The following is a 228153-nucleotide window of genomic DNA, read 5'->3' as shown; positions in this document are numbered from 1 at the left end:
GCCCCGAGGTGTGGGCGGAAGCCCGAAGGCGAGGTTGCCGCCGACGGACAGGTGGGGGAACAACAGCTCTTCTTGGAACAGGATGCCGATGTGGCGCTGTTCGGGGCGCAGGTCGGTGACATCAATACCGTTCAACACGATGCGCCCTTCGATGGTGAAGCCATGGGGCAGGGTGCCGGTAATGGCCGCCAGCAACGTCGATTTGCCAACGCCGGAGGGGCCCATCACGGTCAGAACCTCGCCCGGGGCGATGTGGGCGTCTAGGGCAACCAGCGGGGCACCGCCTTGAAGAACGCACAGATTTTGAAGGTGTAGTCCGGTTGTCATTATGCCTCTCTCAGCGCGCGGCGATTTAGCCACACAATGCGCGGCAGGGCGATGGCGGCGGCAAAGCTCAGAAACACCACCCCGGTTTGTGCCAAGGCGTAAACCCCGATGATGCGCCTGTCACCGCCTGACGCAAGCGCGACAGCCTCTGTTGTTAGGGTTTGCACCCGGCCTGCGCCAATCAGCAGCGTGGGAAGGTATTGCCCGACCGACACCGCAAAACCAACGGCGGCAGCGGTAAGAACGGGGGCCAGCAGCATCGGCATTCGTACGGTCCAGAAGATGCGGTTGGCGCGCGCGCCAAGGGCGGCGGCGACGGTGGCATGGCGCCTGTCCCAGCTTTCGTAAGGGTCGCTTAACGACAGCATGACATAGGGCAGCACAAAGACCACATGCCCAAAGATCACGACGCCGCGCCCCATATCGGCCCCGGCCATCAGCGCCAGCGTTTGCAGCCCCGGAAGGAAGGCGATTTGTGGGATCAACAACGGTAGGTACAGCAACCACATCCCGCCGCGCCCCTTTTTGAACCCGAAGCGAAATTCCGCCTCTAGGCAGGCTAGCGTCAGGGCAAGCGCGATTAGTGTTGAGGCCCCGGCGATAAGAAGGGTTTCAAAAGTCGGGTCCCAAAGGCTGGCCCCATGGCGCATCCATGTGCGCAAAGACAGGGTGTCTGGGAGGGTGTTCGGAAAGCTCCAAAAGCCAGCGACGGACCAAACGGCTAGCCCGGCCAGCCCCAGCAGAACGGCGGCGACGGTTGTGACAGCCAACAGCAGGGCAAACCACTTTAGAATTGCGTCCCACTTGCCCCGGCCGCCACGTTCTGCCCAATGACAGCCAAGCTTGGCGACGACGCTTTCTGCGCCGCGCCACATCAGCAGGGTCGCGATGACAAGGCACAGTTGCAGCATTGCGCCTGCACCCGCGATATAGCGCATCGTTAGGTCAGGGTCGCCCATCCAGCGCACGATTTGGACGGCCAGTGTGGGCGGTGTGTTCGGGCCAAGGATTATGGCGACATCAACCACCGACATGGAATAGGCCAGAACGGCATAAACCGGCAGACGGATTTGCGCATAGATGCGTGGAAATACTGCCTTTAGCCAACCAGTGACCCGCGAATAGCCCAAGGATTGCGCGATGGTCAGACTGCGGCGCGGTTGTGCTTGTGGTAGGGCCGCGATGGACATCAGCAAAAGGAAAGGTACTTCTTTTGTGATCAGGGCAAGCGTCATGGCGATGCCCCACGGGTCTTGAAGGATCAGCAGGTCGGGCGGGCGGGTCCATCCTGTTAGCCATGGGGAGAACGCGCGCGCGATCCAACCCGAGGGGGCGATCAGAAAGGCGATGCCAAAGGCCGCGGCAGCGTGGGGCACTGACAAAAGCGGGGACAGCGCCCTTTCGATCCAACGAAAGGCGCGGGTGCCGGACCATCCCGCCAGGATCAGCGCGGTGATCAGTAGCGATAGCAGGGTTGCCACGACCCCGGTGCTGACACTTAACCGGGCGGCCGCGAAAACGCCGGGCCAATCAAAGAGCGCGCGCAGTGCGTCCAGCGACAGGGTGGTGCCGCCGATGGCAGGGAAATACCCCAGCGCGGGCGCAATCGTGCCGATTAGCCCCGCAAGAACGGGACCAATCAACAACAAAAGCGTCAGCGCCGGGGCAAGGCGCATGGGTTACTGGGCCACGCCGAAACGGGCGGTCCAGTCTTCCTCGATCCGGGTCATCCAGCTAGGATGAGGTTCGGGCAAGGCGTTGCCCAGTTCGGCCGGGGAAAGGGTCGCGATGCCCAGCTCTAGCGCGTCGAAGCGGACGCGATCCTCGGGGAGCAGTTTGTCCATGGCCAGTACGGTGCCATAACCCAAAACATTGGGGTCTTGCGCGCGGGCCTGTGCCTGTGGCGACAACAGGAAGTCGGCCAGAACCATGGCACCGGCCTTGGCTGACGCGTTGTAAGGGATCGCCACGAAGCTGGCGTTGCCGATTGTGCCGCCGTCCATAACGAAGGTGCGGACGGTGTCGGGCAGTTCGCCGTTTGCAATCGCGGTGGATGCCTCGCCGGGGCTAAAGGAAATCGCAAGGTCGATTTCACCGTCGGCCATCAACTGAATCTGGCGCGGCCCGGTTTGGGGATACGCCCGGCCCGAACGCCACAGCTGCGGTGTCAGATCGGCAAGATAGGCCCACAGCGGTTCGGTGGTCGCGTTATAATCGGCCGCATCGGCGGGGCCTTGTAGAACGGCGGGGTCCGTCACCAGCCCGTAAAGCGCCTGTTTCAGGAACGTCGTGCCAAGGAAATCGGGCGGCTGGGGAAAGGTGAACCGACCGGGGTTGTTTGCGGACCATTCCATAAGTTCAGACATGGATTTGGGCGGGGCCGGAAGGCGGGCGGTATCATAGTAGAAGACGACCTGCGCCATGGCCCACGGGCTTTCCAGCCCATCGGTTGGCACGGTGAAATCCGACGTCACGGCGGGTTTGCCCTCGACATCCACCAAATCCCAGTTGGGAAGGGACTGCGCCCACGGGCCATAAAGCAGACCGGCGTCTTTCATGGCTGCGAAATTCGCGCCGTTGATCCAGATAAGGTCAACAGCGCCGCCTTCGTCTTTGCCAGCAGTCTTTTCGGCCAGAACACGGCTTACGGCATCTGCGGTGTCGGAAAGCTTTACATGTTCCAGCGTAACGCCATACCGTTCGGAAATCTGATCGCCAGCCCAGCGGATGAAGTCATTGGTGGCGGTCGAACCACCCCACGCGTTCCAGTAAACAGTCTGTCCGTCTGCTTCGGTCAGGACGGAATTCCAATCATCGGGGTTGGGGTCCGCGAAGGCGGGGGCGGCAAGGGCCGACACGGCAAGGGCTGTTAACAGACGCTTCATAAATGACTTCTCCCATTTTTCTGAGACACGTAAGACCGCAAAAAAGTAAGCTGCGCCACACAAAAAAACGTGTGCGTTTTGCCGGATTTCGTAACAAATCAACGCAGTTGGCGCATCAGGTGTTGCGCAAGCGCTGCAATCTGGTGTGGCAGGCACTTGCAGCCACCGGGACGCGCGCCTAAGACTCTGTAAGGTTTCTCGGGCTACAGATGGCCCAAAGCAACAGGCAGAGCGAAATGAACGATCCTTTAGAGACTTACATGAACACGCTTGTTCCGATGGTGGTCGAGCAGACTTCGCGCGGCGAACGGGCATATGATATTTTTTCGCGTCTGCTGAAAGAACGTATCATCTTTATCACCGGCCCGATCCATGACGGCATGTCGTCGCTGATCGTGGCACAGCTTTTGCACCTAGAGGCTGAGAACCCGACCAAAGAGATTTCGATGTATATCAACAGCCCCGGCGGCGTTGTGACATCCGGTTTGTCGATCTACGACACGATGCAGTACATCAAACCAAAGGTTTCCACACTGGTTGTGGGGCAGGCGGCGTCGATGGGTTCGCTGTTGCTGGCTGCTGGTGAAAAAGGCATGCGCTTTTCGCTGCCTAACAGCCGCGTCATGGTTCACCAACCATCGGGTGGGTATCAGGGTCAGGCGACCGACATCATGATTCACGCACAGGAAACGCAGAAGCTGAAAGACCGGTTGAACGAAATCTATGTTCGCCACACCGGTCAGAAGATGAAAGCGGTCGTTGATGCGCTGGAACGGGACAATTTCATGTCGCCCGAAGATGCGAAAGAATGGGGCCTGATCGACGAAATCGTCGAAAACCGTGAGAAAATTGAAGGTGCTGCAAGCTAAGCACCGGTGAAGATCGGGTGCAGCGCCAGATTTTGGCGTTGTACCCGGAAAATACCTGCCATAGGTTGGTGGGAATATCAGATCAGCCTGACGCGACCGCAGGCAAAATGCGGTACAACGAGCTTCAGAGGATGAACATGGCGAATAACTCCGGCAGCGACTCCAAAAATACGCTTTACTGCTCGTTCTGCGGCAAAAGCCAACATGAGGTGCGCAAGCTCATCGCCGGCCCGACAGTCTTCATTTGCGATGAATGTGTCGAGCTTTGCATGGATATCATCCGTGAAGAGACAAAGTCGGCCGGGCTTAAATCTTCTGAAGGTGTCCCAACACCGAAAGAGATTTGCGAAGTTCTGGACGATTACGTTATCGGTCAGGCGCACGCCAAGCGGGTTCTGTCTGTCGCGGTTCACAACCACTATAAGCGTCTGAACCATGCGTCCAAATCGGGCGACATCGAACTGGCGAAATCCAACATCATGCTGATCGGCCCAACCGGCTGCGGTAAAACGCTTCTGGCGCAAACGCTGGCCCGTATCCTTGATGTACCGTTCACGATGGCCGATGCGACCACCCTGACCGAAGCCGGTTATGTGGGCGAAGATGTTGAAAACATTATCCTGAAGCTGCTTCAGGCATCCGAATACAACGTTGAACGCGCGCAGCGCGGCATCGTTTACATCGACGAAGTTGATAAGATCACCCGCAAGTCTGACAACCCTTCCATCACGCGCGACGTGTCTGGCGAAGGTGTTCAGCAGGCCCTGTTGAAGATCATGGAAGGCACCGTTGCATCGGTTCCGCCACAAGGGGGGCGCAAGCACCCGCAGCAGGAATTCTTGCAGGTCGATACGACCAATATCCTGTTCATCTGCGGCGGCGCGTTCGCTGGCCTTGAAAAGATTATCGCTCAGCGCGGTAAGGGATCGGGCATCGGTTTCGGTGCCGATGTTAAAGACAACGACACACGCGGTGTCGGCGAGATGTTCAACGAACTGGAGCCCGAAGATCTGCTTAAGTTCGGTCTTATTCCAGAATTTGTCGGTCGTTTGCCAGTTATCGCAACCCTGCAGGATCTGGACGAAGACGCACTGGTTACCATTCTGACGAAGCCGAAGAACGCTTTGGTCAAGCAGTACCAGCGCCTGTTCGAACTGGAAGAAACCCAGCTGACCTTTACCGACGATTCGCTGAAAGCCATCGCTAAGCGCGCAATCGAACGTAAGACTGGCGCGCGTGGCCTTCGGTCGATCATGGAAGATATCTTGCTGGATACCATGTTCGACCTGCCAGGCATGGCCGAGGTTGAAGAGGTTGTTGTGAATGAGGAAGCCGTAAATTCTGACGCGGCTCCGTTGATGATCTATGCCGATCAAAAGAAAGAGGGCGCTAGCGCAAGCTAACCTACCTTCTATAGCGTTTCGAAAGGCGGGCCATGTGCCCGCCTTTTTTGTTTCAACAGGTTCGCTTTTGTTGCGCTAAGTCGGCTTGGTGAAAATAGAAACTGGACCTTTCTTTGGAATTCGGCCAAAGGCGTCATCAAGCAAAAAGTTGAGGGATATCATATGACTCGTAAACTCATCTCGTCCGGATCGCCGTTTGAAGCAAAGATCGGCTATTCCCGTGCAGTGGTTCAAGATGGCTGGGTCTTCGTTTCCGGAACGACGGGTTATGACTATTCCAGCATGAAAATGCCCGAGACCGTGTCAGAGCAGTGCCGAAATGCGCTTGAAACCATCGAAAAGGCGATTGCCGAAGCGGGCTGTGCGATGGCCGACGTCGTGCGCGTCCGGTATATTTTGCCCGATGCCAAAGACTTTGAAGCGTGCTGGCCGGTTCTGCAGGATTTCTTTGGTGAGGTTCGGCCGGCGGCAACAATGATCAGTTGTCCGCTTATGGAACCTGAAATGAAGATCGAAATCGAAGTAACAGCGCGCCAACCGCAGGGGTGAGGCACGCTTGCCCCTAGACGTTATGGCGCCGATGGTCCATATCATGGGGAAGAATTGCCGGAGGGTTCCATGGGCATCGTGAACAGCTTTCTTCGTCTTGTAACCTGGTGGAATGGCCAGACGCTTGGCACGCAAATTTTTACGTGGCGAAAAGGCGTTAAGGTCGGTGAAGACGAGCAGGGTAACGTGTTTTACGAAACGCGCGACGCAAAGCGGCGCTGGGTCATCTATAACGGTGAGGTAGAGGCAAGCCGGATCAGCCCAGATTGGCACGGCTGGCTGCATCACACCTTTGATGCGCCCCCTACAAAAGAACCGCTGACGCACAAAGCGTGGGAAAAACCCCATCAGGAAAACCGCACGGGGACGCCGCTGGCCTATGCGCCCGCCGGTTCGATCCGCCGCGTAGAGCCCGCTGCACGCAGCGATTACGAGGCTTGGCAGCCGGAATAAGGCGCAGATGTCAGAAAACAAAGCAGAACTGTTGGTCGGTGGAGTCGTTCTTGCGGCTGCTGCGGGGTTTTTTGCGTATCTTGTCAACGCGACGGGCATCAGTGGCACGACCGCGGGAAGCTATGAATTGACGGCTTCTTTCCGGTCGGTTCAGGGCATTGCGGTTGGGACTGACGTGAAGATGGCCGGGGTCAAGGTTGGGACGATCACGTCGCTTGATCTGAACCCGACGACGTTCCGGGCCGACGCACGGTTCACTGTGAAAGATAACTTGGAATTGCCTGATGACAGCGCGATTCTTGTATCTTCCGAAGGTTTGCTTGGCGGAAACTTCATCGAAATCGTGCCGGGCGGTTCGCCCTTCAATCTGGAGCCGGGCGGCGAGATTGAGGACACGCAAGGTGCGGTTGGGCTTATTTCGTTGCTGATGAAATTCGTCGCAGCATCAAGCGGTGAGGCCGAGGAATGAGGCTGGCGCTTGCACTTTCGTGTCTTCTAGCACTGCCAGCAGCCGCGCAAGAGGCGGCTGAAACTGCCAGCGGCGGCATCGTCCGCGTTCTGGACAAAGTGTCAGGCGCTGTATCCGATATTGAGATGACAAACGGCCAGACCACTGAATTTGGCCGGCTTGAAATCTCGCTCAGGGAATGCCGCTATCCGGCTGATAACCCATCCAGCGATGCGTTTGCTTACGTCACTGTGCGTGAGTTGGACGAGGATACCGCAACGTTTGAGGGATGGATGATCGCATCCAGCCCGGCGCTGAATGCGCTGGATCACCCGCGTTACGATGTCTGGGTCATGCGCTGTATTAATTCCTGAGCGGTTGGCGTTGCCGGCGCGTCAAAATCAGCAACTACATTCAATGCGTTAGACAATCGTACATGGTAATCGGCACGGCTGATTTCGATGCCACCAAGTGATGCCAGATGGTCGGTGATAAATTGCGTGTCCAGCAGGGTGAACCCTGCTTGGCGTAGACGGTCCACCAGATAGGCCAGCGCGATTTTGGAAGCGTCTGTGCGGCGTGAAAACATGCTTTCGCCGAAGAATGCCCCGCCAAGGGCAACGCCGTAAGACCCGCCGACCAACTCCTCCCCATCCCAGACTTCGATGGAATGCGCAAAGCCGCGTTGGTGAAGCTGTTCGTAAAGGTCGAAGATCGTATCGTTGATCCAGGTTTCCTCGCGGTCGGCACAATGCCTGACCACCCCTGCAAAATCCGTGTTTACGCGTATCTGAAACTGTTCTTTCAGGATACGGCGGCGCAAAGAGCGAGAGATGTGGAAGCCATCAAGCGGTAGGATGCCGCGTTGGCGTGGGTCGACCCAGAATATTTCGGGGTCGTCTCGTGCTTCGGACATCGGGAAAATGCCCGAAGCATAAGCTTGAAGTAACAGATCCGGCGTCAGCGCTGGGGCTGTCATGGGGTCACTTGGCCAGATTGGTTTCCAACCAGCGCTCCAGCCAGTGGATATCGTAATCGCCGGACTGGATGTCAGGCTCTTCCAGCAGCGCGTGGAACAGCGGGACAGTCGTATCGACGCCATCCACGATCAGCTCTCCCAAGGCGCGCGCCAGACGGGCCAACGCCTCTTTCCGGTCACGACCATGCACGATCAGTTTGCCGATCAAGCTGTCGTAATAGGGCGGGATCGAATAGCCGTCGTAAAGCGCGGAATCCATCCGTACGCCCAGCCCACCGGGGGCGTGGAATGCGGTGATCTTGCCGGGGCAGGGCGAAAAGTTCGGAAGCTTTTCAGCGTTAATCCGTACTTCAATCGCGTGGCCGTTCAGCGAAAGATCTTCTTGGGTGAACGACATGGGCAGCCCTTCGGCCACACGGATCTGTTCACGCACCAGATCGACGCCAAAGATTGCCTCGGTCACGGGGTGTTCCACTTGAAGACGGGTGTTCATTTCGATGAAATAGAACTCGCCGTTTTCGTAAAGGAACTCGATCGTGCCAGCACCGATATAGTTAATGCGAGCAACAGCATCGGCGCAGACTTTGCCGATTTTCGCACGCATTTCTTCGGTGATGATGGGGCCGGGGGCCTCTTCGAACACTTTTTGGTGGCGGCGCTGAAGCGAACAATCGCGTTCGCCCAGATGCACTGCGTTACCTTTACCATCGCCGAACACCTGAATTTCGATGTGGCGTGGCGTGCCAAGGTATTTTTCGATGTAAACTTCGTCGTTGCCGAACGCGCTTTTGGATTCGGAGCGCGCGGTTTGGAACGCGGTTTCCAGATCATCGGCGGTTTGGGCCAGCTTCATGCCGCGCCCGCCGCCACCTGCGGTGGCTTTTATGATGACGGGGTAACCAATCTCTTCGGAAACCACACGGGCGGTTTCCAGATCAGGTACACCACCGTCCGAGCCGGGTACGCAAGGTACACCAAGCTGGCGCATCGTTTCTTTGGCGGTGATCTTGTCGCCCATCATGCGGATGTGTTCCGCTGTAGGGCCGATAAACGCGATGTCGTGGTCTTCTACGATCTGCACGAAGTTCGCGTTTTCCGACAAGAAGCCATAGCCGGGGTGAATTGCGTCGGCCCCGGTGATTTCACAGGCCGAAACGATCGCAGGGATCGAAAGGTAGCTGTTTGTGCCGGGAGGGGGGCCGATGCAGACGGCCTCGTCGGCCATGCGAACATGCATCGCGTCGGAATCGGCGGTTGAGTGAACCGCGACAGAGCGGATGCCCATTTCACGGCACGCACGGATGACGCGCAGGGCGATCTCTCCGCGGTTGGCAATCAGGATTTTTTCGAACATTGGCTGGGCCTTATTCGATGATCATCAAAGGTGCGCCAAATTCCACCGGCGCGCCATCTTCTACGAGGATGCGCTTAACCGTGCCCGAATGCGGGGCCGGGATCTGGTTCATGGTTTTCATCGCTTCGATGATCAGAACTGTCTGTCCTTCGCTGACGGTGTCGCCCACCGAAACGAATGACTTAGAACCAGGCTCTGGCTGAAGATATGCCGTGCCAACCATGGGCGAAGTCACAGCGCCGGGCAATTGCGCCGGGTCTTGGCTGACGGGTGCTTCGGCTGCGGCCGGTGCGGCAGCAGCTGGTGCTGCAGCTGCAACTGCGACGGGGGCAGGGGCCGCCACGGGGGCTACAACCTGCGATGCACGCGAAACGCGAACGTCAAGGCTATCGGCCTCGTCGTATTCCCGCTTCACCTGAAGCTCGGTTAAATCGTTTTCACGTAATAATTCGGCCAATGCCTGAATGAAGGCTACATCTGCGTCATGAGAATGTTTTGTCATACCGTCCTCGATCGGTGGTCCCCGCGCCTGCTGAAACGCAGGTCTGCGCCTGTTTCTTGGGCCGCTTATACGCCAGCGTTGAAACAGTTGAAAGCGCCTGTTGATGATTTCTGTTCGCAAACAACACGTCTGGATAGGACGTTCGCTAATTTTTAAGGCATATTTAGTCAGAACTGAGTGTAAGTTTATCAATATCGCGCCGTTTGAACGGTTTGAAAATTTACCGTTTGATAAAATTTAGAACCCATGGCACGCTTTTCACAGCCAAAAAGCCAAAAAGCCAAAATAAGGGAGCATTCATGTGGCAAACAGTCATCTGACCCCCGGTGTCGTATCCGGTCGTCTTAAGGCGGAAGCCTATCATGACAACTTTTCCGACAAGGAGCCTCCGTTTGATGCGCACGAAGCTGCGGTTGCGGCTGACCGGTGCTATTTCTGCTATGATGCGCCCTGTGTAACGGCCTGCCCAACGTCAATCGACATTCCGATGTTCATCCGGGAAATCCAAACCGGTAAGCCCGAGGCGGCGGCGAAAACGATTTTTGAACAGAATATTCTGGGCGGTATGTGCGCCCGTGTATGCCCAACAGAACAGCTGTGCGAAGAAGTCTGCGTGCGCGAGGTCGCCGAAGGCAAACCGGTTGAAATCGGTCGCTTGCAGCGGTTCGCGACGGATACGGTGATGTCCAAGGGCGCGCATCCCTTCACGCGCGCGCCGTCCACGGGCAAACAGATTGCCGTTGTGGGGGCGGGGCCTGCGGGTCTGGCCTGTGCGCACCGGCTGGCGATGAAGGGCAATGACGTTGTGCTGTATGACGCACGGCAAAAGCCCGGTGGGCTGAATGAATACGGCATTGCGGCCTATAAGACCGTTGACGATTTCGCACAAAAAGAGGTGGAGTGGCTGACGCAGATTGGCGGCATCACCATCGAAACCGGTAAGGCTCTGGGCCGTGAACTGACGTTAGAGGCGCTGCGCGATCAATACGATGCGGTGTTCTTGGGCATTGGCCTGACTGGGGTTAACGCGCTTAGGACCGAAGGCGAAGACAAAAGCCACGTTCACGATGCCGTCGATTTTATCGCCGCGCTGCGCCAGTCTGGCGATCTTGGGAAAGTGGCCGTTGGGCGCGATGTTGTGGTCATCGGGGGCGGGATGACGGCGGTGGACGCCGCCGTGCAGTCAAAGCTTTTGGGCGCTGAACATGTTACGATGGTCTATCGCCGTGACCGCGACCACATGAGCGCAAGCGAGCATGAGCAGGATCACGCAGCGTCCAAGGGCGTGCGGATCATTACGGGGGCTGCGCCCTTACGTATCGTGGGGAATGGCGCGGTTCAGGCAATCGAATTCGCCTATACCAAGGAAACCGCCGAAGGCCTGACCCTAACCAACGAAACCTTCCGCCTGCGGGCTGATCAGGTGTTCAAAGCGATCGGTCAAAGCTTGGAAGGCACCCCCGAAGGGTTACAGCTTTCGGGTCGAAAAATCGCTGTGAACGGACAGGGCCGCACGAATTTGGACGGGGTCTGGGCCGGTGGGGATTGCGCGATTGGCGGCAATGACCTGACCGTGACCGCCGTGGCCGAAGGGCGCGACGCCGCCGAAGATATTCACGCCAGCCTGATGCGCTGAGAAGGAGAAAGAGCAATGGCAGATCTTTCCGCTGAATTCGTAGGGATCAAATCCCCGAACCCATTCTGGCTGGCCTCGGCGCCGCCAACTGACAAAGAATACAACGTCCGGCGCGCGTTCGAGGCGGGTTGGGGCGGCGTGGTTTGGAAAACCTTGGGCGAAGAAGGCCCGCCCGTGGTGAACGTCAACGGCCCCCGTTACGGCGCTATCTGGGGCGCGGATCGGCGCCTGTTGGGCCTGAACAATATCGAACTGATCACCGACCGCCCGTTAGAGGTGAACCTACGCGAAATCAAAGCGGTCAAGCGTGACTATCCGGATCGTGCGCTTGTCGTTTCGCTTATGGTTCCATGCGAAGAAGCCGCTTGGAAAGCTATCCTTCCTCATGTCGAAGATACCGGCGCGGATGGGATCGAACTGAACTTTGGCTGCCCACATGGCATGGCTGAACGCGGGATGGGCAGTGCGGTGGGCCAAGTGCCCGAATACATCGAAATGGTCACGCGATGGTGCAAGCAAAACACCCGCATGCCGGTCATCGTAAAGCTGACGCCGAACATCACCAACATCCTGTACCCGGCCGAAGCCGCCAAACGCGGTGGGGCGGATGCGGTGAGCCTGATCAACACGATCAACTCCATCACCTCGGTCGATCTGGATGCGATGTCGCCTGAACCGATGATCGACGGTAAAGGCACCCACGGGGGGTATTGCGGCCCAGCGGTGAAACCCATCGCGCTGAACATGGTGGCCGAGATTGCGCGCAACCCCGAAACCTATGGCCTGCCGATCAGCGGTATTGGCGGCATCACAACATGGCGCGACGCGGCAGAGTTTTTGACCCTAGGCGCTGGCAATGTGCAGGTTTGTACGGCGGCGATGACCTATGGTTTCCGCGTGGTTCAAGAAATGGCGTCGGGCCTGTCGGAATGGATGGACGAAAAAGGCTACTCCTCCATCTCGGATTTCGCGGGGCGGGCGGTGCCGAATGTCACCGACTGGCAGTATCTGAACCTGAACTACGTCACCAAGGCCAAGATCGACCAAGACGCCTGTATCCAATGCGGGCGGTGCTATGCGGCGTGCGAAGATACCTCGCATCAGGCCATTGCGATGAACGAAGGGCGTGTGTTCGAGGTGAAGGATGACGAATGCGTCGCCTGTAACCTTTGCGTCAACGTCTGCCCGGTCGAAGACTGCATCACCATGGTTCGGGTTCCCGGCGGTCAGATGGATGAACGCACCGGGCAAACGGTGCCAGATGAATACGGCAATTGGACAACCCACCCCAACAACCCATCTGCCCGCGCGGCGGAATAGGGTAGGGGCAATGGAAACCGCGATCATTTTTGACTGCGAGTTTTTGGTAAGCGAAGGGGCCCAGCAAAGGTTTTGGTGCGGCCCCTTCGATCCTGACCCTGTCATCGCGCAAATTGGGTTGGTGAAACTGGGTCTTGGCGATGGCTTCCCCATTCTTGAAACGCTGCGGATTTTCGTCAAACCGATGGACCGGCAAGGTCAGCCAATGGGGCTTGATCCGTTCTTTACCAAATTGACGGGCATCACGGACGAACAGATCGACGAACACGGAGTGTCCCTTGCGGATGCATTGGAAGAAACTGAACGGTTTTCTTCAGGCGCGCAGTTCTGGTCTTGGGGCAAGGACGAACTGAACATGATGGCGATCAGTTGCTACATTGAAGGAATATCGCCGGTGATCCCGGCCAACAGGTTCGAAAACGCCTGCAATTTGTTGCTTGCGGCGGGAATGCCCTATGACGACCTAAAGAAAACCAGAAGCACCAGTTTGGCCGCATATTACGGCATCGATCTGCCCCAGGCGAAAGACCATGACGCGTTAAGCGATGCGTTGTCAGTCACGCATGTTTTGCGGCATCTGTTGAACGACGGGGCGCTGAAGGCCCAAGCGTTCAAGACCTAGTTCAAGGCGTCAGAAGTTTGGTGAACAGCGTTTCCAGATAAACTTCGGCATCGGCGAAATGGCTGTCGTCGGTTTTGCCCAAAACCGCGTGCACCTGCACATCGAAGTCGGCGTAATGCTGTGTCAGTGCCCAGATCGAAAAGATCAGGTGGTATGGGTCAACCGGCGCCACGCGTCCATCGGCGACCCAGTGGCGAATAACTTCGGCTTTTTCGTCGACCAGCTCTTTCAGCTCACCCTCTAGGGCTTCCATCATGCGTGGCGCGCCCTGAAGGATTTCGTTGGCGAACAGTCGGCTTTCACGGGGGAAATCGCGGCTCATTTCCAGCTTGCGGCGGACGTAGGCCATGATCTCTGCGATGGGTTCGCCTGCTTCGTCCATCTCACGCAGTGGGTCCAACCAGTTGTCGAGCAAGCCGGACAGCACAGTCGTGTGGATCGCCTCTTTCGAGGGGAAATAATAAAGTAGGTTCGGCTTGGATAAACCGGCGGCTTGCGCGATTTGGTCCAAGGTGGATCCGCGGAACCCATATTGAGAGAAAACATCAAGTGCTGCCTCTAGAATGGCATTGATGTTTTTTTGCTGGATTCGGGTGCGCGGCTTTAGTTCATTCATGGCGTCGGTGTTTAAGTGGACCACCCCCATCCTGTCCAGTTCTGATTGTCTAAAGGCTTGGTTTCGTGGGCTGCCTAAAAAAGAAACAAAGTGCATCGAAGTGTCCCTTTGATAAAAATGTCTGGTACCTCGTACTCTGAAAGCAGAAATGGTATTTCTTGACTGACCCTAAAGCTCTGCTAGCGTGTTTCTGACCAATTGGTAAAACCGACACATACCGCCCCGGACGCAGAGCAGGGCGGAAGAATAAGAAAGGGTGCCGCCATGGCGCTTGACCGCAAAAACGTCCCCAATGACCTGTCCGCATTCTGGATGCCGTTCACTGCGAACCGCCAATTCAAAAAAGACCCGCGTATGTTGGTAAGCGCGGATGGCATGTTTTATAAAACTGCCGATGGGCGTGATGTGCTGGATGGCACCGCCGGGCTGTGGTGCTGTAACGCGGGCCACAACCAGCCGCGCATCGTCGAAGCGATCCGCCAACAAGCCGGCGAGTTGGACTATGCCCCGGCCTTCCAGATGGGCCACCCCAAAGCGTTTGAGCTGGCCAGCGCCCTGCGCGACATGGCGCCCAAGGGGATGGACCATGTGTTCTTCACCAATTCCGGGTCCGAAAGCGTTGAAACCGCGCTGAAGATCGCCATCGCCTATCACCGTGCGCGCGGCGAAGGCAGCCGCACCCGCCTTATTGGGCGTGAACGTGGATACCACGGCGTCAACTTCGGCGGCATTTCCGTTGGCGGGATCGTCACAAACCGCAAGGTGTTCGGTTCGTTGCTGACGGGTGTTGATCACCTGCCGCACACTCACCTGCCGGGCGAAAACACCTTCACCAAAGGTCAGCCCGAACACGGCGCGCATTTGGCGGATGAGTTGGAGCGGATCGTTGCCCTGCACGGCGCCGAAACCATCGCCGCAGTGATTGTGGAGCCGATGGCAGGGTCCACCGGCGTGCTATTGCCGCCCAAAGGATATTTGGAACGCCTGCGCGAACTGTGCACAAAACACGGTATCATCCTGATCTTTGACGAAGTGATCACCGGGTTCGGGCGGCTTGGTTCGGCCTTTGCTGCGGATCATTTCAACGTGCTGCCTGATCTGATGACCACTGCCAAGGGTTTGACCAACGGGGTAATCCCGATGGGCGCGGTTCTGGCGACCGGCGAAATCCACGATGCCTTCATGCAAGGCCCAGAGCACCTGATCGAACTGTTCCATGGCTATACCTATTCGGGCAACCCGATTTCGTCCGCCGCGGGGCTGGCGACGTTGGAAACCTATCGCGAAGAGGGCCTGTTTGAACGCGCCGCAGCGATGGCCCCCTATTGGGAGGAAGCGCTGCATTCGCTGAAAGATGCGCGACACGTGGTCGACATTCGTAACATGGGGCTGATCGGCGCGATCGAGCTTGAACCCATCGCGGGAGAGCCGACCAAGCGCGCGTTCACGGCGTTCCTTAAGGCCTATGAAAAGGGCATTTTGATCCGCACGACGGGCGATATCATTGCGATGTCTCCGCCGCTGATTATCGAAAAAGAGCATATCGATCAGCTGGTCGGAACGCTGCGCGAGGTTCTAGAGGCCCTCGACTAAGTTTCGGCACGCAACCGATTAAGAAGAAACGGAGAATTCCATATGGCTGCCCCCGGCGAAAATCTAAAGATCAACGGCGCTCGACTGTGGGACAGCCTTATGGAAATGGCCAAAATCGGCCCCGGTGTGGCGGGCGGCAACAACCGCCAAACCGTGACCGATGACGACGCCAAGGGCCGTACCCTGTTTCAGGAATGGTGCACGGCGGCGGGCTGTTCTATGGGGTTGGATCAGATGGGCAATATGTTTGCCCGTCGCGAAGGCACCGACCCTGACGCCCTGCCGGTTTATGTCGGCAGCCATTTGGATACCCAGCCCACGGGCGGCAAGTACGACGGCGTTCTGGGTGTGCTTGGCGGGTTGGAGTTGATCCGCACGCTGAACGATCTGGACATCAAAACAAAGCACCCCATCGTCGTCACCAACTGGACGAACGAAGAGGGCACACGGTTCGCGCCCGCGATGCTTGCCTCGGGCGTTTTTGCGGGGATGCACGAACAAGACTGGGCCTATGACCGCGTCGACGCCGATGGCAAACGGTTCGGGGACGAACTGGCGCGGATCGGCTGGAAGGGCGAAGAAGAGGTCGGCGCGCGCAAGATGCACGCGTTCTTTGAACTGCACATCGAACAGGGCCCGATCCTAGAGGCCGAGGGGCGCGACATCGGTGTCGTCACGCACGGGCAGGGCCTGTGGTGGCTGGAAGTCACGCTGACAGGCAAAGACGCGCACACCGGTTCGACGCCCATGAACATGCGTGTGAACGCAGGGCTTGGAATGGCGAGGATCACTGAACTGGTTCACACCATCGCCATGGACAATCAGCCCGGCGCGGTGGGGGCGATCGGGCAGGCGAATGTCTATCCGAACTCGCGCAACGTGATCCCCGGCAAGGCGGTGTTTACCATCGATTTCCGTTCCCCGGATCAGGACAAGCTGGACGCCATGAAAGCGCGGCTGGAAGCCGAAGCGCCGAAGATTGCCGAAGAACTGGGCCTTGGCATCGCCATCGAAGCGGTCGGGCACTTTGACCCGGTCACCTTCGATGACGGCTGCGTCAGCGCCGTGCGCCGCGCGGCCGAACGGCTGGGATACAGCCACATGGATATCATATCGGGCGCGGGGCACGATGCGTGTTGGATCAACCGCGTGGCACCCACGGCGATGATCATGTGCCCCTGCGTTGATGGGCTAAGCCATAACGAGGCCGAAGATATCAGCCCCGAATGGGCAGCCGCGGGGGCCGATGTTCTGTTTCATGCGGTCGTGGAAACGGCAGAAATCGTAGTGTGAGGCGAAGGCCGCCCCCAGAGTAATTGGGGGAAACAACAAAGAAAGATCGCGTAGGGGCCTTTCAGGTTTGCGCGCAAAAGCGATGGGGATGGTATGAAGAAGACGGTTCTGGTGATGTTGGCGGCGGCTCTGGCAGGGTGCGGCGCGCCCGAACCTGTGGCTCAGCAGCCGTATATTTCCGAAAAAGCGCGGGCCGCACTGCCGTCGGGCACCGATCTTATGACCGTGCGCCGCCGCGAAGACGGCTGCTATTTCATCGTTATTGAAGATGAGCTGAGCGGTTATCTTAGCCAAGTCAAAGATACCAACGGCGAGCTTGTGTGCGACGAGGTTTGACGCACCGCGGATATTTAAGAACAGGGAGTTCGATTTCATGACCACAGTCATCAAAAACGGAACCGTCGTCACCGCCGATCTGACCTATAAGGCCGATGTGCTGATCGACGGCGGCAAGATCATAGAGATTGGCCCCGACCTGAAGGGGGATGAGGCGCTTGATGCCTCGGGCTGTTACATCATGCCCGGCGGGATTGATCCGCATACCCATCTAGAGATGCCGTTTATGGGCACCTACAGCTCGGACGATTTCGAAAGCGGGACGCGCGCGGCGCTGGCTGGTGGCACCACGATGGTGGTTGATTTCGCGTTGCCCAGCCCCGGTCAGGGCCTGCTGGATGCGCTGCAGATGTGGGATAACAAATCCACCCGCGCCAATTGCGACTATTCCTTCCACATGGCCATCACATGGTGGGACGAGCAGGTTTTCAATGAAATGGAAACCGTCGTGAAAGATCGCGGCATCAACACCTTCAAGCACTTCATGGCCTACAAGGGCGCGCTGATGGTGAACGATGATGAGTTGTACTCTAGCTTCCAGCGTTGTGCGGCCCTTGGCGCGCTGCCATTGGTTCACGCCGAAAACGGGGATGTGGTGGCAGAGCTTTCCGCCAAGCTGCTGGCCGAAGGCAACACCGGCCCCGAGGCGCACGCCTATTCCCGCCCGCCGCAGGTAGAGGGCGAGGCGACGAACCGGGCCATCATGATTGCCGATATGGCGGGCGTGCCGCTTTATGTCGTCCACACCTCTTGCGAAGAGTCGCACGAGGCGATCCGGCGCGCGCGGATGCAGGGCAAGCGCGTCTATGGCGAACCGCTGATCCAGCACCTGACATTGGACGAAAGCGAATATTTCAACGCCGACTGGGACCATGCCGCCCGCCGCGTGATGAGCCCGCCGTTCCGCAATAAGCAACATCAGGACAGCCTGTGGGCCGGCCTGCAGTCAGGCAGCCTGTCGGTCGTGGCGACCGATCATTGTGCTTTTAGCACCGATCAAAAACGCTATGGCGTGGGGGATTTCACCAAGATCCCGAACGGGACCGGCGGGCTGGAAGACCGGATGCCGATGCTGTGGACCTATGGCGTAAACACCGGTCGGCTGACGATGAATGAATTCGTCGCCGTCACCTCGACCAACATCGCGAAAATTCTGAACGTCTATCCGCAGAAGGGCGCGGTTCTGGTGGGTGCGGACGCCGATCTGGTGGTCTGGGACCCGGCGAAGGAAAAGACGATCAGCGCCAGCAGTCAGCAATCGGCGATCGACTATAACGTGTTCGAGGGCAAGGCCGTGAAGGGCCTGCCGCGCTTTACCCTGACCCGCGGCAAGGTCGCCGTTCATGATGGAGAGATCCGCTGTGAAGAAGGCCACGGCAAGTTCGTGAAACGCGAACCCAACGCGCCGGTGAACGCCGCGCTTTCCACATGGAAAGAGCTGACCGCGCCGCGCCCTATACAGCGGTCGGGCATTCCGGCCTCGGGCGTTTAAGCGGTGGGTTTTGGAAAATGCGCCTCCGGCTTCGGTGGCGCCAATAATAAGGGAAGAACGTGACGGACCCGGTAATCAAAGCCGAAAGGCTTGACCTGACATTCGAAACCAATGACGGCCCGGTACAGGCGCTGAGCGATGTGAACCTGACGATCAACAAGGGCGATTTCGTCAGCTTCATCGGCCCGTCGGGCTGTGGGAAGACCACCTTTCTGCGGGCCATTGCCGCGTTGGAAAAGCCAACAGGCGGGTCGATCACCGTGAATGGTGTCAGCCCTGATGAGGCCCGTCAGGCCCGCGCCTATGGCTATGTGTTCCAGGCGGCGGGGCTGTACCCGTGGCGCACGATCTCTGGCAACATCAAGCTGCCGCTAGAGATCATGGGTTTTTCCAAGGCCGAACAAGAAGAACGTGTTGGCCGCGTGCTGGAGCTGGTCGATCTGGCGGGGTTCGGCAAGAAGTTCCCATGGCAGCTTTCGGGCGGCATGCAGCAGCGGGCCTCTATCGCGCGGGCGTTGGCGTTTGATGCCGATATTTTGCTGATGGACGAACCCTTTGGCGCGCTGGATGAAATCGTGCGCGATCATCTGAACGAGCAACTTCTGGAGCTTTGGGCGCGCACGGAAAAGACGATTGGTTTCGTTACCCACTCCATCCCCGAAGCGGTGTATCTTAGCACCAAGATCGTGGTGATGAGCCCGCGTCCCGGCCGGATCACCGACGTGATCGAAAGCACGCTGCCAAAGGAACGCCCGCTGGATATCCGCGACACGCCAGAGTTTCTGGAAATCGCCCACCGCGTGCGCGAAGGGCTGCGGGCGGGGCATGCCTATGACTGACGCGCCCGCAATCCGCCGGGCTGGCCCCGATGACATCCCCGCCTGCGCCGCGATTGTGCATGGCTGGGTCGAGCGTACGGACTGGATGCCAAAGCGGTTCAGTCTGGATGAGATAGTGGCCATGTTCCGCGACGCGCTGGCCACGCGCGAGATCGATGTTATCGGCGACCCGATTGCAGGTTATCTGTCACTTGACCCTCAGAGCGCGCGGATCGTGGGCTTTTACACCGATCAGCCCGGTAAGGGGTTGGGCCGGACCATGTTGGATCACGTGAAGGCGGGGCGCGACTATCTGCAACTTTGGACGCATGAGCCGAACGTGGAGGCGCACCGGTTCTATACCCGCGAAGGGTTTCAAATCGTCGAGCGTGACGAAGAAGGCGATGACGGGTTGCCGGAACTGCGGATGGAATGGCGGCGGGAGGCGGCGGCAGATGCGTAGTATCGTTCCCGTTCTCACGGTCGTCGCTGGGATCATCGCGATCTGGTATGGCGCGGCGATTGTCATGAACCAGCAATGGACCCGCGATCAGGCAGAGCGTGCCGGGGTGGAACTTCAGTTGTCGGATATCGTGGTCGATACCCTGTCACAAGAGCGCCCAAAGCTGCCCGTGCCACATCAGGTCGCCGCTGAACTGTGGAAGACCACAGTTGAGAAAAAGATCACCAGTAAACGCAGCCTGATTTATCACGGCTGGATCACACTTTCGGCCACATTGCTGGGCTTTGCGATTGGGACGGGTGCTGGAATCCTGCTTGCCGTGGGGATCGTGCACAACCGCGCGATGGATATGAGCGTGATGCCTTGGGCCATCGCCAGCCAGACCATCCCCATTCTGGCGATTGCGCCAATGATTATCGTGGTTCTGAACTCGGTCGGGGTGCAGGGGCTGATCCCAAAGGCGATCATCAGCGCCTATCTTTCGTTCTTTCCGGTCGTGGTTGGCATGGTCAAAGGGCTGCGCAGCCCGGATGCGATGCAGCTGGATTTGTTGAAAACCTATGGCGCGAATAAGGGGCAATCTTTCTGGAAACTGCGCCTTCCGTCTTCGATGCCATATCTGTTCACCTCGCTTAAGGTCGGGATCGCGGCGTCGTTGGTCGGCGCCATCGTCGGAGAGCTGCCAACAGGCGCAATTCGTGGGCTGGGCGCGCGGATGCTTTCGGGCAGCTATTATGGTCAGACGATCCAGATCTGGAGCGCGCTGATCGCTGCGGCCGTCCTGGCGGCGTTGCTTGTCGGCATTGTCGGGCTGATCCAGCGTATAACGCTGAAGCGGATGGGGATGACGCGATGACGTGGCTGATTTTCGCATTGGTGTTCTGGGCGCTGGCATTCTTCGCCAACGTCCGTATCGCAAACAGTGGCCACAGCACGGCGCTTTGGGCGCGGCTTTTCGTTCCGGTCCTGTTCGGTGTTACGATCCTTGTGGTGTGGGAAGGCGTGGTGCGCGGGCTTGGCGTTCCGTCTGTCATCCTGCCGCCGCCATCGGCAATCTGGGCGCAGATCACCCAATCCGTGCCAACGCTTTGGATGGATTTCGTGCAGACCTTCATCAAGGGCGCGCTGACCGGCTATCTGATGGGCTGCGGCGCGGCGTTTGCCGTTGCAGTGCTGATCGACCGGTCGCCGTTCCTGCAGCGTGGCCTTTTGCCCGTCGGCAATTTCATCGCAGCGCTGCCCATTATCGGCACCGCGCCGATCCTTGTGATGTGGTTCGGGTTTGACTGGCACTCCAAAGCGGCTGTTGTGGTGGTGATGGTGTTTTTCCCGATGCTGGTGAACACGGTTCAGGGGCTTGCGGCCTCGGATACGATGCAGCGCGATTTGATGAAGACTTACTCGGCAAGCTATTGGCAGACCTTGCTAAAGCTGCGCCTGCCTGCGGCGATGCCGTTTGTTTTCAACGGGCTGAAAATTTCGACAACGCTGGCGCTGATCGGCGCGATTGTGGCTGAATTTTTCGGCTCTCCCATCAAAGGGATGGGCTTTCGGATTTCCACAGAGGTGGGGCGGCTTGGCCTTGATATGGTCTGGGCTGAAATCGCGGTGGCGGCCGTCGCCGGTTCGGCGTTCTACGGCCTTGTTGCTGCGATCGAAAAGGGGGTCACGTTCTGGCACCCTTCACAAAGAAGTTGACGACAATACCAACACATTCATGGAGGTAAAAAGATGAAAAAAGTTCTTGGTTCCGCAGTTGCCGCATTAGCGATGGGCACGGGGGCGGCACAGGCCGCTGACGATGTAACGCTTCAGCTTAAGTGGGTCACGCAGGCGCAGTTCGCCGGGTATTACGTGGCTTTGGAAAAAGGTTTTTATGAAGAAGAAGACCTGAACGTCACCATCAAACCCGGCGGGCCCGATATTGCGCCATCGCAGGTGGTTGCAGGGGGCGGCGCGGACGTCGTGATTGACTGGATGCCATCGGCACTGGCCGCACGTGAAAAGGGCCTGCCGCTGGTCAACATCGCGCAGCCGTTCAAATCATCCGGCATGATGCTGACCTGTCGCGCTGAAACCGGCATCACGTCGCCAGCAGACTTCCCCGGTAAGACGCTGGGCGTTTGGTTCTTTGGCAACGAATACCCGTTTCTTAGCTGGATGAGCCAGCTTGGCATCCCGACAGACGGCTCTGAGGGGGGCGTGACCGTTCTGAAGCAGGGCTTCAACGTTGACCCACTGCTGCAAAAGCAGGCCGATTGCGTATCCACGATGACGTATAACGAATACTGGCAGGTGATCGACGCCGGACTGGCGCCAGACGATCTGGTGACCTTCAAATACGAAGATCAGGGCGTGGCGACGCTGGAAGACGGTCTTTATGTGCTGGAAAACAAACTGTCGGATGCGGCGTTCGCCGATCAGATGGTGCGCTTCGTTCGCGCCTCGATGAAGGGCTGGAAATACGCCGAAGAGAATTCTGACGAAGCTGCGGAAATCGTGCTGGAATACGATGAAACCGGCGCGCAGACCGAAAAGCACCAAAAGCGCATGATGGGAGAGATCGCCAAGCTGACCGCCGGTTCCAACGGCGCGCTTGACCCTGCGGATTACGAGCGCACGGTCGCGTCGCTTATGTCGGGCGGCTCTGACCCGGTGATCACCAAAGCGCCAGAAGGCGCTTGGACCCACGCGATTACCGATGCAGCGCTGAAGTAAGACGCCGCGAAATGAACGGTAAGGGGCGTGCCACGGCGCGCCCTTTTCGTTTGATGGGCATTCGATGAAAGCTGGGTGGAGCATTGCCCTCAGAAACCCGCTGGCTCAGTTTTCCCTTCGTGAATTCAGCCGAACAAAGTACCTTTGTGCGGAACTGATCGAAAAATCCATCAGGGAATAGGAGCTTTCATGAACATCATTGCTCAGATTCTTATCGGCATAATTGCGGTGCTTCATGCCTATATTCTTTGGTTAGAGATGTTCGCATGGGAAAGCCGCGGCCCCAAAGTCTTTGCTGATTTTGAACGCGAACTCTTCCCGAAGACGAAGGTCATGGCAGGGAACCAAGGGCTGTATAATGGGTTTTTGGCGGGCGGTTTGGTTTGGTCGCTGTTGGTTGCCGACCTTGCCTGGAAGACGAATATCGCCACCTATTTTCTGATCTGTGTTGCCATTGCGGGGGCGTATGGCGCAGCGACGGCTTCGCGCCGAATACTGTATGTTCAGACGGTCCCGGCTGTTATTGCACTGATTTTCGTTCACTTGGTCTAAGCCGCGCCTCACAGGCCATCACCTTGTTTGATCCGCATCAATGCTGTGCGCTGCTGAACCCTTAAGTTCAGTTTCAGCGGGGCGTGGAACCCGCGTCTGTCACAAGGAGAAATGACAATGACCAGTGCAATGGACGTGGTGAAATCAGCCAGCCGTGTGTTTTTCGTAGTGGCGTTTGCCGGTGTGCTTGGGGCCTGTGCTGAACAAATCGAAGAAGAAATCGGTGAATGTGAACCGGGTGTCAGCGAAATCAGTTCTGCCGCGGCTGTTACGCCTCCGGGCTGCTGACATTAAAAAAGGGCCGGTCTTCACCGGCCCATAAAGTAGGTGGAAGGCCTTGTTGCAGGCCTTCCACTCGGGGATCAAATCACGCGTGGTTCATACGGTTTTCGATTAGGTCATCCACGACCGAAGGATCGGCCAGCGTGGATGTGTCGCCCAGTGCGCCATAGTCATTTTCGGCAATCTTACGCAGGATACGGCGCATGATTTTGCCCGAACGTGTTTTCGGCAGGCCAGGAGCCCATTGGATAAGGTCCGGTTTGGCGATGGGGCCAATTTCGGTACGAACCCATTTTTCCAGCTCTTTGCGAAGCTCGTCCGTTGGTTCGATGTCGTTCATCAGAGTGACATAGGCATAGATACCTTGGCCTTTGATGTCGTGCGGGTAACCAACCACGGCGGCCTCGGCCACTTTGGCGTGGGCAACCAGCGCGCTTTCGACTTCGGCAGTGCCCATACGGTGGCCCGATACGTTGATCACATCGTCAACACGACCGGTGATCCAGTAATAGCCATCCGCATCACGGCGGCAGCCGTCGCCTGAGAAATAGTAACCTTTGTAGTCCGAGAAATAAGTCTTCTCGAACCGCTCATGGTCACCCCAGACGGTGCGCATCTGGCCGGGCCAGCTGTCTTTCAGGCACAGAACGCCCTCAGCCTCGGTCGTGGTGATTTCGGCCCCGGTGTGGGGGTCAAGGATCACAGGCTCAACACCGAAGAACGGTGTGGTGGCCGAACCGGGCTTGGTTGGTGTCGCGCCGGGCAGGGGGGTCAGCAGGTGACCGCCGGTTTCCGTCTGCCACCATGTATCGACGATGGGGCAGTTCCCCTTGCCGACCACGTCGTTGTACCAGTTCCACGCTTCGGGGTTGATGGGTTCGCCCACGGTGCCCAGCAGTTTCAGGTCGGACAGGTCGTATTTTTCGACCCATTCTTTACCCTGACCCATCAGCGCACGGATGGCGGTGGGGGCGGTGTAGAACTGATTGACCTTGTGCTTTTCGCAAACGGCCCAGAACCGGCCCGCGTCGGGGTAGGTTGGCACACCTTCAAACATCACAGTGGTCGCGCCGTTGGCCAGCGGGCCATAGACGATATAGCTGTGCCCGGTGACCCAGCCCACATCAGCGGTACACCAGAAGATGTCGCCTTCGTGGTAATCGAACACGTATTCGTGCGTCATCGCGGCATATGTCAGGTAACCGCCGGTGGTGTGAACCACGCCCTTGGGCTGACCGGTGGAGCCCGAGGTGTAGAGGATGAACAGCGGATCTTCGGCGTTCACCTCGGCCGGGGCGCTAACCTCGTCCGCTTCCAGTGCCAGTTCGTTATAGTCATAGTCACGGCCATCGATCCAAGTCGTCTGACCGCCGGTGCGTTTCACGACAAGGCATTTCACCGTGTCTTTGCAGTGCAGAAGCGCCGCGTCGGTGTTGGATTTCAGCGCGGTCTTGCGGCCGCCGCGTGGGGCCTCGTCTGCGGTGATCACAACTTTGGCGTCACAGCCGTTGACCCGCGCGCCAAGCGCATCCGGAGAGAAGCCCGCGAACACGATCGAATGGATCGCGCCGATACGGGCACAGGCCAGCATGGCATAGGCGGCTTCGGGGATCATGGGAAGATAGATCACAACCCGGTCGCCTTTGCGCACGCCCATATCTTCAAGGATATTGGCCATGCGGCACACGCGTTTGTGCAGCTGGTTATAGGTGATGTGCATCGCCTCTTCATCGGGGCTGTCTGGTTCCCAGATGATGGCGGTCTGTTCGCCACGGGTGGCAAGGTGGCGGTCGATACAGTTGGCAGAAACGTTCAGCGTGCCGTCTTCGAACCATTTGATGGCAACTTTGCCGAAATCGTACGAGACATCTTTGACCTTGGAATAGGGCTTGATCCAGTCAAGCCGCTTGCCCTGCTCATCCCAGAAGGCTTCAGGATTGGCGATCGAGGCTGCATACATCTCTTTGTATTTCGCGGCGTCGATATGTGCTTTTTCGGTAAAATCAGCACTGGGCGGATAGGTCTTGTCGCTCATTGGTGTCCTCCCCCAACTATGGGACGTCTTCAAAAGGTTCCCCGCCCAGCCTGCGGCCAGACGGGGATGTGATTAAATGGCCAAGTATTCGGCGCGAAGGCTTTCGTTTTCCAGCACCTCAGCGGCAGTGCCGTCAAAGACGATCTGACCGGTGTCCAGAATGACCGCGCGATCCGCCAGTTCCAGCGCGCGCACAGCGTTCTGTTCAACGATCACGGTGGTGATGCCCTGTTCCTTAATGTGCATGAGCGTTTTCTCAATCTCATCCACGATCACTGGGGCAAGCCCTTCGTATGGTTCGTCCAGCAACAGCACTTTGATGTCACGGGCCAAGGCACGGGCGATGGCAAGCATCTGCTGTTCGCCGCCTGAAAGAGTCACGCCTTCTTGTTTGCGGCGTTCGCCAAGTCGCGGGAACAGTTCGTACAAACGTTCCAGCGACCAGCCGACGGGTTCAACGATCTGCGCCAGCTGAAGGTTTTCTTCAACCGTCAGGCCCGCGATGATGCGGCGATCTTCGGGGACCAGCGACATGCCAGCCACCGATGCCTCGTGGGATTTCATCGTGTGCAGGTGCTGGTGATCCAGCCAGATTTCGCCGTGGGTGACCATGGGGTCATCCAGCCGCGCAATCGCCCGCAGGGTCGATGTTTTGCCTGCGCCGTTCCGGCCCAAAAGGGCCAGAATTTCACCTTCGTGGACGTTAAAGCTGACGCCCTGAACGATGTAGCTTTCGCCGTAATACGCATGCAGATCCCAGACCGACAGGAAGGCCGGGGCGGTTGCCGCTTGGTTGGCGTTTTTGTTGAAGTCTGGTTTGACGTTCATCGGTTATTCCTTTCCGCCGACCTTAATGGGCCTGACCCAAATAGGCTTCTTGTACTTTAGGATGACCCTTGATGTTCTCAGGGGTATCTTCGACAAGCGGGGTGCCCTGAGCGAGCACGGTGATGCGTTCAGCGAGCGAGAATACAACGTGCATGTCATGCTCAATGATCGCCATGGTGATGTCGCGCTTTTCGTTGATTTCCTTCAACAAATCGATGGTGTTGTTGGTATCGGCGCGCGCCATCCCGGCGGTTGGTTCGTCCAGCAAAAGCAGCTTAGGCTCTTGCACAAGGCACATGGCCATTTCCAACCGGCGCTTATCCCCCCGCGACATTGAGGCCGAATGCATATGACGTTTGTCTAGCATGTTGACGTCCTCAAGCATGGCTTCGGCCCTTTCGATGACCTCTTTTTCCGATGCGACGCTTTCATAAGCGTGCATCCGGAACGCGCCATCGCGTTTGGCAAAGCAGGGAATCAGCACGTTTTCCATCACTGTAAGATCACTGAAGATCTCTGGTGTTTGGAACACGCGGGAAATGCCCATCTGGTTGATCTCGTGCGGTTTGCGCCCCAGCACGGACTGCCCGTCAAACATGACAGAGCCCGTGTCAGGGATCAGCTTACCCACCAGACAGTTCAGCAGGGTGGATTTGCCCGCACCGTTTGGCCCGATGATGGCGTGTACGGTGTTTTCCTGAACGCTTAGGTTCACGTCACCCAGCGCCTGCAGACCACCGAAGCGTTTGTTAACGCCTTTGACTTCAAGGATACCCATTCTCAGCTCTCCTTATTCGGCCACGTGGGGCGCTTGTTTCGGGGAATGTTCAGAGTCGTCGTCGGACGAAGAGCCCTTCTTCTTCTTGAACATTTTGGCGATGCGCTGGCCGCCTTCGATCAGGCCACCGGGCAGGAAGATAACAACAGCCATGAACAACAGGCCTAGCGTCAGGTGCCAGCCCTTACCCACGAATGGGTGGACGATTGTCACCAGCGCGTTTTCCATCCCATCGGGAAGGAATGCGAACCAGCCGTGCAGAACACTGTCGTTGATCTTGGAGAAGATGTTTTCGAAGTATTTGATGAAGCCCGCACCAAGAACAGGGCCAAGCATCGTGCCAGCACCGCCAAGGATGGTCATCAAGACAACCTCGCCCGATGCGGTCCACTGCATACGCTCGGCGCCTGCAAGAGGGTCCATCGAAGCCATCAAACCACCGGCCAGACCAGCATACATGCCAGAGATCACAAAGGCCGCAAGCGTGTAAGGACGCGAGTTCAGGCCAGTGTAGTTCAGGCGTGTCTGGTTGGTCTTAATCGCACGCAGCATCATGCCGAATGGCGAACGGAAGATCCGCATGGCCAGATAGAATGCTGCAAGCATGATGAACGCACACAGGTAGTAACCAGCGTTGAACTGGAACAACCAAGCGCCAACTTCCATCTCATAGGTGGAGCGCATCTCAAGACCAAACAGGTTGGTCACTGGGATCGAACCATCCGCCGTTGCAGAAGACCCCAGTACGCGTGGGTCATTCAGCGTCAGCTGCAGGCCGGTTTCACCGTTGGTGATGGGCGTCAGAACCGAATAGGCCAGGTTGAAGCTCATCTGAGCGAACGCAAGCGTCAGGATCGAGAAGTAGATGCCCGAACGACGCAGCGATACGAACCCGATCAGAAGCGAGAACAGGCCAGCCACGATGACCGACAGGATGATCGCCGGCAGCACGTTCATGCTAAGCAGCTTAAACATCCAAACGGCAGAGTATGACCCCACACCCAGAAACGCCGCGTGACCGAAGGAAAGGTAGCCGGTCAGGCCGAACAGGATGTTAAAGCCGATGGCGAAAATCCCGAAGATCACAAAACGCTGCATCAGGTCAGGGTAACCAGCGTTGAACTGCGCCAGTTCAGAGCCTGCGGGGAAGGGGTTCAGGATGAACGGTGCTGCAAGAGCCAGCACGGCCACCACGACAAGGAGGTTTCTGTCTTTTTTATCGATACCGAGCATATTCTTAGTCCTCCATCACGCCTTTGCGACCCATCAGGCCACGAGGCCGGGTCAACAGGATGACGATTGCGACCACATAGATGATGATTTGGTCGATGCCGGGGATGATTGCTTTGATCGCGTTCATGGACGCAAAGCTTTCAAGGATACCCAGCATGAAACCGGCCAGCACAGCGCCGGGCAAAGAGCCCATGCCGCCAACCACAACCACAACGAAGGACAGCACCAAGAAGTCCATCCCCATGTGATAGTTGGGCGAATTGATAGGCGTGTACATCACACCGGCAAGCCCCGCCACGGCGGCTGCGATGCCGAACATGATGGTGAATTTGCGGTCGATGTTGATGCCCAGAAGGCCCACGGTTTCACGGTCAGCCATACCAGCGCGAACAACCATCCCGAAGGTGGTGAACTGAAGGAAGGCAAACACGCCACCGATGATCAAAGCTGCGAAGAAGAAATAGACCATCCGCCAGTAAGGATAGATGACTGCGTTCGCGTCCATGCCGATCAGCATGCCGAAATCAAACGACCCTTTGAACACCTCTGGGGCGGGGGTCGGGATTGGGTTCGCACCGAAGAAGTATTTGATGACTTCCTGCAGAACGATGGCAAGGCCGAAGGTCACAAGGATCTGATCCGCGTGAGGGCGCTTGTAGAAGTGTTTGATCAGGCCGCGCTCCATTGCGTAACCGATCGCGATCATGACTGGGATGGCAAAGATAATTGCCAGTGGTACGGCCCAATCGATGATTGTTCCACCTGCCTCGGGGCCAAACCAGGCCTCGACATACGGTGTTTTTACTTTGGCTGGGTTGCCCAAGAAGTCAGTCTTCGTTGGATCAACCGTTTCGAACGACAACGTCAGCAGCCGCGAAAGCGTAACTGCGCAGAACGAGCCGATCATGAAAAGCGCGCCGTGTGCGAAGTTCACAACCCCCAGCGTGCCGAAAATGAGCGTGAGGCCCAGAGCGATCAGCGCATATGCTGACCCTTTGTCGAGCCCGTTGAGGGTTTGCAGAAGGATCGCGTCCATCAGTCCCCACCCCTATGATTTGTTGGTGATAGTGCGAAGGGGCATCATGCCCCGTTCGGCGAAGATCCGGCCGCACGCATCGCGCGGCCGGAGGTGTCATACGCTTATGCGCCCGGGTTACAGGTGCCCAGCTGGCCGCCTGCGAACATCGGGTGATCGGGATCGTACGTAACCTGAGCTGCCGGTGTAACTTCGACAACTTCAAGAAGGTCGAACTCGGAAGTTGGGTTCTCTTTACCCTGCACAACCAGAACGTCTTTGAAGCACTGGTGATCGTCTGCGCGGTAAAGGGTTGGGCCGTTGCCCAGACCGTCGAACTCGAACCCTTCGAGAGCTTGGCCAACACCACAAGGGTTGAACGTACCCGCACGCTGACAAGCATCTGCATAAAGCAGTGTCTGACAGTAAACGGTGTGCGCAGCCTGCGATGGCGGGAAGCCATACTTGGTGCCGAAGGATTTAACGAATGCTTTGGAAGCATCGTCTTGCAGCGACCAGTGCCAGTTGGTGGAACCAAGGATGCCCTTAACGTTTGCACCAGCACCCTTAGCCATCAGACGGGAGTAGAGCGGAACAACGATTTCGAAGTTCTTGCCGTTTACTTCCTTCTCACGCAGACCAAACTGAACAGCGTTGGTCAGCGAGTTCACCATGTTACCACCGTAGTGGTTCAGGATCAGCACGTCAGCGCCCGAGTTCAGAACCGGAGCGATGTAGGAGGAGAAGTCAGTCGCAGCCAGCGGAGTGCGGACTTTTTCAACTGTTTCCCAACCCAGGGCTTCGGTTGCCGAAGCGATGGATTCTTCCTGAGTCCAACCCCAAGTGTAGTCAGCTGTCAGGTGGTATGCCTTACGGTCAGCGCCGTAACGGGCAGCCAACACTGGTGCCAAGGCAGCACCGGACATGTAAGCGTTAAAGAAGTGACGGAAACCGTTCGCCTTCTTGTCTTTACCGGTTGTGTCGTTGGAGTGCGTCAGGCCGGCCATGAAGATAACGCCAGCTTCCTGGCAGAGACCCTGCACAGCAATCGCAACACCAGAGGACGAACCGCCAGTGATCATAACAGCGCCGTCTTTTTCGATCATCGACTTGGCCGATGCACGTGCTGCGTCAGATTTCGTTTGGGTGTCGCCGGTCACGAACTCGACCTTCTTACCCAAGATACCGTTGCCCTGCAGCTCTTTGGAGCTGAAGGTGTTCATCATGCCACCGTCGCCTTCACCGTTCAGGTGCTCAACGGCCAGCTGGTAAGCGCGCAGTTCGTCTGCACCCTCGTCAGCGTAGGGGCCGGTCTGGGGTACGTTGAAACCCAAGGTTACCGTGCTGCCGGTCGGCTCGTTCGTGTAAGCCGCTGCGGAAGACGCAGTAAAGATCGTCGGCAATGCAACGCCAGCGCCAGCAACGGCACCGGACCTAAGCACGCCACGACGAGTCAGAGTCGTTTTGGACATGAAAATCCTCCCATATTGTGAATTGCGGTACAACGTCTCCTCTTCGCGCACCGCTACCTTTTACAAGGTGTACCCAGTATCGGGTATGGTGGGAAAATTTCGCAACAACTCCTTTCAACGAAACAATTTTTTTGTAAACAAATCCACAATACCGTTGTATGCATTGTAAACAAATTATCACGCAGGTGCAGAAACCCATTGGAATCAGGGAGTTTTCGGAATGTCGCGCGGCGGGCTTACGGGCACACGGATCAGAGAAAGGCGAATGGTTCTGGGTTTGCGTCAGGCCGAAGTGGCGCGCGATGTCGGAATTTCCCCTTCCTACCTTAATTTGATTGAGCACAACCGCAGAAGAATCGGTGGCAAACTGCTTGTCGATCTGGCGCGCAAGCTTGACGTTGAGGCATCTATCCTAACGGAAGGCGCCGAGGCAGCGTTGTTGGAGGCGTTGCGCGAGGCATCAGCAGGGCCAGCGGGCGCAAAGGTTGAAACACAGCAAGTAGAAGAGTTCGCAGGCCGCTTTCCGGGCTGGGCGCAATTGCTGGCCGACCGCCACCGCCGCGTGGGCGAGTTGGAGCAGATCGTCGAGGTCTTGTCGGATCGCATGACACATGACCCGTTTCTTTCGGCCTCTCTGCACGAAGTTCTTTCAACTGTAACGGCTATTCGATCTACCGCTGCTATTCTGGCCGAAACAGAAGACATTGACCGGGACTGGCAGGCGCGGTTCCACCGCAACCTGCGCGACGACAGTCGGCGCCTTGCCGAAGGCGCGCAGGCGTTGGTCGGTTATCTGGACGATGGCGCGGGGGAGGCTGGCCGTCAAACCTCGCCCCAAGAAGAGGTAGAGGCGTTATTAAAATCGCAGGGCTATCATCTGCAGGAATTGGAGGGGGACGGCGGCGATATTGATGGGTTGATTGCGCAAAGTGGCGAAATCACCTCGTCCCCGGGGCAGGAATTGGCGCGGCAATATTTGGAACGATACCGCAATGACGCGCGGATCTTACCGTTGGACGCCTTCGCGGAAGCGGTTGCTGATCTGAATATGGACCCCGGGCGGCTGGCGCAGCGGTTCGGCACCGATGCAGGAACCGTCTTTCGCCGCATGGCCACACTTCCCGAAGAGATGTGCCCGGTGCCGGTTGGCTTGGTGGCCTGTGACGGGTCGGGCACGCTGACGTTCCGCAAGCCCGTCGCGGGGTTTGGGCTACCTCGTTTTGGTGCGGCGTGCCCGTTGTGGCCGCTGTATCAGGCGCTGACCCGGCCGATGACGCCGATTCGGGCGGTGGTTGAACAGGCGGGGCAGCCGCCGGAGCGGTTTTTGACATACGCATTGTGCCAACCGGTTTTGAATGGCGCTTTCGGCGGCCCTCAGGTGTTGGAGGCGGCGATGTTGATCTTGCCGGGACCACCCGATAGCGAAGCGGGCGTGCAGCCCATCGGCACAAGTTGCCGCATTTGCCCACGGCGCGAGTGTCCCGCACGGCGTGAACCATCCATCCTTGCGGATGGGTTATGATTGCGCAAACGTGGTTGGCGCAGGTCGATGGGTTTTGACACTGGTGCTATTCTTAGTGAATAGTTGCATGCACAAAAAAAGATAAGACGGACCAACAGCGGGGGGAGACGTATGGGCCGCGATGTTCTGTTGATTGAGGATGAGCCGAATATAATTGAAGCCATCCGCTTTATTCTGTCGCGTGACGGTTGGCACGTGCAGACCCATTCCGACGGCAAAAGCGCTTATGAAAAGGTGTTGGATATGCGTCCGGATGTGGTGATCCTTGATGTTATGCTGCCCGGCCGCAGCGGTTTTGAGATTCTGCGCGACATTCGCGGCGGGGGGGAGACCGCCGCGTTGCCGGTGTTGATGCTGACCGCAAAGGGGCAAACGAAAGACCGGGAGATGGCCGAAAGCCTTGGCGCAAGCCGTTTCATGACCAAGCCGTTTTCAAACACCGATGTGCTTAGCACGGTGCGGGATCTGGTGGGCGCGTGAAACCGCCCGTACGCCCTTTGTTTTTAGAACGGCAAACCTACCGCGGGCGGCGGATCATGGATGCGGCGCGGTTGTTGCCCATTCTGGGGCTGTTCCTGTTTATGATGCCGCTTTTGCGTCAAACCGGTGGCCCCGCCGCAACGGCAGGGATTGTCGTCTATATCTTTGCGGTGTGGTTCGTGCTGATCATTCTGGCCGGGTTGCTGTCGCGACGGTTGCACCGTGCCAACGGCGCGTTGGTTGAGGACGGGCAGGAGGACGACGGGTGATCCCGTTCGATATACTTGTTGCGGTTTGCGTTGCCTATGTGGTGGTGCTGTTTCTGGTCGCGTTCTTTGCCGAACGGCGGGCCAGTGCGGGCAAGGTCGGGTGGCTTCGCTCTCCGTTGGTTTATACGTTGTCGCTGTCGGTCTATTGTACGGCGTGGACGTTTTACGGCGCGGTTGGCTATGCCGCGCGGTCGGGGTTGGAGTTTCTGACCATCTACCTTGGCCCGACACTTGTTCTGGTCGGCTGGTGGTGGATGCTGCGCAAGCTGGTGCGCATTGGTAAGACACAGCGGATCACCTCTATCGCTGATCTGATTTCATCGCGTTACGGTAAATCCAACACGCTGGGCGTGATTGTAACGCTGTTGGCGGTGGTCGGAACGACACCTTATATTGCCTTGCAACTTCAATCGGTTACGCTGTCTTTTTCAGTCTTTGCACAAGCCGATTCCGAAGCGTGGCAGCCAACCGATCTGAACGCCACCGCACTGTGGGTAGCGGCGGGTTTGGCGTTGTTTACGGTGCTGTTTGGTACGCGAAACCTTGATGCGAACGAACGCCATCACGGGGTTGTCACCGCCATCGCGGTAGAGGCAGTGGTGAAGCTTGTCGCCCTGTTGGCCGTCGGAATCTTCGTCATTTGGGGGGTCGCGGGCGGCTTGGGGGACATGGCCGATCGCATCGCCGCATCACCGATTGCAGAGACACAGTTCAACGGCGGGCGCTGGGTCGGGCTGACCTTCTTGGCGGGCGCGGCGATTTTCACGCTGCCGCGCATGTTTCAGGTTCTGGTCGTCGAAAACGCGGATGAAAGGCACCTTGCGACGGCGTCTTGGGCCTTCCCGCTTTACCTGTGTTTGATGAGCCTGTTCGTGGTGCCGATTGCCGTGATTGGCTTGGCCACGCAGCCGCCCGGTTCTAACCCCGATTTGTTCGTGCTGACCGTGCCACTTAGCTTTGATCGCGATGGGCTGGCGACGCTTGCGTTCCTTGGCGGGTTTTCGTCGGCCACATCGATGGTGATTGTCGCGGCAATTGCGCTGTCCACGATGGTGTCCAACCATATCGTTATGCCGCTTTGGCTAAGCTGGCAGAACACCGGGGCCACCGTGTCGGGGGATGTGCGCAAGGTCGTGCTGACGGCGCGCCGCATTTCAATCGCTGGTGTGCTGGTGCTGGGCTATCTGTACTTCCGGCTGACGGGCGGGTCAGCGGCACTTGCATCCATTGGCTTGATTTCGTTCACCGGCGTCGCGCAGGTGCTGCCCGCATTGATCGGCGGGATCTTTTGGCGCGGAGCAACAAAACGCGGTGCGGTCGCGGGTTTGCTGGTCGGTTTCTTTTTGTGGGCTTATACGCTTTTCCTGCCCAGCTTTGGCGCCGGCAGCGTGATGAGCGCGTCACTGTTGGCGGATGGGCCGTGGGGCATCGGCTGGTTGCGGCCGCAGGGGTTGTTCGGCGTGGCCGGAATGGACCCTTTGATCCATGCGATGTTCTGGTCCATGTCATTGAACAGCTTCGCATTTTTCGCCGTGTCACTGTCTGGCTTCCCATCCCCGATGGAGCGTTTGCAGGGCGCGCAATTCGTCAATGTTTTTGAACATTCGTCGGCCGCGCAAAGCTGGACCCATGGCATGGCCGAGGCTGAAGACCTGCTTATGATGTCGCAGCGTATTCTTGGCCCCGACAAGGCGCAGGCGCTGTTTCAACGCGCGGCGGCGGCGCAGGGCAAGGTGGGCTTTTTGCCGGATACGACCCCGGCCTTTTTGGAACGGTTGGAGCGAGAGCTGGCAGGCTCCGTTGGTGCCGCCACATCGCACGCGATGGTTGGGCAGATCGTGGGCCGATCATCGGTGTCGGTCGAAGACCTGATGGCGGTGGCCGACGAAACCGCGCAGATGATGGAATATTCCAACCAGTTGGAAGCGAAATCAGAAGAGCTTAGCCGGACCGCGCGCCAGTTGCGTGAAGCGAACGAAAAGCTGACAGAGCTTTCGATTCAAAAGGATGCGTTCCTTAGCCAGATCAGCCACGAATTGCGCACGCCGATGACCTCTATCCGCGCGTTTTCTGAAATCCTGATGGATGGCGGTGACCTAAGCGAGGCGGATATGACGAAATATTCGTCCATCATCCACGAAGAGGCCATTCGCCTGACGCGCCTTCTGGATGATCTGTTGGACCTTTCCGTATTGGAAAACGGTCAGGTAACGTTGAACGCACAGCCCGGGAATTTGACCGATCTCATCGACCGCGCGGTTGCGGCGACGGGGTCGCTGGACGGCAGCGGAAACTTGCGGATTACGCGCAGTCGCGCCACCGAAGATGTTGCTTTGGTGACCGATACGGATCGGCTGTGTCAGGTGTTCATCAACTTGATTGCGAACGCGCAGAAATATTGCGATGCGGACGCGCCGCAGCTGTGGATCAAGGTACGCCAGTTGGGGCCGAACGTTGCGGTGGATTTCATCGACAATGGCAATGGTATCCCCAAACGCAGTCAGGACATCATCTTTGAGAAATTCTCGCGTCTGTCAGACCGAAATGCGGCCGGTGGTGCCGGTCTGGGGCTGGCGATTTGCCGCGAGATTATGAGCAAGCTTGGCGGCGGTATCACCTATCTGCCGGGGCAGGGCGGCGCGGCCTTTCAGGTAAGTTTACCCTTAGCCAAGGCAAAAGCGGCTTAGGCTCATTTCGTAACCCTTTGTGAACCTTAATCGGCGAAAGCTGGGCCAATGCATGTTGCAAGGGCTTAGATGTTGGACGAACCACAACCCTCTGTATTGAAACGTAAGTTAAGCGTTGGGCAATCGGCCCCGGTCGCGCCGGGTGTTGATCTGCGGTCCTTTCGGGCATCGTTCCCGCGCGCCGCGCAGAAAGATCTGGGGCTGCGGGTAAGTGTCACCGAAGCGGCGGACAGCTTTGTTGACCTTGACGGCTTGGACGGCCTTGTAGACGGGCATGATTTTGTGGGGCTTCTGGTCGGGCCGAATGGCCGCGCGGGGCTTGTGGTGCTAAGCGTTTCGCTTTTGGGCGCGGTCGTCGGTCAGCGTATGACGGGGCAGGTGCCGCCCCCCTCTGGCGAACGCAAACCCACCCGAATTGACGCTGAAATGGCGCGGGGCTGTATCGACAGGGCGCTGGCGGAATTTGAAACGGCGTTTGATGGCGTTGGGAATGCAGGATGGGCCAAAGGCTTCCGGTATGATGGTTACATCGCCGATACGCGGCTAATTCGGTTTTCCCTGCCCGAAGCACGTTTCCGCGTTTTGCGCCTGACGCTGGACATTGCCGACGGGACGCGAAGCGGAACAATCACATTGGCCTTGCCAGAGGTGGCGGCGCAAAAGTCTGCGCCTGCTAAGGCGGGGGCGGACACTGACTGGGCGGGGGCGATGCGGTCCAACGTGATGGTCGCCGAGGTTCAGGTCGACGCGGTTCTTGCACGGCTAAAGCTGCCGCTGCGCCAGTTGATGAACCTGCAGGTTGGCCAAGTGCTTCACCTTCCCAACCAAGCGCTAAGTGCGGTGCGGTTGGAAGCGTCGGAAGGGACGGTTGTGGCGACCGGGCGACTTGGCCAATCACGTGGGGACAGGGCTGTGCGCATTGAGCTTGGCGCGCCACCCATAGAAAAAGGCGCGCCCGAAAAGGACGCGCCAGTCATTTCAACAGACATTGCGGTGTCGCAATGATTACGCCATCGCGGTCAGCCGTCTCTTGAACGGCACCGCCACCAGCATACCTGCAACCATGGCTGCGGCGAACACCCAGTGCCCGATGCCGCCATAGCTAAGCGAGGCCAGGGAAGGGCCGGGGCAAAGGCCGGCAAGCCCCCAGCCCATGCCAAACATGACCGACCCGATCACCAGATTACGCCCTACTTTAGGCTCTGGCGGTGTGGGGAAATCACCCCCCAGCGCCGGGCGGCGGTTGCGGGTCAGTTGCCATGCAACGGCCATTGGCAGGATCGCACCACCCATAACGAACGCAAGGGTGGGATCCCAGTTGCCGAACACATCAAGCCAACCCTGAACCTTAGCAGTATCTGTCATGCCAGAGATGAACAGGCCCGCGCCGAACAGCCCACCAGCGATAAGAGCAAAAAGATTACGCATCAGATCACTCCCAATACGTGGCGGAACAGAACGATCGTGACGCCGCCCGCCATGATGTAAAACACCGTGGCCGAAATTCCGCGCAGCGACAGCCGCGAGATACCGCAAACACCGTGACCAGATGTACAGCCGTTCGCGATGCGAGTGCCGACACCCACCAACAAACCGGCGGCAATCAGCACCGCCATGTTCGATGTGACATGCGTATCCACCGCGCCATAAAGCGGGTAAAGGGCGATGGGCGTCAGGATCACCCCTGCGATAAAGGAAATCCTTTCCCACATCGAATTCTTGCCAGAGCCGTCAACCAGCCCGCCAAGAATGCCGCTGGCGCCCATAATCCGCCCGTTTACAAGCAGATACACCGCCCCACCAAGGCCAATCAGCAAACCGCCGACAAAGCCCCAAATCCAGTCCTGTTCAATCATTTCGCGCGTTTCCCTTGGGTCCTTTGACCCTTTTTTGTGATTAGAGTTTGTTGATCGGAACCTTCAGATAGACCGAACCGTCATCTTCTGGCTCGGGCATCTGACCGGCTCGCATATTAACCTGCAATGACGGTACGATCAGCTTGGGCATTCCCAGTGTTGCGTCCCGTTCTGTCCGCATTTTTACGAACTTATCTTTGTCGTTATCACCGCCGACATGCACGTTGCGCGCCTTTTGTTCGCCCACGGTGGTTTCCCACGCATAGGTATCACGGCCCGGTGCCTTATAGTCGTGGCCCACAAAGATGCGGGTCTCATCCGGCAGGCTCAGGATTTTCTGAACCGAGTCGAACATGGTTTCAGCCGACCCGCCGGGGAAGTCACAGCGTGCGGTGCCGAAATCAGGCATGAACAGCGTATCGCCAACAAAGGCGGCATCGTCGATCACATAGGTCAGACAAGCAGGGGTGTGCCCCGGCGTGTGCAGCACATCGCCGCGCAGCTGACCGATATGAAAGCTATCGCCTTCGTTAAACAGCTTGTCGAACTGGCTGCCATCGCGTTGGAATTTTGTGCCTTCGTTGAAGACTTTGCCGAATGTGTCCTGCACAACACGGATCTTTTCGCCGATGCCGATTTTGCCGCCTACACGTTCTTGGATGTAAGGGGCGGCGGACAGGTGGTCGGCGTGGACGTGGGTTTCCAGAATCCACTCAACGTCGAATTCCTGCTCTTTCACATAGGCGATGACCGCATCGGCCGAGCGGGTATCCGTGTGGCCAGAGGCATAGTCGAAATCCAGCACACTATCGATAATAGCGGCTTTTTTCGACATCGGGTCGCGGACAACATACGAAACTGTGTTTGTGGCCTCGTCAAAGAAGGCCTTCACTTCGGGTGACATGGTTCTGCGCTCCTTTCTAGGGCTTCGCATTACATATGCTATTTTTGCGATGTGTTTCAATCCTCTCATTTCTGCATAGTTGATGTGCATCAATGAAGAATGTTCCCCCGAAAGTAACATAGAAGCTGGATTTATTGAGAAGGAACAGTGATGGTTGACGTGGCTGAACGCAAAAAAGCCCTAGAAAAAAGGCTCAAAGAGCTGGATGTGCGCCTTCACGGCATCGAGGAGGAGCTTGACTCCCACCAGTCGAAAGATTGGGAAGAATTGGCAGTTGAGCGCGAAGAGGATGAAGTTCTTGAACGTATCGGCACGTCAGGTCTTGCCGAAATAGAGCGAATCCGCGCCGCACTCGGGCGTATCGAAGATGGAAGCTATGGGGTTTGCGCCAAATGTGGCGACGACATCTCTGCGGAGCGGTTGGATACACTGCCCGCAACACCATTTTGCAAACGCTGCGCCGTTTAGCAGCGTGAACACTGAATTCAATTTGGGAGGACAGCATGGCCTTTGAAGAACTGAAAGCTGGGATCGCACTTGTTCTGGAAGAAATCGAAAAACGTCCTGAAGATCGGCATGTACTGCAAGAAGAGCTTCGCGCAAAAATCTCTGAGATGAAGGCGTTGGGACTGCCCGTGCCAGAGGACATCCAGCGGCTTGAATTGCAGCTGGAAGACGATGAAGCCGACGATTTATACGATAACATGCCTGTCTAGGCGCTGTTATTGCATCAATTTCTTGCGCTTTAGGTCGTTCACTATACAAATGGTGCCACTTTGATACCTCGTTCGCTACCAACGGTTGGGGTATTCGGTGGGGCCATTTGATATAGTGTGGACACAATGACAGAATTGGTGCGTCTTAACATCGACGCGGGCGGCGTGGCCCATCTTACTTTGAACCACCCGCCGGTGAATGCGCTTAGCGATCAGGTTCGTGCCGATCTTGCCGCTGCATTTGATAAGGCCGAAGCCGATGACAGCGTTCGTGCGATCCTTCTGTTGGCAGAAGGGCGCACGTTTCCATCCGGCGCAGAGCTGAACGAGCTGGATCACCCAATCAAAGACCCGTCACTGTCGGCCCTGTGCAATCAGATCGAACTGTGCAGCAAACCTGTCATCGCCGCCATTCAAGGCGCGGCGCTGGGCGGTGGTTTCGAACTTGCGCTTGCTGCCCATTATCGGATCGCATCTGCGAATGCGCATGTCGGCCTGCCGGAAATAAGCCTTGGGTTGGTGCCAAGTGCAGGGGGCACCCAACGGTTGCCGCGTCTGGCCGGTGCTGCCGTCGCGCTTGAGATGATGTTCGTCGGTAAACCCGTAAGCGCGCCAGAGGCGCAGCGCTTGGGCCTGATTGACCGCACGACAAAAGGCGATCTGGCACCTGCCGCGCGGGCCTATGCGATGGAATTGATCGAATCCGGTGCTGGCCCCAAGCGGGCCAGAGATTGTCGGGACGGCATGGCCGACCCTGCTGCGTTTCAGGAAATGATCGGAAAATACCGCGATAAGGCTCATAAAAACCCGGTCAAAACCGCATCTCGGATCGTCGACTGCGTCGAGGCTGCACAGTTGCTGCCGTTCGAAGCGGGGCTTAATTGCGAAAAGTCCGCGCTGGAAGATTGCCTGAAAAGCGGGGCCTCGCGCGCGTTGCGGTACGTCTTTCAGGCAGAGCGTTTTGCCGCGCGGGTACCCGAAGCTGACGGCGCGCAACCGCGCCGGGTGTCGCGTGTTGCGACGTTCGGGGCCGGCCCTGATGCCGCCGGCTGGATCGTTGCATTGCTAGATGCAGGTTTTCACGTTTCGCTTCATGCGCGTGATGAACCCAGCAGAACTGGCGTCGCCGAGCAGGTGATTGCGATCTATGACCAAGCCGTCGATCGCAAAAAGATGCAGGTTGAGCAAGAAGCAGAGCGTCTTGGCAGGCTGTCAGACCGCGCTGATGATACTGCGCTTAGTCAGGCGGACCTGGTGCTGGTCGTCGGCATGTCTAATGTCCCGACGGTTGAACCGATCTGTAAACCGGGCGCGATCATGGCGATCTCTGTACCGCCGGGAGAGGGCATCAATTTCGAACTTCTTGAACGTCCCGCCGATGCGATTGGCGTTCAGGCACCTGTGTCTGCGCATATGGGCCGGTTGGTCGAATTGCTTGGCGGGCAGGAAACCGCACCTGACGTTCTGCAAACCACTGCGCAGCTGACGCGCCGCCTGAACCGTGTTGCCGTTCTAAGCCGCGGCGAAGAAGGCGGCCTTGGCGCGGCAGTCTGGGGCGCCTGTGTTTGGGCCGCAGAGGCGATGGCAGACATGGGCGCAGACCGCGCCACGATCGACAATGCGCTAAGCGAGTTCGGGTTCCAGAAGTTGCCATTTGGCGGCAAGGAGATCCGTGGCCACGCGCGGACTCATTTTACGGCCGATGAAATTTGCCAGCGTTGCTTGGCCGCGATGGCCAATGCCGGCGCGTTGTTGGTGCAAGCGGGCATTGCGCGCCGACCGTCGGATATCGATGTGGTGATGATCCATGGCTATGGCTTCCCGCGTTGGGAAGGCGGGCCAATGATGCATGCCGATCTGACGGGGCTTTTGACAGTCAAGCGTACCCTGACCGTCCTGATGGAAGAGGATGCCGATTTCTGGGCACCTTCCAATCTGTTTGATGAGTTGATCAAGAACGGCAAGACATTCGCCGCGATAAGTCGGGAATAGCCGGGGCTGTGATCAGCCCAGCATGATACCCGCAACGACCATCATCAGGCCAATCGCTGAAACGAAAAGCGCGACTAGGTTCAGCGCGACGACTTTTTGAAGGCGTGCGCGCATTTCCTCATCCGCCAGCCCTGCGCGTTTGGCTTTTGCGGCGATGACGATGCACCAGATCAGCCCTGCAAGGCCCAATAGCGAAATAACCGCCCCTGTCCAAATCAACCAATCCATCGTGCATTCCTTCTGCGCTGCGTGAAAAGGCAGCTAGCGGATAGTTTCAAAGGGTGCAAGAACGATGCAGTGTCGCGGGGCCCTGCGTGATGAGCGCAAATGTCATCATCTACGCATAGTTTCGCGCGGCCGGGTGGGCGGGGCTTGCGGTAGGGCAGGGTGAACGCTATCCGATGGAAAACCGAAAACCGACGAGGCCCCAATGAGCGATACCGTTTCCGACACCACATACCGCGTTACCGCTGACGAACTGCGCCAGTTCATCGAACGCATCGAACGGCTGGATGCCGAAAAGAAAGACATTGCTGAACAGCAAAAAGAAGTGATGGCCGAAGCAAAAGGCCGCGGCTATGACACCAAGGTCATTCGCAAGGTTATCGCGCTGCGCAAGCGTGACCGGGATGACATCGCCGAAGAAGAAGCCGTTCTTGAGATGTATAAAGAAGCGCTGGGCATGTAAGCCGAACGTCTTGCAGGTCAGGGCGCGAGGAAGGTCACGCCCGGCATCTGCTCGATGTTATAGACATCTTCGTCATAGGTGTTGTTGATTTGATCGACGACCTGTTCGGTCCAGCCGGGCAGGTCGAGTTCAACCTCGACCTCGTCTTCGATCGCGAATTTATCCAGAAACGCGGCAATGATGCGACGGCGCTGAGCGTCGGTCGCGGGTGGATGGCTTGCGATATAGGTATTCATGCGTGCCATGCCGGTCTCTGTCATGATTGACGACAGGAAATCATCGGTGCCGACAAGTTCGGTCCCCTCGCCATGACCGGAAAGCGCTTTGAGGATGTCGTGCCAGATAACGGGCGAGTCTTCGTTGCACCAAACGGTAAGTTTCACGCCGGGGTTTGCCGCCATGATGCGCTGGATAACATCGCTCCATAGCAGTCGGTTCAAATCGAAACCTTCCATCAGGCTTTCGAAATCCACGTTCCGCATCCGTGCAAACAGCGCGGGAATGAACGTGGCGGGGTTGCGCAGGGCAATGTGAAATTCACACTCTGCTTCCGGCAATATCTGCGAAAGCCACTGCGCCTTTTCACCAGCGCTGTGATAAAATTGTCCGCGCGACATGATTTTGGCGGGCATGCAGAAGAACGACTGGTTCGAAAAGACGATGCGCTTGGCCTTTTCGTCATCCAAGACGGTATCAAGAATAAGCTCTTGGGTTTCGGCCGGGGCTGTGCGCCCCCTAAGCGAAATCATCGTGTCGCGCAGCAGCCCGCGATATTTGCTTGGCCCAGGGATATGGATGCCTTCGTTCATAAGGACACCCTTGCTTTTCAGCAGGCAATGCAAAAGCCGATCTTCATCGGTGAAGTGCGCTCCAAGATGATAGGCGATCTGCATATCGTTCCTTGACCAAGTTTTTGCTACTGCATGGATATACGAGGATTTCTGGACAGTAAAACGCCTTTACTGTAGAGCCGCCTCATGGCCGAGAGAAACACTCAAGTAAGCCCCGCTCAGCGGCTTCGTTTAAGCATTGATCCATGGTCCGTCGGGGCCGTTCTGATCGCGGCGTTGGTGCTGGTACCGATTGTATCGGTTCTGTGGCTTGCCCTGAACCCCGAAGAAAACGTCTGGCCGCATCTGATCAGCACGACATTGCCGCGTTACTTCGTGAATACTGGCATTCTGATGGGCTCCGTCGGGCTGTTGTCAGCGGCGGTTGGGACGGGGGCCGCTTGGCTGATCACGATGTACCGCTTTCCGCTATCACGCTGGTTAGAATGGCTATTGTTGTTGCCACTGGCCATTCCGGCCTACGTCGGCGCGTATGCCTTGGTCGATTTCCTTGAATATGCGGGGCCGGTGCAAACGGCGTTGCGCGATATTTTCGGCTGGCAGAACTCCCGCGACTATTGGTTCCCCGAAATTCGTTCGCGTGGGGCGGCGGTCTTGGTGCTTTCGGCGGCGCTCTATCCCTATGTCTATCTTATGGCCCGTGCAGCCTTCCGCGAGCAGTCGGGCAATACGTATGAGGTCGCCCGAGCATTGGGTGCAGGCGCTTGGGCGCGGTTCTGGCGCGTGGGTCTGCCCTTGGCGCGCCCAGCAATCGCCGCAGGGGCGGCCATTGTGATGATGGAAACTGTCAATGATTTTGGCGTGGTCGAATTCTTTGCGGTGCAAACGCTTACCACTGGCATCTTCAGTGTCTGGCTAGAAGGCGGAAACAGCGGCGGCGCGGCGCAGATTGCCACCGTCATCTTGGGGCTGATCCTTGCGCTGATGGCCTTGGAAAAAGTCAGCCGGCGTAAGATGCGGTATCACAACCCGGCGCGCCAAAGCCGCCCGGTGACAAAGATTCAGCTGACCCACTGGCGCGGCATCGCCGCAGCGGTCTTGTGCGGCCTTCCGTTCCTTTTCGGCTTTGTGATGCCCGTCGGCGTGATCCTGTCACACGCAATCGGCGCATCCGATGGATGGCTTGCGCCGGGGCTGCTGGGCGCGCTGCTTAACACGCTGACGGTTGCTGGCGCTGCGGCGTGCCTGACGGTCGTGGCCGCGTTGTTTCTGGTTTACGGCGTGCGGCTAAGCAAACGCACCTTACCGCGCCTGTTGTTGCCGGTGACGACCATCGGCTATGCCGCGCCCGGTGCGGTTCTTGCGGTGGGATTGTTGATTCCCATGGCCGCGGCTGACCACGTTCTTGCAGACGGGGTCGAGCGTTTCTTTGGCATCGATATCGGCCTGGTGATGACCGGATCTGCATTCGCGGTGGTCTATGCCTACAGCGTGCGTTTCTTCGCCATCGCGCAGGGCGCGGCAGATTCGGCCATGGGGCGCATTACCCCCAGCTTGCCAATGGCGGCGCGTTCATTGGGGCGCACGGCGCGTGGAACACTGTTGTCGGTCTACCTGCCGCTTATTCGCGGCTCGGTCGGTACAGCGCTTTTGCTGGTTTTCGTCGATTGCGTGAAAGAGTTGCCCGCGACGCTGCTGTTGCGTCCTTTCGGTTTCAATACGCTGGCAACACGCGTCTATGAGAAGGCATCGCTTGAAAATATAGGGGATGCGGCACCCGCCGCACTGCTTGTTATCGGGGTCGGATTGGTCGCTGTGTTACTTTTAGCAAGAAACAACCGATAGAGGGGCTTGCGGTCCCCCGAAAGGCACGCTAAATCCCCCGACAGTGCCCCTATAGCTCAGCTGGTAGAGCAACTGATTTGTAATCAGTAGGTCCGCGGTTCGAGTCCGTGTGGGGGCACCACTCAACAAATAATTTCGAATACTCAGCATGCGGTGACGGCGTAAAGTCCGGTTTACGCGACATGCGTTTTAGCGCCTCTGGGGTGCGCAAGAGATGCAGGATGCAAACCAAAGAAGGTTGTTGTAATGCATCTTTGGCCTGCCGGGCTTGCGTTAAGTGTATAGAACGGGCTGGACGATCAAAGCCATTCAAGCACAGCCGTGAATACCCGTTCTGCGGCGCTGCTTAGCTGTCGCGCGCGGTTCTGGATGACAAAGCAAGGGGACACGATAATCGGTGTCTCTAGGTCCAGAATGCAGACATTCGCGTCCAGCGGACCTTTGGCCAGCAGGTTTGCCACTTCGTTGGTTAAGGGGACGACTGAATCGGTGCCCTGAAGCATCGAAAGCGCGACAAGCAGTGACGAAGAATTGGTGACGCGTGCAGGCGTTGGAAGATTGCTGGCAAGAAACGAAGCCTCGACCGCCTGACGGATCGGTGAGCCCAGTTCCTGCACCACCCATTCGAAATCCAACAACGCCGACAAAGAAATATCCGCCTGATCGGCCAAGGGATGTTCGGGCCGGACCAATAACGCGATTTCTTCGCTGCGGGCGGGGTGCATCCGGAAATCTCGGCTGTCGTATCCGGGGGGCAGGCGGGAAATGACAAAGTCGAAACGCCCTTCGGCCAAACCCCGGACCAAGTTGGTGGAGGGGCCGACTTCGATCGTCATCTCGATGTCAGGGGCGTGCGCTTTAACTTTTTGAATCGCGGGCATCAGCGATCCGACGGCAGGCCCGGTGACTGTGCCAACCCGCACATGGCCGATTTCGCCTTCGGTGAACCTAAGCGCTTCGGTCGCTAGGGCATCCATTTCTTCCAAAATCACCTTCGCGTGCCGGACGCAGATGGCCCCAAGTGCCGTGGTTTCCATACCCTTTGGATGACGGATGAACAGCGCGGCACCGACCAAGTCTTCGATATCCCCAAGGATGCGCGACGCGGCCGGTTGGGAAATGGAAACCATGTTGGCGGCAAGCTGAAGCTGGCCAGTCTCGGCTATTTTCAAAAGAAGCCGCAATTGGTTGGGCTTAAGGCGTTTTGCTAAATCCATGAGGCGATGCATATCATATTGGGTATGCAGATTGCCAGTAATGCGAATTGATTGCTATGCAGATGGGCTGTTACCTCCATCCCGTGGCCTAGATGGCCAAGGGGAGACCGCGCCTTCGAATTTAATGGGCGCAACCACGTGGAGGAACATCATGAATTTCAAATCGCTCCTGGCTTCGGCCGGTGCCGCTCTTTTGCTTGCTACTGGCGCCTATGCCGAAAGCACCGTTGGCATTGCTATGCCAACCAAATCGTCGGCGCGCTGGATTTCTGACGGCAACTCGATGGTCGAACAATTTGCTGCTGCCGGTTACAAAACCGATCTGCAATACGCAGAAGATGACATTCCAAATCAGCTGGCCCAGATCGAGAACATGATCACCAAGGGTGTTGATGTGTTGGTCATCGCAGCCATCGACGGCACCACCTTGTCTAACGCGTTGGAAAACGCTGCGGCCTCGGGGATCAAGGTTATCGCATATGACCGCCTGATCCGTGACAGTGGGGACGTGGATTATTACGCCACGTTCGACAACTTCAAAGTTGGCGTGCTGCAAGCCACCAATTTGGTGAACGGCCTTAAGGAACGCTATGGCGACGTATCGCCGTGGAACGTTGAACTGTTTGGCGGTTCGCCGGACGACAACAACGCCTACTTTTTCTATAATGGCGCGATGAGTGTCATTCAGCCGCTGATCGACGATGGCTCTATCAACATCGTGTCGGGTCAGATGGGTATGGATACTGTCGGCACGTTGCGCTGGGATGGTGCTGTTGCACAGGCCCGCATGGATAACCTGTTGTCCGCCCATTACACCGACAAAGAAGTCCACGGCGTTCTGGCACCCTATGACGGTCTTTCGATCGGTATCCTGTCGTCGCTTAAGGGCGTCGGTTACGGTTCCGGCGATCTGAAAATGCCGATCGTCACCGGGCAGGATGCAGAGGTTCCTTCGGTCAAGTCGATCCTTGCCGGAGAGCAGTATTCGACCATCTTCAAAGACACCCGGTCGCTGGCTGGTGTGACCGTGGGCATGGCGGATGCGCTTTTGAAAGGTGGCACGCCAGAGATCAACGATACCTCGACCTATGACAATGGCGTCAAAGTGGTCCCATCCTACCTGTTGGAGCCGCTGCCTGTGACAGCTGAAAACTGGGAAGAGCGTCTGATCGGGTCCGGTTACTATACCATGGATCAAATCAAGTAAGCATCTTTGGGCTGTTACTGATCTGTCCGGGCGTTGGTCCGGGCAGATCCAAAAGAAGAACAGGGTTTGGGCATGTCAGCTCTTCTGGAAATGCGTTCGATCACGAAGACCTTCCCGGGCGTTAAAGCTTTGGATGACGTACAACTAACCGTCAAAGAAGGTGAAATTCACGCGCTGGTCGGCGAAAACGGGGCCGGAAAATCGACGCTAATGAAAGTGCTTTCGGGGGTTTATCCCGCTGGAAGTTACGACGGTGAAATTCACTATGACGGCAAGTTGGCCGAATTTCGCAATATCGCCGACAGTGAAAAACAGGGCATCATCATCATTCATCAGGAACTTGCACTGGTTCCGTTGCTGTCGATTGCCGAGAACCTGTTTTTGGGGAACGAGCAGGCCAGCGGCGGTATCATCGACTGGCAAGGCACGTTTCAGACCACCGAAAAACTGTTGCGCAAGGTTGGCCTGAAAGAGGCACCCACGACCTTGGTGGACAAGCTGGGCGTAGGCAAACAGCAATTGGTCGAAATCGCAAAGGCGTTGTCCAAAGAGGTTCGCCTGCTGATCCTTGACGAACCCACCGCCGCCCTGTCCGAAGCCGACAGTCAGGCCCTGTTGGACCTGATGCTAGAGCTTAAGGCGCAAGGCGTCACCTGCATCATCATCAGTCACAAGCTGAACGAGGTTCGCCGCGTCTCAGACAGCGTTACCGTCATTCGTGACGGGGCAACCGTTTCAACGATGGACGCGCGGACCCAGCCGATCACCGAAGATAACATCGTGCGCGACATGGTCGGGCGGGACATGGCGCATCGTTACCCCGCGCGGGATCGCCGGGCGGGCGAGGTTCTGTTGGATGTGGCCAATTGGAACGTCTGGCACCCCGAACACACTGAACTTCAGGTCATCAAAGACGCGTCGTTCAATGTCCGCGCCGGAGAGGTGGTCGGAATCGCGGGGCTCATGGGTTCGGGGCGGACGGAACTGGCGATGAGCCTGTTTGGCCGGTCCTATGGTCGGAACATCAGCGGCGAGGTGTCATTGAACGGCCAAAAGGCGGATGTTTCTACCGTGCCCAAGGCCATCGCCGCCGGGTTGGCCTATGTCACCGAAGACCGCAAAAGCCTGGGCCTGATCCTTGAAGAAACGATCCAGCGCAATGTGACCTTGGCAAACCTGTCGGGTGTGTCTGCGGGTGGCATTCTGAACGAAAACCAAGAAACCGAGGTTGCGGAAAAATACCGCAGTGCGATGAACATCCGCACGCCCAGCGTGTTCCAGCGGGTCATGAACCTGTCTGGCGGTAACCAGCAAAAGGTCGTGTTGTCGAAATGGCTGTTTGCCGGTCCCGAGGTCCTGATCTTGGATGAACCCACGCGCGGCATTGATGTCGGCGCGAAGTTCGAAATCTACGGGATCATCAATGACCTGTCCGCGCAGGGAAAAGGGGTTTTGATGATCTCTTCTGAAATGCCAGAGCTGTTGGGCATGTGCGACCGAATTTACGTAATGAACGAAGGCGCCCTGGTCGGCGAATTGACCGCCGAGGAAGCCAGCCAAGAGCGCATCATGTCGCTCATCGTGACAGAATAAGGAGACCCGGGGATGGCAGTCGCTGAAACCACGGACACAGAACATCAGGCCTATGGCATCGTTGATTACCTGAAAGGGCACTTGCGCGAATACGGCCTGCTTTTTGCGCTGATCGCCATTATGGCGTTCTTTCAGATCATGACCTCGGGGACGCTGCTGCGGTCGGTCAACATCACCAATCTGCTGCTTCAGAACAGCTATATCATCATTATGGCGCTGGGCATGCTGATCGTGATCGTGGCAGGCCATATCGACCTGTCGGTCGGGTCGGTTATGGGGTTTGTCGGGGCGCTTGCCGCTGTGATGATCGTCAATCACGACCTGCCTGTGATGCTGACGATCGTGGTCTGCCTTGTGTGCGGCGGGCTGATCGGGGCGGCCCAAGGGTATTGGGTTGCTTACTGGAAAATTCCGTCTTTCATCGTGACGCTTGCCGGGATGTTGGTTTTCCGGGGCTTGTCGCTGTGGTTGCTAGAGGGGCAGTCCGTCGGGCCGTTCCCACGGGAATTCCAGATGCTTGCCAACGGCTTTGTGCCTGACCTGTTCCCGGCTGGATTTGGTGAAAGCCTTGCGCCGATCTTTGAGGCCCGCAAGGTGAACGTGCTTGCGCTTGGCACAGGTATTATCGCCGCTGCCACCATCGTCTGGATGGGTATGCGCAAACGTGCGCGCAACAAGGCTTACGGCATCATAGACGAGCCGCGCAGCTTTTTCATCGCGCGCAATGTTATCGTTGGGGCGGCGCTGATCTTTATCATGTTCAAGCTGGCGACATTTCGGGGCCTGCCCAATGTGCTGATCACGATGGGTGTGCTGACGATCATCTATGCATTCATCACCGAAAAGACCGTTCTGGGGCGTCGGGTCTATGCGTTGGGGGGCAATGAAAAGGCCGCAAAACTGTCAGGCATCAAGACCGAGCGGTTGACCTTTTTGGCCTTCGTGAACATGGGCGTGTTGGCAGCGGCGGCGGGTTTGGTTTTTGCCGCGCGGCTGAACACCGCAACGCCCAAGGCTGGCTTTGCGCTGGAACTGGATGTGATCGCGGCAGTCTTTATCGGCGGCGCGTCGATGTCGGGCGGGGTTGGCCGGATTGTCGGCGCTGTGGTCGGCGCGTTCCTGATGGGCGTGTTGAACAACGGCATGTCGATCATGGGGATCGGCATTGATTACCAACAGATCATCAAGGGCCTTGTGCTGCTGGCCGCTGTCATCTTCGACGTTTACAACAAAAGCAAGCAGGGCTGAGCAATGGCATTCACTCCGGCGAAATGGCCCCGTAAGCTGCGCAGCCAAGAATGGTATGGCGGCACGTCTCGTGACACGATCTATCACCGTGGCTGGCTAAAGAACCAAGGCTATCCGAACGACCTGTTTGATGGTCGCCCGGTAATTGGCATCATGAATACTTGGTCTGATCTGACCCCTTGCAACGGCCACCTGCGAGAGCTGTCAGAAAAGGTGAAGGCCGGTATCTGGGAGGCGGGCGGCTTTCCGGTGGAGGTTCCGGCTTTTTCCGCATCGGAAAACACGTTCAGGCCGACGGCGATGATGTATCGCAACCTTGCGGCCCTGTCGGTCGAAGAACAGATGCGCGGGCAACCGATCGATGGTGCCGTGCTGTTGGTGGGGTGTGACAAGACCACGCCGTCTTTGCTTATGGCTGCGGCCTCGACCGACTTGCCGTCAATTGTGGTGACGGGCGGGCCGATGTTGAATGGCTATTTCCGGGGCGAGCGTGTGGGTTCCGGCACGCATCTGTGGAAGTTTTCCGAAGCTGTGAAAGCCGGGGAAATGACCCAAGAAGAGTTCTTGGAAGCCGAACAATCGATGAGCCGCTCTTCGGGCACCTGTAACACGATGGGCACCGCCAGCACGATGGCGTCGATGGCCGAAGCCTTGGGTATGGCTTTGTCGGGTAATGCGGCGATCCCTGCGGTGGACAGCCGCCGCCGCGTCATGGCGCAACTTTCGGGGCGGCGGATCGTGCAGATGGTCAAAGACGATTTGAAGCCATCCGACATCATGACGAAATCGGCGTTTGAAAACGCGATCCGCTGTAACGGCGCGATTGGCGGTTCCACCAATGCGGTGATCCACTTGCTGGCCATTGCAGGCCGGGTCGGCATCGATCTGAACCTTGATGACTGGGACCGTTGCGGGCGCGACGTGGCGACGATTGTGAACTTGATGCCATCGGGCAAGTACCTGATGGAAGAGTTCTTTTATGCCGGTGGCCTTCCCGTTGTTCTGAAACGTCTGGGTGAGGGCGGGCAACTGCACAAATCCGCCCTGACCGTTTCCGGGCAGTCGATCTGGGACGAGGTGAAGGATGTGACCAATTGGAACGAGGATGTGATCCTTCCGTTGGACAACGCGCTTACCACGCAAGGCGGCATCGCGGTGCTGAAGGGCAATCTGGCACCGAACGGTGCGGTGGTAAAACCATCCGCCGCCTCTGCGAATTTGCTTAAACACCGTGGACGTGCAGTCGTTTTCGAAGACATCGATGACTATAAGGAAAAGATCGCAGACGACGCGCTGGACATCGACGAAACATGCGTGATGGTTTTGAAAAACTGCGGCCCCAAAGGGTATCCCGGCATGGCAGAGGTTGGGAATATGGGCTTGCCCGCAAAGGTGCTGAAGAAGGGTATCACCGATATGGTGCGTATTTCGGATGCGCGGATGTCAGGCACGGCCTATGGCACAGTTATCCTGCACACCTCGCCCGAGGCCGCGGCAGGCGGACCTTTAGCGGTCGTTCAAAGTGGTGACATGATTGAACTGGATGTCGAAGCCCGGCGCTTGCACCTTGATATCTCTGACGAAGAACTGGCAACGCGCCTTGCCGCATGGACCCCACGCCATCAGCCCCCAAGCGGCGGGTATGAGTGGTTGCATCAAGCCCATGTCGAGGGCGCAGATACGGGCGCAGATCTGGATTTCCTTAAGGGCTGCCGAGGCTCGGCGGTCGGAAAGGATTCGCATTGATGCTTATCGGTCTTGTCGGAATTGGAAAGATCGCGGTCGATCAACATGTCCCCGCGATTGCAGACAGTCGCGATTGGGATTTGGCAGCAACCGTATCGCGCCACGGCCAGGTGGACGGCGTAGAGGCGTTCGCCGACTTCGATCATATGCTGGAAACGCGCCCCGATATTCGCGTCGTGTCGCTGTGCCTGCCACCGGTCCCGCGCTTTGACTATGCGGCCAAAGCCATTCGCGCGGGCCGCCACGTGATGCTGGAAAAGCCGCCGGGCGCAACTTTGTCGGAATGTCACACACTGGAAGCAATGGCGCGCGAACACCGGGTGTCGCTTTATGCCACGTGGCATTCGCGGCAGGCGGATAAGGTGGCCCCGGCAAAGGCATGGTTGGCGGGGAAAACCCTGAAAAAGCTGACGGTGACGTGGAAAGAAGATGTGCGTCAATGGCATCCCGGTCAGGATTGGTGTTTCGAACCCGGTGGGTTGGGGGTTTTCGACCCCGGAATAAACGCGTTGTCGATTGTGACCGAGATCCTGCCCGACCCGCTGCACCTGACCGCGGCAGAGCTTCACTTTCCGCAAAACCGCGATACGCCCATCGCCGCTTCATGCCGGTTCTATCACCCCGGCGGGGCAGATGTGTCTGCCAATCTGGATTGGCTTGAACCGGGCCCCCCAACTTGGAACATCGAGGCGGTGACAGATCAGGGCACGCTGCTGTTGGAAAACGGTGGCGGCAAGATGACGATTGACGGGCGTCACGACGAAGGCGTTGCCGGGCTTGGCGGGGAATATCCACGACTTTACGCGCAAATGGCTGAACTGGTCGTTCAAGGCGGCATTGATATGGACCTCGCCCCGATGCGCCACGTTGCCGATGCTTTCACACTTGGAAAGCGCGTCACCGTTGCGCCGTTTGAATGGTGATGCCGCCCGGACAATCGCCGCGCCTTACCGCCACACACAGCCAATAAGAGACTTAGATATGAAACAACCTTTGACCGGAATTCTTCCTGTGGCACCGACGCCATTTCACGCCGACGGGACAATCGACCCCGAAGGTATGCGCCGGGTGCTTGATTGTATGATTGATCAGGGCGTGGACGCCATATGCATCCTTGCCAACTATTCTGAACAGTTCTTGTTGTCGGACGAAGAACGGGCAACCTTGACCCGTGTCAGCCTTGAACATGTCGCTGGTCGCGTGCCCGTCATCGTGACGATCAGCCATTTCGCAACCGGAATTGTCGAGGCGCGCGCCCGCGAGGCAGAGGCACTTGGCGCCAGCATGTTGATGATGATGCCGCCTTATCATGGCGTCGGGCTGATCCCGGCAGAGAATGGCATCTTTGAACATTTTCAGGCGGCCTCGGACGCGGTGAACATCCCGATTATGGTTCAGGATGCCCCGCTTTCTGGCGTGTCCTTGCCCGTGCCGCTGTTGGTGCGCATGGCGCGCGAGATTGAAAATGTGTCCTATTTCAAAATGGAAACGCCCTTTGCCGCCGATAAACTTGCCGCCCTGATCGAAGCAGGGGGCGAACACATCGTTGGTCCGTTTGATGGCGAAGAGGCCGTGACCCTTTTGGCCGATCTGGATGCTGGATGTACTGGCACGATGACCTCGGCTTTGCAGCCGGAAATGATCCGGCCAATCGTGGTCGATTACCTTGCAGGTAAGACCGATGCGGCGCTTGAACAGTGGAAAACCTGCCTGCCGCTGATCAACCACGAAAACCGCCAATGCGGCTTACGGGCGGCAAAAACTGTGATGATGGAGGGCGGCGTTATCGGGTCTGATCACGTGCGCCACCCGCTGAAACCAATGTCGCCGCGCACAAAAGACCGATTGCTGTCGCTGGCGCGTGAACATGACCTCGTTGCGCTGCGCTGGGGCAAGTAGGAGAAACCGATATGTCGTTTGAACCACACGGAAAGCACCTGATCGCTGGCGAATGGGTCGGTTCCGCGGAAAGCTTTGCGTCGCAGCCAGTCGATGGTGCGGCCCACCAGACCGCAAATGGCGGACCAGCCGAAGTGGACAAAGCCTGCCGCGCAGCGGAAGAGGCATTCTGGACCTACGGTTACACAACCCGCGCCGAACGCGCAGCTTTTCTGGACGCAATCGCCGATGAGATAGAGGCGCGCACCGCACAGATCGCCGAAATTGGCACGCGCGAAACTGGCCTGCCCGAAGCGCGCCTTCAGGGGGAAACCGGCCGGACCACCGGGCAGCTGCGCCTGTTCGCACGCCATATCGAAGATGGCGCGTATCTGGATCAACGTCACGACGAAGCGTTGCCTCAGCGCGCGCCGCTGCCACGCCCTGATCTAAAATCGGTGCAACGCCCGATTGGTCCTGTGGCGGTCTTCGGTGCCTCGAACTTTCCGTTGGCGTTTTCGACTGCTGGTGGCGACACGGCCAGCGCACTGGCGGCTGGTTGCCCGGTTGTCGTCAAAGGCCACCCCGCGCATCCTGGCACCGGCGAAATTGTGGCCGAAGCCATTAAGGCTGCGATTGAAAAGACTGGAATGCCGGCCGGAACCTTTAGCCTGATCCAAGGAAACACAAACGCGTTGGGCGCCGCCTTGGTGGAGCATCCGCTGATCAACGCGGTCGGGTTTACCGGATCGTTGGGGGCGGGGCGGGCGCTGTTCAACCTGTGCGCCGCGCGGGCAACCCCGATCCCGTTCTTTGGCGAGCTGGGAAGCGTTAATCCGATGTTCCTGCTGCCACATGCGCTTGCCAGTCGTGGCGGTGACGTCGCGGCCGGATGGGCCGGGTCGCTGACGATGGGCGCAGGGCAGTTCTGTACCAACCCCGGTGTTGTTATTGCCATTGATGGCCCGGATGCGGACGCCTTTATCAAGGCAGCGACCAGCGCGTTGTCGGATGTGGCCGCGCAAACCATGCTGACGGATGGCATCGCGGAGTCTTATCGTGCGGGCAGGGACCGGATCGCTGGCAGCGCCGGCGTTCAAGAGCTGCTGACATCGACCTGCGATCTGCGAAACGCCACGCCTTACCTGTTCACAACCACCGGGGAACAATGGCTTGCCAATGATGTGTTGGGGCACGAAGTGTTCGGGCCTTTGGGCCTGATCGTCAGCGTCGCCGATGAAGACGAGATGCACGCCGTCGCCCGGTCGCTTGAGGGGCAGTTGACCTGTACCCTTATGATGGACGACGCAGATATGGCCTTGGCCCGGCGTCTGATGCCAGTCCTTGAACGTAAGGCAGGGCGGCTGCTGACGAACGGTTATCCGACAGGAGTCGAAGTGTGCGACAGCATGGTGCACGGCGGCCCTTACCCCGCTTCGACAAACTTCGGGGCGACCAGCGTGGGAACACTGGCGATCCGCCGGTTCTTGCGCCCCGTTTGTTATCAAAACATGCCCGACGCCCTGCTGCCAGCGGACCTGCGCTGACCCTTCCAGAACGCCGAAGCGCATGACCGGAACCTACAGGTTCTGGTCACGCTGCCGCTATTTTTGAATGCCGCTGACGGCATGCGCTTATCCGGCGGGGCAACATCTGCCCCGCCGGATTTGGGTGCGGTCGCCCTTAGGCGTCTTCGGTCACCAAACCATATGACCCATCGGCACGATGGACTTCGGTGCCCGTCACTGGGGGATTAAAGACGCAGGCCATGACCAGCTCTTCTTCGGCACGTAACGTGTGACGGTCGTTTTCGTTCAGGGCATACATCACGCCGGGCACGATCTGGTGGGTTTCCCCAGTGGCCAGATCGGTGATCGAGCCCTTGCCCTTCATGCAATACACGCTTTCAAAATGGTTCTTGTATTCGAACGTGTGTTCAGACCCTTCCTCAAGGAAGGTAACGTGAAACGAAAAGCCCATCCCGTCGTCAGCCAGCAGCATCCGAACCGAGGTCCACTGCGCGTCTGACACAACGCGGCCACGGTCATTTTCGACGATCTTGTTGAAGTCTCTGACGATCATATTCTTTTACTCTGCTGCAATTTTCGCGGGGTGTTCAAGCGCATCCTGTGCGGCTTTCATCAGGATGTCGAAACCCTTGCGGAAGGTTTCGACAGGGGTGGTTAGCGGGGCAAGAACCTTGACCACTTGGTCTTCGTTGCCCGAGGTTTCGATGACCAAACCATTGTCATAAGCGCGCGCACAAATAGCGGCGGCCAAAGCACCCGAACCAACGTCGACGCCTTGCATCAGGCCGCGGCCCTTAAGCGCACCAACGGGAACAATTGCGGCCAGTTCGCTTAGCGCGTCGTGGATCAGTGCGGCCTTGTCGGCCAGCTGTTTTTGAAAACGGTCATCAGCCCAGAACTTTTCGATCGAGACCTTCGCCGTGACAAAGGCGTGGGTGTTGCCGCGGAAGGTGCCGTTGTGTTCGGCCGGGGCGAACACGTCATGTTCGGGGCGTACCAGCAGCATCGCCATTGGCAATCCAAAGCCGGAAATAGATTTTGCAAGCGTCACGATGTCAGGGGTCACGCCCATGTCTTCGAAGGAAAAGAACGTGCCGCAGCGGCCGCAGCCAGCCTGAATGTCGTCAACGATCAACAGCGCTCCGTGTTTCTTGGCAATAGCCGCGATGCGTTTGACCCAGCTTGCACTGGCCGCGTTCAGGCCGCCTTCGCCCTGAACGGTTTCCAGAATGATCGCCGCCGGTGCGTCAACACCGCCGGATTTGTCAGAGAGCATCTGTTCAAGCTGCGCGGCGGTGTCTGTGCCCCGACCGAAATAGCCTTCGTAGGGCATGCGCGTTACGCCGTTCAGCGCCATGCCTGCGCCGCCACGGTGATAGCCATTGCCGGTCGCGGCAAGTGCGCCTGTCGTGACGCCGTGGAACCCATTGGTGAAGGCGATGATGTTGGTGCGGCTGGTGACTTTGCGCGCAATTTTCATCGCGGCTTCGACCGCATTGGCCCCCGTTGGCCCGGTGAACATCACCCGATGATCCATACCGCGCGGGTTCAAGATGTGTTCTTCGAATGTTGTAAGGAATGCGGCCTTGGCATCGGTGTGCAGGTCTAACCCGTGGGCAATCCCATCGCCCGCGATGTGTTCGATCAGCGCCGCCTTCATATCAGGGTCGTTGTGGCCATAGTTTAGTGATGAACACCCCGCCAGAAAGTCGATCCAGCTGCGCCCCTCGGCGTCTGTCAGCTCCGAGCCGCTGGCGGTTTCGAACACGGCTGGCATGCTACGGCAATAGGACCGCGCAGCGCTTTCGCGGCGATCAAAGATGGTATGGGTATCGGTCATATCCTTAGGCATAAAACGTCCTTTCAAGAATAAATTCGGGAATAGGTTTAGGCGACGCGTGCAAGTTCTTCGCGCTGGGGAAGGGTGATCGTCACCAAGTGTTCGGTGTCATGGTGGCCTTCGAAATGCGTGTCGCGTTCAAAATGAGGGGCGTCTGTTAGCGCACCGCCAATTGCGCGGGCAAAGCTGCCAAACAGCGCCCAAGAGGCATCGTTGCCCTTGGTGATCGTCGTTTTCAGATGAGTGGCGTCGTTACAGCCGTCACGTTCGATCAGCGCAAACAGCATTTTTCGGCCAAGCCCCAGACCGCGCGCCTTTGGGCTTACCGCGACCTGCCAAACGAACAGCTCTTGTTTGACCGGGATCATGTGGCCCGAAATCCAGCCAACCACCTCATCGTCGATTTCTGCAACGACGCAGGTGTCACGAAAATGATCGGCTTGGATCAGGTTGCAATACATGGAGTTTTCGTCAAGCGGCTTGCAGCTTTTTACAAGCGCCCAGATTGCAGCCCCGTCCGTCGCATCAGGTTTGCGCAGACGGGGCATGCACGTTCGAGGGGTGTCGCTGTCGTTCGGCATCTTGGTAAATCTCTCAGATCATTCGACTTGCTAAGTAATATAGTTCACCTGAAAATTCAACGTTCAATGGAATATAAGTGAAAAGTGGCATTTAAGGCCTGTTTCACAAGGGGCAGACGACCTAATTTCATTAGTATTGCGAATGATCTTTGGCCGGGTGGTGGTGTGGGAGCCAGCAAAGTATTTCAGTGATTGAAGCATATACCCCCTTCGTGGCATTATCGGGCCCATGACCACGCACCCCCATGATCGCACCGATGACAGTCTGATTGCCCTGCGGCGCATCTTGCGTGCGACAGAGCTTTTTGCGCGCGACCTTGCGCATGCCGTGGGTCTGACCCCGGCGCAGCTTCGTGTTCTGCAGATTGTCGCCGGCAAAAGCAGCGCGACACCGAAATCACTGGCAAACCAGATGGGGGTCAGCCAAGCGACGGTCACGGCTTTGGTCGACAAACTTGTGACACGCGGACTTGTTCAGCGCGTCCCGTCCGAGCAGGACCGGCGCCAGATCAACGTGGTTGCGACGCCGGAAGGGCGTGACCGGTTGGTGGATGCCCCCGATGCGCTTCAACAGCGATATGTTCGTGCGTTTGCGGCATTGGCGGATTGGGAACAGGCGCAGCTTGTATCGTCGCTGGAACGTGTCGCCGATATGCTTGACGCACAGGATATTGATGCGTCACCCGTGTTGACGACAGGTGACATTCACGCCGCGAAGAAGACAGAAGGCGGCGCTTAGTTAGGCGCCATTGGCCGGGCCCTTAACGCAGGGCCAAACGTGACCTTACACCATGGATTCCGGCACGCCCGGCACCGCGCGCCCGAACCTGCGCGCCGGTACAGATTTATACGGCACGATGAACCCTTTCTGATCCTTTGGATCGGCGCTGTCGTTTTTCGCGGCCCAAGCAGCCCACGCATCGCGCGCCGTGGCTGGGGCGTAAAATTCTGGGCCAACCTCGTCGGGCAGCCAATGGCCCATGACGCGCCGTGCAACTTGGGCAACCTCGGTCGGGCGCTGCAGCAGTACTCCGGCCTCTGAATCCCAGTTTAGGCTTCGACCATTCAGGTTGGCGGATGACACGATCGCCGCACTGTCATCAAAGACAGAAACCTTCGAGTGCACATAGACCAACGGCGCGCCGGACAGATGCGCGCGATCTTCATCAGGATCCGCTGGCGACACAGGCCGCGGCTGAACCGGAGAGCCAATGAACAGCCGCGGCCCAAACGCGCGTTGCACTTTGGCGATGCACCGCGCCTGAAGGTTTTCGCCAAACCGCGCCTCCAACGCGCCAGAACCGTGAAAGGCCACGTCTTCGGGCGCGCCGGGCAATGTAAGGATCAGCGTCAGGTCTGGGTTGGCGTGCGCGGCGCGACACAGGGCGCGCGCAATATCGCGATCCCGAAAGAATTGCGTTTCAAGATAGATAAGCCGCTTCGCCGTCGCGATCTGTTCCACATGCGCGGTGCGGAGTTCGCGCAGGGCCGAACGCGGAGAGATATGGGCCAAGCTGACCCTCCGTCTGGCGGATTGCGTCCGCAGAAATCCGGCCACTGGTGGCGGCGGCTTGGCCCCGGCAACCGTATTGGGAAAACTGTTCAGATAGGTCTGGCCTGCACGCGCCAGCGTGGGGTCATCAATCAACACTTGTACGTCGTGCCATGTCTGTTGGGCAGGTTGGTCGTGGTGCTGGGTATCGTAGCGCCGTTCGTTCAAATCCAGCCCGCCGATATACAGCCGCTGTTGGTCGAACACCGCAAGCTTGTGATGGTGGGTGGCCGGAAATTGGCGGGGCAGGGCAAAGCGGCGCAGGCTTGGCGTGCCTTCCTTGTCGGTGAACCAAGGGCGCACACCGGGGGCGCCGCGCAGGATGTCAGCGCCGTGTTGTTCAACCGCCGCGCGCAGCTTGCCTCGCGCCATCGGCGCAAAGGCCACGCGCATAAGAGGGGCGAGTTGTGCCGGGTGAAGCAAGGCGCGGGCGATCAGCCGACCAGCGCCGTCGCGGGTCATTTCGCGTAGACCGCATAGGATGCGCATGGTCCGCCAAGTGCCGCGATGCAGGTCTGTTCCGTTGACCGGATCGAAATCTGAAATCAACAGGGTCACGTCCACGCCACGGTTCAGCGTATCCACCAACAGGTCGCCCCATGTCTGCCCAACCGCGCGCGCCCGCGCAGAGCGTAGGCGCGTCATCGGATCAAAGATGCGAAACCCGGCCGAGATTGTGGAGTTCGCATCCAGAAACGCCGCTTCCAAGGCTGGAAAGGCCTCTTCTGCGGTGATCAGAACCTGTAGCCTGTCCTTTTCATGTTCCAACATTTCTGCCCCTTGGCCAGCGCGTGGTTACCCTAATGCAGAAAGATCGCTGTCTGTCGGATGTTCGTCGAAATCGGCAATCGGGAAATCGACATAGACCCCGTAAAGGTCCGGCTCATCCACCTGCTTTAGCCGCCCGCCCAACTGTTGTGTGAACGCGGTGATCAGGTTTGTGCCAAGGCCGGTACCGCGCACCTGTTCGGGGGGAACAATCGGGGTGCCCTTGCTGTTCTCTATCGACAGTAGCGCCCGCCCGGGTTCCGTTATTTCCAGACGAACGTCGATATTGGGCAGGCCCTCAGAAGGGCGTCCCAGATATTTCAGGGCATTGGTTGTGGCCTCTGACGCCAAAAGGGACAGCGGTACCGCCTGATCGGGATAAAGAATGACAGGATCATAGTGCTGCGAGCTTTGCAGCTTTGCCTCTTGCGGGGTGCCAGCGGTCACCAGCTTGCCAACCGTATCGCGCAGCAATTCGTCCGCGCGCACGCGGCCTTCTGTGGTGGTTTCATAAAGGCTGCGGTGGACGGTTGCGATGCTCATCACGCGGTTCTGAACCTCTTTCAACGCTTGGCGCGCTTCGGGCGTGCGTGCTTTGCGAATTTTCATATTCACAATAGAGGCAATCAGTTGCAGGTTATTCTTCACCCTGTGATGCACCTCTTTCAGAAGCACGGATTTGTCGTGAATGGTGCCTTCCAGCTCTGCCTCGTCCCGGACAAGCGTTTCTGCAAGATCACGCCACGCGTCGTCGATTTCACGAAGTTCAAGCGGGACAGATTCACTTAATGGGCCATCGTCATGGCGTCGGGTGGCGGCAAAGCGGCGCATGTCATGGCTGAGCCGCCGGATGTGCTTAATCACCAGTCTGTGCACTGCAAAAAAGGCCACCCCAAGGCTTGTCAGCCACATGGCAATCGGAAAAAGCATCGGTGTGGTCACGGCAAGCCCCGGCGCAACGGCCAGACGTTCGCGCGGCCAACTGCCGATCGCATAAACGCTGTTGCGCAGGATCGGGACGACGGCAAATATCCGTTCCTCGCCGCCATTGGTGCGCCCGGAAAACGATGTGCGCTGATGCGCCACGAACCCGACAAGGGCGCGGCCCTGCGGAAGACGAAGGTTCACACCGTCCAGCCCACCTTCTGAGCTTAGCACCTCGCCATCATTGTTGAACGTGATCAGCTCTACCGGGCGTTCAGAGGGAAGCTTTTCCAGCTGAAGCCGCGTTTCGTTATGGGGCAGGGACACCGCGACATAGCCGGCAAATTCCCCCGCCATAAAGACCGGCGTCGAAATTACGATCACCGCCGTTTTGCTGATCGGGGCGTTTTTGCTTAGATCGCTGCGCGGGGCGGGGTCTTTGCGCATTTCTTTGAAGACAGCGTTTTCGCTGAAGTCGAAGCCGACCGCGCTGGAACCGCATTGCAAAATACCGTCGGGGCCGATGTAACCCGCGAACGAAAACTCTGGGTTGTTGTCAACGAAGCTCAGAAAGACGTCGTTACAAACCGGCGTGTCATCACGAATGGACGGCATGGCAGAGGCCAGCGCCTTTGACGTGCTGAACCCTGACCGGATCAACGCCTCTTCGCTTGCGGCGGCCTGCGCGGTCAGCGCCAACAGCGCCGTTTCTGCCCGCCGGTCGGCCGCTTCGCTGAACTGATGGGTCAATGAGACGGCGATCAACCCGATGGGAAACAGCGCCAGCGTCAAAAGCGCCGCAACGCGAAAGCCCAAGCCATCGAAAAACCGCCGCGCGGGGCGACGAGTCACGCGGCGGTCCCTCGTACGGGAAGCCCGGCCGTGACGACCGCTAGGGTTTCCTGATCGGTCAGTTCCAGTGCTTCGTCGTCGCGAAGCTCCATCAGTTCGGCCAGACGTTGGCGCGCGCGATTAACGCGGCTTTTGATGGTGCCAACAGCAACCCCACAGGTTTCTGCGGCTTCTTCATAGGAAAAGCCCGACGCGCCGACCAAAACCAACGCTTCGCGCTGTTCGGGTTTCAGTTGCACAAAGGCCGTTTCGAAATCTGCCATCGCAAGGCGCCCATCGTGATCGGGCTTTTCCGAAAGTGTGGCGGCAAATGCGCCGTCGGTATCTTGGACTTCGCGCTTGTGCTTGCGCCGGTCGGAATAGAACGTGTTGCGAAGGATGGTGAACAGCCACGCACGCATATTGGTGCCGACTTGGAATGACTCGATATTTTTCCAGGCTTTTACAATCGCGTCCTGCACCAGATCATCGGCTTGGCTGCCGTTTCGGGTCAGGCTAAGCGCAAAGGCACGCATCGCGGGCAGGTGGGTTACGATTTCATCGCGCGGGTTGGATGTGTCATCAGGATCAACTTTTGTCATTTTGCTCATCCTGTTCTTTCAGTTGTTCAAGCAGGTCCAAGAACCTGTCTGGCACCTCTTCTTCGAGCGTCTTTTGATAGACTTTGCGCAAATTCTCCTCGATCTGCTCTTCGAGGCTGGATTTTGATTTCTGATGAGCCATTGTGTCGTCCATGCCTTGGGTGTGTTCCCGAATTTTTACACAGTTTTCGGAACCAAACGATCTTCTCCTGCGTTTGGTTCCCGATAAAACGAAAAAAAGGACGATTTTAATGTCGACTGCACCTTCAGAGAAGAAACTGTCCCTGATCGTGGCCAATCTGTTGCCCTATCTGCGCCGCTATGCGCGCGCGCTGACCGGGGACCAGAAAACCGGGGACAAATACGCGGCGACCACGCTTGAAGTGCTGCTGAGTGATCGCACAGTCTTTGATCAGTTCGAAAGCCCCAAGGTGGCGCTGTTCCACGCGTTTCACCTGATCTGGTCCAGCGCGGGCGCGCCTACTGGGGATGACGAAACCGGGTTGGTTAAGCGCGCGCAGAAACATTTAAGCCGCCTGACGCCAAACACGCGCGAGGCATTGCTGTTGCACACGGTCGAGGATTTCACGCTGGATGAGGTCGCACTTGTGATGGGCGTTGCCCGTGAAGAGGCGTCTCATCTGTTGGCCGTTGCGGAAACGGAAATGGCCGACAGCATCAGCGGGCGCGTCATGGTGATCGAAGACGAAGCCATCATCGCGCTGGACCTGCAGGGCATCGTATCGGACATGGGGCATCAGATCACTGGCGTGGCCAGCACCCAGACCGAGGCCGTTAAACTTGCCGCCGATGTGAAGCCGGATCTGATCCTGTCGGATATCCAATTGGCGGATGGTTCGTCGGGAATTGACGCGGTGAACGATATTCTGAAGGCCGCAGCGGATGTGCCGGTGATCTTTATCACCGCGTTTCCAGAGCGCCTGTTGACCGGTGAACGGCCAGAGCCCGCCTTTGTCATCACCAAACCCTATAGCGAAGAACAGGTTCGTTCTGCTGTTAGTCAGGCGATGTTCTTTGCCAGCACCGAAACATTGGTGTCTTAAATGCCTGCGCCCCGCCTTGATCAAGGCGGGGCGCAAACCAATCCACTTGTTACCAACCGTCTTAGCTTTTGGCGATCGCACGCAGCATCCACGCGGCTTTTTCGTGGGCCCCGGCGCGTCCAGTGGCCAAATCGGCAGTCACGTCATCGCTGTGCTTTTCGGCCAGTTTGATCAGATCGTGCATCTCAGCCGCCAGCGTTTCATGATCTTTCGCCAGCCCCTTAACCATATCTTCGGCCGATGGCGCGTTCGGCGTGTCGTCGATATTGGCTCCGCTTAAAACGGATTTTACCGACATGGGCGCCAGTTGCCCCAAGGCGCGTATCCGTTCGGCCAAAACATCGGCTGCGGCGAACAGTTCACCGTATTGTTCTTCGGTTAGCGTATGGATGGCGTAAAACAGCGGGCCTTCCACGTTCCAGTGATAGATGTGTGTCTTCAACAGCAGGGTGTAGGTGTCTGACAGGGCCTGTGCCAGCCCATCAGCCACGGGTTTGGGTTTGTCGACGCCGGTGTTGACCGGCCTTGCCTTGGGTATCGTTGCAAGTGCGTCTGTCATGCCATGTCCTTTCCGATTTCAGGTTTGTGGGGCTGCTGGGGTGTGACCCCCAGCCTGATCCAGCCTTAGACCGGTGGTTTACCCCGAACGGCCCGCGCGACCATCGCGATCACGAACAGAACCACGAAAACGAAGAATAGGAATTGCGCGATCCCGGCTGATGCGCTGGCGATGCCGCCAAAGCCAAAAACACCGGCGATAATTGCAACAACAAGAAATGTAAGTGCCCAACCAAGCATGGGAGCCTCCTATAGATGATAAGGATTGCGCCGTGTGGCGCGTCATGCAGGGTCAACGTTGCCGGTGTTGGTTTGGTTCCTGGAATAAATTTGGGAACCTCTGCGGCGTTCATTCGTTGTGTCCACAAGAATAGCCAAGAAGGAGAAACACCATGGCTCGGACACAAACGAACGGTTCCGCCGCGCAAACCAGCGCTGAACTTGAAGAGCAAATCGCAACCTTGCGATCGGATGTTGCCGCCATTGCTGGCACGTTGTCAGATTATGGTAAGGCCCAGAAAACGCAGCTTGCCGACGCGGCCGCAGAAACCCTGAACGGTGCCAAAGCTTTCGGTGACGAAAAGGCGCAACAAGCCAAACAGCAGGCGCGCGATGCCTATGCCGAAGCGTCGAAAGCAGTGCGTGCCAATCCGGCCGCTTCTATCGGGATCGCGGCGGGCATCGGTTTTGCGGTTGGCCTTCTGACGGCTCGTCGTTGAGATTACGATGCTGAGTGATCTTCAACAAAAAGCAGCCCAAGGCGCGCGTCGCGCGGCCTTGGGTGCGGCGGGTGTGGCGCTGATCAGTGTTGGCGCGGGCTTTTTGACCGTTGCTGCGTGGCTGGTTCTGTCCGCCCTGCAGGATGCGCAATTTGCGGCGCTGGTGATCGGCCTAAGCTATCTTGGCGTGGGTAGCATTTGCCTTGCGATGGGAAAACGCGCGGGCACGCCGCCACGTTCAACAATCGCCCCACGCGCCGCATCGTCCCCCGCCGAAGAGATCGCCGTGGCCTTTCTGCGCGGGCTTCGCACGGGGCAAGAGGTGCGCAAATAGGGGGCAATCCCCTGAAAGCCCTGCGCCCGTTTCACGTCATTCGCGGCTAAGCGCCACCACCGGATCAAGCCGCGCGGCAGAGCGGGCGGGCAGGAACCCGAAGGTTACGCCGATCAACGTCGAAGACAGGAACGCCACGATGATTGCTGTGGCAGAAAACACCAGCCGGATATCTTCGTAAAACAGCCCCGCAACATAGCCGCCCAAAAGCGCGCCCGCGATGCCCAGAACCCCGCCCACAAGGCAGACGAGCACAGCCTCGATCAGGAACTGGGCAACGATATCTGACCGTCGCGCCCCAATCGCGATGCGCACGCCAATCTCTTTCGTCCGTTCGGTGACCGAAACGAGCATGATGTTCATCACCCCAATCCCACCCACGATCAACGAGATGACGGCGATCATCGCCACCAACAAGGTCAGCGTTTTTGTGGTCGAAGTGATCGTTTCGCGGATGGTGTCGCTATTGACCAAGAAGAAATCAGTGGTTCCGTGACGGTCCAACATCAGGTCCGTGATCTGTTGCTGTGCTTGGGTCATGTCGTACCCATCGGCGACCCTTACGGCGATGCTTTCAAGGTGATCTTGTCCGGAAACCCGCGCCATCGCAGTTGTGTAGGGTATCCAGACGTTCAGCGAAGACGGGCCAAAGCTGGCCCCTGACGAACGGACAACACCGATAACGCGCACGGGGACGCGCCCCAGCAAAAGCACCTGGCCGATTGGGTCGCTTTGCGGGTCGAAAAACGTATCGCGGGTGTCTTCGTCGATGACCGCAACCTGTTCCAAGGAGGTCACATCATCCGCCCCAAAAACGCTGCCCGTCACAGTGATGTAGTTCTGAACCTGAAAATAGTCGCCGCTGACGCCTTTGATGGACGCACTGGCCTCTATGTTGCGATAGATCACGGAGGCGGTGTTTGAAACGGCGGGGGACACGCTGTCGGCAAAGGTTTCAAGCGCCAGAGTGTCGGCATCACTTGGCACCAGCGTTTCGATCCGTTGGGCATCGCGCGCGCCAAACCCGCTGCCGGATCGCACGGTGATCGTGCTTGTCCCAAGAGAGCTGATATTTTCCAGCACTTTTTCCTGACTTCCAGACCCCAGCGCGACCACCAGAACGACAGACGCGATCCCGATGATGATCCCAAGCATGGTCAACATGGATCGAACGCGATGGGCCACCAATGCTGAAACGGACATCGAAAAAGCTTCGGTCAGGCGGCGCACGCGGGCGCCGAACCCGGCTGCCGTGATCGGGTGCGCCAGTCGGTTAGGGGTGGGGGGCGCGTTGGTTTCTGCTTTGGTGTCTGCAATGATCCGCCCGTCGCGTATTTCAATCGTGCGATGGGCATGGGCGGCCACGGCTGGGTCATGTGTGACCACGACAATCGTGTGCCCGCGCCGGTTCAAATCCTGCAACAGCGCGATCAGCTCGGCGCTGCTTTTTGAATCCAGCGCCCCTGTTGGTTCGTCAGCAAGGATCACCTCGCCGCCGTTCATCAGCGCCCGCGCGACAGAAACCCGCTGTTGTTGCCCACCGGACAGTTCGCCGGGGCGGTGATCAAGACGTTCGGCAAGCCCAAGCTGGTCTAGCAACCCCGACGCACGCGCCCGCCGATCATTGCGCCCCTCGCCAGCATAGATTGCGGGCACCTCGACGTTGCTGACGGCGTCAAGGTCGGGCAGCAATTGATAGCGTTGAAAAATGAACCCAAAATGTTCGCGCCTTAGACGCGCCAGATCGTCTGGTTCCAACACGCTGACATCTTGTCCGGCGAAACGGTATTCGCCAGCGCTGGGCCGATCCAGACACCCAAGGATGTTCATCAAGGTCGATTTGCCCGAACCAGAAGAGCCGATGATCGCAACCATTTCGCCGGGCCAAATGTCCACGTCCACGTCGCGCAGTACGGTTATCGTTTCTTCCCCGGCTTGAAAGCTGCGGGTGATCCCGCGTGCGGATATAAGCGGTTCGGTCATCTTACAGCCCCATCGGCGGCATGCGCGTGTTGGATTGTGCCGCCGCCGGGGCGATCACGCTGCCGGTCACCACACGTTGCCCTTCGGTCAGGCCCGAGGTGATTTCGGCAGTTACTTTATCGTTCAGGCCCACTTCGACTGTCTGGCGGTGGCTTTCGCCGGTAGCCGGGTCATAAACCTGCACCACATAGCTGCCGTCGGCGGCGCGGCTAAGTGCGGATGCAGGAACGGTCAACGCGTCCTCGACCTTGTTCAGGATGATCGAAACCTGCGTGGTCATACCGATGCGCAAGCGGTGATCCGGGTTAGCGACATCCAGCATGCCATTGTAATAAATCGCCTCATCGGTCGAGATGGTGTCGCTGTCTTTGATTTCCGATGGCGCGGGTTCGACATCGCGCACAACTGCGGTGAACGCGCTTTCCGGCTCTCCGAGGATGGAAAAGACAACTTGCTGCCCGGCGTGAACATGCACCACGTCGGCTTCGGAAATTTCGGCCTTTACGACCATCGTGTCCAGATCGGCGATCTTGACGATGGTTGGCGCGTTTTGGCTGGCGTTAACGGTCTGTCCTTCGTCAACCACGATGGCGACGACCGTACCCGCAATGGGGGCCTTGATGGTTGTGCGGGCAAGGGCGATTTGCGCGGTTGAAACGGTCACCTCGGCGCTGGATTTCTGAGCCTCCAGCGCTTGCAGTTCGGCTTTGTCGACCAAGACGTCTGATATCGCGGCTTCGACCTCTTCCTTGGAAACATAGTCTTGCGAGTTCAGCTTTTCCTGACGTTCAAGGATCAGCTCTGCCTTGCGCAGGCTGGCGTTTTTCGCGGCGATCTGGGCTTCGATGTTCGCCAGATCGGCTTGGGCCTGAAGCACGGCGTTTTGCTGATCCTGTGAATCGATCTGGGCGATCAGTCCGCCTTGCGCGACCTCTTGGCCAAGGGTGACCGACAGGGTTTCGATTTGCCCAGATACGCGCGCGCCGACGCTGACCAGTTGCTTGGCCTCTATGATACCTGAGGCCAGAACGCTTTGTTCCACGGTGCCGCGTGTGGCGACAGACGTCGTGGGTGGGCTGGCGCTTTCGCCGGGTGAATAAAGCGTCCAACCCCAAGAAAGGGCCGCCGCAACAAGAAGGAGGAAAAGAATACGTTTTGCAATTTTCATCAGTTCGAAGCCATGCTGCTTAAATCCTATTGGACATCACAACGTAGTACGCGGCACCGTCGAACTTCCGTTGCACGCGCGTGGCTGACGTTTGGGCAGGTGGCCGGGTATTACCGTAGTCGTTCTTCGGTTTGTGCGTCGAAAAGCATCGTCTGGTCGGGGGTGAACCTAAGCCCCACACGCGCCCCGCTGCGCGGAATTGGAACGTTGTCGCGCAGTTCCACAATCAAACGGTCGCCACTGTCTGCAACAAGATACGCGTAAGACACGCCGCCAAGGGATTCCACCAGATCGACCGTGTGGGTGTCTTCGTTTTCCACAATTTCAATGTGTTGGGGGCGCACGCCGACCGTGATGTTCTGTGTTGCGGCCGGAAGGATTACGCTGTGCCGGAAGGGCGCTGGTGACAGGCCGGGTGCCGAAATTTCTGCGTCGGCGATGGTTGCAGAAACAAAGTTCATCGCGGGCGATCCGATGAAACCTGCCACGAACCGGTTATCTGGGTCACGATAAAGATCCATCGGAGCGCCGACCTGTTCGATGTTGCCAGCCCGCAAAACGACGATCTTGTCGGCAAGGGTCATGGCTTCGACTTGATCGTGGGTCACATAGATCATTGTCGCGCCGATTTCCTTATGAAGGCGGGCGATTTCGACGCGCATATCGACGCGCAGCTCTGCATCCAGATTGGACAGGGGTTCGTCAAACAGGAACACGTCAGGGCCGCGAACGATTGCACGGCCAATCGCAACCCGCTGCCGCTGGCCGCCGGATAATGCCTTGGGCTTACGCTTAAGATAATCGTCAAGCTTAAGGATGCGGCTGGCTTCGTTGACCTTTTCGCGGATTTCACCGCGGGCGTGCCCGGTCATCTTTAGGCCGAAGCCCATGTTTTCTTCGACCGTCATGTGCGGATAAAGCGCGTAGGTTTGAAAAACCATCGCCACGCCGCGATCAGCGGGGTCGGCGCGGGTGACGTCGTTCGCTCCGATGTTGATCTGCCCATCCGAGGTTTCTTCAAGCCCCGCAATCATGCGCAGCAGCGTGGACTTGCCACAGCCGGAAGGGCCGACAAAGACGCAGAACTCTCCGTCCTGAATATCCAGATCGACGCCGTGAATGACCTGAACATTGCCGTATCGTTTTTCGAGTTTGCGCAGTGCTACGCCGGCCATCTCATTCTCCTCCATGCGGGTCGGGGAACCGCCATGCTTCGGCTTCGTCAGATATTTTCATCGCGGTTTCGCGGATCTGAGGAACCAGTTTTTCCAGTTTTGTCAGGTCTGTACGCTGTGTGGTGGATGTGACGGAAAGCGCACCGTAAAGGCGGCCACCGCGCGACAGGATCGGAAGCGCGATACAAATGATGCCGGGTTCGTGTTCTTCCCGGTCAAAGCCATATCCACGGTCGCGAATTGCCTTCAGTTCCTTCCTAAGGGCGGTTTCATCCGTCAACGTAAAGTCGGTGAACCGATGAAAGCTTTGTTGGGCGATCATTTGGGGCAGAACGGCCTCGCGTTGATAGGCAAGCATGACCTTGCCGACGCCCGTGCAATATGCGGGGCCGACTTTGCCCGCTTGGGAATACATCTCGACCGGTTGTTTTGGGACGCGTTTATCAATGTACAGCACCTGCGCGTTGTCCAATTGCGCAAGGTGCACGGTTTCATCGACGTCTGCGGCCAGCTTATCAAGGTGGCGGCCCGCAATCCGCGCCAAGGATGATTGCTGCCACGCTGCGTGGGCAAGGCGTAACAGCCGGACACCGGGGGCATAAGTCATTCGGTCGGGGTCATGCGTCAGCATGCCTTGGTTGGTCAGCGATTGAACCAGCCGATACAACGTCGCCTTGGGGAAATCTGACTTTTCCTGCAGTTCCGCAAAGCGCACCGGCCGCTTGAAGTCCGCGACCAAGTCAAGAACCTGAAGCGCCTTTCCGATCGTCCCGTCCGCTGGCTTTTGATCCAACACTGTTCCCTCCCATGTCCTGCGCCCGTTTGATGGGGGCGACTGGACTGTTGACAAGAATAGGCGATTCGAGCTTACAATTTCAATATGTAAAACATTGTTCCAAATAATGGAACTTGCGTTTTTGCAGTCAGGGAGGAACACCATGAAGAAGAAATTCCAATCGGCGCTTGCCGCGCTGGCGGTTTCCACGTCGTTGACGGGTGCCGCATTCGCCGAAGGTCATGGCGCGCCCTTGTCGGGCGATCTTGTGATCTTTTCAGATATGTCGAACCCAGCACCCCGCGCGGTGATGGAAGGGATGGTCGCCAAGTTTGGCGAAATGCACCCCGATCTGAATATCGAATTGACCGTCATCGACCGCGAGGCATTCAAGACCCAAATCCGCAACTTCCTTACGGCGAACGCGCCAGACGTGACCAACTGGTACGCGGGTAACCGGATGCTTCCTTATGTCGAAGCTGGCCTGTTCGAAGATGTGTCGGACGTTTGGGAAGGGGCGCTGTCGCAAGAGCTTGCCTCGACCAAGGGGGCGTTGACGATTGATGGAAAGCAGTGGGGCGTGCCCTATACCTATTACCAGTGGGGCGTTTATTACCGCGCTGATCTGTATGAAAAATATGGGCTAAGCGAGGCTACAGATTGGGCCACGTTCAAATCTAACTGTCAGACGCTTTTGGACAACGGCGTTAAGTGTTTCACCATCGGCACCAAGTTCCTTTGGACGGCTGCGGGCTGGTTTGACTACCTGAATATGCGCACCAACGGTTTTGACTTCCACATGGCCCTTGCGAACGGCGAGGTCGAGTGGACCGATGACCGCGTCAAGGCGACCTTCGCCAACTGGCGCGAGCTGATCGATATGGGCGCTTATGTCGACAACCACACCTCCTATTCCTGGCAAGAGGCGTTGCCGTTCATGGTGCAGGGTGATGCTGCGGCTTACCTGATGGGCAACTTCGCAGTTGCACCACTGCGCGAGGCGGGGCTTGGCGACGATCAGCTTGATTATCACCAGTTCCCGGCGATCACAGAAGGCGTGGCAATGGCCGAAGATGCGCCAACAGATACGTTCCACATCCCATCGGGTGCCAAGAACAAAGAGGCGGCGAAAGCCTTCCTAAAGTTCGTGACCTCGGCTGATAACCAGACGGCGATCAACGCAGGCGATGCGCTGGGTCAGCTTCCGGTGAATGCAGGAAGCTCTGTCGATGATGACAAGTTCCTGCGCGAAGGGTTCGAAGTTCTGTCCGCAAACAGCCCCGGCGGCATTGCACAGTTCTTTGACCGTGACGCACCGGCGGAAATGGCCAAGATCGGCATGGAAGGGTTTCAGGAATTCATGGTGAAGCCTGACAATCTGGACAAGATCCTTGACCGTCTGGAGCGCGCCCGTAAGCGGATTTACTGATCCGACGGCGACCTTGAAATAGGGGCAGGGGCCGAGGTTGGCCCTTGCCCAAACGTCCTTTCAGGAATTCTGAGACATGACAGATCAGACCCAGTTCACGGCCCCGCGCGGGGCGTCATGGTGGCGGCGAAACCAGATCGCGATCACGCCGTGGCTGTTCCTTGCCCCCGGTGTTCTGTTCTTTGTGGTCTATGTGCTGTTGCCGGTTTTCCAAAGCTTCAACATCTCTTTGTACGATTGGGATGGGCTGGGCACGGCCGAATATGTCGGCATGCAAAACTATGAAGAACTGTATTACGACGACGCCTTCTATACCTCGCTTCGTAACAACGTGCTGTGGTTGCTTCTGTATCTTCTGGCGATCCCGGCGGGTTTGGCGATTGCGTTGTTCCTGAATCAGACGGTCACTGGAATAAGGCTCTATAAGTCTCTGTTTTTCTTTCCATTCGTGATTTCACAGGTCGTGGTTGGGCTGGTTTTCAGCTGGTTCTATGACCCGACGTTTGGGTTGTTAAACGTCATGCTTGGCTGGTTCGGCATGGGGCCGATCAACGTGCTGGGGGATGAGAAATACGTCACCTATGGCATCATCGCCGCCGGCCTGTGGCCGCAGACGGCCTATTGCATGATCCTGTACCTGACGGGCCTAAACGCCGTTGATCCCGAACAGATAGAGGCAGGCCGGTTGGACAATGCCAAAGGCCTGCGCATGCTTTGGCACATCATCTTGCCACAGCTTCGCCCGGCCACGTTCATCGCCTTTGTGGTCACGATCATCGGCGCGCTGCGCAGCTTTGATCTGATATCGATCATGACCAACGGCGGGCCGTTTGGTGAAAGCCGGGTGCTTAGCTTTTACATGTTCGAAGTGGCGCTGTCGGAATACGGGTTCCGCATGGGGTACGGCGCGGCGATTGCCGTGGTGCTGTTCCTGATCATGCTTTGCTTCATCGCCTATTTCCTATGGTCGATGTACCGCGAAGAAAGAGGGCACTAAGATGTTCCCAACGCCCATCGAAAAGACCTCGCGCAGTTGGCAAATGACATATCAGGCGTTGTTGCCAGCGGCATTGGTTCTGTGGCTGCTGCCACTGTTGGCGGTCGCGCTGTTTTCGATCAAGCCGGATGGCGATTTCGCGAATGCCAATTATTGGGGAATGCCCAGTTCGTTCGAAGGGGGCAACAACTATGGCAAGGTGTTCTTTGAATCCGACATGCCGCGGTATTTGCTGAATTCGGTTTTCATCACGGTGCCCACGGTGATCGGCGCGGTCGCGCTTAGCTGCATGACCGGCTTCGCTTTGGGTATTTACCGGTTCCGCGCGAATTTGTGGATCTTCTTTGCCTTTGTCGCGGGCAATTTCGTTCCGTTCCAAATTCTGATGGTGCCGGTGCGCGATCTGACACTGGACCTTGGGCTATATAATACGAAAACTGGGCTGGTGCTGTTCCACGTCGCGTTTCAAACCGGGTTCTGTACGCTGTTCATGCGCAACTTTATCCGCGCGCTGCCGTTTGAGTTGATCGAGGCCGCCCGCGTCGAAGGTATTGCCGAATGGCGCATCTTCTGGTTCGTGGTTCTGCCGTTGATGAAGCCAGCAATCGCCGCGCTTTCCGTGCTGATTTTTACCTTCATCTGGAATGATTATTTCTGGGCGGTTGTCCTAACGCAGGGCGTTGAAAGCCAACCTGTGACGGCGGGCATCACCAGCTTTAACGCGCAGTACCGCGCGGCCTATCATTTGATGAGCGCGGGTTCGATCGTCGCCGCGCTGCCACCTGTGGCGATGTTCTTTTTGATGCAAAAGCACTTCATTGCGGGGCTAACCTTGGGGGCAGTGAAATGAGCCATTTTTGGCGCTTGGATGCGGGGACGCAAACGCTTGTTCTTACGTCCGAAGACGGGGATTTGCCCTGCGTGGCCCATTGGGGGGCGCCCCTGCCGATGGACGAGGATTTGGTTTCGCTGGGCGCTGCGGTGGGCCGTGATGTGACCGGCGGCATGATGGATGAACTCCCCCCGCTGACCCTGTGCCCGGCCGAGGCTGACAGTTTCGCTGGCCAACCCGGCATGGTGCTGTATCAGGGCGGGGCGGTCCTTCGCCCGGATTTTCGTCTGTCCCACGCCACGCAAACAGGTGATGAACTGACGTTCGAATATGCCGATACGGCGCTTGGCCTGTCCTATCGCGCGACGTTCACCGCTGACGCAAAGGTCGGCGTTATCCGGTGCCAGTCTTTCCTTAAGTCAAAGTCGGACGTGACCTGTCACTGGCTGGCAGCGCCAGTTTTGCCGGGGCCGCAGTGGGGCAGCGATATCATCGACGTGTCGGGCAAGTGGGTGTCGGAATTTCAGTTGAACCGAACCCAGTGGTCGCCCGGCATTCATATGCGCGATGCGCGGTCGGGGCGTTCCGGGCACGAACACCCGCCATTCGCCTTGTTCACCGAACCGGGCACGACGAACACGCGCGGCGCGGTTTGGGGCGCGCATTACGGATGGTCCGGCGGGCACCGCATGGTTGCCGAAGAACTGCCAGACGGGCGGCGGCAAATTCAGTGGGGCCACGCGTCTGCCAGCTGCGGCACGGGGCAAGCGTTCGAAACGGCAGAGCTGTTTCTGACCTATTCCTCCGATGGTCTGAACGGCTGCGCCGACGCCTTCCAGCGCCTGTTCCACGACCGGATCGTGACGTGGCCACAGCCCGCCAAACCACGCTCCGTCCATTATAATTGCTGGGAGGCCGTGTATTTCGACCATGACCTTCCCACCCTGAAAGACATCGCAAACCGCGCCGCCGATCTTGGTGCGGAACGGTTCGTGCTGGATGATGGCTGGTTCGGCAAGCGTGACGATGACACCACGTCGCTTGGCGATTGGCAGATTGATGCGCGCAAATGGCCCGACGGGCTGACGCCGCTGATTGATCATGTGCAATCGTTGGGTATGGGGTTTGGCCTGTGGTTCGAACCAGAAATGATTTCGGAAAACAGTGACCTTTATCGCGCGCATCCGGATTGGGTTCTGGGGCCGATGACCCAACTGCGCGGGCGTCAGCAGTTGGTGCTGAATATGGCCCTGCCAGAGGTGCGCGATTACCTGTTCGACCGGATATCAGCCATTCTGTCCGACAACGCGATTGAATACATCAAATGGGATCACAACCGCCTTCTACCCCACACGGATGCCGCCCAGACCCATGGGATTTACGTGCTGTTGGATCGCTTGCGCGCCGCGCATCCGCTTGTTGAAATTGAAAGCTGCGCCTCGGGCGGGGGGCGGATTGATGCGGGCATTCTGGCGCGCACGCAGCGGATTTGGTTGTCAGACAGCAACGATGCACTGGAACGGCTGCGCATTCAGCATGATGCCGCGCTGTTCCTTCCTGCCTCGATCACCGGGTCGCATGTCGGGCCGCGCCACTGCCACACCTCGGGCCGGGTGCTGGATATCCGGTTTCGGGCATGGGTCGCGGCACAGCGGCATATGGGGTTCGAAATGGACCCACGCGAGCTGACAAAGGTAGAGGCCACAACCCTGCGCGAAGTAACCGCGTGGTGGAAGGCAAACCGCGATTGGCGCAGGGATGCGCGGATCTTGCGGTTGGATGCGGCCGACCCGGCTGTGACGGCGGAAATTCAGATCGCCCGCGATGGTCACCGGTTTGTCGTGTTTGTGGGGCAGGCGGAAAGCTCGTCCCAGATCACGCCGCGCCCGATCCGCCTAACGGGGCTGAATCCCGAAGCGATGTATGAAATTTCCCTGCTGACCCATGACACGCCGGGCTTTTCGCGCGGGGCACCGGCGCTGAAAAATGGGCCGGTTACGTTGTCCGGTCAGGCCTTGATGAGCGGCGGTTTCTCACTTCCCTTCGCCTTTCCGCAATCCTTGAACGTGATAGAAGGGCGCCGCCTATGACACAGCGAAACGCCCTTTCCGTTGACCTATGAAAGTACGCTATGCCGGTTTCTGACATTTCGCCCACCGCCACGTTTCATGACCTGAAAGAGGCTTCGGTTTTCATTACCGGGGGCGGCTCGGGGATTGGTGCCGCGCTGACGGATGGCTTTTTGGGGCAGGGCGCGAAGGTGGCCTTTGTGGGCCGTTCTGATGCAAATCGTTTCTGTGACGAAATGCAGGAAAAACACGGCCAGCGTCCGTTGTTTATTCAGTGCGATATTACCGACATCCCCGCGCTGAAATCAGCGATCAATTCCGCCGCAACCGCGCATGGGCCGATCACCACCTTGGTTAACAACGCAGCGAATGACCTGCGCCACAAAGCCAGTGAGGTGACAGAGGAATTCTGGGACAAGGCCATGGCGATCAACCTGAAGGCCTATTTCTTTGCCTGTCAGGCCGTTGAACAAGGCATGCGCGCCGCAGGCGGCGGTTCGATCATCAACTTTTCGTCGATCAGCTATATGATGGGGAACGCCGGGTATCCCGTATACACGACCGCAAATTCAGGCATCAACGGCATGACGCGTTCGTTGGCACGTGAATTTGGCGATGGGGCGATCCGGGTCAATGCGCTGGCACCGGGGTGGGTTCTGACCCAAAAACAAAAAGAAATGTGGGCCACGCCCGAAGATTTGGCCGCCCATTTGGCACGTCAGTGCCTGAAAGAGCATTTGGCACCGCAAGACATAGTTGATGGTGTGCTGTTTTTAGCGTCAAAAGCCAGTCGAATGATGACGGGGCAAGCTCTTGTCATCGATGGCGGCGTAGTCGGGACAGGATGACCGGGATGACTGAAGTAAATTGGATCGGCGTTGATTGGGGCACTTCGAACCTGCGTGCGTGGGGGATGGGCGCGGACAACACTGTCGTTGCCGAAGCAAGATCAGATGCAGGTATGGGCACGTTGCCGCCCGAAGGGTTCGAGGCTGCGTTGATTGACCTTGTTGGCGGCTGGCTGGGCGCAGGCGCGATGGATGTGGTTGTCTGCGGTATGGCCGGGTCGCGGCAGGGCTGGGCAGAGGCACCTTATCGCGCGGTGCCATGCGCGGCGAAGACTGACACGCTGACCCAAGTGCAAACATCAGATCCGCGGCTGCGGGTGCATATCGTTCCGGGCGTCAAACAGGCGCAGCCCGCTGATGTTATGCGTGGTGAAGAAACCCAGATCGCCGGGTTCCTTGCGCTGAACCCGAAATGGGACGGCGTGATCTGCCTTCCCGGTACGCATACCAAATGGGCTTTGGTGAGCGCCGAAGAAATCGTTTCGTTCCAATCCTTCATGACCGGAGAGATGTTCGCGCTGTTGGCGAAACAGTCCATTCTACGCCATACCGTTGCCGCCGATGGCTGGGACAGCGGTGCGTTTGATGAGGCTTTGGATGACTCCTTGGCCAATCCCGCCCGTCTGGCCGCCCGGCTGTTTTCACTGCGCGCCGAAGCCCTGTTGGCAGAGCTTGACGGCGTGACCGCGCGGTCGCGGCTTTCGGGGGCGTTGATCGGTGTCGAATTGGCCGCAGCACGCCCGTATTGGCTTGGCCAACAGGTGGCGGTGATTGGGGCAGACGCGTTGTCCGACGCCTATGTCGCGGCCTTGTCACGACAGGGCGTGCAGGTTGTTCAATTGGATGTGGACGCAATGACGCGCGCGGGTTTGGCCGCAGCGCATGAAAACGTCGGAGCAGTGACATGAGCCGCCCTCTGATCGCGATTTTGCGCGGCATTTCGCCAGACGAAGCCGTGCCCGTTGCCGAAGTTCTGATCGATGCCGGTATCGACCGGATAGAGGTGCCGCTGAATTCGCCCAAACCGCTCGACTCGATCAAAGCGATGGTCGCGGCTTTTGGGAATGACGCGCTGATTGGGGCCGGCACGGTTTTAAGCACGCAAGATGTGCAGGACGTCGCGGCGGTAGGCGGGCAATTGATCGTATCGCCCAACTGCGATGTAGACGTGATCGCCGCCACGAAAGCGGCGGGTTTGCAAAGCTTTCCGGGTGTCATGACCCCGACCGAGTGTTTTGCCGCATTGGCCGCTGGGGCGGATGGGCTCAAGATCTTTCCCGGTGATCTGGTCGGCCCAAAAGGCCTGAAAGCGATGCGCCCGGTTTTACCCACAGGCACCAAGGTCTTTGCGGTTGGCGGTGTGTCTGCGACCACCTTTTCGGATTGGATTGCCGCCAGCGCCGATGGATTCGGCATTGGGTCGTCGTTGTATAAACCCGGCCAGTCGGCACGTGATGTGGCCAAGACGGCCCAACACCTTGTCGCAGCCTATGACGCGGCGGTTGCGTGATGGCGGGGCGCGTCGCAACGCCAACTTTGGGGGTCTGTTATTACCCTGAACACTGGTCCGAGGAAACTTGGGCCCAAGACGCGGCACAGATGGTTGCGACGGGCCTAACTTGGGTGCGTATCGGGGAGTTTGCTTGGTCGCGGCTGGAACCGCGCGAAGGTGTCTTCGACTTTGATTGGATGGATCGTGCCATCGAAACGCTTGGCAGTGCCGGGCTGCGCGTGGTCTTGGGCACGCCGACGGCGACACCGCCGCGGTGGGTGGTTGATAAATACCCTGACATGCTGGCGGTTGACGGTGATGGGCGCGTGCGCGGCTTTGGCTCGCGGCGGCATTACTGCTTTAGCCACGCGGGCTATCGCGCTGAATCCGCACGAATAACCACTGAACTTGCACGCCGTTATGGCCGTAAGCCACATGTTGCCGCGTGGCAGACCGATAACGAATACGGCTGCCACGATACGGTGGTGTCTTATTCAAATGCCGCGCGCGATGCGTTCCGTGATTGGCTTGCGCAGCGTTATCAATCACCGCAGGCGTTGAACCGCGCGTGGGGCAATGTGTTCTGGTCGATGGAATATGACAGCTTTGATCAGGTCGAACTGCCCAACCTTACAGTGACCGAACCAAACCCGGCGCATGTCATGGCGTTTCGGCGTTTCAGTTCCGATCAGGTGGTGGCCTTCAACCGCGTTCAGACGCAGATTTTGCGCGCGCATACGGATGCTCCGCTCATCCATAATTATATGGGGCGGGAACTGGCGTTTGATCATTTTGCCGTCGGCGCGGATTTGGACGTTGCCAGCTGGGATAGCTATCCCATCGGCTTTTTGTCTGACCGGATCGAGGCAAGTGAGGCCCACAAGGCCCGTTATCTGCAACAGGGTGATCCCGATATGCAGGCGTTCCACCACGATTTGTACCGCGCCGTGGGCAACGGGCGTTGGTGGATCATGGAACAGCAGCCCGGCCCGGTGAATTGGGCGCCCTATAACCCCGCGCCGCTTCCCGGCATGGCCCGCCTTTGGGCGTGGGAGGCTTTCGCCCACGGGGCCGAAGCGGTGTGTTATTTCCGCTGGCGCCAAGCCCCGATCGCCCAAGAACAAAACCACGCCGGGCTGTTGCGCCCAGACAGCCAACCTGCGCCTGCCTTGGGCGAAGCCGCGCAAGTCGCACAGGAAATCGCCGCTGTTGGCCCTCTTGAAACGACCCAAGCGCCGGTTGCGTTGGTGTTTGATTATCCTTCGGCGTGGGCATGGGAAACGCAGCCTCAGGGTGCCGACTTTGACTATTTTCGGCTGATGCTGGACATGTATCGCGCGCTAAGAAAACTTGGCCTGTCGGTCGATATTGTTCCAAGTGATTGCGATGACCTGTCTGGGTACGGCTTGGTTCTGGCACCGGGGCTGATGACCTTGGGGCAAACGCTAAGCGATGCGATGCAACGGTGTTCTGCGGCCTGCCTGATTGGCCCGCGCGCCAACACGTTGACGGAAGAGTTCGCCATTCCCAACCCAATGCCGCCCCAAGTTCCGGGGCTGGATGTGACGATCTCTTTGATGGAAAGCTTGCCGCCGTCGCATATGCGCCCGCTTCGCGAAGGCGGGGCTGTGCGCCACTGGATGGAGCGGCTAGAGGGGGCGGCAGAGGTCACTTTGGCAACCGAGGCTGGTGACGCGGTGGTCATGTCATCGGGCAATCTTTACTATCTTGGGGCTTGGCTGGATGACGCGGGGCTTGGCGCGCTGATTTCAAAGCTGTGCGTCGCACAGGGGATCGAAACCCATGTCATGCCCGAAGGGCTGCGCCTGCGCGACGCGGGGGGCACACGGTTCGTGATCAACTATGGTGCGGATCCTGTCACGTGGGATGGGCGCAGTGTTCCGGGCTGCGGCGTGGCGTGGTTCGCACGCTAAGTAGCAAACACCGCGATCCCGTCTTTGTCGAAGAAACGCTGGCGGTCCGGGGTGAAATGCAGCCCGAAGACGTCGCCGCGTTTCAATTCGGTTTCGCCTTCCTGACGGACCGTGATGTGGCCAAGCTGTCCGCAATCGAAAATCAGATAGGTGTCAGCCCCAAGGTATTCGATCACGTCTAGCGTGCCGTCGCATTGCCCTTCGCCAGCGTCGCAAAGGTGAATGTGTTCGGGCCTTATGCCAAGGTTGACCGCTGGCCGATCACCAGAAAATTCGCCCCCGCGTGCGCTGCTTAGGCTGTAACTGGTCGCGTCGGTCACGCAGGGGATGACATTCATCTTTGGGCTGCCGATGAATTGCGCCACGAAAAGGTTGGCGGGCGTTTCGTACAGCTCTTTTGGGGTGCCGACTTGAGCGATGAAACCCGCATCCAGAACGACGATACGATCCGCCAATGTCATCGCCTCGACCTGATCATGGGTGACATACAGCATCGTTGTCGAAAGCTCGCGATGGAGCTTGGTGATTTCGTACCGCATCTCGACCCGCAGGGCGGCATCAAGGTTGGAAAGCGGTTCGTCGAATAAGAACGCCGTCGGATTCCGCACAATAGAGCGCCCAATCGCCACCCGTTGGCGTTGCCCCCCGGACAGTGCCTTTGGCCGGCGATCCAGATAGGGCTCTAGCTTTAGGATCTGCGCGGCCTCGTCTACTTTTTCGTCAATTTCGGCCTTGGGTGCCCCGGCGGTTTTCAGTGAAAACCCCATGTTGTCGCGCACCGACATATGCGGGTAAAGCGCGTAAGACTGAAACACCATCGTCAGCCCACGTTGCGCAGGCGGTTGATCAGTCACGTCTTTCCCGTCGATGAAAATCGCCCCGCGCGAGGTTTCTTCGAGCCCACCAATCATTCGCAACAGGGTGGACTTGCCGCAGCCCGACGGGCCGACGAAAATGATGAATTCGCCATCCGCAATCGTCAGGTCGATCCCTTTGATGACCTGCAATTCGCCGAACCACTTTTCGATCCCCTTCAGCTCGATGCTGCCCATCGGTTCCTCCCTGTGTTTGGCGATGCCCAGCCGAGCCAAACGGCGGCTGTCCAAGTGAATGACCGCCCGCCTGCGGGGCTTCCGTCGCGGGGGTCAAAATATTCTGCGAACCCGTTTTCGGCGATCATTTGAGCGGTTTCATCGCGGATGCGGGTTGCCTCGGTCACGTGGCCGGCTTCGTAAAGGCCGATGCAGATCAACATGTTCATCATCGCCCAAACCGGACCGCGCCAATATCGTTTTGGTTCATAATTCGGGCTGGCGGGGTCGTGACTGGGCACGGAATAGGGCACCAATTGCGCGATCCGTTGAAGATGCGCCAGCATCCGGTCGCCCCCCACGCCCGCATACCAATTCAAGAACGAGGCGTTGGAAATGCACCCGGCGAACTTGCCGGCTCGCGTGTCATAGCAGTCGTAGCTGCCGATTTCGGGGTTCCAGAGGGTTTCGGCACCTGCCTCTTGCGCGGCGATCCATGTGTCGATTTCGTCTGTCGGTTCACCAAACGCCTGTGCCATCACGCGCAAGTCGCGATTTGCGCGCAGCAGGGTAAATGTCATCGTCGGATCGGCGACACGAAACGGCGTTATTTCCCTAAGCTTTGCCTCGTCCCAATGACACTCGCGCCCCAGTTTCACCAGATAGAGGTAGCGGTCATAGTCATACTTGCGGGGGCGTTCTTCATCGACGACGTGATGGGTGTCACGCCGGTCGTATTCGTCGATGCCTTGGGGGGTGATCGCGGCAAAAGGCCCGTCCCAGTCGGGCGAATTATCGCGCCCGGTTTCCCACGGATGGGTGACAACGATGGCACCGTTTTCAGTGCGCCAGTTGTAAAACCAGCGATGCCAATCCATCAGTTTTGGGAACAGGGCGCGGGCATGTGCCTGCCCATTCTTTTGGTCCGCCTCTAACAGTATGCGAACGAAGGTGGCGGCGATGGGGGGCTGGCTTATTCCGGACGACGGAACAGGCCCAACACCGCCCCAAACGTCGGGGCCGGGAAAATAGCTGGGGTCGACTTTGTGAAACAGGATGTGCGGGACCATGCCGTTGGGCCATTGACCTTTGAACAGGGTTTCAAGCTCTTGCCAGGCGCGGGGTATGTCATGTTCAGCAAAGCCAAAGGCGGCAAACACGCTGTCCCAGTTCCACTGATATGGGTACAGGCCACCGGTTGGCACCGTGTACCCGCCGCGATCATTATTCGCCAAAATAGCGCGCGCTTGTGCGTCCAAGTCCATGGTTACCCTTTCACCGATCCGGCGGTCAGCCCTTTGGTCATGAATTTCTCTAACCCCAAGAACAGCGCCATGATCGGCACCGTTGCAATGACCGCACCCGCCATCAGGTGTTGGCGCGGGATTTCTGATGAATTCAGCATTGTTACCCCGCGCGTAAGGGTGAATTTCGATGGATCATCCAGCAACATGAAGGCCAGCAGAAATTCGTTCCAAGCGATCATGAAAACGTAGAGAGAGACCGATGCTAGCGCCGGAAGGCTAAGCGGTAGCGTGATTTTCCAGATGACCTGAAGGCGCGATAACCCGTCCATCAATCCGGCATCTTCGACTTCGGAAGGAAGGCCGCGGAAGTATCCTTGAAGCATGTAAAGCGCGACCGGAATGGTCGTGACCGGATAGATCATTACGATACCGGCAATCGAATTGCGCAACCCGGTCAGCGAGAACACAATATAGATCGGCAGCGCCAGCACGATCATCGGGACCATGTAAATCAATAGGATAGACCGGGAAAACGCCGCCCGACCCGCAAATCGTAATCGCGCGACCGCATAGGCACCGGGGACCGAAAACAAAAGCGTAATCAGCACCGTCAGCACCGACACATAGAACGAGGTCCAAAGGTAGGTGCCGAAATTGAAAAGGGCGAACAGTTCGTCATAGCTGCGCAAAAGGCCCCAGCCTTTTGAAAGGTCCACGGAAAAATCGAGAGGGTTCTGCAAAAGCTCTTGTTGCGATTTCAGGCTGGTCATCACCATCACATAGAATGGAATGATCACGATCGCCGTGAAGAAGAGATAGCCAAACCCGGTCAGAAACCGAATGACGGCTGCTTCGAATTCGTGCCGGGTCAGCGGGCCGGGCGGGCAGTTTTGGGTGATCCGCAGTTGGCTGAGGGCAAAGGTCGCGCCCAAAATCACGGACACCGCCACGCGCGTTAGGGGGCCAACCGTCTCCCCCGTGGCGATGGGGGATAGCCCCACAAACGAGGCCAACACCAACGCCGCCGCAGTGCCCGGAACGATGCCCCCCCAAACGGGTTTGCGCAGATAGATCATCGCCAATCCCAAACCTGCGCCCCAAACCAAGGCCAGCCAGATCACAGGGCGAAACAATGCGCCGGTGAAAAACGACATCACGATGCACAACGTCGTGGCGAGGATGACGAACCAAAGCGCCCCCAGAATGGGGCCTGTGACTGTTCCGCGTTTCATGATGCGCACGCCGATGCTGTGCCGGTTTTGGGGCGGCAATGTTGCTTCACAAGCCTTCCTCCCGGCTGATGAATTTGAAGAAAAAGATGCTGAACAAAAGCAGGCAAACAAAGATCACAACGGCGACCGCTGCGCCTGCGCCGATGTTGGAAATCGCGAATGCCTGTTCGTAGACATGAACAGTCAGAACACGAGTCCCCGCGTTCCCTCCGGTTAGCAGGAAGATGTCGTCGAATTTGTTGAACGTCCAAATGAAGCGCAGCAAAAACAGGACCGACAGGATGCCAAGCAACTGGGGCAGGGACAGATACCAGAACTTTTGAAAGGGGCTTGCGCCGTCCATATCTGCGGCTTCGTACATGTCTTCGGGAATGCTTTGCATCCGTGCCAGAATGAACAGGAACGACAGCGGGAAGTAGCGCCAGATTTCAAAGACCGTCACCATGATCAGCGCCAGCGGGCGTTGGCCGAAGAAATTGATCGGCCCCGTCGTGACGCCCATCTGAATAAGCAGGGCGTTGGTTGACCCCGAAAATGGATCAAACAACGTCACCCATGTAAACGCGACAGCGATCACCGGGGCGACATAGGGAAACAGGAAAAGCCCGCGAAGGATGCCTTGGCCGGTGAACGACTTGTTCAGCAGGATCGCGGCGAACAGCCCCACGACCATCGCGCCGATGGTGCCAACGATTGTGTAAAACAGCGTGGCGTAAAGAACGGCGAAGAATTCCTTGCCGTTAAAGATGCGCGCGAAGTTTTCAAACGTGAAATCGGCATTCAGCAAAATGTTTTCCGAACGGCCTGTCATCTGGGCGGGCGTGTCGTCCAGATCTGGATCGGCGTCCAGAAAGGCTTGGCTGACGGTCACCGGAATTTTGACGCTATCACGGGCACCGCCTTCCCAATCACCAAGGTCGCAGAACAGGTTCAGCCCGTCCAAACGGCAGCGCGGGTCAGGGTCTTGAAACGTTAGCCCGGTGGGCAAGGTGTCGGTCAGCGTAACGTCTGTAATGGGTTTGTCTTGGCTGGAATTGCGAAGCCTGTATTCGATGGTCCCTTCATCGCCAGCGGCCTGTGGGCGACCACGCAGGCTTTCGCGTACGATGGGCGTTGGAGCGCGCAGGTCCGCCAATCCGATCGGTTTCACACTGATCCAGAACACAGCCAACAGCGGCAGTATCACCACCAATGACACGCTTATGATCGTTGGCATCAGCATCGCCCACGCCAGCCGCGCTTCGCGTCGGGCAAGGGGGCCTGTGCCTTTAGGGGGGCTGGATGATGTCATCGCGGCTCCTCGGGGTGGGCCAAAGCTGGTGCGCTTTGGCCCAATGCCGGTCGGCGATCAGTTGATCGCGGCCAGTTCCTCGTTCAGTGCTGCGACAGTGCTGGCGGCATCGCGCGCGCCATCAATGTATTCGCGCACCAAACGGTTGATGACCTGCGAGTTGATCATCTTGGATGCCAGCGAAAGCTGCCCTTCTTCGACGCCCCAGCGTTTGGCGACATCAAGCCCGCCAACGATTTCAGCAATCATTTCTGGGGCATAGAGTTCGGCCAAAGGCGCCTTGCGATCAACGCCAACGTCCAGCTTGGACCATGCCATCGTGAACTTTTCAGGGTCTTCGACGGTTCCCTTGCGCACTGGGAACTTACCCTCGGGCGCGATGGAAAGCGTTTGCGTATACCCATCGTCCATCGAGAATTTGACGAAATCCATTGCCGCATCGATATCAGCGTCGCTGGTTATGCCAAAGTACCGCATATCGCCCCACGCTGCGCCCTCTGGGTTCGAAGGCCCGGCAAAGTTGGTGATGATCCCGGTTTTTGAGGCAAGCTCGCCCGAGGTTGGGTCATCGTTGATGGTGGGGGGCGCGCTGTCACGAAGACCGGCCAGTTCGTCCAAGATGAACGGCGACCAGATGATCATCGCAGCCTTGCCCGCGAAATACAGTTCGCGCGATTGCTTCCAGTATAGTTCCCCTGGGGGGGAGGCTTCGGCGATGGCCTTATAGAAATCCAGCACCTCGGTGGTTTTGGCTTCGTCTAGTGGGGCAAAGCCATCGGCGTTGACGGGGGACACGCCGTTTGCAAGGAACACATGTTCCAACACTTGGCTCATGAAGTTTTCGTCCACCTTGGTGGCGGCAACGAAGCCATACATTTCGGGCGGGTTATGTAGCTTTTCCAGCGCGGCCAGAACGTTGGCATAGGTCGACGGGGCGGCAAGCCCGTTCGCATCGAACAGGTCTTTGCGATAGACGATCATTTGCGTCCAGCCGTCGACAGGGACCGCAGCAACCCCACCGTTGAATGCGGCCATGCTAAGCGCACCCGCCGCGAACGTGGCTTGGCCCAATTCCTCGACGACATCGGTGGCGGCGTCGGTATCCAAAATGCCAGCTTCGGCCCATGGCAGCGTGTATTGCAGCGTGTGATAGATAACGTCCGGAAGGTCACCGGCCGCAAACGCAGCTGTCGCGCGCGTGCCAAGATCGCTTTCGGTGACGGGAATAACCTCTACTTCGGTTCCGGTTTCTGCTTTGAACTGCGCGGCCATCTCTTGTTGTTTGGCCAGGCGTTCGGGCTGTTCTTCTGTGGTCCAGAACCTGATCGTATCCGCACCGGCACTGGCAGCGCATAGCGCCAGCGCCGTAGAGGCGCCCAGCATCAGTCGTGCCACGTATTTTGGGGGGTGAATGGTCATCTTATTCCTCCGTCGTTCAATCTATTGATCTTTAAGAGCACCGTCTGAAGCGGGCTTGACGGGGGATGGACTTGAAATTCTCTCGCTGACTGTCTTGCAACGCGCGTGGCGTTGCGTTTCCGCGAGCCTCCCCCTGTGCTTTGAGTTTTTACCCCAAAGTAAAAAAACGCAAGCTTGATGATAAACTCTGGCACGAACGCGACTTTTTGCCCGGTGCTATGCCCGAAATTCAATCAGTTGCGGGTTTTCCAGAATGCTCTTTCGTGTTCGGGGGATATTCATTACGTTTGCAACGAAATCTGCGGGGCCGAGTCATTTGGCCAGCACAGACATATCAATCGAAGAGGGGCGGAAATGGCCAAGGCATTCGCATCGCAAGGCGACATGAGCGAAAAGAAGACAAGCTTCACCGAAGTCGGAGAGGGGCTGTGGGCCTTTACCGCCGAGGGCGACCCGAATTCAGGCGTTATCATCGGGGATGACAGCGTCATGGTGGTCGAAGCACAGGCCACCCCGCGCCTTGCCAATAAGGTGATCGAAGAAATCCGCAAAGTCACCGACAAACCGATCACCCATCTGGCGCTGACCCATTACCATGCTGTGCGGGTTCTTGGTGCCTCGGCCTATGGTGCGCAGCAGGTCATCATGTCAGACGCGGCGCGCGCCATGGTGGTTGAGCGCGGGCAAGAAGATTGGGACAGCGAATTCCAACGCTTTCCGCGTTTGTTCGAAGGGCATGAAAGCATTCCGGGCCTGACGTTTCCGACCACAACGTTTTCGGACCGTACCACCGTCTACCTTGGAAAGCGCCGGGTCGATATCATGCACCTTGGTCGGGCCCACACCGCGGGGGACGCCGTAATCTGGGTTCCGGATGAGCAGGTGATGTTCACGGGCGATATCGTCGAATACCACTCTGCCTGCTATTGCGGTGACGGCCATTTCAACGACTGGGGCGAAACGCTGGACAACATCGCGTGGTTCGAACCCGAAAGCATTGCGCCGGGCCGTGGCGATGCGCTGGTCGGGCCGGAAATGGTAAGCCGCGCGATCGAAAATACCCGTGATTTCGTGGAAAGCACCTATAAGCCCGTCGAAAAAGTGGCGGCAAAGGGCGGCACGTTGAAAGACGCATGGGATGCCGTGCGCGAGGTGTGCGACCCGAAATTCGCGGATTATGCGATTTACGAACACTGCCTGCCGTTCAACGTTGCCCGCGCCTATGACGAGGCGCGCGGGATCGATACGCCGCGTATCTGGACGGCTGAACGTGACATGGAAATGTGGGACGCGCTTCAGGGGTAAGCGATCAGTCCGGCTGGTACCCTTGTATCAGCCGGCGCAACCCGAACACTGCGCCGAAATAGATCGCGGCAAGCGTGACTGGCGCGGAATAGGCAAGGGTGGCAAAGCCTGTGACGCCTTGGCCCACAGAACAGCCCATGGCGACGATACCGCCCACGCCCATCAGCGCCGCGCCACCAACTTGGCGGCCAAGTTCGCGCGGATCTTCGCAGGCTTCCCAGCGGAAGTGGCCTTTGATCGTTGATCCAACGAAGGCCCCGGCCAACACGCCCGCAACCGAACCAACCGCAAAGCCAAGCCCGCCGGAAGACGCGGTCATCAACCACAGTAATGTGCGCCCAAGCGGGGCGGTAAAGCTGTGCCCTTCGACAGGGATTTCGCCAAAGCTTAGCCCGTGCAGCATGCTGGTGCCCCACAGCGCAAAGCTAACCGAAAGTCCTGCCGCCACGCCCCATGTGACTTGCCGGACCGAGGCGCGCAGCGGCGCATAAGACAACGCCCAGATCAGCAGCGCAGCCGCAACCAGCGTGGCAAAGGCAAGGGGCGGTAGGCCAAGTTGCCCGGCAACCAGATGCGCGAAACCCTGTGGGCCTTCGGAAGGTGTTTGAGGAAAGGCCAGAACGCGCAGCTTTGCCAGCGGACCGTTCAGCGTGACAAACCCGGTGATCGCCATGACGACCACAACGACCATCGCTCGTAAATCACCGCCGCCGAACCGCGCCAAGGCGCCAAACCCGCAATTGCCTGCAAGCGCCATGCCATAACCGAACACGGCACCGCCAACGATGCTGGCCAGCGGGTTCCACGCGACAGAATGATAGATCGTCGCCTCAAGCTCTATCAGGCCGGCGGTGGACAGAAAGAATGTTGAAAAGATCGCGGTGGCCAGAACGATGCCCCACATACGGATGCGCCGCTGATCTTCGCCGTAGATGGCGCTTTCAATGGCCCCTAATGTGCAGAAATCGCCAAGCCGCGCCGCCAGGCCCATCACCACACCAGTGGTCAGGCCAATCAGCGCAGCGATGGCGCCAATCGGTAGCACGTCCATGCAATCCTCCCCGTCAGGTCAACAGACCTTGGCCTTAAGCCGGCTCGTTGCAGAACATGTCATAGACAAGTTCAATGGTGCGCCGCGCACGTTCATCAGAAAGCGAATAGAAGATCGCCTTACCCTCGCGGCGGTGTGCAACCAGCCCTTCCAAGCGCAAGCGCGCCAATTGCTGGCTTACTGCGGCCTGACGCGATGACAGAAGGTTTTCAAGCTCTGTCACGGTTTTTTCGCCGGTGGACAGGTGGCACAAGATCATCAACCGCCCCTCGTGGGACAGCGCCTTTAGAAAGCTGGAGGCCGCCTGTGCCTTGGTGATCATATCGTCAGCTACGACTGCGTTTTCCGCATCGTCATCGATCAGGTCACCGCCGTTAAAGCCGAAAGATTGAACTGCTTCTGCCATTTTCGTCTTAGGGGGCTATTGCCCCATCCTTTGTTCTGCGCGCTGCGTTACCGCATAATTTGACATGCCTTAGCATGTATTTCCAGTAAATGCGAACCTACCTTGGTGCCGCGCGATACAGACGTTGCGTGGGTGCACTCATTTGTTCTTACCCTTCGGTTCGGCTCAAATTTTGTGCAGTCGTTTCAGTCTGCGTTTCCAACATGCGCCCAAGCAGCCCCCAAAAGAAGTCTTCGCCGGGGTATCCTTCGATCCGGCTTACTTCGACCCCGTCGCGCAGCAGCACGAACGTGGGCGTGAACCGGGGTTTTGAGCGCAGCTCAATGTCATCGGGCAGGGCGCGTAAGTCCGCTTTCCTAAGGGGGGCGGTCTTACCCTCGGCTGTTTTGGGATAGATCGGCCCGATCTCATTTTCCCACATGATGCAATATGCACAGCCTTTTTGTTCAACCATCAAAAGACGCATGTCCGCTTGCGCCGGCCCGGCAAGGGCAAGCGCACTTAGGCCAAGGCCAAGAATGGCTCCAAGAATTCGCATCACACAGTCTTTCCAGATAGATATAAAAAACGTAATATGTTTTTGTTATTAGGGCAAGGGAGTCGCCCACGTGCTTGATATTTCCTTTAGTGGCGCAGCTTTAGCCGGGCTTTTATCGTTTTTGTCGCCCTGCATTCTGCCCATGGTTCCATTCTATTTGTGCTATATGGCCGGGATTTCAATGTCTGAACTGCGCGGGGACGGGGCCATCGCGCCGGGTGCGCAGCGTCGGTTGGTGCTGTCGGCAATCTTCTTTGCGCTGGGCGTGACGTCCATCTTCATGATGCTGGGCATGGGCGCGACGGCGCTGGGCCAAGCGTTCATAGAATGGAAGGACAAGCTGTCTTATGTCGCAGCCGCGTTGCTGATTGTCTTTGGCTTTCACTTTCTGGGCGTGATCCGCATTCCGTTTCTGTACCGCGAGGCGCGGATCGAAAGCACGGCGCAGCCAACCACCGTTATAGGCGCCTATATCATGGGGCTGGCGTTTGGTTTCGGCTGGACGCCCTGCGTTGGTCCGGCGCTGACGGCGATTTTGTTTGTGGCCAGCGGCATGGGCGATGTCACGCGCGGGGCGCTTTTGCTGATGGTTTACGGGCTTGCCATGACCACACCGTTCATCGTGGCCGCCATTTTCGCCCGCCCGTTTTTGGGCTGGGCGCAGCGGAACCGCAAATACTTGGGGCTTGTTGAAAAGGCGATGGGCGTGATGCTGATCCTGTTCGGGGTGCTGATTGCCACAAATTCGGTCGCCTATATCGCGCAATTCATGATCGAGCATGTCCCATGGTTCACCACAATCGGATGATTTGACCTGAAAGGGGAGTTGAGATGCGATTAACAAGTTTGACAACCGCGGTCTTCATGGCGCTGGGCGCGCCGGTTCTGGCGGCCCCTTTGGGTGATGACGGGCTGCACAAACCCACATGGCTGCAAGACACGTTCAAAGACATGACCGAAGATCTGGAAACAGCGAACGCCGAAGGAAAGCGCCTGTTGGTGATCTTTGAACAGCGCGGCTGCATCTATTGCAAAAAGATGCATGAAGAGGTGTTTCCAGACCCGGAAATAGAAGCGTTGATCGAAGATAACTACTTCGTGGTTCAGATGAATCTGTTTGGCGATGTAGAGGTAACTGACTTTGACGGAACCGCGCTTTCTGAAAAGGAAATGGCGCGCCGGTGGGGGATTATGTTCACGCCCACGATGATGTTTATGCCCGATGCGATGCCCGAGTCTGGCACCGCAGCACAGGCCGCTGTGGTCACGATGCCCGGTGCTTTCGGCAAGGGAACAACGCAGAGTCTGCTTACTTGGGTGCTTGAAAAAGGGTATGATACCGACGAACATTTCCAAAAATACCTGGCCCGGAAACTTGCAGAAACGCAGTGAAGGCTTTGATGTTTTGGCATAAAATCGCACTCGAATCTGGGATGCGACACCGCGCCCCTTAAAATGTATGCAAAAAACTATATTTGTTGTTGCATGCCGTGGAATACCTCAGCTACGGTTAGCTGACGGAAAAAGGCACTGGGAGGAGTCTTTAATGAAACGCATAACGCTGAGCGCTACTTGTTTGATGGCAAGTGTCGGTCTTGTTTCTGCAGCGGAAGTTGCGCCAGAGAACGTTGAGTATGATGAATACGGCGCAGTTGCCGTTTCCCTGTCGGGTACGGCAGGTGACGCCGCAGCGGGCCGCGTGGTGGTCAGTACAAAAAGCCAAGGCAACTGTGTTTCGTGTCATGCGATCTCAGAGCTGGCCGAAGAGGTACCATTCCACGGCGAAGTTGGCCCACCCCTTGATGGCGTGGCCGATCGTTGGGGCGAAGCCGAAATTCGCGGCATCGTTGCAAACGCTAAGATAACGTATGACGGCACGATCATGCCGTCCTTCTATAAGACGACTGGGTATATCCGCCCGGGCGATGCCTACACAGGTAAGGCCGCCACGACCGATACGCTGCCGCCGCTTCTGACTTCGCAGCAGATCGAAGATGTCGTCGCCTACCTGATGACGCTGAAAGAGGAGTGATCCCTCGCGGATCCTTCCTGACAAAGGAGAGAGCAATGGAACTTACAAGACGTGGGGCGATTGCGCTTGGTGCCGGTGTTGCGGCAACGATCGCGCTGCCCATCCGCGCAATGGCGAGCGTTGATGAATCAATCGCTGCCTTTACTGGCGGCGCAGACATGGCCGAAGGCGGCATTACCCTGACCAGCCCAGAGATTGCCGAAAACGGCAACACGGTTCCGGTCAGCGTTGACGCACCGGGTGCCGTTTCCGTGATGCTGCTGGCATCTGGCAACCCAACGCCTGCGGTTTGCACATTCAACTTCGGCCCACTGGCCGCATCGCAAAGCGCATCCACCCGTATCCGGCTTGCAGGCACGCAAGACGTGGTCGCCATCGCCAAAATGGCCGACGGCAGCTTCGTGCGTACCGCAAACACCGTGAAAGTCACCATCGGCGGCTGCGGCGGCTGATTAAAGGAGTTTAAGAAATGGCAACTGGTGTAAAACCCCGCGTCAAAGTCCCAAAATCTGCGGCAGCTGGTGACGCGATTACGATCAAAACCCTTATCAGCCACCCGATGGAATCCGGGCAGCGGAAGGATAAAGAGGGCAACGCGATCCCTCGGTCGATCATCAACCGCTTTACGTGCGATTTTAACGGTCAGAACGTCATCGACGTGACGCTTGAGCCCGCGATTTCGACCAACCCGTATATCGAATTCGAGGCCACAGTGCCCGAAGCCGGTGAATTCAAGTTCACTTGGTACGATGATGACGGTTCTGTTTACGAGGAAGCCAAGCCGATCGCGATCGGCTGAGCGGCTCGTTTCATTCAGGGAGGAAACGTATGAAACTGAAATCGCTCAAGACCGTGACGTCTTCGATTGCAATGCTTGCGCTGGGCGCAGGCATCGCGTCGGCAGATGAAGACGCGGCGCTGATCATAAACGGTGAAACCGAAATGGTCGTCCGGACAGAAGCTCCGGCGCATCTGGAAAACATGGATGAAATCCGTTCTGGCTGGACGTTCCGTTCCGCTGAAACGCAAGCCTTGCAGATGGACGACTTCGACAATCCGGGCATGATCTTTGTGGATCAGGCCATCGATACCTGGAACCAGGTCAGCGGGTCCGAGGAAAAATCTTGTGCGTCTTGCCACGAAGGGCCGGAATCCATGAAGGGTCTGCGCACGCAGATGCCAAAGTGGAATGAAGCCGCAGGCGAGGTTTGGACGACCGAGATGTACATCAACGACTGTCGGGAAAACCGTATGGGTGCCGACAAGTGGGGATGGAACGCGAAAGACATGGTCAACATGACGGCGCTGATTGCTCTGCAATCCCGCGGCATGCCCATGAACGTCGCCATCGACGGCCCAGCCCAAGCCACTTGGGAGCAGGGTAAAGAGATGTACTATACCCGCTACGGCCAGTTGGAACTGTCCTGTGCGAACTGCCACGAAGATAACTATGACAATCTTATTCGTGCAGACCACCTTAGCCAGGGTCAGATCAACGGCTTCCCAGCCTATCGTCTGAAGAACGCCAAGCTGAACTCGATCCATGCCCGCTTTAAAGGTTGTGTGCGCGATACGCGCGCTGAAACCTTCAAGGAAGGCTCGCCCGAGTTTATCGCGCTGGAGCTTTATGTTGCTTCGCGTGCGAACGGCCTGTCGTCCGAAGGACCTTCGGTTCGTAACTAAAACACTTCCCCGCGCGGGGGATTTTCCCGCGCGGGTTATTCGTTAGTTCCTTTACCCTGCATATGACCACCGGCACGCACGCGCGTTTGCCGGGTCGGAGAAGTGCGTTCTGAACGGAGAGACAACGAGCATGATTTCGCGGCGTGATTTTCTGCAAGCAACTGTTGCAGCCTCGGCCATCTATGGTGCCGCTGGGGTTGGCAACTGGTCGAAACTGGCTGCCCAGCAGGTTCTGACGCAGGACGACCTGCTGAACTTCGACACTTTCGGCAACATCACACTTGTGCATGTGACCGACATTCACGGCCAGCTTAAGCCGGTGTATTTCCGTGAACCGGAAATCAACCTTGGTGTTGGCGATGTGAACGGCCTGCCGCCGCATGTGACTGGTGCCGATTTCCTGAAGATGTTCAACATGACCCCCGGCACGCCCGAGGCTTATGCGCTGAGCTATCAGGATTTCAGTGCGCTGGCGAAAACCTATGGCCGGATGGGCGGGCTTGATCGCGTTGCGACGATCCTGAATTCGATCCGTTCGTCGCGCCCTGACGCGCTGTTGCTGGATGGTGGCGATACGTGGCACGGGTCTTACACCTGCTTCAAGACAGATGCGCAGGACATGGTGAACGTCATGAACGCGCTGAAACCGGATGCGATGACCTCGCACTGGGAATTCACGCTGGGCGTTGATCGCGTGAACGAGATCGTCGAAAGCCTCGACTTTCCGTTCCTTGGCGCGAACATCTTTGACAACGAATGGGATGAACCCGCCTACGAACCGTACAAGATGTTCGAACGGGGCGGGGCGAAGGTTGCGGTGATCGGCCAAGCCTTCCCATACCTGCCGATTGCCAACCCGAAATACATGTTCCCCGGCCTTAGCTTCGGTGTGCGCGAAGAGCGGATGGCAGAGGTTGTACAAGAAGTGCGCGATGCAGGCGCCGATCTGGTTGTTGTGCTGTCGCACAACGGGTTCGACGTAGACCGCAAAATGGCCGGAAAAGTTCCGGGTATCGATGTGATCCTGACCGGCCACACGCATGATGCGCTTCCTGAACCGGTGATGGTTGGGAACACGATGCTGATCGCATCAGGCTCCAACGGTAAGTTCGTGACCCGGCTTGATCTGGACGTGCGCGATGGTCAGCTTCTTGGCTTCCGCCACAAGCTGATCCCTGTCTTCTCGGACGTGATCGCGCCCGACCAAGAGGTTGCCGCCCTGATCGACGAACAGCGCGCGCCTTATGAGGCCGAGTTGTCCGAGGTTCTGGGCCACACTGACAGCCTGCTGTACCGCCGCGGTAACTTTAACGGAACGTGGGATGATCTGATCTGTAACGCGCTGATTGATGAGCGTGAGGCCGACATCGCCATGTCGCCCGGCTTCCGCTGGGGGCCAAGCCTGTTGCCCGGCGATCCGATCACGCGCGAGGATCTGTTCAACGCGACGTCGATGTCTTACCCGGCGGCGTATCGTTCGGAAATGACCGGCGAAACGATCCACGTGATCCTAGAGGACGTGGCCGACAACTTGTTCAACCCAGACCCATATTACCAACAGGGCGGGGACATGGTTCGCGTGGGCGGCATGGGCTACCACATCGACGTAAGCAAGCCGCAGGGCAGCCGCATCACCAACATGACATTGCTGAAAACCGGCGAAGCGATCGACCCGGCCAAAACCTATGTTGTGTCCGGTTGGGCCAGTGTGAACGAGGGCACCGAAGGGCCCGCCATCTGGGACGTGGTGGAAAGCTACGTCAAACGGATGGGCACAGTCAGCGTTGATCCGAACAAATCTGTGCAAGTCACCGGGGCGTGACCGATCATCGCATATACACATCTAGAATAATGAATATAAGTTAAGCATCTCTAGAGGAGGTTGCAGATATGACAGACAAGTCAGACCCCACGACCACCCGGCGCGGCTTCCTGAAAACAGGATTGGCCGCAGGTGGTGCCATGGCAGCCGGTGGGGCCGCCAACGCAGCGGGGGACCCGCTGATCACCGAGGTTCAGCCTTGGGCGCAAGAACTGGGCGACGGTGTGGATGCCACGCCATACGGTATGCCGATCGAATTCGAATCCGACGTCGTGCGCCGGAATGTTGAATGGCTGACGGCTGACACGATCAGCTCGATCAACTTCACGCCGATCCACGCGCTGGACGGTACGATCACCCCGCAGGGCTGTGCGTTTGAACGCCACCACTCGGGCGCGATTGAGCTTCGCAAGGAAGACTATCGCCTGATGATCAACGGGCTGGTCGATACGCCGCTGATCTTTACCTATGAAGATCTGGAGCGTTTCCCGCGCGAAAATCATGTGTATTTCTGCGAATGTGCAGCGAACACCGGTATGGAATGGGCGGGGGCGCAGCTGAACGGCGCGCAGTTCACCCACGGTATGATCCACAACATGGAATACACCGGCGTTTCCCTTCGCACGCTGCTTGAGGAAGCAGGCGTAAAGCCCGAAGGTAAATGGGTTTATGTCGAAGGGGCGGATGCATCTTCGAACGGTCGCTCCATCCCGTTGGAAAAAGCGCTGGACGATGTGCTGGTGGCCTTCAAAGCCAACGGTGAAGCACTGCGCAAGGAACATGGTTACCCCGTGCGGCTGGTTGTTCCCGGTTGGGAAGGCAACATGTGGGTCAAATGGCTGCGCCGCATCGAAGTGGGCGATCAGCCGTGGGAAAGCCGCGAAGAGACCTCCAAATACACCGACACGCTGGAAGACGGCACATCGCGCAAATGGACGTGGGAGATGGACGCAAAATCCGTCGTCACCAGCCCAAGCCCGCAGGCGCCAATTACGCATGGCAAAGGCCCGCTGGTAATCACCGGTCTGGCATGGTCGGGGCGTGGCGCGATCACCCGCGTGGATGTCTCTGTCGATGGCGGCAAGTCTTGGAAAGAGGCGCGGCTGGCCGCACCCGGCCAAGACAAAGCCATCAGCCGGTTCTATCTGGATCACGACTGGGACGGTTCCGAAATGCTGCTGCAAAGCCGCGCGATCGACAGCACCGGTTATGTTCAGCCCACCAAGGCACAGTTGCGTGACGTGCGTGGCCTGAATTCGATCTATCACAACAACTGCATCCAGACCTGGTGGGTCAAGGAAAGCGGGGAGGCAGAGAATGTCGAAGTATCGTAATCTTCTGATCGGCACGGCGTTGGCCTCTGCGATCGCCGCCCCGGCGCTTGCTGGAAACCTTGGCCTTGGCCGCCCCGCATTGCCCGAAGAGGTTGCCGCGTGGGACAAAGACGTGCGCCCCGATGGGCTTGGCCTTCCAGAAGGCTCCGGTTCGGTTGAGGACGGCGAGATGGTCTTTGCCGAGGTTTGTGCAAGCTGCCACGGCGACTTTGCCGAAGGCGTGGACAACTGGCCCAAGCTGGCCGGTGGTATGGGCACGTTGAACCATGAGGATCCGCTGAAAACGGTTGGTTCTTATTGGCCGTATCTTTCGACGACGTGGGACTATGTGAACCGATCCATGCCGTTCGGGAACGCGCAAAGCCTGAGCAATGACGAGGTGTACGCCATCGTCGCGTACATCCTTTATTCCAACGATCTGGTCGAGGATGACTTTGTTCTGTCCAACGAAACCTTCCTTGACGTGGAACTGCCCAACACGGGCGGCTTTATCGTGGATGACCGGGCCGAAACGGAACTGGCGCTGTTTTCACAGGAACCTTGCATGGTGGATTGTAAGGAAACTGTCGAAATCACAATGCGCGCAGCTGTTCTGGACGTGACGCCGGAAACTGAGCCTCAGGCCGCCGCTGAACCTGCTGAGCCTGCCGAAGAAGTTGCTGTTGCCGAACCCGCACCAGCGCAAGAAGCACCAGCAGAAGAAGCCCCCGTTGAAGTGGCCGCGGTTGATCCGGAAATGGTCGCCGCAGGCGAGAAGGTCTTTAAGAAATGCAAGGCCTGCCACCAAGTTGGGGACGGCGCGAAGAACCGCACGGGGCCACACCTGAACGGTATCGTCAACCGCGTCATCGGTACGGGCGAAGGTTTCAAATATTCCAAGTCTATGGCTGGAATGGCCGACGAAGGCGCGATCTGGGACGACGAGGCGCTTCATGCGTTTCTTGAGAACCCTAAGAAATACGTCTCGAAAACCAAGATGGCTTTTGCTGGCCTGAAGAAGGAAGACGACCGCGCGGCGATTATCGCGTATCTGCAATCTTTCGAATAAACGACCACTCACGGCATCGTGCGGGCGGCCCATTGTGGCCGCCCGTATGCGTTTGGGGCAAGCTGTGATACCATTCCCGCCGAAAGAGAGGGGAGGGTCACATGCTGACACGTCGTTTACTGTTGGGCGTCGCTGCGTCCCTTGCCGCGCCGCGTCTTGCCTTGGGCGAGGCACGCGTTGGCGACGACGGGCTTCATAAGCAAGACTGGTTCTTGGACAGTTTTCTGGAACTTGGGGACGATCTTGAAACCGCCGCCAGCGAAGGGCGCAACTTGATGGTTCTGATCGAACAGGCGGGCTGTCCTTATTGCCGCGAGCTGCATCAGGTGAATTTCGCCCGACCCGAGATCACGGATTTTATCACCCAACATTTTGACGTTATTCAGCTTGACCTGTGGGGGTCACGCGCAGTTTTGGATTTTGATGGCGAAGAGTTAGAGGAACGCAAGTTGGCAGCGAAATGGGGCGTGAATTTCACGCCCACCACGTTGTTGTTCGCCGCAGAAAACGCCGGGGCTGAAGACGCGCGTCAGGCGGAATCCTTTCGGCTGCCCGGGTATCTGAAACCGTTCCATTACCTGTCGTCGCTGGAATATGTCGTCAGCGGCGAATACCGCGAACAGCCCTTTCAGCGCTATCTTCAGGACAAGTTCGAAGCGCTGCGTGAAAAGGGGATCGACCCTGACGTTTGGTGACGTGGGCTAAAGCCCTAGCGAAAACCGGCCGTATTCACCGTTCGCAAAGACCAGCGGGTCAGCATCGCCAATCGTCACGTCGTTCACACGGCCAACGACAATCGCGTGGTCGCCCCCATCATGGACATCATGCCGGGTGCAGTCGAACCGTGCTGCAAAGTGGCGCAGCAGCGGAAGGCCATCTGGCCCCACTTCCCAATCCATCGGCGCGAAATCGTGCCCTGTGCGTGCGAAATGGAGCGCCACGGGAAGTTGGTCGTCGGCCAGCACGTGGATGGCAAAGCGCGGGGTGTCGCAGAACAACTGATACCGGCGGGATGATTTTGCAGGGGCCCAAAGCACCAGCGGGGGATCAAGCGACAGCGATGAAAAGCTGTTGGCGGTGATCGCCATCGGCCCGTCCGGACCTGCCGTGGTTACAACCGTCACACCCGTTGCAAAACGGCCAAGCGCATCACGATAGCTGCGTTCAGAACCGGGCCCCGGAGTAACGGTTTTCATTCGTGCAACCCTTTCGCCGCCATCGGCTGTTGGTGTTTTGCGCCGTTGCGGCCCGCCTCAGATAACATGATCGCGGCGAAGGGCAAGCGATCTGGCGATTACGGTGAATTTGGCAGGCGTCACAAAACGTTCAGAAAAACGCAACAAACCCGTCGCGCCCCGTCTGTATCCCGTCGCTGACTGGATATGGGGATTTCATGCTGCTTAGCGTCGAAAACGTCACGAAAACATTCGGGCGAAACAAGGCGGTGGATAACGTAAGTTTCGCCTTGGAAAAATCAGCCATGATTGGCATCATTGGCCGTTCCGGCGCGGGCAAGTCGACCTTTCTGCGGATGGTCAACCGCCTGACGGACGCAATCACAGGTGCGATCAAGTTTGATGGCCGTGATATTTTGCACCTGAAGGCGGCGGAGAAACGCGCGTGGCAATCTGACTGCGCGATGATCTTTCAGCAGTTCAATCTGGTGCCGCGAATGGACGTGGTGTCCAACGTGCTGCACGGAACGTTGAACCGCCGGTCGACCTTTGCGACTATGTTCAACCTGTACCCACAGGGCGACATTCACCGCGCCATCGACATTCTGGATCGTCTGGGCATCGCGGAACAGGCCCCCAAACGCGCCGAGGCACTGTCAGGTGGCCAGCAACAGCGCGTCGCCATTGCCCGCGCGTTGATGCAAGACCCCAAGATCATTCTGGCCGATGAACCCATTGCCAGCCTTGACCCAATGAACGCCCAAGTCGTGATGCAAGCCCTGCGCCGTATCCACGAAGAGGACGGGCGCATGGTCATCGCCAACCTTCACACGCTGGACACTGCGCGACGATATTGCGACCGCGTGATTGGAATGCGGGGTGGGCGTATCGTGTTCGATGGAACGCCCGATCAGCTGACCACCGGCGTTGCGCGCGACATTTACGGCGCCGATGCCTCGTTCTCTGAGGCGGCGACCTCGACTTCGATTGAGGCGCTGGAAACCCCGGCCGAACGTGCCGTCCATCAGGCCGAGGCAACCGTTTAGAACTTTCATCACCCCCGTGGCCCAAGGCTGCGGGTTTTTCATATCAGGAGAGGACATCCGATGAAAAAACTGCTCGCAGCCCTCGTGGCAACCACTGCTTTGGCCGCGCCAGCCATGGCTGAGGACATCACAGAATTCCGTATCGGCATTCTGGGGGGCGAAAACGCTCAGGACCGTATGACATCGCATCAGTGCCTGAAGGAATACACCGAAGAAGCACTGGGCGTTCCGGTTAAAATCTTTGCGCCTGCGGATTACAACGGCGTTATTCAAGGCCTGTTGGGCGGCACCATCGACTATGCGTGGCTGGGCGCGTCGGGCTATGCGAAAACCTTCCTTGATGATCCAGAAGCTGTTGAGCCTGTTCTGGTTAAGATCAACCTTGATGGTTCTTACGGCTACCACTCTATCGGGTTTGCCCGCAAAGACAGCGGCATCGCATCGTTGGACGGCATGAAAGGCAAGGTTTTCGGTTTTGGTGATCCGAACTCGACCTCTGGCTATCTGATCCCATCGATCGAAATTCCAGAAACCACCGGCGCGACCATGGAATCCGGCGACTATTTCGGCGAAGTTAAATTCACTGGCGGCCACGAACAGACCATCGTTGCGGTGAACAACGGCGACGTTGATGGCGGTGTGACTTGGGCTGACGGTCAGGGCAACTGGGAAGACGGCTATAACTCTGGCGCGCTGCGTAAGGCGGTTGATGCGGGTCTGGTCGATATGAACGATCTGGTGGAAATCTGGCGTTCCAAGCCAATCCCAGAAGGCCCGATTGTTCTGCGCAAAGCCCTGCCAGCAGAGGTTAAGGCCAAAATGACGGCGCTGATTGATGGCATGTACGAGCAGGACCAAGACTGCGCTTACAACATCGCATCGGGCGAAACGCTGGGCTTCGACCCGATCACCCACGACGCTTACCTGTCGATCATCGAAGCACGCAAAGCCAAGTCTAACTGACCTAGGCTGAATTCAGACGGGCCGCCCACGCTGCGGCCCGTCGTTCGTTTCAAAGGCACCCCACATGGCAGAGATTTCGGCACACTCAGGCCCCGGCACGACGGATATCCGCGCGCATTACTTGGAGCTTATTCAACGCAAACGCCTTTATGGTGGTTTGACGCTTTCGATATTTGCGCTGTTGATGGTTTCCGGGTTTCTGTTGGCAGACAGCCGCAACGCGGGCGGTTTTTGGGGCGGCATCCTGAACATTTTCGACTTTCCCGCCCAAGTGATCGGCGAGGCGTCTGAAAAGATCGCCCTGATGCCCGGCCATCTGGTGACGTTCTTCCCGGCCTTGATTGAAACCATCAACATCGCCGCAGTTTCCACCCTTGTGGGGGCGATGCTGGGGACGGTTCTGTCGCTGCTGTCGACCCGTGGGTTGGCGCGGTACCCACGGATGATCCCGCTGTTCCGGCGGCTGATGGACATCATGCGCGCAATCCCCGAAATCGTCATCGCCTTGGTGCTGATTTTTGTGCTGGGCGGTGGCCCGGTACCGGCGATGATTGCCATCGCGTTTCACACCGCGGGCGCGCTGGGAAAACTGTTCTCCGAGGTGAACGAGAACGCGTCTCTTAAACCTGTCGAAGGGCTGCAATCTGTTGGCGCGACTTGGTTACAGCGCATGTGGCTGGGCGTTATCCCGCAGGTCGCGCCGAACTATCTTAGCTATGGGTTGCTGCGGTTTGAGATCAACATCCGCGCCTCGGCGATCCTTGGCTTCGTTGGGGCGGGCGGCATCGGGTACGAACTGAAAAACGCGATCAGTTGGGGGCAGGGCAAGTTTGACGAGGCCGCGGCGATCTTTGTGCTGCTGTTCGCAGCTATCGTGGTGTTCGACCAAATCTCCAGCCATTTCCGCAATCGATTGACCGGGGGCAAGGGATGAGCACCGACACACTGAAAGCCCAAGCCGACGCGCAATTCCGGCGGAAAAGGGTGCTGAACTTTGGCCTGCCGGGGATTGTTCTGGCCTATCTGGTCTATGTCTTTTTCGCCTTCGACATCGCGGGCCTTGCTGAACGCGCACGGATGGACAACGCGCAGACGCTGGTCGCGGACAGTTACAGCTACAAAACCCACGTGACGCGCGACAACCGGTCAGGGGAGCTTTCCATCGCGGTAGAGGGCGAACGCAAGGGCGCATACCCAGACGGTCAGTCGCCGCAATGGGTAACCGAAACCGCCGGGGCAACGCAGGTTGATCTGGGGGATGGCCACGCGGTGATGTTTCTGACCGACGGCAGCATGCGTTATGACGTGCCCGGTTTTGGCCCGATCACCGCAAAACCCGGCACGCGCGGCGTTGAAACCAACCTGAACCGCGAAACGCTGCCAAGCTGGATTAACCTGTCAAAGAACCGTCTGGCGATTACGACGGAGGCCGGGCGCGTCAGCGTCACCCGCAACCGGACAGAGGTGTTCCGCTATTTCCTTGGGTGGGAGCTGTTCTTCTTTACGCTCGACAGCCCGTATCATGGGGCTGGCCTGGCCGAAATTGTGTTCGGCGACCAGATCGACCCGGCCCGAGGCAACATCGCTGGCGCTGTGCATGATTTCTGGACCAACGCGATGTGGCGCCATGACGAAGTCGCGTGGGCCATGTTCGAAACCATTCTGATGGCGTTCCTTGGCACGATGGGCGCGGCGATGATTGCTTTGCCGCTGGCCTTTGTGGCGGCCCGCAACTTTGCCCCGCTACGCAGCGCGCGCTTTGCCATTCGCCGGGTGTTTGACTTTGTGCGTGGGGTGGATGGGCTGATCTGGACGATCATCTTGTCACGTGCGTTTGGGCCGGGGCCGATGACAGGCGCGCTGGCCATTCTGCTGACCGATACGGGCAGCTTTGGTAAGATGTTCTCGGAAGCGTTAGAGAACGTTGATGAAAAACAGATCGAAGGCATCCAATCCACCGGGGCGAAGCCGCTGCAACGGTATCGCTTTGGGGTGATCCCGCAGATCACGCCGGTGTTGTTAAGCCAAGTTTTGTACTACCTTGAATCCAACACGCGCAGCGCCACGATTATTGGGGCCATCACCGGCGGCGGCATCGGGTTGTTGCTGACGCAGGCGATCATCACGCAGAAAGATTGGGAAGAGGTCAGCTATTACATTGTTCTGATCATCCTGATGGTGATGTTGATGGATTGGCTGTCTGGCTGGCTGCGCCGCCGTTTGATCGCTGGCAATGAAAGCGGGGAATAAGGCATGGCGCGTCTGACAGAGGATCAGCCGTATCTCCACCCTGATAGCGACATCACCGAAAGCAGTTTCGGCCGTTTCGTTGAAATCGGGCAGGGCAGTCGCGTCGCGTTCAGCGATTTTGGCGATTACAGCTATTGCGACCGTTATGCGGATATCGCCAATGCCTCGATCGGAAAGTTTTCAAACATCGCCAGCTTTGTACGCGTCGGCGCAACGGATCACCCGTTGGATCGCGCATCGCTGCATCATTTCATGTACCGATCTGCCGATCTGTGGGACGACGTGGAAAACGACGCCGCCTTTTTCGCGCACCGTCAAACCCGCCGGGCCGTGATCGGGCACGATACGTGGGTGGGCCATAACGCGCAGATCAAGCCAGAGGTGACAATTGGCCATGGCGCTGTTGTGGCGGCTGGCGCGGTGGTGACGGCGGATGTGCCGCCTTACATGATCGTCGCCGGGGTACCCGCCAAACCCTTGCGCGCGCGCCAGCCCCGCAAGATCGCAGAACGGTTGATGGCCTTGGCGTGGTGGGATTGGTCGCATGACGACATGCGCGCCGCGCTTAACGATTTTCGCGGGCTAACGGCCGAAGCGTTCTTGGATAAATACGAAAGCTAAGCCGCCAACAAAAAAGCCCCCGCGAAGCAGGGGCTTTGATAGGTTCCGGTTTTTAAACCGTTATTTCGGAAGCGGGCCGATCATCATGATCATCTGACGACCTTCCATCTTTGGCATGTTTTCGACTTTGCCAAGATCTTTGATGTCTTCCGCGACGCGTTCTAAAAGTTCGCGGCCAAGGTTCTGGTGGGCCATTTCACGGCCACGGAAACGCAGGGTAACTTTCACCTTGTCGCCGTTTTCCAAGAACTTGAACACGTTGCGCATTTTCACGTCGTAGTCATGGGTGTCAGTGTTCGGGCGGAACTTGACCTCTTTGACTTCGATGATCTTTTGCTTTTTGCGTGCTTCGGATTCCCGCTTTTGCTGTTCATATTTGAACTTGCCGAAATCCATGATCTTACAGACCGGCGGTGCAGCGTTCGGGGAAATTTCCACCAGATCAAGCCCTGCCTGTTCGGCAAGTTCCATCCCACGCTCCGGGGTGACAACGCCTACGTTCTCCCCCTCTGCTCCGATCAAGCGGATTTCAGGGCAGCGAATACGATCGTTGATGCGAGGGCCGGTTTCGCGCGTTGGGGGCGCGTTGTGAGGTCTGCGGGCTATGGTGTTTATCCTTCGATGGTTAAAGCGTTTGCGCGAAAATAGACGCGGAGGAGGCGTGTTTCAACCCAGATTCCATTCGATTTTCGGCGACGTCCTGCCGGTAGGGCGCAAAACTGGTTTCCATTCTTGTGGTGCTTTGCAAAAAGGGCGCATCAATACGCGCGTAATGCGCTTCAGAAAGGAAGATGCGATGAAGAATACTGTGATTACCGTAGCCGTTTTGGCCGCAATCGGAATCGGAGGCTTCGTCTGGTATCAAAGTAAGAATGAAGTACCGGTTGTAGATGTTGAAACCCCTGCTGTTGAAGCTCCTTCGCTGCTGGAAGGCGCGGCGGATGCCGTTAGCGATGTAACCGAAGGTGTTGCTGAAACTGTCGAATCGGCAGTTGAAGAAACAGCCGGTGCTGTTGAAGAAGCCGCAGAGGCCGCCGCCGAAGGTGTAAGCGATATTGCTGAAGGCGCTGCAGACATGGCGACAGATGCGGCTGAGGCTGTTTCCGACGTTGCGACCGACGCCGTAGAAGCCGCAGAAGGCGCCGCTGACACAGCGATGGAAGCAGCTGGCGAAGCTGTTGAGGGTGTTGTCGAAGGTGCTGAAGGCGCTGTTGATGCAGTGACCGAAACGGCGACCGACGCTGTTGAGACTGTTGAGGGTGCTGCCGACGCAGCAATGGATACAGCAACCGAAGCCGCCGAAGGCGCGATGGACACAGCAACTGAAGCTGCCGAAGGCGCGATGGAAGCGGTAACCGACACAGCCGCTGAAGCGACCGAAGCAGCAACAGAAACTGCCGCCGAAGCTGTTGAAGCAACGACTGAGACAGCTGCAGAAGCTGTTGAAGCAACAACCGAAACAGCTGCCGAAGCTGCAGAGGCAACAACTGAAGCCGTCGAAGCAACTGGTGAAACCGCAACGGTAGCCGAAGAAGCCGCCGAAGCTGTGGAAGGCGCGACGGCAGAAGCTGCAACAGAAGCGGCCCCTGCGATGTCCATCCAAGAACTGCTGACACCAGAAGGTTTCAACGCTGACAAGGTTCTTGAAATGATCGACGGCTCTGATCTGGGTATCGCCAAAAAGGCGTTGCTGCGTTCGGCTGTTGAAAAAGCCGCTGACAACCCCGAGCTGGCAGAGACTGCCATCGAAGCCGTTAAATCGGCACTGGGCCTGTAAGCGTCTAAGTTTTGAAGATTGGCCGCGCCAAGGTGACTTGGCGCGGCTTTTTCGTTGGCTCAGCCAACAAAGGCTTTTTCAACCACGTATTCCTTCGGTTCTGAATTGGCACCTTCGCGCAGGCCGAAGCCTTCCAGAATTTCCTTCAGATCGGTATTCAGCCCTAACGAGCCGCACACCATTGCGCGATCCGTTTCGGGCGTGATTGGCGCAATGCCCAGATCGGTAAAGATTTCCCCAGAACGCAAAAGATCCGTCACGCGGCCCATCTTGGCGCTTTGTTCGCGCGTGGTGGTTGGGTAATAGCGCAGCTTGTCCCCAACCATTTCACCGATCAGCGGGTCGTCTTTCAGGCTTTCCACCAGTTGGCGCCCGTATTCCAGTTCGGCCACCTGACGGCAGGTATGCGTCAGGATGACCTGATCGTAATCCTCATAGGTTTGGGGTTCGCGGATCAACGAGGCAAACGGCGCGATCCCGGTGCCCGTGGCAAAGAACCAAAGCCGTTTGCCGGGCAGCAATGCGTCATGCACCAACGTGCCCACGGGTTTGGGGCGTAGGATGATCTGATCACCCGGCTGAATGTGCTGCAACTTTGATGTCAGTGGGCCGTCTTGGACCTTGATCGAATAGAACTCCAGCTCTTCGTCCCATGACGGCGAGGCGATGGAATAAGCCCGCATAATGGGGCGTCCGTTTTCACCGGGCAGGCCGATCATCACAAACTCGCCCGAGCGAAAGCGCAACGACTGTGGGCGCGTCACGCGAAAGGAAAACAGGCGGTCGGTCCAATGGCGCACCTGCGTTACGGTTTGCGCATCAGGAAGCGTGGCGGGGCGGGGGGCTGGTTCTGTCACGTGGCCTATCCGGTCATTCAGTTGGCATGGGTAAGACTAGGCGCGCAAATTCTGCGCGAAAAGCCCCCAACGTTGATGCAGATTGGCGCAGTGCGATCATTCAGGTCCATGACGCGGATCAAACGGTTTTGCGCTGTTTGCCATGGGATTCGAAAAAATGTTCTGTTATCCCAAGAACAACGCCCGCCGGGGCGAAGAATTTCCCAAGGGGCTGCAATGACGAGCAAGCTGGATAAAACCGACCGCAAGATTTTGGCAGAGCTTCAGCGCGACGCCAGCCAATCATTGGATGAAATCGCAAAGACCGTCGGGTCCTCAAAAACCCCTGTGTGGAACCGTATCCGCAAGATGCGTGAAACCGGCGTTATTCGGGGTCAGACAGTCATCGTTGAACCCGAGGCGCTGGGGCTGGAGGCCTGCTTTTTCGTTCTGATCCGCACGGCCGAGCATGAGGCCGATTGGCAGCTTCGTTTCCTTGAAACGCTTCGCGCGCGCCCAGAGGTTCTAGAGGCGCATCGGTTGGCCGGTGACATCGACTATATTCTGAAAGTCCGCGTCGAAAATGCGCGTGCCTATGATGCGTTCTATCAGGCGCTGATTGCCGAAGTGAAAATTCACAACGTTACGGCGCTTTTGTCGATGGAAGAGATCAAGGCCACCACTGAACTGCCGCTATAAGGCGGGGTGGGGCGCGGTTGAAAACCTGCGTGGCGAAGCTTACGACTTAGTGCATGCAACTGTCCGAAGGCCGACGATGAAATCGGAACTTATCATCTCTACGTACAACAGCCCGCGCGCGCTGGTGCTGACGCTTTTGTCGGTTACCAAACAACGCGTGCAGCCGGATAGCGTTTGCATCGCGGATGATGGGTCAGGGCAGGAAACACGCGACGCCATCGCCGATTTTCAAGCACGGTTTCCGTCGCTGCCGATCCGCCATGTTTGGCACCCTGACAACGGGTTTGAAAAGAACGTGATCCTTAATCAAGCGGTCGCCACTTCGGATGCGGATTATCTGATCTTCATCGATGGTGACTGCCTGATCGATCCGGTCTTCGTCGCGCGCCACTTGGAAGTCGCGCGCCCCGACAGGTTTTGTTCAGGAAGCCTGATCCGTCTGGATGATCCAACGACCCAAGCCGTGACAGAAGACGACGTTCTGGAAGGCCGGGTGTTTGATATCGCTTGGTTGAAAAAGACCGGCACATTGCGGCGGTTTACAACGTGGCTAAAGGCAGGCGCGCTTCCTAAGCCAGTGCTTGCCGCGTTGGAACATATTTACCCTGTTGGCCGGAACTGGTGCGGCGGCAACGGTTCGGCCTTTCGGGATGCGATTATAAAGGTCAACGGGTTGGACGAAGACATGAAATACGGCGGAGGCGATAAGGAATTCGGCATCCGCCTTGCCAATTCGGGCGTAAAAGGGCGGCATTTGCGGTTTACGGCGCCCTTGGTTCATCTGGATCACCCGCGTGGCTACAAAGACCCAGAGAAGATCAAAGCGCATCGTCTGAAGATCGACCACGCGCGCAAAACCGGTAAGATCTGGGCAGAGGCAGGGATCAGCGGGCATCAGGTATCCGCCTAGGTGTTGCGGATTAGCGCCGGGTTTTGAATGTGAACCCGGCGCTACCCTTTACCCGCTAAGACAATGTGCCTATTGCCGCTGGTAATGTAATTTTCCGGCTAGTGGGGGTGTTCTATGCCACGCGTATCCGTAATCGTCCCAGTTTATCGTCATTGGGACACGGTTGCGATTTGTATCGCGGCGCTAAGCCGTCAGACGTTCCCACAGGAAGATTTTGAGGTCCTTCTGGTTAACAACGACCCAGACGTTCCGCCCCCCTCTGACATGGTGTTTCCCGAAAACACACGCGTAATCGATGAGGCGCGCAAAGGGTCCTATGCTGCACGGAATGCGGGCGTGCGTCAGGCCAAAGGCGAAATCCTTTGCTTTACCGATGCTGATTGCCGCCCCGACGAACATTGGGTTGCCCGCGCTGTCACAGCACTTGCGGATGTGCCGAACCCATCGCGTATCGCTGGCAAGATTGCGCTGGAGGACGAGCCGGGCGCAGCCGGTTGGGTGCGGACCTATGAACGGATGACCGCGTTCAATCAGAAACGTTATGTCGATACTGGCGGCTGGGCGGCGACCGCCAACATGTGTACCCATGCCAGCGCTTTCGATCAGGTCGGCCCATTCAACGAAGAGCATTTTTCGGGGGGCGATCAGGAATGGGGCCGCCGTGCGGCGGCCAAGGGCATTCCGATTTCCCTGCGTGAAGAGGTGATGGTCTATCATCCACCGCGTGCAGATTTCGGCGAAATCGCGACCAAGTATCGTCGTATCACCGGTGCCAAGGTAAATACGAAGATTGCCAAGCGCGGATTGGCACGTATGCGCATTGGGTACCTTGTGACCCTGCCGTTCAAAATCATTCCCAGCATTTCAGCGGCAAAACGCATATTCTCTTTAACGCAGCATCCGCTGAGGGACCGTATCAAAACCTATTGGGTGACCTATATGATCCGTGTCGTGCGCCTTGCTGAAACTGGTCGTATCCTGTTCCTTGGCTCAGAGGCAGAGCGGCGCTAACCAAAGGGGGCTATTGCGCCTTCGGCTTCTTATCCTGCGCCGCGTTTACCTGAGCCCCTAACGACACGGCTTGCCCTTACCGCGCCTCTTTTCCTGACGCTCGCTGCCGGTGTGATCTGTGACGCGGGGACGTTGGGTGTTCTGATCCCGTTGTCCATCGTGATGCTTGTCTATGCGTCTGCCACGGATGTGTCGGTGGGGCTGTTCGTGACCGCGGGCGTGGCGGGGATGCCGATGATGAAGGTTGTGCGTGCGGGGCTATGGTTATTGGCTGTGCTGTTCGGCTTCGTGATCTTGGGAACTACGTGCCGTGGATTTCGACCTATCTGCCGATCAGCCTGATGGTGCTAGGGATCATCACCAACTAGGTTTGATCCAATTGAGTGGTGCCTTATGGCACCGCACCACATAAATTGGGCCGCCCAATGGGGCGGCCCGTTTTGCATTCAGCGTGACGTTTCTGTTTAGGCGGCTTCAAGTGCCTTGATGATGCCAGAGAACTCTGCGGCCTTCAGCGAGGCGCCACCGACCAGTGCGCCATCGACATTTGACGTGGCAAAGATTTCGGATGCGTTGCTTGGTTTGACCGAGCCACCATAAAGCAGGCGCATATCGGCGGCCGTGTCGCCAAAGCGCGCGGTCAGTTCGGCGCGCATGAAATCGTGGACCTCGGCGATTTGTTCTAGGGTGGGAACCTTGCCGGTGCCGATGGCCCATACGGGTTCGTAGGCCACAACAACCGTTGCCCCAGTTGCGCCCTCGGGGATAGAGCCTTTCAACTGCGTGCCGATCACTGTCAGGGTTTGGCCAGCGTCGCGCTGTGCCTCGGTCTCGCCGACGCAGACGACGGCGATCAGGGTGTTGGCGAGGGCGGCTTGGGCTTTGGCGTTGACGTCAGTATCGGTTTCACCATGGTCGGTGCGCCGTTCAGAGTGGCCGAGGATCACATAGCTTGCCCCGGCATCCACCAGCATCGCGGCAGAGGTATCGCCGGTATGCGCGCCGGATGCGTTGGCGTGGCAGTCTTGCCCACCTGTGGCAATCACGCCTTTGGCAACGTCGGACATGCGGGACAGAAGCGTGGCAGGGGGGCACAGCAGGATATCAACCGTCGATGTGGGGTGGGCGGCTTTCAGCGCCTCAACCTCGGCCAGATCGGCAGCAGTGCCGTTCATTTTCCAATTACCGGCGGCTAGTTTCTGTCCCATCACACTCTCCCTTAAATCGTTTTCGCCACGTTCTTCGATAGCGACCGGATAGGCAAGGGGCGCGGGCCAATCGCGGCGTTAGATCGCGACTTATCGGGCCTTGGCGCGTTTGCGTGCGGCGGTTTCTTCGGCGCAGATCAGGGATTTTCGGGCCCAGGTTAGAGCCTCTTCCGGGTCGTCTAATGCGGCTTCGGGAAGGGAGGTGAGGCCGGGAATGACCCGAGTACCGGTTTTTGATCCGTAAGAGAAAGGTTCAGACCCTTCGCCCTGATAGGCGTCGATCAATGCGCCGTCGGCTTTCATATAGATTATATCGTTGATGATGGCCGCGAACATCGCGTCCCCGACATAAAGGCCGGTTCCGCCGAACAGCCGTTTGGTGGTGATGGGGCCAAGTGGGGCAAACAGATCATGGGCGAATTCAAGAAAGCCCGGATCGGTCGCCATTAGGTTTCAGCGAATTTGATCGATTCACCGCAGCCGCAGGCATCCACAACGTTGGGGTTGCGGAACTTGAAGCCGGATTCAAGCAAGGACACTTCATAGTCGATTTCGGTGCCAAACAGGAACATCTGCGCCATGGGGGCGATCATCACCCGCGCGCCATCTTGTTCGACGACTTCGTCGTTCGGGTCCACCTCGGTCACATAGTCCATGGTGTATTCCATGCCGGCGCAGCCGCCCTTTTTGACGCCAATACGCAAGCCTTGGGTATTGTCACGGTCCATCAGCTTGGCAATTTGTTTTGCCGCTGCGGGTGTCATTGATACTGCTTGTTTGCCGGGAATGCCGAACATTTCGATCTCCACTTCCAATGGCAAAGATAGGGGCTGAGGCCGGAAGGCTCAAGTCACGATAGGGGTGTTTGTGGCGCTGTAAGCGTTTCAATCAGGAATTGCGCGCCCAGCGCCATCAAAATGGCCCACCCGATAGAGGCAAGCGTGCCGATGATAACGTATTCGGCCAAGCGGCGTTCGTCTTTGGTGGTGTTGAAGCGAAGCACCGATTTCGCCCCAATCAGAACCGCAACGCCTGTGGGCTGGCCGGTTAGCACGAACAGATAGGTCAAGCCGCGCTCCAACTGTCCGATCAGGCGGCCGGCGTCTTTCAGGCTTCCGGCCAGAACCGCGTGGCGCACCCAGTAGGATTGATAGGGGGTCAGCAGCTTGGCCACCGCAAAGCCGCCCGCGCGAACGGCCAGAATAGCACCTGACAGATAGATCATGATCACAGGAACCCGCGCGGCAATGTCGCCCGCGGACAGAATGTCAGCCCACCAGCCGTCTTGCCACAGGGTTGGGAAGGCGATGGCGATGGCGCAGATGGTGATGATATGCACCGTCTGATCCAACAAGAACGGCCCAAGCGTGTCGCCAAACGCCAGTTTGATGCGATCTGTCAGCAGGTGGAGTGCGGCCAAGAACCAGACTGGCCCGCTTAACGGTTGCCCCACTGCGGCCAAGCTGAGCACCAAAACGATCACGCCATGCAGCAATTGAACCTGCGGTTTCCTTTTGTTTTCGATCATCGCGTTGGTCTGAAAGACGAAATCGGCCAAGGCGTGCGCCAATAGCAGTGCTGCGAGGGTTTCGACCGTGGCGGACATTAGGGGCGTTGCCTTTCCGTGTCAGGGTTTAGGGCCTGTTTTGTCGGGAACAGGCGAATGGTCCTGTTTTTCGGCCTTCAGGCCTGTAATTGGGTTAACAGGGTCAGTGGCCTGTTAGGTGTTGGGCGCCGTAAAAGTGGCCTCAAATTCTTGAATGGCTTCGCTAACCGCCCAAAACTGTGCGGCATCCAGCCGGTCCGCCACGCTTTGCTGACGAATGCCAAGGCTGCTTGCGATATCGGATTGGGTTGCTGGTTTGGGCAGCAGAGAGCGTAAAAGCGCCTCGGCCTGTGGCTGTGACCAGCCTTGGGCGATTGCGTCGCATAATACGAAAACAGCAGGTGCCAGGGCAGGGGCGTCGACAGGATCAATGACCAAGCGCCGCCCGCGTGACATCGTATCAAGCCCGTGCCCGGCATTATGAAATGCGGGGCCATTTGCATCTGACAGATCGGCCGTGCCGGGAAAGGATATGTCGCCAAGGCCAACCGAAATACGGGTGGGCAGTGCGCCGTCCTGTGCCCTTAGACGCGCGAAAAGGTAAAGGCAGCTGCGCAGGGCAAGTGAGGGGCGCGGCAAAAGGCATTGCCAGCCATCGCCGCGATACCGCGTCAGGCGCAACGGCGCGCCATGCCACGGTTCCAGTTCATCGCAAGCGTCCGAAAGGATGCGGAATGTCGCCTCCAACGCATCACGCGCGCCCTTGGTAGAGCCGATGATGTCACCTGTAAGAACCGCAGCTTTCAAGATCGTGCCTCGCATTGGAAAGTCGCAAGGACTTTCGCAAGCAGGCCGAAGGAAAGGCAAGCTAAAAACAACAGCTTGGGGCCGGGCTTACATAAAGCCCAGTTCCAGACGTGCCTCATCGCTCATCATTTCCATGCCCCAGGGCGGATCCCAAGTGATTTCAACATCAACCTGCTTTACGCCAGCCAATGGTTCGATCGCTTCGGCCAACCAACCGGGCATTTCACCGGCAACAGGGCAACCCGGCGCAGTAAGGGTCATCATGACCTTAACCGCGTTTTCACCGTCGATTTCGATCGTGTAGACGAGGCCCAGATCATAGATATTCACTGGAATTTCAGGGTCATATACCGTCCGGCATGCTTCGACCACGCTGTCATACAGCGGGTGGTCGGTGGTCGACGGTTTGATGAGGGGGGCGCCCTCAAGCTGTTCACTTGGTTGGGTCATGCGGCTCTCTGTATAAACTTGAGCGAAGATATAAGGATTAACCCCGACTTCGTCCAGTGCCGCGCCAAAGAGTGATCGCACAGTGGGCAGGAATTATCTGATCCTTGGGCTTTCCCGCTGCGTCGGTTGCGCCCCTTCTTGGATTTCCCGTGGAATCGCCTATACCAGCGCATTCGTGTTCGATGCTTGCAGGAAAAGATATGGCGCCGCGTTTCAACTTTGATCTTCAGGCTACCGACGGGAAAGCCCGCACCGGTGTTATTTCGACCCCGCGTGGCGAAATTCGCACCCCGGCGTTCATGCCCGTGGGCACCGCCGCGACAGTTAAGGCGATGATGCCCGAAAGTGTGGCCGCCACCGGTGCCGATATCTTGCTGGGCAACACCTATCACCTGATGCTGCGCCCCACCGCAGAACGGATTGACCGGCTGGGTGGGCTGCACAAGTTTATGAACTGGGACAAGCCGATCCTGACTGACAGCGGCGGCTTTCAGGTGATGAGCCTGTCTGACCTGCGCAAAATGAACGAAAAGGGCGTAACCTTTCGCAGCCACATCGACGGATCGCGCCACACTCTGACGCCCGAGCGCAGCATGGAAATTCAAAAGCTGCTGGGTTCGGACATTGTGATGTGTTTCGACGAATGCACGCCGTTCCCCGCCGAAGAGAAAGTGGCGCTGGAAAGCATGCGGATGTCGATGCGGTGGGCGGATCGTTCAAAAGAAGCGTTCGGGGATCGCCCCGGTTATGCTTTGTTCGGCATCCAGCAGGGCAGTGTTTACCGCGACCAGCGCGAAGAAAGCGCCGAAAAACTGCGCGCCATTGGGTTTGATGGATATGCGGTTGGCGGCCTTGCCGTGGGCGAAGGGCAGGAAAACATGTTCAGCGTGTTGGACTATGCCCCCGACATGCTACCGACTGACAAGCCGCGTTACCTGATGGGGGTGGGCAAGCCCGACGATATCGTTGGGGCCGTCAAGCGCGGGATCGATATGATGGACTGCGTGCTTCCGTCCCGTTCAGGTCGGACGGGGCAGGTGTTTACCCGCCGCGGTGTCGTGAACATCAAGAACGCGCGCCATCAGGATGATCCGCGCCCGTTGGATGAACATTGCACATGCCCCGCATGCAGCAACTATTCCCGTGCCTATCTGCATCACGTGTTCCGCGCGCAGGAAATCATCAGCTCTATGCTGCTGACGTGGCACAACCTGCACTATTATCAGGAACTGATGGCAGGCCTGCGCAGCGCCATTGCCGAAAATCGTTTCGACGCTTTCGAGAAAGCCTTTCACGCAGGCCGCGCAGACGGGGACATCGAGCAACTGTAAGCGCAGTGCGCAGCGGGGGTTAAACCTGAATGTTGGTGTTGGGCCGGTGCAAAACGTCGGCCCTGTGCACCATTTTATCCAACCGACGACCCGCCCAGTCATCGACCCAATGCATAAAGGCCTTGCGCACGGCATAGTTCGGGCGTTCCCACCGAATGTGAACAGCAGTGCGATTGTCGCGCGGTTCAAGCGAAACAGTGCAGCTGCGCAGGCGGTCGCGTTTCAGTTCTGGCGCGCCGATCACTTCGTAACGGTAACGGTAAGACCATGTGGGTTTGACATGATCAAACTGCATCATCATCTCTTGGAAGTGACCGTTTTTAAAACGGTTAAGCACGTGAAAAGTATTGGCCTGACCGCTGACGAGCGAAATCTTTTCTGTCGTCTCATCGTGGTAATAGCCAACGTTGTTGGGGTCGGGAAAGAACGTCTCCCACAGGTCAAGTTGATCAACATCCGTTACGGTTACTGAACGATCGACCTGAGTATCCAGCACAAGCAGATTATCGGACCAATTGCCGTAAATCAGATGAAAGGAAACCTTCAGCACGATCAGGAAGATGAAGATATTAAGAAGGGGGAAACCCGATTGCGCACTGGTTAGTATCGGAAACTTCACGCTGATAAGCGCGTAAATCAGCAATACAATCCCGATGATTTCGAATGCAAACCTATAGTCAGGAAGCAAAATACTGACGGACAGCGCGACCAAGCCCAAACCAACCGCAAAGGATAGGCTGGCCAGCAAAGGCGCAGGTATGCCGTAAGTAACCCGTGGGTCCGACATGAAGAAAAGGTAACCCGCTATTGCTGACAGAACCATAAGGATTCCCAGCCGGCGGCGTTCGCGGTAGATCCGCCTGGTTAGTGAAGTCATTCTAGGGCTTTAACCATACTTGTTATTGGCCCCTACAACTAGACGTGGAAAATGGAGAAAATGGGGCACGAAATGCTCGAATTCGCGGCTTTCCCATGCGTAAGCTTTTGTCGTGCAATCGCCGCATTTTATCCTATTTAAACTCAGATCATGCCTTGCCGTCTAAAAGTAGAGCGGGCAGACTATGCGGCAAGCTGGAAACAGGCACTGGTTGAAATGTCGGGGTGACCCCCCAAATATTGATACCATGACAGGAAAGGACCAGCGGTTGCCGCCATGCGGGACCAGTGTCCTTTTGCCAATAACCAAGGAAAGAGAATGCACGAGCAACTCAGTCAATCCTACCCCGTCCTGCCGCTGCGCGATATTGTGGTTTTCCCCCACATGATCGTTCCGCTTTTCGTGGGGCGTGAGAAATCGGTGCGTGCGCTGGAAGAGGTGATGGCGGATGACAAGCAAATTCTGCTGTCCAGCCAGATTGACCCGTCGGTGGACGACCCAACAACCGATGGCATTTACCGCGCCGGTGTTCTGGCGAATGTGCTGCAACTTCTGAAGCTGCCCGACGGCACAGTTAAGGTGCTTGTCGAAGGCCGTGCCCGTGTGCGCATCACCGAGTTTCTGGAAAACGAAGACTTCTTCGAAGCCAACGCTGAAAGCTTGGAAGAGATCCCCGGCGATGATGACACGCTAGAGGCGCTTGTTCGGTCCGTTTCGAAGGAATTTGAGCGTTACGCCAAGGTCAAAAAGAACATCCCCGAAGAAGCGCTGAGCACGGTTGCCGAAACCCGCGAAGCGGCCAAACTGGCCGATCTTGTTGCTGGGCATCTGGGCATCGAAGTTGATCAAAAACAAGAACTTCTGGAAACCCTGTCTGTCGCGGACCGGCTTGAGAAAATCTATGGCTTGATGCAGGGCGAAATGTCCGTTCTTCAGGTCGAGAAGAAGATCAAGACCCGCGTGAAGTCGCAGATGGAGCGTACCCAGCGCGAGTACTATTTGAATGAGCAGATGAAGGCCATTCAGAAGGAACTTGGCGATGGTGACGAAGGCCAGAACGAGATTGCCGAGCTGGAAGAGCGCGTCGCCGCAGCCAAGCTAAGCAAAGAAGCCCGTGAAAAGGCGGACGGCGAAATCAAGAAGCTGAAGTCGATGTCTCCGATGTCGGCCGAAGCAACGGTTGTGCGCAACTATCTGGACTGGATGCTTTCGATCCCGTGGGGCGTAAAATCCCGCGTGAAGAAGGATCTGGGCCGCGCGCAGGACGTGCTGGATGCCGATCACTATGGCCTTGAAAAGGTCAAGGAACGCATCGTCGAATATCTTGCCGTTCAACAGCGCAGCAAAAAGCTGAAGGGGCCGATCATGTGCCTCGTTGGCCCTCCCGGTGTTGGTAAAACCTCGCTTGGGAAATCTGTTGCCAAGGCAACGGGGCGCGAATTTATCCGCATCTCTCTGGGTGGTGTGCGCGACGAATCGGAAATCCGCGGCCACCGCCGGACCTATATCGGCTCTATGCCCGGTAAGATCATTCAGGCGCTGAAAAAGGCGAAAACTACGAATCCGCTTATCCTTCTCGATGAGATCGACAAGATGGGCCAAGATTTCCGTGGTGACCCTGCATCGGCAATGCTTGAGGTGTTGGACCCGGAACAGAACTCCACCTTCGTGGATCACTACCTAGAGGTTGAATATGACCTCTCGGACGTGATGTTCCTGACCACTGCGAACTCTTACAACATGCCGGGCCCGCTTTTGGACCGGATGGAGATCATTTCGCTGGCTGGGTACACCGAAGACGAAAAGCGCGAAATCGCGCGTCAGCACTTGATTGCCAAGCAGGTTAAAAACCACGGCCTGCGCAAGGGCGAGTTTGAGGTTTCTGATGAGGCCCTGAACGAGATTATCCGCACATATACCCGCGAAGCGGGCGTGCGGAACCTTGAGCGCGAATTGGCAAAGCTGGCCCGGAAAGCCGTGACCAAAATCGTCAAGAAAGACGAAGAACATGTTGTGGTGACGGATGACAACCTTGAAGAATTCTTGGGCGTCAAACGGTTCCGCTATGGTCTGGCCGAAAAGGACGATCAAGTTGGTGTTGTAACCGGCTTGGCTTGGACAAGTGTTGGCGGTGACCTGCTGTCGATCGAGGCGCTTATGCTGCCCGGTAAGGGCCGGATGAAGACAACTGGTAAGCTTGGCGATGTGATGAAGGAATCCATCGACGCGGCCTCCAGCTTTGTGCGCTCCATCTCGCCCGAAATTGGGGTGAAGCCGCCGAAGTTCGAAAAGGTCGACATTCACGTCCACGTTCCCGAAGGGGCAACCCCGAAGGACGGGCCAAGTGCCGGTGTTGGAATGGTGACATCCATCGTGTCGGTACTGACGGGCATTCCAGTGCGCAAAGACATCGCCATGACGGGCGAGGTTACGTTGCGCGGTAATGTGCTGGCCATTGGTGGGCTGAAGGAAAAGCTGCTGGCAGCCCTGCGCGGCGGGATCAAGACGGTGTTCATTCCGGAAGAGAATGAAAAAGACCTGCGGGAAATCCCGGACAATGTGAAAGAAGGGCTGAAAATCATCCCAGTTTCGCATGTTCGCGAAGTTCTGGCCCAAGCGTTGGTTCGCCAGCCCGAACCCATCGAATGGGACGAGGCCGCCGAAGAGGCAGCAGCCCAAGCTGCGCTGGCGGCCAAAGGTCAGGCCCCAGCGGCCACCGCGCACTAAGCGACGGATCAGAAAAACGAAGGCGCGCTTGAAAAAGCGCGCCTTTTTTCTGTGCTGCTCTATGGTGGGGCCATTGGGCGAACGCCGAATTTTTCCCCTGCACCCGGCGCGTTGACCGGGTATGCTGACCCGAATAACCCGCAAGGAATAACGATAATGGCAAAAACAACAACGACCCGCAGTCGCGCAGACAAAGCAGAACCAGAGGTCGAACAGGTAGAGGAAGCAGCGGTTGAAAAGCCCGAAGCGCTTCGCAAAAAAGAACTGATTGAGCGTGTGGTCACGGCGTCGGGGATGAAAAAGAAAGACGTGAAGCCGGTGGTCGAAGCCACGCTGGCCGTTTTGGGGCAAGCCCTGTCTGACGAAGAGCCGATGAACCTGCAGCCACTTGGCAAGGTGATCATCAATCGCAAGAAAGAGCTGGCAAATGGCGAAGTTCTGATCACCCGCATCCGCCGTTCGTCGAAAGCAGTAGACGCGGCTGAAACCCCGCTTGCAGACCCGACGGAGTAACGCTATTACCCCTCGTGTCGGGTGATTAGCTCAGTTGGTAGAGCGCTTCGTTTACACCGAAGATGTCGGGAGTTCGAGTCTCTCATCACCCACCACCTTGCCCCGTTGATGATAATCCGACTTACTGGTTTGGTGGGTGCTTTGGCTTTACCTGATCTATTTGCCTTATCATCGGGCGGCGCGATGCCCAGGCGCAACGGTAAAGCGGACACAGCTTTACAGCGCTGATTTTCGTGTAGTAGCTGAGCTTGAACGCCTGCGTTCCGCTGGCAGACCGTGTGATTGTTGAAGAGGTATCAAAAGTGCTGAGGTCGAAAAGTATTCATGAAAAGATGATTGTTGAATGCTTTGGCAAAAAGGTTCGTTGGGACGAACCGCGCCCGGCGTTTGATTGTGATCTGGCGATGCTAGGTTTCACCAATCGTTGCGGCTCCAACATGACGGCAGAGCTGCTTCGCAGAACTGGTATATTCGCTGGGCTGCGCGAAAGCCTGAATGGCCCGGCTGTCCAAAAGGTAAGCGAAAAGAATGGCTTGTCGTCTTTTCCCGACTTCATAAAATTCACCGCCGATAGCGAACCAGACGCACCAATTTTCGGGTTTAAGGTAAATCACGCGCAGCTTGAAATGGTGTGCCGGTGGAAAATTCCAAAGATGTTTCGCGGGGCAAAAGTGCTGCACGTAGTGCGGAGCGATCTTGTCGCGCAGGCTGTTTCCTATTCCATCGCTGATCAAACAAAGCAGTGGACCAGCGAACAAAAAGGGTCGGGGATCAAGCCGGAGTTTAATTATGATGACATCATGATCCGGCTAAAGGGTATCGCACCTGCCAACGCTGACATCGCTAAAATCGCGTCCAAATATGGGCTGCCGCGCTTAGAGCTGAACTATGAACACGTAGTTGCCGACCGCACGGCCGCAATCGCGCAAGTTTGTGAATTCTTTGGTCACACGCCGCGTGGACAGATTGAAATGCAGGAACGTTTTCAGAAACAGGGCGATGGGCTTAACGACGAATTCATCGCTCGTTTCATGGAAGAAGCCCGCAAACGCGACCCGCGTGCTTTGGCAAAACTAACCCGTTAGGGGGCTGAACGCGGGGCTTTGTGCCAGCCAAGTTTCGGGGCCGGAATTGGCGCGCAGCGAAAAAACGTCGGCTAAATGACAATGATGTAAAATTTGGACTTGCAGCCCGGTCCGATACCACGCTATTAGCCCGCTCACCGGGTGATTAGCTCAGTTGGTAGAGCGCTTCGTTTACACCGAAGATGTCGGGAGTTCGAGTCTCTCATCACCCACCACTTTCCTTAAAAACAGACCTATGTGATTGCCCAGTGGGCTGTTTTTGGCGGTGCAGACTTTGCGCCCTTGAACCAACGCGCCCAGCCTGCGACAGTTTCCTTGTCCAGCGTCTGGAGTTTCCCAATGACCCAACCCGACCTAGAAACCCTTATTGATCAGGGCAGGGGTGCCATGCCCGCCGATATGGTTCTGCGCGGCGGCAAGATTTTCGACCTGATGACCGGAGAGATGATCGAGGGCGATGTGGCCATATGTGGCGACACCATCGTCGGGATCGGTGCTGATTATGACGGGCGCGAAATTGTTGATGTGTCGGGGCTGACGTTGGTTCCCGGCTTTATCGACACGCATCTGCATATCGAAAGTTCGCTTGTCACGCCGTTTGAATTCGACCGCTGCGTTTGCCCGCGTGGGGTGACCACGGCGATTTGTGACCCGCACGAAATTGCCAATGTGGTTGGGGTGCCCGGCATCGAATACTTCCTTGAGGCGTCTGCGCGCACGGTCATGGATATTCGTGTTCAGCTTTCCTCGTGCGTGCCATCGACGGCGATGGAAACCGCAGGCGCGCAGATCGAGGCGGAAGAGCTTGCTGCGCTGAAAGACCACCCGCGCGTGATCGGGCTGGCCGAGTTCATGAACTACCCCGGTGTGATCTTCAAAGATGCCGGAGCCATCTCCAAGCTGAACGCGTTTCGCGGGCGCCACATCGATGGGCACGCGCCGCTGTTGTCGGGTAAAGACCTGAACGCCTATATCGCCGCTGGTATCCGGACAGAGCATGAGGCGACAACCGCCGACGAGGCGCTTGAGAAGCTGCGCAAGGGCATGCGCGTGCTGATCCGCGAAGGGTCAGTCTCTAAGGATATGCTGGCGCTGCAGCCGATCCTTACGGAACGCACATCGCCTTATATCGCCCTGTGTACGGATGACCGGAACCCGCTGGATATCGCGGAATATGGGCATCTGGATTACATGATCCGCACGATGATTTCGCTGGGCACGCCCGTGCTGGCCGCATATCGCGCTGCCAGCCTTTCCGCGGCCGAGGCATTCGGCCTGAAGGATCGCGGACAGATCGCGCCGGGCAAGCGCGCGGATATCGTGGCCTTGCCAAATCTGGAAGAATGTCGCGCCGCACTAGTGATCGCAGGGGGCAAGATTGTGGGTGATGCGGCCTTCGCCGCGCGCAAGCTTATCGCGCCCGTCGCGCGCGACTCTGTGAAAGCCCCCACTGTGACGGCGGCCTCTTTCCGGACGACGGCGAACCGCGAAGATACTGACGTCATCGGCATTATGCCGGGCAAGATCATCACTGAACACCTTCATGAAACCATTCCCGTGGTTGATGGTGACAAACGCCCTGATATTGCGCGCGATCTGGTCAAGATCGCGGTGGTGGAGCGGCACGGCAAAAACGGCAACATCGCCACCGGTTTCGTAAAAGGATTCGGGCTTCAACGCGGTGCGATCGCGTCGACCGTTTGCCATGACCATCACAACATCGCGGTTGTCGGGGCAAATTACGATGACATGGCATTGGCCGCGAACCGCTTGGGCCAGATCGAAGGCGGGTTTGTCGTGGTGAATGATGGCAAGGTCTTGGCCGAACTGGCGCTGCCTGTCGCCGGGTTGATGAGCCTGAACAGCTTTGAAGAAGTGGAGGGCGACCTGAAACAGCTTCGCAAGGCCGCGATCAGTTTGGGCGTGACCTTGGAAGAGCCATTCTTGCAGTTGGCATTTTTGGCGCTGCCTGTGATTCCTGCGCTGAAAATCACTGATCGCGGCTTGGTCGATGTGGTGAAGTTCGAAATCATTGCATAGGCCGGGTAAGGGGGCGCAGTTTTTTGCCCTTTTACTGGGCTGCAGTTCCTTTGTTTTGAGGGGATTTTCGCGCGTCAGAAAAACTTTCCCCCAAAAGGTCGAGATTTGCTGTCAGATGCGCTTGACGCGGCAGGTGGCCGCGCATAAAACCCCCCTCACGCCGGGCCAAGCCCGGGGTAAAGCAATGCGGTTGTAGCTCAGTTGGTTAGAGTACCGGCCTGTCACGCCGGGGGTCGCGGGTTCGAGTCCCGTCAACCGCGCCACTGCTTTTCCCCGATGGTTCGACGTATGCGCGGTTGTAGCTCAGTTGGTTAGAGTACCGGCCTGTCACGCCGGGGGTCGCGGGTTCGAGTCCCGTCAACCGCGCCACTTTCTTCTGAAATCAGATGAACGATGGCATCGCGCTGCGCATCCGACATGTGCGAGCGGCTTTGTCTATTTTCCCGACAGCTCAAACGCGCTTCTGTGGTCAGCAGGGTTGCCCCTGAACTCGCCCGGCCCAAAAAGATACGGGCGGGAATGACCCGCCCGATTTCATTTATTTGCTAAGTGCGTCCAGAATACGTGCCCAGCTTCGGATACCTTTGTGAAAGCTGCTGAGGTCGTATTTTTCATTGGGCGAATGGATCTGGTCGTCGTCTTTGCCAAACCCGATCAGCATCGCGTCGGTTCCCAGAACCTCTTTGAAATAGCCCGCAATGGGGATCGATCCGCCGCAGCCGACATAGGCGGCCGGGTTGGGCCATTCATCCGACAGCGCGATACGTGCTTTTTCAAAGGCCGTGTTTTCAATCGACATCTTGCTGGCGGCCGAGGCACCGTGATCGTGGAACGCGACCTCGCAGTCGAAAGGCACCATCGTGCGTATGTGGTTGCGGAAATTGTCGCGGATGACATGTGGATCTTGGCCGGGGACCAGTCGAAAGCTTAGCTTGGCGTGGGCCTTGCTGGGCAGCACGGTTTTGAACCCTTCGCCGGTGTAGCCGCCCCAGATGCCGTTCACTTCGCAGGTGGGGCGCGACCAGATCATTTCCAGCGGCGTGCGGTCATGTTCCCCAGCCGGGACGGAAAGCCCGACCTCGCCCAGGAAGGATGCGTGATCAAACCCCAGCGCTTGCCACTGCGCGGCGATTTCCGGCGGCAGTTCTTCGACGCCATCGTAAAAGCCGGGTACCGTGATCTGGCCGTTTTCGTCATGCAGCGAGGCGATGATCTGCGACAGGATCCGGATCGGGTTCATCGCGGGGCCGCCATACATGCCTGAATGCAGGTCTTTAGACGGGCCGGTGATTGTGATTTCTTCGCCCAGTAGCCCGCGCAACATCGTGACGATGGCGGGGGTGCTGTCGCCAAAGAGGCCGGTATCACAGATCAGCGCGATGTCTGATTTCAACTCTTCCGCGTTGTCTTTCATGAACGGGATGAGGGAAGGGGAGCCTGACTCTTCCTCGCCCTCAAAGAAGAACGAGATTTTGGCGGGCAGGGTGCCGTGTTCGGCCTTCCACGCGCGGCAGGCTTCGACAAAGGTCATCAGCTGGCCCTTGTCATCAGATGACCCGCGCCCGCGAATGACTTTGCCTTTTGCGGTGTCTTCCACTGCGGGGTCGAACGGGTCACGGTTCCACAGGTTCATCGGATCAACGGGCTGAACGTCGTAATGCCCGTAAAACATCAGATGTGGCCCGTCGCCGTCACCATGCGCGACCACCATCGGGTGGCCGGGGGTGGGGCGTTTTTCGGCGTCAAAGCCGATGGATTTCAGATCGGCCACCAACCAGTCCGCGGCGCGATCGCAATCGCCCTTATAGGCCGGGTCGGTTGAAATCGACGGGATGCGCAAAAGCTCTAGCAACCGGTCGGTGGCGCCCGGCAAATCGGCATCGATTCGGGCAAGAACGGGTTCGAGGGACATGGGCGGCCTCCGGCGTTTCAGGATTGTGAAGATGCCAAACCCTACCACTGGCATTTCCACTGTCCAGAGGGGTGGCCGCGCAGGGTTGCGCGCGTTAAATTACGCCGGACAAATTTACAGAGGTAAGCCTATGCGCGCGTTCATTCTTTCTTCGATTATTGCCCTTTCAGGTGCGGCGGCGATGGCCGAACCGCTAAGCGGAAAGGCGGCGCGAAAGCTGATGTTTCCCACGAAAGGTGGCGTGGTTAAGGTTATCGCGCATGATTTCCTATCGAAGAATGACCGCGATTTGCTGGCCCAAGTGTCCGCGCAACAGCCTTACTACGGGGCGGTCGCCCTGTCGCCCGACGAAGGTTTGATGTCCGAAGCGACGTTGGCGGCTGCAAACTATCACGATGTGGAATCCGCCAGCCGGGCCGCATTGGCCGGCTGTAATGCCGCTCGCCAAAAGGGCAGCAAAACCTGCGTAATCGCCGCAGAGATTCGGCCAAAGGGCTGGAAACCGCGTGAAATTCAACTTTCACGGGATGCGACGGCGGGGCTGCGTGATGAATATAAAGGGGGCAAAGGTGCCAAGGCATTGGCGATTTCGCCCGCTACGGGCAAGTGGGCCTATGTAAATATGGACGGGCCGGCCGCACAGGCGGCTGTTGCGGAATGCAACGAAGAGGCAAATACCGACGATTGTCGTGTTGTGGTCGCCGACTGAAAAAGGTTGATTGATATCAATGTTGAATGGCTCAAAAACGGCCAAACAGCTTTAGACACGGTTTTTGCCCGGTAATATTCGGGTGCGGGGTTTCCTATTGGAACCATATCCGCGTATGGGAGAGCACAAAAAACGGGAATTTGATGATTTGGCCCGCGACAACTTGAAGCCATATCTATAGTTTCCTGAATGTGAAGAATATGCGAAGACTGGTGAACTTCAGGCTGATGCCCCTTCCGATGGGGCGCGGCGCACCGGAAAGACCAGCCAACTGGTTGGGGAATACGAAGGAGAGAACGCGTGGACTATACCGCGGGATTGGACATCGCACTGGACCGTCTGCACGAAGAGGGGCGTTATCGCACCTTTATCGATATTGAACGGCGCAAAGGCTCTTTCCCGAATGCGGTTTGGCGCCGCCCTGATGGCTCTGAAAGCGATATCACCGTGTGGTGTGGCAACGACTATCTAGGCATGGGCCAGCACCCCGTTGTTCTTGCCGCGATGCACGAAGCGATTGACGCAACCGGCGCAGGCTCCGGTGGTACGCGCAACATTTCCGGCACCACGGTTTATCACAAAGCGCTAGAGGCTGAGCTGGCCGATCTGCACGGCAAGGAATCGTCCTTGGTGTTCACGTCCGCCTATATCGCGAATGACGCGACGCTTTCGACGCTGCCGAAATTGTTCCCCGGTCTGATCATCTATTCCGACGAACTGAACCACGCTTCGATGATCGAAGGCATTCGCCGCAACGGCGGTGCAAAGCGGATTTTCAAACATAACGACGTCGCGCATCTGCGTTCCATGCTGGAAGCAGACGACCCCGACGCGCCCAAATTGATTGCGTTTGAATCGATCTATTCGATGGATGGCGACTTTGGCCCGATCGAAGAACTCCTTGATCTTGCAGATGAATTCAACGCGCTGACCTATATCGACGAAGTGCACGCCGTTGGCATGTATGGCCCCCGCGGTGCGGGTGTGGCCGAACGTGACGGGCTGATGCACCGGATCGACATTATCAACGGCACCTTGGCGAAAGCCTATGGTGTAATGGGCGGCTATATCGCTGCGTCTTACAAGATGTGCGATGCGATCCGTTCCTATGCGCCGGGCTTTATTTTCACCACGTCCCTGCCACCAGCGGTTGCTGCGGGTGCTGCGGCTTCGGTGAAGCATTTGAAAACAGATCAGGCGCTGCGTGATCAGCATCAGCTTCAGGCACGTATCTTGAAAATGCGCCTTAAGGGGCTGGGCATGCCGATCATTGATCACGGCAGCCATATCGTTCCCGTCATCGTAGGCGACCCTGTTCACACCAAGAAACTGTCTGACATGTTGCTAGAGAGTTTCGGGATTTACGTTCAGCCGATCAACTTTCCAACCGTGCCCCGCGGGACAGAGCGTTTGCGCTTTACCCCGTCGCCCGTGCATGGCCCGAAAGAGATCGACGCGCTTGTCAAAGCGATGGATGAACTTTGGTCGCATTGTGCGCTGAATCGCGCCGAGCTATCCGCCTAAAACGTTCTGCGGGTGTAAATGGCCCTGCTCTGTGGTATAAGCCCTTAACAGGCTGGCGAAATTATAGAATCGCCAGTCCAAAGGGGACAAGAAGTGGCAGGCACGGGGCAAGGCAGATGATCGGGCGCAGACAGCCGCCGATCGCGGCTGATACAGAACAAGCTTCTAAGGGCTTTGACGCTTTTGAACTGCGTCTGGGTGATATCATGCGCGGTGAACGCGCCACCTTGGGCAAATCCCTTCTGGATGTGCAGCGCGAGCTGAAGATCAAGGCCACCTACATTTCCGCAATTGAACATGCAGACCCGACCGCGTTCGAAACCCCTGGTTTCGTCGCCGGTTACGTTCGTTCCTATGCGCGGTATCTGGGGCTGGACCCGGAATGGGCCTATGGCAAATTCTGTGAAGAGGGTAACTTTGCCACCGTTCACGGGATGGACGCGGCGGCATCTTCGCCCAAACCTGGCAAGAAGACACAACCCAAATCTGACGCAAAGCGTGACCCGCTGGCCGACCCGAATGCAACATTCGTTCCGCAAGGCGAAGCGTTGTTTTCACGGATTGAACCCGGTGCGGTTGGATCTTCGCTGGTGCTTGTCGCGCTGATCGGCGCGCTTGGCTATGGCGGCTGGACGGTTCTTCAGCAAATTCAACGTGTTCAGCTTTCGCCTGTTGATCAGGCGCCCGGCGTGATTGCCGAAGTAGACCCGTTGGCAAATGCAGGTACCTTGCTGGCCGACGGTGGCGATGCAAGCTCTGACTTTACGGTTCCAACTGCCGAAGCGCTGGACCGGCTTTATCGCCCTCAGCCGCTGGACGTGCCGGTCATGGTGGCGCGCGATGGCCCGATTTCCACGTTGCAACCGGGCGCTTTGGGCGCGCTGGCCACTGCACCGGAAACACCACGCATCGCCAGCGTTGCGGCGACACCGGCTGTGCCTGAATTTACGGGGCCGCCCGCACCGAACAGCGTTCAGGTCGTCGCCGACAATGCGCCTGAGGTTGTTTTGTTCGCCTCACGCCCTGCCTGGGTGCGTGTGACATCGGCGGACGGCACGGTTCTGCTTGAAAAGATTTTGGATGCTGGCGAACGCTATGTTCTGCCCAAAACCGAAGAGCCGCCATTGCTGCGCACAGGTTACGCGGGCGCTGTTTACTTCGCGGTGAACGGCACCGCCTATGGCCCGGCGGGCGAGGGCGCAAATGTGGTGAAGAATATCGCCCTTGCACAGGATGCGTTGATCGAAGCGTATCAGCTGGCTGATCTGACCGAAGACCCTGAACTGGCCAGCATGGTCGCCGAAGTGACGCAGATCGTGGCGGAATAAGGTCGCACCCGTTGCCCCCGGGCCGGTCCATGGCTATCTAACCCCTAAGTGAACCTAGTCTGGGAGAGAGCGCATGTCGCTCAATCATGTGCGCCCATGGCGCAACATCTATCGCCGCGAGTCGCGCAAGATTCATGTGGGCAACGTTCCGGTCGGGGGCGATGCGCCGATTTCGGTGCAAACCATGACCAACACGCTGACGACGGACGTCAAAGCGACCATTGATCAGGTTCAACGCTGTGCCGAAGCGGGCGCTGACATTGTGCGGGTTTCCACGCCCGACGAAGAATCGGCCCGCGCCTTGAAAGAGATTGTCGCCGAAAGCCCGGTGCCAATCGTTGCTGACATCCACTTCCACTATAAACGTGCGATTGAAGCCGCCGAAAGCGGTGCGGCCTGTCTGCGGATCAACCCCGGCAACATCGGCGACGAAAAGCGCGTCAAAGAGGTGATCAAAGCCGCGCGCGATCACAACTGTTCTATCCGGATTGGCGTGAATGCTGGCTCTCTTGAACGGCACCTGCTTGAAAAATATGGCGAGCCGTGTCCGGAGGCGATGGTCGAAAGCGGTCTGGATCATATCAAGATCCTGCAAGACAACGACTTCCACGAATTCAAAATCAGCGTGAAAGCGTCTGATGTGTTCCTGTCGGCCGCCGCCTATCAAGCATTGGCCGAGGCGACGGATGCGCCGATCCACCTTGGTATCACCGAGGCTGGCGGTCTGATGTCGGGCACGATCAAATCGGCCATCGGCCTTGGCAACCTGCTGTGGATGGGCATTGGCGATACGCTGCGCGTTTCCTTGTCTGCCGATCCGGTAGAAGAGGTTAAGGTCGGTTATGAAATCCTGAAAGCGCTTGGTCTGCGCCATCGCGGGGTTAACATCATTTCCTGCCCGTCCTGCGCGCGTCAGGGGTTTGACGTGATCAAAACCGTCGAAGCCTTGGAAAAGCGGCTGGAGCATATCAAAACCCCGATGAGCCTTAGCATCATCGGCTGTGTTGTGAATGGTCCGGGTGAGGCATTGATGACCGATGTCGGGTTCACCGGCGGCGGCGCCGGGTCTGGCATGGTCTATCTTGCGGGCAAGCAAAGCCACAAGCTGTCGAACGAACAGATGGTCGATCACATCGTTGAGCAGGTCGAGAAAAAGGCCGCTGAGCTTGACGCAGCGGCCTTGATCGAAGCGGCAGAGTAGGGCGGCTTAGTTCGCCCGAACGCTTTTCGCGATCTCACGCATGTTTGCCAGTGGCACGTAGCCGCGCAGCATTTGATCATCCATCACGAACGTAGGCGTGCCAGAAATGGCCAGTCGCTGCGCAAGCGCGCGGTTGGCCGCGATCACGGCGTCCACCTCGGGGCTGTTCATGGCGGGCAGGATGTCATCTGGGTTCAATCCCAGACGGCCCGCCAGTTTTTCAAGGTTCTTGATGTTCACGTTGCCCCGAAAGGTGATCAGCGCGTCATGTGCCGATTTGTAGGCATCGTCCCCGGCGACTTGCAGGGTGGCAATGGCAAAGCGTGCCGACAGGTCGGACTCTTCGCCCAGAATTGGGAATTCTTTCACAACGAAGCGGATGTTGCCGTCGGTCTTGATCAGCTCTGCAACTTCGTCATGGGCTTTGCGGCAATAACCACAGCGGTAATCGATGAACTCGACCAAGGTGATGTCGCCGTCCAGATTGCCGCCAACCCACGAATAGTCGTCGTTGAAGATTTCGGCGGCATTGGTCTGCAATAGCGCGGCATCGTTGTTGGCCTGCTCGCCTGCTTGGCGTTCTTCCAGAACGCCGATGGCTTCCATCAGCACCTCGGGGTTGTCCAGCAGATAGGCGCGGATTTCAGCGCGGAACAGCTCTCTCTCGGCGTCGCTCATCGCGCCAATATCAAGGGCTTGGGCCGGGGCGGCAAATGCTAGGGCCGCGAAGGCACCTGCAAGGATCTGGCGTTTCATGGGCTCGTCCTCCAATTCGTCGCGGCGCATGCCGCAGTGTTCTATCTCATAGCTAAGGATTGGCGGCAATCTTGGCAGCAAGCCCCGGCGTATTTTGTCGGGCAAAAGACTGCACCGAAACGCATGCAATTACCAACGCCACGTTGATCACATCCGCGGGAGGTCTGGGTGTTATCGGTTCTTTTTGGCGGTTTGCGCGGCTGCCAGCACATCCTGTGCGCGCAACCAACCGGGCGTTCCTTGTTTCAACAGACCCGTCGCACGTTTGGCATGCACCGCAGCATCCGACAACCGGCCCTGAACTGCGTAGCGTTCCGCCGTCGCGACAGAGGCCATGCCGTTGTTGCCACCGCGCGCATAAACGACGGCAAGGTCGCGCAACATCCGTGGGTCATACGGGTCACGCGAACGGGCGCGTTCAAGGGCGGCCAGCGCTTTTTTGTTACCGTCGCTGGTATTCAGCGCCAAAAGCGCGCGCCCGTATCCGGCCAAGATCAGGGGTTCGTTTGGGGCCAAGTTTACTGCGCGGCCATAAGCGTTGACGGCGGCGGCAAAGTTTCGTGATTCAAGCAAAATCTGGCCGCGAAGTTCCCGCACATAAGGATCCTTGGGGCGTTTCGCGACAAGCTTATCAATCTCTTGCAGGGCGGCTTTTGCGTCGGGTTTGCGGTGGTGGGCAATTGCACGGCGCATGATGGCCGCGTCCGAATTGTCCGATGCTTTGACCCGGCGCAAAGTGTAGGACGGGTTCTGCAAGAAGGCTCCCAGTTTGCCTTGCGCACGCGCGAACCAGTAGTCGGCGGTAGGGTTGTCTTTCGCCTTTCCGCCATAGGCCGCCGCGAAGCCGGTCATCGCGCGCAGGCGGTCACGGTTCAGCGGGTGGGTCAGAACATAAGGGTCTTGGCGACTGGCGCTTAACGCTTCTTGCCCCTTGAAGATATTCAAGACATCGACCATCGCGTGTGGGTCAATCCCGGCGCGGGCCATATAGCGCACGCCCGCCTGATCGGCGGAGCTTTCTTCGGCGCGGGTGTGGGCAAGGAACAACCGCTGGGCAGAGGATGAAGTGCCCGCAGCGACGCCTGCCGCTGCTTGCGCATTCCCGCTTGCCGCGATCGCCACAGACATAAGCAGCCCCATCGCCGCAGCCGACCGTGCGCCGCGTAGGTTTGCAAGGCGCCGGGTGATGTGGCCGTTCGCGATATGCGCCATCTCGTGCGACAGAACGGCCTGCGCTTGCGCGGCATTTTCGAATTTCAGCAATAGGCCGGAGTGGATGAACACCGTCCGTCCATCAATGACGAACGCGTTGAGCGAGCTGTCGTTGATCACCAACACCTGCAATCGCGAGGCATTCATCCCCGCAGCGGCCGCCAGCGGCGCGGCCAGTTGGCGAAGGGCATATTCGATCTCGGCATCGCGGATCAGCCCTTGCGCCCGTGCGGGCGAAGCAACCGCAATGATGAAAGAAAGCAGGACGGCGATGATGCCTGACCGTGCTGCCATTGACTGTCTGCGCGCGCGCTGGAAGAAAGCTGCCATAGGCGCAGTTTAAGGATGGTCTGATGCGGAGTTCAAGGCGGAGCGGAGTCGATCCCTTCATTGTGATGGATGTGATGGAGGCCGCGCGCAAAGCCGAGGCCGAGGGACGTCACATTATTCACATGGAAGTGGGCCAGCCCGGCACGCCCGCGCCGGCCGGCGCGCGCGCCACTTTGGCCAAGGCAATGGATGAAGATGCGCTTGGCTATACGGTGGCGCTTGGCCTTCCTGCACTTCGGGAACGCATCGCAAAGCTTTATAAAGATTGGTATAATGTCGATCTTGATCCAAGCCGGGTGATTGTCACGTCGGGCTCTTCGGGGGCGTTCCTTCTTGCCTTTACGGCGCTGTTTGACACGGGCGACAAGGTCGGGATCGGCGCGCCGGGCTATCCTTCTTACCGGCAAATCCTGCACGCGTTGGATATTCAGCCGGTGATGATTGAAACAGCGGCGGAACATCGCTTGCAGCCCGTCCCGTCGGACCTTCCGACTGATTTGGCGGGGCTTATGGTTGCATCCCCGGCGAACCCGACCGGCACGATGCTGGATCGCGATGCGATGGCGGCATTGATCGAAACCTGTCATGCAAACGGCACCGCCTTCATTTCCGACGAAATCTATCACGGGGTTGAGTATGAAAAGAAGGCCGTCAGCGCGCTGGAGATCAGCGGCGATGTTTACGTAATCAACTCATTTTCCAAATATTTTTCGATGACGGGGTGGCGCGTAGGCTGGATGGTTGTGCCAGAAGACCACGTGCGGATCATCGAACGCTTGGCGCAAAACATGTTCATCTGCGCACCGCATGTCAGTCAGGTGGCGGCGCTTGCGGCAATGGATTGCGATGACGAGTTGCAGGCGAATATGGATGTGTACCGCGAAAACCGCCGGTTGATGTTGGAAGGGTTGCCAAAGGCGGGCTTCACCAAGATCGCGCCGCCGGATGGCGCGTTTTATGTTTACGCGGATGTGTCTGACCTGACCGACGACAGCCGTACCTTTGCAGCGGAAATTCTGGCGGGGGCTGGGGTTGCGGTGACGCCGGGCTTGGACTTTGACCCGGAACGCGGGGCAGGGACGCTGCGCTTTTCCTACGCGCGTGCGACTGACGATATTCGCGAAGGGTTGGAACGGTTGGCGAAGTTCATGGCCGAGCGGGTTTGATCCAATTGAGCGGGGCTGCCGCCCCGCACTCCATTATTATTTGTGGGCGATTGCGGTGAACGCAGCATCCCGATTGCCAATGGATGGTTCCTTGGCGGGGGCATGCGCGGTATAGTCCGCGAAAAAGGGCGTTGAGGCGCATGAGCAATATCATCAAAGCAGTCCTGCTGTGTGCGGTCGTTACGATGGGCACGACCGAAGCGGCAAGGGCGCAAGACCTTTCGGCGCTTGCGCGGGTCAATGTCGCGGGATCAGAAATCACCGACAAAGGACGCGGCATTTCGGTTGTCTTGGCTCTGAGCCAGCCGGTGCCTTATCGCTTGCGCCTATTGGCGGAGCCGCCACGCTTGGTCGCTGATTTTCGCGAAGTGAACTGGGAGGGCGTGACAGCGGGCGATCTGCTGCGCGGCAAGCGCGTTCTGGGTTTGCATGCTGGGGCGTTGAGCCCCGGATGGTCGCGCATGGTGTTAGAGCTGGATGGCCCGTTTGCAGTGGACAGCGCACAGATGCAGCGCGATGTGGAAAGTGGCCGCGCGATGTTGGAGCTGCGGTTGGCCCGGGTTAGCCCAGAAGAGTTTGCATCGCATATCGTGACATCTGAGGAAGCATTGATTGGCGTGACGAAGGTCGCGCCCATGCCTGCGCCGCGTCGTCGTCAGGACGGGACACGCCCGGTACGGGTGGTGCTTGACCCTGGCCACGGCGGTATCGACCCCGGCGCCGAGCGTGGTGGCGTAAAAGAAGCAGATCTGATGCTGACCTTCGCGCGTGAGCTGAAAGAGGCGCTGTTGCGCGCGGGGTTCGATGTGGTCATGACCCGCGAAGAAGATGCCTTTGTGCCGCTGGAAACCCGTGTTTCAATCGCGCGCGCGGCGCAAGCGGATGTGTTCCTGTCGCTGCATGCGGATGTGGTTGCCGAAGGGCAGGCGACGGGCGCGGCGATTTACACGTTGTCCGACAAAGCCTCGGACCGGGCTTCGCAGAAGTTGGCAGAGCGTCACGACCGCGCGGACCTGTTGGCGGGTGTTGATCTATCAGATCATGACGATGTGATCGCTGATGTGTTGATGGACCTTGCCCGCCTAGAAACCGCGCCGCGGGCTGATGGTTTGGCGGATGCTTTGGTGGTTGGGCTTAGGCAGTCAATCGGGCGACTGCACAAACGCCCACGACACGAGGCCGGGTTTTCGGTGTTGAAGGCCCCGGACATTCCGTCGGTGTTGTTAGAGCTTGGTTTTCTGTCCTCCCCCGAGGATCTGGAAAACCTGAAAAATCCAGACTGGCGTGCAAAAGCCGCTGGCGGGGTGCGTGATGCATTGGTGGCGTGGGCAAAGTCGGACGCGGCGCAGGCGGCCCTGCTTAGGCAATAGCGGTATAGCGCGCCAACCAAACCGTATGGCCTCGGCATTCCGGGTCTTCGGGGGTGAAGGCGATGACGGAAAAACCGTTTTCCTTAAGAAGCGCGCGGTATTCTTTGGGCGAGAGGCTGGCGTGATACACAGACTCACCCTCGACCTCGCCAATGGCTTCGCCGGCGTCATGGCCGGATGTGAACATCAGCACCGCCTTGGGGGCGGCGTGTGCGGCGAACACCGGGAACATGGCACGCTGATCGTCGGCGGACAGGTGAAAGAAACTGTTCCACGCAAGGATGATGTCGAATTCACGGCCCAAGGAAAGGCCGCGCATATCGGCCTCGATCGCTTCGGCTTCTGGCAGGTTTGTTTGGAACAGGGCAAGCATTTCGCCAGCCCCATCCACGCCGGTGATCTTTGCGCGGCGGTCTGACAGATAGCTGGCAATGGGGCGCCCGGTGCCACATCCAAGGTCAAGCACGCGCCGACCAATGGCGTGGGACAGCACCCGATCAAGCCAGACGCGTTCGAACAGGCTTTTGTCGCGGCTACGGGCGAATCCGGTGGCGACGCGGCGATAGGTTGGAAGGATATCTTCTGGGCGCATAATCCGGCGCTACGCGACAAATGTCTTGCGCGCAAGCACATCGCACCTATGTGAACGGTGTGTTGGCGCTATTTGGCCTAATCGACTGCGGGTAGCTTTTGACCGTGCCCGCAGGTGGTCGTATACAGGCCGGGCTTTATCACAGGGGGCAAAGGCTTGTTCAGAGCGATCCTATCATTTTTCGGGGCGATATTCAGCTTCGTGACCGTCGGCACAGCGATTGCGGTGCTGATGATTGGCGCGATTTTCTGGATGTATGGCCGCGATTTGCCCAAACACGAAGAATTGTCGAATTACACGCCCAAAACGATCAGCCGAATCTATTCGGGTGAGGGGCGCTTGATTGATGAGTTTGCAACCGAACGGCGCCTCTATGCGCCTGCCGATGAAATTCCTGATCTGGTGAAACAGGCTTTCATCTCGGCCGAGGATAAGAACTTTTACAACCACAAAGGTTATGACGCCCGCGGGATGATTTCGGCGGCGGTTGATGCGGTGAAAAGCCGGGGCCAAAACGTTCGCGGTGCATCGACGATTACCCAGCAGGTGATGAAGAACTTCCTGCTTGGCGGGGAACGTACAGGCGAGCGTAAGATCAAGGAACTGATCTTGGCAACGCGCATCGAAAAGACGCTAAGCAAAGACCGTATTCTGGAACTGTACCTGAACGAGATTTTCCTTGGTCAGAACTCTTACGGTGTGGCTGCGGCCGCGCAGACGTATTTCAACAAGACACTGTCCCAGCTTGGCCCGGAAGAGGCGGCTTATCTGGCCGCGCTGCCCAAAGCGCCTTCTACCTATCATCCGGTTCGTGAAACCGAACGCGCCCTGGCGCGCCGGAACTTCGTTCTGCGCGAGATGAACGAGAACGGCTATGTCAGCGACGCAGCTTACGAAGTGGCGAGAAATTCGCCGCTGAAGACCGTGCAAAACGGGGATTACGCGCCATTCCGCCAAAGCCTGCCGCCACGCGACTATTTCACCGATGAAATCCGGCGCCAGCTTAGCGAGGATTTCGGCGAAGGTGAATTCTTTGGCGGTGGTCTGACCATCCGCGCAACCGTTGAGCCAGAGATGCAGGTTCACGCCGCTGCCGCCTTGCGTCAGGGGTTGGAAAAATATGACCGCAGTCAGGGTATCTGGCGCGGGACGCGAAAGACAATTCCGGCCGACAAGCTGGCGGATGAGGCAAGCTGGCGCGCAGCGTTGGCCGAAGTCGAAGTCGCCCGTGATGTCGAACGCTGGCACCCTGCCGTTGTGTTGGAAATCGCCAAAACCTCTGCCCGCATCGGGATCGAGGGCGTTGCAGAAGACAGTGATGGCCACTGGATCGTCGCCAAAGATGTCGCTTGGGCGCGTAAGCTGAACGAAGACGGTAGCCTTGGGCGCAAAGCCCAAGCTGCCAGCGATCTGCTGAGCGTTGGCGATGTGGTGCATGTGCGCCAAATGACCAAAGACAGCGACGGATCGTTCATTCGCTGGACATTGCGCCAAGTGCCCGAAGTGCAGGGCGGCTTCGTCGCGATGGACGTAAACACCGGCCGCGTCGTGGCGATGCAGGGCGGGTTTTCTTATCAAGACTCGGTCTTTAACCGCGCCACACAGGCAACCCGTCAGCCGGGCTCGTCGTTCAAACCGTTCGTATATGCGGCGGCGCTGGACAGTGGCTTTACGCCCGCGACCATCGTCATTGATGCCCCGATTGAGGTTGCAACCGCCCAAGGTATTTGGCGGCCCAAGAACGCATCGAACAAGTTTTACGGCCCAACCCCACTGCGCACCGGGATTGAACGGTCGCGGAACCTTATGACCGTGCGGTTGGCCGAAGAAATCGGGATGGACCTTGTCGCTGGATATGCCGAACGCTTTGGCGTTTACGACCGGATGGATCCGTTCCTGTCCAACGCGCTTGGCAGTCAGGAAACCACGCTGTTCAAAATGGTCGCATCTTACGCGATGTTCGCCAACGGTGGTGAACGCGTTGAACCGACATTGGTTGACCGGGTGCAGGACCGTTGGGGCGAAACCGTTTATCGCCATGACCCACGCCATTGCGAAGACTGTCAGCTTACATCGCTTGATCCCGGCTTTGGCCCGCGCATCACGTCAGACCGTGAGCGGGTGATCAACGCGATCACCGCCTATCAGCTGACCTCGATGATGCAGGGCGTGGTGGAACGCGGGACAGCGTCGAAAACGGTTAACCTGTCGGTGCCAACTGCTGGTAAGACCGGTACGACGAACGATGCGAAAGACGTGTGGTTCATCGGCTTTACGTCCAACATCGTGGCTGGCTGTTATATCGGTTATGACCGTCCGCGCTCTCTTGGCAAAGGTGCCTCGGGTGGTGGGATGTGTGGTCCGGTGTTCACACAGTTCATGAAAGAGGCCACCAAGAAATACGGTGGCGGTAAGTTCAAAGTGCCGCCCGGCGGCCACTTCATTAAGATCGACCGCTTCACCGGCGCGCGCCTGCCTGACGATGCCACCGGCGACAATGTCGTTGCGGAATATTTCCGTGATGGCGAAGAGCCCGTCTTTGGCTTGGCCGCGCTTATCGATGGCGGGTTCGCGATGGGAGCCAACCTGCCGCTTTTCGCACCCGGAGAGGCAGAGGGTGCTACGCAAGTCACCACCTCAACCGGTAAAAAGGCGAAGGTGGGGCCAAAGGCCAGCTTTGGGTCCCTATCGTCGGGCGGGCTTTACTAAGCTTGCCCGCGTCGCCCCAAGCGGCTATCACCCGCATCTGACCACTTCCAATCAAAGGTTCAATCCGCCATGCGTGCCGACACGCAAAATACCGTTGAAGAAATCCGCAAATCCCTTGCACTGCTTGCGCAGCGTCTTGACTGGGAAACAGCCGAACACCGGCTGGAAGAGTTCAACGCGCGGGTTGAAGACCCTGATCTTTGGAATGACGCCGCCAATGCGCAAAAGCTGATGCGCGAGCGTCAGGCGCTGGTGGATTCCATCGACGTTTACAAAGGCATCGAACAAGAGCTTTCGGATAACATCGAACTGATTGAACTGGGCGAGATGGAAGACGACGCAGAAGTCGTCTCTGAGGCCGAGACTGCGCTGAAGGCGCTTGCCGAAAAAGCCGCCAAGAAAGAGATTGAAGCCCTGCTGAACGGCGAGGCTGACGCGAACGATACCTTCCTCGAGATCAACTCGGGGGCGGGGGGCACAGAAAGCTGTGACTGGGCGTCCATGCTGGCGCGGATGTATGTTCGCTGGGCCGAGAAGAAGGGCTATAAGGTCGAACTTCAGTCCGAAAGCGCGGGCGAAGAGGCGGGCATCAAATCCGCGTCTTACAAGATTTCCGGCCACAACGCCTATGGCTGGCTGAAATCGGAAAGCGGCGTTCACCGTCTAGTTCGGATTTCGCCTTACGATTCTGCGGCGCGTCGCCATACCTCTTTCAGCTCTGTCTGGGTCTATCCGGTTGTCGATGACAACATCGAAATTGAGGTGAACCCGGCCGACATCCGCGTCGATACTTACCGTTCATCCGGGGCGGGTGGTCAGCACGTGAACACCACGGACTCTGCCGTTCGGATTACCCACGCGCCGACCGGCATCGTGGTGACAAGTTCGGAAAAGTCGCAGCACCAAAACCGCGATATCGCGATGAAAGCTCTGAAATCTCGATTGTACCAGATGGAGCTGGAAAAGCGCACCGCGTCGATCCAGGAAGCGCACGAAGCCAAGGGCGACGCAGGGTGGGGGAACCAGATCCGGTCCTATGTCTTGCAGCCCTATCAGATGGTCAAAGACCTGCGGACCAACGTTGAAACGTCTGACACGCAGGGCGTTCTGGATGGTGACCTTGATCAATTCATGGCTGCGACACTGGCCATGGATGTTGCGGGCAAAAGCCGGGGCGAAGCTCAGGCCGAAGCTTAACCTGCCACGTCAAATTTGCGCTTGATCATGTTCAGGGCGGCGTAAACTTTCCAATATGTCGATAAGACGTATTGGGGAGGACACCATGAGCGAAACCACGGCACCGCCACCATCGCCTGTACCAGATATTCAAACCGTGACTTGGGCGATGCTGGCTGCATCGCTTAGGCAAGGCTGGCGCGACTTTTTAGCGGCGCCACTGTTTGGCCTGTTCTTCGGTGGGTTCTATGTGCTGTGCGGGATCGGCTTGTTCTGGCTAACCCAATCCACGGGGCAATATTACTGGCTGGCGATTGCTGTCTTTGGCTTTCCGCTTTTGGGGCCGTTCGCGGCCGTTGGCTTGTACGAGGTCAGCCACCGATTGGATAATGGAACGCCACTGAACTGGGGGCAGATCCTTGGAGTGATCTGGCATCAGAAAAACCGCCAATTGCCCTCCATCTGCGCGATCATCATTTTGATTTTTCTTTTTTGGTCCTTCATCGGGCACATGATTTTCGCCCTGTTTCTGGGGCTTTCGACGATGACCAACATCTCTTCCTCGTACGAGGTTTTCATGACACCTGATGGCCTGATGATGCTGGGCGTGGGAACCGTTGTTGGGGCAGGGCTGGCGGGGTTGATCTTTTCGATCACGGTGATGGGGCTGCCACTGTTGCTGGATCGTGAAATTGATTTTGTGACCGCAATGATCATCAGTGTGAAAACTGTCGCATCGAACGCCCGCACGATGTTGGTATGGGGCGGGGCGGTGGCGGTTATGCTGTTCGCGGGAATGATGCCGTTCTTCTTGGGCCTGCTTGTCGTCTTGCCCGTCCTTGGCCATGCGACATGGCATCTTTATCGCCAAGCCCTTCGCTGAAATGAAAAAGGGCACCGCGATGCAGTGCCCTTTCAAAATACGATGGTCGCGTGGCCTATGCAGGAGGCTCTGTCGACGCTTTTGGCGCAGGCATGTGGCCTGTTGCCGGACGTGCAGGGCCGCCAGTGCTGAGCGGATCGTCCTGACGCTGAACGGAGCCTTCGAAATGGGCGCCGCTTTCGATTGCGATCGTCTTGTGGATGATGTCACCCTCGACACGTGCGGTCGATGTCAGGCGGACCTTCAGGCCGCGCACACGGCCAACGACGCGGCCGTTTACGACGACGTCATCGGCGACCACCTCTCCTTTGATCGTGGCGCCTTCGCCGACGGTCAGAAGGTGGGCGCGAATGTCGCCTTCGACGGTGCCTTCAACTTGAATGTCACCAGTCGTGCGCAGATTGCCAGTCACGGTCAGGTCGGAAGAGAGGACCGACGCAGGTGGCTTTGGCTTTGGCGCAGTCGCTGGTTTATCACCCGATGACGCCGGAGCTTTCTTTGCTTCGGGCATGGTTGGTTTCTCCGCTTCGCCAGCTTTGGGGCCGGGTTCGTTGATCCTACTTTTAGAAAACATCTTTCGCTGCCTTGATATATACCATCGGGTTGACGGGTTTACCCTGTACGCGCACTTCGTAGTGAAGGTGCGTGCCGGTTGAACGGCCAGAGTTCCCCATATCACCAATTCGGTCCCCGCGCGAGACCCTTTGCCCAACCTTCACGCGAATTTTCGACATGTGGGCATAGCGGGTTTCGATTCCAAACTCGTGTTTGATCTTAACAAGGCGGCCATATCCGGACTGCCAACCGGCGTGCACGATCACACCGTCAGCTGTCGAATAGATCGGAGTGCCGTGGGACGCCGCGAAATCGGTGCCGTTGTGCATCCGGCCCCAACGTGGGCCAAAGCCACTGGTGAAGCGGAAGGTCGATTTTACCGGCAACGCGAAAGGCGTCTTTTCTACCGCGATGCGGTAGAGGTTCAGTTCGTCCAGACCTTGCAAAATGCTGTTCGCACGCAGGCTGTCGGGGTCAATCAGCTCTCCCTTAGAGGAAAGCGCGATCGGGGTCAGGGGGCCGCCCTGACCAGAATACCCACGGCGCACTTGTTTGATCAGGTTCTGAGGGTTCAACCCGGCGGCGGTGAACATCTTGTCCAGCGGTTCAACCGAAACGGTCAGCGCCTCTTCCAACTGACCAAAGATACGGTCGTTGCGATCCTGAGACAGCTTGCGTTCGAAATCCAAGGCGTCAGCCATGTCGAACGCTGCTGCGGCGTCGGCGGCAACAAGGTCGCGTTCGGTGGCTGTCAGGTTAAGTGCTGCCGCCATGAATGCCAGCGTGTCTTGCATATCTTCGACACGGCCAGCTTCGGTTTTCGACGAACCGGTGCTGTCAGCAAGTGCAACCGAAAGCTCTTGGGCTTTTCCAAGGGCTTCGTCACGTTCGGCCATGGTGCGGCGAAGCGTCGATTGGATCACTTCGATCCCGGTTTCCAACTCTTTGCGGTTGTCTTCGGATTCAAGAAGCGCCGATTGCATCTTGGAAACTTCGGAAAGCGCCAAGTTAAACCGATTTTGCGCGTTCTGGGCTTCTTCGATGCGCAGATCGCGTTCTTTGGCGACGTCGTTTAGCCGCTCTTCATAGATCGCTTGTTCACGTTTGGCCTGATCGCGCAGGTTGCCCGCGCCGATCGTGTCCATGATTAAGATCGCGCTTGCCACGATGGACCAGCCGACAATCGCGGTGCTGCCGGCAATTGCCAGAAGCTGCGTGCCGGGACTTAACCTGATGAAACGTGTTTCGGTGTCAGACCGAAGAAAAAGCCGTTGTTCCGGCAATAGACGCTCCAGCGCCGTGCTCATTCTCTTTGATATTGATGACTTCAAACCGCTTGCCCTGTTGCCTCATCCCCAGCCGATCAGTGACGCGGCTTTCCCCAAAGACCAGCGTCCATCGATGAATAAGACACCAATTGGCCACAGCGCAAGATTTTTAAGCGATTCTATCGCTTTGCCGCCTGTTTCAAAGGTTGAAACTGGCAAGATCTTGCCTATAAGCCCGCGGCCCTTGGGTTATGATTCTGTCAAAGGCCAATAAAAATCAGGCGGAATACCTGCTTCGGCGCGCTTTTCTTCATTGAACGGAGGCTTCAGCGTGCTGTGGAAATATTTCCGCACGAGGGCATGAAAGACCTCTTTGGGGTCTTGTTCGTGACGTCCGCACAAGAAGTGGAACCATTTGGAGCCATAGGCGACATGCCCGACCTCTTCGCCGTAGATAACGTTCAGTGCCTCGACAGATTGGTTGTCTTTGGCCTTTTTGAAGATTTCGATCATCCCCGGCGTCACATCCAGCCCGCGGGCTTCTAGCACCATGGGCACGACGGCCAATCGGCCCATATGATCCGTTGCGGTGTCTTCCGCTGCGCGCCACATGCCCGCGTGCGCGGCCATCGCGCCGTAGTGGCTTCCCATACGTTCAAGGCAATCGCAGATCAGGTTGAAGTGTTTTGACTCCTCGTCGGCGGCTTTCACCCAATCGTCGAAGTACCCAAGCGGCATCGCCACATCGCTAAAGCGTGCGATCAGATCCCAGTGCAGATCAACCGCGTTCAGTTCGATATGCGCCACCGCATGCAAGATCGCCATGCGCCCTTCGGGGGTTCCGGGTTTGCGGCGGGGAACATCACGCGGTGACAATAGTTCGGGCTTTTCCGGACGCGCAGGTTGCAGCGGAGGGGAGGCCGTGCCGATTTCAATCGGCGTGCCAGCCTTGCGCGCGGCGAACCAGGTTGCGGCGTGTTTGTGCGATAGGGCGGTCTTTTCGCGGCCATCGGCGGTGGTCAGAACCTCCACCGCCATTTGTGCCAGTGTCAGTGTGCTCACAGGGCTTTCACCGCTTCCAGAACTTCGTCCGCATGACCGGGGACTTTTACCTTGCGCCAGATTTGGGCAATGTTGCCGTCCGCGTCGATCAAAAAGGTTGCCCGTTCGATGCCCATGTATTTCTTGCCATACATGTTTTTTTCGACCCACACGCCATAAGTTTCACAAACATCAGCCTCGGCATCCGACAAAAGGCCGACGGCCAGTTCGTGCTTGGCGCGGAATTTCGCGTGTTTCGCAACCGGATCTTTTGAAATACCGAAAACCTTGGCACCCGCTTCTTCGAACGCACCAAGCTGTTCGGTAAAGGCGATCGCTTCTTTCGTGCAGCCGGGCGTGTCATCTTTGGGATAGAAGTACAGGACAACTGGCGCTGGTTTCTGGGCGGAAAGGGTGACATCGTCACCGCCATCTTGGGGCAGCGTAAAGTCCGGGGCGGGTTGGCCTTGTTCGGTCATCTGTTCAAATCCTCGCAAGTTTGCAAAACGCCTCTTATAGTTTAGGGCGCAAGAGGCCAAGATAAAGCGGTATAACCAAGAGGCAAATAAACGCCACAAAGTCGCAGGATGAGCAACCTTACACCACCACAACCGCGCCAAGGGCGGCGCTTTGGACTTTGGCTTTTGCTAAGCCTGACCTTGCTGGTCGGGGTCTTTCTTGTGGGCGTTCTTTCCCTGACAGGCCGGGTGGTTACCACGCCCGAATGGATGACGGCGCATATAGAAGAGCGTTTGAACCAAGCCTTGTACCCGATGCAGTTGGAACTGGGCGGTGCCAGCGTTGTCTTTTCGCGCGAACACGCCCCGCAGGTTCATTTGAACAATGTGGTTGTTGCCGATGCGAAGGGGCAATCCTTGGCGCGGTTGCCGGATTTGCAGGCGGTTATTGCCGCGCGCCCGCTGTTGGAACGCAAACTGGTTGTGCGGCGTGTCGCCCTTACCGGTGCCGAGCTGACGCTGCGCCGCAGGGTTGATGGACAGTTTGATCTTGCGCTGGGGGACACGTCGGCGCCGCTGGTCGGCGAAGTTGGGCTGTTGCAGGTTCTTGACCAGATTGATCAGGCGCTTGCCCTTCCGGCATTGGCATCCATCGAAGATGTCACGGTCGAGTCCTTGCAGCTGACCTATGTTGATGCGCGGGCAGGGCGCAGTTGGCAGGTTGATAATGGGCTTCTGGCGCTTGAACAGACTCCGCAAGATGTCTCTGCACGGGTATTCTTTTCGTTGGTAAATGACCTTGGTGTGCCGTCCGAAGTGGCGGTGAACTTTGAAACCGTCAAAGGTTCGCCCGAGGCGCGGATGTCAGCGAATTTCAGCGATGTGGCGGCTGCCGATATCGCGGCGCAATCCCCTGCGCTGGCGTTCTTGACGGTGATCGATGCGCCAATTTCGGGTGCGCTGCGCACGGGGGTTGGGCCGGAAGGTGGGCTTGCCCCGTTGAACGCCGCGCTTGAAATTGGATCAGGTGCGTTGCGCCCGGTGGAAGAGGCCGCGCCGATACGTTTTGACAGGGGTAAGGCGTATTTCTCGTTTGATCCGGGGAATGATCGTATCGACCTTGCTGAGATCGCGCTTGATACGTCGGCTGTTCGTCTGCGCGCCGAAGGTCACGCTTATTTGCGGGACAAGGTAAGTGGTTGGCCAACCAGTTTGATCACGCAAATGCGCCTTCGCGAAGTGTCGCTGAACCCCGGCGGTATTTTCGAAGCACCGGCAACATTCGGTGAAGGCGCGCTTGACCTAAAGCTGGCGCTGGATCCCTTCACGGTGACGATCGGGCAGGTGATGCTGGGCGACAGCACAGGGGCCACCTATCGGGGTAAGGGCAGCGTGCGCGCGCGCGAAGATGGATGGAAGGTCGACCTTGACCTTAACCTTGATCGAATCAGCGAAGGTAGGCTGTTGGCGTTGTGGCCGATTGATCTGGCTCCGGGGACGCGCAAGTGGGTCACCAACAACATCCTGTCGGGCGAATTCTTCGAGGTGAACGCCGCGCTTCGTCTTGCGCCGGACAATCCGCCGGTCATTTCGCTAACGCATGAATTTCGCGATGCAAATGTGCAATTCATGCGCACGATGCCGCCCGTCGATAACGGGTATGGGTACATCACGATCACCGATCAAACGTTCACCATGGTGCTGGGCAGTGGCACGATAACCGCGCCACAAGGTGGGTTGGTTGATGTGGCGGGCACTGTCTTTCACATCCCCAACACCAAACAGAAACCCGCACGCGGAGAGGTCACCCTTAAAACCGAAAGTTCGGTCGAGGCTGTCTTGTCACTGCTTGATCAACCCCCGCTTGGGTTGATGGCGCGTGCCGGGCAGCCCGTAAACCTTGCCGATGGCCGCGCCAGCGTTGAAGCCAAGATTGCGTTGCCGTTGGCAAAAGGGAACACACCCGAGAAAATTGAATATGCCGCAAAGGGCGTGTTGCGGAATGTTCGGTCGGATGTCCTTGTCAAAAACCGAAGTCTGGCGGCGCAACAGCTTTCGATCAGTGCCGACAAAGAGCAGATTTCAATAAGTGGGCAGGCGACCCTTGACGGCGTGCCGGTCAACGGCGTCTGGACGCAGGTTCTGGGCCCCAAAAACAAAGGCCGCAGCCGGGTTGAAGGAACGGTCGAGCTTTCGCAGAATTTTGTTGAGAAGTTTAACATCGGCCTTCCAAAAGGCTCGGTCACTGGGCGTGGCTTGGGGGCGATTGATTTACGCCTTAACAAAGGTCAACCGACCCGGTTTACGCTGAACTCGGACATGAACCAGCTTGGCCTGAAACTGCCCAGCCTTGGTTGGACAAAGTCGAAAAATACCAAGGGAACGCTGAAGGTTGCGGGCACGCTGGGATCGCCGCCCAATATCGAAAGCTTGTCGATTAAGGCCGCAGGTCTGACAGCTGATGGAAAGATTTCGGTCGCGAAAAACGGTGGGCTGCAAGAGGCCGCTTTTTCGCGGGTTCAGATCGGGCGCTGGTTGGATGCGCCCGTGACGCTGAAGGGGCGCGGGGCAAATCGCGCGCCTGCTGTCGTTCTGCGTGGCGGGCGGTTCGTTTTGCGCGACAGCCCGTTTGGCGGTGGCCGCAGTGGCGGCGGGCGTTCAGGGCAGGGTGGCCCGATTGATATTGCGTTGGATCGGTTGGTCATTTCCGATGGCATCACACTGGCCGATGTCCGCGGGTCGCTTTCCTCTGCCGGTGGGTTGAACGGAGGCTTGCGCGGGCGCGTCGTGCGCGGTGCCCCGATCACAGCCACGCTTACGCCCAGCAAGAATGGCACGGCGATCCGCGTGCAATCTGACGATGCGGGCGGCGTGTTGAAAGGCGCAGGAATCTTTGAAAAATCCCGTGGCGGCACGCTTGATTTATCTCTGACGCCACGTGGGCGTGCGGGGGAATATAATGGCAAGCTAAAGATTAGCCGCACGCGGGTAAAAGGTGCCCCTGCGCTGGCAGAGTTGCTTAGCGCGATTTCGGTCGTCGGGATTTTGGAAATGCTGGATGGCGACGGGTTGGTTTTCAACGACGTTTCCGCCGACTTCCGCTTGACCCCCACCGCGCTGCAGGTCAAGTCAGGCAGTGCTGTGGGGCCGTCGCTTGGAATCTCCATGGCGGGACTTTTTGACCTAAAGGCGAACCGGATGGACATGCAGGGCGTAATCTCGCCGATCTATATTTTGAACGGCATCGGCAGCGTCTTGACCCGCAAGGGCGAGGGGCTGTTTGGCTTTAACTATCGCCTAACGGGCAATGCGAAAAACCCGTCGGTCAGTGTGAACCCGCTGTCAATTCTGACGCCGGGAATGTTCCGCGAAATTTTCCGCCGACCAGTGCCGGAGATTGCGAATTGAAGCTTTCTGATTTCGACTTCGATCTGCCGGAAGAGCTGATCGCGACCCGGCCGGCGCGCCCGCGAACCTCTGCGCGCCTGTTGTTGGCGAAGGGTGACCAGATCAGCGATCTGCACGTGCATGACCTTCCGGGGTTGTTGCAAGCAGGGGACCGGCTGGTTCTGAACAACACAAAGGTTATTCCCGCGCGCCTGTTTGGGCGCCGTCAGCGGCAAACCCCCGAAGGGTTGGTCGAGGCGAAGGTCGAAATCACCCTGTTGGAGCCGCAACCCGATGGAGGTTGGGTGGCCTTGGCCAAGCCGCTGCGTAAACTGAAAGAAGGCGAAGAGGTCGTGTTCTCTGACGCGCTGTCTGCGCGTGTGGCGGCCAAAGGTGATGGCGACGTCACGCTGTCGTTCAACCTAACGGGCGACGATTTCGATGCCGCGTTGGCGGATGCGGGCGCGATGCCGTTGCCGCCCTATATCGCTGCCAAACGCCCGGCGGATGCACAGGATAAAGAAGATTACCAAACAGTGTTTGCGCGCCATTCCGGCGCTGTGGCGGCCCCTACGGCCTCGCTCCATTTCGATGACGCACTGTTGGACGAATTGCGCGCCAAGGGCGTACAATTCAGCGAGGTAACGTTGCACGTGGGGGCGGGTACATTTTTGCCGGTGAAGGTGGAAGATGTCGAAACCCACAAGATGCATGCCGAATGGGGGCAGGTGACCCAAAAAGCCGCGGATGAGATGAACCAGACCCGCGCTGAGGGCGGCCGGATCATTCCCGTTGGCACCACCGCGCTGCGCCTGATCGAAAGCGCCGCGCAGGACGACGGCACCATGGTTCCGTGGCAAGGTGAGACGGATATTTTCATCCGCCCCGGTTACCGTTTCAAAGTGACCGATGCGTTGATGACCAATTTCCACCTTCCTAAATCCACTCTTTTGATGTTGGTGTCGGCCCTGATGGGGCAAGACCGGATGCGTACTGTTTACGACCATGCGGTCACTCAGAAATACCGCTTCTTTTCCTATGGGGATTCATCGCTTCTGATCCCGTGATTGCCAAACGCGACATGTAGTGTCGCGGGTGCACATTCACAGGAAGGACCGCACGCGTAGGCAGGGCGGGCGATACGATTCGAGGTATGACGTGATTAAGGTGTTAGCAAGTTCCTGGGCCCTCCTTCTGGGGATGCTTCTGTTGATGGTCGGTAACGGCCTGCAGGGCACGTTACTTGGCGTGCGCGGTGGGATCGAACAGTTTTCGACCTTTGAAATGTCGCTGATCATGTCGGCCTATTTCCTTGGTTTCTTGGGCGGGTCGCGCATGGCCCCGGAAATGATCCGCCGTGTTGGCCACGTTCGGGTTTTTGCCGCGCTTGGGTCGTTCATTTCTGCGACCCTTATCCTTTACCCCGCAATTACAGAGCCTTGGGCCTGGACCATTTTGCGCGTGATCATCGGGTTCTGTTTTTCCGGCGTGTATGTGACGGCGGAAAGCTGGCTGAACAACTCTGCCTCAAACGAAACGCGGGGGCAGGCGCTGTCGCTTTATATGATTGTTCAGATGGCGGGCATCGTCGCGGCGCAGGGTTTGTTGAACTTTGGCGATCCGGGCGGGTTCATCCTGTTCATCATCCCATCGGTGCTGGTTTCGATCTCTTTCGCGCCGATCTTGTTGTCGGTCTCTCCCACGCCAGCCTTTGACACCACCAAACCGATGAGCATCAAAGAACTTTACCGTGTGTCCCCCTTGGGCTGCGTTGGTTCCTTTATGTTGGGTGGGGTGTATTCCGCGATGTTTGGCATGGCGGCGGTTTATGGAACCGAGGCCGGGTTGAGCGTTGGCAAGATCTCTTCCTTTATCGCAGCGATCTATATTGGCGGGCTGTTGCTGCAATATCCGATCGGCTGGGCGTCGGACCGGATTGACCGGCGGCAATTGATCTTGGGCGCGGCCGTTGTCGGGCTTTTCGGATCTTTGCTGGCGCTGGCGATGCAGGGGAACTTCCTTATTCTTCTTGTGTCGGCCTTTATCATCGGCGGCACGTCTAACCCGCTTTATGCACTGTTGATCGCTTACACTAACGACTTCCTAGAGCATGAGGACATGGCCGCCGCATCCGGTGGGCTGATCTTTCTGAACGGTGTCGGTGCAATCTCTGGCCCGCTGATTACGGGGTGGATTATGGGGCAGATCGGCCCCGGCGGATTCTTCCTTTACCTTGCTGTCTTGATGGGGGCCTTGTCGGCCTATGCTGCCTTCCGAATGACACAACGCCCGGCACCCGCGATCAGCGACACTGGGTCTTATGCGCCCATCTTGCCGTCGGCCACGCCCGTGGCGGTCGAGGTGGCGCAAGAGGTGTTCATCGAAACATTGGAGGAAGACGAAGCCGCCACAGAAGATGCGGCATAATCTTCAAGTGCTTGCGTTAGCGAATCTTTTCTGAGACGCTCAAGAAATGGGAAGGGCGCGGCGCGCGAGGAGGAGCCATGCAAGACCCCGAAGAGGTGATCCGTTTTTGGCTGAAAGATGTAGGCCCGGACGGTTGGTACGCAGGCGGTGAAGAGTTAGACGAACGGGTCCGGCAGGGTTTCTTGGACCTATGGCAATTGGCGCATCAGGGCGAATTGCAGCATTGGTTGACACAGCCACGCACAACACTTGCTTATCTTATTGTGACGGATCAATTCCCGCGAAACATGTTTCGGGGATCGGCAGAGGCGTTTGCGACAGATAAAATCGCGCGTGCGGCAGCAAAGCGCGCCATCGCGAACGAATTTGATATGCGCATCGATGAGCCCGAACGGCAGTTCTTTTATATGCCGCTGATGCATTCCGAATGTCTGACCGATCAGGATCGTTGCGTGCGCCTGATGCTGACGCGGATGCCAGAAACGGGTGCGGATAACCTTGTTCATGCCAAGGCTCACCGCGAGGTCATTCGGCGCTTTGGCCGCTTTCCGTTTCGCAACGATGCGCTGTCGCGATGCACCCGCGACGATGAACAAAGCTTTGTTGATGGCGGCGGATACGGGCAAACCGTCGAAGCGTTGCGCGCGTAAGCGCCATTTAAGCCTTTGATTTTATGAAAGCCCGTGCTTGCGCATGGGCTTTTTTGTTGGATTTCTGCCTGATCTGCGAACCGCTGATTGAAGGTTTTCAGAAGATAGTTTAATATCAAACTAAATTTTGAGCATAGGGGAAGCTGATGGCTGCCAAGAGCTTTGACATGATCGTAATCGGCGCGGGGCCGGGGGGCTATGTGGCCGCTATCCGTGGCGCTCAATTGGGCCTTAAGGTCGCGATTGTAGAGCGCGAGCATATGGGCGGCATTTGCCTGAACTGGGGCTGCATCCCGACCAAGGCGCTTTTGCGGTCGTCCGAAGTGTTCCACCTGATGCACCGGGCCAAAGAATTCGGTCTGAAGGCCGACGGGGTTGGTTACGATCTGGATGCGGTCGTCGCTCGTTCGCGCGGCGTGGCCAAGCAGTTGAGCGGCGGCGTTGCTCATCTGATGAAAAAGAACAAGATCACCGTCGTCATGGGCGAGGCGACCCTGACCGGAAAAGGCGTGCTTAGCGTCAAAACCGACAAGGGCACCGAAGATCTGACCGCCAAGCACATCGTTGTGGCCACAGGCGCCCGCGCGCGCGAACTGCCCGGCCTAGAGGCGGACGGCGATCTGGTCTGGACGTATAAGCACGCGCTGCAACCGCCAAAGATGCCGAAAAAGCTGTTGGTCATCGGGTCGGGTGCGATCGGGATCGAATTCGCCAGCTTCTATAATACGTTGGGCGCTGACACGACCGTGGTTGAAGTCATGGACCGTGTCCTGCCCGTCGAAGACGCCGAAATCAGTGCATTCGCCAAGAAGCAGTTCGTCAAGCAGGGCATGAAGATCATGGAAAAAGCCATGGTCAAACAGCTTGATCGCGGCAAGGGTAAGGTCACCGCACATATCGAAGTTGGCGGTAAGATCGAAAAGCAAGAGTTCGACACCGTGATTTCGGCCGTTGGCATCGTCGGCAACGTTGAAGGGCTGGGGCTGGAGGCGCTTGGCGTCAAAATTGACCGCACCCATGTTGTGACCGATGAATATTGCCGCACAGGCGTTGATGGTCTTTATGCCATCGGTGACATCGCCGGTGCGCCATGGCTTGCGCATAAGGCCAGCCATGAAGGCGTTATGGTTGCCGAACTGATCGCGGGCGGCCATCCGCACCCGGTTAAGCCCGAAAGCATCGCCGGTTGCACATACTGCCACCCTCAGGTCGCCAGCGTCGGTCTTACCGAAGCCAAGGCGAAAGAGGCCGGTTACGACATCAAAGTGGGGCGTTTCCCGTTCATCGGCAACGGTAAGGCGATTGCACTTGGCGAGCCTGAGGGCATGATCAAAACCGTGTTTGACGCAAAAACCGGGGAGTTGCTGGGCGCGCACATGGTTGGCGCGGAAGTGACAGAGTTGATCCAAGGCTATGTGGTGGGTCGCCAGCTTGAAACCACCGAAGAAGACTTGATGAACACCGTCTTCCCGCACCCAACACTCAGCGAGATGATGCATGAAAGCGTGCTGGATGCGTATGATCGCGTAATCCACATGTAATTGTGCGAAAATCCACGGTTTCTGCCGGGGATGAAAGACGCTAGCAATGCTCCCGTGGGCCCCAATCGCCTGCGGGAGTTTTTTTATGTCTCACCCCACCAAAAGCAACATCCCCCTGATCTTGGCGCTATGGCTCGCCGGGCTGGGGGCGGCGGCGCAGTTCGGCAAGATCGCGGTTGCGATGCCGGCCCTGCGCGAAACCTATGCTGTGTCCGAGGTGGCGCTTGGGTTTCTTATGTCCTCGCTAGGGATGGTGGGGTTGTTGTTCGGCGTCGTTGGCGGGGTTGTCGTTGACCGGCTGGGCCTTCGCAAAATGCTGTTGTTGGGTCTGATCGCGGGCGGCTGCCTTTCGTTGGTCGAAGGGTTCATGCCGGCCTATCCGGTGATGATCGCGCTGCGGTTTATCGAAGGTTTCGCGCATCTGGTCATCGTGATCGCGGCGCCGGTATTGGTCGCAAGTTCGGCCTCGGATCGTTTGCGCCCCGCCGCTATGGCTTTGTGGAGCAGCTTTTTCGGTGTTGCCTATATGGCAATCGCGTTGGTTGCGCCGCCACTGATCGACGGGTTCGGTGTGGGCGGATTGATCCGCGCGCATGGCCTCTACCTGTTTGTAATCGCTGGTATTCTTGTGTTGATGCTGCCCAAAGGGCCGCGCACGCGCCCGGTTGCCAAGGCGATGTCGCTGTCCGATTGGGTGGGCGTTCACCGCCGCATCTATAGCTCGCCCTATCTATCGGCGTCGGGGCTTGGCTTCGTCTGGTACGCGATGATGTACGTCGCCTTGCTGACCTATCTGCCGGATTTCGTAAGCGCAGCCCAACGGTCGTGGATGTCGGCGGTGATGCCGCTTAGCTCGATCGCGGTTTCGTTGACCTTTGGCATTTTCCTGCTTCAACGGGTGTCTTCCATCCGGGTTGTGAAGCTGGGGTTTGCCTTTTCCGGGCTGACGGCTTTGGGGCTGTTGGTGACTGTTGGCAACGAAGGGCAGTTCATGATCGCGGCCATCGTTATGATGGCACTGGCGGGTATCATCGCGAGCGGCAGCTTTGCCTCGTTGGCAGAACTGAACAGTGACCCGCAGGACCGGGCCCATGCCACAGGCGCGTTAGCGCAAATGGGTAATGTCGGAACAACAACCGGTGCGCCAATTCTGGCGGCGCTGATTGGCGGCTTTGGCATATGGGGGCTGGTTTGCTTTGTTGTCTTGCTTTCACTTTTGGGGATCTGCATTCACACGGTTCTGGGCGCACGTCGCCGGGAATTGCCGATTACCTGAGTGTTCTTGACTTGTTCTCATTTTTAGGTTGGAGACTCAGCCGTCCTCCACTATCTGTTAAGAATTCGTTCAAAGGTGGATCATGGCCGAGCTGAAAAAGATCGAAGTGCGCGGCGCGCGCGAGCATAACCTCAAGAACATCGATGTGGATATTCCGCGGGATGAGCTGGTGGTGATCACCGGGCTTTCCGGCTCTGGCAAGTCTTCATTGGCGTTTGATACGATCTATGCCGAAGGGCAGCGGCGCTATGTCGAAAGCCTGTCGGCCTATGCGCGCCAGTTCTTGGATATGATGGAAAAGCCGGACGTGGACCATATCAGCGGTCTTTCCCCGGCTATTTCGATCGAACAGAAAACCACCAGTAAGAACCCGCGCTCCACCGTTGGCACAGTGACCGAGATTTACGATTACATGCGCCTGTTGTTCGCGCGTGTCGGCACACCTTACAGCCCTGCGACCGGCCTGCCGATTGAGGCGCAGCAGGTGCAGGATATGGTCGATCGGGTGATGGCACTGGAAGAGGGCACGCGCGGCTATCTTCTTGCGCCTATCGTGCGGGACCGGAAGGGCGAATACCGCAAGGAATTTCTGGAACTGCGCAAGCAGGGTTTCCAGCGGGTCAAGGTTGACGGCGAGTTTTACGAACTGGATGAACCGCCCACGCTGGACAAAAAGTTCCGCCATGACATCGACGTGGTTGTTGACCGGATCGTCGTGCGTGATGGGCTGGAAACCCGGCTGGCCGACAGTTTCCGCACCGCGCTGGACTTGGCTGATGGGATTGCCATCCTTGAAACCGCCCCGAAAGAAGGAGAGCCGGAACGCTTTACCTTCAGTGAAAATTTCGCATGCCCCGTCAGCGGTTTTACCATCCCGGAAATCGAACCACGCCTGTTTTCCTTCAATGCGCCCTTTGGTGCCTGCCCAGACTGTGACGGGCTTGGGGTTGAGCTGTTCTTTGACGAACGGCTGGTGGTGCCGGATCAGACGCTAAAGCTTTATGATGGGGCGCTGGCCCCGTGGCGCAAAGGCAAGTCGCCGTATTTCCTGCAGACCATCGAATCCATCGCAAAGCATTATGAATTCGACAAAAATACGCCGTGGAAAGACCTTGATGCGCATGTGAAGCAGGTGTTCCTTTACGGTTCGGGCGAGGAAGAGATTGAGTTCCGCTATGACGAAGGCGGGCGCGTTTATCAGGTTAGTCGTGCGTTCGAAGGGGTGATCCCCAACATGGAACGCCGTTATCGCGAAACGGATTCCAGCTGGGTCCGGGAAGAGTTTGAGCGGTATCAGAACAACCGCTCTTGCGGCACCTGCGAAGGCTACCGGCTGCGTGAAGAGGCGCTGGCAGTGAAAATCGCCAAGCTCCACGTCGGCCAAGTGGTGCAGATGTCGATACGCGAGGCTTACGCGTGGTGCCAAACCGTGCCCGAAAGCCTGACCCAGCAGAAAAACGAAATCGCCCGCGCCATCTTGAAAGAGATCCGCGAACGGTTGGGCTTTTTGAACAATGTCGGCCTTGAATACCTGACGCTTTCGCGGAACTCTGGCACGCTAAGCGGGGGCGAAAGCCAACGTATTCGTCTGGCCAGCCAGATTGGTTCGGGCCTGACAGGCGTTCTGTATGTGCTGGACGAGCCGTCGATTGGCCTGCATCAGCGCGACAATGGGCGGTTGCTGCAAACGCTGAAAAACCTTCGTGACCAAGGCAATACCGTGATCGTCGTCGAACATGACGAAGAGGCGATACGCGAGGCCGACTATGTGTTCGATATCGGCCCGGGTGCGGGTGTGCATGGTGGGCAGGTCGTTGCCCAAGGCACCCCGGCAGAGGTGGCGGCGGACGCGGCCTCGATCACCGGGCAGTACCTTTCTGGTACGCGCGAAATTGCCGTGCCGGGAACCCGGCGCAAGGGCAACAAGAAAAAGCTGACCGTCGTTAAGGCGACCGGGAATAACCTGAAAAACGTGACGGTCGATTTTCCGATGGGCAAATTCGTGTGCGTCACCGGTGTATCGGGCGGCGGCAAGTCGACGCTTACGATTGAGACGCTGTTTAAAACGGCCAGCATGCGGCTGAACGGTGCGCGCCAGACGCCCGCGCCCTGCGAAACGATCAAGGGGTTGGAGCATCTGGACAAGGTCATCGACATTGACCAACGCCCCATTGGCCGCACCCCGCGATCAAACCCCGCCACTTATACCGGGGCCTTCACCCCGATCCGCGACTGGTTCGCCGGACTGCCCGAAGCCAAGGCGCGCGGATACAAACCTGGCCGGTTCAGCTTTAACGTCAAAGGCGGGCGCTGCGAGGCGTGTCAGGGCGACGGTGTCATCAAGATCGAAATGCACTTCCTTCCTGATGTCTATGTCACTTGCGAAACCTGTAACGGCGCGCGCTATAATCGCGAAACGCTGGAAATTCGGTTTAAAGGCAAAAGCATAGCCGACGTTCTTGATATGACGGTCGAGGATGCGCAGGAGTTCTTTAAGGCGGTTCCGTCGATCCGCGAAAAGATGGACGCGCTGATGCGTGTCGGGCTGGGCTATATCAAGGTTGGCCAACAAGCGACGACCCTGTCAGGGGGCGAAGCGCAGCGGGTGAAGCTGTCGAAAGAATTGGCGCGGCGTGCCACCGGGCGGACGCTCTATATTCTTGATGAACCGACCACAGGTCTGCATTTCGAAGACGTCAAAAAGCTGCTTGAGGTGCTGCATGAACTGGTCGAACAGGGCAACACCGTGGTGGTGATTGAACACAACCTTGATGTCATCAAAACAGCCGACTGGATCATCGACATCGGTCCCGAAGGCGGCGATGGCGGTGGTCAGGTCGTGGCCACGGGAACCCCCGAAAAAGTGGCCGAAGTAGAGGCGAGCCACACGGGCCGCTACCTGAAAGAGATGCTGCGCCCCAGAAAGGTCGCGGCAGAATAACGATAGGGAACAGTCGGTTCGACCATATCCAGCCGCGCAGGGATGGGCGGCTGGGGTCAAAACTGGTCACTCATTTGTCCCCGTCGCGGGGGCCATTTATTCCTTCGTTGGGCAGGTGCTGACACCGAAAATCGAATAGATCATGCAGCTTGACATCAGGCCGGTGGCAAGTGGGATGATACCGACCAAATAGAGCCAGCGATAAGATGCCTCAGCGTCTAGGAAAAAGCCTGCAAGTAGGCCAAGGCCAACAACAATGCGGATCGCGCGGTCGATACCGCCAACGTTTTTCTTCAACATATCAACTCTCCGGTTTGGGTCCGTAATTTCGGACAACTGAAGGGTAATATGCCTATTGGTGAATGTATATACCGGTGCCCTGCGCCATACTGTCATCGCAAAGCGGCGGGGCGGGGTGTTTTCGGGCCGCATTGCGCCGCCCGAAGCTGGCGTTCAGGGGGTAACTTACCCGCGCGAACGCTTTTCAAACCGTGGCAGCATGGCCGAGAAATCCATGCCTTTGCCATCTTCATCTTCGACAAAACTGGAATAAAGCGCCGCCGCGCGTTCACCCATGGGGGTGTCGGCGTCCACGGCTTCGGCCGCTTGTTGGGAAAGACGCAAATCTTTCAGCATCAATTCGGCGGCAAACCCCGGTTTATAGTCGTTGTCAGCGGGGGATTGCGGGCCAACGCCCGGCGCGGGGCAATAGGCGTTCATCGACCAGCTATAGCCAGATGAGGTTGATACCACGTCGAACATCTTTTCCCGCTCTAGCCCCAGTTTATCGGCCAAGGCAAAGGCTTCGCAGGTGGCGATCATGGTGACGCCAAGGATCATATTGTTGCAAATCTTGGCGGCCTGCCCATTGCCTGACGCGCCGCAGTGGACGGCCTTTTGCCCCATGATGTCGAACAGCGGTTTGATAATCGCGAACGCCTCGTCCGTGCCGCCCGCCATAAAGGTTAGGGTGCCCGCCGCCGCGCCGCCGATGCCGCCGGAAACCGGGGCATCCATTGCCAACACGCCTAACGCGCGGGCGTCATCGGCCACCGCGCGCGCGCTTTCAACATCAACGGTCGAACAATCCAAAAGGACAGCGCCCTTTGACATGGTTGGCAAAATCTCTGCCGCGACGGACTTTAGGATTGCACCGTTGGGCAGCATCGTGATGACCACGTCTTGCCCAGTCGCTGCCGCAGCCGCGGTTTCGGCTTTTGCCACGCCTTCGGGGCAGGGGGCCGCAAGGTCGAAGCCCGTTACGGTGTGTCCGGATTTGGCAAGATTGGCCGCCATTGGGGCACCCATGTTGCCCAGTCCGATAAATCCGATTTTCATGCCAGCTCCTCCTCCAGTTTCAGTTCGTCTGCGCCAAGGGGCATCAACATTTTGCTAACATCCATTGCGGGCACGTTTGTCATATCTGCATGCTGCCAACGCGGAGATTTGTCTTTGTCGATGATCGCGGCGCGGATGCCTTCCAGAAAATCGGAATGCTCTAGCGCGCGGAAGGTAAAGCGAAATTCCTGTGCCAAGGCGGCGCGAATGGTGTCTTGCCCGCGCAAACGATGCAGCATTTCAACGGTGCATGCCATCGAAAGCGGGCTGGCCCTGCCAAGCGATTTAAGGGTTTTGGCTGCGAATTCAGTGTCTTCCGTGCGCAAAGAGCGGATGATATCGCCCAACGTTTCGCCCGCGAAGTGGCGGTTGATGTCGGGTTGAATGTCGCAGAGGGGCGCATCGGGCGGCGTTTCGGCAAACTGGTCAACCGCCGTCCAATCCCCGGTCGATGTCAGGGTGGCCGTCAGCTTTTGCCAGCGTGCTTCGGGCACGAAGTAATCGGCAAACCCGGCATGGATGGCATCCCCAGCGTTCATCCGTGCACAGGTGGTGCCCAGATATTCGCCCAACCGCCCCGGCGCGCGGGCCAGCAACAGCGATCCGCCCACATCGGGGACCAACCCGATGCCACATTCGGGCATCGCGATTTGGCTGCTTTCGCCGACGACACGGTGCGATCCGTGACAACCAACGCCAACGCCCCCGCCCATGGTGAAGCCCTGCAACAGGCTGACCACCGGCTTGGGAAATTCGAACAGCTTGGCGTTCATCCGGTATTCGTCGCGCCAGAATTTCTGGCCATAGTCAAACGCGCCCGAACGCCCGGTTTCGTACATTTTCGCAATATCACCACCGGCGCAAAAGGCCCGTTCGCCCAGTGCGTCTAACAGGATCATCGCAACCGCATCGTCGTCGCGCCATGTATCCAAGGCCGCTTCGATCTTTAGGCACATCTCATAGCTGAGGGCATTTAGGGCCTGCGGGCGGGTCAGGGTGATGCGCCCGACTTTGCCGTCAATGCGAATGTCGATGTCGCCCATCAGCCGCGCTCTGCCAGCATTTGACGTGAAATGATCAGGCGCATGATTTCGTTCGTCCCTTCCAGAATTTGATGCACGCGCAAGTCCCGCACGATCTTTTCGATGCCATAGTCGGCAAGGTAGCCATAACCGCCATGCAGTTGGAGGCAGTCATTTGCCACCTCGAACGCGCGGTCGGTGACGTAAAGCTTTGCCATTGCGCAGAATTTTGATGCGTCGGGGGCTTTGTTGTCCAACTTCCATGCCGCTTGGCGCAGGAAGGTGCGCGCGGATTGAAGCTTTACCTCATTATCGGCCAGACGGAATTGCAGGGCTTGGAATTGGTCAATCGAACGGCCAAATGCCTTACGCTCGCCCATGTAATCCAGCGTGGCGTCCAGCGCGGCCTGCGCGCCACCAAGGGCGGACGCGGCGATGTTCAGGCGCCCACCGTCAAGCCCGGCCATCGCATAGGAAAAGCCGCGGCCTTCTTCGCCAATCAGGTTGGCAGCGGGAATTTTGCAATCGTCAAACTGAACTTGCGCAGTTGGTTGCGCGCGCCAGCCCATTTTGTCTTCCAGCCCGCCAAAGGAAAGCCCCGGCGCACCATCTTCGACGATCACGGCGGTCACGCCTTTTGGGCCATCATCGCCGGTGCGGGCCATCACGACATAAGCGTCCGAATATCCGCCGCCCGAAATGAACGCCTTTGTTCCTGTTAGGGAGTAGCCTTCGTTGGTTTTTTCCGCGCGCGTGCGCAACGCCGCCGCGTCCGAACCGGAGCCAGGTTCGGTCAGGCAGTAAGAGAATATCTTTTCCATGCTGCAAAGCTGTGGAAGCCACATGGCCTTCGTCTCGTCAGAGCCGAATTTGTCGATCATCCCGCCGCACATGTTGTGAATCGAAAGGAACGATCCAACCGCCGGGCAGGACATCGCCAGCGCCTCAAAGACCAATGTCGCGTCTAGTCGGCTTAGGCCGGATCCGCCGTATTCTTCTGAAACATAAATGCCGCCAAGGCCAAGCTCGGCCAGTTTGGGCCACAGCTCTTTGGGGATTGTACCGGCGGCTTCCCAGTCACGTGCGAAGGGCGCGATATGTTCCGCGCCAAACGCTTTTGCCATGTCGAAAATGGCGCCCTGTTCTTCTGACAGTGCGAAATCCATGAGGCACCTCCCTTACCGCGTGAATTGAACGCCTGTTTAATTTCCGATTGTTGCAGGAAGTTTGCAAGGCCGGATACAGGCGTTCAAGCGGAAAGAGCGGCGTTAGATAAGCCGTACCTGCGCGCCGACCGGAACCAGCGGGAAAAGTTCGGCGATTTTTTCATTGTACAGGCCGATACAGCCAGACGACGACCGCCGCCCAATCTTGCGCGTGTCATGGGTGCCGTGGATCAGATAGGCAGGCCAACTTAGGTACAGCGCATGTGTGCCAAGCGGGTTGCCGGGGCCGGGGGGCATATATTCGGGAAGGTCCGGATTGCTTTCGCGCATGGATGCGGTCGGGGTCCAATCGGGGGCTTCGCGTTTGCGCACCACTTCGGTATAGCCGCGTTTGGTCAGATCCTCGGTCATGGGGACCGACGTTGGGTACAACCGATAGTCAGTGCCATCTGCGTTCCAATAGTGCAGGGCGCGGGACCCGGTGTCGGCCACAATCGTTGCGACACCCAAGGTTTCAAAGTGATCCTGCCAGTTCTGAATCTTGAAGCTGGATATGTTGTGCTTGGCCGCCGCTGGCGCATAGATGGCCGGCTCAGCCACCTGCGCACGCAGAATGGTCGGCGCGGCGAGGGCGGTCAGCCCAACAACAAAGCCGCGGCGGGTGGTCTTCATATTGCTCATCGGTATGGCATCCCTACGGAAAACTCTATTCACAAGTTACTAGCCAGAGGTAATGGGATTGGTCCAGCTTTCAACAGATTGATAAACGTGAATACACAGGAAAGTGAATCGTCACAAGCCAATCTGAAACTCGTCAATCAGCATGCGAACCACAGATTTCAGCGCGGCGTCACGATCTTGGCCTGCCGCAACGGCGCGGTTGAAGGCCGCGCGCTGGCGGTCGGCACTGGTGCCATTGGTGATGAAATCACGGGCGGCCTCCACCTCGGCAACGCAATTCAGCGCCTCTGCGTCTTCGGCGACAAGGCCGATGATTTCGTCCAACAGGTCGGCCATTGGCCGGATTTCGCCCACGCCAAAATCAATCAGCCCTTCGGAAACGCCATAACGTTGCGCGCGCCAGCGGTTTTCGGACAGCAGAAACCTGTCATAGACGCTCCATTGTTGGTTTTTGCGCGTCAGGCGGTACAGCATCCGGGTCAGGCATTGCGTAAGCGCGGCCAGCGAAAGCGTTCCTTCGATGTTGGGCGACACATCGCAAATGCGCGACTCGATCGTTGGGAACCGGGCGGATGGGCGCAAATCCCACCAGATTTTGGTGCTGTCTTCGATTAGGCCCAAGTCGATCAGTGTATCAACCATCAGCCGATAGTCGCCCCAGCTTTCCGGGCGCGGTGGAAGGCCGGTGCGGGGCAGGTTGTCAAACACGGTCAGCCGGTAAGAATTCAGCCCGGTATCGACGCCTTGCCAAAAGGGCGATGATGTCGAAAGCGCCAGAAGATGCGGCAGGAAATAGCAAAGCTGGTTCATCAGCTTTATGCGCATTGCCTTTTCTTCGATGCCGACATGCACATGCATCCCGCAGATCAACATGCGGCTGGCAACGCCTGCCAAGTCCTTGCTAAGCGCGTTGTAACGTTCTTTGTCGGTGTGGTGCTGATCTTTCCAATCCGAAAACGGGTGGCAGGACGCCGCGATAGGGGCCAGACCAAAATCCCCTGCGATACGTGCCACTGTCTGGCGCAGGCGGCGCAGATCTTCGCGGGCTTCATCGATGTTGCGGCAAACCTGTGTACCGATCTCGACCTGACATTGCAGGAACTCAGGGCTGAACTGCCCTTCAAGTTCCTTGGTGCAGGCTGTCATCAGTGCCTCGGGCGCGGTGGCAAGGGCACAGGTTTCTAGGTCAACGAGAAGGTATTCCTCCTCTACACCGATGGTGAATGCTGGGTCTGTGTATGCGATGGCCCTTCTCCGGGTGATCTAGCCCCAGAAAAGCAGACGCCGCGCCACAAGGCAATTCCCTTGGGCGCGGCGCTAAATTTTCGTTGGTCTGTGTCGTCTTAGCCTTTGCGGCGGCGTGCGGCCCCAAGCAGCCCCAAACCACCAAGCAACAGCACAGCGCCTGCTGGCAGTGGTACCGGTGCAAGCTCTTCGTAGCTTACGGTCAACGAGGTGATTTTGAAGGCCGAGTAAGACCCACCAAGCTGCGAACAGTGGCCGTGACGGTTGTACGATACGCAGTGCACGTTGTCGGCCGATGCGCCAATACCGAAGACTTCTGCGTTAACTGTGGTGCTTACCGATTGCGCGACCGAATAGTCACCGGCAAATTCCAGCGTGCCGTCGTTGCCGACGAACATGTCAAAGGTGCTGCCATGGGCGACGCTACCGAAGGTGATGTTGGTGATGGTGACTTCTTCGGTGAATTCGAAAAGCGCGACTTCGTTATAGTAACCGTCAATACGGTGGTCATTGTCGCCATGGTAGGAAACATAGATGCCGTAGTGTTCCTGACGGATAACGTACAGATCGCTTGACGCGACCAAAGGTTCACCGATCGTACCTGTCGGGGTGTTATAGAAACTTGCGTTTACTGTCAGGCCAAGGTCGCCTTCGGTGAAGCTCAACGAGGTGCCTACCTCGTGTCCTGTGGCCGCTGTGAAGTCAAAAGTTTCAGAAACTGTCGCTGCCGAGGCAGACGAGATTGCCAATCCTGCGATCGCGCCGCAAGCGGCCGATAGCGTTTTAAAATACGCACCCATTTCACACCCGTAAAATATGTGCCGCAGTTGCAAGCAGCGGCAAGTTAATAGTCTGTTTTGTGGTGAAACCGGCCCCGGCCCGTGTTGGCCAGGGCAGTTCACCCACCCAAGCCCAGATTTACCAGCAGGCGTGTTCCGTCGCAATGCCAAATAAGGCAACATTGGGGCGCGTATGTTTCAGATTGGGAAACTATGTGGCAGGAATGTGGCGGCGCGTCTTCACGAAAAAGGGCGACCCGAAGGCCGCCCCGATCCGTTTAACGCCAATGGTTTAGCGTTAGTCCATCTGTTTGAAGTTGAACTCGCCGCCTTCTTTGATGCCCGATGGCCAGCGCGATGTGACTGTTTTGGTGCGTGTATAGAAACGGAACGCATCCGGGCCGTGCTGGTTCAGATCGCCAAAGCCGGATTTCTTCCAGCCGCCAAAGGTGTGATAGGCCAGCGGTACAGGGATCGGTACGTTGATACCGACCATGCCGATGTTGATGCGGCTGGCAAAGTCACGCGCGGTGTCGCCATCGCGGGTGAAGATCGCGGTGCCGTTGCCGTATTCGTGGTCCATCGCGTGGCCCAACGCTTCTTCATAGGTTTGGGCGCGGACTTGGGACAGGACAGGGCCGAAGATCTCTTTCTTGTAGATGTCCATGTCGGTGGTCACGCGGTCAAACAGGTGCGGGCCAACAAAGAAACCGTCTTCGTATCCCTGAAGGCTAAAGTCGCGGCCATCCACAACCAGTTCAGCACCCTGATCGATGCCAGACTGAACCAGACCAAGGATGTTTTGTTTGGCGGCTGCAGTCACAACCGGGCCATAGTCCACGTCATTGCCAGCGGTATAAGGGCCGACCTTCAGTTTTTCGATGCGCGGCACCAGCTTTTCGATCAGACGATCCGCTGTTTCTTCGCCAACCGGAACGGCAACCGAAATCGCCATGCAGCGTTCACCAGCGGCACCGTAACCGGCACCGACCAGCGCGTCAGCGGCCTGGTCCATGTCGGCGTCTGGCATGATGATCATGTGGTTCTTAGCACCACCAAAACACTGAACGCGTTTGCCGTTCGCACAGCCGCGCGAATAGATATACTGCGCGATCGGGGTAGAGCCGACAAAGCCAACCGCCTGCACGGTTTCATTGTCCAGTATGGCGTCGACGGATTCTTTATCGCCATTCACCACTTGAAGGACGCCGTCGGGCAGACCGGCCTCTTTCATCAGTTCGGCCAGCATCAGCGGAACCGATGGGTCGCGTTCGGATGGCTTCAGGATAAACGCGTTACCACAGGCAAGGGCGGGGCCCATTTTCCACAGCGGGATCATTGCTGGGAAGTTGAACGGAGTGATGCCCGCAACCACACCCAACGGCTGGCGCATGGAATACATGTCGATGCCGGGGCCGGCGCTGTCGGTGAATTCACCTTTCAAAAGCTGCGGCGCACCGATGCAATATTCGATCACTTCCAGCCCGCGCTGAACGTCGCCTTTAGCGTCTGGAATCGTCTTGCCGTGTTCGCGGCTAAGCGCCTCGGCCAGCTTTTCCATGTCGCGGTTCAGCAGGCGGACGAATTCCATCATCACACGTGCACGGCGCTGTGGGTTTGTGGCGCCCCAAGCTGGCTGCGCTTCGGCGGCGGCGGCAACGGCGGCGTCTAGTTCTTCTTTGCTGGCAAGCGGCACGCGGGCCTGAACCTCGCCGGTGGCGGGGTTGAACACATCGGCAAATCGGCCAGAGGTGCCTTTGACCATCTGGCCGTTAATGAAATGGCTAAGCTCTTCCATGGAGTCCTCCCTTAAAGTCAGTTGGCGTTAGAATAGTCTTGCATTTTTCCCCGCTAAAGAGGCAGTTTCGAAAAAACGTTTTGCAAAAATGGGTGTACGATTGTGGGGTCGAACTGGGACGATATGCGGGTTTTTCTTGCCGTGGCGCGGGCTGAAAGCCTAAGCGGGGCAGGTAAATCGCTGAAACTTGACCCTGCCACCGTTGGGCGTCGCATTCAACGGTTGGAGGAGGGGCTGGGCGCGACCCTGTTCGCGAAGTCCCAACAAGGATACGCGTTGAGCCCCGAAGGAGAGAGGCTTCTGACGCGCGCCGAACAGGCCGAGCAAGCCATTTCAATGGGCACAGAAGAAACGCGCGGCACGCCGGGGCAGCTGTCTGGATCCATCCGGATCGGTGCGCCGGATGGCTGCGCCAATTTCTTGCTTCCACAGGTCTGTGCCCAGATTTGCGACCGCCACCCCGGGCTAGAGGTTCAGGTGGTCGCCCAGCCCCGTGTGGTGAACCTGAGCCGGCGCGAGGCGGATATGGCGGTGGTTGTCAGCCCACCCGATACCGGGCGTCTGACCGTGCAGAAGATTTCTGACTATAAACTTCACCTTGCCGCAGCCCAAGAATACCTAGAAAGCCATGGCCCGATAAAGGATTTGGCGGCGCTAAAGGATCGCAGGTTGGTTGGCTATATTCCCGACATGATCTTCGACAAAGAGTTGGACTATCTATCGGCCACCGGTTCCGAACATGTGGAACTTGCGTCGAATTCGGTCTCTGTGCAGCTTAACTTTTTGCGCCACGGGGCAGGGGTTGGCATCGTGCATGATTTTGCGCTGCCTTTCGCGCCGGGCTTGCGGAAAATCCTGACTGAGTCGTTTTCACTGACCCGTAGTTTTTACCTGATCCGCCATTCGGACGACCGGAAAGTAGAGCGTTTGAACCGTTTCGCAGCTGAACTTTCAGAGGGAATTAAGCGGGAAGTGACCCGACTCGAAGGGATGGGTTGACAGGTTGTCGCAGTTGGGTGGACGCTGAAGGAGTATTTTTCAGGGAGGACCAACACGAATGCATGTGCAACAAATCCTGAAGTCGAAGCCAGAAGGCCCAGTTATCACCATCGCCCCCGGGTCATCGGTGGCCGACGCGGCCGAACTGTTATCGACGCGGCGAATAGGGTCACTTGTGGTGTCTTCTGATGGAACCACGGTTGCTGGAATTCTGTCAGAACGCGATATCGTGCGGGAACTTGGGCGTCGCGGGCCATCTTGCATGGCTGACAAGGTCGATGACCTGATGACCCGAGAGATCGTGACCTGCCAACCAAGTGACGTCACGGACGAGGTTTTGCGCAAAATGACCGACGGTCGGTTCCGCCACATGCCGGTCATGGAAGGTGGGAAAATGGTCGGTCTTATTTCCATCGGTGACGTGGTGAAAACACGCCTTGCGGAACTTTCGATGGAAAAAGATGCGCTAGAAGGCATGATCATGGGTCACTAGACCTTGCGCCCCCTTGCATTGCCGCGCGCAATATTGTTGCGTGCGGGAAACGAATGAAGGGGGACATTCATGCGTATCGGACTTTATCCCGGCACCTTCGACCCGGTCACACTGGGTCACATGGATATTATTCAGCGGGCGTCAAAGCTGGTCGATAGGCTGGTGATTGGCGTCGCGATCAACCGCGATAAGGGGCCACTGTTCAGTCTGGAAGAACGTGTCGCCATGGTCGAAGCGGAATGCGCCAAACACGCGGTTCCCGGCGGCCCGGAATTTGTCGTCCATCCCTTTGAAAATCTGCTCATTGACTGCGCCCATGATGTCGGCGCGGGGGTTATCATTCGCGGCCTGCGCGCCGTGGCGGATTTTGAGTATGAATTCCAGATGGTCGGAATGAACCGCGCACTTGATGCAAGTGTTGAGACCGTCTTTTTGATGGCCGATGCGCGCCGTCAGGCGATTGCGTCAAAGCTGGTCAAGGAAATCGCCCGCCTTGGGGGTGACGTTTCACAGTTCGTGACACCCGCCGTGAACGAAGAGCTGAGGAAGAAATTCCAATAGCGCACTTTATTTGTCTGTCATAAGTGCTTGGAATTCTGGGAAGTCTCGGCCCAGCTGTTGCACCACATAGGCACCACCTTTCAGTGCCCAATGTGCGTAATCCACGAAAATGGGCAGGTTGTCCCCATAGGTGTAATCGCAACGGCCGTCTTCGCATATCGCATCGTATGATGAGATATAATTGACGGGGCTTCCCGCGAATTCGTCCTGAAGCATTTGATCTAGCGCCCCATAGACCGTCAGGTCAATCGCACCCATTTCATCGTGAAATTTGTTCATCGACCGACTGCGTGCCAAGATAACATCAATCTTGGGGTGAAACTCGGGGCGGGGACCGACAAACCAGACAGGCATGCCAGACTGGCTGATCGTTTCAAGGGTGCTGCGAATCCGGCGTGGCGCGGTGTCGTCGATCGTTAGCTTTTCTTCAAGCTCGGGATCTCCGAAAAGGAGATGCGCGCCGCGTTGGGTATACAGAACCGCGTCGATATTCTGACGATTGTCTTCGATCCAGGCCAACATCTCGCCGTGCCAATCCGCGCATGTTTTCCTGATCGGGCCAGTGCGCGTCATGGCGCAGCCCGCGCCAGTAAGTTGAACGACATTGCGGTCCGCAAAATTTCTGCTTAGCGCAGCGTAAAGGTCGGCCGCGTGGCTGTCGCCCAAGACCACAATCATATCACTGCGGTCCTTGGGCAAACATTCGTCAAAAAGCTTGTCATACACAGCTTTCGATTTGCTTGAGAAATGGCAGGTGGTTTGACGGATCGCCAGTTTGCGGGCGTCTTTTCCATCTTCGACGGCTTCGAAAAGCGCCTGCATCTGTTTCGGCAGACGTGAAGGGATTCCCTTTTGGTCGATGACAATGCCACAAGCGACAAGCGTTGTGATGACGGTGGAAATGCTCATCCAGCGCAGTGTCGGGCCCGAAACGCGGTACCCCGCACCATCGCGCAGCCGGAATGGGGTTTCGACCGCGTGATAAAGAAATGCACCCGTGGCAAAGGCAGCGATGCAAAGGCCAGCGATCTGGATCGCGCTGTCGGGGTAGCCGACCTCGTACGCGTAAAAGACAAGGATGGGCCAATGAGCAAGATAGATCGAATAACTGGCCCGACCGATATAGCGGATGGGCGAAAGGCTAAGCGCCCGATTGATGACCGCCTCGGGGCCTGCGGCGATGATAAGGGCGGCACCGATACAGGGCACCAAGGATAGGACACCGGGAAAGCGGCTGCTTTCATCAAGCGCCAGAACGCTGACGATGATCAATACGGCCCCCAGAACAGAGGCTGAATTGCGTAAAGTCCGCGATTGCGCCTCGAAGCCGCCGCGCAGGGCAAGCACGGCACCAAGTGCAAATTCAGCAATCCGAAACGGCGTCAGAAAGAACGCGGCAGAAGGATCACGCGAAAGCATCACTTCGCCGGCAAGTACGCTGATGACGCCCAACGCAACCGTCGCAAAGACGATAGATGCTGTTTTCTTCAGTCTGGACAGCCCGAGAAGAAGAAGCGGCCAAACGAGATAGAATTGCTCTTCTACGGCGAGTGACCACAGATGAAGCAGCGGCTTGTTGATCGCGACTTCGTCGAAATACCCGGCTTCGGTCCAGAAAAAGATATTGGAAACGGAAAACACGGCCGCAACGGTGGAACGGCCCAGCCTTTCGAACTGGTCAGGGGAAAAGAAAAGATACCCCGCCGCAAGCGTTCCCATAAGGACCACCAGCAAACTCGGCGCCAGACGTCGCAGCCGACGCATGTAGAATGTCGCGAAGCTGAACTTTTGCGCGCGGATGTCTTTCAGGACCAGCCCGGTAATAAGAAAGCCGCTGATGACAAAGAAAATATCCACGCCGACATAGCCACCGGCAAGTTGCGACACGCCCATGTGGAAAAGCACGATAACGCTGACCGCAAGGGCGCGCATGCCGTCGATATCTTTTCTGTAAACGGTAGAAGACGACATGGGGTTGGCCTTGGATTGTTCTGTCTGGTGGTGCCAAATAGCAGGGGCCTTCTTTAATCACAATTATCAGGCGTTCCTGTTGCTTGGATTGTTGCGCAGTGTGGTCAAAAGGAAAAAGCCGCCCCGAAGGGCGGCTTTTACGACATAGGCTGATTGGCAAGACTTAAAGGTATTTCGCCATTTCGACGGCTGTGTCTGCCATCCGGTTGGAGAAGCCCCATTCGTTGTCATACCACGTCAGGATGCGGCAGAAGTTGCCGTCCAGAACTTTGGTTTGATCGGTCGCGAAGATCGACGAATGCGGGTCGTGGTTGAAGTCCATCGAAACCAGTTTGTCATCAGTCACGCCAAGGATGCCTTTCAGCGGGCCAGCGGCGGCAGCGTGGATTGCTGCATTGATTTCTTCGGCTGAGGTTTCACGGTCGGTTTCGAATGTCAGGTCGACGGTTGAAACGTTCGGTGTGGGCACGCGGATAGCAACGCCGTCCAGTTTGCCGTTCAGTTCGGGCAGCACCAGACCTACAGCCTTGGCCGCGCCCGTGGAGGTTGGGATCATCGACATTGCAGCAGCACGCGCGCGATACAGGTCAGAGTGCATCGTATCCAGCGTTGGCTGGTCGCCGGTGTAGCTGTGGATGGTGGTCATCAGGCCGCGCTTGATGCCGATCGTGTCGTTGATGACCTTGGCAACAGGGGCCAGACAGTTCGTCGTGCAGGACGCGTTGGAAACGATCAGGTCATCGGCTGTCAGTGTGTCGTGGTTCACGCCGTAAACGATGGTTTTGTCGGCGCCTGCGGAAGGTGCGGAAACTAGAACGCGGCTGGCACCGTTTTCCAGATGCACCAGCGCCTTTTCCTTGGCGGTGAAGATACCTGTACATTCCAGCACGATATCAACGTCGCCCCATGGCAGGTCGGCGGGGTTGCGAATTGCTGTTACCGCGATTGGGCCTTTACCCACGTCGATCGAGGTTTCTGTTGTCGTGACCTCGGCAGGGAAGCGACCGTGAACCGAGTCATAGCGCAGAAGGTGTGCGTTGGTTTCAACCGGACCCAGATCGTTGATTGCGACGACTTCGATATCGGTCCGGCCCGATTCAATGATGCCGCGCAGAACATTTCGACCGATCCGCCCAAAGCCGTTGATTGCTACTTTTACTGACATTGCGAAATTCCCTTAGTATGGCGACTGTTGCCGCTAACAATCGGTTTTTTCGTCCCAACGTCAACCGCGAAGTGAGCGCTAACGCCAGAACGCAATATATTCCGTCAAGGCTGACAGCTTTTTCGCAAGAAACAAGCTGGTGTTCCAATCATTCAGAAAATAGTCAGCAAAAAGGGCGGCCAAAATGACCACCCCTAGAATTACTGCAAGCCTGTCTGTCATAGATAGGGCTGGGGGCGCTGGCCCCACTCTCCTTAGTGGAGGAGCCGCCCCATCGTTGCCGCAACATCGGCCATACGGCAGGAAAAGCCCCATTCGTTGTCATACCATGCCAACACGCGGACGGTGCGGCCACCGACCACTTTGGTCTGGTCTGGCGCGAAGATAGACGAATGCGGCGTATGATTGAAGTCGATCGAAACCTTGGCTTCTGGATCGTATGCCAGAACCGCGCCCATATGGCCTGCGGCGGCTTCGCGGACGACTTCGTTCACGTCTTCGACGGTTACGTCTTTGCTGGCCTCGAAGGTAAGGTCCACGGCTGACACGTTTGGCGTGGGCACGCGCAGGGCGGTCCCGTCCAGTTTGCCCTTCAGTTCTGGCAGAACCTCGCCCAATGCTTTGGCAGCGCCGGTCGAAGTTGGGATCATCGCCATGGCCGCAGCACGGGCGCGATACAAATCTTTGTGGCGGCGGTCCAGCGTCGGCTGATCGCCGGTGTAGCTGTGGATCGTCGTCATTAAGCCACGTTCAATCCCGATGACGTCGTTCAAAACCTTGGCAAGCGGGGCCAGACAGTTGGTTGTGCACGATCCGTTGGAAACCACGTGGTCATCGACCGAAAGCGCGCGGTGGTTCACGCCATAAACCACGGTGCGGTCTGCGTTCGTCGCTGGTGCCGAAACCAGAACCCGCTTTGCACCATGTTCAAGGTGAACCGCAGCCTTCGCGCGGTCGTTGAATTTGCCGGTACATTCCAGAACCACATCGCAGCCGGACCAATCCAGCTCGGTCGGGTCATAAGTCGAAAACACCTGCATCGGGCCGCGGCCCAGATCCAGCGTGTCGCCATCGACGGTCACGTTTCCGGGGAACCGGCCATGGACACTGTCGTATTTCAGAAGGTGAGCGTTGGTTTCGATTGGCCCCGTGGCGTTGATCTTGACCACCTGAACGTCATTACGTGCTGCTTCGGCGATGTGTGCCAAAGTGCAGCGCCCGATGCGGCCAAACCCATTGATACCAAGGGTAATCGTCATATCCACTCTCCGTCTCCTGCAGGCGCTTGCCCGACCGTCGCGTTTGAACAGGTGATTAACGGTGTTTGGCTAATCGGGGAAGGTGAAACCGGGAATAAAAACAGCATGTTAGCGCAAAAGTATGCTTTTGCATCCCGTGGTGGCGCTAACGAATTTTTGGTGAGCGCTAACGGAAATGGCGGATCACCAAAGCCGGGAATCGCGAAGGCGGCGCCGGTTGGTACGGCGCCGCCTTCTTTTTTGTGTAATCGAACTTACAGAAGCGATTTGACCTTTTCAGCCACCGCTTCGGCCGTGATGCCGAACTTTTCATAAAGCTCGCCCGCCGGGGCAGAGGCACCAAAGCCCTGCATGCCAACGAAGCCTGCTTTTACTTCGCGGCCACGTTCGCCCAGAAGCCACTGATCCCAACCGAAACGAACACCTGCTTCAACAGCAACCCGAACAGGGCCACCTGGCAGAACGCGCTTGCGATAGGATTCTTCCTGCTGCGCGAACAGCTCCCAGCATGGCATGGAAACGACGCGCGCGCCGATCCCTTCGGCCTGAAGCAGGTCACGCGCTTTCAGCGCGATTTCAACTTCGGAGCCTGAGGCCATAATGATGGCTTGGCGTTTGCCTTCGGCGTCGGCCAGAACATAGCCACCTTGGGCGACCAAGTTCTTGGTCTTGTGTTCGGTCCGTACCGTGGGCAGGCCCTGACGGCTTAGCGCCAGAACAGACGGCGTTTTGGTGGAGGTCAGCGCTAGTTCCCAAGCTTCGGCGGTTTCAACCGTATCGGCAGGGCGGAACACCATGGTGTTCGGCGTCGCGCGCAGCATGGCCAAGTGTTCGACCGGCTGGTGGGTTGGGCCGTCTTCGCCAAGGCCGATGCTGTCATGGGTCATGACGTAGGTGACAGGCACCTGCATCAGCGCCGACAAGCGCATCGCGCCACGGGCGTAGTCGGTGAAGCACATGAACGTACCGCCATAGGGGCGGATGCCACCGTGCAGCGCCATGCCGTTCATCGCGGCGGCCATGCCGTGTTCACGAATGCCGTAGTAAACGTAACGGCCACCGCGGTTTTCCGGGTCAAAGACACCCAGATCAGCGGTTTTGGTGTTGTTGGAACCGGTAAGGTCCGCAGAACCGCCAACAGTTTCGGTCATGATCGGGTTGATCACGTCCAAGACCATCTCGCTGGATTTACGGGTGGCGACCTTTGGTGCCTCTTCCGAGACTTTCTTTTTCAGCGCTTTGATCGTGGCCGAAAGCTTTTTGTGCGCTTCGCCAGCATAGGCGCGTTCGAATTCACGCTGCTTGTTGCCGGGCAGGGTGGCAAAACGCTTTTCCCATTCTGCACGTTCTTCGGCGCCGCGCGAACCGATGGCTTCCCATGCGGATTTGATATCGGCAGGGATTTCGAACTCGCCTGCTGTCCAGCCGTAACCGGCCTTGGCATCAGCGATCAGTTTGTCGTCGGTTAGTGCGCCGTGACCCTTAGAGGTATCCTGCGCAGACGAACCCAGTGCGATATGCGTTTTGCAGGCAATCATCGAAGGTTTCTTCGATTTCTTGGCAGCAATGATCGCCTCGTCGATTTCAACGGGGTTGTGGCCGTCGATTTCCTGAACGTGCCAGCCGGACGCCTTGAAGCGCGCAACCTGATCCGTCTTATCGGAGAGTTCGACGGTGCCGTCGATGGTGATGCCGTTGTTGTCCCAGAACACAACCAGCTTGGAAAGTTCGTGCTTACCAGCAAGGCCGATGGATTCTTGGCTGACGCCTTCCATCAGGCACCCGTCGCCCGCGATCACATAGGTATAGTGATCGACGGCTTTCTTGCCGTAATGCGCGCGCTGGATTTCTTCGGCCATCGCGAAGCCAACGGAATTGGCGATACCTTGGCCAAGCGGGCCAGTGGTGGTTTCAACGCCATCCAACAAGAAGTTTTCCGGGTGACCCGCAGTCAGGGCGCCCATCTGGCGGAAGTTCTTGATCTGATCAAGCGTCACCTGTTCGTACCCTGTCAGATACAACAGCGAATAGATCAGCATAGAGCCGTGTCCCGCAGACAGGATAAACCGGTCACGGTCTGGCCAGTTCGGCGCTTTGGCGTCGAACTTCAGGTGCTTTTCGAAAAGCACCGTGGCAACGTCGGCCATGCCCATCGGCATGCCAGAGTGGCCAGAGTTTGCTGCACGGATCGCATCCAACGTCAGAGCGCGGATTGCACATGCTTTCGACCAATGGTCGGGATGGGCTTCGGCGAGGGCTTTAATGTCCACGGGGCGGGGTCCTTCCTCTTGCGGGCCTCAGTGTTGAAAGGGGTGATAGGCACGCTTGCAGGCAAGATCAAGCGTGCCGGGTAAGGTATTGGCGGGAAATGGGGGCGCATTTCCCAAACCCATTGGGTAAGATCAGGGAACCTGAACTGCTGCCCCGATTCGTGCGCATGTCCCGTGACACGCCAGGGGGCGAGAAAACCAAGAAATGGGGACAGGCATAGATGAGCGATATCACGGAACTTGAACGCCGGATTAACTTCGCACTTGAACGCATAAGCAAAGGCGCTGACCTATTGTCAGAGTCGCGCAGCAACGCCATTGAGGCCGCGCAGGTTGCCGAGGCCGCCGCGAAAGAGAGCGCGACAGACGACAGCGCGCTAGCTGCGGTTCAAGAAGAGCTGGCAGCCGAAAAAGCCGCGAATGCCCAGCTGGAAGAGCGGGTCATTGCGATCCGCGACAAACAGGAAAGCCAAGTGGCGCAGCTTGAAGCACGCGTCGCCAAGCTGACCGCGCGCGCCGACACGGCCGAGGCGGAAATAGAACGCCTTCGCGCCATCAATGCCAAGCTGCGTGAACACACGACAGCCTTGCGCGTTGCCAACACCACTGGCGCAAGGGATTCTTCGCTGATCAACGCATCGATGGCCGCAGAGCTGGAAGCGCTGCGCGCATTACGAGAGAGTGACCGCAGTGAGCTTGATGAAATCATCGACTCGATCACGCCGCTGACGGAGGAGGGGACGAATGCCTGAGATTCAAATCACCATCGGGGGGCGCGTTTTCGAAGTTGCTTGCCAAGAAGGTGAGGAACGTTTTTTGCAATCCGCGGCCAAGCTGCTGGACAACGAAGCATCGGTTCTTGTTGGACAGATCGGGCGCCTTCCCGAAGCGCGGATGCTTTTGATGGCGGGCCTGATGCTTGCCGACAAAACCGCCGGCATGGAAGAAAAGCTGCACGAGCTGGAGCTGGAGCTGAGCAAGAAAGAAAATCAAGTGACCGCACTTGAATCCCGTCCGCAGCCAGAGCCTCAGAAGATCGAGGTGCCGGTCATCCCGCCGGCTGTCGGTGAAAGCATGGCGGAAATCGCCGCGCGGGCCGAAGCCTTGGCAGATGCACTTGAAGAAAAAGCGGCTGGTTGACCCAGCCGCTTTTGGTTTTCTTGAAATCTTGGCCGTGAAGCCGCGTTATGCGTTGGCTTCGCGGATTTTGTCGGCAGCTTCTTTGTCGTAGCCAACGCCATTTTCTTCGAACAGCGTGTCCAGCTCACCCGACAGGGTCATCTCGGTCACGATATCGCATCCGCCGATGAATTCACCTTTAACGTAAAGCTGTGGCACGGTTGGCCAGTCGCTGAAGTCTTTGATGCCTTGGCGGATTGCTTCGTCGGCCAAAACATTTACGTCAGCAAATTCCACGCCCATGAAGTTCAGCACACCAGCCACGCGGGACGAAAACCCACACTGGGGCATTTCCTTGGTGCCCTTCATGTAGAGGACGACGTCGTTAGCCTTATTGGTTTCTTCGATCTGTGTTTTTGCGTCTGTCATGCTAGGCATTCCGTTTCATCTAGTGTCAAAAGTCGCCATCGAAGTCCCAGCCCGGAGTAGGGTCAAGGTCTCCACCTTGGTCTCGTTGTCTGGCTTTTTCTTGCCGTCTGCGAATATCTTGACCTAGATGCCTTTTTTCAGCTTCGAAAGCTTTTGCGACATTTGGGTCAATTCCGTCCCGGCGCGCCATTTCCAAGTATTCCCGTTTGCGCTTCTCTGTATGGTCTGGCTTCCTTGGGTCAACCGTTGGCCGGTCAACTCCCCGCTTCAATAGAACAACCATCAGCACTGCGATACTCAACAATATCAAAGTGCCGATGGTTGAATCCATTATTCCGGCACTTTGGTCGTCAGCGCCAGTGCATGAAGGGCACCGTTGCTGCCGGCCATTTTATCTTTCAGCGCGGCGTAAACGGCGCGCTGTTGTTGGACGCGGTTCTTGCCACGGAAGCTTTCGTCGATCACCTCTGCGGCCCAATGGTTGCCGTCACCGGCAAGGTCCGTGATGGTGATCTTCGCGTCAGGGAACTGCGCTCGGATCAGCTCTTCGATTTCTTGGGCTTCCATCGCCATGTTTTAGCGTCCTTTATGTCTTACCCTAAGATGTAAGGGCGGACCTGCCGTCAGGCAAGCCTTAGGCGATAGCTGCTGAAAAAGCAGTCCGGTAAAGCGCACTGAGTTCGGCCAGTGGAGCCTCGGCGTCGCCCAGTTTCACCGTGTCACCGCCAAAGCGGCCAACGGTTTCAACGTGAACACCGGCTTGCCCGGCGGCAACCATCAACGCTTCGGCCTGATCAAAGCTGCAGGCGATCAGGTAACGCGCCTGATCTTCGCCAAACAGGGTCGGGGTGTCGCCCGCATCAAGGTGAAGGCCAACGCCGCCCGCTTCGGCCATCTCAAACGCGGCCAGCGCAAGCCCGCCATCAGACAGGTCGGAACAGCCGCCGATCAACGCATGTTGCGCACGGATGAATTCACCGTTGCGGCGTTCTGCATCCAGATCAACATGAGGTGCATCGCCATCTTCACGGTTGAACACTTCGGCCAACAGGGCTGATTGGCCCAAGTGGCCGGTGGTTTCGCCAACCAACAGCGCGATGTCGCCTTCCGACGGAACACCGGCGATCAGGTCATCAGCATCTTCCAACAGGCCAACCGCACCGATGGTCGGTGTCGGCAGAATGCCAGTGCCGTCAGTTTCGTTGTAAAGCGACACGTTGCCCGAAACGATTGGTACATCAAGCGCTGCAACCGCTGCGCCGATGCCTTTGATCGCGCCCACGAACTGGCCCATGATTTCGGGCTTTTCGGGGTTGCCGAAGTTCAGGTTGTCGGTCGTTGCCAGCGGCTTTGCGCCAACAGCACAGATGTTGCGATACGCTTCGGCGACGGCCTGTTTGCCGCCCTCAAACGGGTTGGCACGCACATAGCGGGGCGTCACATCAGACGTGAACGCCAGCGCCTTTTTCGTACCGTGTACGCGGACAACCCCAGCACCAAGACCCGGCGTGCGGATCGTGTCGGCCATGACTTGGGTGTCGTATTGTTCGTAAACCCAGTTCTTCGCCGCGTAGTTTGGCGAAGACAGCAGCGCCTTCAGCCCGTCAATCGCGTCAACGCCGGGCACGTCGTCCATCGCTTCAACAGCGGGCGTTTCGACCCACGGACGGTCATATTCAGGGGCGGTGCCGGACAGTGCCTTCAGCGGCAAGTCCCCCATGACTTCGCCATTGTATTTGATAAGGAAGCGATCCTCATCAATCGTGTGGCCAACGATGGCGAAATCCAGATCCCATTTTTCGAAGACGGCTTTTGCCTCTGCCTCTTTTTCAGGGCGAAGGACCATCAGCATGCGTTCTTGGGATTCCGACAGCATCATTTCATAGGCTGTCATGTTCTCTTCGCGCACGGGCACGCATTCCAGGTTCAGCTCGACGCCCAGATTGCCTTTGTCGCCCATCTCAACAGCCGAACATGTCAGGCCAGCGGCCCCCATATCCTGAATGGAGATTACAGCCCCGGTTGCCATCAGCTCTAGCGTGGCCTCCATCAGGCGCTTTTCGGTGAACGGGTCACCCACCTGAACGGTGGGGCGCTTTTCTTCGATTGTGTCGTCGAATTCCGCAGATGCCATCGTGGCCCCGCCAACGCCGTCACGGCCGGTTTTGGCGCCAAGGTACACGACCGGCATGCCAACGCCCGAGGCTGCGGAATAGAAGATTTTATCCGCATCGGCCAAACCGGCGGCAAACGCATTTACAAGGCAGTTGCCGTTATAGGCTGCGTGGAACCGCACTTCGCCGCCAACAGTTGGAACGCCGAAACAGTTGCCATAACCGCCGACACCTTCGACCACGCCGTTAACAAGCTGGCGGGTTTTGGGGTGGCTGGTTTCGCCAAAGCTTAGCGCGTTCATCGCCGCGATGGGGCGTGCGCCCATGGTGAACACATCGCGCAAGATGCCGCCAACACCCGTGGCCGCGCCCTGATAGGGTTCGATGTAGGATGGGTGGTTGTGGCTTTCCATCTTGAAAACCACGGCCTGACCGTCGCCAATATCAACCACGCCCGCGTTTTCGCCGGGGCCGCAGATAACCTGAGGGCCTTCGGTTGGCAGGGTGCGCAGCCATTTCTTGGAAGACTTGTAAGAACAGTGTTCGTTCCACATCGCCGAAAACACGCCAAGCTCTGTGAAGGTCGGTTCTCGGTTAAGCAGCCGAAGGATCTCGGCGTATTCGTTGGGCGCAAGCCCGTGTGCGGCAATCAGGTCTTCGGTGATCTGAGGCTCTTGCATCTTGTTATACTATCCCCGGCAGCTGGTTTGGGCAGGTCATATTGCAAGCCGGGGCGGGGGAAAAGGGCCAATGGGGTGCCGAAGCGTCTTAGAAATTATATTTTCGGGGCAGAATGTCGAAAATCGGTTGTCTTGCGCGTCTTCAATATGCGTGGCTGGTTCCATTGACCGCTGGCGCACGCATTTTGAAACACCTGATTTAAGGACCCAAGACATGAAATACCTTGCATTGATTTATTCCGCACCCGGTACGGCCCCAGAATACGGCAGCGATGCGTGGGGGCCATTTATGGCGGGCTATGAAACGGCCACTAAAACCTATCTGGCGGATGGTGCCCATATTGCGGGCGAGGCGCTTCAACCGGTTGAAACGGCGACATGTGTGCGCATTCGCAACGGCAAGGCAGAACTGACCGATGGCCCCTTTGCCGAAACCAAAGAGCAATTGGGCGGTTTCTATCTTTTGGATTGTGCGGATCTGGATCAGGCCATCCGCTATGCCAAGCTGATCCCGACAGCCGAACACGGCACTGTTGAGGTGCGCCCCGTCATGGAATTTGACGGCTAATGCCTTCGGCCGCCCCCGAAGAGGTACACCGGGCCGTTGCGCATAGTTTGCGGACGGATCGGGGGCGGCTGCTTGCTGCGCTTACGGCGCATCTGGGAACGCTGGATCTGGCCGAAGATTGCCTGCAAGACGCGATTGAGTCCGCCTTGCGCCATTGGGGGCAGGGCGGGGTGCCGCAAAACCCGCGCGGATGGTTGTTGCAGGTCGCGCGGCGCAAGGCGATCGACCGTGTGCGCAAGGCTGGCACAGCCAGCGGCCACGCCACCGCCATCGGTATGCTGGCAGAGGAAGCCGCAGCAGGGCCGGAAAGGCTTGCGATACCTGACGAACGATTGCGGCTTATCTTTACCTGCTGCCATCCGGCGCTTGATCGCAAAACAAGCGTTGCTTTGACGCTGCGCTGCCTTGGTGGCCTAACCACAAGCGAGATTGCGCGCGCCTTTCTAGATAAAACACCCGCGATGGCGCAGCGCCTTGCAAGGGCGCGGGCCAAGATCGGAAAGGCGGGCATTCCCTTTGCCATTCCAGACCAGCAGGACATGCCCGTGCGGATGGATGCCGTTCTTCAGGTGATCTATCTGATTTACAACGAAGGCTATTGCGCGACCGAGGGTGCGGATCAGCTGCGCGCTGATCTGTGCGAAGAGGCGCTGTTTCTGGCGCGCATGATGGCCGAGCTTTGCCCCGACACGCCCGAGGTTCTGGGGCTGTTGGCGTTGATCGCCGTCGGATATTCCCGCCGCTTGGCCCGGCGCGATGACGCGGGGAACTACGTCCCGCTGTTGGAGCAGGACCGGTCCAAGTGGGACCGCGCATTGATTGCCGAAGGGGAGGATGCGCTTAACCATGCCATGCGTCTGGCACAAACCGGGCCATTTCAACTTCAGGCGGCAATTGCTGCGCTGCATGCAGATGCGAAAACGGCGGATCAAACCGACTGGGCACAGATCGCCGCGCTCTATTCCAAGCTTGCGGAACTTGTGCCGACGGCTGTCGTTCGGCTGAACCATATCGTGGCGCGGTCTTACGTTACGGGGCCGGTCGCAGCCCTTGCTGATCTGGAACTTCTGAAGTCCGAGATGGAGCATTACCAACCTTACCACGCCGCCCGGGCAGAGCTTTTTGCGCGAACAGGCAATGCCGAAAACGCAATAGCGGCTTATGATTTGGCAATTGGATTATCCCGCGTGGACAGTGAGCGCCGTTTTTTGGAGCGACAAAAAGCGGCCCAAGCCGAAATGATGCGCACTGCGTAAACGCGTATCCACCTGACGGCAGCGCAAAAAAAAGGCCGAGACAAGCTCGGCCTAAGTCCAACAGGGAGGTAAAGACGCGAACAAGTCGCAGCCTTCAACCGAGGACTTATGGGCCCATGACCTTCCATTCAAGGAAAAAAATGCCGCACCCGCAACATGGCCGCTATGAGTGTGGCGCATAGCTCACAATTCTGGCGTGTTTTTTTGCCGTTTGCGATGCTCAATAATTTCTTCGGTGACGAAGTCGCGGAACGCTGAAATCCGCTTGGATTGCCGCAATTCCTCGGGGTAGGCAAGGAAGGCCGGAACCTCGTTGCTTTCAACCTCGGGCAGTACGCGCACCAAATCGGGGAAGTCCTGCGTAAGGTAGTCAGGCAGCACCCCGATGCCCAAGTTGTTCAGCACGCCCTGCAAAACGCCGAAGTAATTGTTCACCGTCAGGGTTGATGGGATGTCATGCGACATCAGTTCTTGTACCAAGGCCGCACCAGCACCGACTTGGGCGGATGTGGTGTTTTGACAAATCAGGCGATGCTCGGTCAGATCCGCCATGGTCGTCGGCGTTCCACGTTCGGCCAGATATTCGGGCGATGCATAAAGGCGCATCCGAACGGTCATCAAACGGCGGCGGATCAGGTCGGCCTGACTTGGCTCTTTCATGCGGATGGCGACGTCGGCCTCGCGCATGGGAAGGTCAAGGACACGCTCTTCCAACATCAGGTCAATCTTCAGATGCGGATATTTTTCGTAAAGCTTGGGCAGGCGGGGGGCCAGCCACAGGGTGCCAAAGCCGGTTGTGGTGGTTACGCGCAGCTCTCCGAACACCTCTTCCTCGCTGTCGCGAATGCGCGCGGCGGCGGTATCAAGGCGTTTGTTCATGGCAGCCGTGGCGTCGAAAAGCAATTCACCCTGTTCAGTAAGAATCAGCCCCCGCGCGTGGCGGTGAAACAGGGTGGTGTTCAGGCTTTCCTCTAGGGCACGAATCTGCCGTGACACAGCAGACTGCGATAAATGCAGGACATCGCCCGCATGGGTCAGGCTGCCGGCGTCAGCCACAGCGTGAAAGATTCTGAGTTTGTCCCAATCCATCGCGTAATACTCGTATACTATTGTGGCCACATTGCGGAACTTACCTACCCTTAGCGTTTTCCCATTTGCAAATGGAGACTTGAGGAAAATTCATTTTGTAGGTCAGCTTTTTTGACCTATCCTTGTGCTATGCTCGTTATGCAAGGGAGGTGCCCGATGAGTAAGCAGCAGATAACCCTTCACGACCGGTTCGATTTGGAAAAGTCGCCGGTGTTGTTGAACGGAACCCAGGCGCTTGTGCGCCTTATGCTTATGCAGGCGGCGCGGGACAAGGCGGCGGGGCTGAATACTGCGGGCTATGTCACCGGTTATCGCGGATCGCCCCTTGGTGCCGTTGATATGCAGATGGTGCGCGCCAAGGCGGACCTTGATGCGTCGAACATCCTTTTTCAGCCGGGCCTGAACGAAGACCTTGCAGCGACGGCAATCTGGGGCAGCCAACAGGCCGAACTGCGCGGCGAAGGAAAGCACGACGGTGTCTTCGCGCTTTGGTATGGCAAAGGGCCGGGGGTGGACCGGTCTGGCGATGTGATGCGCCACGCCAATATGGCGGGCACGTCCCCGAATGGCGGCGTGCTGATGGCGATGGGGGATGATCACACCGGCGAAAGTTCAACCACGTTGCACCAATCCGACTGGGCGATGGTGGATGCCTATATGCCCATCGTGTCGCCCGCGGGTGTTCAGGAAATTCTGGATTATGGCCTTTATGGTTATGCGCTTAGCCGGTTTGCTGGCGTCTGGGTTGGCCTGAAAACGATGAAAGACACGGTCGAGGCGACGTCCGTGGTTGATGGGCGCCCGGACCGGATGCAATTCGTGACGCCGCCGTTTGAAAAGCCCGAAGGTGGCATCAACATTCGCCTGATCGACACGCCCGTCGCGCAAGAGGCGCGGATGATCGATTACAAACGCTTTGCGGCCGAAGCCTTCGCGCGGGCGAACAAGATCGACAAGCGCGTCTGGGGAAAGCCGGGGGCCAAGATCGGGTTTGTCGCGGCGGGCAAAAACTGGCTCGACCTGACGCACGCACTGCAACTTCTTGGCATTGATGAGCAAGAGGCAGAGCGGCTGGGCATCACTACCTATAAGATCGGTCAGGTGTGGCCGCTGGATATGCACACGTTCCACCTCTGGGCCGAAGGGCTGGACCTGATCGTTGTGGTCGAAGAAAAACGCAAGCTGATCGAGGTGCAGGTCAAAGAGGCGATCTTTGATGATCGCCACGGTCGCCGCGTCTATGGCTGGAAAGACGGCAATGGCGAAGAGCTGTTCCCGACCCGGTTTGCGATTGACCCGATCATGATCGCGCAAAAGATCGGCGATATTCTTGTGGACGAAGGGCGCGGCACTGATGGCGTAAAGGCCGGCCTTCAGGCGCTTGATGAATCGCGCAAAGCCGACAACGCCGAAGATATCGCAGCGCGTTTGCCGTATTTCTGTTCGGGGTGTCCGCACAACAGCTCTACCAAGGTTCCAGAAGGGGATCGCGCCTATGCCGGGATCGGCTGTCACTATATGGTGCAGTGGATGGACCGACAGACGGTCGGCTTTACCCAAATGGGTGGCGAGGGGGCAAACTGGATCGGCGAGGCCCCGTTTTCCACGCGCGATCACGTGTTCCAGAACCTTGGCGACGGCACCTATAACCATTCGGGCATTCAGGCCATTCGCGCGGCTGTCGCGGCGGGCACGAACATGACCTACAAAATCCTCTACAACGACGCGGTGGCGATGACCGGCGGTCAGTCGAACGAAGGGGATTTATCCGCCCAACAAATCGCGCGCGAAGTGCTGGCGATGGGCGTGAAAGACGTTGCCGTTGTGTATGACGAAAAGGAAGAGTTGGACCTGTCCGCTTTCCCGCGCGAGGTGTCGCTAAGCCCGCGGGATGACCTGATGGCAGTGCAGGAAAGGTTAAGTAAAGTCAAAGGCGTATCAGCACTTATTTATGTTCAAACCTGTGCTGCTGAAAAGCGCCGCCGCCGCAAACGGGGGAAATTCCCGGACCCTGACAAGCGCGTCTTTATCAACACGGATGTCTGCGAAGGCTGCGGCGATTGTGGGGTCCAGTCGAACTGTGTTTCCATCGTACCGGTTGAAACAGAACTGGGGCGCAAACGCGGAATCGATCAAAGTTCGTGCAACAAGGATTTTTCCTGCGTCAAAGGCTTCTGTCCGTCCTTCGTCACGCTTGAAGGCGCGACAATCAAAAAGGAAGCCACGGCAGAAATCGACATTCCCCACCTGCCACAACCCACGCTGCCGGTGATCAACGGCACGTATAACGTGGTGATTACCGGGGTTGGCGGTACGGGCGTGGTGACGGTTGGGGCCATTCTGGCCATGGCCGCGCATCTGGATGGTAAAGGCGCGGGCATGATGGAAATGGCCGGTCTGGCGCAGAAGGGCGGCGCGGTTCACATCCACTGCCGTATCGCGGAACGGCCCGAAGATATCTCGGCCATCCGCGTCGCGACGGGCGAGGCCGATACCGTTATCGGTGGTGATCTGGTCGTGTCGGCGGGCGCGAAGACGCTGGGCCTGATGAAAACCGGAAAAACCGGCGCGGTGGTGAACAGTCACGAAATTATCACCGGTGACTTCACCCGCGACACAGAATTCAAATTGCCCGCCGATCGGCTGAGCCTTGCGTTAGAGGCGCGGTTGCAGGGTAATTTGCAGATGTTCGATGCCTCGGCGCTGGCTAAGGCGCTGATGGGGGATACGATCTATTCGAACATGATGATCCTTGGCGCGGCGTGGCAGCGTGGGCTGGTTCCGCTAAGCGAAGAGGCGATCTTGCGCGCGGTGGAGTTGAACAAGGCAGCCGTTGAAGGCAACAAACGCGCGTTCGAAATTGGCCGGTGGGCAGCGGAACACCCCGCAGAGGCTGCGCGGATCGGCGAGCCGAAGGTCGTTGAAAAGCCCAAGTCTCTGGCCGAAAAAATTGCGTTCCGCGAGGCGCATTTGACGGCTTATCAAGGCAAGCGTTTGGCGAAACGGTACCGCCGGTTGGTGGATCAGGCCGATGACCCCGCTTTGAAAGAGGCGATTGCCACAGGGTATCATAAGCTTCTGTCTTACAAGGATGAATACGAAGTCGCGCGGCTTCACCTTGAAACCGAGTCCAAGGCGCGGGAAGAGTTTGGCGGCGATTTTAAGATGACGTTCCACCTTGCGCCCCCGATCCTTTCAAAGACAGGTGCCGACGGCCGCCCGAAAAAACGCGAATTCGGCCCTTGGATGCTGCGCAGTTTCCAGATTTTGGCAAAGATGAAATCGCTGCGGGGAACACCATTTGATCCCTTCGGTTACACGTCAGAGCGTAAGATGGAGCGTGCGCTTATCAAGCAATACGAAGCTGACATGGCGCGCGTTTTGAAAGAAAGTTCTGCCGATAAAATGGGTCCCGCGGTCGCCTTGGCCGAACTTCCTGTTCAAATTCGCGGCTTCGGCCCTGTGAAAGAAGCCAACGAACGGAAGGCCGCGAAACGCCGGGAAGAGTTTCTGGCAGCGCTCTCTCAAACAGAGGACGCAATGAAACGCGCCGCCGAATAAAACGTCATACGGACGTCACGCCGTTGTCATAAATCCTTCCCTGCGGGTGCAGTTTTCTGTAATCCGCAGGCGAAAGCCTTTCCATGGGCGCTAACACAGGGTGATCGGCAATGAGCCGACAAGTGACGAGAGAGATCAGCTATGCCAGTTCGGCGCGCTCAAAAGGCGGCCGGGTTCTGATCCGTTTTCTGGAAAACGCGACAGGGCGGTTGCGTCTGATCAAACGCGCCAAAGGGTACGAAGACGAAGTTGCCGCTGGCCGCGACTTTTGGGACGTGATGGTTGAACGGTACGGGCTAAGCCTTGATGTCGTCGATGGCGCTCTTTCGCAGATACCGGCCAACGGCCCGCTGATCCTGATCGCAAACCACCCCTATGGCATCCTGGATGGCCTGATGATGGGGCACATCCTGTCAAAAGTGCGCGGTGATTTCCGCATTCTGGCGCATCAGGTTTTCCGCAAAGCCGAAGAGCTGAACAAAATCGTTCTGCCCATCAGCTTTGATGAAACCAAAGAAGCACAGCGCGTGAATATCGAAACGCGCAAAGCCGCGTTGGAGTATCTGGCGAAGGGCGGGGCGATTGGGATTTTCCCGGGCGGTACCGTGTCCACCGCTGCCAAGTTGTTTTCGCCGCCCATGGATCCGGGCTGGCGCAGCTTTACCGCGCGCATGGTTGCCAAGTCGAACGCAACGGTCGTGCCGATCTTTTTTGATGGCCACAACTCGCGCCTGTTTCAGTTGGCCAGCCGGGTGCATTCGACCTTGCGACTTGCGCTTTTGATCAAAGAATTCCGGGCGCGGGTGGATGAACCGGTGCGGGTGGTTGTTGGAAAACCAATCCCTCAGGCACAACTTAACGCGCTGGCAGGCGATCCCAAAGCAATGATGGATTTCCTGCGCAAAGCCACGTATGACCTTTCCCCAAACCCTTTGAAGTCTTACGACTATGGCTTCGAATTTGAAGAAAAGTACAAGGCATAATGGCTGTTGGCGTTTTCGATTCTGGTCTGGGCGGTCTGACCGTACTGGACGCGGTGACCAAGCGGTTGCCCGATGTGCCCTTCGTTTACTACGGGGACAATCTGCATGCGCCTTATGGCGTGCGCGATGCTGATGACGTGTACAACCTGACGACAAAGGCGGTTGAACGCCTTTGGGATGCGGGCTGTGACCTTGTAATTCTTGCCTGTAACACGGCCTCGGCGGCGGCGCTGAAGCGGATGCAGGAAAACTGGATACCGGCCGACAAGCGCGTGCTTGGCGTGTTTGTTCCGTTGATCGAAGCCCTGACAGAACGCGAATGGGGCGATAATTCACCGCCGCGCGAAGTCGCGGTAAAGCATGTGGCGTTGTTTGCGACGCCCGCGACCGTGTCCAGCCGGGCGTTCCAGCGCGAACTGGCGTTCCGCGCCGTTGGCGTAGACGTAGAGGCGCAACCCTGTGGCGGTCTGGTCGATGCGATTGAACAGGGCGACGAGATTTTGGCAGAGGCGCTGGTGCGCAGCCACGTAGAGGCTTTGCTGCGCCGGATGCCCAAACCCGAAGCCGCAATTCTGGGCTGTACCCATTACCCGCTGATGGAAACGGTTTTTCAGGAAGCGCTGGGGGAAAACGTCAGCGTTTATTCGCAGGCCAATCTGGTTGCAGAAAGCCTTGCCGATTATCTGGAACGTCACCCAGACATGCTGGGCGCGGGCACAGAGTCGATGTTCCTGACGACGGGTGACCCCAAAACCGTGTCAAACAAGGCCACGCAATTCTTGCGACGACGGATCGAATTTCAGTCCGCCTGATTGCACGCCACCGCGTTGCTTCCTACATCCACATTAAGAATTTCTGGAAGGTCACGACATGACCCATAAAATCGCCATCCTTGGCGCCTCTGGCTATACCGGCGCAGAACTTGTTCGTTTGATCGCAACCCATCCGTTGATGGAAATCGTTGCGATGTCTGCTGACCGTAAGGCTGGGCTGGAAATGGGCGCGGTGTTCCCGCACCTGCGTCACCTGAAATTGCCGACGCTGGTAAAGATCGAAGAGATCGACTTTTCCGGTGTGGATTTGGTGTTCTGCGCCTTGCCGCATGCCACCTCGCAGGCCGTTATCAAAGAGCTGCCCAAAACGGTGAAGATCGTCGATCTGTCGGCTGACTTCCGTTTGCGCGACCCTGCGGAATACGAAAAATGGTATGGCAAGCCCCACGCTGCGCTTGATCTTCAGAAAGAGGCTGTTTACGGCCTCACCGAATTTTACCGGGATGAGATTAAGGGCGCGCGGTTGGTTGCTGGCACCGGCTGTAACGCGGCCACCGGGCAATATGCCCTGCGTCCGTTGATTGATGCGGGCGTGATTGATCTGGACGATATCCTGATTGATCTGAAGGCCGCCGTTTCGGGCGCAGGCCGGTCGCTTAAGGAAAACCTGCTGCATGCAGAGCTGTCCGAAGGGTACCATGCCTATGCCGTGGGCGGCACGCACCGTCATTTGGGAGAGTTCGATCAGGAATTCTCCAAGGCGGCAGGAAAGCCCGTGCATGTGCAGTTCACTCCGCACCTTGTTCCGGCAAACCGGGGTATTCTGGCGACCGTCTACGTGCGTGGTGATGCCGCAGCCGTTTATGACGCATTGGCAAAACGTTATGTAGATGAAACCTTCGTTGAGGTTTTGCCGATGGGCGAACACCCATCGACCAAACATGTGCGCGGATCGAACTTTGTACATATCGGCGTCGTGGCCGACAGGTTGCCGGGGCGGGTGATTGTGATCGCTGCCCTTGATAACCTAAGCAAAGGGTCATCCGGACAGGCGTTGCAAAACGCCAACTTGATGTTGGGGGAGGAGGAGACCGCCGGCCTGATGCTGGCCCCGGTTTTCCCCTAAAGAGAGGACAACGATGCGTGGACTAAAGAAACAACGGCGAATTCAGATTGTCGTGGCGGCCTTTGCCGCCCTTGCAATCGCGACCGGGCTGATCGGATACGCGATGCGCGACGGGATCAATTTCTTTCGTTCACCTTCACAAGTGGTCGAAGAGCCTCCGCGCCCGGAAGAGGTGTTCCGCATTGGCGGCTTGGTTGAAGAAGGCAGCCTTAAGCGCGGTCAGGGCGAGGTTATTCGGTTCAACGTAACCGACGGCGGCGCCTCGGTTGCGGTGACATATGCGGGCGTATTGCCGGATCTGTTCGCTGAAAATCAGGGCATGATCGGCACCGGAAGCTATGTGAACGGTGTGTTCGAAGCCTCTGAAATTCTTGCGAAACACGACGAAAGCTATATGCCGAAAGAGGTGGTGGACGCACTGAAGGAACAGGGCGTCTATCAAGAGGCGAACGGTAGCTGAGCGGCTTTTTAACCAAATGAGACTGAAATCACCCCCAGGTTTTGAAACACCTGGGGGTTTTCATGTTGTCGGTAGAAGAAATCGCAAAAGAGATTGTCGCCCGCGAAGGCGGCTATGTGAACGACCGGGATGATCCGGGCGGGGCAACGAAATACGGCGTGACCATTGGCACAATGCGGCGGCTGGGGATGGACCTGACCGGAGATGGCCGTATCTCGGACGCGGATGTGCGCAAACTGACGCGGCATCAGGCGATGCAGGTGTTCATCGATGATTACTATCACCGCCCGCATATCGATGCGCTGCCCGAGGCGATTCAGCCGTCGGTCTTTGACATGTATGTGAACGCCGGGGCCAACGCGGTGCGCATCTTGCAGCGTTTGCTGAACGATATGGGACAATGGGTCGAAGTGGACGGGACCATCGGCCCCAAAACCATCGCGGCGGCCCGAGCTGCGGCCGTGGCTGCGCCATCCCATCTGGCCGATGCCTATGGGATCGCGCGGCGCAACTATTACTACGCCCTTGCGGATCGCCGCCCCGCCAGCCGCAAATACGCCAAACGGCGCAATGGCGGAAAGGGGGGCTGGATCCTGCGGGCTGAAGAGTTCATCGCACCGCGCTATCACCTGTCGGACGCTGACCATAACAAACGGGTGTCAGCATGGGGATGATCGAAAAGCTGTTCACGGTCCTGTTTGGCGATGGGCGAAACATGATCACGGAAACGGCGGGTGTATTCATTGAAAATACCGAAGCCGGGGCACAGCGCGATGCGGCGTTGAAACATGCTGTGATGGCGCAATTCGCGGCGGAATTTGGGGCCGCTCAACGGGGCCTGTTTGATCGTGTCATCGACGCGCTGAACCGGTTGCCGCGCCCGGCGCTGGCGCTTGGGACGCTGGGCTTGTTCATTTCGGCGATGGTGAACCCGATCTGGTTCGCCGCCCGTATGCAGGGCATCGCCTTGGTGCCAGAGCCGCTTTGGTGGCTGATGGGGGCGATTGTCAGCTTTTATTTTGGGGCGCGCCATCAGGCAAAAGGGCAAGAGTTTCAACGCTCTATCGCACAAACCGTCGCGCGCGCCCCTGTCGTTACACAAAATCTAAGGGCGCTAGAGGCGCTGCAGGCAGGGGCCGTGTTGCACGAGCCTTCGGCAAACAACCCCGCGCTTGATGACTGGCGAGGTGGCGCATGACCCCCTTTATGTTGGTTACAATGACCGGACTGACCTCTGTTACGTTTTTCGACCAGTGGTGCCGCAAGGGGGCGTGGCATGCGTTGGCCATGGCGGTGTTGGCCGCTGGGGCGATGTTGGTGCAGTTGGCTTAGGCCGATCACGCAACTGTGGCGCGGTACCGCACGCAAACCCCGTTGGCCTTAGCCACGGTTCGCCGTAGTATCGCGCCATGATTACAGAACTCGGCCACTTTGCCCTCGTCCTCGCCTTCGCCGTTGCCATTGTGCAGACGGTGGTTCCGCTTATCGGTGCACATAAAGGGTGGGGCGGCTGGATGGCCGTTGCCGAACCCGCAGCGACGGCGCAATTCACGCTGACCTTGGCAAGCTTTGGCGCGCTGACCTATGCATTTGTCACCTCGGACTTTTCTCTGGCGCTGGTCGTGAACAACTCTCACACCGCTAAGCCATTGATTTATAAGATATCAGGGGTGTGGGGGAACCACGAAGGTTCGATGTTGTTGTGGGTGCTGATCCTGACCTTGTTCGGGGCCTTGGCCGCATGGTTCGGCGGGAACCTTCCGCCGACTTTGCGCGCGCGCGTGTTGGCGGTGCAAAGCGCCATCGCGGTGGCGTTCTTCGCCTTCATCCTATTCACATCCAACCCATTCCTGCGCTTGGCGATTCCACCGTTTGATGGGCATGACTTGAACCCATTGCTGCAAGATCCCGGTTTGGCGTTCCACCCGCCATTCCTGTATCTGGGCTATGTCGGGCTTTCGATCTGCTTTTCGTTCGCGGTTGCGGCCCTGATCGAAGGGCGCGTTGACGCGGCATGGGGGCGGTGGGTGCGCCCGTGGACGTTGCTGTCTTGGATGTTCCTAACCATCGGGATCGGCCTTGGCAGTTGGTGGGCCTATTACGAACTGGGCTGGGGCGGTTTCTGGTTCTGGGACCCGGTTGAAAACGCAAGCTTCATGCCATGGCTGATCGCAGCCGCGCTGCTACATTCTGCGATCGTCGTGGAAAAGCGCGAGGCCCTGAAAAGCTGGACAATTCTGTTGGCAATCATGGCCTTTGGCTTTTCGCTCATCGGTACATTCATCGTGCGTTCGGGGGTTATCACCTCGGTCCACGCGTTCGCCAATGACCCAGAGCGTGGCGTGTTCATCCTGATGATCCTTGCCATCTTTATGGGCGGCGCGCTGGTCCTTTACGCGGCCCGCGCTGGCGTGATGGAGGCGAAGGGCGTGTTCGGGATCGTCAGCCGAGAGTCGGCACTTGTGTTGAACAACATCCTGTTGGCGGTTGCGGCACTGGTTGTCTTTGTCGGCACGATTTGGCCGCTGATCGCGGAGATGACGCTTGGGCGGAAGCTGTCTGTTGGTCCGCCGTTCTTTGATATGGCGTTTACACCCTTCATGGTCATTCTGGCGCTGATCCTGCCAATCGGTGCGATCCTGCCGTGGAAGCGCGCGCGGGTTGGCCGGGCGCTTAAACAGCTTCGCATCGCGTTTGTTGTCGCGCTGGCGTTTGGGGCGCTGGCATGGGCAATGCAGACCGGGCGTTCGGCACTTGGGCCTGTCGGCCTGTTCCTTGGCACGTGGCTTGTATCAGGTGCGGTTGTTGACCTTCTGACGCGTACAGGCCGTGGCGCGATTGGTGACAAACTGCGCCGTCTGGTGCGTCTGCCACGCGCCGACTGGGGCAAGGCTGTTGCCCACGCCGGGCTTGGCATCACCATCTTTGGTATCGCTGGCCTGACAGCGTGGGAGCAGGAAGACATCCGCGTCGCCCAAATCGGCGAGCGGTTTGAAGTTGGCGCCTGGGGAATTCAGCTGGACAACGTTCAGCGGGTGCAGGGGCCAAACTATGTTGCCACGCAGGGCGTCATGAGTGTTTGGCGTGACGACGTCGCGGTGGCCGAACTGACGCCCGAAAAGCGCGTGTATCCAGTTGCCGGGATGCCCACCACAGAAGCGGGTATCGACAACGGCTTTTGGCGCGACATCTATCTGGTGATCGGTGATCCACAGGATGACGGTGGCTGGGCTGTGCGGACATACATCAAACCCTTCGCGAACTGGATTTGGTCGGGCACGATCATCATGGCGCTTGGCGGCTTGCTCAGCCTGTCTGATCGGCGTTATCGCGTGGCGGCCGGTGCCAAGAAGGCGGCGCCCGGCGGCGCCGTCCCTGCGGAGTGAGTTTCATGCGAAAGCTGCTGTTCGCCGTTGCCGTGTTGCTGGCCGTGCCAGCCTTTGCAGTAGAGCCTGATGAGGTGTTGCCCGATCCCGCGCTAGAGGCGCGGGCGCGCGAAATCTCTAAAGGTCTAAGGTGCCTTGTTTGCAGGAACGAAAGCATCGATGAATCCAACGCTTCGTTGGCTAAGGACCTGCGCGTCCTTGTGCGCGAACGCTTGGTCGAAGGGGACAGCGACGTCGAAGTCGTTGATTTCGTTGTGGATCGGTATGGCGAATATGTTCTTCTGAAACCCACGACGGGCGGGGCGAACGTGCTGTTGTGGATTGCCGGTCCGGCGATGCTTCTGCTCGCGCTTGGGATTGGCGCGGTCTATATCCGGGGGCGCCGTGCGGCGGGTGACACCCCCGCCGATACGCTTAGCGAAGCCGAGCAAGCCCGCCTAAAGGAAATTATGCGCGAATGACCTTGCGTTTTTCTTTCCCATAGGGCCCGCTGCCCTATGCTGCAAACAACGCAGGTTAGGGAGAGTAACGCGATGGATTATCAGACCATCCTTCTGAATATCGAAGACGATGTGGCCGTTCTGACGCTGAACCGCCCTGACGTCATGAACGCGCTGAATAGCCAGATGCGCGCCGAGATTTTGCACGCCCTGCGCGTCGCACAGGAAAACGCACGCGTGTTGGTTATGACCGGCGCGGGGCGGGCGTTTTGTTCCGGCCAAGATCTGGGGGATGCGGGCAATGCATCGCAGTTGGATCTGGAACGCACCTTACGCGACGAATACGAACCCATGCTGCGCCGGATCAATGACAGCCCGATCCCGACGATTGCGGCGGTGAATGGTCCGGCGGCGGGGGCAGGGGCCAACCTTGCGCTGGCTGCGGACGTGGTGATTGCCTCGGAAAGCGCCAGCTTCCTGCAGGCGTTCACCCGTATCGGGCTGATCCCGGATGCCGGTGGCACCTATTGGCTGCCCCGTCAGGTCGGCTTTGCCCGCGCCATGGGGACCGCGTTGTTCGCAGAGCCCGTGTCGGCGCGTCAGGCGGCCGATTGGGGGATGATCTGGGAAGCAGTCCCAGCGGATGAGTTTGACGCCCACTGGAAAGCCCGCGCTGCCAAACTGGGCGCTGGCCCCACGCTTGCCTACGGCAAGGTGAAAGAGGCCCTGCGCGCGTCTTACAACAATGAGTTGGAAGAGCAGCTAGAGCTTGAAGCAAAGCTGCAAGGCGAATGTGGCAAATCGCGTGACTTCAAAGAGGGCGTGATCGCATTCCTTGAAAAACGCCCGGCACGTTACGAAGGGCGATAAGCGAGACTTCGCGGGCGACGACGTCCGTCGTCCGCTAGGCTAGTTGGACGCCGCTGCGAATGCGAAATGGGCCATCGTCGTGTCAAACGCGTAAAACGCCCAGTGAATGCTGAACGCGTATACGAACCCGTTCCTTCTTTGCAAAATAAGATAGGGGTAAATCGCGCCGAAAAGCGTTGCGGCGATTGTGTAGCGCGTGACGTAAAACGCATTTGCGTCTGTCAGGGCAAGCGTCAGGTGAAAGCCTCCGAACAGAACCGCCGTTAAGATTACCGATTGCCGCAGGCTCATCTTTTGGGCCTGCATTTCCAACACCAGTGCGGAAAGAAGAACTTGCTGGAACAGAATCTCGACTGTCTTCGGTAGGAAATACCAAGGTTGGGCAAAAACGATATCCGCGACGTTTAAATCGTCCGGTGGGTCGACGGCTGGAAGTTGGGGCAGAACTTTCAGCGCAAATAAGGCAAACGTAATCAGCATCACTGCTGGTGCTAAACGATTTTCGCCCGGCGATGCCCGTCTGATCCATGCGTTGACGTCTGGCCTGAACACCGCAATCACCATGCCAGCCCATACGCCATAATATGCACCCATCAGAATCGGCGCTTCGTTATAGCCGTTGGTCAGCCCCAACGTATCGGTGATTTCGTAATACCCGAGGCTAGAGATGGTCCACGCCATGGTGATCACGGCGATGACGACAAAGGCGCTTTTCCATGTGGGGGCGATGATGTTTTTCATGGATTACCAATACCGGACAACGTCGCACATCTGCCCGTGTTTAGGGGGCGATGCAACAAGCGAGGTTTTACATGGGGCAATAGAGCGCTGTAAATGACCGCGCTAGCGCACCTTGTGCATAGCCCTAAACAGAAACGGCCGCCCAATCGGGCGGCCGTCTGAATGTTCTGAATTCCGGTTCTTACCGGTCTTCGACATCCACGTAATCGCGGGCTGTCGAACCTGTGTACAGCTGACGTGGGCGACCGATTTTCATGGTCGGGTCCGAGATCATCTCTTTCCACTGGCTCACCCAGCCAACCGTGCGGCTTACCGCGAAGATTGGGGTGAACATCGACGTTGGGAAGCCCATCGCCTCTAGGATGATGCCGGAATAGAAGTCCACGTTCGGGAACAGTTTCTTCTCTGCGAAATATGGATCGGCCAGCGCTTGGGCTTCCAATTCTTTCGCAACCTGAAGCGTTGGGTTGTTTTCAACACCCAGCAGTTCCAGAACTTCGTCAGCGGACTTTTTCATAACCTTCGCGCGTGGGTCGAAGTTTTTGTACACGCGGTGGCCAAAGCCCATCAGGCGGAATGGATCGTTCTTGTCTTTCGCACGGGCGATGAATTCAGGAATCCGATCCACGGTGCCGATTTCACGCAGCATTTCCAAGCACGCTTGGTTTGCGCCGCCGTGGGCAGGGCCCCAAAGACAGGCGATACCGGCTGCGATACACGCAAACGGGTTCGCGCCAGAAGACGAGGCCAGACGCACAGTCGACGTCGAAGCGTTCTGTTCGTGATCTGCGTGCAGCGTAAAGATACGGTCCATTGCGCGGGCAAGGATCGGGTCAACCTCGTAGTCCTCTGCCGGAACGGCAAAGCACATGCGCAGGAAGTTGGACGCATAGTCCAGATCGTTGCGCGGATAGACCATCGGCTGACCGATTGTGTATTTGAACGCCCAAGCGGCAATCGTTGGCATCTTGGCGATCAAACGGATCGCCGCAACTTCGCGCTGCCACGGATCGTTTACATCGGTGCTGTCGTGATAGAACGCGGACATCGCGCCAACCACACCAACCATAACGGCCATTGGGTGCGCATCGCGGCGGAACCCGCGGAAGAAGTTGCCCATCTGCTCGTGTACCATGGTGTGGCGCGTCACGCGGAATTCGAAATCTTCCAGCTGAGCAGCAGTTGGCAGTTCACCGTAAAGCAGCAGGTAGCACACTTCCAAGAAGTGGGATTTTTCAGCCAGCTGATCAATCGGATAACCGCGGTGCAAAAGCTCGCCCTTGCCGCCATCGATAAACGTGATCGTGGATTCGCAAGAGGATGTGGAGGTAAAGCCCGGATCGTGGGTGAATACGCCACCCTGGGCATAGAGTTTGGAAATATCGATGACATCTGGCCCGGCACTGGGCGAATACATCGGCAATTCAATGGTGGTGTCACCGAAGCTCAGCGTTGCGGTCTTGGTGCTGTCTGCCATTCTTATCCCTCTCTGAGAGACCGGCGCGAGGAACCGCACCGGTCGGTGGCGTTATGTGGTGCAGGTAAATCCCGCATCAGGCCTGTGCGTCAGTCAGCCGGGCGATTGTTTCATCCCGTCCGATGACAAGCATCATATCGAAAACGCTGGGCGTTGCGGTGCGTCCCGCAAGGGCTGCACGAAGAGGTTGGGCTAACTTCCCCAGTTTGAGGCCACGTGCCTCGGCGAACTCCCCCACAGCCGCTTCCAGCGCGTCTCGCGTCCAGCTAGCATTTTGCAGATGCGGCGTCAATTCCGTCAGTATACCACGGGATACATTATCCAGCGACTTTGACGCCTTTTCATCCGGTTCAAACGGGCGCGAGCCAAGAACAAAGTAAGCCTTATCAAGCAGTTGCCCGAAGGATTTGGTGCCGGTTTTCAAATATGGCATGGCAAGGGCCAAACCACTTTTTTGTGCATCCGTAAGCGCGGGTGCATCCGTGGCAACCAAAAACGCCTCAAGCTCTTGCAGCAGTGCAGCATCGTCGGCGACCCCGATATGCTGTCCTGAAAGATTTTCCAGCTTCTTAAAGTCAAACCGCGCGGGCGATTTGCCGATTCCATCAAAGCCGAACCATTCTTTCGCCTGTTCGTCGTTGAAAAACTCGTCATCGCCATGGGACCAGCCCAGCCGTGCAAGGTAGTTGCGAACAGCCGCCGCCGGATAGCCCATCGCCTGATATTCTTCGACTCCAAGCGCGCCGTGGCGTTTGGACAGCTTCTTACCGTCGGGGCCGTGAATCAGCGGGATGTGTGCGTAAACGGGCAAGGACCAACCCATCGCCGCGTAAATCTGCATTTGACGCGCGGCATTGGCCAGGTGGTCATCCCCCCGGATCACATGGGTCACGCCCATATCATGGTCATCTACAACCACCGCCAACATATATGTCGGTGTGCCGTCTGAACGTAACAGGACCATGTCATCCAGTTGATCGTTTTTCCATGTCACGTCGCCCTGTACCTGATCTTTGATCACGGTCGCGCCTTCGCGCGGGGCCTTCAGGCGCACAACATAGGGCGCGTCTGGATGGGATTCGGGTGCCGCATCGCGCCACGGCGAACGGTATAGCGTCGATTTCCCGGCGGCCTTTGCTTCTTCGCGGAAGGCGGCGATTTCGTCCTGCGTGGCGAAGCACTTATAAGCGTGGCCCGTGGTCAGCATCTCCAACGCAACCTGGGCGTGGCGGCCCGCACGTTCGAACTGACTGACTGCGTCGCCGTCCCAATCCAACCCCAGCCAAGTCAGACCTTTAAGGATCGCGGCTGTGGCCTCGGGCGTGGAACGTGCGCGGTCGGTGTCTTCGATGCGCAGCAGGAACTTGCCGCCACGACCACGGGCATAGAGCCAGTTGAACAGCGCGGTGCGTGCGCCACCGATGTGCAAATAGCCGGTGGGCGACGGGGCGAAACGGGTGACAACCTGAGCCTCGGACATAGGGCGTTAACCTTCTGGAAACCAAATGGGAGATAGCGTTGCAGCCTGATTAAGCAATCGGGCAGGGGAGGACAAGGCATGCGCATCCTTGAGACCCTCGACGCACAGCGCGGACATTTGTTCCCTTGGGTCCCCGTGGCGCTGGCCGCCGGGATCGGGTTCTACTTCACCCTGACGGCAGAGCCCGGCGCGGTCATCTGGGCAGGCGTCACTGGCCTGTGCGGCTTGTTTTTACTGCTATCTTGGGTGGTCGGGCCGCGGGCTGGGCCCTTGTTCGTCTTGTTGTTCCTGATCGGGGCGGGTGGCCTTTTGGCTGGCGCGCGGACCATGTTGGTGGCCGAGCCAGTGCTGAAGTACCGCTTTTATGGCGCGGTTGAGGGGCGGATCATCGCGATTGATCGATCCTTTTCTGACGTGCCACGGCTGACCTTGGATCAAGTGTGGATGGAGCGGTTCGCGCCCGACGAAACACCGGCCCGCGTCAGGGTCTCTTTGCACGGCAATCAGGGATTTTTCGATGCTGAACCGGGGCTTCGCGTCGCGATGACCGCCCATCTTTCGCCGCCGCCTGCGCCCTCGGAACCCGGGGGTTTCAACTTTCAGCGGCGCGCGTGGTTCGAAAAACTGGGTGCTGTCGGTTACACACGCTCGCCTGCTTTGGCGATGGCGCCGGCGTCGGAAGGGCGCGCGGGGCTGGCCATTCACCGTTTGCGAATGGCAATCTCGGGGGCGATCAGGCAACACATGCCCGGTGATGAGGGCGCTTTCGCATCCGCGATTCTTACAGGCGACCGTTCCGCCATGTCGCAACCCACCCTGCAAGCTTTACGCGATGCAAATCTGGCGCATCTTCTGGCGATTTCAGGTCTGCATATGGGGCTTTTGACCGCGTTTGTCTTTGCCGCATTGCGCACCGGCCTATCGCTGATCCCACCGCTGGCCTTGCGCGTACCGGTGAAAAAGCTGGCGGCCGTTTTCGCTCTGTGCTGTGCGGCGTTTTACCTTGCGCTTTCTGGCGGCAACATCGCCACGCAAAGGGCATTCATCATGGTTGCCGTGATGTTGGTCGCCGTGCTGTTCGATCGCCGCGCTATTACGGTGCGGGCGGTGGCGATTGCCGCGCTGATCGTCCTTTTAATGCAACCCGAAAGCGTGACGGAACCCGGATTTCAGATGTCCTTTTCAGCCACAACCGCATTGGTTGCGGTTTTCGGTGCGCTGCGGGATTGGCCGGAAAACTGGTGGCGGATGCCACGATGGGCGCAACCGGTTCTGGCCGTGGTGGTTTCTTCGCTTGTCGCCGGGGGGGCCACAGCCCCGTTCGGCGCGGCGCATTTTAACCAAGTCGCGCAATACGGCCTATTTGCGAACCTGCTGACCGTGCCCTTGATGGGAATCCTCGTGATTCCGGCAGCGGTTGTTGCGGGCCTGCTGGCACCCTTTGGCGTTGCTGGCATCGCATTGGATGTCATGCGCTTGGGCATTGGGTGGATATTATTCGTCGCGGAATATGTGGCCGGGTTGGATGGTTCCACGTGGCCTGTGCCTGCACCTTCGGATTGGGTTTTGCCAATTTTTACCATCGGGGCGCTGTGGCTGATCCTGTGGCAAGGGCGATGGCGGCTTTTGGGTGCTGTTCCTGCATCCTTGGCATTTGTGCTTTGGGCGCAAACCTCACGTCCGCAGCTTTTGATTTCGGACAATGGCAGCCTGATGGGGTTGATGACCGAACAGGGCCGCGTGTTGAGCAAGGGGAAGGGTGCAGGCTTTTCTGCGCAAAACTGGCTAGAGAATGACGGTGATGTCGCCACTCAACAGCAAGCATTCGGGCGCGACGGGTTCGGCGGTGGCAAAGGGTACCTTATCGCCGAGGTGATGGGCCAACGTTTCATACACCTGTCGGGACGTGGTTGGGCCGGGAAACTGCCCGAAGCTTGCGCGCAGGGATGGGTCGTTATGGCGCGTAAGCTGGACATCCCCGCACCCGAAGGGTGCCAGTTGTTGGATCAACGAGCGTTGTCGAAAACCGGCTCCATTGCCGTTTTTAAAGGGCCGGATGGTCCGATTATCACGAAAGCGAAAACCTTAGCGGGTGACCGGCCTTGGACACAGTGATCAGTAACTGCGGATCAGGCCGACAAGCCGCCCCTGCACGCGCACCTTGTCAGAAGGAAGCATCCGCGTTTCATAGGCGGGGTTGGCAGCTTCAAGCGCGATCATGTCGCCCTTGCGACGAAATCGTTTCAACGTCGCCTCATGCCCTTCGACCAGCGCCACAACAATCTCACCGTTGTCAGCGGTCGTCTGTTCCCGGATCACAACGACGTCGCCATCATTGATCCCGGCTTCGATCATCGAGTCGCCCTTAACTTCCAGCGCGTAATGCTTTCCGCGCCCCGACAGCATGGACCCTGGAACCGCAACGGAATGGGACACTTCGCTAATTGCTTCGATCGGGGTACCAGCGGCGATGCGGCCCATCACGGGCAGTTCCATCGCGTGTACATTCTCAACAGGCATGGCGTTCGACGGGGGCGGGGGCGGCGCATCGCCTTCGATAACACGGGGGGTGAACCCCTTCTTTTCCATCGCTTCGGGCAGTTTCACGATTTCAATCGCACGAGCACGATGGGCAAGGCGGCGGATGAAGCCGCGTTCTTCCAATGCAGTGATAAGACGGTGGATGCCGGACTTGGATCGCAGATCCAATGCTTCCTTCATTTCATCAAATGACGGGGGAACACCGTCTTTTTGAAGGCGCGCGTTAATGAATTCCAACAGTTCCAGTTGCTTACGGGTCAGCATCAGTAGCTCCTGCGACAGTCGCCCACGGAACAAAACGGGGGCATCGTTCCCCCATGTTCTATTCATGTTCTCGTTTTGTGTCAACCGCCGTGTCAGATCGGCAGATATTCTACCGTATCACCAGCTTTGCGCGCGGGGTCGTTAGGCGGGCGCACGACCAAGGCCTGTGCGTCAGACAGGATCGTCAGGAGAGAGCTGTCCTGACGGCCAAACGGCGCCAACCCTTCGTCGGTTTGACGCGCGCGCATGTAATGTTCGCGTGGGCCGTTTGCGTCGATATCTATGGCCAACACACCGCGGCGGCGCGGGGCAGGCGCGGCTTCAAGGCCAAGCATCACACGCAGGGCGGGCACCACAAATATCTGCCCACAGACCATCGCGGAAACCGGATTGCCGGGAAGGCCAACCATCGCCGCCGATCCCAGCCGCCCCGCCATCAGCGGTTTACCGGGCCGCATCGCCACTTTGTAAAATGAACGGTCCATCCCAAGGTCTTCGGCAACCTGCGCAACCAGATCGTGATCCCCAACAGAGGCGCCGCCTATGGTCAAAATTAGATCCGCGTCTTTGGCCAAATCGAAAACGGCCTTCAACGACGCAACCGTGTCTTTCGCGATAGGAAGAAGGCGAACCTCTGCACCTTCGGCCTCTAGCATCGCTTTCAAGCCAAAACTGTTTGATGCGATGATCTGATCCGGGCCGGGCGTTTCGCCGGGCATGACCAATTCGTCGCCTGTCGCGATGATCGCCACGACAGGGCGACGGCGCACCGGCACATGCGCGATGTTCATCGAGGCCATTAGGGCAATGTTCGCAGGGCTCAACCGGCGAGGTGCGTCCAGCGTGGCGCCTTCGACGAAATCACCGCCAGCAGGTCGAATGTGGAACCCTTCGTCCATGTCACGGTTTAGAGAGATCAAATCGCCGGTTCGCCCGACATCTTCTTGAATAATAACACGATCTGCCCCGTCAGGGATCGGTGCGCCGGTAAAGATGCGAACCGCTTGCCCGGGGCCGACGCTGCCTTCAAAGGCATGCCCGGCTGCGGCTTCGCCGATCACCTTGAACATGGCGTCCGGTTCAGCCTCTGCCGCTTTCAGGGCATAGCCATCCATGGCCGAGGCTGCGAATGGCGGCTGGCTGCGCTTTGCGCTAACCGGGCGGGCCAGCACGCGGCCAGCGGCCTGCGCCAAAGGGATTTCTTCGATATCTACCGGCGCGACCAGCGCGAAGACATGTTCAAGCGCTTGGGCGACGGTAATCATCAATCAGCCTCGTAAAGGCCGGATTTACCGCCGTCTTTCAGCTTTAGCCGAATGTCGGAAATCACCATGCTTTTCTCAACGGCTTTGACCATATCGTAAAGCGTAAGGGCGGCGGTGGAGACGGCCGTCAGCGCCTCCATCTCAATCCCCGTCTGCCCGGTGGTCTTAACGGTCGCTTCGATCCGCACGCCCGGAAGCGCCTCATCCGGGGTCAGCTCAACAGCGACCTTGGTTATCGGCAGGGGATGGCACAGCGGGATCAGGTCGGCGGTTTTCTTAGCGCCCATGATCCCGGCAAGCCGCGCAACGCCAAGAACGTCGCCCTTTTTGGCGCGGCCTTCGGTGATCATCGCAAGCGTTTCGGGCTGCATCTTTACGGAGCCCTCGGCCACCGCAATGCGCGAGGTCACGGCCTTTTCCGAAACATCCACCATATGGGCATCGCCCTTGGTGTCGAAATGGGTCAGTTCCGCCATCACGCGCCTCGTGTCATGTCGTTGGAATGGCTGAGCAATTCGCGGGTCGCCTGGGCCACGTCATCTTTGCGCATCAGGCTTTCGCCAATCAGGAAGCAACGCGCGCCGTGCTGCGCCATGTCGGCCAATTCTTCGGGCGTATTCAGCCCGCTTTCCGCGATAACCATCCGCCCTTCGGGGATACGTTTTGCCAGCGTGCGCGTCGTATCAAGCGAGGTTTCGAAGGTTTTCAGGTTGCGGTTGTTGATGCCCATCAAAGGGGATTTCAGCTTTAGCGCGCGATCAAGCTCTTCACCGTCATGGACTTCGATCAGCGCATCCATGCCCCATTCAAACGCGGCCGCTTCAAGTTCGGCGGCTTGGTCATCGGACACGCTGGCCATGATGATCAGAATACAGTCGGCACCCAGCGCGCGGGCTTCGGCCACCTGATAGGTGTCATACATGAAATCTTTGCGCAGGCAGGGCAGGCTAACGGCGGCGCGCGCGGCTGTCAGGTATTCTTTCGCGCCCTGGAACGAAGGCGTGTCCGTCAGGATGGAAAGACAGGCAGCACCGCCTTCTTCATAGGCCTTGGCCAAGGCGGGCGGGTCAAAGTCAGGCCGGATCAGACCCTTGGACGGGCTGGCCTTTTTGACCTCTGCGATCAGGCCGTAGCCTGTTTTCGCGGCGTTCTGAAGTGCTTGGGCAAAGCCGCGCACGGTGGGGGCGGCTTTCGCGGCCTCTTCAACCTCTGCCAGAGGGCGCGCGGCCTTGTCGGCGGCAACCTCTTCCAGCTTATAGGCTTTGATCTTGTCCAGTATGGTGCTCATGCAGATGAGATAGCCCGCCACCGCCCCGAATGGAAGAGGAAGAGAGGCCCTTACGCCTTAGACGTAAGTTGGGCCAACCCAACAACTTTTGCACCTGCTGCGCCACTGTCGATGCTTTCCGCGGCCATGGCGGCCCCTTCGGGCAGCGTGGCGACCTTGTCAGCCACAACCAGTGCGGCTGCGGCGTTCAACAAAACCGCATCGCGATAGGCTGATTTCGTGCCTTCCAGCAACGCGGCAAAGGCGCGACCGTTTTCTTCGGGCGTACCGCCAAGCAGGTCTTCGAACGGGTGTTCGGGCAAACCGGCATCTTCGGGGTGGATTTCACGATCACTGACAGCGCCGTCTTCCAGCGCCGCGACATAAGACACGCCCGCAATGGAAAGTTCGTCCGTGCCGTCGCTGCCATGCACAAGCCACGCCTTTTCGGACCCAAGTGCCAACAGCGTTTCAGCCATGGGCCGGATCAGATCGCGGGTGAACGCGCCGGTCAGTTGCCGCTTGACGCCCGCCGGGTTGGTCAGGGGCCCCAGAATGTTGAAAATCGTGCGCGTCCCAAGTTCAAGCCGTGTGGGCATGACATGTTTCATCGCCGGGTGGTGCATGGGCGCCATCATAAAGCCGATGCCGACCTCTTTCAGCGCGCGTTCTACGACATCGGCGCCGACCATCACGTTGATGCCCATCTGACCCAACGCATCCGCCGCTCCAGATTTGGAGCTAAGGTTCCGGTTGCCGTGCTTGGCAACGGGTACACCGGCACCCGCCACAACAAATGCCGTCGCCGTAGAGATGTTCAGCGTGCCCTTGCCATCACCACCGGTGCCCACAATATCCATCGCGCCAATGGGCGCTTTGACGGGCGTGCACTTCGCACGCATCACTCCAGCGGCCGCAGCAATTTCACCAACTGCTTCACCGCGCGTGCGCAGCGCCATCAGAAAGCCACCGATCTGGCTGGGCGTGGCTTCGCCGTCGAACAAAATCTCGAACGCGGTTTCTGCCTCTTCGCGGGTCAGCGGGCGATCAGCGGCCGCGCCGATCAGCGGTTTTAATGCGTCGCTCATGCTGGCACCTTCGACATATCAAGGAAATTCTTCAAAAGCGCATGCCCGTGTTCGGACTTGATGCTTTCAGGGTGGAACTGCACCCCATGGATCGGCAACGTCTTGTGACGCAGCCCCATGATCGTGCCATCCTCTAGCCATGCGTTCACTTCCAGACAGTCGGGCAGGCTTTCGCGATCTACGATCAGGGAATGATACCGGGTTGCCTCAAACGGGGAAGGAAGCCCCGCGAACACGCCGGTGCCGTCGTGGTGCATGATGCCCATCTTGCCGTGTACGATATCGTCCGCGCGAACGATCTTTCCGCCAAAGGCTTCGCCGATTGTCTGATGTCCAAGGCACACGCCGATCAGCGGCGTTTTGGTTTCTGCTGCGGCTCGCGTCAGGGCAAGGCAAATACCTGCTTGCGAAGGATCACCGGGGCCGGGGGACAGCAAAATCGCCTCTGGCTTTAGGGCAACCGCCTCTTGGACGTTCAGCGCGTCGTTTCGCCAGACCCGAACATCCGCACCCAATTCGCCCAGATAATGAACGAGGTTGTAAGTAAAACTGTCATAGTTGTCGATGAGCAGCAACATGCGGACGCCTTTGTTAAATGGGGGTGAACCCCGCGCTTGGTCGGGCTATACATGTTCAGAGCCGCGTGCCGGGGTCAAGGGCAGAGCGGATTGAAACCAGCGCCGGTTGAACAGGCGGAATGGACGGAGGCAAGATCGATGAGCGGCTTTGTAAGAGGGCTCGTTTCGGGTGGCGTAACAGTTGTTGTCCTATTGTCAGCAGCGTCAATTATTGCGCCCCTACCGCAAGAAGACCAAGGGCTTGTCGTCGAAGTAGAGCCAAATCCGGTTGGGTCTGGCTCTGACGAAGAAGACCCCGAAGGCGAACCAGAAGAGCCTGAACCGGGGGCGCAAGCCCCAGCTCTGGAACGCGCGCCCGCACCTGACGCGGCACCGACTGCCCCAGAAGCAGAGGCCGAAGGCGCCCCGACAGAATCACCCCAGACAGGCGAAATCGACCTGCCACCGGGGTCTGAATTCAACCGCCCTCCGCCCGAGGGAGAGGCGATTATACCCGGCACGGACCAAACCGCATTGCCGGGCGCAGCCCCCGCTGTGCCAACGCCAAGCACCGATATTGCAACGCCGCCCGCGCCTGACACAGCGCCGGGGTCGGTCCCGCAGACAGACGCAGAAGCAACCGGCGTGATGGTTGCGCCAGACGTCGTGGATGCAAGCCCGACGATCCCGTCAACCGGCGAAGCGCCGATTTTGCCGATTCCGGGCGCGACAAGCCCGCTGGAACCTTCGACCGAAGCGCAGCCAGCACGTCGCATTAACCCGACCTCGCCCATCGGGGTTGCACCGAATATCGCGGCCGAAGCCACGCCAAGCATGATCCGCGTTCCCGTGCCAGGCCATAAAATCGCGCTGCCCAATGTACGCACAGGCCGCTTGCCCACTGTGGGCGGGGAAAACGCCGCGCAACAGGCAGAGGAAAGCGAAATAGTGTTCGCCGACCCAGCTGATCTTGATGCGGTTGCCCGGTATGCCGCACCTTTTGAAGCCGAAGGCGACGGCCCGCTTTTTTCGGTTATCCTGATCGACGCAGGCGAAGAGGGGCTTGATCGTGAAACGCTGAAAACATTCTCGTTTCCAGTGACTTTTGCTGTGGATGCATCACGCCCCGACGCCGAACAGGCAATGCGCGACTATCGCGCCGCAGGGTTTGAGGTTGTGCTGTTGATGACGGGCCTGCCCGAAGGCGCGCAGCCTAGCGACCTTGAAGTTTCACTGTCGGCCTATCTGTCGCGTGTGCCGGAAAGCGTTGCGATTATGGACGCCGAAGCGGGTACGTTGCAGTCTGACCGCCCGTTGCTGACACAGCTGATGGCGATGCTGGACGAAAGCGGCCATGGTGTTGTAACCTATGACCGTGGACTGAACACAGCCGAAAAGATGGCTCAGGCGGCGAAGGTGCCGTCGGCGCTTGTGTTCCGGGTGTTGGATGGCGAGCAAGAGGCTGGCTCTACAATCCGCCGGTATCTTGATCGCGGAGCATTCAAGGCAGCGCAGGATGGGCAGGTGGTTGTGGTTGGTCACAGCTATCCTGAAACCGTGACGGCGCTGTTTTCCTGGGCGCTGGAAGGCAAGGGGGCAGATCTGACCATGGCCCCGATTTCGGCGATTTTGCGCGGCCAGTGATCTAACCAAACGGACGCGCGTTCCGCGCGACACCTATTTTTAGCGCCCCCTAGGGGGCGCTATTGTCTGCCAAGCCGATGGGTTAGCGAAACAGCAAAGCCTATTCGTTGCCCGAGCGGGCAAAGAGCCCCGCATCTTCGGCGGCCATTCGAATCGCCTTGGATTTGTTGACGGTTTCCTGAAATTCGGCTTCGGGGTCGCTGTCGTAAACAACACCGCCACCGGCCTGAATATAAAGCTTTTCGTCCTTCAAGACAGCCGTCCGAAGGGCGATGCACATATCCATGTCACCATTCGCCGCGAAATAGCCGACGCCGCCGCCGTAAACGCCGCGCTTTTCAGGCTCCAGCTCGTCAATGATTTCCATCGCGCGCACCTTTGGCGCACCAGACACGGTCCCCGCAGGTAGACCGGCAAGCAGCGCGGAAAGTGCATCTTCGCCATCCGCGATTTCGCCGATCACGTTGGACACGATGTGCATCACGTGGCTGTAGCGTTCGATGATAAATTCTTCGGTCGGTTTGACCGTGCCGATTTTGGCCACGCGCCCAACATCGTTGCGGCCCAGATCAAGCAGCATCAAATGTTCGGCCAGCTCTTTCTTGTCGGCCAAAAGGTCCGCTTCCAAGGCGCGGTCTTCTTCGGGCGTTGCGCCACGGGGGCGGGTGCCTGCGATTGGGCGAATTGTGACCTCTTCTTCGCGCAACCGCACAAGGATTTCGGGGCTGGCGCCAATCACTTGGAAGCCACCGAAATTGAAGAAGAACATGAACGGCGACGGGTTCGTGCGCCGCAGTGATCGATAAAGCGCAAACGGCGGCAGCTTGAAATCCTGTGTCCAGCGTTGGGCTGGTACGACCTGAAATATGTCACCGGCTCGGATGTAATCCTTGGCCTTTTCGACCGCTTCCATATAGCCGGCTTTGGTGAAGTTCGACACAGGTTCGCCAACGGGCGTGACTTCACCCAGATCACGGGTTGCCGCCGAAATTGAGCGTTCCATTTCGCGTACGGCGTCCATCACGCGCTCTGCCGCTTGGGCATAGGCCGCGCGGGCGGACAAACCAGAAGCGGCCCAAGCCGGTGAAACAACCGTAACTTCGCCCTTCACGCCATCCAGAACCGCCACAACCGATGGGCGCAGCATCAGCGCGTCAGGCAGGCCAAGAGGGTCTGGATTGACGTTGGGCAGGCGTTCGACAAGGCGGATCATGTCATAGCCAAGGTAACCAAACAGCCCCGCCGCTATGGGCGGCAACCCGTCGGGCATATCGATCCGGCTTTCACCGATGAGCGCGCGCAGTGTGTCAAGCGGGCTGCCGGGAAGGTCTTCGAACGTGTCGGGATCAAAACGCGCTTGGCGATTGATCCGGCTTGCCGTACCGCGACATTCCCAGATCAGATCGGGTTTCATCCCAACCACGGAATAGCGCCCGCGCACTTCGCCGCCAGTAACGGATTCCAGCATAAAGCTGTCTTTGCGCGCCTCTGCCAGTTTCAGCATCAGGCTGACGGGCGTGTCCAGATCGGCTGCCAACCGGGCATAGACCACCTGATTGCGGCCCGCGTTATATTCGGCCTCGAAAGCCTCGAACGATGGGGTCAGTCCTGCCATGGTATCCTCAGGGGAGTTGTGCGTGAACGGCGTTAATCGCCGCCTGATTCAGGGTCAGGCCAGCATCGTTAAGAAGGGCCTGCGCGAACATGGCGAAGATGTCCTGACTGATCGCCTGCGCCGCCTGTGCGTCAAGCGCGGTCTTCAGCTGAGCCGTTGCCGTGTCTTCGGCGTCCGGTGGCAAGATATCGTCCAGTTGAACCAAGAACACGGTCTTACCCGCATCGACAATGGTGCTTTCGCCGATTTCCAGACCGAACACCGCATCACTTAGGGTTAGCGGGGTTACGCCACCGCGTGTCACAGCTTCGGCTTGTTCAACGGTCATTTCCAGCCCTTGCATCGTTGTCCCCGCATCAAGCCGCGCTTTCAGCGCCTCGGCTTGGGCGGTTAGCTGGCTTGCCGTTTCTTGGGTTTGCCAACCGATGATCGCCTCTTCGCGGACATCGTCGAGTGGGCGCAGTTCTGGGGCCTTGATCTCTTCCAGGCGCAAGGCGGCAATGCCACCGTCGTCAAGTTCGATAACTTCGGGGAAATCGCCTTCTTGGACGGCAAGCGCGGCGTCGCGGAATGCGGGATAGGCCGCGATGCCCGAGGTTTCAGTGGCCGAAAAGTCGATGGTGCCAAGCACCATGTCAGTTTCATTGGCCAGCTCTTCCAGCGTCGCGCCAGCGGCCAGACGGTCGTCAATGTCGCTGATGCTATCTTGTACGATGCGGCGGGCGCGATCTTGGGCCAGTTCGCTTTCCAGTTCTTCGCGCACATCTTCGAACGGGGTTTCCTGAGCCGCCAGAATGGCATTCATGCGGAACAGGGCAGGGCCAAGGTTCGTGTCCACAGGGCCAACAATGCCGGGCGCCTCTAGCGCGAACACGGCGTCAGCGGCGGCACCCAGATCTTGGCGCGACGCGTCGCCCATATCAACATCCGAAAGCTCTAGCCCGCGCTCCAGAACCAGCGCTTCGAACGGGGCTTCGCCTGCGTCCAGTCGGGCTTTGGCAGCGGCTGCCTCTTCTTGGGTTGGGTAAACCAGACGTTCAACCAAGCGCCGTTCCGGGCTTTGGTATTCGCTAAGGCGTTCGTCATAAAGCGCGCGCACTTTTTCGGCGTCCACGTCGATTGTTCCAAGGATCGTCTCAGGAGTCAGCGAGACATAGGTCAGCGACTTCGCCTCGGGCGTGGTGAAAGCCGGAGCGTTGGCTTCGTAATAGGCTTGCAGCGTGGCATCGTCAGGGGCGCCAATGTGGCTTTCCAACGTGGCAGAGCTAAGTTCGATCATCGAATAGCTGCGGCGCCCACCAAGGTATGTGTACACAACGTCGCTATAGTTTTCTGGCGCACTGATCCCAGCCAATACCGCGCCCTGCAGCAAGGTGCGGGCGGTTTCGGTGCGAATCTGCGTTTCGAATTCAGGTTCGGTCAGGCCGTTCTGCTGAAGGGTGAAACGATATGCCTCGCGGTCGAAACGGCCATCAAGCCCTTTGAACGCGTCATAGCCAAGAACCTGCTGCTGTACTTCGGTGTCGCCAACCGAAACGCCCATGCGGGCGACTTCGTTATCCAAGGCGGCGGTCGTGATAACGCGGCTGCGCGCGTTGGCGACAATGCCGAATGACTCTGCCTGAGCGATTGTCATACGCTCGCCGGTTTGGGCTTCGGCTGCGCGCAAGTCTTGCTGAAGCTGGCGCGCATAATCATTCACGCTGATCTCTTGGTCACCCACGGTGCCGATGCTTTGAACGGACCCACCAAAGTTGCTGACGCCAAAGCCACCAAGGCCAACGATAAGCAAAAGAAGGATGATCCACACAAAGACATTGCCGGTTTTCTTAGCCACACCCATGGGTACTTATCCTTCCTTGGCGATAATCTGTCGTGGATGTGTAAGCGGTTGCTTTAAGGGCCGCAAGCGTCATGGGGCAAAGGTTGCAAGCCGTTTGAACAAGGTGGCAATTCCTGCTGCATCGATATTGGCAAATGCGATGCGCAATTGGCGCGCGCCGGCGGGGTCATCGGCGGGTGTAAACATGGTGCCGGGCAGCAAAAGAACGCCCGCGTTTTGCACCAGTTTCTGCGCCAATTCGTTCGATGGGATATCGAACGGGTGTTCCATATAGGCGAAATACGCACCGCATCCCAACAGGGTCCAGTCGGGCAGGGCGGGCGCGCCATCTTCGATTGCGGCGCGACGGTTCAGGATTTCGTCCCGTTCCCCAGCCAGCCATTGGCCAAGGTTTTCCATACCCCACAGTGCCGCACGCTGGCCGATTTGGTTAGGGCAGATGGCGACGGTATCCAGAAACTTTTCGACCTCGGCCAAGCGATCTTCGGAGGCAATCATCGCCCCAACACGATGCCCCGTCAGCCGATAGGCCTTAGAGAACGAATAAAGGTGGATAAGCGTGTCGGCCCAATCGGGATCTTCAAACAACGCATGTGGCGCGCCATCGCGGCTGTCAAAATCCCGATAGGTTTCATCCACCACCAGCGCGATACCGTGGGATTGTGCCAGTTGATAAAACGCGGCGACTGTTTCGGCCGAATATTCAACGCCACCGGGGTTGTTGGGGGTAACCAGAACAATGGCCTTGGTACGTGGCCCAATCAGCGCGCCGGCGGCGTTGACATCGGGGATAAGGCTGGGCCCGGTGGCAAGGGGAACGGCCGTTATTCCAGTCATGTCTAGCCACATTTTATGGTTAAAATACCAGGGGGTTGGCAGGATAACCTCATCCCCTTCCTTGGCCAGCGTCGCCATCGTGGCGCTGAAGGCTTGGTTGCAGCCCGACGTGATCGCAACCTGAGAGGGGTCGATCGTGCCGCCATAGGCCTTAGACCAGTCAGCCGCAACGCGGGCGCGCAATTCGGGCAGGCCAAGCACGGGCCCGTAAAGATGCGCCTCTGGGGTGTTCAGAACAACATCGGCGATCGCTTCGCGCAGGGCTTGCGGCGGTGGGTCAACCGGTGCGGCCTGACTGACGTTCAGCAGCGGGCGATCTGCGGGAAAGTCCACCCCTTCCAACCAGCGCCGCGCCTCCATCACCGGGGGTGGGAAGGTTGCGGCTAGGTTTGGATTCAGAAGTAGGGGCATTCGCGGCAATCCTCGCTCGTTTGGCGCGTCGGGTTCGGGCGCATCTGAGCACCGGTTCCGCGCGCCTGCAAGAGCGGGATTAGGGGTTAGTCTTTACCGCGGTAAGGTTCGACGTATTGCAAGGCCATATCCCATGGGAAAAAGATCCACGTGTCTTGGCTGACTTCGGTGATGAACGTGTCCACCAGCGGGCGACCCTTGGGCTTGGCGTAAACCGTTGCAAAATGGGCGTTGGGGTAAAGTTCACGTACCAGTTCCAGCGTTTTGCCGCTGTCCACCAGATCGTCGATCACCAGAATGCCGGTTCCATCGCCCACGATTTCAGGGTCGGGCGCTTTCAGCACCTTCGCGTCCATCTGTTCCTGATGGTTATAGGATTTCACGGAAATCGTATCGATCACCCGCACATCCAATTCGCGTGCGATGATCATCGCGGGGGCCATGCCGCCGCGCGTGATCGCCACGATGGCCCGCCATGCCCCATCGTCAGGCCCGTGCCCATCCAACCGCCACGCAAGCGCGCGGCTGTCACGGTGAATTTGGTCCCAGCTTATGTGGAACCCTTTTTCATGGGGCAGGCGGTCGCTCATCTTTACTCTCCGTTACCGTTCTTGCGGCCTGTTACTGCATCAATATCGGGCGCATCAACCGCCTTCATGCCGACAACATGGTAACCGGCATCCACATGCAGGTTCTCACCCGTCACGCCAGAGCCAAGGTCAGACAGAAGGTATACAGCTGACTTACCGACTTCGTCCTGTGTTACATTGCGGCGCAGGGGCGAGTTAAGCTCGTTCCACTTAAGGATATAGCGGAAATCGCCAATGCCAGACGCAGCCAGCGTTTTGATCGGCCCGGCAGAGATCGCGTTGACCCGGATGTTATCCTTGCCCAAATCTTCGGCCAGATATTTCACCGATGCTTCCAGCGCGGCCTTGGCAACACCCATCACATTGTAATGCGGCATCACCTGTTCGGCGCCGTAATACGTAAGCGTCAGGCAAGACCCGCCATCTGTCATCATCTTTTCGGCGCGGCGCACAATCGAAGTGAACGAATAGACCGAGATGTCCATCGTCATCGCAAAGTTGCTGCGGCTGGTGTCAACGTAACGCCCGCGCAGTTCGCCCTTGTCGGAAAAGCCGATGGCGTGAACAACGAAGTCCAGCTTGCCCCATGTCTTCTCCAACTCGTCGAAAAGACGATCGACCGAGTCTTCGTCGGCCACATCGCATTCCAGAATAAGATCGGAACCAACTTGCTGCGCCAGCGGGCCGACGCGCTTTTTCAGCTGCTCACCTTGGTATGAAAACGCCAGCTCTGCGCCATGTTCAGCACAGGCTTTCGCGATTCCCCACGCGATGGATTTGTCATTCGCGAGGCCCATAATGAGTCCGCGCTTGCCGTCCATAAGTTTTGTTGACATTCGCCGCCCCTCAACAACTTTTCTAGAGTGCCAACCGTTTAGGCCAAAGCAGGGCCGCCATCAAGCGAAACGGCATGGGCGACAATGTTGACCGGTTAGGTGATTGACCGTAGACGCGAAAAGGGCTGGGGAGAAGCAAATGTCAGAACGAAACGGTATTTTTGCTGGCGACGATCCGTTCGTCTTGGCAAGAAAATGGCTGACCGAGGCCGAGGCGTCAGAGCCTAACGACCCCAACGCCATCGCGCTGTCGACGGTCGACGCATCTGGTATGCCAAATGCGCGGATGGTCCTTCTTAAGGAAATCGAAGAAGAAGCCTTTGTATTTTATACGAATTACGGTAGCGCTAAGGCAGAAGAAATAGAATCCGCCGGAAAAGCGGCGTTTGTGTTACATTGGAAGTCGCTGCGCAGGCAAATTCGCGTGCGCGGCATTGTAAAAAGAGAAGAAGGCCCGAAAGCTGACGCTTATTTTGCGTCGCGCTCTTTGAAGAGCAGGCTCGGGGCTTGGGCGTCACGCCAATCACAACCTCTAGAGTCGCGTTCGGCTCTGTTGGCGGAGGTTGCACGTGCAACCGCTTTGCGAGGGACGGCGTTAGAAAGACCAACGTTTTGGGGTGGTTATAGGTTATGCCCCACCGAGATAGAATTTTGGGCAGATGGCGCCTTCCGGTTGCATGATCGGTTCCGTTGGCGGCGCGAAACCCTAGGTGCGGAATGGGAAATTCAGCGGTTAAACCCGTGATATTCACGCTTCGTGAATGGCAACACATTGACTGAAAAAGCAAATTTTGGCTTGCAGTCTCAGCGTGGTCTGTCACAACAGAACGCGGGGAAGCTGAGTAAAAAACGTGATACAAACTATGAGCGAACAGGACGAAGACGTCATGCGCACGGTAATGGGCCGTGTCAAATGGTTCGACCCTACTAAAGGTTTCGGATTTGTTGTTTCCGACGAGGGAGGGGCCGACATACTTTTGCACGCGAATGTGCTGCGGAACTTTGGACAAAGTTCTGTGGCGGATTCTGCCGGCATTGAAATTGTTATCCAAGAAACTGAACGCGGGATGCAAGCTACTCAAGTCCTGCGTATCGATCCGCCCGAGGGAATCGTTGGTTCCGCTCTGGAGGATTTCGCGGATGCTGATCTAGAAGAACTTGCATCGACCCCGCTGGAACCAGCGCGTGTGAAATGGTTCGACAAAGGCAAAGGCTTTGGCTTTGCAAATGTCTTTGGCAGCGGCGATGATGTATTCGTACACATTGAGGTCTTGCGCCGATCCGGTCTGGCGGATCTGCAACCGGGGGAGGCTGTTTGCCTTCGCGTGGTTGACGGCAAACGAGGCCGCATGGCAACGACGGTAAGTTCATGGGAAAGCGCAATTTCAGAAGACGCACCAAGCAGCTAATACTCGCTGTGACCGCCTGCCTGTTCGGCGGGCCTCTCTTTGCGCAATGCAATGAGGCAATCGTCGATTTGAAAGGCGATTGGGGGCAAGCGCGATTTTCAGTCGAAATCGCCGACGACCCAGAAGAACAGGCACGCGGTCTTATGTTCCGCGAAACGCTTCCGCTTAGCCACGGAATGCTTTTCCTATACGAAAGCCCCCGGAGTGTGGCTTTCTGGATGGAGAATACGCTCATCCCACTGGATATGCTGTTTATCGGGCCGGACGGCCGTGTTGCGCGTATTCATGAAAACGCCATACCAAAAGATCGCACTGTCATTAATGGCGGGAGAGGGATTCAAGCCGTGTTGGAAATCAACGGCGGCTTGGCGCGCAAGATCGGCATCGAGGTCGGTTCTGCGGTGCGCCATCCCGCATTTGATCCATCGGGGGCAGCGTGGCCCTGCGACTGAATTCGCCAATAGCGTTTGAGGCTTGTGCCTTGCCTGTTTGGTCGGGGATTTAGCCGTGCCACGGTTCATTCTTCATGCAGGCACTCACAAAACGGGAACCACGGCGGTTCAACGTTTTCTTTACGCGCGCCGGAAAGAGCTTGCCGCCAACGGCGTCGTTTATGACACCGGAGAGGATATCTTCGGCGGGACATTACGGGCGCATCACCACATCGCGCATGCCTTGGCCAACTGGACCGATGACGACCGGCGCTTGTTAGACAAATATCACGCCAAGCTTCGCAAACATTACGATGACGGGAAAGACATCCTGATCAGCGCGGAAGCGTTTTATCGCCACGCGGCGAAAGGGTGTGACAATCCCGACGCCGCCCGCGCGGTGTATATGAAACGGATCGGCGCGTATTTCGAAGAGTTCGCGCCAACGCCTTCGTTAGTGTTCCGGCGGCCGGACGGTTTTGCCGAGTCCTTTTACAAGGAACACATCGCTAGCGGTCCTTTCAAAGGGTCATTTGAGGATTGCATAACACGGTTTTCGGCGCGTTTTCGTTATGCCGAGCGCGAGGCAGAGTTTGTCGCAACCTTTGGGTCCTGCATGGTTTTCAGCTTCGAAGATCAGCTTCGTCGCGGGGTGTTAACCGCATTCCTTCAGGATCACGGTCTGCCAGAGCTAACGCCGCTTGAAAGCAAAGGTCAGGTCCGCAGCGGCATCTCCGTCCCCGCAGCACTTTGGATGGCGCAGATCAAGCGGGACCAGATGCCGGACAAGCGCGAACTGCGCCGCCGTTGGCAATTCGCGCTAAGTGATTCTGGCGCGCAAGTGTTCCAGCACGAAAAAGGGGCCAGTTTCTGGTCATCGACCCAGCAACGTGATGCACTTTGGGATCTGGCGGTTGATGGTTTCTCTCGTCCGGACTTTTGGCAAAAGCCAACAGACCCAATCATTTCCTATGCGTGGTCGGATGATCAACACGCACAGGCCGAGGCCGCCTATCAACACTGGCGCGTTACAAAAAAGGGTTCACAAATCTTTCGTGAGCTTGTTGGCCTGGCGCCATACGATCCTGATACTGCCGTTCCTGCGCCAATCCGCGCTCTGGGACGTGCTGTTGATGGGGTAAGATTAATTTTGCGTGGCGAAAGCTGATTTTTGCTCTTTTCATTCCCGATCATGATCGTTAGGAGTGCCCTCGTTCGGGGCGTAGCGCAGCCTGGTAGCGCGACGGTTTTGGGTACCGTAGGTCGCAAGTTCGAATCTTGCCGTCCCGACCATTTATAAAGCTTTCATGATGTCTTTATGAATGATGTGCTGATTGCTTTCACGCAATCAAGCACCCGCACCAATTGGGTTCTTCGGCTTAGTGAGGACTTAAATTGAAGCAGCTTCTTCTTCACGTTGGAACGCACAAGACGGGCACCACCGCGATTCAGCACGCGCTGTTTGCAGAGCGTGACGCGCTTTTGCGCCAAGGCGTCCTCTATGACACCGGTTTTGATCAGGTGAAGGGAACGCGCTATGCGCAGCATGGGGTTTCTCACGCGCTTGCGCGATTTAACGACGAAGATCAGGCCGGTCTGGCCGCCTACCGCGCACGGCTGCTGAATGCGCCGTGTGACCGGATTGTCATAAGCGCCGAACCCTTCTATCGCCATTTTGATCGGCGCGGTTTCGAAACCGCTGGTGCGCCAGAGGATTACGAGGAGCGCCGCCGCGTATATCTGGATCGCGTGGCCGAGTATTTCGATTGCTTTGATACGCGGGTCTCATTGTATTTCCGGCGGCCCGATAGTTTTGCGTCATCGTTGTTCAAAGAAAACGTTACATCGAACAGCATGAAGCAGGATTTTCCTGACTTCCTTCAGGGGCGTGCGCGGGTCTTTCAATATGCGGATCGGTTAAATGACTTTGAAACCCGTTTTCCCAAGACCGATGTCTTCAGCTTCGAGGCACTGACCAAGAGGGGGCTGATCGCCGGTTTCTTTGCCGATCACGGGCTGACCCTGTCGGATAGCTTTCAGTCTGACCCGGTGCGCCAAGGCGTTTCAGACCGGGCCGCGCTGTGGCTGTTGCGGGCAAAACAAGAAACCGACCTTGATGCGCAGGCGATCAGCCGTCGATGGGCGTTCGGGTTGTCGCCAGAAGGCGACGAGGTGTTCAAAAGCGGCGCCAAAGAAATGTTCTGGGATTCGGCCGCCGCGCGCGCCGCGTTCGTTCGTGAGTCGCTAAAGGGATTCTCGCACGCTGATTTCTGGGCAGACGACTTGGGCAATGCGCGCCCGATTGAATGGTCTGACGACGCGCAAGCAAGTGCCGAGGCGGCGTTCCTGCATTGGCAAAAACAACATATAGTGGCGTTGCGCGTGCGCGAAGCGATCGGCGCAAAGCCTTTCACGCCCTATGATCAACTGCCTAAAGCCCGCAGAAATATCCTTTCAGCGTATTACACTGTTGCATCGCTGTTACGTGCTCACCGGTGAAGGCTACCCATCCGGTGATCCGGGGCAGAGGGCAAAAGTTAATGTTCTGGCAATCTCTTAGTGTTTTCGGCTAACCCAATATGTTGTTTTGGTTTTTCCGGAAACGCGCGCGTCAAACTGAGATTTTGTTCGATTGTGGATGAATCATTGGCGGGGCTTTCGGACGCCTAGGCATCTGTCAGGTCAAGGAAAAAAATAGGTGGAAACTTCAAATTTTTCCGTTGACCGCTTGGGCCACTAACGTACACATTGTGTGAGCCGAACGGAGTAGCACAACATTTTGTGCCGTGACGGGGCGGGGACACAGTTATCAGACACAAGACCACGGGGGACCGTCGGGTCTTTTGATCGCAGTATCATTTCTGCGACAGGGTGCTTTGTTTCTTTGCCGCAGGCAGAATTTGATGGGTAGGGCGCTGCGTTCGGTCTGCCTTGGGTGTGAACAAAAGAGTTGCGACGGGGCAGAAAATGAAAATCGAACGGAAATTCACAAAAGCAGATACCGGTGCCTACGGCGCTTTGGAATTTACCTTTACTGCATCCGAAATTCGCAACCCCGATGGGACCATCGTTTTCGGCCTGGATAACGTCGAAGTTCCAACAACTTGGAGCCAGGTTGCCTCGGACGTTATCGCGCAGAAATACTTCCGCAAGGCGGGCGTTCCTGCACGTTTGAAGGCCGTCAAAGAAAAAGGCGTGCCAGAGTTTCTGTGGCGTTCGGTGCCTGACGACAAGGCGCTGGAAAGCCTGCCTGAAGAGGAACGCTTTGTTGGCGAAACGTCCTCTAAGCAAGTGTTCGACCGTTTGGCGGGTGCTTGGTGCTATTGGGGCTGGAAGGGTGGCTATTTCACCGACGAGGAAGACGCTCGCGCCTATTTCGACGAAATGCGCTATATGCTGGCGACCCAGCGCGCGGCGCCAAACAGCCCACAGTGGTTTAACACTGGCCTGCACTGGGCATACGGCATCGATGGTCCGGGGCAGGGCCACTATTACGTCGATTATAAAACCGGCAAGCTGACGCGCTCCAAGTCTGCGTATGAGCATCCACAGCCGCACGCCTGTTTCATTCAGTCCGTTGCGGATGATCTGGTTTCCGAAGGCGGCATCATGGACCTGTGGGTCCGCGAAGCGCGCCTGTTCAAATATGGCTCCGGCACTGGCACGAACTTCAGCTCGCTGCGTGCCGCGAACGAAGCGCTGTCGGGCGGTGGCAAATCCAGCGGCCTGATGGGCTTCTTGCGCATTGGTGACCGTGCTGCTGGTGCGATCAAATCGGGCGGCACCACACGCCGCGCTGCTAAGATGGTGATCTGTGATGCGGACCACCCCGATATCGAAGAATTCATCAACTGGAAGGTCAAGGAAGAGCAAAAGGTTGCCTCCCTTGTTGCCGGTTCCAAGATGCACGAAGCGCATCTGAACGACATCTTTGGCGCGATCCGTGAATGGGATGGTTCCAGCGAAGATGCCGTTGATCCTTCCAAGAACCCAAGCCTGAAAACGGCGATCCGTTCGGCCAAAAAGGTCGCGATCCCAGAGGCTTACGTAAAGCGGGTTCTGGATTACGCCAAGCAAGGCTACAGCGCGATTGAATTCCCAACCTACGACACGGACTGGGATTCCGAGGCTTACAGCTCTGTCTCTGGTCAGAACTCCAATAACTCCGTCCGCGTGACCGACGCCTTCCTGAAGGCCGTCGAAAACGACGACGATTGGGAACTGCTGCGCCGCACCGACGGTTCGGTTGCTAAGACGATCAAAGCACGTGATCTGTGGGAACAGATCGGCCACGCTGCTTGGTCCTGTGCCGATCCTGGCATTCAGTACCACGACACCGTTAACGCATGGCACACATGCCCCGAAGATGGGCAGATCCGCGGATCGAACCCATGTTCCGAATATATGTTCCTGGACGATACCGCCTGTAACCTGGCGTCGATGAACCTGCTGACGTTCTATAAGAACGGCAAGTTCATGGCCGAAGAATACATGCATGCCTCGCGTCTTTGGACGCTGACGCTGGAAATCAGCGTGATGATGGCGCAGTTCCCGTCCAAGGAAATCGCGCAGCTTTCTTATGACTTCCGCACGCTGGGTCTTGGCTATGCCAACATCGGTGGTCTGCTGATGAACATGGGCCTTGGCTATGACAGTGACGAAGGCCGCGCCCTTGGCGGTGCCCTGACTGCAATCATGACTGGTGTGTCTTACGCAACATCGGCCGAGATTGCCTCTGAACTGGGTGCTTTCCCAAGCTATGACCGCAACGCCAAGCACATGCTGCGTGTTATCCGTAACCACCGCAATGCGGCCTACGGCAACACAGACGGTTACGAAGATCTGGACGTAAAGCCGGTTGCGCTTGATCACGCAAACTGCCCTGACAAGCGCCTTGTCGAACTGGCGATGGGTGCATGGGACGAAGCACTGGCGCTGGGTGAAAAGCACGGCTACCGCAACGCGCAATCCACCGTGATTGCCCCGACCGGCACCATCGGCCTTGTGATGGATTGCGACACCACCGGGATCGAGCCTGACTTCGCACTGGTGAAGTTCAAGAAGCTTGCTGGCGGCGGTTACTTCAAGATCATCAACCAGTCGGTTCCGGCGGCACTTGAAAAGCTTGGCTATGGCTCCGCTCAGATCGAAGAGATTGTGGGCTACGCTGTTGGCCACGGGTCCATCGGCAACTGCCCTGCGATCAACACGACATCCTTGATCGGTCACGGCTTTGGCGCGAACGAGTTGGAAAAAATCGAAGCGGCGCTGCCGTCGGCCTTCGACATCCGGTTCGTCTTTAACCAGTGGACGCTGGGCGAAGAGTTCTGCACAGGCAATCTTGGTATCCCGGCTGAAAAGCTGAACGATCCGTCGTTTGACCTTCTGCGTCACCTTGGTTTCACCAAGGCCGACATCGAAGCAGCAAACGATCACGTCTGCGGTACGATGACACTGGAAGGGGCACCACATCTGGACCCCAAGCATTACCACATCTTTGACTGCGCCAACCCGTGCGGCAAAAAAGGTAAGCGTTTCCTAAGTGTTGATAGCCACATCTACATGATGGCCGCGGCCCAGTCGTTCATCTCGGGTGCGATTTCCAAGACGATCAACATGCCGAACGACGCAACGATCGAAGACTGCCAGAAGGCATATGAACTGTCTTGGTCGCTGGGTATCAAGGCGAACGCGCTGTACCGCGACGGCTCCAAGCTGTCTCAGCCGCTGGCCGCTGCACTGGTCGAAGATGACGAGGAAGCCGAAGAAATCCTCGCCAATGGTTCGCCTCAGGACAAGGCCGCCGTTCTGGCTGAAAAGATCGTCGAGAAGGTGATCATTAAAGAAGTCGCCCGTGGCCGTGAAAAACTGCCCGAGCGTCGGAAGGGGTACACCCAGAAGGCCATCGTTGGCGGTCACAAGGTTTACCTGCGGACCGGCGAATACGAAGGCGGCGCGTTGGGCGAAATCTTTATCGACATGCATAAAGAGGGGGCCGGCTTCCGCGCGATGATGAACAACTTCGCCATCGCGGTGTCGGTTGGCCTGCAATACGGTGTGCCGCTGGAAGAGTTCGTGGATGCGTTCACCTTCACCAAGTTCGAACCGGCGGGCATGGTTCAGGGCAACGACAGCATCAAAAATGCGACGTCGATCCTTGATTATATCTTCCGCGAACTGGCTGTGTCCTATCTGGACCGCACCGATCTGGCCCATGTCAAACCCGAAGGTCACACCTTTGATGACGTTGGCCGGGGCGAGGAAGAGGGCGTTTCAAACGTTCAGGAGCCATCGGAAAGCACTGCGTCTAAGTCATTGGAAGTGTTGAAGCAAATCAGCTCTACCGGGTATCTGCGTAAGCGGGTTCCACAGGAATTGATCGTGCTTCAAGGCGGCAGCTCTGGTGCGACGGCACTGGATACATCGGCTGACCCGATGGCGACATTGCAAACGCTGGTGCCAGAAGCCAACCAACCCACGACAGGGCTGGCCTCGGGGACCGTCGGCATGGACGCCCGTGCGAAGGCAAAGATGCAAGGCTACGAAGGTGACCCTTGTGGTGACTGTGGTAACTACACGCTGGTGCGCAACGGCACCTGCATGAAGTGCAACACATGCGGCGGGACATCCGGCTGCAGCTAAGGAATTGCGCCCTTCGGGGCGTAATACGACCAACACGGTTCCGGGGCGGGTGCGCTCGCCCCAGGCGCGGATTGGGCCGCAGGCAAACAAACCGAGCGGTATAAAGAGTGAGCCTAATCAGCGAAACTTAGAGCGCCCATCTGGGCGCTCTTTTTTTTGCTGGGCGGGGATTACATCACCGCGCCAACCTGCCATGGGACAAATTCATTATCGCCAAGGCCCAAAGCCTCGGACTTGGTGGTTTCGCCTGACGCAACGGCCAGCACCTTGTCCAGAATATCCGCGCCCTTTTGCGTGATCGAAATACCTTGGCTTAGGATATCGCCGCAGTTGATATCCATGTCGTCCGGCATCGCAGCAAACAGCGCGTCATTCGTGGCTAGTTTTATCGTTGGCGCGGGTTTCGACCCAAAGGCTGATCCACGCCCGGTGGTAAAGCATAACACCTGCGCGCCGCCTGCAATTTGGCCGGTGGCGGATACCGGATCATATCCCGGCGTGTCCATAAACACGAAACCGGGCTGCGTGATCTGTTCGGCGTAGTCATAGAAGGCGGTCAACGGGGTGGACCCCGCCTTGGCCACCGCCCCGAGCGATTTTTCCAGAATGGTGGTCAGCCCGCCCTGTTTGTTGCCCGGCGATGGGTTGTTATCCATCGAGCCTCCGTTCATCGTGGTGTACTCCTCCCACCACGTGATGCAATCGATCAGGCGCTGCGCCTGTGCAGGGTCGGCCGCGCGGCGCAAAAGCAGTTGCTCGGCCCCGAAAATTTCGGGCGTTTCCGACAAGACGACAGTACCGCCCAGCCCAACCAACAGGTCGGATGCAAAGCCAAGGGCCGGGTTGGCCGTCAGCCCGGAATACCCGTCGGAACCGCCGCATTGCAGCGCCAGTTTTAGCGCTGACGCGGGGCAGGGCGTTCGGGTGGATTGGTTGGCTAGGGGAAGCAATTCCAACACCTTAGCCTTGATCGCGTCGATCGTGGCGCGGGTGCCCCCGGTGTCTTGAATCGTCAGGAAATGAAACCGTTCGCCACCATCCGCACCGGCGTTTTGTTGCATCCGGGCGACCTGCATCACCTCGCAGCCCAGCCCGACAAAGACGGCCGCGCCGACGTTGGGGTGGGTGGCATGGCCCCACAGCACGCGGTCCAACATCTCAAACCCGCGGCCAGAGCTGGCCATGCCGCAACCGGTGCCATGGGCAAAGGCCGTGACGCCATCGACGTTGGGAAAGGCGTCCAAGGCACCTTCGTTTTCCAACTCAAACGCGGCGCGGCGAATGACGGTGGCCGAACAGTTTACCGTGGCGCAAAGCGCGATGTAGTTGCGCGTTCCGACCTGTCCGTTGGGGCGTTGAAACCCCATGAAGGTTCGGGGGGCAAGCGTCGGAACTGCCGCCTGCGCAGCCGCCAGATCTGCACCGATCTGATAGTTGGTGTCGTGGCCCGAAAAGGCGCAATTGTGGCTGTGCACATGATCGCCCGCCGCGATTGGTGCTGTTGCGGTTCCGATGATCTGGCCGAACTTGGTGATGTCGGCACCCTGCGGCATCGCAACACGGGCAATCTTGTGCCCGCCGGCCACGCTGCGCGGCAACGGCGTGCCAAGGCCCAAAGGATCCGCCCCCGCAGCGGCGCGCGTGGGCAGAATCGCCACGGTGTCGGACGGGTGCAGGACGATCGGGTCAGCCATGCTGCGTGCCTTCGTGGGACAGAGCGCGGATCACGCCGCGCAATTCGGCCAAGCCGCGCAACCGCCCGATCAGCGGATAACCGGGGTGGGTTCCGCGTTCAGCGTCCATCAGGATTTCGTGGCCGTGGTCCGGGCGGAACGGGATTTCCACGTCGCGGCGCCCTTCAGCGATACGGCGCTTTTCTTCGTTCAACAGCACGGCGATCAGGGCGACCATATCGGTGTCGCCGTCCAGATGCGCGGCCTCTTCAAACGATCCGTCTGGGTCTTTGGCCACGTTGCGCAGATGGGCGAAATGGATGCGGTCTGCGAATTGTTTCGCAATCGCCGGAACGTCGTTCGCCGGGTTCGCCCCAAGCGAGCCCGAGCACAGCGTTAGCCCGTTTGCGACGCTATCAACTGCGCCCATTATCCATTTGATATCATTGACGTCCGAGACAATACGCGGCAGGCCCAGAATGTCGCGCGGCGGGTCATCCGGGTGCACGCACAGACGCATTCCCAACTCTTCTGCGGTGGGGATGACTTCCTCTAGGAACCGTTTGTAATTGTCGCGAAGCGCGTCTTGGCCAAGCCCGTCATAAAGGGTCAACGCATCGCGCAGCCCCGCCACATCATAGCGGTCATAGGCACCGGGAAGGCCCGACATGATCGACATCAGCAACTGGTTGCGGTCGGCCTCTGTCGATTGTTGAAACCAGATTGCGGCGGCTTGGCGCACGTCTTCGGGGTAATCGGCCTCGGCTTCGGCGCGGCCCAGCATGTGCAGCTCAAACGCGGCCATGCGCGGGGCGGAATAGCGCAGGCAGGTGCCACCGCCCGTAACGGGGGCGGTCAAATCTGTGCGGGTCCAGTCCAGCAGCGGCATGAAGTTGTAACAGATCGTCGTTACCCCTTCGGCGGCAAGGTTGGCCATGGATTGCCGGTAATTCGCGAACAGCGCGGAAAGATCGCCATCGCCGCGTTTGATGCGTTCGTGGATGGGCAGGCTTTCAACAACGGACCACTCAAACCCGGCGGCGCGAATTTCACCTGCGCGGTCGGCAATCGCCTCGCGGCTCCAGACCTCGCCATAGGGGACTTCGTGAAGGGCGTTGACGATGCCGGTCGCGCCGGTCTGGGCGATTTCAGGCAGGCGGATTTTGTCGAAAGGGCCGTACCAGCGCCAGCTTTCCTTCATTTAGAAACCTCTTGGGCTGCGGCGCTTGCGCCATTTTGTTCAAGCATGGAATAGGCGGCGATCACGTCATCGGCGATTGTTTTGGCCAGTTCGGCGGAAAACACATCGCGCACAGACAGCAGGGCGCGAACCTTGTCGGCGCCGGTGTCAGCCCCATCCGAAAGCGCGCGCAGCTTGTCGGCCAGCGGGTCTTTCACATCAATTGGCTGGCCGTTCTCATCAACGCCGCCGACGTATCGCATCCACGCCGCCACGGCGAGGGTCAGGCCCGGGCTGGATCGTCCAGCCGCGTGGTTTTCCGACAACGTGCCAAGAATGCGTTGCGGCAGTTTCTGGCTGCCATCCATCGCAATCTGCCATGTGCGGTGGCGGATCGCGGGGTTGGCATAGCGGTCAAACAGCGCGTTGGCATAAGCGTTCAGATCTTCGCCCGGTGGGGGCATAAGGGCCGGAATAATTTCGGCCTGCCACAGGTGACGCACGAAACGGGCGAACACCGGGTCGGCGACCGTATCGGCGATGGTTTCATGCCCGGCCAGATAGCCAAGATAGGCAAGCGATGAGTGCGTGCCGTTCAGCATCCGCAGCTTCATATGTTCGAACGCGGTTACATCCTGCACCAACTGCGCACCGACGGCGCCCAGATCGGGGCGGGCGTTATCGACGAAGTCATCTTCGATCACCCATTGGCGGAAGGGTTCGTGCATCACCGGGGCTTGGTCGTCATACCCGGTCAAGGTGGCCAGTTCGGTCACATCTTCGGGTTTGGTGGCGGGAACGATGCGGTCAACCATGGTGGCCGGGAAGCGTCCCTCGGCTGCGATCCAGTCGGCAAGCGCGGGGTCGATGGCACGGGCCAGTTCCAGCACCACGCCACGCACCACGCGGCCGTTTTCAGGCAGGTTATCGCAGGTCATCACCGTGAAGGGGCGCATGCCCGCCTTGCGCCGCATATCCAGCGCGCGCACCAAAAAGCCGGGCGCGGATTGGGGCAGCGGGTTGGACAGGTCGTGCTGAATATCGGGATGGGCCAGATTCAAGGCACCGGTGCTGGGTTCGTGGCAGTACCCTTTTTCGGTCACCGTCAGGGTAACAATCTTGACCGCCGGGTCGGCCATTTCGTTCAGCACGGCCTGTGGGTCTTCGGGGGCGACAAGCACGTCGCGCACCACTTCGACCACACGGGGCTTAGTGCCGTCCGGCGCCAGTTCGACCGCCGTATAGGCAAACCCCTGCGGGCGCAGCAGGTCGCGAGTGCCGGGGCTTTTCAGGCTAACGCCAAGGATGCCCCATTCACCACCTTTGGCGGCAATCGCCTCGGCAATGTAAATGGCACCGTGGGCGCGAAAAAACGCACCAAGGCCAAGGTGGACGATACCCACCGCGGGGCGGGCATCGCCAGTGGGCGCAAGGCGGGGAAGATCAGCGGGCAAGCCAGCCTCCGTCAACGTTAAGGACCGCACCGTGGATGTAATTCGCAGCGCGCGACGACAGGAAAACAGCCGTTTCACCAATGTCATCTGCCTTGCCCCAACGGCCCGCTGGAATACGCTCCAGAATGGCGTTGTTGCGCACGGGATCGGCGCGCAGGGCTTCTGTGTTGTTGGTTTCGATGTAACCAGGCGCGATGGCGTTCACGTTGATCCCCTTGGCGGCCCATTCGTTGGCCAACAGCTTGGTGATCCCCGCAACGCCATGTTTCGACGCGGTATAGGATGGCACGCGAATGCCGCCCTGAAACGACAAAAGCGACGCGATGTTGACGATCTTGCCGCCCGTGCCACGCGCAAGCGCGGCCTTGCCGAACGCCTGACAAGTGAAAAAGACCGCCTTCAGGTTCACATCCATCACCTCGTCCCAGTCGGCTTCGGTGAAATCGATGGCGTCGTCGCGGCGGATGATCCCGGCGTTGTTGACCAGGATGTCGATCTTTTCATCGGCGAACACGTCACGCGCAGCCATGGGATCCGCAAAATCCAACGTCATTTCGCGCGAACCGGGGATCATGCCAACGGTTTCCGCACAAGAGGAACGACCGGCGCAAATCACCGTTGCCCCCGCGCGGCCAAGCGCGGCGGCGATGGCTTGACCGATGCCTGTGTTGGCACCGGTCACAAGGGCCGTTTGGCCCGAAAGGGAAAAGGCGCTCAACGCAGCTCCTCCATGCCGACCATTTCGACATCGCGGTAATCGACGTTGTCACCGGCCATCGCCCAGCAGAACGTATAGCTGCCCGTGCCCGCGCCACAGTGGATCGACCACGGGGGGGATACGACGGCCTCTTCGTTTTGCATGACAAGGTGGCGGGTTTCATCAGGGCGACCCATGAAGTGGAACACACGGTTGGCTGGGTCCAGATCGAAGTAGAGGTACGCCTCCATCCGGCGGTCATGCAGGTGGGCAGGCATGGTGTTCCAGACAGAGCCACCGTGGAACTGGGTATAGCCCACGACCAGCTGGCAGGATTCCATCACCTCTGGGTGCACAAACTGATAGATGGTGCGGTCGTTCGCGGTTTCCGGCGCGCCGGTGCGGAAGCTGGCGGCCTCTGCAATCGTCACAAGCCGCGAAGGGTAGGTGGCGTGCGCAGGCGCGGACAGGATGTAGAACCGACCGGGGCCCGAGAATGTGACCGGGCCAGAACCCATGCCAAGATACAGCACATCGCCGCGGTTCATCGAATAGCTTTCGCCACCCGCAGCCACAGTGCCCGTGTCACCGACATTCAGAACCGCCATTTCGCGACGATCCAGAACAGATGCCGTGCCGCATTCTGCAACGTGATCCAGCACCAGTTCGCCCGAACCGGGCACAGCGCCCCCAACGATCATGCGGTCGTAATGGGTATAAGTCAGCCGAATTTCACCTTCCACGAACAGGCCGCTGATGTGGAAATGTTCGCGCAGTTCGGTGGTGTCCAGGCCTTTGGCGGTGTTCGGGTCAATGGCGTGGCGTGTTTCAACAGTCAGCATGGGGTATCCTTTCAAAGAAAATCGTCGCGGCGTGGCGTGAAGGTGTCGATCAGGGTTCCGGCCTCAAGGCAGCGGCAGCCGTGCATTGCTTGTGATGGAATGACGAAGCTGTCGCCGGGGCCGACCTCGGTTTCGACGCCGTCGACGGTGAACACGAAGCGTCCCTTTTCAACATAGGTGGATTGAACATGGGGGTGGTTGTGCAGCTTACCTTCGCCACCCGCGTCAAAGACGAAGGCGACGACCATAAGTTCGGGGCTGTCTGCTAAGACTTGGCGTGTGACGCCGGGATCAGCAGCAATGATGGGGAAGGGTGATGACATTTGGTACCTCAATGAAACAGGGCAGGTAGCCAGAGTGACAGTGCAGGGATGTAAGTTACAAGCATCAACGTCGCACAAGCCGCAAAGTAAAATGGCCAGATAGAGCGCACAGCATCCCAGATCGGGATGCGCCCGACCGCACAGCCGACGAACAGAACCGCGCCCACGGGCGGTGTACACAGCCCAATGCCAAGGTTCAGGATCAGGATCACGCCGAAATGCACCGGATCAACGCCAAAGGCGACGGCCACAGGCAGGAAGATCGGCGTGGTAATGACGATCAGCGGCGACATATCCATGAACGTGCCCAAGATCAGCAAAACGACGTTCAGCAGCAGCAGGATCACGATTGGGTTGTCTGACACGCCCTGCAACAGGGCAACCATCGACGCGGGCACCTTTAGGTATGCCAGCAGCCACCCGAAAGAGGCCGCGCAGCCGATAACCATCAGCACCATCGCAGTTGTGCGCACGGCGGCGAAGGTTGCCTCGACAAAGTCATGCCAGCTGAGCGAACGATAGACGAGCAGGGTCACGACCAGCGCATAAACCACGGCGATGTTCGACGATTCCGATGCCGTAAAGATGCCCGAACGCACCCCGCCAAAGATGATCGCGACAAGGATCAGGCCGGGAACGGCGGATGCGAACAGCGTGCCGATGGCGCGCAGGCCGGGGTAAGCCTCGGTCGGGTAGCCGCGCTTTTTGGCGACGAACCAAGCGGCGGTCATCAGCGACACCGCCAGCAGGAAACCGGGGATGATCCCCGCGGTGAACAGATCAGCGATCGAGATTTTGCCACCCGCCGAAATCGAATAGATGATCATGTTGTGCGAAGGCGGCAACAACAGCGCGATGATGGAGCTGACGACGGTGATATTTACAGCATAATCAACGCCATATCCGCGTTCCTTCATCTGCGGAACCATCAGCCCGCCCACGGCGCTGGCGTCAGCCGCCGCCGACCCGGACACGCCGCCGAACATGACAGAGGCAAGGATATTCACCTGCCCAAGCCCGCCACGCATATGGCCCACGGCAGCCCCGGCAAGCGCGACCAATCGGCGGGCGATATCGCCGCGAACCATCAGGTCACCGGCAAAGATGAAGAATGGAATGGCCATCAACGCAAACACCGACACGCCGGAATTCAAACGCTGAAACACTACGACCGGGGGCAGGCCCAGATAGGCGACAGTGGCGAAGCTGGACACACCAAGGCAAAACGCAACAGGCGTGCCGATCAGCAGCAAAAAGACAAACGTTCCGAACAGGACGTAAAGTTCCATGGATTAATCCTCCAGCTCGGTTTCGCCGAAGCGTGCAGTTGGCAGCCCCGCAGCGCGGCGTGCCAGTCGTTCAAGGGAAAAGAGGACGATCAAGACGCCTCCGCCCACGATGGGGATGAAGTCAAACGCGCCCGATATTCCAAGCGAGGGCAGCTTGTTTCCAGCGGTCTTGGCGGCCAGTTCCCAGCCGAACCAGATCATGCCAAAGCCGAACCCGCCGACCACAGCGTCCGAAATTGAATGCATCAACAGTTTGATGCGATCAGGAACGACGTAAAGGACCACATCGAAAGACAGGTGATACCCTTCGCGAATGCCCACTGCGGCGCCCAGAAAAATGAACCAGCCCATGATCATAACCGATGCGGGTTCTGTCCATTGGATGCTGTCGTTCAGCACATAGCGCCAGAAAACTTGTGCGGCGATGAACACGGTCATCGTCACAAGTCCTGCGCCCGCCACCCAAAGCGCAATTCGCGCAATGGCCCCGGTGGCCCGCGCGAATGAAGTCAGGATATTTTGCACGCCTGTTCCCCCGTTGGCGTGATGGCCCGAGGCAATGCCGCGGACCATCGAAGTTTCTTATTCGGTTGCCTGAATGCGGGCGACCATGTCTTTCAGCTTGGGCGAGGTTACGTATTTTTCGTAAACCGGCACCATCGCGTCGATGAAGGGGGTCTTGTCGATGTCAGTGATGATTTCGACACCAGCTTCGCGAACGCGGGCTTCGGATTCCAACTCGCGTGCGGCCCACAGGTCGCGCATCACAGGAACAGAGTCGCGCGCAGCTTGGCGAACGATGGCCTGATCTTCCGCGCTTAGCTTGTCGAACGCGGTTTTGGACATCACCAGAACCTCGGGCACGATCAGGTGCTGATCGAGGGTGTAGTATTTCGCAACTTCGAAGTGGCCCGAGCTGTCATAAGACGGCCAGTTGTTTTCCGCGCCATCAATAACGCCCGTCTGGATGGAGGAGTAAACCTCGCCATAAGGCATTGGGGTGGCATTTGCCCCAAGGGCGGAAACCATGTCGACGAACATGTCCGACTGCATCACGCGGAACTTAAGACCCGCCAGATCGTCCATGGATTTGATCGGTTTCTGGCTGTTGTAAAAGCTGCGCGAACCGCCGTCATAGAACGCCAGACCAACAAGATCGTGGTCGTTGAACGCGTCCAGAATCTGCTGGCCAACTTCGCCGTCCATCACCTTGTGCATATGCTCGACCGAGCGGAAGATGTAGGGCAGGGATGGGATCTGGGTTTCTTCGATAATGTTGTTGAAGGGCCCAAGCGATACGCGGTTCATGTCGATCACGCCGAACTGTGTCTGTTCGATCGTGTCTTTCTCTTGGCCCAGCTGGGCAGAGTGGAACACTTCGATGCACAGGCGGCCATCGGTGCGTTCTTCCAGCATTTTGCCCATGGCGTTAACGGCAGCAACCGTGGGGTAACCATCGGGGTGCGTGTCGGATGAACGAAGCGTTACCTCGCACGCAGCAGCGGCGGATGCCATCGCCGCACTGGCCAGCAGCGCGGCCATTACTGTTTTGACGTTTTTCATTTTATCTTCCTCCCAAAGATAGCTCTGTCAGAGCCGGTAAGCTTGCTTTGCAAGCCGGTATGCAAGGTCAGTGGCGACCTCGTATGCGTCAGCCTCGTCCAGACGTCCGGTCGCAACCAGATTGCCCAGATAAGCACAATCCACTCGCCGGGCGACATCGTGCCGGGCGGGGATGGAACAGAATGCGCGGGTGTCGTCGTTAAAGCCGACAGTGTTGTAAAATCCAGCAGTTTCAGTGGTTTGCTGGCGGAACCTCATAATGCCTTCGGGGCTGTCAAAGAACCACCAAGCCGGGCCCAGTTTCAGTGCGGGGTACACGCCGGCCAGTGGGGCCAGTTCGCGCGAATATGCGGTTTCGTCTAGCGTAAACAGGATGACTGAAAGCCGTGGGTCGGTGCCCATCGCGTCCAGCAATGGTTTCAGCGCGCGCACGTAATCGGTTTGCGTTGGGATATCGAACCCCTTGTCGCGGCCGAACTGCGCCATCATCGGTGCGGAATGATTGCGCGACGAACCGGGGTGGATTTGCAGAACCAGCCCGTCGTCCAGGCTCATCCGCGCCATTTCGGTTAACATCTGCCCGCGAAAGGCGTCAGCCTCTTCAGCCGAACATTTCCCGGCCAGCGCTTTGGCGAACAGGGCGGCGGCGTCGGCCTGTGGCATGTCTTCGGTGCGGGCCGTGGCGTGACCATGGTCGGACGAGGTCGCGCCATAGCTTTTGAAAAACGCACGGCGATTGCGATGCGCGGCCAGATACCCGTTCCAAGTGGTGGTATCTTCGCCGGTCATTTCGCCCAACGTGGCGACGTTATCCGCGAAGCCGTCAAATTCAGGGTCAACAACCGCATCCGGGCGATAGGCGGTCACAACGCGCCCTTTCCAGCCCGAGTTGCGGATCATTTCGTGCCAGTTCAGCGGGTCGATCGCGCTTTCGGTGGTGGCGATTGCCTCGATCTTGAAACGCTCAAACAGGGCGCGGGGCAGAAACTCTGGCCGGGTCAGGCAATCGGCGACGTGATCGTATGTGGCATCTGCGGTGGTGGCTGACAGTTTGGTTTCAAGCCCGAACACATCCTGCAACGCATGTTCCACCCACATCTGCGAAGGCGTTGCGCGTAGCAGGTGGAAGTTGCTGGCAAACAGCCGCCAGATTTCGCGCCCATCGGTTTCAGTAGGTCCACCATCAACGCGCGGCACACCCAGTTTTTCCAGCGGGATTCCCTGCGAAAACAACATGCGGAACACATAGTGGTCGGGCGTCACGAACAGTTGGGCAGGGTCGGGGAAGGGTTGGTTTTCCGCGAACCAGCGGGGGTCAGTATGCCCATGCGGGCTGACGATTGGCAGGTTTTCGACGCTTTTATACAGCCCGCGCGCCAAGTCGCGGCTTTTGCTGTCCAACGGGAATAAACGATCTGGATTAAGTCGTGGCATTGCCGCTGTCCTCTGTCTGCTTTAGCCATGTCACAAATGTAGTGACATAAACTCGGCTAGTAATCTAATATGTTAGTATGCCGAAGCTGTCAATTCGTACTGAAGGAGATGACATGGCTGACCCGATGCAACTGCGCGCAATCGAACCTATCGCGCGATCATCAATCGCCGATCAGGTGTTCGATATCCTTTATGCGCAGGTACTTTCGCTTGAACTTCCGCCCGGCACGAAGATGTCCGAGGCAGAGGTGGCGAAGCAGCTGGATGTATCCCGTCAGCCCGTTCGGGACGCGTTTTACCGGCTGTCCCAGTTGGGTTTTTTGGTCGTCCAACCGCAGCGCGCGACAACGGTTAGCCAGATTTCGGCGCATGACGTCTTTAAGGCGCGATTCGTGCGCACCGCGATCGAGGTGGAGATTATCCGCAAAGCTTGCGAGGTACTGACCGAAGCGCAGATCGCAGAGCTGGACCAAATGCTAACCCGCCAGCAGGCGGCGGTGGATGCAGGGGACCGCACCGGTTTTCACCAACTGGACGACATGTTCCACAAAATGATCTGCGATGCCGCCGGCCTTTCCTTTGCGTGGGCCGTTATTCGCGAAAATAAGGCCCATACAGATCGCGTGCGGTACTTGTCGCTGGCCTTTGCGTCGCAAACGGCATTGGATGACCACCGGGCGATCATGGACGCGGTCAAAGCGCGCGACCCTGAACGCGCCGAACAATGCGTGCGCAATCATTTGTCGCGCATTGAAGGAATTATCGAACGCCTGCGGGCGGAAAATCACGCATGGTTTGCAGAGGAAGATTGATGAATAAGCGCTTAGTGGCAGTTGGCGAATGTATGGTCGAAATGGCGCCCACAGCCGGTGAAAACCAATTTTCGATGGCGTTTTCGGGCGATACGTTCAACACCGTTTGGTACGCGCGCAAAGCGTTGGGCGATAGCTGGTCGGTGGATTATGTGACGGCTGTCGGTGACGATGCGGTGTCGCGTCAGATGACGCAGTTCATGGCGCAGTCTGGGGTGGGGACGGATCATATTGTTCGACGCCCTGACGCGACAGTTGGCCTTTACCTGATCGAGCTGGAAGAGGGGGAGCGTCACTTTTCCTATTGGCGCGGCCAAAGTGCTGCGCGCGGCTTGGCGGATGATGCCGCGCACCTGCAGAACGCGTTTGACGGCGCTCAGGTCGTGTATTTCTCTGGCATTACACTGGCGATCCTAACGCCCGAGGCTCGCGCGACGTTCTTGAACGCCGTCGCGAGTGCCCGCGAAAACGGCGCGTTGGTTTGTTTTGATCCCAACCTGCGTCCGCGTCTGTGGGCAAACGCGGCTGACATGTGTGCGGCCATCACCCAGGCTGCCGCCCACGCAGATATCGCACTGCCATCATTCGAGGACGAGGCGTGGCACTTTGGCGATAGCGATCTGGCGGCGACGGCTGATCGTTATCAATCTGCGGGGGTCGATCTGGTTGTCGTTAAAAACGGTGCTGGCCAAATGCTGGTGCGGCAAGGCAGCGAAAATAGCCACCACTCGCCTGTGCAGGTCACTGATGTGGTGGACACAACGGCCGCCGGTGACAGTTTTAACGCGGGTTTTCTAAGCGCGTTCCTTGATGGCGCGCCCGTGGCCGAGGCCGTTGAAAAGGGCAGTGTGCTTGCCGGTAAGGTTATCCAAGGGCACGGCGCTTTGGTCGATATCGGGAGCTAACGGCCCTTCACCTCGATCGTAAAGGTGCGGCGCGCACCTTGGGGCGGTGCCGGAAACGGGGCCGCTCGTTTTATTTGTGCCAGCGCGATTTTGTCCAATCTGGCGGACCCAGAACTTCGGGCGATGCGTACCCCCGAAAGTGCCCCGTTCGCGGCGATGGTGAATGACACAAGGCTGGCCGCGTTTATGTTGACCGATTGCCGCC

General features: G+C 57.9%; 218 protein-coding genes, 6 tRNA genes and 1 pseudogene (2 of these 225 only partly in view). 125 read left to right on the top strand and 100 right to left on the bottom strand.

Annotated features, from left to right (window positions below):
* The 3 genes in view from COL8621_RS10865 to COL8621_RS10855 are tightly spaced (at most 3 nt apart) and all read right to left on the bottom strand, a layout consistent with a single transcriptional unit that may run on beyond the window.
* Window positions 1-327 carry the 5' portion of an ATP-binding cassette domain-containing protein gene (locus COL8621_RS10865; RefSeq protein ID WP_093967389.1) on the bottom strand. 318 nt of this gene lie to the left of the window's left edge, so 327 of the gene's 645 nt are visible here — the first part of the coding sequence; the start codon lies at window positions 325-327; its stop codon lies beyond the left edge, outside the window.
* Window positions 327-2003, bottom strand: a complete 1677-nt coding sequence (locus COL8621_RS10860) for an ABC transporter permease (RefSeq protein ID WP_093967388.1) — start codon at window positions 2001-2003, stop codon at window positions 327-329. The genes COL8621_RS10865 and COL8621_RS10860 overlap by 1 nt, the downstream gene beginning before the upstream one ends.
* A 3-nt stretch (window positions 2004-2006) precedes the next feature.
* Window positions 2007-3212: an ABC transporter substrate-binding protein gene (locus COL8621_RS10855; RefSeq protein WP_093967387.1), complete on the bottom strand. Its 1206-nt coding sequence runs from the start codon at window positions 3210-3212 to the stop codon at window positions 2007-2009.
* 236 nt (window positions 3213-3448) lie between these two features.
* Between COL8621_RS10855 and COL8621_RS10850 the strand changes: the two genes are divergently transcribed.
* The 6 genes from COL8621_RS10850 to COL8621_RS10825 all read left to right on the top strand — a co-directional run bounded on the left by COL8621_RS10850 (window position 3449) and on the right by COL8621_RS10825 (window position 7308).
* A complete protein-coding gene (locus COL8621_RS10850; protein WP_093968524.1) occupies window positions 3449-4081 on the top strand; it encodes an ATP-dependent Clp protease proteolytic subunit in 633 nt (210 codons plus the stop codon).
* A 137-nt stretch (window positions 4082-4218) separates the two neighbouring features.
* Window positions 4219-5484 (top strand): ATP-dependent Clp protease ATP-binding subunit ClpX, encoded by a 1266-nt coding sequence (clpX, locus tag COL8621_RS10845; RefSeq protein ID WP_093968523.1) that lies wholly within the window; start codon window positions 4219-4221, stop codon window positions 5482-5484.
* Between the two features lie 162 nt (window positions 5485-5646).
* Window positions 5647-6033, top strand: coding sequence for a RidA family protein (locus tag COL8621_RS10840; RefSeq protein WP_093967386.1), 387 nt, complete (start codon window positions 5647-5649; stop codon window positions 6031-6033).
* 69 nt (window positions 6034-6102) lie between these two features.
* Complete coding sequence (locus COL8621_RS10835) at window positions 6103-6486, top strand: NADH:ubiquinone oxidoreductase subunit NDUFA12 (RefSeq protein WP_093967385.1); 384 nt, start codon at window positions 6103-6105, stop codon at window positions 6484-6486.
* A gap of 7 nt (window positions 6487-6493) precedes the next feature.
* Window positions 6494-6955 carry an outer membrane lipid asymmetry maintenance protein MlaD gene (mlaD, locus tag COL8621_RS10830; RefSeq protein ID WP_093967384.1) on the top strand — a complete coding sequence of 154 codons (462 nt, stop codon included), beginning with the start codon at window positions 6494-6496 and terminating at the stop codon, window positions 6953-6955.
* Complete coding sequence (locus COL8621_RS10825; protein WP_093967383.1) at window positions 6952-7308, top strand: DUF2155 domain-containing protein; 357 nt, start codon at window positions 6952-6954, stop codon at window positions 7306-7308. Before mlaD ends, COL8621_RS10825 begins: the two co-directional genes overlap by 4 nt.
* Here the strand turns inward: COL8621_RS10825 and aat are convergent.
* Genes aat through accB form a run of 3 tightly spaced genes read right to left on the bottom strand, consistent with a single transcriptional unit; the run spans window position 7272 to window position 9769 of the window.
* Window positions 7272-7913, bottom strand: coding sequence for a leucyl/phenylalanyl-tRNA--protein transferase (gene aat, locus COL8621_RS10820; protein ID WP_093967382.1), 642 nt, complete (start codon window positions 7911-7913; stop codon window positions 7272-7274). The genes COL8621_RS10825 and aat overlap by 37 nt on opposite strands.
* 4 nt (window positions 7914-7917) lie before the next feature.
* Window positions 7918-9267 (bottom strand): acetyl-CoA carboxylase biotin carboxylase subunit, encoded by a 1350-nt coding sequence (gene accC, locus COL8621_RS10815; protein WP_093967381.1) that lies wholly within the window; start codon window positions 9265-9267, stop codon window positions 7918-7920.
* 10 nt (window positions 9268-9277) lie between these two features.
* Window positions 9278-9769 carry an acetyl-CoA carboxylase biotin carboxyl carrier protein gene (gene accB / locus COL8621_RS10810; RefSeq protein ID WP_093967380.1) on the bottom strand — a complete coding sequence of 164 codons (492 nt, stop codon included), beginning with the start codon at window positions 9767-9769 and terminating at the stop codon, window positions 9278-9280.
* A gap of 301 nt (window positions 9770-10070) precedes the next feature.
* On the opposite strand from accB, the gene COL8621_RS10805 reads away from it, so the two are divergent.
* Genes COL8621_RS10805 through COL8621_RS10795 form a run of 3 tightly spaced genes read left to right on the top strand, consistent with a single transcriptional unit; the run spans window position 10071 to window position 13347 of the window.
* Window positions 10071-11405, top strand: coding sequence for an NAD(P)-dependent oxidoreductase (locus COL8621_RS10805; RefSeq protein ID WP_093967379.1), 1335 nt, complete (start codon window positions 10071-10073; stop codon window positions 11403-11405).
* 15 nt (window positions 11406-11420) lie between these two features.
* A complete protein-coding gene (gene preA, locus COL8621_RS10800; protein ID WP_093967378.1) occupies window positions 11421-12725 on the top strand; it encodes an NAD-dependent dihydropyrimidine dehydrogenase subunit PreA in 1305 nt (434 codons plus the stop codon).
* Between the two features lie 10 nt (window positions 12726-12735).
* Window positions 12736-13347 carry a 3'-5' exonuclease gene (locus tag COL8621_RS10795; RefSeq protein ID WP_093967377.1) on the top strand — a complete coding sequence of 204 codons (612 nt, stop codon included), beginning with the start codon at window positions 12736-12738 and terminating at the stop codon, window positions 13345-13347.
* Window position 13348: 1 nt separating this feature from the next.
* Here COL8621_RS10795 and rutR read toward each other — a convergent pair whose 3' ends face one another.
* Window positions 13349-13963 carry an HTH-type transcriptional regulator RutR gene (rutR, locus tag COL8621_RS10790; protein ID WP_093968522.1) on the bottom strand — a complete coding sequence of 205 codons (615 nt, stop codon included), beginning with the start codon at window positions 13961-13963 and terminating at the stop codon, window positions 13349-13351.
* Window positions 13964-14227: 264 nt separating this feature from the next.
* Between rutR and aptA the strand changes: the two genes are divergently transcribed.
* The 11 genes from aptA to COL8621_RS19150 all read left to right on the top strand — a co-directional run bounded on the left by aptA (window position 14228) and on the right by COL8621_RS19150 (window position 23516).
* The gene (gene aptA, locus COL8621_RS10785) at window positions 14228-15556 is read left to right on the top strand and encodes an omega-aminotransferase AptA (protein ID WP_093967376.1); all 1329 of its coding nucleotides are present in this window, start codon (window positions 14228-14230) and stop codon (window positions 15554-15556) included.
* A gap of 42 nt (window positions 15557-15598) precedes the next feature.
* Complete coding sequence (locus tag COL8621_RS10780; RefSeq protein ID WP_093967375.1) at window positions 15599-16849, top strand: Zn-dependent hydrolase; 1251 nt, start codon at window positions 15599-15601, stop codon at window positions 16847-16849.
* A gap of 93 nt (window positions 16850-16942) precedes the next feature.
* Window positions 16943-17185: a hypothetical protein gene (locus COL8621_RS10775; protein ID WP_093967374.1), complete on the top strand. Its 243-nt coding sequence runs from the start codon at window positions 16943-16945 to the stop codon at window positions 17183-17185.
* Between the two features lie 37 nt (window positions 17186-17222).
* The gene (hydA, locus tag COL8621_RS10770) at window positions 17223-18677 is read left to right on the top strand and encodes a dihydropyrimidinase (protein ID WP_093967373.1); all 1455 of its coding nucleotides are present in this window, start codon (window positions 17223-17225) and stop codon (window positions 18675-18677) included.
* Between the two features lie 59 nt (window positions 18678-18736).
* A complete protein-coding gene (locus COL8621_RS10765; protein WP_093967372.1) occupies window positions 18737-19516 on the top strand; it encodes an ABC transporter ATP-binding protein in 780 nt (259 codons plus the stop codon).
* Window positions 19509-19958 (top strand): GNAT family N-acetyltransferase, encoded by a 450-nt coding sequence (locus COL8621_RS10760; protein WP_093967371.1) that lies wholly within the window; start codon window positions 19509-19511, stop codon window positions 19956-19958. The genes COL8621_RS10765 and COL8621_RS10760 overlap by 8 nt, the downstream gene beginning before the upstream one ends.
* Entirely contained in the window at window positions 19951-20814 is an 864-nt protein-coding gene (locus COL8621_RS10755; RefSeq protein WP_093967370.1) for an ABC transporter permease, read from the top strand. The genes COL8621_RS10760 and COL8621_RS10755 overlap by 8 nt, the downstream gene beginning before the upstream one ends.
* Window positions 20811-21656, top strand: a complete 846-nt coding sequence (locus COL8621_RS10750) for an ABC transporter permease (RefSeq protein ID WP_093967369.1) — start codon at window positions 20811-20813, stop codon at window positions 21654-21656. The genes COL8621_RS10755 and COL8621_RS10750 overlap by 4 nt, the downstream gene beginning before the upstream one ends.
* A 33-nt stretch (window positions 21657-21689) precedes the next feature.
* A complete protein-coding gene (locus COL8621_RS10745; protein WP_093967368.1) occupies window positions 21690-22676 on the top strand; it encodes an ABC transporter substrate-binding protein in 987 nt (328 codons plus the stop codon).
* A gap of 189 nt (window positions 22677-22865) precedes the next feature.
* Entirely contained in the window at window positions 22866-23228 is a 363-nt protein-coding gene (locus COL8621_RS10740) for a DUF1304 domain-containing protein (protein WP_093967367.1), read from the top strand.
* A gap of 117 nt (window positions 23229-23345) precedes the next feature.
* Window positions 23346-23516: a hypothetical protein gene (locus tag COL8621_RS19150; protein WP_176438478.1), complete on the top strand. Its 171-nt coding sequence runs from the start codon at window positions 23346-23348 to the stop codon at window positions 23514-23516.
* 79 nt (window positions 23517-23595) lie between these two features.
* Here the strand turns inward: COL8621_RS19150 and acs are convergent, their stop codons facing one another.
* The 6 genes from acs to COL8621_RS10710 all read right to left on the bottom strand — a co-directional run bounded on the left by acs (window position 23596) and on the right by COL8621_RS10710 (window position 30871).
* Complete coding sequence (acs, locus tag COL8621_RS10735; RefSeq protein ID WP_093967366.1) at window positions 23596-25545, bottom strand: acetate--CoA ligase; 1950 nt, start codon at window positions 25543-25545, stop codon at window positions 23596-23598.
* Between the two features lie 72 nt (window positions 25546-25617).
* Window positions 25618-26373 carry an ABC transporter ATP-binding protein gene (locus COL8621_RS10730; protein WP_093967365.1) on the bottom strand — a complete coding sequence of 252 codons (756 nt, stop codon included), beginning with the start codon at window positions 26371-26373 and terminating at the stop codon, window positions 25618-25620.
* Between the two features lie 22 nt (window positions 26374-26395).
* Entirely contained in the window at window positions 26396-27151 is a 756-nt protein-coding gene (locus COL8621_RS10725) for an ABC transporter ATP-binding protein (RefSeq protein WP_093967364.1), read from the bottom strand.
* A 12-nt stretch (window positions 27152-27163) separates the two neighbouring features.
* Window positions 27164-28384 carry a branched-chain amino acid ABC transporter permease gene (locus COL8621_RS10720; protein WP_093967363.1) on the bottom strand — a complete coding sequence of 407 codons (1221 nt, stop codon included), beginning with the start codon at window positions 28382-28384 and terminating at the stop codon, window positions 27164-27166.
* A 4-nt stretch (window positions 28385-28388) separates the two neighbouring features.
* The gene (locus COL8621_RS10715; protein ID WP_093967362.1) at window positions 28389-29420 is read right to left on the bottom strand and encodes a branched-chain amino acid ABC transporter permease; all 1032 of its coding nucleotides are present in this window, start codon (window positions 29418-29420) and stop codon (window positions 28389-28391) included.
* Window positions 29421-29524: 104 nt separating this feature from the next.
* On the bottom strand, window positions 29525-30871 hold the full coding sequence (locus tag COL8621_RS10710; RefSeq protein ID WP_093967361.1) for a substrate-binding protein: 1347 nt from the start codon (window positions 30869-30871) through the stop codon (window positions 29525-29527).
* A 220-nt stretch (window positions 30872-31091) separates the two neighbouring features.
* Between COL8621_RS10710 and COL8621_RS10705 the strand changes: the two genes are divergently transcribed.
* The 5 genes from COL8621_RS10705 to COL8621_RS10685 all read left to right on the top strand — a co-directional run bounded on the left by COL8621_RS10705 (window position 31092) and on the right by COL8621_RS10685 (window position 36834).
* Window positions 31092-32393, top strand: a complete 1302-nt coding sequence (locus COL8621_RS10705) for a helix-turn-helix transcriptional regulator (protein ID WP_093967360.1) — start codon at window positions 31092-31094, stop codon at window positions 32391-32393.
* Between the two features lie 111 nt (window positions 32394-32504).
* On the top strand, window positions 32505-32873 hold the full coding sequence (locus COL8621_RS10700; protein WP_093967359.1) for a response regulator transcription factor: 369 nt from the start codon (window positions 32505-32507) through the stop codon (window positions 32871-32873).
* 56 nt (window positions 32874-32929) lie between these two features.
* Window positions 32930-33142 (top strand): hypothetical protein, encoded by a 213-nt coding sequence (locus COL8621_RS10695; protein WP_093967358.1) that lies wholly within the window; start codon window positions 32930-32932, stop codon window positions 33140-33142.
* Window positions 33142-35829 carry an ATP-binding protein gene (locus tag COL8621_RS10690; RefSeq protein ID WP_176438531.1) on the top strand — a complete coding sequence of 896 codons (2688 nt, stop codon included), beginning with the start codon at window positions 33142-33144 and terminating at the stop codon, window positions 35827-35829. The genes COL8621_RS10695 and COL8621_RS10690 overlap by 1 nt, the downstream gene beginning before the upstream one ends.
* Before the next feature lie 69 nt (window positions 35830-35898).
* Window positions 35899-36834, top strand: coding sequence for a FliM/FliN family flagellar motor switch protein (locus tag COL8621_RS10685; RefSeq protein ID WP_093967356.1), 936 nt, complete (start codon window positions 35899-35901; stop codon window positions 36832-36834).
* On the opposite strand, the gene COL8621_RS10680 is transcribed toward COL8621_RS10685, so the two are convergent.
* The 3 genes and pseudogenes from COL8621_RS10680 to COL8621_RS10670 all read right to left on the bottom strand — a co-directional run bounded on the left by COL8621_RS10680 (window position 36835) and on the right by COL8621_RS10670 (window position 38589).
* A complete protein-coding gene (locus COL8621_RS10680; RefSeq protein ID WP_093967355.1) occupies window positions 36835-37257 on the bottom strand; it encodes a DUF6691 family protein in 423 nt (140 codons plus the stop codon).
* Window positions 37257-37700 (bottom strand): annotated as a pseudogene (locus COL8621_RS10675) (YeeE/YedE family protein); the annotation flags it as partial. The pseudogene COL8621_RS10675 and the gene COL8621_RS10680, both read right to left, overlap by 1 nt.
* 25 nt (window positions 37701-37725) lie before the next feature.
* Complete coding sequence (locus tag COL8621_RS10670; RefSeq protein ID WP_093967353.1) at window positions 37726-38589, bottom strand: MBL fold metallo-hydrolase; 864 nt, start codon at window positions 38587-38589, stop codon at window positions 37726-37728.
* 150 nt (window positions 38590-38739) lie between these two features.
* Between COL8621_RS10670 and COL8621_RS10665 the strand changes: the two genes are divergently transcribed.
* The 3 genes from COL8621_RS10665 (at window position 38740) to COL8621_RS10655 (ending at window position 41297) form a co-directional block, all read left to right on the top strand.
* The gene (locus COL8621_RS10665; protein ID WP_093967352.1) at window positions 38740-39057 is read left to right on the top strand and encodes a TraR/DksA family transcriptional regulator; all 318 of its coding nucleotides are present in this window, start codon (window positions 38740-38742) and stop codon (window positions 39055-39057) included.
* A 35-nt stretch (window positions 39058-39092) separates the two neighbouring features.
* Window positions 39093-39305 carry a hypothetical protein gene (locus COL8621_RS10660; protein WP_093967351.1) on the top strand — a complete coding sequence of 71 codons (213 nt, stop codon included), beginning with the start codon at window positions 39093-39095 and terminating at the stop codon, window positions 39303-39305.
* A gap of 126 nt (window positions 39306-39431) precedes the next feature.
* Window positions 39432-41297: an enoyl-CoA hydratase-related protein gene (locus COL8621_RS10655; RefSeq protein WP_093967350.1), complete on the top strand. Its 1866-nt coding sequence runs from the start codon at window positions 39432-39434 to the stop codon at window positions 41295-41297.
* A gap of 12 nt (window positions 41298-41309) precedes the next feature.
* Here the strand turns inward: COL8621_RS10655 and COL8621_RS10650 are convergent, their stop codons facing one another.
* Window positions 41310-41525, bottom strand: coding sequence for a hypothetical protein (locus tag COL8621_RS10650; RefSeq protein WP_093967349.1), 216 nt, complete (start codon window positions 41523-41525; stop codon window positions 41310-41312).
* Between the two features lie 202 nt (window positions 41526-41727).
* Here COL8621_RS10650 and COL8621_RS10645 point away from each other — a divergent pair, with 202 nt between their 5' ends.
* On the top strand, window positions 41728-41985 hold the full coding sequence (locus tag COL8621_RS10645) for a DUF2312 domain-containing protein (protein ID WP_093967348.1): 258 nt from the start codon (window positions 41728-41730) through the stop codon (window positions 41983-41985).
* Between the two features lie 17 nt (window positions 41986-42002).
* Here the strand turns inward: COL8621_RS10645 and COL8621_RS10640 are convergent, their stop codons facing one another.
* Complete coding sequence (locus COL8621_RS10640) at window positions 42003-42794, bottom strand: hypothetical protein (RefSeq protein ID WP_141137878.1); 792 nt, start codon at window positions 42792-42794, stop codon at window positions 42003-42005.
* Window positions 42795-42962: 168 nt separating this feature from the next.
* Between COL8621_RS10640 and COL8621_RS10635 the strand changes: the two genes are divergently transcribed.
* Window positions 42963-44621 (top strand): ABC transporter permease, encoded by a 1659-nt coding sequence (locus COL8621_RS10635; RefSeq protein ID WP_093967346.1) that lies wholly within the window; start codon window positions 42963-42965, stop codon window positions 44619-44621.
* A 45-nt stretch (window positions 44622-44666) separates the two neighbouring features.
* Window positions 44667-44742: transfer RNA gene (locus tag COL8621_RS10630), tRNA-Thr, on the top strand.
* Between the two features lie 178 nt (window positions 44743-44920).
* Here the strand turns inward: COL8621_RS10630 and COL8621_RS10625 are convergent.
* Window positions 44921-45838: a LysR family transcriptional regulator gene (locus COL8621_RS10625; RefSeq protein ID WP_093967345.1), complete on the bottom strand. Its 918-nt coding sequence runs from the start codon at window positions 45836-45838 to the stop codon at window positions 44921-44923.
* A 151-nt stretch (window positions 45839-45989) separates the two neighbouring features.
* Here COL8621_RS10625 and chvE point away from each other — a divergent pair, with 151 nt between their 5' ends.
* From chvE to COL8621_RS10590, 7 genes are all read left to right on the top strand, one after another.
* Window positions 45990-47045, top strand: a complete 1056-nt coding sequence (chvE, locus tag COL8621_RS10620; protein ID WP_093967344.1) for a multiple monosaccharide ABC transporter substrate-binding protein — start codon at window positions 45990-45992, stop codon at window positions 47043-47045.
* A 72-nt stretch (window positions 47046-47117) separates the two neighbouring features.
* Entirely contained in the window at window positions 47118-48638 is a 1521-nt protein-coding gene (mmsA, locus tag COL8621_RS10615) for a multiple monosaccharide ABC transporter ATP-binding protein (protein WP_093968521.1), read from the top strand.
* Window positions 48639-48650: 12 nt separating this feature from the next.
* Window positions 48651-49886, top strand: coding sequence for a multiple monosaccharide ABC transporter permease (gene mmsB / locus COL8621_RS10610; RefSeq protein ID WP_093967343.1), 1236 nt, complete (start codon window positions 48651-48653; stop codon window positions 49884-49886).
* Between the two features lie 3 nt (window positions 49887-49889).
* Entirely contained in the window at window positions 49890-51632 is a 1743-nt protein-coding gene (araD, locus tag COL8621_RS10605; protein WP_093967342.1) for an L-arabinonate dehydratase, read from the top strand.
* Entirely contained in the window at window positions 51632-52555 is a 924-nt protein-coding gene (locus tag COL8621_RS10600; protein ID WP_093967341.1) for a Gfo/Idh/MocA family protein, read from the top strand. Before araD ends, COL8621_RS10600 begins: the two co-directional genes overlap by 1 nt.
* 58 nt (window positions 52556-52613) lie before the next feature.
* Window positions 52614-53531 carry a dihydrodipicolinate synthase family protein gene (locus COL8621_RS10595; RefSeq protein ID WP_093967340.1) on the top strand — a complete coding sequence of 306 codons (918 nt, stop codon included), beginning with the start codon at window positions 52614-52616 and terminating at the stop codon, window positions 53529-53531.
* Between the two features lie 11 nt (window positions 53532-53542).
* Window positions 53543-55057 (top strand): aldehyde dehydrogenase (NADP(+)), encoded by a 1515-nt coding sequence (locus COL8621_RS10590; RefSeq protein ID WP_093967339.1) that lies wholly within the window; start codon window positions 53543-53545, stop codon window positions 55055-55057.
* A 136-nt stretch (window positions 55058-55193) separates the two neighbouring features.
* Here the strand turns inward: COL8621_RS10590 and COL8621_RS10585 are convergent, their stop codons facing one another.
* The 3 genes from COL8621_RS10585 to ectA are packed head-to-tail and all read right to left on the bottom strand — an operon-like array spanning window position 55194 to window position 57460.
* Window positions 55194-55592 carry an ectoine synthase gene (locus tag COL8621_RS10585; RefSeq protein WP_093967338.1) on the bottom strand — a complete coding sequence of 133 codons (399 nt, stop codon included), beginning with the start codon at window positions 55590-55592 and terminating at the stop codon, window positions 55194-55196.
* A 6-nt stretch (window positions 55593-55598) separates the two neighbouring features.
* Window positions 55599-56891: a diaminobutyrate--2-oxoglutarate transaminase gene (gene ectB, locus COL8621_RS10580; protein WP_093967337.1), complete on the bottom strand. Its 1293-nt coding sequence runs from the start codon at window positions 56889-56891 to the stop codon at window positions 55599-55601.
* A 35-nt stretch (window positions 56892-56926) separates the two neighbouring features.
* A complete protein-coding gene (ectA, locus tag COL8621_RS10575; protein ID WP_093967336.1) occupies window positions 56927-57460 on the bottom strand; it encodes a diaminobutyrate acetyltransferase in 534 nt (177 codons plus the stop codon).
* Between the two features lie 229 nt (window positions 57461-57689).
* On the opposite strand from ectA, the gene COL8621_RS10570 reads away from it, so the two are divergent.
* Window positions 57690-58199 carry a MarR family winged helix-turn-helix transcriptional regulator gene (locus COL8621_RS10570; protein WP_093967335.1) on the top strand — a complete coding sequence of 170 codons (510 nt, stop codon included), beginning with the start codon at window positions 57690-57692 and terminating at the stop codon, window positions 58197-58199.
* A gap of 45 nt (window positions 58200-58244) precedes the next feature.
* Here COL8621_RS10570 and COL8621_RS10565 read toward each other — a convergent pair whose 3' ends face one another.
* From COL8621_RS10565 to COL8621_RS19145, 4 genes are read right to left on the bottom strand one after another with little or no spacing between them, the layout of a single operon-like run.
* Window positions 58245-59783 carry a phospholipase D family protein gene (locus COL8621_RS10565; protein WP_093967334.1) on the bottom strand — a complete coding sequence of 513 codons (1539 nt, stop codon included), beginning with the start codon at window positions 59781-59783 and terminating at the stop codon, window positions 58245-58247.
* A 24-nt stretch (window positions 59784-59807) separates the two neighbouring features.
* Window positions 59808-61556: a sensor histidine kinase gene (locus tag COL8621_RS10560; protein ID WP_141137877.1), complete on the bottom strand. Its 1749-nt coding sequence runs from the start codon at window positions 61554-61556 to the stop codon at window positions 59808-59810.
* Window positions 61553-62137, bottom strand: a complete 585-nt coding sequence (locus COL8621_RS10555) for an RNA polymerase sigma factor (RefSeq protein ID WP_176438477.1) — start codon at window positions 62135-62137, stop codon at window positions 61553-61555. The genes COL8621_RS10560 and COL8621_RS10555 overlap by 4 nt, the downstream gene beginning before the upstream one ends.
* A complete protein-coding gene (locus COL8621_RS19145) occupies window positions 62124-62279 on the bottom strand; it encodes a NepR family anti-sigma factor (RefSeq protein WP_176438476.1) in 156 nt (51 codons plus the stop codon). Before COL8621_RS19145 ends, COL8621_RS10555 begins: the two co-directional genes overlap by 14 nt.
* 109 nt (window positions 62280-62388) lie before the next feature.
* Between COL8621_RS19145 and COL8621_RS10550 the strand changes: the two genes are divergently transcribed.
* Window positions 62389-63201 carry a response regulator gene (locus COL8621_RS10550; RefSeq protein ID WP_093968520.1) on the top strand — a complete coding sequence of 271 codons (813 nt, stop codon included), beginning with the start codon at window positions 62389-62391 and terminating at the stop codon, window positions 63199-63201.
* Between the two features lie 61 nt (window positions 63202-63262).
* On the opposite strand, the gene COL8621_RS10545 is transcribed toward COL8621_RS10550, so the two are convergent.
* A complete protein-coding gene (locus tag COL8621_RS10545; protein ID WP_093967331.1) occupies window positions 63263-63760 on the bottom strand; it encodes a Dps family protein in 498 nt (165 codons plus the stop codon).
* A 65-nt stretch (window positions 63761-63825) separates the two neighbouring features.
* Window positions 63826-63999 carry a DUF1328 domain-containing protein gene (locus COL8621_RS10540; RefSeq protein WP_093967330.1) on the bottom strand — a complete coding sequence of 58 codons (174 nt, stop codon included), beginning with the start codon at window positions 63997-63999 and terminating at the stop codon, window positions 63826-63828.
* A gap of 152 nt (window positions 64000-64151) precedes the next feature.
* Here COL8621_RS10540 and COL8621_RS10535 point away from each other — a divergent pair, with 152 nt between their 5' ends.
* Together COL8621_RS10535 and COL8621_RS10530 are read left to right on the top strand one after the other, a co-directional pair.
* Window positions 64152-64478: an ElaB/YgaM/YqjD family protein gene (locus COL8621_RS10535; protein WP_093967329.1), complete on the top strand. Its 327-nt coding sequence runs from the start codon at window positions 64152-64154 to the stop codon at window positions 64476-64478.
* Between the two features lie 7 nt (window positions 64479-64485).
* On the top strand, window positions 64486-64812 hold the full coding sequence (locus COL8621_RS10530) for a phage holin family protein (protein ID WP_093967328.1): 327 nt from the start codon (window positions 64486-64488) through the stop codon (window positions 64810-64812).
* A 36-nt stretch (window positions 64813-64848) separates the two neighbouring features.
* Here COL8621_RS10530 and COL8621_RS10525 read toward each other — a convergent pair whose 3' ends face one another.
* The 4 genes from COL8621_RS10525 to COL8621_RS10510 all read right to left on the bottom strand — a co-directional run bounded on the left by COL8621_RS10525 (window position 64849) and on the right by COL8621_RS10510 (window position 69934).
* Entirely contained in the window at window positions 64849-66795 is a 1947-nt protein-coding gene (locus COL8621_RS10525) for a MacB family efflux pump subunit (protein ID WP_093967327.1), read from the bottom strand.
* Window position 66796: 1 nt separating this feature from the next.
* On the bottom strand, window positions 66797-67963 hold the full coding sequence (locus tag COL8621_RS10520; RefSeq protein ID WP_093967326.1) for an efflux RND transporter periplasmic adaptor subunit: 1167 nt from the start codon (window positions 67961-67963) through the stop codon (window positions 66797-66799).
* A 110-nt stretch (window positions 67964-68073) separates the two neighbouring features.
* Window positions 68074-69138: an ABC transporter ATP-binding protein gene (locus COL8621_RS10515; RefSeq protein WP_093967325.1), complete on the bottom strand. Its 1065-nt coding sequence runs from the start codon at window positions 69136-69138 to the stop codon at window positions 68074-68076.
* A 1-nt stretch (window position 69139) separates the two neighbouring features.
* On the bottom strand, window positions 69140-69934 hold the full coding sequence (locus tag COL8621_RS10510) for an IclR family transcriptional regulator (RefSeq protein ID WP_235823839.1): 795 nt from the start codon (window positions 69932-69934) through the stop codon (window positions 69140-69142).
* 142 nt (window positions 69935-70076) lie between these two features.
* Here COL8621_RS10510 and COL8621_RS10505 point away from each other — a divergent pair, with 142 nt between their 5' ends.
* The 8 genes from COL8621_RS10505 (at window position 70077) to COL8621_RS10470 (ending at window position 79514) form a co-directional block, all read left to right on the top strand.
* Window positions 70077-71342 (top strand): ABC transporter substrate-binding protein, encoded by a 1266-nt coding sequence (locus COL8621_RS10505; RefSeq protein ID WP_093967323.1) that lies wholly within the window; start codon window positions 70077-70079, stop codon window positions 71340-71342.
* 76 nt (window positions 71343-71418) lie between these two features.
* Complete coding sequence (locus COL8621_RS10500; protein WP_093967322.1) at window positions 71419-72339, top strand: carbohydrate ABC transporter permease; 921 nt, start codon at window positions 71419-71421, stop codon at window positions 72337-72339.
* Window position 72340: 1 nt separating this feature from the next.
* Window positions 72341-73189: a carbohydrate ABC transporter permease gene (locus COL8621_RS10495; protein WP_093967321.1), complete on the top strand. Its 849-nt coding sequence runs from the start codon at window positions 72341-72343 to the stop codon at window positions 73187-73189.
* Window positions 73186-75261: an alpha-galactosidase gene (locus tag COL8621_RS10490; protein WP_093967320.1), complete on the top strand. Its 2076-nt coding sequence runs from the start codon at window positions 73186-73188 to the stop codon at window positions 75259-75261. Before COL8621_RS10495 ends, COL8621_RS10490 begins: the two co-directional genes overlap by 4 nt.
* 41 nt (window positions 75262-75302) lie before the next feature.
* Window positions 75303-76088 carry an SDR family NAD(P)-dependent oxidoreductase gene (locus tag COL8621_RS10485; RefSeq protein ID WP_235823838.1) on the top strand — a complete coding sequence of 262 codons (786 nt, stop codon included), beginning with the start codon at window positions 75303-75305 and terminating at the stop codon, window positions 76086-76088.
* Window positions 76085-76996 (top strand): 2-dehydro-3-deoxygalactonokinase, encoded by a 912-nt coding sequence (locus COL8621_RS10480; RefSeq protein WP_370804600.1) that lies wholly within the window; start codon window positions 76085-76087, stop codon window positions 76994-76996. The genes COL8621_RS10485 and COL8621_RS10480 overlap by 4 nt, the downstream gene beginning before the upstream one ends.
* Window positions 76993-77598, top strand: coding sequence for a 2-dehydro-3-deoxy-6-phosphogalactonate aldolase (locus tag COL8621_RS10475; protein ID WP_093967319.1), 606 nt, complete (start codon window positions 76993-76995; stop codon window positions 77596-77598). Before COL8621_RS10480 ends, COL8621_RS10475 begins: the two co-directional genes overlap by 4 nt.
* Complete coding sequence (locus tag COL8621_RS10470; protein ID WP_093967318.1) at window positions 77598-79514, top strand: beta-galactosidase; 1917 nt, start codon at window positions 77598-77600, stop codon at window positions 79512-79514. The genes COL8621_RS10475 and COL8621_RS10470 overlap by 1 nt, the downstream gene beginning before the upstream one ends.
* Here the strand turns inward: COL8621_RS10470 and COL8621_RS10465 are convergent.
* From COL8621_RS10465 to COL8621_RS10445, 5 genes are read right to left on the bottom strand one after another with little or no spacing between them, the layout of a single operon-like run.
* Window positions 79511-80566 carry an ABC transporter ATP-binding protein gene (locus tag COL8621_RS10465; protein WP_093967317.1) on the bottom strand — a complete coding sequence of 352 codons (1056 nt, stop codon included), beginning with the start codon at window positions 80564-80566 and terminating at the stop codon, window positions 79511-79513. The two genes, COL8621_RS10470 and COL8621_RS10465, sit on opposite strands and share 4 nt — an antisense overlap.
* Entirely contained in the window at window positions 80548-81810 is a 1263-nt protein-coding gene (locus COL8621_RS10460) for an MGH1-like glycoside hydrolase domain-containing protein (protein ID WP_093967316.1), read from the bottom strand. The genes COL8621_RS10465 and COL8621_RS10460 overlap by 19 nt, the downstream gene beginning before the upstream one ends.
* A 2-nt stretch (window positions 81811-81812) precedes the next feature.
* Window positions 81813-83024 (bottom strand): carbohydrate ABC transporter permease, encoded by a 1212-nt coding sequence (locus COL8621_RS10455; protein WP_370804599.1) that lies wholly within the window; start codon window positions 83022-83024, stop codon window positions 81813-81815.
* Window positions 83025-83070: 46 nt separating this feature from the next.
* Window positions 83071-84315 (bottom strand): sugar ABC transporter permease, encoded by a 1245-nt coding sequence (locus COL8621_RS10450; RefSeq protein WP_093967315.1) that lies wholly within the window; start codon window positions 84313-84315, stop codon window positions 83071-83073.
* Between the two features lie 57 nt (window positions 84316-84372).
* Window positions 84373-85734, bottom strand: a complete 1362-nt coding sequence (locus COL8621_RS10445) for an ABC transporter substrate-binding protein (protein ID WP_093967314.1) — start codon at window positions 85732-85734, stop codon at window positions 84373-84375.
* A gap of 354 nt (window positions 85735-86088) precedes the next feature.
* On the opposite strand from COL8621_RS10445, the gene COL8621_RS10440 reads away from it, so the two are divergent.
* Window positions 86089-87039, top strand: coding sequence for an MBL fold metallo-hydrolase (locus COL8621_RS10440; protein WP_093967313.1), 951 nt, complete (start codon window positions 86089-86091; stop codon window positions 87037-87039).
* Window positions 87040-87043: 4 nt separating this feature from the next.
* Here COL8621_RS10440 and COL8621_RS10435 read toward each other — a convergent pair whose 3' ends face one another.
* From COL8621_RS10435 to COL8621_RS10425, 3 genes are all read right to left on the bottom strand, one after another.
* A complete protein-coding gene (locus COL8621_RS10435) occupies window positions 87044-88090 on the bottom strand; it encodes a YeeE/YedE family protein (RefSeq protein ID WP_093967312.1) in 1047 nt (348 codons plus the stop codon).
* Window positions 88091-88124: 34 nt separating this feature from the next.
* Window positions 88125-88412 (bottom strand): ArsR/SmtB family transcription factor, encoded by a 288-nt coding sequence (locus tag COL8621_RS10430; protein ID WP_093968516.1) that lies wholly within the window; start codon window positions 88410-88412, stop codon window positions 88125-88127.
* A gap of 232 nt (window positions 88413-88644) precedes the next feature.
* Window positions 88645-89034 carry a thioredoxin domain-containing protein gene (locus COL8621_RS10425; protein ID WP_093967311.1) on the bottom strand — a complete coding sequence of 130 codons (390 nt, stop codon included), beginning with the start codon at window positions 89032-89034 and terminating at the stop codon, window positions 88645-88647.
* A gap of 70 nt (window positions 89035-89104) precedes the next feature.
* Between COL8621_RS10425 and COL8621_RS10420 the strand changes: the two genes are divergently transcribed.
* The 10 genes from COL8621_RS10420 (at window position 89105) to COL8621_RS10375 (ending at window position 97648) form a co-directional block, all read left to right on the top strand.
* Window positions 89105-89842, top strand: coding sequence for a cytochrome c biogenesis CcdA family protein (locus COL8621_RS10420; RefSeq protein WP_093967310.1), 738 nt, complete (start codon window positions 89105-89107; stop codon window positions 89840-89842).
* A 23-nt stretch (window positions 89843-89865) separates the two neighbouring features.
* Entirely contained in the window at window positions 89866-90426 is a 561-nt protein-coding gene (locus tag COL8621_RS10415) for a thioredoxin family protein (RefSeq protein ID WP_093967309.1), read from the top strand.
* 154 nt (window positions 90427-90580) lie between these two features.
* Complete coding sequence (gene soxX, locus COL8621_RS10410; RefSeq protein ID WP_093967308.1) at window positions 90581-91066, top strand: sulfur oxidation c-type cytochrome SoxX; 486 nt, start codon at window positions 90581-90583, stop codon at window positions 91064-91066.
* A 35-nt stretch (window positions 91067-91101) separates the two neighbouring features.
* Window positions 91102-91518 (top strand): thiosulfate oxidation carrier protein SoxY, encoded by a 417-nt coding sequence (gene soxY, locus COL8621_RS10405; RefSeq protein ID WP_093967307.1) that lies wholly within the window; start codon window positions 91102-91104, stop codon window positions 91516-91518.
* A 17-nt stretch (window positions 91519-91535) separates the two neighbouring features.
* On the top strand, window positions 91536-91865 hold the full coding sequence (soxZ, locus tag COL8621_RS10400; protein WP_093967306.1) for a thiosulfate oxidation carrier complex protein SoxZ: 330 nt from the start codon (window positions 91536-91538) through the stop codon (window positions 91863-91865).
* 71 nt (window positions 91866-91936) lie between these two features.
* Complete coding sequence (gene soxA / locus COL8621_RS10395; RefSeq protein WP_370804692.1) at window positions 91937-92749, top strand: sulfur oxidation c-type cytochrome SoxA; 813 nt, start codon at window positions 91937-91939, stop codon at window positions 92747-92749.
* 130 nt (window positions 92750-92879) lie between these two features.
* Entirely contained in the window at window positions 92880-94571 is a 1692-nt protein-coding gene (soxB, locus tag COL8621_RS10390; RefSeq protein WP_093967304.1) for a thiosulfohydrolase SoxB, read from the top strand.
* A 68-nt stretch (window positions 94572-94639) separates the two neighbouring features.
* Window positions 94640-95905: a sulfite dehydrogenase gene (soxC, locus tag COL8621_RS10385; protein ID WP_093967303.1), complete on the top strand. Its 1266-nt coding sequence runs from the start codon at window positions 94640-94642 to the stop codon at window positions 95903-95905.
* Window positions 95889-96953, top strand: a complete 1065-nt coding sequence (locus COL8621_RS10380; RefSeq protein ID WP_093967302.1) for a c-type cytochrome — start codon at window positions 95889-95891, stop codon at window positions 96951-96953. The genes soxC and COL8621_RS10380 overlap by 17 nt, the downstream gene beginning before the upstream one ends.
* A gap of 101 nt (window positions 96954-97054) precedes the next feature.
* Window positions 97055-97648, top strand: a complete 594-nt coding sequence (locus COL8621_RS10375) for a thioredoxin family protein (protein ID WP_093967301.1) — start codon at window positions 97055-97057, stop codon at window positions 97646-97648.
* A gap of 6 nt (window positions 97649-97654) precedes the next feature.
* Here COL8621_RS10375 and COL8621_RS10370 read toward each other — a convergent pair whose 3' ends face one another.
* A complete protein-coding gene (locus tag COL8621_RS10370; RefSeq protein ID WP_093967300.1) occupies window positions 97655-98149 on the bottom strand; it encodes a flavin reductase family protein in 495 nt (164 codons plus the stop codon).
* A gap of 197 nt (window positions 98150-98346) precedes the next feature.
* Here COL8621_RS10370 and phnC point away from each other — a divergent pair, with 197 nt between their 5' ends.
* The 5 genes from phnC (at window position 98347) to COL8621_RS10345 (ending at window position 103008) form a co-directional block, all read left to right on the top strand.
* Window positions 98347-99174 carry a phosphonate ABC transporter ATP-binding protein gene (gene phnC, locus COL8621_RS10365; protein ID WP_370804598.1) on the top strand — a complete coding sequence of 276 codons (828 nt, stop codon included), beginning with the start codon at window positions 98347-98349 and terminating at the stop codon, window positions 99172-99174.
* 60 nt (window positions 99175-99234) lie between these two features.
* The gene (gene phnD / locus COL8621_RS10360) at window positions 99235-100137 is read left to right on the top strand and encodes a phosphonate ABC transporter substrate-binding protein (RefSeq protein ID WP_093967299.1); all 903 of its coding nucleotides are present in this window, start codon (window positions 99235-99237) and stop codon (window positions 100135-100137) included.
* Between the two features lie 64 nt (window positions 100138-100201).
* Window positions 100202-101071 carry a phosphonate ABC transporter, permease protein PhnE gene (gene phnE / locus COL8621_RS10355; protein WP_093967298.1) on the top strand — a complete coding sequence of 290 codons (870 nt, stop codon included), beginning with the start codon at window positions 100202-100204 and terminating at the stop codon, window positions 101069-101071.
* Window positions 101068-102387 carry a phosphonate ABC transporter, permease protein PhnE gene (phnE, locus tag COL8621_RS10350; RefSeq protein WP_093967297.1) on the top strand — a complete coding sequence of 440 codons (1320 nt, stop codon included), beginning with the start codon at window positions 101068-101070 and terminating at the stop codon, window positions 102385-102387. Before phnE (COL8621_RS10355) ends, phnE (COL8621_RS10350) begins: the two co-directional genes overlap by 4 nt.
* A 3-nt stretch (window positions 102388-102390) precedes the next feature.
* Window positions 102391-103008, top strand: a complete 618-nt coding sequence (locus COL8621_RS10345; RefSeq protein ID WP_093967296.1) for an LbetaH domain-containing protein — start codon at window positions 102391-102393, stop codon at window positions 103006-103008.
* Window positions 103009-103068: 60 nt separating this feature from the next.
* Here the strand turns inward: COL8621_RS10345 and infC are convergent, their stop codons facing one another.
* The gene (gene infC, locus COL8621_RS10340; RefSeq protein WP_442316371.1) at window positions 103069-103563 is read right to left on the bottom strand and encodes a translation initiation factor IF-3; all 495 of its coding nucleotides are present in this window, start codon (window positions 103561-103563) and stop codon (window positions 103069-103071) included.
* Window positions 103564-103804: 241 nt separating this feature from the next.
* Between infC and COL8621_RS10335 the strand changes: the two genes are divergently transcribed.
* Window positions 103805-104785 carry a hypothetical protein gene (locus COL8621_RS10335; protein ID WP_093968514.1) on the top strand — a complete coding sequence of 327 codons (981 nt, stop codon included), beginning with the start codon at window positions 103805-103807 and terminating at the stop codon, window positions 104783-104785.
* Window positions 104786-104844: 59 nt separating this feature from the next.
* On the opposite strand, the gene COL8621_RS10330 is transcribed toward COL8621_RS10335, so the two are convergent.
* Window positions 104845-105642 carry a ferredoxin--NADP reductase gene (locus COL8621_RS10330; RefSeq protein ID WP_093967294.1) on the bottom strand — a complete coding sequence of 266 codons (798 nt, stop codon included), beginning with the start codon at window positions 105640-105642 and terminating at the stop codon, window positions 104845-104847.
* 216 nt (window positions 105643-105858) lie between these two features.
* Between COL8621_RS10330 and COL8621_RS10325 the strand changes: the two genes are divergently transcribed.
* From COL8621_RS10325 to COL8621_RS10310, 4 genes are all read left to right on the top strand, one after another.
* Window positions 105859-106320: an Lrp/AsnC family transcriptional regulator gene (locus COL8621_RS10325; protein ID WP_093967293.1), complete on the top strand. Its 462-nt coding sequence runs from the start codon at window positions 105859-105861 to the stop codon at window positions 106318-106320.
* 76 nt (window positions 106321-106396) lie between these two features.
* The gene (locus tag COL8621_RS10320; RefSeq protein WP_093967292.1) at window positions 106397-107230 is read left to right on the top strand and encodes a glycosyltransferase; all 834 of its coding nucleotides are present in this window, start codon (window positions 106397-106399) and stop codon (window positions 107228-107230) included.
* A 114-nt stretch (window positions 107231-107344) separates the two neighbouring features.
* Complete coding sequence (locus COL8621_RS10315) at window positions 107345-108241, top strand: glycosyltransferase family 2 protein (RefSeq protein ID WP_093967291.1); 897 nt, start codon at window positions 107345-107347, stop codon at window positions 108239-108241.
* Window positions 108242-108373: 132 nt separating this feature from the next.
* Entirely contained in the window at window positions 108374-108583 is a 210-nt protein-coding gene (locus tag COL8621_RS10310) for a hypothetical protein (protein ID WP_141137876.1), read from the top strand.
* Between the two features lie 122 nt (window positions 108584-108705).
* On the opposite strand, the gene tpiA is transcribed toward COL8621_RS10310, so the two are convergent.
* The 6 genes from tpiA to COL8621_RS10280 form a co-directional block, all read right to left on the bottom strand.
* On the bottom strand, window positions 108706-109449 hold the full coding sequence (gene tpiA / locus COL8621_RS10305; protein WP_093967289.1) for a triose-phosphate isomerase: 744 nt from the start codon (window positions 109447-109449) through the stop codon (window positions 108706-108708).
* 90 nt (window positions 109450-109539) lie between these two features.
* Window positions 109540-109896 carry a TfoX/Sxy family protein gene (locus COL8621_RS10300; protein ID WP_093967288.1) on the bottom strand — a complete coding sequence of 119 codons (357 nt, stop codon included), beginning with the start codon at window positions 109894-109896 and terminating at the stop codon, window positions 109540-109542.
* A complete protein-coding gene (locus COL8621_RS10295) occupies window positions 109896-110246 on the bottom strand; it encodes a HesB/IscA family protein (protein ID WP_093968513.1) in 351 nt (116 codons plus the stop codon). Before COL8621_RS10295 ends, COL8621_RS10300 begins: the two co-directional genes overlap by 1 nt.
* Before the next feature lie 53 nt (window positions 110247-110299).
* A complete protein-coding gene (locus tag COL8621_RS10290; RefSeq protein WP_093967287.1) occupies window positions 110300-111055 on the bottom strand; it encodes a DUF3307 domain-containing protein in 756 nt (251 codons plus the stop codon).
* 114 nt (window positions 111056-111169) lie between these two features.
* Window positions 111170-111817 (bottom strand): hypothetical protein, encoded by a 648-nt coding sequence (locus COL8621_RS10285; protein ID WP_093967286.1) that lies wholly within the window; start codon window positions 111815-111817, stop codon window positions 111170-111172.
* A 72-nt stretch (window positions 111818-111889) separates the two neighbouring features.
* Window positions 111890-112252: an SUF system Fe-S cluster assembly protein gene (locus tag COL8621_RS10280; RefSeq protein ID WP_093967285.1), complete on the bottom strand. Its 363-nt coding sequence runs from the start codon at window positions 112250-112252 to the stop codon at window positions 111890-111892.
* Window positions 112253-112452: 200 nt separating this feature from the next.
* Between COL8621_RS10280 and tgt the strand changes: the two genes are divergently transcribed.
* On the top strand, window positions 112453-113583 hold the full coding sequence (tgt, locus tag COL8621_RS10275; RefSeq protein ID WP_093968512.1) for a tRNA guanosine(34) transglycosylase Tgt: 1131 nt from the start codon (window positions 112453-112455) through the stop codon (window positions 113581-113583).
* Between the two features lie 19 nt (window positions 113584-113602).
* On the opposite strand, the gene COL8621_RS10270 is transcribed toward tgt, so the two are convergent.
* Window positions 113603-114460: a hypothetical protein gene (locus COL8621_RS10270; protein ID WP_141137875.1), complete on the bottom strand. Its 858-nt coding sequence runs from the start codon at window positions 114458-114460 to the stop codon at window positions 113603-113605.
* 318 nt (window positions 114461-114778) lie between these two features.
* Here COL8621_RS10270 and lon point away from each other — a divergent pair, with 318 nt between their 5' ends.
* From lon to COL8621_RS10230, 8 genes are all read left to right on the top strand, one after another.
* Complete coding sequence (gene lon / locus COL8621_RS10265; protein ID WP_093967283.1) at window positions 114779-117187, top strand: endopeptidase La; 2409 nt, start codon at window positions 114779-114781, stop codon at window positions 117185-117187.
* Between the two features lie 156 nt (window positions 117188-117343).
* Window positions 117344-117700, top strand: coding sequence for an HU family DNA-binding protein (locus COL8621_RS10260; RefSeq protein WP_093967282.1), 357 nt, complete (start codon window positions 117344-117346; stop codon window positions 117698-117700).
* A gap of 19 nt (window positions 117701-117719) precedes the next feature.
* Window positions 117720-117795: transfer RNA gene (locus COL8621_RS10255), tRNA-Val, on the top strand.
* Between the two features lie 207 nt (window positions 117796-118002).
* On the top strand, window positions 118003-118785 hold the full coding sequence (locus COL8621_RS10250) for a Stf0 family sulfotransferase (protein WP_141137874.1): 783 nt from the start codon (window positions 118003-118005) through the stop codon (window positions 118783-118785).
* Window positions 118786-118924: 139 nt separating this feature from the next.
* Window positions 118925-119000 (top strand) — tRNA-Val (locus COL8621_RS10245).
* Between the two features lie 124 nt (window positions 119001-119124).
* The gene (gene ade, locus COL8621_RS10240; protein ID WP_093968511.1) at window positions 119125-120825 is read left to right on the top strand and encodes an adenine deaminase; all 1701 of its coding nucleotides are present in this window, start codon (window positions 119125-119127) and stop codon (window positions 120823-120825) included.
* Between the two features lie 186 nt (window positions 120826-121011).
* Window positions 121012-121088, top strand: a tRNA-Asp gene (locus tag COL8621_RS10235).
* 29 nt (window positions 121089-121117) lie between these two features.
* Window positions 121118-121194 (top strand) — tRNA-Asp (locus COL8621_RS10230).
* A 169-nt stretch (window positions 121195-121363) separates the two neighbouring features.
* Here COL8621_RS10230 and COL8621_RS10225 read toward each other — a convergent pair.
* Window positions 121364-122737: a M20/M25/M40 family metallo-hydrolase gene (locus COL8621_RS10225; protein ID WP_093967280.1), complete on the bottom strand. Its 1374-nt coding sequence runs from the start codon at window positions 122735-122737 to the stop codon at window positions 121364-121366.
* Between the two features lie 130 nt (window positions 122738-122867).
* Here COL8621_RS10225 and COL8621_RS10220 point away from each other — a divergent pair, with 130 nt between their 5' ends.
* The 4 genes from COL8621_RS10220 to ispG all read left to right on the top strand — a co-directional run bounded on the left by COL8621_RS10220 (window position 122868) and on the right by ispG (window position 127499).
* Entirely contained in the window at window positions 122868-123446 is a 579-nt protein-coding gene (locus COL8621_RS10220; protein ID WP_093967279.1) for a hypothetical protein, read from the top strand.
* Between the two features lie 300 nt (window positions 123447-123746).
* Window positions 123747-124970, top strand: coding sequence for a 5-aminolevulinate synthase (hemA, locus tag COL8621_RS10215; protein WP_093967278.1), 1224 nt, complete (start codon window positions 123747-123749; stop codon window positions 124968-124970).
* Between the two features lie 116 nt (window positions 124971-125086).
* Window positions 125087-126298, top strand: coding sequence for a helix-turn-helix domain-containing protein (locus COL8621_RS10210; RefSeq protein WP_093967277.1), 1212 nt, complete (start codon window positions 125087-125089; stop codon window positions 126296-126298).
* 73 nt (window positions 126299-126371) lie between these two features.
* Window positions 126372-127499: a flavodoxin-dependent (E)-4-hydroxy-3-methylbut-2-enyl-diphosphate synthase gene (gene ispG, locus COL8621_RS10205; protein WP_093967276.1), complete on the top strand. Its 1128-nt coding sequence runs from the start codon at window positions 126372-126374 to the stop codon at window positions 127497-127499.
* Window positions 127500-127505: 6 nt separating this feature from the next.
* Here ispG and COL8621_RS10200 read toward each other — a convergent pair whose 3' ends face one another.
* Together COL8621_RS10200 and COL8621_RS10195 are read right to left on the bottom strand one after the other, a co-directional pair.
* Complete coding sequence (locus COL8621_RS10200) at window positions 127506-128255, bottom strand: DsbA family protein (RefSeq protein WP_093968510.1); 750 nt, start codon at window positions 128253-128255, stop codon at window positions 127506-127508.
* 171 nt (window positions 128256-128426) lie between these two features.
* On the bottom strand, window positions 128427-129761 hold the full coding sequence (locus COL8621_RS10195) for a M48 family metalloprotease (RefSeq protein ID WP_093967275.1): 1335 nt from the start codon (window positions 129759-129761) through the stop codon (window positions 128427-128429).
* A 59-nt stretch (window positions 129762-129820) separates the two neighbouring features.
* On the opposite strand from COL8621_RS10195, the gene COL8621_RS10190 reads away from it, so the two are divergent.
* Both COL8621_RS10190 and COL8621_RS10185 read left to right on the top strand, forming a co-directional pair.
* Window positions 129821-130963, top strand: coding sequence for a pyridoxal phosphate-dependent aminotransferase (locus COL8621_RS10190; protein ID WP_093967274.1), 1143 nt, complete (start codon window positions 129821-129823; stop codon window positions 130961-130963).
* A 140-nt stretch (window positions 130964-131103) separates the two neighbouring features.
* Window positions 131104-132333 carry an N-acetylmuramoyl-L-alanine amidase gene (locus COL8621_RS10185; RefSeq protein WP_176438475.1) on the top strand — a complete coding sequence of 410 codons (1230 nt, stop codon included), beginning with the start codon at window positions 131104-131106 and terminating at the stop codon, window positions 132331-132333.
* Here COL8621_RS10185 and COL8621_RS10180 read toward each other — a convergent pair.
* Window positions 132323-132925 carry a class I SAM-dependent methyltransferase gene (locus COL8621_RS10180; RefSeq protein WP_093967272.1) on the bottom strand — a complete coding sequence of 201 codons (603 nt, stop codon included), beginning with the start codon at window positions 132923-132925 and terminating at the stop codon, window positions 132323-132325. The genes COL8621_RS10185 and COL8621_RS10180 overlap by 11 nt on opposite strands.
* A gap of 156 nt (window positions 132926-133081) precedes the next feature.
* On the opposite strand from COL8621_RS10180, the gene COL8621_RS10175 reads away from it, so the two are divergent.
* From COL8621_RS10175 to COL8621_RS10165, 3 genes are all read left to right on the top strand, one after another.
* The gene (locus tag COL8621_RS10175) at window positions 133082-135634 is read left to right on the top strand and encodes a penicillin-binding protein 1A (RefSeq protein ID WP_093968509.1); all 2553 of its coding nucleotides are present in this window, start codon (window positions 133082-133084) and stop codon (window positions 135632-135634) included.
* Window positions 135635-135703: 69 nt separating this feature from the next.
* Window positions 135704-136831 (top strand): peptide chain release factor 2, encoded by a 1128-nt coding sequence (gene prfB, locus COL8621_RS10170; protein ID WP_093967271.1) that lies wholly within the window; start codon window positions 135704-135706, stop codon window positions 136829-136831.
* An 85-nt stretch (window positions 136832-136916) separates the two neighbouring features.
* Window positions 136917-137693, top strand: coding sequence for a DUF2189 domain-containing protein (locus COL8621_RS10165; protein ID WP_093967270.1), 777 nt, complete (start codon window positions 136917-136919; stop codon window positions 137691-137693).
* A gap of 55 nt (window positions 137694-137748) precedes the next feature.
* Here the strand turns inward: COL8621_RS10165 and COL8621_RS10160 are convergent, their stop codons facing one another.
* From COL8621_RS10160 to bcp, 4 genes are all read right to left on the bottom strand, one after another.
* Window positions 137749-138267 (bottom strand): bactofilin family protein, encoded by a 519-nt coding sequence (locus COL8621_RS10160; RefSeq protein ID WP_093967269.1) that lies wholly within the window; start codon window positions 138265-138267, stop codon window positions 137749-137751.
* Window positions 138257-139555 carry a M23 family metallopeptidase gene (locus COL8621_RS10155; RefSeq protein ID WP_093967268.1) on the bottom strand — a complete coding sequence of 433 codons (1299 nt, stop codon included), beginning with the start codon at window positions 139553-139555 and terminating at the stop codon, window positions 138257-138259. The genes COL8621_RS10160 and COL8621_RS10155 overlap by 11 nt, the downstream gene beginning before the upstream one ends.
* Before the next feature lie 210 nt (window positions 139556-139765).
* Window positions 139766-140554, bottom strand: a complete 789-nt coding sequence (locus tag COL8621_RS10150) for a ferritin-like domain-containing protein (protein ID WP_093967267.1) — start codon at window positions 140552-140554, stop codon at window positions 139766-139768.
* A gap of 20 nt (window positions 140555-140574) precedes the next feature.
* Window positions 140575-141036 (bottom strand): thioredoxin-dependent thiol peroxidase, encoded by a 462-nt coding sequence (gene bcp / locus COL8621_RS10145; RefSeq protein ID WP_093967266.1) that lies wholly within the window; start codon window positions 141034-141036, stop codon window positions 140575-140577.
* Window positions 141037-141144: 108 nt separating this feature from the next.
* On the opposite strand from bcp, the gene COL8621_RS10140 reads away from it, so the two are divergent.
* The 7 genes from COL8621_RS10140 to uvrA all read left to right on the top strand — a co-directional run bounded on the left by COL8621_RS10140 (window position 141145) and on the right by uvrA (window position 153237).
* A complete protein-coding gene (locus tag COL8621_RS10140; RefSeq protein ID WP_093967265.1) occupies window positions 141145-144423 on the top strand; it encodes a YhdP family protein in 3279 nt (1092 codons plus the stop codon).
* Window positions 144420-145469 (top strand): tRNA preQ1(34) S-adenosylmethionine ribosyltransferase-isomerase QueA, encoded by a 1050-nt coding sequence (gene queA, locus COL8621_RS10135; RefSeq protein WP_093967264.1) that lies wholly within the window; start codon window positions 144420-144422, stop codon window positions 145467-145469. The genes COL8621_RS10140 and queA overlap by 4 nt, the downstream gene beginning before the upstream one ends.
* A gap of 91 nt (window positions 145470-145560) precedes the next feature.
* Complete coding sequence (locus COL8621_RS10130) at window positions 145561-146829, top strand: MFS transporter (protein WP_093967263.1); 1269 nt, start codon at window positions 145561-145563, stop codon at window positions 146827-146829.
* Window positions 146830-146906: 77 nt separating this feature from the next.
* A complete protein-coding gene (locus COL8621_RS10125) occupies window positions 146907-147479 on the top strand; it encodes a DUF924 family protein (RefSeq protein ID WP_093967262.1) in 573 nt (190 codons plus the stop codon).
* Window positions 147480-147625: 146 nt separating this feature from the next.
* Window positions 147626-149020: a dihydrolipoyl dehydrogenase gene (gene lpdA, locus COL8621_RS10120; protein WP_093967261.1), complete on the top strand. Its 1395-nt coding sequence runs from the start codon at window positions 147626-147628 to the stop codon at window positions 149018-149020.
* Window positions 149021-149105: 85 nt separating this feature from the next.
* Entirely contained in the window at window positions 149106-150296 is a 1191-nt protein-coding gene (locus COL8621_RS10115; RefSeq protein WP_176438474.1) for an MFS transporter, read from the top strand.
* Window positions 150297-150378: 82 nt separating this feature from the next.
* The gene (gene uvrA / locus COL8621_RS10110; RefSeq protein ID WP_093967259.1) at window positions 150379-153237 is read left to right on the top strand and encodes an excinuclease ABC subunit UvrA; all 2859 of its coding nucleotides are present in this window, start codon (window positions 150379-150381) and stop codon (window positions 153235-153237) included.
* Window positions 153238-153333: 96 nt separating this feature from the next.
* Here the strand turns inward: uvrA and COL8621_RS10105 are convergent, their stop codons facing one another.
* From COL8621_RS10105 to COL8621_RS10070, 8 genes are all read right to left on the bottom strand, one after another.
* Entirely contained in the window at window positions 153334-153537 is a 204-nt protein-coding gene (locus tag COL8621_RS10105) for a YgaP family membrane protein (RefSeq protein ID WP_093967258.1), read from the bottom strand.
* A gap of 165 nt (window positions 153538-153702) precedes the next feature.
* Window positions 153703-154575 (bottom strand): 3-hydroxyisobutyrate dehydrogenase, encoded by an 873-nt coding sequence (gene mmsB, locus COL8621_RS10100; RefSeq protein ID WP_093967257.1) that lies wholly within the window; start codon window positions 154573-154575, stop codon window positions 153703-153705.
* Window positions 154572-155618, bottom strand: coding sequence for an enoyl-CoA hydratase/isomerase family protein (locus COL8621_RS10095; protein WP_093967256.1), 1047 nt, complete (start codon window positions 155616-155618; stop codon window positions 154572-154574). Before COL8621_RS10095 ends, mmsB (COL8621_RS10100) begins: the two co-directional genes overlap by 4 nt.
* The gene (locus COL8621_RS10090; RefSeq protein WP_093967255.1) at window positions 155618-156763 is read right to left on the bottom strand and encodes an acyl-CoA dehydrogenase family protein; all 1146 of its coding nucleotides are present in this window, start codon (window positions 156761-156763) and stop codon (window positions 155618-155620) included. The genes COL8621_RS10095 and COL8621_RS10090 overlap by 1 nt, the downstream gene beginning before the upstream one ends.
* A gap of 102 nt (window positions 156764-156865) precedes the next feature.
* Window positions 156866-157444, bottom strand: coding sequence for a L,D-transpeptidase (locus COL8621_RS10085; protein WP_093967254.1), 579 nt, complete (start codon window positions 157442-157444; stop codon window positions 156866-156868).
* A gap of 111 nt (window positions 157445-157555) precedes the next feature.
* Window positions 157556-158689: a carboxylate-amine ligase gene (locus COL8621_RS10080; RefSeq protein WP_093967253.1), complete on the bottom strand. Its 1134-nt coding sequence runs from the start codon at window positions 158687-158689 to the stop codon at window positions 157556-157558.
* A 98-nt stretch (window positions 158690-158787) separates the two neighbouring features.
* Window positions 158788-159489 carry a VPLPA-CTERM sorting domain-containing protein gene (locus COL8621_RS10075; protein ID WP_093967252.1) on the bottom strand — a complete coding sequence of 234 codons (702 nt, stop codon included), beginning with the start codon at window positions 159487-159489 and terminating at the stop codon, window positions 158788-158790.
* Window positions 159490-159766: 277 nt separating this feature from the next.
* Complete coding sequence (locus COL8621_RS10070) at window positions 159767-161266, bottom strand: CoA-acylating methylmalonate-semialdehyde dehydrogenase (protein WP_093967251.1); 1500 nt, start codon at window positions 161264-161266, stop codon at window positions 159767-159769.
* Between the two features lie 123 nt (window positions 161267-161389).
* Here COL8621_RS10070 and COL8621_RS10065 point away from each other — a divergent pair, with 123 nt between their 5' ends.
* The 3 genes from COL8621_RS10065 to coaD all read left to right on the top strand — a co-directional run bounded on the left by COL8621_RS10065 (window position 161390) and on the right by coaD (window position 163319).
* Window positions 161390-162265, top strand: coding sequence for a LysR family transcriptional regulator (locus tag COL8621_RS10065; RefSeq protein WP_093967250.1), 876 nt, complete (start codon window positions 161390-161392; stop codon window positions 162263-162265).
* Between the two features lie 58 nt (window positions 162266-162323).
* Window positions 162324-162758: a CBS domain-containing protein gene (locus COL8621_RS10060; RefSeq protein ID WP_093967249.1), complete on the top strand. Its 435-nt coding sequence runs from the start codon at window positions 162324-162326 to the stop codon at window positions 162756-162758.
* A gap of 69 nt (window positions 162759-162827) precedes the next feature.
* Complete coding sequence (gene coaD, locus COL8621_RS10055; RefSeq protein ID WP_093967248.1) at window positions 162828-163319, top strand: pantetheine-phosphate adenylyltransferase; 492 nt, start codon at window positions 162828-162830, stop codon at window positions 163317-163319.
* A gap of 6 nt (window positions 163320-163325) precedes the next feature.
* Here the strand turns inward: coaD and COL8621_RS10050 are convergent, their stop codons facing one another.
* From COL8621_RS10050 to tkt, 4 genes are all read right to left on the bottom strand, one after another.
* Window positions 163326-165290, bottom strand: a complete 1965-nt coding sequence (locus COL8621_RS10050; protein ID WP_093967247.1) for an acyltransferase family protein — start codon at window positions 165288-165290, stop codon at window positions 163326-163328.
* 163 nt (window positions 165291-165453) lie between these two features.
* The gene (gap, locus tag COL8621_RS10045; RefSeq protein WP_093967246.1) at window positions 165454-166455 is read right to left on the bottom strand and encodes a type I glyceraldehyde-3-phosphate dehydrogenase; all 1002 of its coding nucleotides are present in this window, start codon (window positions 166453-166455) and stop codon (window positions 165454-165456) included.
* A gap of 254 nt (window positions 166456-166709) precedes the next feature.
* Window positions 166710-167714: a type I glyceraldehyde-3-phosphate dehydrogenase gene (gene gap, locus COL8621_RS10040; protein ID WP_093967245.1), complete on the bottom strand. Its 1005-nt coding sequence runs from the start codon at window positions 167712-167714 to the stop codon at window positions 166710-166712.
* 254 nt (window positions 167715-167968) lie between these two features.
* The gene (gene tkt, locus COL8621_RS10035) at window positions 167969-169984 is read right to left on the bottom strand and encodes a transketolase (RefSeq protein ID WP_093967244.1); all 2016 of its coding nucleotides are present in this window, start codon (window positions 169982-169984) and stop codon (window positions 167969-167971) included.
* Window positions 169985-170205: 221 nt separating this feature from the next.
* On the opposite strand from tkt, the gene COL8621_RS10030 reads away from it, so the two are divergent.
* Both COL8621_RS10030 and COL8621_RS10025 read left to right on the top strand, forming a co-directional pair.
* The gene (locus COL8621_RS10030) at window positions 170206-170736 is read left to right on the top strand and encodes a hypothetical protein (protein WP_093967243.1); all 531 of its coding nucleotides are present in this window, start codon (window positions 170206-170208) and stop codon (window positions 170734-170736) included.
* Window positions 170729-171124 (top strand): cell division protein ZapA, encoded by a 396-nt coding sequence (locus COL8621_RS10025; RefSeq protein WP_093967242.1) that lies wholly within the window; start codon window positions 170729-170731, stop codon window positions 171122-171124. Before COL8621_RS10030 ends, COL8621_RS10025 begins: the two co-directional genes overlap by 8 nt.
* 45 nt (window positions 171125-171169) lie before the next feature.
* On the opposite strand, the gene grxD is transcribed toward COL8621_RS10025, so the two are convergent.
* The 4 genes from grxD to purL all read right to left on the bottom strand — a co-directional run bounded on the left by grxD (window position 171170) and on the right by purL (window position 174326).
* Window positions 171170-171532: a Grx4 family monothiol glutaredoxin gene (gene grxD, locus COL8621_RS10020; RefSeq protein ID WP_093967241.1), complete on the bottom strand. Its 363-nt coding sequence runs from the start codon at window positions 171530-171532 to the stop codon at window positions 171170-171172.
* Between the two features lie 25 nt (window positions 171533-171557).
* Window positions 171558-171863: a hypothetical protein gene (locus COL8621_RS10015; RefSeq protein WP_093967240.1), complete on the bottom strand. Its 306-nt coding sequence runs from the start codon at window positions 171861-171863 to the stop codon at window positions 171558-171560.
* Window positions 171863-172105: a BolA family protein gene (locus tag COL8621_RS10010; RefSeq protein ID WP_093967239.1), complete on the bottom strand. Its 243-nt coding sequence runs from the start codon at window positions 172103-172105 to the stop codon at window positions 171863-171865. The genes COL8621_RS10015 and COL8621_RS10010 overlap by 1 nt, the downstream gene beginning before the upstream one ends.
* Before the next feature lie 61 nt (window positions 172106-172166).
* A complete protein-coding gene (gene purL / locus COL8621_RS10005) occupies window positions 172167-174326 on the bottom strand; it encodes a phosphoribosylformylglycinamidine synthase subunit PurL (protein ID WP_093967238.1) in 2160 nt (719 codons plus the stop codon).
* 214 nt (window positions 174327-174540) lie between these two features.
* Between purL and COL8621_RS10000 the strand changes: the two genes are divergently transcribed.
* Both COL8621_RS10000 and COL8621_RS09995 read left to right on the top strand, forming a co-directional pair.
* Complete coding sequence (locus COL8621_RS10000; RefSeq protein ID WP_093967237.1) at window positions 174541-174894, top strand: YciI family protein; 354 nt, start codon at window positions 174541-174543, stop codon at window positions 174892-174894.
* Window positions 174894-176150, top strand: coding sequence for an RNA polymerase sigma factor (locus COL8621_RS09995; RefSeq protein ID WP_093967236.1), 1257 nt, complete (start codon window positions 174894-174896; stop codon window positions 176148-176150). The genes COL8621_RS10000 and COL8621_RS09995 overlap by 1 nt, the downstream gene beginning before the upstream one ends.
* A 183-nt stretch (window positions 176151-176333) precedes the next feature.
* On the opposite strand, the gene COL8621_RS09990 is transcribed toward COL8621_RS09995, so the two are convergent.
* The gene (locus COL8621_RS09990; protein WP_093967235.1) at window positions 176334-177239 is read right to left on the bottom strand and encodes a LysR family transcriptional regulator; all 906 of its coding nucleotides are present in this window, start codon (window positions 177237-177239) and stop codon (window positions 176334-176336) included.
* A gap of 156 nt (window positions 177240-177395) precedes the next feature.
* Here COL8621_RS09990 and COL8621_RS09985 point away from each other — a divergent pair, with 156 nt between their 5' ends.
* The 11 genes from COL8621_RS09985 (at window position 177396) to COL8621_RS09940 (ending at window position 188838) form a co-directional block, all read left to right on the top strand.
* On the top strand, window positions 177396-180800 hold the full coding sequence (locus COL8621_RS09985) for an indolepyruvate ferredoxin oxidoreductase family protein (RefSeq protein ID WP_093967234.1): 3405 nt from the start codon (window positions 177396-177398) through the stop codon (window positions 180798-180800).
* A 110-nt stretch (window positions 180801-180910) separates the two neighbouring features.
* The gene (locus COL8621_RS09980) at window positions 180911-181783 is read left to right on the top strand and encodes a lysophospholipid acyltransferase family protein (RefSeq protein ID WP_093967233.1); all 873 of its coding nucleotides are present in this window, start codon (window positions 180911-180913) and stop codon (window positions 181781-181783) included.
* On the top strand, window positions 181783-182595 hold the full coding sequence (gene murI, locus COL8621_RS09975) for a glutamate racemase (RefSeq protein ID WP_093967232.1): 813 nt from the start codon (window positions 181783-181785) through the stop codon (window positions 182593-182595). Before COL8621_RS09980 ends, murI begins: the two co-directional genes overlap by 1 nt.
* Window positions 182596-182653: 58 nt before the next feature.
* Complete coding sequence (gene argC, locus COL8621_RS09970; RefSeq protein ID WP_093967231.1) at window positions 182654-183682, top strand: N-acetyl-gamma-glutamyl-phosphate reductase; 1029 nt, start codon at window positions 182654-182656, stop codon at window positions 183680-183682.
* Between the two features lie 13 nt (window positions 183683-183695).
* Window positions 183696-184142 carry a cytochrome c maturation protein CcmE gene (ccmE, locus tag COL8621_RS09965; RefSeq protein WP_093967230.1) on the top strand — a complete coding sequence of 149 codons (447 nt, stop codon included), beginning with the start codon at window positions 183696-183698 and terminating at the stop codon, window positions 184140-184142.
* 62 nt (window positions 184143-184204) lie between these two features.
* Entirely contained in the window at window positions 184205-184816 is a 612-nt protein-coding gene (locus COL8621_RS09960; RefSeq protein WP_093968508.1) for a holin-associated N-acetylmuramidase, read from the top strand.
* Complete coding sequence (locus COL8621_RS09955; RefSeq protein ID WP_093967229.1) at window positions 184807-185340, top strand: holin family protein; 534 nt, start codon at window positions 184807-184809, stop codon at window positions 185338-185340. The genes COL8621_RS09960 and COL8621_RS09955 overlap by 10 nt, the downstream gene beginning before the upstream one ends.
* Entirely contained in the window at window positions 185337-185474 is a 138-nt protein-coding gene (locus COL8621_RS19140; RefSeq protein ID WP_176438473.1) for a hypothetical protein, read from the top strand. The genes COL8621_RS09955 and COL8621_RS19140 overlap by 4 nt, the downstream gene beginning before the upstream one ends.
* Window positions 185475-185551: 77 nt before the next feature.
* Window positions 185552-187528 carry a heme lyase CcmF/NrfE family subunit gene (locus tag COL8621_RS09950; protein WP_093967228.1) on the top strand — a complete coding sequence of 659 codons (1977 nt, stop codon included), beginning with the start codon at window positions 185552-185554 and terminating at the stop codon, window positions 187526-187528.
* A 5-nt stretch (window positions 187529-187533) separates the two neighbouring features.
* A complete protein-coding gene (locus COL8621_RS09945; RefSeq protein WP_093967227.1) occupies window positions 187534-187989 on the top strand; it encodes a cytochrome c-type biogenesis protein in 456 nt (151 codons plus the stop codon).
* Between the two features lie 72 nt (window positions 187990-188061).
* Window positions 188062-188838, top strand: a complete 777-nt coding sequence (locus COL8621_RS09940) for an enoyl-CoA hydratase-related protein (protein WP_093967226.1) — start codon at window positions 188062-188064, stop codon at window positions 188836-188838.
* Between the two features lie 39 nt (window positions 188839-188877).
* Here COL8621_RS09940 and COL8621_RS09935 read toward each other — a convergent pair whose 3' ends face one another.
* The 3 genes from COL8621_RS09935 to gltX all read right to left on the bottom strand — a co-directional run bounded on the left by COL8621_RS09935 (window position 188878) and on the right by gltX (window position 192536).
* Window positions 188878-189579, bottom strand: coding sequence for a hypothetical protein (locus tag COL8621_RS09935; RefSeq protein ID WP_093967225.1), 702 nt, complete (start codon window positions 189577-189579; stop codon window positions 188878-188880).
* A 181-nt stretch (window positions 189580-189760) separates the two neighbouring features.
* Entirely contained in the window at window positions 189761-191056 is a 1296-nt protein-coding gene (gene gltA / locus COL8621_RS09930) for a citrate synthase (RefSeq protein WP_093967224.1), read from the bottom strand.
* 76 nt (window positions 191057-191132) lie between these two features.
* A complete protein-coding gene (gene gltX, locus COL8621_RS09925; protein WP_093967223.1) occupies window positions 191133-192536 on the bottom strand; it encodes a glutamate--tRNA ligase in 1404 nt (467 codons plus the stop codon).
* Between the two features lie 78 nt (window positions 192537-192614).
* On the opposite strand from gltX, the gene COL8621_RS09920 reads away from it, so the two are divergent.
* A complete protein-coding gene (locus tag COL8621_RS09920) occupies window positions 192615-194651 on the top strand; it encodes a ComEC/Rec2 family competence protein (protein ID WP_093967222.1) in 2037 nt (678 codons plus the stop codon).
* On the opposite strand, the gene lexA is transcribed toward COL8621_RS09920, so the two are convergent.
* From lexA to COL8621_RS09890, 6 genes are all read right to left on the bottom strand, one after another.
* The gene (lexA, locus tag COL8621_RS09915; RefSeq protein ID WP_093967221.1) at window positions 194652-195341 is read right to left on the bottom strand and encodes a transcriptional repressor LexA; all 690 of its coding nucleotides are present in this window, start codon (window positions 195339-195341) and stop codon (window positions 194652-194654) included.
* A gap of 92 nt (window positions 195342-195433) precedes the next feature.
* Window positions 195434-196606, bottom strand: a complete 1173-nt coding sequence (locus COL8621_RS09910; protein WP_093967220.1) for a molybdopterin molybdotransferase MoeA — start codon at window positions 196604-196606, stop codon at window positions 195434-195436.
* Entirely contained in the window at window positions 196606-197082 is a 477-nt protein-coding gene (gene moaC, locus COL8621_RS09905) for a cyclic pyranopterin monophosphate synthase MoaC (protein ID WP_093967219.1), read from the bottom strand. The genes COL8621_RS09910 and moaC overlap by 1 nt, the downstream gene beginning before the upstream one ends.
* Window positions 197082-197894, bottom strand: a complete 813-nt coding sequence (trpC, locus tag COL8621_RS09900; RefSeq protein WP_093967218.1) for an indole-3-glycerol phosphate synthase TrpC — start codon at window positions 197892-197894, stop codon at window positions 197082-197084. The genes moaC and trpC overlap by 1 nt, the downstream gene beginning before the upstream one ends.
* Window positions 197895-197944: 50 nt before the next feature.
* Window positions 197945-198961 carry an anthranilate phosphoribosyltransferase gene (gene trpD, locus COL8621_RS09895; RefSeq protein ID WP_093967217.1) on the bottom strand — a complete coding sequence of 339 codons (1017 nt, stop codon included), beginning with the start codon at window positions 198959-198961 and terminating at the stop codon, window positions 197945-197947.
* Window positions 198958-199539: an aminodeoxychorismate/anthranilate synthase component II gene (locus COL8621_RS09890; protein ID WP_093967216.1), complete on the bottom strand. Its 582-nt coding sequence runs from the start codon at window positions 199537-199539 to the stop codon at window positions 198958-198960. Before COL8621_RS09890 ends, trpD begins: the two co-directional genes overlap by 4 nt.
* Before the next feature lie 138 nt (window positions 199540-199677).
* Between COL8621_RS09890 and COL8621_RS09885 the strand changes: the two genes are divergently transcribed.
* Window positions 199678-201162 (top strand): divergent polysaccharide deacetylase family protein, encoded by a 1485-nt coding sequence (locus COL8621_RS09885; RefSeq protein WP_176438472.1) that lies wholly within the window; start codon window positions 199678-199680, stop codon window positions 201160-201162.
* Between the two features lie 100 nt (window positions 201163-201262).
* On the opposite strand, the gene trpE is transcribed toward COL8621_RS09885, so the two are convergent.
* The 5 genes from trpE to fabI form a co-directional block, all read right to left on the bottom strand.
* Entirely contained in the window at window positions 201263-202777 is a 1515-nt protein-coding gene (gene trpE, locus COL8621_RS09880) for an anthranilate synthase component I (RefSeq protein WP_093967214.1), read from the bottom strand.
* 7 nt (window positions 202778-202784) lie between these two features.
* Window positions 202785-204620, bottom strand: a complete 1836-nt coding sequence (locus COL8621_RS09875; RefSeq protein ID WP_093967213.1) for a peptidyl-prolyl cis-trans isomerase — start codon at window positions 204618-204620, stop codon at window positions 202785-202787.
* 69 nt (window positions 204621-204689) lie between these two features.
* A complete protein-coding gene (locus tag COL8621_RS09870) occupies window positions 204690-205868 on the bottom strand; it encodes an aminotransferase (protein WP_093967212.1) in 1179 nt (392 codons plus the stop codon).
* Between the two features lie 86 nt (window positions 205869-205954).
* On the bottom strand, window positions 205955-206458 hold the full coding sequence (gpt, locus tag COL8621_RS09865; RefSeq protein ID WP_093967211.1) for a xanthine phosphoribosyltransferase: 504 nt from the start codon (window positions 206456-206458) through the stop codon (window positions 205955-205957).
* Window positions 206459-206460: 2 nt separating this feature from the next.
* Window positions 206461-207294 carry an enoyl-ACP reductase FabI gene (fabI, locus tag COL8621_RS09860; protein WP_093967210.1) on the bottom strand — a complete coding sequence of 278 codons (834 nt, stop codon included), beginning with the start codon at window positions 207292-207294 and terminating at the stop codon, window positions 206461-206463.
* A 139-nt stretch (window positions 207295-207433) separates the two neighbouring features.
* Here fabI and pdxH point away from each other — a divergent pair, with 139 nt between their 5' ends.
* From pdxH to COL8621_RS09825, 7 genes are all read left to right on the top strand, one after another.
* Window positions 207434-208039 (top strand): pyridoxamine 5'-phosphate oxidase, encoded by a 606-nt coding sequence (pdxH, locus tag COL8621_RS09855; RefSeq protein WP_093967209.1) that lies wholly within the window; start codon window positions 207434-207436, stop codon window positions 208037-208039.
* Between the two features lie 118 nt (window positions 208040-208157).
* Window positions 208158-208703: a cold-shock protein gene (locus COL8621_RS09850; RefSeq protein WP_093967208.1), complete on the top strand. Its 546-nt coding sequence runs from the start codon at window positions 208158-208160 to the stop codon at window positions 208701-208703.
* The gene (locus COL8621_RS09845; RefSeq protein WP_093967207.1) at window positions 208664-209155 is read left to right on the top strand and encodes a DUF192 domain-containing protein; all 492 of its coding nucleotides are present in this window, start codon (window positions 208664-208666) and stop codon (window positions 209153-209155) included. Before COL8621_RS09850 ends, COL8621_RS09845 begins: the two co-directional genes overlap by 40 nt.
* 55 nt (window positions 209156-209210) lie before the next feature.
* Window positions 209211-210302 (top strand): hypothetical protein, encoded by a 1092-nt coding sequence (locus COL8621_RS09840; protein ID WP_141137872.1) that lies wholly within the window; start codon window positions 209211-209213, stop codon window positions 210300-210302.
* Window positions 210303-210350: 48 nt separating this feature from the next.
* Window positions 210351-210427, top strand: a tRNA-Pro gene (locus COL8621_RS09835).
* A gap of 102 nt (window positions 210428-210529) precedes the next feature.
* Window positions 210530-211633: a hypothetical protein gene (locus COL8621_RS09830; RefSeq protein WP_093967205.1), complete on the top strand. Its 1104-nt coding sequence runs from the start codon at window positions 210530-210532 to the stop codon at window positions 211631-211633.
* A 468-nt stretch (window positions 211634-212101) separates the two neighbouring features.
* Window positions 212102-215776: a vitamin B12-dependent ribonucleotide reductase gene (locus COL8621_RS09825; protein ID WP_093967204.1), complete on the top strand. Its 3675-nt coding sequence runs from the start codon at window positions 212102-212104 to the stop codon at window positions 215774-215776.
* Between the two features lie 170 nt (window positions 215777-215946).
* Here COL8621_RS09825 and COL8621_RS09820 read toward each other — a convergent pair whose 3' ends face one another.
* Genes COL8621_RS09820 through uxaC form a run of 10 tightly spaced genes read right to left on the bottom strand, consistent with a single transcriptional unit; the run spans window position 215947 to window position 226231 of the window.
* Window positions 215947-217470 carry a UxaA family hydrolase gene (locus COL8621_RS09820; RefSeq protein WP_093967203.1) on the bottom strand — a complete coding sequence of 508 codons (1524 nt, stop codon included), beginning with the start codon at window positions 217468-217470 and terminating at the stop codon, window positions 215947-215949.
* Window positions 217463-218650, bottom strand: a complete 1188-nt coding sequence (uxuA, locus tag COL8621_RS09815; RefSeq protein WP_093967202.1) for a mannonate dehydratase — start codon at window positions 218648-218650, stop codon at window positions 217463-217465. Before uxuA ends, COL8621_RS09820 begins: the two co-directional genes overlap by 8 nt.
* Entirely contained in the window at window positions 218647-220083 is a 1437-nt protein-coding gene (locus COL8621_RS09810) for a mannitol dehydrogenase family protein (RefSeq protein ID WP_235823832.1), read from the bottom strand. The genes uxuA and COL8621_RS09810 overlap by 4 nt, the downstream gene beginning before the upstream one ends.
* On the bottom strand, window positions 220073-220801 hold the full coding sequence (gene kduD, locus COL8621_RS09805) for a 2-dehydro-3-deoxy-D-gluconate 5-dehydrogenase KduD (RefSeq protein ID WP_093967200.1): 729 nt from the start codon (window positions 220799-220801) through the stop codon (window positions 220073-220075). The genes COL8621_RS09810 and kduD overlap by 11 nt, the downstream gene beginning before the upstream one ends.
* Window positions 220798-221622: a 5-dehydro-4-deoxy-D-glucuronate isomerase gene (kduI, locus tag COL8621_RS09800; protein WP_093967199.1), complete on the bottom strand. Its 825-nt coding sequence runs from the start codon at window positions 221620-221622 to the stop codon at window positions 220798-220800. The genes kduD and kduI overlap by 4 nt, the downstream gene beginning before the upstream one ends.
* 11 nt (window positions 221623-221633) lie before the next feature.
* The gene (locus tag COL8621_RS09795) at window positions 221634-221945 is read right to left on the bottom strand and encodes a cupin domain-containing protein (RefSeq protein WP_093967198.1); all 312 of its coding nucleotides are present in this window, start codon (window positions 221943-221945) and stop codon (window positions 221634-221636) included.
* A gap of 8 nt (window positions 221946-221953) precedes the next feature.
* Window positions 221954-223234, bottom strand: a complete 1281-nt coding sequence (locus COL8621_RS09790) for a TRAP transporter large permease (protein ID WP_093967197.1) — start codon at window positions 223232-223234, stop codon at window positions 221954-221956.
* 3 nt (window positions 223235-223237) lie between these two features.
* Complete coding sequence (locus COL8621_RS09785; protein ID WP_093967196.1) at window positions 223238-223807, bottom strand: TRAP transporter small permease; 570 nt, start codon at window positions 223805-223807, stop codon at window positions 223238-223240.
* A 9-nt stretch (window positions 223808-223816) separates the two neighbouring features.
* Window positions 223817-224797, bottom strand: a complete 981-nt coding sequence (locus COL8621_RS09780) for a TRAP transporter substrate-binding protein (RefSeq protein WP_093967195.1) — start codon at window positions 224795-224797, stop codon at window positions 223817-223819.
* A gap of 27 nt (window positions 224798-224824) precedes the next feature.
* On the bottom strand, window positions 224825-226231 hold the full coding sequence (gene uxaC / locus COL8621_RS09775) for a glucuronate isomerase (RefSeq protein ID WP_093967194.1): 1407 nt from the start codon (window positions 226229-226231) through the stop codon (window positions 224825-224827).
* A gap of 113 nt (window positions 226232-226344) precedes the next feature.
* Between uxaC and COL8621_RS09770 the strand changes: the two genes are divergently transcribed.
* Both COL8621_RS09770 and COL8621_RS09765 read left to right on the top strand, forming a co-directional pair.
* Entirely contained in the window at window positions 226345-227043 is a 699-nt protein-coding gene (locus tag COL8621_RS09770; RefSeq protein ID WP_093967193.1) for a GntR family transcriptional regulator, read from the top strand.
* Window positions 227043-227948 carry a sugar kinase gene (locus COL8621_RS09765; protein WP_093967192.1) on the top strand — a complete coding sequence of 302 codons (906 nt, stop codon included), beginning with the start codon at window positions 227043-227045 and terminating at the stop codon, window positions 227946-227948. The genes COL8621_RS09770 and COL8621_RS09765 overlap by 1 nt, the downstream gene beginning before the upstream one ends.
* Here the strand turns inward: COL8621_RS09765 and COL8621_RS09760 are convergent.
* Window positions 227945-228153, bottom strand: the final stretch of a protein-coding gene (locus COL8621_RS09760; protein ID WP_093967191.1) for an energy transducer TonB. It continues 619 nt past the right edge of the window; the window shows 209 of its 828 coding nt (coding positions 620-828); its start codon lies off the right edge, out of view; its stop codon occupies window positions 227945-227947. The two genes, COL8621_RS09765 and COL8621_RS09760, sit on opposite strands and share 4 nt — an antisense overlap.

The sequence above is a fragment of the Actibacterium lipolyticum genome (assembly GCF_900184935.1).
In the GTDB taxonomy this organism is placed as follows: domain Bacteria; phylum Pseudomonadota; class Alphaproteobacteria; order Rhodobacterales; family Rhodobacteraceae; genus Actibacterium_A; species Actibacterium_A lipolyticum.
Note: the sequence above shows the minus strand (reverse complement) of the source record. Positions and strands in the feature narration are given on the sequence as shown.

Excerpts from the sequence above, each read along its gene's own strand:
- COL8621_RS10860 (WP_093967388.1), bottom strand. The coding sequence starts at position 2,003 with ATGCGCCTTGCCCCGGCGCTGACGCTTTTGTTGTTGATTGGTCCCGTT.
- COL8621_RS10855 (WP_093967387.1), bottom strand. The coding sequence starts at position 3,212 with ATGAAGCGTCTGTTAACAGCCCTTGCCGTGTCGGCCCTTGCCGCCCCC.
- COL8621_RS10850 (WP_093968524.1), top strand. The coding sequence starts at position 3,449 with ATGAACGATCCTTTAGAGACTTACATGAACACGCTTGTTCCGATGGTG.
- clpX (WP_093968523.1), top strand. The coding sequence starts at position 4,219 with ATGGCGAATAACTCCGGCAGCGACTCCAAAAATACGCTTTACTGCTCG.
- COL8621_RS10840 (WP_093967386.1), top strand. The coding sequence starts at position 5,647 with ATGACTCGTAAACTCATCTCGTCCGGATCGCCGTTTGAAGCAAAGATC.
- COL8621_RS10835 (WP_093967385.1), top strand. The coding sequence starts at position 6,103 with ATGGGCATCGTGAACAGCTTTCTTCGTCTTGTAACCTGGTGGAATGGC.
- mlaD (WP_093967384.1), top strand. The coding sequence starts at position 6,494 with ATGTCAGAAAACAAAGCAGAACTGTTGGTCGGTGGAGTCGTTCTTGCG.
- COL8621_RS10825 (WP_093967383.1), top strand. The coding sequence starts at position 6,952 with ATGAGGCTGGCGCTTGCACTTTCGTGTCTTCTAGCACTGCCAGCAGCC.
- aat (WP_093967382.1), bottom strand. The coding sequence starts at position 7,913 with ATGACAGCCCCAGCGCTGACGCCGGATCTGTTACTTCAAGCTTATGCT.
- accC (WP_093967381.1), bottom strand. The coding sequence starts at position 9,267 with ATGTTCGAAAAAATCCTGATTGCCAACCGCGGAGAGATCGCCCTGCGC.
- accB (WP_093967380.1), bottom strand. The coding sequence starts at position 9,769 with ATGACAAAACATTCTCATGACGCAGATGTAGCCTTCATTCAGGCATTG.
- preA (WP_093967378.1), top strand. The coding sequence starts at position 11,421 with ATGGCAGATCTTTCCGCTGAATTCGTAGGGATCAAATCCCCGAACCCA.
- COL8621_RS10795 (WP_093967377.1), top strand. The coding sequence starts at position 12,736 with ATGGAAACCGCGATCATTTTTGACTGCGAGTTTTTGGTAAGCGAAGGG.
- rutR (WP_093968522.1), bottom strand. The coding sequence starts at position 13,963 with ATGAATGAACTAAAGCCGCGCACCCGAATCCAGCAAAAAAACATCAAT.
- aptA (WP_093967376.1), top strand. The coding sequence starts at position 14,228 with ATGGCGCTTGACCGCAAAAACGTCCCCAATGACCTGTCCGCATTCTGG.
- COL8621_RS10780 (WP_093967375.1), top strand. The coding sequence starts at position 15,599 with ATGGCTGCCCCCGGCGAAAATCTAAAGATCAACGGCGCTCGACTGTGG.
- COL8621_RS10775 (WP_093967374.1), top strand. The coding sequence starts at position 16,943 with ATGAAGAAGACGGTTCTGGTGATGTTGGCGGCGGCTCTGGCAGGGTGC.
- hydA (WP_093967373.1), top strand. The coding sequence starts at position 17,223 with ATGACCACAGTCATCAAAAACGGAACCGTCGTCACCGCCGATCTGACC.
- COL8621_RS10760 (WP_093967371.1), top strand. The coding sequence starts at position 19,509 with ATGACTGACGCGCCCGCAATCCGCCGGGCTGGCCCCGATGACATCCCC.
- COL8621_RS10755 (WP_093967370.1), top strand. The coding sequence starts at position 19,951 with ATGCGTAGTATCGTTCCCGTTCTCACGGTCGTCGCTGGGATCATCGCG.
- COL8621_RS10750 (WP_093967369.1), top strand. The coding sequence starts at position 20,811 with ATGACGTGGCTGATTTTCGCATTGGTGTTCTGGGCGCTGGCATTCTTC.
- COL8621_RS10745 (WP_093967368.1), top strand. The coding sequence starts at position 21,690 with ATGAAAAAAGTTCTTGGTTCCGCAGTTGCCGCATTAGCGATGGGCACG.
- COL8621_RS10740 (WP_093967367.1), top strand. The coding sequence starts at position 22,866 with ATGAACATCATTGCTCAGATTCTTATCGGCATAATTGCGGTGCTTCAT.
- COL8621_RS19150 (WP_176438478.1), top strand. The coding sequence starts at position 23,346 with ATGACCAGTGCAATGGACGTGGTGAAATCAGCCAGCCGTGTGTTTTTC.
- acs (WP_093967366.1), bottom strand. The coding sequence starts at position 25,545 with ATGAGCGACAAGACCTATCCGCCCAGTGCTGATTTTACCGAAAAAGCA.
- COL8621_RS10730 (WP_093967365.1), bottom strand. The coding sequence starts at position 26,373 with ATGAACGTCAAACCAGACTTCAACAAAAACGCCAACCAAGCGGCAACC.
- COL8621_RS10725 (WP_093967364.1), bottom strand. The coding sequence starts at position 27,151 with ATGGGTATCCTTGAAGTCAAAGGCGTTAACAAACGCTTCGGTGGTCTG.
- COL8621_RS10720 (WP_093967363.1), bottom strand. The coding sequence starts at position 28,384 with ATGCTCGGTATCGATAAAAAAGACAGAAACCTCCTTGTCGTGGTGGCC.
- COL8621_RS10715 (WP_093967362.1), bottom strand. The coding sequence starts at position 29,420 with ATGGACGCGATCCTTCTGCAAACCCTCAACGGGCTCGACAAAGGGTCA.
- COL8621_RS10710 (WP_093967361.1), bottom strand. The coding sequence starts at position 30,871 with ATGTCCAAAACGACTCTGACTCGTCGTGGCGTGCTTAGGTCCGGTGCC.
- COL8621_RS10705 (WP_093967360.1), top strand. The coding sequence starts at position 31,092 with ATGTCGCGCGGCGGGCTTACGGGCACACGGATCAGAGAAAGGCGAATG.
- COL8621_RS10700 (WP_093967359.1), top strand. The coding sequence starts at position 32,505 with ATGGGCCGCGATGTTCTGTTGATTGAGGATGAGCCGAATATAATTGAA.
- COL8621_RS10695 (WP_093967358.1), top strand. The coding sequence starts at position 32,930 with ATGGATGCGGCGCGGTTGTTGCCCATTCTGGGGCTGTTCCTGTTTATG.
- COL8621_RS10685 (WP_093967356.1), top strand. The coding sequence starts at position 35,899 with ATGTTGGACGAACCACAACCCTCTGTATTGAAACGTAAGTTAAGCGTT.
- COL8621_RS10680 (WP_093967355.1), bottom strand. The coding sequence starts at position 37,257 with ATGCGTAATCTTTTTGCTCTTATCGCTGGTGGGCTGTTCGGCGCGGGC.
- COL8621_RS10670 (WP_093967353.1), bottom strand. The coding sequence starts at position 38,589 with ATGTCACCCGAAGTGAAGGCCTTCTTTGACGAGGCCACAAACACAGTT.
- COL8621_RS10665 (WP_093967352.1), top strand. The coding sequence starts at position 38,740 with ATGGTTGACGTGGCTGAACGCAAAAAAGCCCTAGAAAAAAGGCTCAAA.
- COL8621_RS10660 (WP_093967351.1), top strand. The coding sequence starts at position 39,093 with ATGGCCTTTGAAGAACTGAAAGCTGGGATCGCACTTGTTCTGGAAGAA.
- COL8621_RS10655 (WP_093967350.1), top strand. The coding sequence starts at position 39,432 with ATGACAGAATTGGTGCGTCTTAACATCGACGCGGGCGGCGTGGCCCAT.
- COL8621_RS10650 (WP_093967349.1), bottom strand. The coding sequence starts at position 41,525 with ATGGATTGGTTGATTTGGACAGGGGCGGTTATTTCGCTATTGGGCCTT.
- COL8621_RS10645 (WP_093967348.1), top strand. The coding sequence starts at position 41,728 with ATGAGCGATACCGTTTCCGACACCACATACCGCGTTACCGCTGACGAA.
- COL8621_RS10640 (WP_141137878.1), bottom strand. The coding sequence starts at position 42,794 with ATGAACGAAGGCATCCATATCCCTGGGCCAAGCAAATATCGCGGGCTG.
- COL8621_RS10635 (WP_093967346.1), top strand. The coding sequence starts at position 42,963 with ATGGCCGAGAGAAACACTCAAGTAAGCCCCGCTCAGCGGCTTCGTTTA.
- COL8621_RS10625 (WP_093967345.1), bottom strand. The coding sequence starts at position 45,838 with ATGGATTTAGCAAAACGCCTTAAGCCCAACCAATTGCGGCTTCTTTTG.
- chvE (WP_093967344.1), top strand. The coding sequence starts at position 45,990 with ATGAATTTCAAATCGCTCCTGGCTTCGGCCGGTGCCGCTCTTTTGCTT.
- mmsA (WP_093968521.1), top strand. The coding sequence starts at position 47,118 with ATGTCAGCTCTTCTGGAAATGCGTTCGATCACGAAGACCTTCCCGGGC.
- mmsB (WP_093967343.1), top strand. The coding sequence starts at position 48,651 with ATGGCAGTCGCTGAAACCACGGACACAGAACATCAGGCCTATGGCATC.
- araD (WP_093967342.1), top strand. The coding sequence starts at position 49,890 with ATGGCATTCACTCCGGCGAAATGGCCCCGTAAGCTGCGCAGCCAAGAA.
- COL8621_RS10600 (WP_093967341.1), top strand. The coding sequence starts at position 51,632 with ATGCTTATCGGTCTTGTCGGAATTGGAAAGATCGCGGTCGATCAACAT.
- COL8621_RS10595 (WP_093967340.1), top strand. The coding sequence starts at position 52,614 with ATGAAACAACCTTTGACCGGAATTCTTCCTGTGGCACCGACGCCATTT.
- COL8621_RS10590 (WP_093967339.1), top strand. The coding sequence starts at position 53,543 with ATGTCGTTTGAACCACACGGAAAGCACCTGATCGCTGGCGAATGGGTC.
- COL8621_RS10585 (WP_093967338.1), bottom strand. The coding sequence starts at position 55,592 with ATGATCGTCAGAGACTTCAACAAGATCGTCGAAAATGACCGTGGCCGC.
- ectB (WP_093967337.1), bottom strand. The coding sequence starts at position 56,891 with ATGCCTAAGGATATGACCGATACCCATACCATCTTTGATCGCCGCGAA.
- ectA (WP_093967336.1), bottom strand. The coding sequence starts at position 57,460 with ATGCCGAACGACAGCGACACCCCTCGAACGTGCATGCCCCGTCTGCGC.
- COL8621_RS10570 (WP_093967335.1), top strand. The coding sequence starts at position 57,690 with ATGACCACGCACCCCCATGATCGCACCGATGACAGTCTGATTGCCCTG.
- COL8621_RS10565 (WP_093967334.1), bottom strand. The coding sequence starts at position 59,783 with ATGTTGGAACATGAAAAGGACAGGCTACAGGTTCTGATCACCGCAGAA.
- COL8621_RS10555 (WP_176438477.1), bottom strand. The coding sequence starts at position 62,137 with ATGACAAAAGTTGATCCTGATGACACATCCAACCCGCGCGATGAAATC.
- COL8621_RS19145 (WP_176438476.1), bottom strand. The coding sequence starts at position 62,279 with ATGGCTCATCAGAAATCAAAATCCAGCCTCGAAGAGCAGATCGAGGAG.
- COL8621_RS10550 (WP_093968520.1), top strand. The coding sequence starts at position 62,389 with ATGTCGACTGCACCTTCAGAGAAGAAACTGTCCCTGATCGTGGCCAAT.
- COL8621_RS10545 (WP_093967331.1), bottom strand. The coding sequence starts at position 63,760 with ATGACAGACGCACTTGCAACGATACCCAAGGCAAGGCCGGTCAACACC.
- COL8621_RS10540 (WP_093967330.1), bottom strand. The coding sequence starts at position 63,999 with ATGCTTGGTTGGGCACTTACATTTCTTGTTGTTGCAATTATCGCCGGT.
- COL8621_RS10535 (WP_093967329.1), top strand. The coding sequence starts at position 64,152 with ATGGCTCGGACACAAACGAACGGTTCCGCCGCGCAAACCAGCGCTGAA.
- COL8621_RS10530 (WP_093967328.1), top strand. The coding sequence starts at position 64,486 with ATGCTGAGTGATCTTCAACAAAAAGCAGCCCAAGGCGCGCGTCGCGCG.
- COL8621_RS10525 (WP_093967327.1), bottom strand. The coding sequence starts at position 66,795 with ATGACCGAACCGCTTATATCCGCACGCGGGATCACCCGCAGCTTTCAA.
- COL8621_RS10520 (WP_093967326.1), bottom strand. The coding sequence starts at position 67,963 with ATGAAAATTGCAAAACGTATTCTTTTCCTCCTTCTTGTTGCGGCGGCC.
- COL8621_RS10515 (WP_093967325.1), bottom strand. The coding sequence starts at position 69,138 with ATGGCCGGCGTAGCACTGCGCAAACTCGAAAAACGATACGGCAATGTT.
- COL8621_RS10505 (WP_093967323.1), top strand. The coding sequence starts at position 70,077 with ATGAAGAAGAAATTCCAATCGGCGCTTGCCGCGCTGGCGGTTTCCACG.
- COL8621_RS10500 (WP_093967322.1), top strand. The coding sequence starts at position 71,419 with ATGACAGATCAGACCCAGTTCACGGCCCCGCGCGGGGCGTCATGGTGG.
- COL8621_RS10495 (WP_093967321.1), top strand. The coding sequence starts at position 72,341 with ATGTTCCCAACGCCCATCGAAAAGACCTCGCGCAGTTGGCAAATGACA.
- COL8621_RS10490 (WP_093967320.1), top strand. The coding sequence starts at position 73,186 with ATGAGCCATTTTTGGCGCTTGGATGCGGGGACGCAAACGCTTGTTCTT.
- COL8621_RS10485 (WP_235823838.1), top strand. The coding sequence starts at position 75,303 with ATGCCGGTTTCTGACATTTCGCCCACCGCCACGTTTCATGACCTGAAA.
- COL8621_RS10480 (WP_370804600.1), top strand. The coding sequence starts at position 76,085 with ATGACCGGGATGACTGAAGTAAATTGGATCGGCGTTGATTGGGGCACT.
- COL8621_RS10475 (WP_093967319.1), top strand. The coding sequence starts at position 76,993 with ATGAGCCGCCCTCTGATCGCGATTTTGCGCGGCATTTCGCCAGACGAA.
- COL8621_RS10470 (WP_093967318.1), top strand. The coding sequence starts at position 77,598 with ATGGCGGGGCGCGTCGCAACGCCAACTTTGGGGGTCTGTTATTACCCT.
- COL8621_RS10465 (WP_093967317.1), bottom strand. The coding sequence starts at position 80,566 with ATGGGCAGCATCGAGCTGAAGGGGATCGAAAAGTGGTTCGGCGAATTG.
- COL8621_RS10460 (WP_093967316.1), bottom strand. The coding sequence starts at position 81,810 with ATGGACTTGGACGCACAAGCGCGCGCTATTTTGGCGAATAATGATCGC.
- COL8621_RS10455 (WP_370804599.1), bottom strand. The coding sequence starts at position 83,024 with ATGAAACGCGGAACAGTCACAGGCCCCATTCTGGGGGCGCTTTGGTTC.
- COL8621_RS10450 (WP_093967315.1), bottom strand. The coding sequence starts at position 84,315 with ATGACATCATCCAGCCCCCCTAAAGGCACAGGCCCCCTTGCCCGACGC.
- COL8621_RS10445 (WP_093967314.1), bottom strand. The coding sequence starts at position 85,734 with ATGACCATTCACCCCCCAAAATACGTGGCACGACTGATGCTGGGCGCC.
- COL8621_RS10440 (WP_093967313.1), top strand. The coding sequence starts at position 86,089 with ATGGCCAAGGCATTCGCATCGCAAGGCGACATGAGCGAAAAGAAGACA.
- COL8621_RS10435 (WP_093967312.1), bottom strand. The coding sequence starts at position 88,090 with ATGGACGTGCTACCGATTGGCGCCATCGCTGCGCTGATTGGCCTGACC.
- COL8621_RS10430 (WP_093968516.1), bottom strand. The coding sequence starts at position 88,412 with ATGATCACCAAGGCACAGGCGGCCTCCAGCTTTCTAAAGGCGCTGTCC.
- COL8621_RS10425 (WP_093967311.1), bottom strand. The coding sequence starts at position 89,034 with ATGCGAATTCTTGGAGCCATTCTTGGCCTTGGCCTAAGTGCGCTTGCC.
- COL8621_RS10415 (WP_093967309.1), top strand. The coding sequence starts at position 89,866 with ATGCGATTAACAAGTTTGACAACCGCGGTCTTCATGGCGCTGGGCGCG.
- soxX (WP_093967308.1), top strand. The coding sequence starts at position 90,581 with ATGAAACGCATAACGCTGAGCGCTACTTGTTTGATGGCAAGTGTCGGT.
- soxY (WP_093967307.1), top strand. The coding sequence starts at position 91,102 with ATGGAACTTACAAGACGTGGGGCGATTGCGCTTGGTGCCGGTGTTGCG.
- soxZ (WP_093967306.1), top strand. The coding sequence starts at position 91,536 with ATGGCAACTGGTGTAAAACCCCGCGTCAAAGTCCCAAAATCTGCGGCA.
- soxA (WP_370804692.1), top strand. The coding sequence starts at position 91,937 with ATGCTTGCGCTGGGCGCAGGCATCGCGTCGGCAGATGAAGACGCGGCG.
- soxB (WP_093967304.1), top strand. The coding sequence starts at position 92,880 with ATGATTTCGCGGCGTGATTTTCTGCAAGCAACTGTTGCAGCCTCGGCC.
- soxC (WP_093967303.1), top strand. The coding sequence starts at position 94,640 with ATGACAGACAAGTCAGACCCCACGACCACCCGGCGCGGCTTCCTGAAA.
- COL8621_RS10380 (WP_093967302.1), top strand. The coding sequence starts at position 95,889 with ATGTCGAAGTATCGTAATCTTCTGATCGGCACGGCGTTGGCCTCTGCG.
- COL8621_RS10375 (WP_093967301.1), top strand. The coding sequence starts at position 97,055 with ATGCTGACACGTCGTTTACTGTTGGGCGTCGCTGCGTCCCTTGCCGCG.
- COL8621_RS10370 (WP_093967300.1), bottom strand. The coding sequence starts at position 98,149 with ATGAAAACCGTTACTCCGGGGCCCGGTTCTGAACGCAGCTATCGTGAT.
- phnC (WP_370804598.1), top strand. The coding sequence starts at position 98,347 with ATGCTGCTTAGCGTCGAAAACGTCACGAAAACATTCGGGCGAAACAAG.
- phnD (WP_093967299.1), top strand. The coding sequence starts at position 99,235 with ATGAAAAAACTGCTCGCAGCCCTCGTGGCAACCACTGCTTTGGCCGCG.
- phnE (WP_093967298.1), top strand. The coding sequence starts at position 100,202 with ATGGCAGAGATTTCGGCACACTCAGGCCCCGGCACGACGGATATCCGC.
- phnE (WP_093967297.1), top strand. The coding sequence starts at position 101,068 with ATGAGCACCGACACACTGAAAGCCCAAGCCGACGCGCAATTCCGGCGG.
- COL8621_RS10345 (WP_093967296.1), top strand. The coding sequence starts at position 102,391 with ATGGCGCGTCTGACAGAGGATCAGCCGTATCTCCACCCTGATAGCGAC.
- COL8621_RS10335 (WP_093968514.1), top strand. The coding sequence starts at position 103,805 with ATGAAGAATACTGTGATTACCGTAGCCGTTTTGGCCGCAATCGGAATC.
- COL8621_RS10325 (WP_093967293.1), top strand. The coding sequence starts at position 105,859 with ATGACGAGCAAGCTGGATAAAACCGACCGCAAGATTTTGGCAGAGCTT.
- COL8621_RS10320 (WP_093967292.1), top strand. The coding sequence starts at position 106,397 with ATGAAATCGGAACTTATCATCTCTACGTACAACAGCCCGCGCGCGCTG.
- COL8621_RS10315 (WP_093967291.1), top strand. The coding sequence starts at position 107,345 with ATGCCACGCGTATCCGTAATCGTCCCAGTTTATCGTCATTGGGACACG.
- tpiA (WP_093967289.1), bottom strand. The coding sequence starts at position 109,449 with ATGGGACAGAAACTAGCCGCCGGTAATTGGAAAATGAACGGCACTGCT.
- COL8621_RS10300 (WP_093967288.1), bottom strand. The coding sequence starts at position 109,896 with ATGGCGACCGATCCGGGCTTTCTTGAATTCGCCCATGATCTGTTTGCC.
- COL8621_RS10295 (WP_093968513.1), bottom strand. The coding sequence starts at position 110,246 with ATGTTCGGCATTCCCGGCAAACAAGCAGTATCAATGACACCCGCAGCG.
- COL8621_RS10290 (WP_093967287.1), bottom strand. The coding sequence starts at position 111,055 with ATGTCCGCCACGGTCGAAACCCTCGCAGCACTGCTATTGGCGCACGCC.
- COL8621_RS10285 (WP_093967286.1), bottom strand. The coding sequence starts at position 111,817 with ATGCGAGGCACGATCTTGAAAGCTGCGGTTCTTACAGGTGACATCATC.
- COL8621_RS10280 (WP_093967285.1), bottom strand. The coding sequence starts at position 112,252 with ATGACCCAACCAAGTGAACAGCTTGAGGGCGCCCCCCTCATCAAACCG.
- tgt (WP_093968512.1), top strand. The coding sequence starts at position 112,453 with ATGGCGCCGCGTTTCAACTTTGATCTTCAGGCTACCGACGGGAAAGCC.
- COL8621_RS10270 (WP_141137875.1), bottom strand. The coding sequence starts at position 114,460 with ATGACTTCACTAACCAGGCGGATCTACCGCGAACGCCGCCGGCTGGGA.
- lon (WP_093967283.1), top strand. The coding sequence starts at position 114,779 with ATGCACGAGCAACTCAGTCAATCCTACCCCGTCCTGCCGCTGCGCGAT.
- COL8621_RS10260 (WP_093967282.1), top strand. The coding sequence starts at position 117,344 with ATGGCAAAAACAACAACGACCCGCAGTCGCGCAGACAAAGCAGAACCA.
- ade (WP_093968511.1), top strand. The coding sequence starts at position 119,125 with ATGACCCAACCCGACCTAGAAACCCTTATTGATCAGGGCAGGGGTGCC.
- COL8621_RS10225 (WP_093967280.1), bottom strand. The coding sequence starts at position 122,737 with ATGTCCCTCGAACCCGTTCTTGCCCGAATCGATGCCGATTTGCCGGGC.
- COL8621_RS10220 (WP_093967279.1), top strand. The coding sequence starts at position 122,868 with ATGCGCGCGTTCATTCTTTCTTCGATTATTGCCCTTTCAGGTGCGGCG.
- COL8621_RS10210 (WP_093967277.1), top strand. The coding sequence starts at position 125,087 with ATGATCGGGCGCAGACAGCCGCCGATCGCGGCTGATACAGAACAAGCT.
- ispG (WP_093967276.1), top strand. The coding sequence starts at position 126,372 with ATGTCGCTCAATCATGTGCGCCCATGGCGCAACATCTATCGCCGCGAG.
- COL8621_RS10200 (WP_093968510.1), bottom strand. The coding sequence starts at position 128,255 with ATGAAACGCCAGATCCTTGCAGGTGCCTTCGCGGCCCTAGCATTTGCC.
- COL8621_RS10195 (WP_093967275.1), bottom strand. The coding sequence starts at position 129,761 with ATGGCAGCACGGTCAGGCATCATCGCCGTCCTGCTTTCTTTCATCATT.
- COL8621_RS10190 (WP_093967274.1), top strand. The coding sequence starts at position 129,821 with ATGCGGAGTTCAAGGCGGAGCGGAGTCGATCCCTTCATTGTGATGGAT.
- COL8621_RS10185 (WP_176438475.1), top strand. The coding sequence starts at position 131,104 with ATGAGCAATATCATCAAAGCAGTCCTGCTGTGTGCGGTCGTTACGATG.
- COL8621_RS10180 (WP_093967272.1), bottom strand. The coding sequence starts at position 132,925 with ATGCGCCCAGAAGATATCCTTCCAACCTATCGCCGCGTCGCCACCGGA.
- prfB (WP_093967271.1), top strand. The coding sequence starts at position 135,704 with ATGCGTGCCGACACGCAAAATACCGTTGAAGAAATCCGCAAATCCCTT.
- COL8621_RS10165 (WP_093967270.1), top strand. The coding sequence starts at position 136,917 with ATGAGCGAAACCACGGCACCGCCACCATCGCCTGTACCAGATATTCAA.
- COL8621_RS10160 (WP_093967269.1), bottom strand. The coding sequence starts at position 138,267 with ATGTTTTCTAAAAGTAGGATCAACGAACCCGGCCCCAAAGCTGGCGAA.
- COL8621_RS10155 (WP_093967268.1), bottom strand. The coding sequence starts at position 139,555 with ATGAGCACGGCGCTGGAGCGTCTATTGCCGGAACAACGGCTTTTTCTT.
- COL8621_RS10150 (WP_093967267.1), bottom strand. The coding sequence starts at position 140,554 with ATGGCGGTGGAGGTTCTGACCACCGCCGATGGCCGCGAAAAGACCGCC.
- bcp (WP_093967266.1), bottom strand. The coding sequence starts at position 141,036 with ATGACCGAACAAGGCCAACCCGCCCCGGACTTTACGCTGCCCCAAGAT.
- COL8621_RS10140 (WP_093967265.1), top strand. The coding sequence starts at position 141,145 with ATGAGCAACCTTACACCACCACAACCGCGCCAAGGGCGGCGCTTTGGA.
- COL8621_RS10125 (WP_093967262.1), top strand. The coding sequence starts at position 146,907 with ATGCAAGACCCCGAAGAGGTGATCCGTTTTTGGCTGAAAGATGTAGGC.
- lpdA (WP_093967261.1), top strand. The coding sequence starts at position 147,626 with ATGGCTGCCAAGAGCTTTGACATGATCGTAATCGGCGCGGGGCCGGGG.
- COL8621_RS10115 (WP_176438474.1), top strand. The coding sequence starts at position 149,106 with ATGTCTCACCCCACCAAAAGCAACATCCCCCTGATCTTGGCGCTATGG.
- uvrA (WP_093967259.1), top strand. The coding sequence starts at position 150,379 with ATGGCCGAGCTGAAAAAGATCGAAGTGCGCGGCGCGCGCGAGCATAAC.
- COL8621_RS10105 (WP_093967258.1), bottom strand. The coding sequence starts at position 153,537 with ATGTTGAAGAAAAACGTTGGCGGTATCGACCGCGCGATCCGCATTGTT.
- mmsB (WP_093967257.1), bottom strand. The coding sequence starts at position 154,575 with ATGAAAATCGGATTTATCGGACTGGGCAACATGGGTGCCCCAATGGCG.
- COL8621_RS10095 (WP_093967256.1), bottom strand. The coding sequence starts at position 155,618 with ATGGGCGACATCGACATTCGCATTGACGGCAAAGTCGGGCGCATCACC.
- COL8621_RS10090 (WP_093967255.1), bottom strand. The coding sequence starts at position 156,763 with ATGGATTTCGCACTGTCAGAAGAACAGGGCGCCATTTTCGACATGGCA.
- COL8621_RS10085 (WP_093967254.1), bottom strand. The coding sequence starts at position 157,444 with ATGAGCAATATGAAGACCACCCGCCGCGGCTTTGTTGTTGGGCTGACC.
- COL8621_RS10075 (WP_093967252.1), bottom strand. The coding sequence starts at position 159,489 with ATGGGTGCGTATTTTAAAACGCTATCGGCCGCTTGCGGCGCGATCGCA.
- COL8621_RS10070 (WP_093967251.1), bottom strand. The coding sequence starts at position 161,266 with ATGGAAGAGCTTAGCCATTTCATTAACGGCCAGATGGTCAAAGGCACC.
- COL8621_RS10065 (WP_093967250.1), top strand. The coding sequence starts at position 161,390 with ATGCGGGTTTTTCTTGCCGTGGCGCGGGCTGAAAGCCTAAGCGGGGCA.
- COL8621_RS10060 (WP_093967249.1), top strand. The coding sequence starts at position 162,324 with ATGCATGTGCAACAAATCCTGAAGTCGAAGCCAGAAGGCCCAGTTATC.
- coaD (WP_093967248.1), top strand. The coding sequence starts at position 162,828 with ATGCGTATCGGACTTTATCCCGGCACCTTCGACCCGGTCACACTGGGT.
- COL8621_RS10050 (WP_093967247.1), bottom strand. The coding sequence starts at position 165,290 with ATGTCGTCTTCTACCGTTTACAGAAAAGATATCGACGGCATGCGCGCC.
- gap (WP_093967246.1), bottom strand. The coding sequence starts at position 166,455 with ATGTCAGTAAAAGTAGCAATCAACGGCTTTGGGCGGATCGGTCGAAAT.
- gap (WP_093967245.1), bottom strand. The coding sequence starts at position 167,714 with ATGACGATTACCCTTGGTATCAATGGGTTTGGCCGCATCGGGCGCTGC.
- COL8621_RS10030 (WP_093967243.1), top strand. The coding sequence starts at position 170,206 with ATGAGCGATATCACGGAACTTGAACGCCGGATTAACTTCGCACTTGAA.
- COL8621_RS10025 (WP_093967242.1), top strand. The coding sequence starts at position 170,729 with ATGCCTGAGATTCAAATCACCATCGGGGGGCGCGTTTTCGAAGTTGCT.
- grxD (WP_093967241.1), bottom strand. The coding sequence starts at position 171,532 with ATGACAGACGCAAAAACACAGATCGAAGAAACCAATAAGGCTAACGAC.
- COL8621_RS10015 (WP_093967240.1), bottom strand. The coding sequence starts at position 171,863 with ATGGATTCAACCATCGGCACTTTGATATTGTTGAGTATCGCAGTGCTG.
- COL8621_RS10010 (WP_093967239.1), bottom strand. The coding sequence starts at position 172,105 with ATGGCGATGGAAGCCCAAGAAATCGAAGAGCTGATCCGAGCGCAGTTC.
- purL (WP_093967238.1), bottom strand. The coding sequence starts at position 174,326 with ATGCAAGAGCCTCAGATCACCGAAGACCTGATTGCCGCACACGGGCTT.
- COL8621_RS10000 (WP_093967237.1), top strand. The coding sequence starts at position 174,541 with ATGAAATACCTTGCATTGATTTATTCCGCACCCGGTACGGCCCCAGAA.
- COL8621_RS09995 (WP_093967236.1), top strand. The coding sequence starts at position 174,894 with ATGCCTTCGGCCGCCCCCGAAGAGGTACACCGGGCCGTTGCGCATAGT.
- COL8621_RS09990 (WP_093967235.1), bottom strand. The coding sequence starts at position 177,239 with ATGGATTGGGACAAACTCAGAATCTTTCACGCTGTGGCTGACGCCGGC.
- COL8621_RS09985 (WP_093967234.1), top strand. The coding sequence starts at position 177,396 with ATGAGTAAGCAGCAGATAACCCTTCACGACCGGTTCGATTTGGAAAAG.
- COL8621_RS09980 (WP_093967233.1), top strand. The coding sequence starts at position 180,911 with ATGAGCCGACAAGTGACGAGAGAGATCAGCTATGCCAGTTCGGCGCGC.
- murI (WP_093967232.1), top strand. The coding sequence starts at position 181,783 with ATGGCTGTTGGCGTTTTCGATTCTGGTCTGGGCGGTCTGACCGTACTG.
- argC (WP_093967231.1), top strand. The coding sequence starts at position 182,654 with ATGACCCATAAAATCGCCATCCTTGGCGCCTCTGGCTATACCGGCGCA.
- ccmE (WP_093967230.1), top strand. The coding sequence starts at position 183,696 with ATGCGTGGACTAAAGAAACAACGGCGAATTCAGATTGTCGTGGCGGCC.
- COL8621_RS09960 (WP_093968508.1), top strand. The coding sequence starts at position 184,205 with ATGTTGTCGGTAGAAGAAATCGCAAAAGAGATTGTCGCCCGCGAAGGC.
- COL8621_RS09955 (WP_093967229.1), top strand. The coding sequence starts at position 184,807 with ATGGGGATGATCGAAAAGCTGTTCACGGTCCTGTTTGGCGATGGGCGA.
- COL8621_RS19140 (WP_176438473.1), top strand. The coding sequence starts at position 185,337 with ATGACCCCCTTTATGTTGGTTACAATGACCGGACTGACCTCTGTTACG.
- COL8621_RS09950 (WP_093967228.1), top strand. The coding sequence starts at position 185,552 with ATGATTACAGAACTCGGCCACTTTGCCCTCGTCCTCGCCTTCGCCGTT.
- COL8621_RS09945 (WP_093967227.1), top strand. The coding sequence starts at position 187,534 with ATGCGAAAGCTGCTGTTCGCCGTTGCCGTGTTGCTGGCCGTGCCAGCC.
- COL8621_RS09940 (WP_093967226.1), top strand. The coding sequence starts at position 188,062 with ATGGATTATCAGACCATCCTTCTGAATATCGAAGACGATGTGGCCGTT.
- COL8621_RS09935 (WP_093967225.1), bottom strand. The coding sequence starts at position 189,579 with ATGAAAAACATCATCGCCCCCACATGGAAAAGCGCCTTTGTCGTCATC.
- gltA (WP_093967224.1), bottom strand. The coding sequence starts at position 191,056 with ATGGCAGACAGCACCAAGACCGCAACGCTGAGCTTCGGTGACACCACC.
- gltX (WP_093967223.1), bottom strand. The coding sequence starts at position 192,536 with ATGTCCGAGGCTCAGGTTGTCACCCGTTTCGCCCCGTCGCCCACCGGC.
- COL8621_RS09920 (WP_093967222.1), top strand. The coding sequence starts at position 192,615 with ATGCGCATCCTTGAGACCCTCGACGCACAGCGCGGACATTTGTTCCCT.
- lexA (WP_093967221.1), bottom strand. The coding sequence starts at position 195,341 with ATGCTGACCCGTAAGCAACTGGAACTGTTGGAATTCATTAACGCGCGC.
- COL8621_RS09910 (WP_093967220.1), bottom strand. The coding sequence starts at position 196,606 with ATGATTACCGTCGCCCAAGCGCTTGAACATGTCTTCGCGCTGGTCGCG.
- moaC (WP_093967219.1), bottom strand. The coding sequence starts at position 197,082 with ATGGCGGAACTGACCCATTTCGACACCAAGGGCGATGCCCATATGGTG.
- trpC (WP_093967218.1), bottom strand. The coding sequence starts at position 197,894 with ATGAGCACCATACTGGACAAGATCAAAGCCTATAAGCTGGAAGAGGTT.
- trpD (WP_093967217.1), bottom strand. The coding sequence starts at position 198,961 with ATGAGCGACGCATTAAAACCGCTGATCGGCGCGGCCGCTGATCGCCCG.
- COL8621_RS09890 (WP_093967216.1), bottom strand. The coding sequence starts at position 199,539 with ATGTTGCTGCTCATCGACAACTATGACAGTTTTACTTACAACCTCGTT.
- COL8621_RS09885 (WP_176438472.1), top strand. The coding sequence starts at position 199,678 with ATGAGCGGCTTTGTAAGAGGGCTCGTTTCGGGTGGCGTAACAGTTGTT.
- trpE (WP_093967214.1), bottom strand. The coding sequence starts at position 202,777 with ATGGCAGGACTGACCCCATCGTTCGAGGCTTTCGAGGCCGAATATAAC.
- COL8621_RS09875 (WP_093967213.1), bottom strand. The coding sequence starts at position 204,620 with ATGGGTGTGGCTAAGAAAACCGGCAATGTCTTTGTGTGGATCATCCTT.
- COL8621_RS09870 (WP_093967212.1), bottom strand. The coding sequence starts at position 205,868 with ATGCCCCTACTTCTGAATCCAAACCTAGCCGCAACCTTCCCACCCCCG.
- gpt (WP_093967211.1), bottom strand. The coding sequence starts at position 206,458 with ATGAGCGACCGCCTGCCCCATGAAAAAGGGTTCCACATAAGCTGGGAC.
- fabI (WP_093967210.1), bottom strand. The coding sequence starts at position 207,294 with ATGTCAACAAAACTTATGGACGGCAAGCGCGGACTCATTATGGGCCTC.
- pdxH (WP_093967209.1), top strand. The coding sequence starts at position 207,434 with ATGTCAGAACGAAACGGTATTTTTGCTGGCGACGATCCGTTCGTCTTG.
- COL8621_RS09850 (WP_093967208.1), top strand. The coding sequence starts at position 208,158 with ATGAGCGAACAGGACGAAGACGTCATGCGCACGGTAATGGGCCGTGTC.
- COL8621_RS09845 (WP_093967207.1), top strand. The coding sequence starts at position 208,664 with ATGGGAAAGCGCAATTTCAGAAGACGCACCAAGCAGCTAATACTCGCT.
- COL8621_RS09825 (WP_093967204.1), top strand. The coding sequence starts at position 212,102 with ATGAAAATCGAACGGAAATTCACAAAAGCAGATACCGGTGCCTACGGC.
- COL8621_RS09820 (WP_093967203.1), bottom strand. The coding sequence starts at position 217,470 with ATGGCTGACCCGATCGTCCTGCACCCGTCCGACACCGTGGCGATTCTG.
- uxuA (WP_093967202.1), bottom strand. The coding sequence starts at position 218,650 with ATGAAGGAAAGCTGGCGCTGGTACGGCCCTTTCGACAAAATCCGCCTG.
- kduI (WP_093967199.1), bottom strand. The coding sequence starts at position 221,622 with ATGCTGACTGTTGAAACACGCCACGCCATTGACCCGAACACCGCCAAA.
- COL8621_RS09795 (WP_093967198.1), bottom strand. The coding sequence starts at position 221,945 with ATGTCATCACCCTTCCCCATCATTGCTGCTGATCCCGGCGTCACACGC.
- COL8621_RS09790 (WP_093967197.1), bottom strand. The coding sequence starts at position 223,234 with ATGGAACTTTACGTCCTGTTCGGAACGTTTGTCTTTTTGCTGCTGATC.
- COL8621_RS09785 (WP_093967196.1), bottom strand. The coding sequence starts at position 223,807 with ATGGTCCGCGGCATTGCCTCGGGCCATCACGCCAACGGGGGAACAGGC.
- COL8621_RS09780 (WP_093967195.1), bottom strand. The coding sequence starts at position 224,797 with ATGAAAAACGTCAAAACAGTAATGGCCGCGCTGCTGGCCAGTGCGGCG.
- uxaC (WP_093967194.1), bottom strand. The coding sequence starts at position 226,231 with ATGCCACGACTTAATCCAGATCGTTTATTCCCGTTGGACAGCAAAAGC.
- COL8621_RS09770 (WP_093967193.1), top strand. The coding sequence starts at position 226,345 with ATGGCTGACCCGATGCAACTGCGCGCAATCGAACCTATCGCGCGATCA.
- COL8621_RS09765 (WP_093967192.1), top strand. The coding sequence starts at position 227,043 with ATGAATAAGCGCTTAGTGGCAGTTGGCGAATGTATGGTCGAAATGGCG.